Source organism: Pseudomonas sp. LB1P83, from assembly GCF_054897885.1.
This window is the reverse complement of sequence record NZ_CM142709.1, coordinates 3,082,295-3,312,980: the sequence shown is the minus strand read 5'-3', so window position 1 is coordinate 3,312,980 and position 230,686 is coordinate 3,082,295. Positions and strand designations below refer to the sequence as shown.

General features: G+C 59.9%; 184 protein-coding genes, 1 tRNA gene and 1 pseudogene (2 of these 186 cut by a window edge). 95 read left to right on the top strand and 91 right to left on the bottom strand.

What is annotated here, in order from left to right; translation table 11 throughout:
* From ACYZTY_RS15145 to ACYZTY_RS15135, 3 genes are all read left to right on the top strand, one after another.
* Window positions 1-804 carry the 3' portion of a LysR substrate-binding domain-containing protein gene (locus ACYZTY_RS15145; RefSeq protein WP_461959193.1) on the top strand. The gene continues 81 nt to the left of window position 1, outside the view, so only the last 804 of its 885 coding nucleotides appear in the window; its start codon lies off the left edge, out of view; the stop codon is at window positions 802-804.
* A 100-nt stretch (window positions 805-904) separates the two neighbouring features.
* Complete coding sequence (aguA, locus tag ACYZTY_RS15140) at window positions 905-2,014, top strand: agmatine deiminase (protein ID WP_461959192.1); 1,110 nt, start codon at window positions 905-907, stop codon at window positions 2,012-2,014.
* A 2-nt stretch (window positions 2,015-2,016) separates the two neighbouring features.
* Window positions 2,017-3,114 (top strand): extracellular solute-binding protein, encoded by a 1,098-nt coding sequence (locus ACYZTY_RS15135; RefSeq protein ID WP_461959191.1) that lies wholly within the window; start codon window positions 2,017-2,019, stop codon window positions 3,112-3,114.
* Between the two features lie 126 nt (window positions 3,115-3,240).
* On the opposite strand, the gene ACYZTY_RS15130 is transcribed toward ACYZTY_RS15135, so the two are convergent.
* The 7 genes and pseudogenes from ACYZTY_RS15130 to ACYZTY_RS15100 all read right to left on the bottom strand — a co-directional run.
* Window positions 3,241-3,858 (bottom strand): DNA-3-methyladenine glycosylase family protein, encoded by a 618-nt coding sequence (locus tag ACYZTY_RS15130; RefSeq protein WP_461959190.1) that lies wholly within the window; start codon window positions 3,856-3,858, stop codon window positions 3,241-3,243.
* Window positions 3,859-3,863: 5 nt separating this feature from the next.
* A complete protein-coding gene (locus tag ACYZTY_RS15125) occupies window positions 3,864-4,667 on the bottom strand; it encodes an isocitrate lyase/PEP mutase family protein (RefSeq protein WP_461959189.1) in 804 nt (267 codons plus the stop codon).
* Window positions 4,668-4,704: 37 nt separating this feature from the next.
* Window positions 4,705-5,787, bottom strand: coding sequence for a bifunctional transcriptional activator/DNA repair enzyme AdaA (locus ACYZTY_RS15120; protein ID WP_461959188.1), 1,083 nt, complete (start codon window positions 5,785-5,787; stop codon window positions 4,705-4,707).
* Window positions 5,788-5,851: 64 nt separating this feature from the next.
* Window positions 5,852-6,541, bottom strand: a complete 690-nt coding sequence (arsH, locus tag ACYZTY_RS15115; protein ID WP_461959187.1) for an arsenical resistance protein ArsH — start codon at window positions 6,539-6,541, stop codon at window positions 5,852-5,854.
* The gene (locus tag ACYZTY_RS15110; RefSeq protein ID WP_461959326.1) at window positions 6,541-7,011 is read right to left on the bottom strand and encodes an arsenate reductase ArsC; all 471 of its coding nucleotides are present in this window, start codon (window positions 7,009-7,011) and stop codon (window positions 6,541-6,543) included. Before ACYZTY_RS15110 ends, arsH begins: the two co-directional genes overlap by 1 nt.
* Before the next feature lie 89 nt (window positions 7,012-7,100).
* Window positions 7,101-8,141, bottom strand: coding sequence for a DMT family transporter (locus ACYZTY_RS15105; RefSeq protein ID WP_461959186.1), 1,041 nt, complete (start codon window positions 8,139-8,141; stop codon window positions 7,101-7,103).
* Between the two features lie 73 nt (window positions 8,142-8,214).
* Window positions 8,215-8,472, bottom strand: a pseudogene (locus tag ACYZTY_RS15100) (LysE family translocator); the annotation flags it as partial.
* A gap of 343 nt (window positions 8,473-8,815) precedes the next feature.
* Between ACYZTY_RS15100 and ACYZTY_RS15095 the strand changes: the two are divergent.
* Window positions 8,816-8,891, top strand: a tRNA-Thr gene (locus ACYZTY_RS15095).
* Window positions 8,892-9,178: 287 nt separating this feature from the next.
* Here ACYZTY_RS15095 and ACYZTY_RS15090 read toward each other — a convergent pair.
* Window positions 9,179-9,892, bottom strand: a complete 714-nt coding sequence (locus ACYZTY_RS15090) for a methyl-accepting chemotaxis protein (protein WP_461959325.1) — start codon at window positions 9,890-9,892, stop codon at window positions 9,179-9,181.
* Between the two features lie 1,958 nt (window positions 9,893-11,850).
* Between ACYZTY_RS15090 and ACYZTY_RS15085 the strand changes: the two genes are divergently transcribed.
* Window positions 11,851-14,157: a diguanylate cyclase gene (locus tag ACYZTY_RS15085; RefSeq protein WP_461959185.1), complete on the top strand. Its 2,307-nt coding sequence runs from the start codon at window positions 11,851-11,853 to the stop codon at window positions 14,155-14,157.
* Between the two features lie 372 nt (window positions 14,158-14,529).
* Here ACYZTY_RS15085 and ACYZTY_RS15080 read toward each other — a convergent pair whose 3' ends face one another.
* Entirely contained in the window at window positions 14,530-14,934 is a 405-nt protein-coding gene (locus ACYZTY_RS15080) for a DUF6632 domain-containing protein (protein ID WP_461959184.1), read from the bottom strand.
* Between the two features lie 625 nt (window positions 14,935-15,559).
* On the opposite strand from ACYZTY_RS15080, the gene ACYZTY_RS15075 reads away from it, so the two are divergent.
* Window positions 15,560-15,919 carry a DUF6124 family protein gene (locus ACYZTY_RS15075; protein ID WP_461959183.1) on the top strand — a complete coding sequence of 120 codons (360 nt, stop codon included), beginning with the start codon at window positions 15,560-15,562 and terminating at the stop codon, window positions 15,917-15,919.
* Window positions 15,920-16,204: 285 nt separating this feature from the next.
* On the opposite strand, the gene ACYZTY_RS15070 is transcribed toward ACYZTY_RS15075, so the two are convergent.
* The 3 genes from ACYZTY_RS15070 to ACYZTY_RS15060 all read right to left on the bottom strand — a co-directional run bounded on the left by ACYZTY_RS15070 (window position 16,205) and on the right by ACYZTY_RS15060 (window position 20,256).
* A complete protein-coding gene (locus ACYZTY_RS15070) occupies window positions 16,205-16,684 on the bottom strand; it encodes a hypothetical protein (RefSeq protein WP_461959182.1) in 480 nt (159 codons plus the stop codon).
* A 192-nt stretch (window positions 16,685-16,876) separates the two neighbouring features.
* Complete coding sequence (locus ACYZTY_RS15065) at window positions 16,877-18,241, bottom strand: AlbA family DNA-binding domain-containing protein (RefSeq protein ID WP_461959181.1); 1,365 nt, start codon at window positions 18,239-18,241, stop codon at window positions 16,877-16,879.
* An 890-nt stretch (window positions 18,242-19,131) separates the two neighbouring features.
* Window positions 19,132-20,256 (bottom strand): AlbA family DNA-binding domain-containing protein, encoded by a 1,125-nt coding sequence (locus tag ACYZTY_RS15060; RefSeq protein ID WP_461959180.1) that lies wholly within the window; start codon window positions 20,254-20,256, stop codon window positions 19,132-19,134.
* Between the two features lie 548 nt (window positions 20,257-20,804).
* Here ACYZTY_RS15060 and ACYZTY_RS15055 point away from each other — a divergent pair.
* Window positions 20,805-21,167, top strand: a complete 363-nt coding sequence (locus ACYZTY_RS15055; protein ID WP_461959179.1) for a DUF6124 family protein — start codon at window positions 20,805-20,807, stop codon at window positions 21,165-21,167.
* Between the two features lie 210 nt (window positions 21,168-21,377).
* Here the strand turns inward: ACYZTY_RS15055 and ACYZTY_RS15050 are convergent, their stop codons facing one another.
* Window positions 21,378-21,737, bottom strand: coding sequence for a DUF7079 family protein (locus tag ACYZTY_RS15050; protein WP_461959178.1), 360 nt, complete (start codon window positions 21,735-21,737; stop codon window positions 21,378-21,380).
* A 103-nt stretch (window positions 21,738-21,840) separates the two neighbouring features.
* The gene (locus ACYZTY_RS15045; protein WP_461959177.1) at window positions 21,841-22,461 is read right to left on the bottom strand and encodes a LysE family translocator; all 621 of its coding nucleotides are present in this window, start codon (window positions 22,459-22,461) and stop codon (window positions 21,841-21,843) included.
* Between the two features lie 475 nt (window positions 22,462-22,936).
* Here ACYZTY_RS15045 and ACYZTY_RS15040 point away from each other — a divergent pair, with 475 nt between their 5' ends.
* The gene (locus ACYZTY_RS15040; protein WP_461959176.1) at window positions 22,937-23,299 is read left to right on the top strand and encodes a DUF6124 family protein; all 363 of its coding nucleotides are present in this window, start codon (window positions 22,937-22,939) and stop codon (window positions 23,297-23,299) included.
* A 129-nt stretch (window positions 23,300-23,428) separates the two neighbouring features.
* On the opposite strand, the gene ACYZTY_RS15035 is transcribed toward ACYZTY_RS15040, so the two are convergent.
* The gene (locus ACYZTY_RS15035) at window positions 23,429-24,325 is read right to left on the bottom strand and encodes a DMT family transporter (protein WP_461959175.1); all 897 of its coding nucleotides are present in this window, start codon (window positions 24,323-24,325) and stop codon (window positions 23,429-23,431) included.
* A 90-nt stretch (window positions 24,326-24,415) separates the two neighbouring features.
* On the opposite strand from ACYZTY_RS15035, the gene ACYZTY_RS15030 reads away from it, so the two are divergent.
* The 6 genes from ACYZTY_RS15030 to ACYZTY_RS15005 all read left to right on the top strand — a co-directional run bounded on the left by ACYZTY_RS15030 (window position 24,416) and on the right by ACYZTY_RS15005 (window position 30,977).
* The gene (locus ACYZTY_RS15030) at window positions 24,416-25,747 is read left to right on the top strand and encodes an aminotransferase-like domain-containing protein (RefSeq protein WP_461959174.1); all 1,332 of its coding nucleotides are present in this window, start codon (window positions 24,416-24,418) and stop codon (window positions 25,745-25,747) included.
* Window positions 25,748-25,952: 205 nt separating this feature from the next.
* Window positions 25,953-27,023, top strand: coding sequence for a sterol desaturase family protein (locus ACYZTY_RS15025; RefSeq protein ID WP_461959173.1), 1,071 nt, complete (start codon window positions 25,953-25,955; stop codon window positions 27,021-27,023).
* A 124-nt stretch (window positions 27,024-27,147) separates the two neighbouring features.
* The gene (locus ACYZTY_RS15020; RefSeq protein WP_461959172.1) at window positions 27,148-28,119 is read left to right on the top strand and encodes a Bug family tripartite tricarboxylate transporter substrate binding protein; all 972 of its coding nucleotides are present in this window, start codon (window positions 27,148-27,150) and stop codon (window positions 28,117-28,119) included.
* Window positions 28,116-28,610 carry a tripartite tricarboxylate transporter TctB family protein gene (locus ACYZTY_RS15015; RefSeq protein WP_461959171.1) on the top strand — a complete coding sequence of 165 codons (495 nt, stop codon included), beginning with the start codon at window positions 28,116-28,118 and terminating at the stop codon, window positions 28,608-28,610. The genes ACYZTY_RS15020 and ACYZTY_RS15015 overlap by 4 nt, the downstream gene beginning before the upstream one ends.
* Before the next feature lie 14 nt (window positions 28,611-28,624).
* The gene (locus ACYZTY_RS15010; protein WP_461959170.1) at window positions 28,625-30,133 is read left to right on the top strand and encodes a tripartite tricarboxylate transporter permease; all 1,509 of its coding nucleotides are present in this window, start codon (window positions 28,625-28,627) and stop codon (window positions 30,131-30,133) included.
* Window positions 30,134-30,389: 256 nt separating this feature from the next.
* Complete coding sequence (locus ACYZTY_RS15005; RefSeq protein ID WP_461959169.1) at window positions 30,390-30,977, top strand: LysE family translocator; 588 nt, start codon at window positions 30,390-30,392, stop codon at window positions 30,975-30,977.
* On the opposite strand, the gene ACYZTY_RS15000 is transcribed toward ACYZTY_RS15005, so the two are convergent.
* Window positions 30,978-31,811 carry an AraC family ligand binding domain-containing protein gene (locus tag ACYZTY_RS15000; protein WP_461959168.1) on the bottom strand — a complete coding sequence of 278 codons (834 nt, stop codon included), beginning with the start codon at window positions 31,809-31,811 and terminating at the stop codon, window positions 30,978-30,980.
* A gap of 35 nt (window positions 31,812-31,846) precedes the next feature.
* On the bottom strand, window positions 31,847-32,344 hold the full coding sequence (locus ACYZTY_RS14995) for a VOC family protein (protein WP_461959167.1): 498 nt from the start codon (window positions 32,342-32,344) through the stop codon (window positions 31,847-31,849).
* A 264-nt stretch (window positions 32,345-32,608) separates the two neighbouring features.
* Here ACYZTY_RS14995 and ACYZTY_RS14990 point away from each other — a divergent pair, with 264 nt between their 5' ends.
* The gene (locus tag ACYZTY_RS14990) at window positions 32,609-32,857 is read left to right on the top strand and encodes a transmembrane sensor/regulator PpyR (RefSeq protein WP_461959166.1); all 249 of its coding nucleotides are present in this window, start codon (window positions 32,609-32,611) and stop codon (window positions 32,855-32,857) included.
* Window positions 32,857-34,011 carry an NnrS family protein gene (locus ACYZTY_RS14985; RefSeq protein ID WP_461959165.1) on the top strand — a complete coding sequence of 385 codons (1,155 nt, stop codon included), beginning with the start codon at window positions 32,857-32,859 and terminating at the stop codon, window positions 34,009-34,011. The genes ACYZTY_RS14990 and ACYZTY_RS14985 overlap by 1 nt, the downstream gene beginning before the upstream one ends.
* Here the strand turns inward: ACYZTY_RS14985 and ACYZTY_RS14980 are convergent.
* Window positions 34,008-34,925 (bottom strand): LysR family transcriptional regulator, encoded by a 918-nt coding sequence (locus ACYZTY_RS14980; RefSeq protein ID WP_461959164.1) that lies wholly within the window; start codon window positions 34,923-34,925, stop codon window positions 34,008-34,010. The genes ACYZTY_RS14985 and ACYZTY_RS14980 overlap by 4 nt on opposite strands.
* A 112-nt stretch (window positions 34,926-35,037) precedes the next feature.
* On the opposite strand from ACYZTY_RS14980, the gene ACYZTY_RS14975 reads away from it, so the two are divergent.
* Together ACYZTY_RS14975 and ACYZTY_RS14970 are read left to right on the top strand one after the other, a co-directional pair.
* Window positions 35,038-35,883 carry an oxidoreductase gene (locus ACYZTY_RS14975; RefSeq protein WP_461959163.1) on the top strand — a complete coding sequence of 282 codons (846 nt, stop codon included), beginning with the start codon at window positions 35,038-35,040 and terminating at the stop codon, window positions 35,881-35,883.
* A gap of 294 nt (window positions 35,884-36,177) precedes the next feature.
* Window positions 36,178-37,236, top strand: a complete 1,059-nt coding sequence (locus tag ACYZTY_RS14970; RefSeq protein ID WP_461959234.1) for an IS110 family RNA-guided transposase — start codon at window positions 36,178-36,180, stop codon at window positions 37,234-37,236.
* 650 nt (window positions 37,237-37,886) lie between these two features.
* Here ACYZTY_RS14970 and ACYZTY_RS14965 read toward each other — a convergent pair.
* Window positions 37,887-38,945, bottom strand: coding sequence for an IS110 family RNA-guided transposase (locus ACYZTY_RS14965; RefSeq protein WP_461959234.1), 1,059 nt, complete (start codon window positions 38,943-38,945; stop codon window positions 37,887-37,889).
* Window positions 38,946-39,959: 1,014 nt separating this feature from the next.
* On the opposite strand from ACYZTY_RS14965, the gene ACYZTY_RS14960 reads away from it, so the two are divergent.
* The 4 genes from ACYZTY_RS14960 (at window position 39,960) to ACYZTY_RS14945 (ending at window position 43,857) form a co-directional block, all read left to right on the top strand.
* Window positions 39,960-40,415: a (2Fe-2S)-binding protein gene (locus tag ACYZTY_RS14960; RefSeq protein ID WP_010459764.1), complete on the top strand. Its 456-nt coding sequence runs from the start codon at window positions 39,960-39,962 to the stop codon at window positions 40,413-40,415.
* A 25-nt stretch (window positions 40,416-40,440) separates the two neighbouring features.
* Window positions 40,441-42,609, top strand: coding sequence for a xanthine dehydrogenase family protein molybdopterin-binding subunit (locus tag ACYZTY_RS14955; protein ID WP_461959162.1), 2,169 nt, complete (start codon window positions 40,441-40,443; stop codon window positions 42,607-42,609).
* A 1-nt stretch (window position 42,610) separates the two neighbouring features.
* Entirely contained in the window at window positions 42,611-43,189 is a 579-nt protein-coding gene (locus tag ACYZTY_RS14950) for a hypothetical protein (protein ID WP_461959161.1), read from the top strand.
* Window positions 43,190-43,263: 74 nt separating this feature from the next.
* Window positions 43,264-43,857, top strand: a complete 594-nt coding sequence (locus ACYZTY_RS14945; protein ID WP_461959160.1) for a GGDEF domain-containing protein — start codon at window positions 43,264-43,266, stop codon at window positions 43,855-43,857.
* Here the strand turns inward: ACYZTY_RS14945 and ACYZTY_RS14940 are convergent.
* On the bottom strand, window positions 43,848-45,125 hold the full coding sequence (locus ACYZTY_RS14940; RefSeq protein ID WP_461959159.1) for an amidase: 1,278 nt from the start codon (window positions 45,123-45,125) through the stop codon (window positions 43,848-43,850). The two genes, ACYZTY_RS14945 and ACYZTY_RS14940, sit on opposite strands and share 10 nt — an antisense overlap.
* Entirely contained in the window at window positions 45,122-45,547 is a 426-nt protein-coding gene (locus ACYZTY_RS14935) for a VOC family protein (protein WP_461959158.1), read from the bottom strand. The genes ACYZTY_RS14940 and ACYZTY_RS14935 overlap by 4 nt, the downstream gene beginning before the upstream one ends.
* A 115-nt stretch (window positions 45,548-45,662) precedes the next feature.
* Between ACYZTY_RS14935 and ACYZTY_RS14930 the strand changes: the two genes are divergently transcribed.
* On the top strand, window positions 45,663-46,529 hold the full coding sequence (locus ACYZTY_RS14930) for a LysR family transcriptional regulator (protein WP_461959157.1): 867 nt from the start codon (window positions 45,663-45,665) through the stop codon (window positions 46,527-46,529).
* Between the two features lie 180 nt (window positions 46,530-46,709).
* On the opposite strand, the gene fabI is transcribed toward ACYZTY_RS14930, so the two are convergent.
* From fabI to gloB, 8 genes are all read right to left on the bottom strand, one after another.
* Entirely contained in the window at window positions 46,710-47,504 is a 795-nt protein-coding gene (gene fabI, locus ACYZTY_RS14925) for an enoyl-ACP reductase FabI (protein WP_008152082.1), read from the bottom strand.
* Between the two features lie 21 nt (window positions 47,505-47,525).
* Window positions 47,526-49,136, bottom strand: coding sequence for an ABC transporter ATP-binding protein (locus tag ACYZTY_RS14920; protein ID WP_461959156.1), 1,611 nt, complete (start codon window positions 49,134-49,136; stop codon window positions 47,526-47,528).
* Between the two features lies 1 nt (window position 49,137).
* Window positions 49,138-50,157, bottom strand: a complete 1,020-nt coding sequence (locus ACYZTY_RS14915) for an ABC transporter permease (protein ID WP_010459784.1) — start codon at window positions 50,155-50,157, stop codon at window positions 49,138-49,140.
* Between the two features lies 1 nt (window position 50,158).
* On the bottom strand, window positions 50,159-51,232 hold the full coding sequence (locus tag ACYZTY_RS14910; protein ID WP_010459785.1) for a microcin C ABC transporter permease YejB: 1,074 nt from the start codon (window positions 51,230-51,232) through the stop codon (window positions 50,159-50,161).
* A 4-nt stretch (window positions 51,233-51,236) separates the two neighbouring features.
* Window positions 51,237-53,078, bottom strand: a complete 1,842-nt coding sequence (locus tag ACYZTY_RS14905; protein WP_461959155.1) for an extracellular solute-binding protein — start codon at window positions 53,076-53,078, stop codon at window positions 51,237-51,239.
* Window positions 53,075-54,907, bottom strand: coding sequence for an extracellular solute-binding protein (locus ACYZTY_RS14900; protein ID WP_461959154.1), 1,833 nt, complete (start codon window positions 54,905-54,907; stop codon window positions 53,075-53,077). Before ACYZTY_RS14900 ends, ACYZTY_RS14905 begins: the two co-directional genes overlap by 4 nt.
* A gap of 318 nt (window positions 54,908-55,225) precedes the next feature.
* Entirely contained in the window at window positions 55,226-56,686 is a 1,461-nt protein-coding gene (locus ACYZTY_RS14895; protein ID WP_461959153.1) for a transglycosylase SLT domain-containing protein, read from the bottom strand.
* Window positions 56,687-56,785: 99 nt separating this feature from the next.
* Entirely contained in the window at window positions 56,786-57,553 is a 768-nt protein-coding gene (gene gloB, locus ACYZTY_RS14890; RefSeq protein WP_461959152.1) for a hydroxyacylglutathione hydrolase, read from the bottom strand.
* Window positions 57,554-57,618: 65 nt separating this feature from the next.
* On the opposite strand from gloB, the gene ACYZTY_RS14885 reads away from it, so the two are divergent.
* Window positions 57,619-58,377: a class I SAM-dependent methyltransferase gene (locus tag ACYZTY_RS14885; RefSeq protein ID WP_131062911.1), complete on the top strand. Its 759-nt coding sequence runs from the start codon at window positions 57,619-57,621 to the stop codon at window positions 58,375-58,377.
* 91 nt (window positions 58,378-58,468) lie between these two features.
* Window positions 58,469-58,921 (top strand): ribonuclease HI, encoded by a 453-nt coding sequence (gene rnhA / locus ACYZTY_RS14880; RefSeq protein WP_008028618.1) that lies wholly within the window; start codon window positions 58,469-58,471, stop codon window positions 58,919-58,921.
* A gap of 111 nt (window positions 58,922-59,032) precedes the next feature.
* Here rnhA and ACYZTY_RS14875 read toward each other — a convergent pair whose 3' ends face one another.
* The gene (locus tag ACYZTY_RS14875; protein ID WP_461959151.1) at window positions 59,033-59,335 is read right to left on the bottom strand and encodes a DUF2388 domain-containing protein; all 303 of its coding nucleotides are present in this window, start codon (window positions 59,333-59,335) and stop codon (window positions 59,033-59,035) included.
* A gap of 189 nt (window positions 59,336-59,524) precedes the next feature.
* Here ACYZTY_RS14875 and dnaQ point away from each other — a divergent pair, with 189 nt between their 5' ends.
* The 3 genes from dnaQ to ACYZTY_RS14860 all read left to right on the top strand — a co-directional run bounded on the left by dnaQ (window position 59,525) and on the right by ACYZTY_RS14860 (window position 63,531).
* Window positions 59,525-60,283: a DNA polymerase III subunit epsilon gene (gene dnaQ, locus ACYZTY_RS14870; RefSeq protein WP_010459800.1), complete on the top strand. Its 759-nt coding sequence runs from the start codon at window positions 59,525-59,527 to the stop codon at window positions 60,281-60,283.
* A gap of 363 nt (window positions 60,284-60,646) precedes the next feature.
* The gene (locus ACYZTY_RS14865; protein ID WP_461959150.1) at window positions 60,647-62,902 is read left to right on the top strand and encodes an Orn/Lys/Arg family decarboxylase; all 2,256 of its coding nucleotides are present in this window, start codon (window positions 60,647-60,649) and stop codon (window positions 62,900-62,902) included.
* A 14-nt stretch (window positions 62,903-62,916) separates the two neighbouring features.
* The gene (locus tag ACYZTY_RS14860) at window positions 62,917-63,531 is read left to right on the top strand and encodes a GNAT family N-acetyltransferase (RefSeq protein ID WP_461959149.1); all 615 of its coding nucleotides are present in this window, start codon (window positions 62,917-62,919) and stop codon (window positions 63,529-63,531) included.
* Here ACYZTY_RS14860 and ACYZTY_RS14855 read toward each other — a convergent pair.
* Both ACYZTY_RS14855 and ACYZTY_RS14850 read right to left on the bottom strand, forming a co-directional pair.
* Window positions 63,497-64,390 carry a LysR family transcriptional regulator gene (locus tag ACYZTY_RS14855; protein ID WP_461959148.1) on the bottom strand — a complete coding sequence of 298 codons (894 nt, stop codon included), beginning with the start codon at window positions 64,388-64,390 and terminating at the stop codon, window positions 63,497-63,499. The two genes, ACYZTY_RS14860 and ACYZTY_RS14855, sit on opposite strands and share 35 nt — an antisense overlap.
* Before the next feature lie 88 nt (window positions 64,391-64,478).
* The gene (locus ACYZTY_RS14850; protein WP_461959147.1) at window positions 64,479-64,739 is read right to left on the bottom strand and encodes a hypothetical protein; all 261 of its coding nucleotides are present in this window, start codon (window positions 64,737-64,739) and stop codon (window positions 64,479-64,481) included.
* A 174-nt stretch (window positions 64,740-64,913) separates the two neighbouring features.
* On the opposite strand from ACYZTY_RS14850, the gene ACYZTY_RS14845 reads away from it, so the two are divergent.
* From ACYZTY_RS14845 to ACYZTY_RS14835, 3 genes are all read left to right on the top strand, one after another.
* Window positions 64,914-65,474 carry an NADPH-dependent FMN reductase gene (locus ACYZTY_RS14845; RefSeq protein ID WP_461959146.1) on the top strand — a complete coding sequence of 187 codons (561 nt, stop codon included), beginning with the start codon at window positions 64,914-64,916 and terminating at the stop codon, window positions 65,472-65,474.
* 268 nt (window positions 65,475-65,742) lie between these two features.
* Complete coding sequence (locus tag ACYZTY_RS14840; protein WP_461959145.1) at window positions 65,743-66,090, top strand: metalloregulator ArsR/SmtB family transcription factor; 348 nt, start codon at window positions 65,743-65,745, stop codon at window positions 66,088-66,090.
* A gap of 30 nt (window positions 66,091-66,120) precedes the next feature.
* Window positions 66,121-67,404: an arsenic transporter gene (locus ACYZTY_RS14835; protein ID WP_461959144.1), complete on the top strand. Its 1,284-nt coding sequence runs from the start codon at window positions 66,121-66,123 to the stop codon at window positions 67,402-67,404.
* Between the two features lie 105 nt (window positions 67,405-67,509).
* Here ACYZTY_RS14835 and ACYZTY_RS14830 read toward each other — a convergent pair whose 3' ends face one another.
* Entirely contained in the window at window positions 67,510-68,460 is a 951-nt protein-coding gene (locus tag ACYZTY_RS14830) for a DUF1853 family protein (RefSeq protein ID WP_461959143.1), read from the bottom strand.
* 112 nt (window positions 68,461-68,572) lie between these two features.
* Here ACYZTY_RS14830 and ACYZTY_RS14825 point away from each other — a divergent pair, with 112 nt between their 5' ends.
* The 6 genes from ACYZTY_RS14825 to pepN are packed head-to-tail and all read left to right on the top strand — an operon-like array spanning window position 68,573 to window position 75,086.
* Window positions 68,573-69,463, top strand: coding sequence for an NAD(+) kinase (locus tag ACYZTY_RS14825; RefSeq protein WP_010459816.1), 891 nt, complete (start codon window positions 68,573-68,575; stop codon window positions 69,461-69,463).
* Window positions 69,463-70,434, top strand: a complete 972-nt coding sequence (locus ACYZTY_RS14820) for a metallophosphoesterase (RefSeq protein ID WP_461959142.1) — start codon at window positions 69,463-69,465, stop codon at window positions 70,432-70,434. Before ACYZTY_RS14825 ends, ACYZTY_RS14820 begins: the two co-directional genes overlap by 1 nt.
* The gene (locus ACYZTY_RS14815) at window positions 70,431-71,300 is read left to right on the top strand and encodes a rhomboid family intramembrane serine protease (protein WP_461959141.1); all 870 of its coding nucleotides are present in this window, start codon (window positions 70,431-70,433) and stop codon (window positions 71,298-71,300) included. The genes ACYZTY_RS14820 and ACYZTY_RS14815 overlap by 4 nt, the downstream gene beginning before the upstream one ends.
* Window positions 71,301-71,330: 30 nt before the next feature.
* The gene (locus ACYZTY_RS14810) at window positions 71,331-71,591 is read left to right on the top strand and encodes a YeaC family protein (protein WP_090183249.1); all 261 of its coding nucleotides are present in this window, start codon (window positions 71,331-71,333) and stop codon (window positions 71,589-71,591) included.
* A complete protein-coding gene (locus tag ACYZTY_RS14805; protein WP_461959140.1) occupies window positions 71,588-72,418 on the top strand; it encodes a DUF2797 domain-containing protein in 831 nt (276 codons plus the stop codon). Before ACYZTY_RS14810 ends, ACYZTY_RS14805 begins: the two co-directional genes overlap by 4 nt.
* A 10-nt stretch (window positions 72,419-72,428) precedes the next feature.
* Window positions 72,429-75,086: an aminopeptidase N gene (gene pepN / locus ACYZTY_RS14800; RefSeq protein WP_461959139.1), complete on the top strand. Its 2,658-nt coding sequence runs from the start codon at window positions 72,429-72,431 to the stop codon at window positions 75,084-75,086.
* A gap of 279 nt (window positions 75,087-75,365) precedes the next feature.
* On the opposite strand, the gene ACYZTY_RS14795 is transcribed toward pepN, so the two are convergent.
* Window positions 75,366-75,716, bottom strand: coding sequence for a hypothetical protein (locus ACYZTY_RS14795; RefSeq protein WP_461959138.1), 351 nt, complete (start codon window positions 75,714-75,716; stop codon window positions 75,366-75,368).
* A gap of 554 nt (window positions 75,717-76,270) precedes the next feature.
* On the opposite strand from ACYZTY_RS14795, the gene ACYZTY_RS14790 reads away from it, so the two are divergent.
* Together ACYZTY_RS14790 and ACYZTY_RS14785 are read left to right on the top strand one after the other, a co-directional pair.
* Window positions 76,271-77,344: a WD40/YVTN/BNR-like repeat-containing protein gene (locus ACYZTY_RS14790; protein WP_461959137.1), complete on the top strand. Its 1,074-nt coding sequence runs from the start codon at window positions 76,271-76,273 to the stop codon at window positions 77,342-77,344.
* A 28-nt stretch (window positions 77,345-77,372) separates the two neighbouring features.
* Window positions 77,373-79,757, top strand: coding sequence for an efflux RND transporter permease subunit (locus ACYZTY_RS14785; RefSeq protein ID WP_131062059.1), 2,385 nt, complete (start codon window positions 77,373-77,375; stop codon window positions 79,755-79,757).
* Between the two features lie 179 nt (window positions 79,758-79,936).
* On the opposite strand, the gene ACYZTY_RS14780 is transcribed toward ACYZTY_RS14785, so the two are convergent.
* Together ACYZTY_RS14780 and ACYZTY_RS14775 are read right to left on the bottom strand one after the other, a co-directional pair.
* A complete protein-coding gene (locus ACYZTY_RS14780) occupies window positions 79,937-80,656 on the bottom strand; it encodes a FadR/GntR family transcriptional regulator (protein ID WP_461959136.1) in 720 nt (239 codons plus the stop codon).
* Window positions 80,657-80,861: 205 nt separating this feature from the next.
* Complete coding sequence (locus tag ACYZTY_RS14775; RefSeq protein ID WP_461959135.1) at window positions 80,862-82,598, bottom strand: IlvD/Edd family dehydratase; 1,737 nt, start codon at window positions 82,596-82,598, stop codon at window positions 80,862-80,864.
* A 193-nt stretch (window positions 82,599-82,791) separates the two neighbouring features.
* Between ACYZTY_RS14775 and ACYZTY_RS14770 the strand changes: the two genes are divergently transcribed.
* The 8 genes from ACYZTY_RS14770 (at window position 82,792) to ACYZTY_RS14735 (ending at window position 89,768) form a co-directional block, all read left to right on the top strand.
* The gene (locus ACYZTY_RS14770) at window positions 82,792-84,114 is read left to right on the top strand and encodes an MFS transporter (RefSeq protein ID WP_219097418.1); all 1,323 of its coding nucleotides are present in this window, start codon (window positions 82,792-82,794) and stop codon (window positions 84,112-84,114) included.
* A gap of 152 nt (window positions 84,115-84,266) precedes the next feature.
* Window positions 84,267-85,259, top strand: a complete 993-nt coding sequence (gene araD1 / locus ACYZTY_RS14765) for an AraD1 family protein (RefSeq protein ID WP_461959134.1) — start codon at window positions 84,267-84,269, stop codon at window positions 85,257-85,259.
* 10 nt (window positions 85,260-85,269) lie between these two features.
* On the top strand, window positions 85,270-86,850 hold the full coding sequence (locus tag ACYZTY_RS14760) for an aldehyde dehydrogenase (NADP(+)) (protein WP_461959133.1): 1,581 nt from the start codon (window positions 85,270-85,272) through the stop codon (window positions 86,848-86,850).
* Window positions 86,851-87,054: 204 nt separating this feature from the next.
* On the top strand, window positions 87,055-87,354 hold the full coding sequence (locus tag ACYZTY_RS14755) for a DUF5629 family protein (RefSeq protein WP_461959132.1): 300 nt from the start codon (window positions 87,055-87,057) through the stop codon (window positions 87,352-87,354).
* Window positions 87,347-88,516, top strand: a complete 1,170-nt coding sequence (locus tag ACYZTY_RS14750; protein ID WP_461959131.1) for a lactonase family protein — start codon at window positions 87,347-87,349, stop codon at window positions 88,514-88,516. The genes ACYZTY_RS14755 and ACYZTY_RS14750 overlap by 8 nt, the downstream gene beginning before the upstream one ends.
* A 155-nt stretch (window positions 88,517-88,671) precedes the next feature.
* Window positions 88,672-88,851 carry a hypothetical protein gene (locus ACYZTY_RS14745; protein WP_010459844.1) on the top strand — a complete coding sequence of 60 codons (180 nt, stop codon included), beginning with the start codon at window positions 88,672-88,674 and terminating at the stop codon, window positions 88,849-88,851.
* A 450-nt stretch (window positions 88,852-89,301) separates the two neighbouring features.
* Window positions 89,302-89,514 (top strand): hypothetical protein, encoded by a 213-nt coding sequence (locus ACYZTY_RS14740; RefSeq protein WP_461959130.1) that lies wholly within the window; start codon window positions 89,302-89,304, stop codon window positions 89,512-89,514.
* The gene (locus tag ACYZTY_RS14735; protein ID WP_461959129.1) at window positions 89,511-89,768 is read left to right on the top strand and encodes a hypothetical protein; all 258 of its coding nucleotides are present in this window, start codon (window positions 89,511-89,513) and stop codon (window positions 89,766-89,768) included. The genes ACYZTY_RS14740 and ACYZTY_RS14735 overlap by 4 nt, the downstream gene beginning before the upstream one ends.
* Before the next feature lie 108 nt (window positions 89,769-89,876).
* Here ACYZTY_RS14735 and ACYZTY_RS14730 read toward each other — a convergent pair whose 3' ends face one another.
* The 10 genes from ACYZTY_RS14730 to ACYZTY_RS14685 all read right to left on the bottom strand — a co-directional run bounded on the left by ACYZTY_RS14730 (window position 89,877) and on the right by ACYZTY_RS14685 (window position 103,112).
* Window positions 89,877-90,473 carry a glutathione S-transferase gene (locus ACYZTY_RS14730; RefSeq protein WP_461959128.1) on the bottom strand — a complete coding sequence of 199 codons (597 nt, stop codon included), beginning with the start codon at window positions 90,471-90,473 and terminating at the stop codon, window positions 89,877-89,879.
* A complete protein-coding gene (locus ACYZTY_RS14725; RefSeq protein ID WP_461959127.1) occupies window positions 90,470-94,111 on the bottom strand; it encodes an AAA family ATPase in 3,642 nt (1,213 codons plus the stop codon). The genes ACYZTY_RS14730 and ACYZTY_RS14725 overlap by 4 nt, the downstream gene beginning before the upstream one ends.
* Window positions 94,108-95,352: an exonuclease SbcCD subunit D C-terminal domain-containing protein gene (locus tag ACYZTY_RS14720; protein ID WP_461959126.1), complete on the bottom strand. Its 1,245-nt coding sequence runs from the start codon at window positions 95,350-95,352 to the stop codon at window positions 94,108-94,110. Before ACYZTY_RS14720 ends, ACYZTY_RS14725 begins: the two co-directional genes overlap by 4 nt.
* Window positions 95,353-95,645: 293 nt before the next feature.
* Complete coding sequence (locus ACYZTY_RS14715; RefSeq protein WP_461959125.1) at window positions 95,646-97,286, bottom strand: BatD family protein; 1,641 nt, start codon at window positions 97,284-97,286, stop codon at window positions 95,646-95,648.
* Window positions 97,283-99,019, bottom strand: coding sequence for a tetratricopeptide repeat protein (locus tag ACYZTY_RS14710; protein ID WP_461959124.1), 1,737 nt, complete (start codon window positions 99,017-99,019; stop codon window positions 97,283-97,285). Before ACYZTY_RS14710 ends, ACYZTY_RS14715 begins: the two co-directional genes overlap by 4 nt.
* A complete protein-coding gene (locus tag ACYZTY_RS14705; protein WP_461959123.1) occupies window positions 99,016-100,095 on the bottom strand; it encodes a vWA domain-containing protein in 1,080 nt (359 codons plus the stop codon). Before ACYZTY_RS14705 ends, ACYZTY_RS14710 begins: the two co-directional genes overlap by 4 nt.
* Window positions 100,088-100,582 carry a DUF4381 domain-containing protein gene (locus ACYZTY_RS14700; RefSeq protein ID WP_461959122.1) on the bottom strand — a complete coding sequence of 165 codons (495 nt, stop codon included), beginning with the start codon at window positions 100,580-100,582 and terminating at the stop codon, window positions 100,088-100,090. The genes ACYZTY_RS14705 and ACYZTY_RS14700 overlap by 8 nt, the downstream gene beginning before the upstream one ends.
* Complete coding sequence (locus tag ACYZTY_RS14695; RefSeq protein ID WP_461959121.1) at window positions 100,579-101,523, bottom strand: DUF58 domain-containing protein; 945 nt, start codon at window positions 101,521-101,523, stop codon at window positions 100,579-100,581. Before ACYZTY_RS14695 ends, ACYZTY_RS14700 begins: the two co-directional genes overlap by 4 nt.
* 5 nt (window positions 101,524-101,528) lie before the next feature.
* The gene (locus tag ACYZTY_RS14690) at window positions 101,529-102,488 is read right to left on the bottom strand and encodes an AAA family ATPase (RefSeq protein ID WP_008150800.1); all 960 of its coding nucleotides are present in this window, start codon (window positions 102,486-102,488) and stop codon (window positions 101,529-101,531) included.
* 270 nt (window positions 102,489-102,758) lie between these two features.
* Window positions 102,759-103,112, bottom strand: coding sequence for a hypothetical protein (locus tag ACYZTY_RS14685; protein WP_461959120.1), 354 nt, complete (start codon window positions 103,110-103,112; stop codon window positions 102,759-102,761).
* Between the two features lie 503 nt (window positions 103,113-103,615).
* Between ACYZTY_RS14685 and ACYZTY_RS14680 the strand changes: the two genes are divergently transcribed.
* Entirely contained in the window at window positions 103,616-108,517 is a 4,902-nt protein-coding gene (locus ACYZTY_RS14680; RefSeq protein ID WP_461959119.1) for an NAD-glutamate dehydrogenase, read from the top strand.
* Between the two features lie 161 nt (window positions 108,518-108,678).
* Here ACYZTY_RS14680 and ACYZTY_RS14675 read toward each other — a convergent pair whose 3' ends face one another.
* The 4 genes from ACYZTY_RS14675 to pdxR all read right to left on the bottom strand — a co-directional run bounded on the left by ACYZTY_RS14675 (window position 108,679) and on the right by pdxR (window position 112,145).
* Entirely contained in the window at window positions 108,679-109,389 is a 711-nt protein-coding gene (locus ACYZTY_RS14675) for an ATPase (RefSeq protein ID WP_461959118.1), read from the bottom strand.
* Between the two features lie 225 nt (window positions 109,390-109,614).
* On the bottom strand, window positions 109,615-110,028 hold the full coding sequence (locus ACYZTY_RS14670) for a cupin domain-containing protein (protein WP_461959117.1): 414 nt from the start codon (window positions 110,026-110,028) through the stop codon (window positions 109,615-109,617).
* Window positions 110,029-110,294: 266 nt separating this feature from the next.
* Window positions 110,295-110,588, bottom strand: a complete 294-nt coding sequence (locus ACYZTY_RS14665; RefSeq protein WP_461959116.1) for an antibiotic biosynthesis monooxygenase family protein — start codon at window positions 110,586-110,588, stop codon at window positions 110,295-110,297.
* A 123-nt stretch (window positions 110,589-110,711) separates the two neighbouring features.
* The gene (pdxR, locus tag ACYZTY_RS14660; protein WP_461959115.1) at window positions 110,712-112,145 is read right to left on the bottom strand and encodes a MocR-like pyridoxine biosynthesis transcription factor PdxR; all 1,434 of its coding nucleotides are present in this window, start codon (window positions 112,143-112,145) and stop codon (window positions 110,712-110,714) included.
* Between the two features lie 206 nt (window positions 112,146-112,351).
* Here pdxR and ACYZTY_RS14655 point away from each other — a divergent pair, with 206 nt between their 5' ends.
* On the top strand, window positions 112,352-112,792 hold the full coding sequence (locus tag ACYZTY_RS14655) for a carboxymuconolactone decarboxylase family protein (protein WP_461959114.1): 441 nt from the start codon (window positions 112,352-112,354) through the stop codon (window positions 112,790-112,792).
* Here the strand turns inward: ACYZTY_RS14655 and ACYZTY_RS14650 are convergent, their stop codons facing one another.
* A complete protein-coding gene (locus tag ACYZTY_RS14650; protein WP_461959113.1) occupies window positions 112,793-113,140 on the bottom strand; it encodes a hypothetical protein in 348 nt (115 codons plus the stop codon). It lies immediately after the preceding gene.
* Between the two features lie 152 nt (window positions 113,141-113,292).
* Between ACYZTY_RS14650 and ACYZTY_RS14645 the strand changes: the two genes are divergently transcribed.
* Genes ACYZTY_RS14645 through ACYZTY_RS14635 form a run of 3 tightly spaced genes read left to right on the top strand, consistent with a single transcriptional unit; the run spans window position 113,293 to window position 115,535 of the window.
* A complete protein-coding gene (locus ACYZTY_RS14645) occupies window positions 113,293-114,015 on the top strand; it encodes an STN domain-containing protein (protein ID WP_461959112.1) in 723 nt (240 codons plus the stop codon).
* Window positions 114,012-114,557: an RNA polymerase sigma factor gene (locus tag ACYZTY_RS14640; protein ID WP_461959111.1), complete on the top strand. Its 546-nt coding sequence runs from the start codon at window positions 114,012-114,014 to the stop codon at window positions 114,555-114,557. Before ACYZTY_RS14645 ends, ACYZTY_RS14640 begins: the two co-directional genes overlap by 4 nt.
* Before the next feature lie 51 nt (window positions 114,558-114,608).
* Window positions 114,609-115,535 carry a FecR family protein gene (locus ACYZTY_RS14635; RefSeq protein ID WP_461959110.1) on the top strand — a complete coding sequence of 309 codons (927 nt, stop codon included), beginning with the start codon at window positions 114,609-114,611 and terminating at the stop codon, window positions 115,533-115,535.
* Window positions 115,536-115,700: 165 nt separating this feature from the next.
* On the opposite strand, the gene ACYZTY_RS14630 is transcribed toward ACYZTY_RS14635, so the two are convergent.
* Window positions 115,701-116,309: a PulJ/GspJ family protein gene (locus tag ACYZTY_RS14630; RefSeq protein ID WP_461959109.1), complete on the bottom strand. Its 609-nt coding sequence runs from the start codon at window positions 116,307-116,309 to the stop codon at window positions 115,701-115,703.
* A complete protein-coding gene (gspH, locus tag ACYZTY_RS14625; RefSeq protein WP_461959108.1) occupies window positions 116,306-116,758 on the bottom strand; it encodes a type II secretion system minor pseudopilin GspH in 453 nt (150 codons plus the stop codon). The genes ACYZTY_RS14630 and gspH overlap by 4 nt, the downstream gene beginning before the upstream one ends.
* 120 nt (window positions 116,759-116,878) lie before the next feature.
* On the opposite strand from gspH, the gene ACYZTY_RS14620 reads away from it, so the two are divergent.
* Complete coding sequence (locus ACYZTY_RS14620) at window positions 116,879-117,310, top strand: type II secretion system protein N (protein ID WP_461959107.1); 432 nt, start codon at window positions 116,879-116,881, stop codon at window positions 117,308-117,310.
* 31 nt (window positions 117,311-117,341) lie between these two features.
* Here ACYZTY_RS14620 and gspI read toward each other — a convergent pair whose 3' ends face one another.
* On the bottom strand, window positions 117,342-117,722 hold the full coding sequence (gspI, locus tag ACYZTY_RS14615) for a type II secretion system minor pseudopilin GspI (RefSeq protein WP_461959106.1): 381 nt from the start codon (window positions 117,720-117,722) through the stop codon (window positions 117,342-117,344).
* Between the two features lie 147 nt (window positions 117,723-117,869).
* Here gspI and gspG point away from each other — a divergent pair, with 147 nt between their 5' ends.
* The 20 genes from gspG to ACYZTY_RS14515 all read left to right on the top strand — a co-directional run bounded on the left by gspG (window position 117,870) and on the right by ACYZTY_RS14515 (window position 152,453).
* Complete coding sequence (gene gspG / locus ACYZTY_RS14610) at window positions 117,870-118,328, top strand: type II secretion system major pseudopilin GspG (RefSeq protein ID WP_461959105.1); 459 nt, start codon at window positions 117,870-117,872, stop codon at window positions 118,326-118,328.
* 8 nt (window positions 118,329-118,336) lie between these two features.
* The gene (gene gspK / locus ACYZTY_RS14605; protein ID WP_461959104.1) at window positions 118,337-119,323 is read left to right on the top strand and encodes a type II secretion system minor pseudopilin GspK; all 987 of its coding nucleotides are present in this window, start codon (window positions 118,337-118,339) and stop codon (window positions 119,321-119,323) included.
* Window positions 119,320-120,489 carry a type II secretion system protein GspL gene (gene gspL / locus ACYZTY_RS14600; RefSeq protein WP_461959103.1) on the top strand — a complete coding sequence of 390 codons (1,170 nt, stop codon included), beginning with the start codon at window positions 119,320-119,322 and terminating at the stop codon, window positions 120,487-120,489. The genes gspK and gspL overlap by 4 nt, the downstream gene beginning before the upstream one ends.
* Window positions 120,482-121,039, top strand: a complete 558-nt coding sequence (gene gspM / locus ACYZTY_RS14595; protein ID WP_461959102.1) for a type II secretion system protein GspM — start codon at window positions 120,482-120,484, stop codon at window positions 121,037-121,039. The genes gspL and gspM overlap by 8 nt, the downstream gene beginning before the upstream one ends.
* A complete protein-coding gene (gspD, locus tag ACYZTY_RS14590) occupies window positions 121,036-123,417 on the top strand; it encodes a type II secretion system secretin GspD (RefSeq protein ID WP_461959101.1) in 2,382 nt (793 codons plus the stop codon). Before gspM ends, gspD begins: the two co-directional genes overlap by 4 nt.
* Before the next feature lie 205 nt (window positions 123,418-123,622).
* Window positions 123,623-125,041 carry a type II secretion system ATPase GspE gene (gene gspE / locus ACYZTY_RS14585; protein WP_461959100.1) on the top strand — a complete coding sequence of 473 codons (1,419 nt, stop codon included), beginning with the start codon at window positions 123,623-123,625 and terminating at the stop codon, window positions 125,039-125,041.
* Window positions 125,041-126,252 carry a type II secretion system inner membrane protein GspF gene (gene gspF, locus ACYZTY_RS14580; protein WP_461959099.1) on the top strand — a complete coding sequence of 404 codons (1,212 nt, stop codon included), beginning with the start codon at window positions 125,041-125,043 and terminating at the stop codon, window positions 126,250-126,252. Before gspE ends, gspF begins: the two co-directional genes overlap by 1 nt.
* A gap of 364 nt (window positions 126,253-126,616) precedes the next feature.
* Window positions 126,617-127,789 (top strand): substrate-binding domain-containing protein, encoded by a 1,173-nt coding sequence (locus ACYZTY_RS14575; protein ID WP_461959098.1) that lies wholly within the window; start codon window positions 126,617-126,619, stop codon window positions 127,787-127,789.
* Between the two features lie 210 nt (window positions 127,790-127,999).
* The gene (locus tag ACYZTY_RS14570) at window positions 128,000-140,638 is read left to right on the top strand and encodes a filamentous haemagglutinin family protein (RefSeq protein ID WP_461959097.1); all 12,639 of its coding nucleotides are present in this window, start codon (window positions 128,000-128,002) and stop codon (window positions 140,636-140,638) included.
* Between the two features lie 978 nt (window positions 140,639-141,616).
* Window positions 141,617-142,219, top strand: a complete 603-nt coding sequence (locus ACYZTY_RS14565) for a transposase (protein WP_461959324.1) — start codon at window positions 141,617-141,619, stop codon at window positions 142,217-142,219.
* Between the two features lie 53 nt (window positions 142,220-142,272).
* Window positions 142,273-143,862, top strand: coding sequence for a ShlB/FhaC/HecB family hemolysin secretion/activation protein (locus ACYZTY_RS14560; protein WP_461959096.1), 1,590 nt, complete (start codon window positions 142,273-142,275; stop codon window positions 143,860-143,862).
* A gap of 22 nt (window positions 143,863-143,884) precedes the next feature.
* On the top strand, window positions 143,885-145,684 hold the full coding sequence (locus ACYZTY_RS14555; RefSeq protein WP_461959095.1) for a DUF2341 domain-containing protein: 1,800 nt from the start codon (window positions 143,885-143,887) through the stop codon (window positions 145,682-145,684).
* 11 nt (window positions 145,685-145,695) lie between these two features.
* Window positions 145,696-146,121 carry an ExbD/TolR family protein gene (locus ACYZTY_RS14550; RefSeq protein WP_461959094.1) on the top strand — a complete coding sequence of 142 codons (426 nt, stop codon included), beginning with the start codon at window positions 145,696-145,698 and terminating at the stop codon, window positions 146,119-146,121.
* Between the two features lie 2 nt (window positions 146,122-146,123).
* Complete coding sequence (locus ACYZTY_RS14545; RefSeq protein ID WP_461959093.1) at window positions 146,124-146,828, top strand: energy transducer TonB; 705 nt, start codon at window positions 146,124-146,126, stop codon at window positions 146,826-146,828.
* A 39-nt stretch (window positions 146,829-146,867) separates the two neighbouring features.
* Window positions 146,868-148,568: a putative porin gene (locus ACYZTY_RS14540; RefSeq protein WP_461959092.1), complete on the top strand. Its 1,701-nt coding sequence runs from the start codon at window positions 146,868-146,870 to the stop codon at window positions 148,566-148,568.
* A 17-nt stretch (window positions 148,569-148,585) separates the two neighbouring features.
* Window positions 148,586-149,215, top strand: a complete 630-nt coding sequence (locus ACYZTY_RS14535; RefSeq protein ID WP_461959091.1) for a DNA repair protein — start codon at window positions 148,586-148,588, stop codon at window positions 149,213-149,215.
* 20 nt (window positions 149,216-149,235) lie between these two features.
* On the top strand, window positions 149,236-149,715 hold the full coding sequence (locus tag ACYZTY_RS14530) for a YbjN domain-containing protein (protein ID WP_461959090.1): 480 nt from the start codon (window positions 149,236-149,238) through the stop codon (window positions 149,713-149,715).
* Window positions 149,712-150,659 carry a peptidylprolyl isomerase gene (locus ACYZTY_RS14525; protein WP_461959089.1) on the top strand — a complete coding sequence of 316 codons (948 nt, stop codon included), beginning with the start codon at window positions 149,712-149,714 and terminating at the stop codon, window positions 150,657-150,659. The genes ACYZTY_RS14530 and ACYZTY_RS14525 overlap by 4 nt, the downstream gene beginning before the upstream one ends.
* A 90-nt stretch (window positions 150,660-150,749) precedes the next feature.
* Window positions 150,750-151,730, top strand: a complete 981-nt coding sequence (locus ACYZTY_RS14520; protein ID WP_461959088.1) for a LysR substrate-binding domain-containing protein — start codon at window positions 150,750-150,752, stop codon at window positions 151,728-151,730.
* Window positions 151,731-151,931: 201 nt separating this feature from the next.
* Entirely contained in the window at window positions 151,932-152,453 is a 522-nt protein-coding gene (locus ACYZTY_RS14515) for a GNAT family N-acetyltransferase (protein WP_461959087.1), read from the top strand.
* Window position 152,454: 1 nt separating this feature from the next.
* On the opposite strand, the gene ACYZTY_RS14510 is transcribed toward ACYZTY_RS14515, so the two are convergent.
* The gene (locus ACYZTY_RS14510) at window positions 152,455-153,147 is read right to left on the bottom strand and encodes an aspartate/glutamate racemase family protein (RefSeq protein WP_461959086.1); all 693 of its coding nucleotides are present in this window, start codon (window positions 153,145-153,147) and stop codon (window positions 152,455-152,457) included.
* A 279-nt stretch (window positions 153,148-153,426) separates the two neighbouring features.
* Here ACYZTY_RS14510 and ACYZTY_RS14505 point away from each other — a divergent pair, with 279 nt between their 5' ends.
* A complete protein-coding gene (locus ACYZTY_RS14505) occupies window positions 153,427-153,921 on the top strand; it encodes a hypothetical protein (RefSeq protein WP_461959085.1) in 495 nt (164 codons plus the stop codon).
* A 129-nt stretch (window positions 153,922-154,050) separates the two neighbouring features.
* On the opposite strand, the gene ACYZTY_RS14500 is transcribed toward ACYZTY_RS14505, so the two are convergent.
* A complete protein-coding gene (locus tag ACYZTY_RS14500) occupies window positions 154,051-154,272 on the bottom strand; it encodes a cbb3-type cytochrome c oxidase subunit 3 (RefSeq protein ID WP_461959084.1) in 222 nt (73 codons plus the stop codon).
* 15 nt (window positions 154,273-154,287) lie between these two features.
* On the bottom strand, window positions 154,288-155,715 hold the full coding sequence (gene ccoN, locus ACYZTY_RS14495; protein ID WP_461959083.1) for a cytochrome-c oxidase, cbb3-type subunit I: 1,428 nt from the start codon (window positions 155,713-155,715) through the stop codon (window positions 154,288-154,290).
* Window positions 155,716-156,028: 313 nt separating this feature from the next.
* Between ccoN and ACYZTY_RS14490 the strand changes: the two genes are divergently transcribed.
* From ACYZTY_RS14490 to ACYZTY_RS14480, 3 genes are all read left to right on the top strand, one after another.
* Complete coding sequence (locus ACYZTY_RS14490) at window positions 156,029-157,702, top strand: nitrite/sulfite reductase (RefSeq protein WP_461959082.1); 1,674 nt, start codon at window positions 156,029-156,031, stop codon at window positions 157,700-157,702.
* Window positions 157,699-158,178 carry a DUF934 domain-containing protein gene (locus ACYZTY_RS14485; protein ID WP_461959081.1) on the top strand — a complete coding sequence of 160 codons (480 nt, stop codon included), beginning with the start codon at window positions 157,699-157,701 and terminating at the stop codon, window positions 158,176-158,178. Before ACYZTY_RS14490 ends, ACYZTY_RS14485 begins: the two co-directional genes overlap by 4 nt.
* Window positions 158,179-158,438: 260 nt before the next feature.
* Window positions 158,439-159,407 (top strand): hypothetical protein, encoded by a 969-nt coding sequence (locus ACYZTY_RS14480; protein ID WP_461959080.1) that lies wholly within the window; start codon window positions 158,439-158,441, stop codon window positions 159,405-159,407.
* Here the strand turns inward: ACYZTY_RS14480 and ACYZTY_RS14475 are convergent.
* Both ACYZTY_RS14475 and ACYZTY_RS14470 read right to left on the bottom strand, forming a co-directional pair.
* Window positions 159,385-159,519 (bottom strand): hypothetical protein, encoded by a 135-nt coding sequence (locus ACYZTY_RS14475; RefSeq protein ID WP_461959079.1) that lies wholly within the window; start codon window positions 159,517-159,519, stop codon window positions 159,385-159,387. The genes ACYZTY_RS14480 and ACYZTY_RS14475 overlap by 23 nt on opposite strands.
* Before the next feature lie 54 nt (window positions 159,520-159,573).
* Entirely contained in the window at window positions 159,574-161,928 is a 2,355-nt protein-coding gene (locus ACYZTY_RS14470; protein WP_461959078.1) for a tetratricopeptide repeat protein, read from the bottom strand.
* Window positions 161,929-162,142: 214 nt separating this feature from the next.
* On the opposite strand from ACYZTY_RS14470, the gene ACYZTY_RS14465 reads away from it, so the two are divergent.
* Window positions 162,143-162,814 carry a DUF3313 domain-containing protein gene (locus ACYZTY_RS14465; RefSeq protein ID WP_461959077.1) on the top strand — a complete coding sequence of 224 codons (672 nt, stop codon included), beginning with the start codon at window positions 162,143-162,145 and terminating at the stop codon, window positions 162,812-162,814.
* A gap of 135 nt (window positions 162,815-162,949) precedes the next feature.
* Here ACYZTY_RS14465 and ACYZTY_RS14460 read toward each other — a convergent pair whose 3' ends face one another.
* The 17 genes from ACYZTY_RS14460 to ACYZTY_RS14380 form a co-directional block, all read right to left on the bottom strand.
* Window positions 162,950-163,945, bottom strand: a complete 996-nt coding sequence (locus tag ACYZTY_RS14460; protein ID WP_461959076.1) for a DUF3829 domain-containing protein — start codon at window positions 163,943-163,945, stop codon at window positions 162,950-162,952.
* The gene (locus ACYZTY_RS14455) at window positions 163,942-165,315 is read right to left on the bottom strand and encodes a J domain-containing protein (RefSeq protein WP_461959075.1); all 1,374 of its coding nucleotides are present in this window, start codon (window positions 165,313-165,315) and stop codon (window positions 163,942-163,944) included. Before ACYZTY_RS14455 ends, ACYZTY_RS14460 begins: the two co-directional genes overlap by 4 nt.
* A 119-nt stretch (window positions 165,316-165,434) precedes the next feature.
* Window positions 165,435-167,951 (bottom strand): fused MFS/spermidine synthase, encoded by a 2,517-nt coding sequence (locus ACYZTY_RS14450; protein ID WP_461959074.1) that lies wholly within the window; start codon window positions 167,949-167,951, stop codon window positions 165,435-165,437.
* Window positions 167,952-168,217: 266 nt separating this feature from the next.
* The gene (locus ACYZTY_RS14445) at window positions 168,218-169,804 is read right to left on the bottom strand and encodes an arylsulfatase (RefSeq protein ID WP_461959073.1); all 1,587 of its coding nucleotides are present in this window, start codon (window positions 169,802-169,804) and stop codon (window positions 168,218-168,220) included.
* Between the two features lie 73 nt (window positions 169,805-169,877).
* The gene (locus ACYZTY_RS14440) at window positions 169,878-170,906 is read right to left on the bottom strand and encodes an HAD family hydrolase (RefSeq protein WP_461959072.1); all 1,029 of its coding nucleotides are present in this window, start codon (window positions 170,904-170,906) and stop codon (window positions 169,878-169,880) included.
* Window positions 170,903-172,318, bottom strand: coding sequence for a hypothetical protein (locus tag ACYZTY_RS14435; RefSeq protein ID WP_461959071.1), 1,416 nt, complete (start codon window positions 172,316-172,318; stop codon window positions 170,903-170,905). Before ACYZTY_RS14435 ends, ACYZTY_RS14440 begins: the two co-directional genes overlap by 4 nt.
* Window positions 172,315-173,895, bottom strand: a complete 1,581-nt coding sequence (locus ACYZTY_RS14430) for a vWA domain-containing protein (protein WP_461959070.1) — start codon at window positions 173,893-173,895, stop codon at window positions 172,315-172,317. The genes ACYZTY_RS14435 and ACYZTY_RS14430 overlap by 4 nt, the downstream gene beginning before the upstream one ends.
* Before the next feature lies 1 nt (window position 173,896).
* Window positions 173,897-174,889, bottom strand: a complete 993-nt coding sequence (locus ACYZTY_RS14425; RefSeq protein WP_461959069.1) for a vWA domain-containing protein — start codon at window positions 174,887-174,889, stop codon at window positions 173,897-173,899.
* Window positions 174,876-175,466 (bottom strand): DUF4381 domain-containing protein, encoded by a 591-nt coding sequence (locus tag ACYZTY_RS14420; protein ID WP_461959068.1) that lies wholly within the window; start codon window positions 175,464-175,466, stop codon window positions 174,876-174,878. The genes ACYZTY_RS14425 and ACYZTY_RS14420 overlap by 14 nt, the downstream gene beginning before the upstream one ends.
* Complete coding sequence (locus tag ACYZTY_RS14415) at window positions 175,463-176,392, bottom strand: DUF58 domain-containing protein (RefSeq protein WP_461959067.1); 930 nt, start codon at window positions 176,390-176,392, stop codon at window positions 175,463-175,465. The genes ACYZTY_RS14420 and ACYZTY_RS14415 overlap by 4 nt, the downstream gene beginning before the upstream one ends.
* Window positions 176,393-176,400: 8 nt before the next feature.
* Window positions 176,401-177,381 (bottom strand): AAA family ATPase, encoded by a 981-nt coding sequence (locus tag ACYZTY_RS14410; RefSeq protein ID WP_461959066.1) that lies wholly within the window; start codon window positions 177,379-177,381, stop codon window positions 176,401-176,403.
* A 27-nt stretch (window positions 177,382-177,408) separates the two neighbouring features.
* Window positions 177,409-178,446 carry a hypothetical protein gene (locus ACYZTY_RS14405; protein WP_461959065.1) on the bottom strand — a complete coding sequence of 346 codons (1,038 nt, stop codon included), beginning with the start codon at window positions 178,444-178,446 and terminating at the stop codon, window positions 177,409-177,411.
* An 18-nt stretch (window positions 178,447-178,464) separates the two neighbouring features.
* Window positions 178,465-179,418, bottom strand: coding sequence for a SphA family protein (locus ACYZTY_RS14400; protein ID WP_461959064.1), 954 nt, complete (start codon window positions 179,416-179,418; stop codon window positions 178,465-178,467).
* A gap of 12 nt (window positions 179,419-179,430) precedes the next feature.
* On the bottom strand, window positions 179,431-180,834 hold the full coding sequence (locus tag ACYZTY_RS14395; RefSeq protein WP_461959063.1) for a DUF1254 domain-containing protein: 1,404 nt from the start codon (window positions 180,832-180,834) through the stop codon (window positions 179,431-179,433).
* A 26-nt stretch (window positions 180,835-180,860) separates the two neighbouring features.
* Entirely contained in the window at window positions 180,861-182,312 is a 1,452-nt protein-coding gene (locus tag ACYZTY_RS14390) for a DUF1254 domain-containing protein (protein ID WP_461959062.1), read from the bottom strand.
* A 10-nt stretch (window positions 182,313-182,322) separates the two neighbouring features.
* A complete protein-coding gene (locus ACYZTY_RS14385) occupies window positions 182,323-183,114 on the bottom strand; it encodes a hypothetical protein (protein WP_461959061.1) in 792 nt (263 codons plus the stop codon).
* 943 nt (window positions 183,115-184,057) lie between these two features.
* Window positions 184,058-184,483 carry a YciI family protein gene (locus ACYZTY_RS14380; protein WP_461959060.1) on the bottom strand — a complete coding sequence of 142 codons (426 nt, stop codon included), beginning with the start codon at window positions 184,481-184,483 and terminating at the stop codon, window positions 184,058-184,060.
* A gap of 223 nt (window positions 184,484-184,706) precedes the next feature.
* Between ACYZTY_RS14380 and ACYZTY_RS14375 the strand changes: the two genes are divergently transcribed.
* The 13 genes from ACYZTY_RS14375 (at window position 184,707) to ACYZTY_RS14315 (ending at window position 204,818) form a co-directional block, all read left to right on the top strand.
* Window positions 184,707-187,310 carry an S-type pyocin domain-containing protein gene (locus ACYZTY_RS14375; RefSeq protein WP_461959059.1) on the top strand — a complete coding sequence of 868 codons (2,604 nt, stop codon included), beginning with the start codon at window positions 184,707-184,709 and terminating at the stop codon, window positions 187,308-187,310.
* A complete protein-coding gene (locus ACYZTY_RS14370; protein WP_461959058.1) occupies window positions 187,300-187,575 on the top strand; it encodes a bacteriocin immunity protein in 276 nt (91 codons plus the stop codon). The genes ACYZTY_RS14375 and ACYZTY_RS14370 overlap by 11 nt, the downstream gene beginning before the upstream one ends.
* A 100-nt stretch (window positions 187,576-187,675) precedes the next feature.
* Window positions 187,676-189,235, top strand: coding sequence for a bacteriocin immunity protein (locus ACYZTY_RS14365; protein ID WP_461959057.1), 1,560 nt, complete (start codon window positions 187,676-187,678; stop codon window positions 189,233-189,235).
* 56 nt (window positions 189,236-189,291) lie between these two features.
* Window positions 189,292-189,735: an SRPBCC family protein gene (locus ACYZTY_RS14360; protein WP_461959323.1), complete on the top strand. Its 444-nt coding sequence runs from the start codon at window positions 189,292-189,294 to the stop codon at window positions 189,733-189,735.
* Between the two features lie 231 nt (window positions 189,736-189,966).
* Window positions 189,967-190,467, top strand: coding sequence for a thiol peroxidase (gene tpx, locus ACYZTY_RS14355; RefSeq protein ID WP_010459910.1), 501 nt, complete (start codon window positions 189,967-189,969; stop codon window positions 190,465-190,467).
* 179 nt (window positions 190,468-190,646) lie between these two features.
* A complete protein-coding gene (locus tag ACYZTY_RS14350; RefSeq protein WP_461959056.1) occupies window positions 190,647-191,963 on the top strand; it encodes an MdtA/MuxA family multidrug efflux RND transporter periplasmic adaptor subunit in 1,317 nt (438 codons plus the stop codon).
* A complete protein-coding gene (locus ACYZTY_RS14345) occupies window positions 191,960-195,064 on the top strand; it encodes an MdtB/MuxB family multidrug efflux RND transporter permease subunit (protein WP_461959055.1) in 3,105 nt (1,034 codons plus the stop codon). The genes ACYZTY_RS14350 and ACYZTY_RS14345 overlap by 4 nt, the downstream gene beginning before the upstream one ends.
* A complete protein-coding gene (locus tag ACYZTY_RS14340) occupies window positions 195,061-198,168 on the top strand; it encodes an efflux RND transporter permease subunit (protein ID WP_461959054.1) in 3,108 nt (1,035 codons plus the stop codon). The genes ACYZTY_RS14345 and ACYZTY_RS14340 overlap by 4 nt, the downstream gene beginning before the upstream one ends.
* The gene (locus ACYZTY_RS14335) at window positions 198,165-199,646 is read left to right on the top strand and encodes an efflux transporter outer membrane subunit (RefSeq protein ID WP_461959053.1); all 1,482 of its coding nucleotides are present in this window, start codon (window positions 198,165-198,167) and stop codon (window positions 199,644-199,646) included. The genes ACYZTY_RS14340 and ACYZTY_RS14335 overlap by 4 nt, the downstream gene beginning before the upstream one ends.
* 862 nt (window positions 199,647-200,508) lie before the next feature.
* Complete coding sequence (locus ACYZTY_RS14330; protein ID WP_461959052.1) at window positions 200,509-202,647, top strand: putative bifunctional diguanylate cyclase/phosphodiesterase; 2,139 nt, start codon at window positions 200,509-200,511, stop codon at window positions 202,645-202,647.
* Between the two features lie 232 nt (window positions 202,648-202,879).
* Window positions 202,880-203,626, top strand: coding sequence for an SDR family oxidoreductase (locus ACYZTY_RS14325; protein ID WP_461959051.1), 747 nt, complete (start codon window positions 202,880-202,882; stop codon window positions 203,624-203,626).
* 278 nt (window positions 203,627-203,904) lie between these two features.
* Window positions 203,905-204,066, top strand: a complete 162-nt coding sequence (locus ACYZTY_RS14320) for a hypothetical protein (RefSeq protein ID WP_461959050.1) — start codon at window positions 203,905-203,907, stop codon at window positions 204,064-204,066.
* An 80-nt stretch (window positions 204,067-204,146) separates the two neighbouring features.
* Window positions 204,147-204,818, top strand: a complete 672-nt coding sequence (locus tag ACYZTY_RS14315; protein WP_461959049.1) for a hypothetical protein — start codon at window positions 204,147-204,149, stop codon at window positions 204,816-204,818.
* Window positions 204,819-204,987: 169 nt separating this feature from the next.
* Here the strand turns inward: ACYZTY_RS14315 and mapR are convergent, their stop codons facing one another.
* The 3 genes from mapR to ACYZTY_RS14300 form a co-directional block, all read right to left on the bottom strand.
* Window positions 204,988-206,403 (bottom strand): GntR family transcriptional regulator MpaR, encoded by a 1,416-nt coding sequence (gene mapR, locus ACYZTY_RS14310; RefSeq protein WP_461959048.1) that lies wholly within the window; start codon window positions 206,401-206,403, stop codon window positions 204,988-204,990.
* A gap of 222 nt (window positions 206,404-206,625) precedes the next feature.
* The gene (ccoG, locus tag ACYZTY_RS14305) at window positions 206,626-208,053 is read right to left on the bottom strand and encodes a cytochrome c oxidase accessory protein CcoG (protein ID WP_461959047.1); all 1,428 of its coding nucleotides are present in this window, start codon (window positions 208,051-208,053) and stop codon (window positions 206,626-206,628) included.
* Window positions 208,054-208,249: 196 nt separating this feature from the next.
* Window positions 208,250-208,483 carry a DUF3203 family protein gene (locus ACYZTY_RS14300; protein ID WP_461959046.1) on the bottom strand — a complete coding sequence of 78 codons (234 nt, stop codon included), beginning with the start codon at window positions 208,481-208,483 and terminating at the stop codon, window positions 208,250-208,252.
* Window positions 208,484-208,609: 126 nt separating this feature from the next.
* Between ACYZTY_RS14300 and ACYZTY_RS14295 the strand changes: the two genes are divergently transcribed.
* Complete coding sequence (locus ACYZTY_RS14295; RefSeq protein WP_461959045.1) at window positions 208,610-209,122, top strand: MgtC/SapB family protein; 513 nt, start codon at window positions 208,610-208,612, stop codon at window positions 209,120-209,122.
* Window positions 209,123-209,125: 3 nt separating this feature from the next.
* Here the strand turns inward: ACYZTY_RS14295 and ACYZTY_RS14290 are convergent, their stop codons facing one another.
* Window positions 209,126-209,293, bottom strand: a complete 168-nt coding sequence (locus tag ACYZTY_RS14290; RefSeq protein ID WP_461959044.1) for a hypothetical protein — start codon at window positions 209,291-209,293, stop codon at window positions 209,126-209,128.
* Between the two features lie 206 nt (window positions 209,294-209,499).
* On the opposite strand from ACYZTY_RS14290, the gene ACYZTY_RS14285 reads away from it, so the two are divergent.
* The 3 genes from ACYZTY_RS14285 (at window position 209,500) to glgB (ending at window position 217,288) form a co-directional block, all read left to right on the top strand.
* Window positions 209,500-211,497 (top strand): alpha-1,4-glucan--maltose-1-phosphate maltosyltransferase, encoded by a 1,998-nt coding sequence (locus ACYZTY_RS14285; RefSeq protein ID WP_461959043.1) that lies wholly within the window; start codon window positions 209,500-209,502, stop codon window positions 211,495-211,497.
* 215 nt (window positions 211,498-211,712) lie between these two features.
* Complete coding sequence (treS, locus tag ACYZTY_RS14280) at window positions 211,713-215,054, top strand: maltose alpha-D-glucosyltransferase (RefSeq protein WP_461959042.1); 3,342 nt, start codon at window positions 211,713-211,715, stop codon at window positions 215,052-215,054.
* A gap of 2 nt (window positions 215,055-215,056) precedes the next feature.
* Entirely contained in the window at window positions 215,057-217,288 is a 2,232-nt protein-coding gene (gene glgB, locus ACYZTY_RS14275) for a 1,4-alpha-glucan branching protein GlgB (protein ID WP_461959041.1), read from the top strand.
* A gap of 134 nt (window positions 217,289-217,422) precedes the next feature.
* Here the strand turns inward: glgB and ACYZTY_RS14270 are convergent, their stop codons facing one another.
* The 11 genes from ACYZTY_RS14270 to malQ form a co-directional block, all read right to left on the bottom strand.
* A complete protein-coding gene (locus tag ACYZTY_RS14270) occupies window positions 217,423-218,496 on the bottom strand; it encodes an autotransporter domain-containing protein (RefSeq protein WP_461959040.1) in 1,074 nt (357 codons plus the stop codon).
* A gap of 458 nt (window positions 218,497-218,954) precedes the next feature.
* Window positions 218,955-219,755, bottom strand: a complete 801-nt coding sequence (locus ACYZTY_RS14265) for an endonuclease/exonuclease/phosphatase family protein (protein WP_461959039.1) — start codon at window positions 219,753-219,755, stop codon at window positions 218,955-218,957.
* A gap of 198 nt (window positions 219,756-219,953) precedes the next feature.
* Complete coding sequence (locus ACYZTY_RS14260) at window positions 219,954-220,712, bottom strand: PIG-L deacetylase family protein (protein ID WP_461959038.1); 759 nt, start codon at window positions 220,710-220,712, stop codon at window positions 219,954-219,956.
* 124 nt (window positions 220,713-220,836) lie between these two features.
* On the bottom strand, window positions 220,837-221,496 hold the full coding sequence (locus ACYZTY_RS14255; RefSeq protein WP_461959037.1) for a glycosyltransferase family 2 protein: 660 nt from the start codon (window positions 221,494-221,496) through the stop codon (window positions 220,837-220,839).
* A complete protein-coding gene (locus ACYZTY_RS14250; protein ID WP_461959036.1) occupies window positions 221,493-222,092 on the bottom strand; it encodes an SAM-dependent methyltransferase in 600 nt (199 codons plus the stop codon). Before ACYZTY_RS14250 ends, ACYZTY_RS14255 begins: the two co-directional genes overlap by 4 nt.
* Window positions 222,089-222,847 (bottom strand): PIG-L deacetylase family protein, encoded by a 759-nt coding sequence (locus ACYZTY_RS14245; RefSeq protein WP_461959035.1) that lies wholly within the window; start codon window positions 222,845-222,847, stop codon window positions 222,089-222,091. The genes ACYZTY_RS14250 and ACYZTY_RS14245 overlap by 4 nt, the downstream gene beginning before the upstream one ends.
* A complete protein-coding gene (locus ACYZTY_RS14240; protein WP_461959322.1) occupies window positions 222,844-223,833 on the bottom strand; it encodes an acyl-CoA dehydrogenase in 990 nt (329 codons plus the stop codon). Before ACYZTY_RS14240 ends, ACYZTY_RS14245 begins: the two co-directional genes overlap by 4 nt.
* A 1-nt stretch (window position 223,834) precedes the next feature.
* Entirely contained in the window at window positions 223,835-225,994 is a 2,160-nt protein-coding gene (gene glgX / locus ACYZTY_RS14235; protein ID WP_461959034.1) for a glycogen debranching protein GlgX, read from the bottom strand.
* A gap of 194 nt (window positions 225,995-226,188) precedes the next feature.
* Complete coding sequence (locus ACYZTY_RS14230; protein ID WP_461959033.1) at window positions 226,189-226,506, bottom strand: DUF2934 domain-containing protein; 318 nt, start codon at window positions 226,504-226,506, stop codon at window positions 226,189-226,191.
* 21 nt (window positions 226,507-226,527) lie between these two features.
* The gene (locus ACYZTY_RS14225) at window positions 226,528-229,305 is read right to left on the bottom strand and encodes a malto-oligosyltrehalose synthase (RefSeq protein WP_461959032.1); all 2,778 of its coding nucleotides are present in this window, start codon (window positions 229,303-229,305) and stop codon (window positions 226,528-226,530) included.
* Window positions 229,302-230,686 carry the 3' portion of a 4-alpha-glucanotransferase gene (malQ, locus tag ACYZTY_RS14220; RefSeq protein ID WP_461959031.1) on the bottom strand. Its footprint extends 694 nt past the window's final position, so 1,385 of the gene's 2,079 nt are visible here — the last part of the coding sequence; its start codon lies beyond the right edge, outside the window; the stop codon is at window positions 229,302-229,304. The genes ACYZTY_RS14225 and malQ overlap by 4 nt, the downstream gene beginning before the upstream one ends.

Genomic DNA, 230,686 nt, shown 5'->3' with positions numbered 1-230,686 from the left:
GAGCTTTGCGTCACCGACAGCGCCGTCAGCCATCAAATCCGCCAGCTCGAAGAACACTTGGGCGTCTCGCTGTTTATCCGAGAAGGCCGGCAAATTCGCCCAACCATGGCCGCTGGCCGGTTGATGCAAAGCCTGCAGCAAGCCTTCGAACTGATCGGCGAAGCCTGCGATGAATTGCGTGACCCGTCCTCGCTGGCCGTATTGCGTCTGGCGGTCACCGCCGAGTTGGCGCAAAAGTGGCTGATGAGTCGCCTCACGGACTTCTACGCGCGCTATCCACACATCACGCTGCACCTCTATGAACAACCGATCGACGCCACGGCGCCGGGGGAAGACATCGACCTGGCGATCACCTACGGCACCGGCCCGGTCGACAGCAGCGCGTACTTCGTCAAGCCCTTGCCGGCGCTGCAATTCTTTCCGGTGTGCAGCCCCGGTCTGTTCAATCAGGGCACCCTGAAAACCCCCAAGGACTTGGCGCGCCATTGCCTGCTGCACGACGATCAGGACGGCAAGACCTGGACCGCGTGGCTCACCAGTCATGCCGGCGATCAGCGTCCCCAGCGGCAACTGTATTTCGCCCATGCGGGCCTGGCGCTGGAAGCGGCGGTGCAGGGGCAGGGCGTGGCCATGGGCGACAATTTGACGGCCCAGGAAGACTTGCTCAGCGGTCGTCTGGTCCGGCCCTTCACCGCCAGCATGACCGCGCTCGGGCAATATGCGCTGGTGTGCGAGCGGGTGCGCCTGGAGCGTCCGGCCGTGGCGCAGATGCTGGAATGGTTCAACGATCAGCTGATCGATTGATGAGTTGAATTCAAGTATTCCGAAATAATCATCGTTGGCGAGGAGGGCGCCGACGACCTTAGCCTGTGGTCATTCCAATCCCCGCTGATGAGGTCTGACCATGGCACGTTTGCTCGATTCCACCCCGAAACTCGACGGCTTCCGCCTGCCCGGCGAATTCGAAACCAAGGCCGGTTGCTGGCTCGGCTGGCCGGAACGCACCGACGTCTGGCGCAACGGTGCCAAGCCTGCGCAGAAGGTCTGGGTGCAAATTGTTACCGCGATATCCCAGAGCGAACCGGTCACGGTTTGCGCATCAGCCGCGCAATTCGTCACCGCTCGCCGCCAGTTGCCGCCTCAGGTACGAGTCGTGGAAATGACCTGCAACGACACCTGGTTCCGCGACAGCGGCCCGTGTTTTGTGGTCAACGACGCCAGCGGTGAAGTGCGCGGCGTCGACTTCGAGTTCAACGCCTATGGCGGTCTCGACGGCGGCTTGTACTACCCGTGGGACAAGGACGATCAGATCGCCAGCAAAATCCTCGAAATCGAACGCTTCGACCGTTATCGCGCGCCGTTGATTGCCGAACTGGGCGGAATCCAGGCTGACGGCCAGGGCAGCATCCTGACCACCGAACAATGCCTGCTCAACCGTAATCGCAACCAGCATCTGGGCAAGGAAGAAGTCACCCGCCGCCTGACCGATTACCTCGGTGCCGAGCAAATCATCTGGTTGCCAAGGGGTTGCAAGTTCGACGAAACCGACGGCCACGTCGACGATCTTGCGTGCTTCGTGCGTCCCGGCGAAGTGGTGCTGCAATGGACCGACAATCGCGATGACCCGCAGTGGGAAATCTATCAAGAGGCCTACGACATTCTGCGCAGCACCCGCGACAGCCGTGGCCGCGAGTTGATCGTGCACAAGCTGCCGCAACCGGATGTGCTGGAGTGGACCGCTGAAGAAGCCGAGGGCCTGGACCAGCAGGACAGCACCCATACCCGTCAGGCCGGGACCAAAATTTGCGCGTCGTACATCAATTACTACGCCGGCAACAGCTCGATCGTGGTGCCGCTGTTTGGTGATCGCCATGATCAGGTGGCGCAGGCGACGCTGGCCGAATTGTTCCCGCAACACAAAATCGTCGGCATCGAAAACTCTCGGGAAATCCTCCTGGGTGGCGGCAATGTCGCCTGTATCACCATGCCGCAATACGCCGGGAAGAGGGTTTAAACATGGGCCTGCACAAACTGACTCAAGCGTTATTGCTGGTGCTTGCACCCTTGTGTGTGCAGGCCGCCGACTCCGCGAAACCGGTGGTGAATCTGTACATCTGGGGCGAGTACCTGGCCCCGGATACCCTGACCAATTTCGAGAAGAAAACCGGGATCCATGTGGTGGCCGATCACTTCGACTCCCTGGAAACCGTCGAGACCAAACTGCTGACCGGCCGCAGCGGTTATGACCTGGTGCTGACGGCGGGGCAACACCTGTCCCGGGCGATTCAAAGCGGGGCGATTCAAACGTTGAACCCACAGCAACTGCCGCACTTTGCCGGCGTCGGGGAAGAGTTCCGCCAACACATGGCCGCGTTCGATCCAGGTAATCGTTACGCCGGAATCTACGCTTGGGGCACTACGGGCGTCGGTTATCAGGAAGAGGCGATCAAACAGCGCCTGCCGGACGCGCCACGGGACAGTTGGGCAATGCTGTTCGACCCGGCCGTGGTGTCGAAATTTGCCGATTGCGGGGTCAGCTTGCTCAATGATCCGAACGAGGTTTTCGCCGCGGTGATGAAGTACATGGGCCTGGACATCAACAGGCAGAATCTCGATGACCTGAAACTGGCCGAGCAACAACTGGCGAAGATCCGGCCGTACATTCGCTATTTTGACAATGACCTGAACATCAGCGACCTGGCCAACGGCAACACCTGCGTGGCGATGTCGTGGAACGGCAACGTGGCCATTGCGGCCGGTCAGGCCGAGGCGGCGAACAAGCCGTTCAAACTCAGTTACCGGATACCGAAGGAGGGCACGTTGATCTGGTTTGATGCCATGGTCATTCCCAAGGATGCACCGCACCCCGAGGCCGGGCTGGCGTTGATGGATTACCTGATGACCCCAGAAGTGATTGCGCCGATCACTGACACCATTCACTACGCCAACGCGATTACGGCGGCGGACGGGTTGATCGATCCGGCGATTCGCAATGATCCGGGGACGTATCCGTCGGCGCAGGTGAGGGCTTCGTTGTATAGCAAGAATGACAATGGCAAGGCGTTCAACCGGGCGCTGATTCGGGCGTTTACTCGGTTGAAATCCGGGTTGTGATCGGCTTTGAGTGATGGGGGTGAATGTGACACCGTCATCGCGAGCAGGCTCGCTCCCACAGTTGATCTGTGTCGTTCACAAACCCCCTGTGGGAGTGAGCCTGCTCGCGATGAACGATAACGCGGTCTACTTGCCAGTCATCCGCCACAAATACCAGGAAGCCACCGTGCGATGCGGACTCCACGCCAAGCCAATCTCAACCATCTGCTTACGCGTCGGCTGTACCTCCAGCCCCTTCAGCCGGCGATACCCTTCACGCACCCCAAAATCATCCGCCGGTAAAATATCCGGGCGCTCCAGGCTGTAAATCAGCAGCATCTCAACCGTCCAGCGGCCAACCCCGCGCAAGGTGATCAACCGCTCAATCAGCGCCTCATCATCCATCGCCAGTGCGGTTGCGTAATCCGGTACCACACCGTCCAAAGCGGCCTGCGCAATTCCTTGTATGGTCGCGATCTTGCCCGCGGAAAACCCGCAACTGCGCATTTGATCAAACCCTGTCGCCAGAATCTGCTCAGGCCTTGGAAACGGCGTCGACGGAAACAACGCCAGCAGCCGACCGACAATCGCATCCCCGGCCTTGGCGTGCAGTTGCTGATAGGCAATCGCCCGCACCAGCGACTCATAAGGATCACGAGCCGCATGGGGTTGGTGCAAGCACGGGCCGATGGCGGCGATGTGGCGCCGCCAGTCGTCATCGATCGATGACAGAAACCTGGTCGCGGGCAGATAGGGATCGGGCATGGCGATCAAGTGTTCCCGGCCATTTTCAGCAGAGCATTAACTTCCCCATACGTGAAGGCCTTGAGGTGGCTGCTGTCGAGTTTGCCGGTCTCCAGAAAGCCTTTGGCCACGGAAGCCATTGCGCCATAAAGAAACTCGGCAATGCCCGAGCCGGCACTCAGGCGCCGCACGCCGAGCGCTTGCAGCTCTTCAGGCGATGGCAAACCCGGCAGCCCAAGTACATTCACCAGCAACGAGGTGCCCTGGCACAGCGCCTCAATTTCATATTTTGCAGTGACGCCCGCCGCGAACAGCCCATCGGCGCCCGCCGCCTGATACAACGCGGCGCGCTTGAGCGTTTCGGCGACGCGATCTTCGGCAGGCACCAGGCCCCTCAGGTACACGTCGGTGCGGGCATTGATGAACAGCTTCACGCTGCGGCGATCGGCAACCTGACGGGCGACTTCGATCTTGCGTGCCAACAAATCCGGCGGGCCGGCACCGTCCTCGATATTGATCCCGACCGCACCGGCCGCGATCACCGCATCAATCACTTCGGTGACCCGCGTCAGGTCATCGGAATAACCGGCCTCGACGTCGATGGTCAGCGGCACCGAGATCACGCGGGCGATGGATTCGACGGTCGATATCAGGCGTTCGAGGGGCAGGGTATTGCCGTCCGCATACCCATGAGCCCAGGCAACCGCCGCGCTGCTGGTGGCCACGGCTTTGCAGCCCAGTTGCTCGACGATGCGCGCCCCGGTGGCATCGGCGACGTTGGTGAGGATCAGCAGGCCGTCGTGGTGCAGTTGATGAAATTGGGTGTCCATCGAATGTCCTTATGACTTTTTGCAGAGAATCAGGGGATCAGAAAGCGAGTTGTTCAGTCACCTGCACGGCGGCTTTTTCCAGCCGGAGCAAAAACGCCTTGCGCGGTTGTCCTCCACCATAGCCCGTCAACGAGCCGTCTGCACCGATCACCCGGTGGCAGGGCAACACAATAGAAAGACGGTTGTGCCCGTTGGCCAGGCCCACTGCACGACTGGCGCCGGGCTTGCCCAGTATTGCGGCGATGGTGCCGTAGGTGCTGGTCTGGCCGTAGGGGATCTTCGCCAGTTCGGCCCAGACCCGCCTTGCGAATTCGCTACCGGGCAGGTGCAGCGGAACGCGAAACTCAGTGAGTTTTCCGGCGAAATACTGCGTCAGCTCGGCGTCAATCTGCTGCAAATGGGCGTTGTGCCCCGGCGCCACGGCGTAGCCATAACGGTTTTGCAGTTCTTCGACTTCCCGGGTCAACGCCGGACGATCGAGAAACTCCAGCAGCACCAGCCCACGGCGTTCGGCCATGGCGATCATTGGCCCCAGCGGCGTGGTCAGGCGAGTGAACAGCAGCGGCTCACTGTTGGCCGCGCGGCCCGGCGTGATGTGGAAGGATTTCTGAAACGCATCGCGAAAACCGCTCAGGGATTCGTAGCCCGAGTCGAACGCCGCATTATCGATGGTATCACCCTGTTTGATGCCGCCCAGCGCCATGCCCAGGCGACGGGTGCGCAGCCAGGCGTGGAAGGTCATGCCGAAATGCTGCTTGAACCAGCGCCGCAGTTTCAGCGGCTCGATGCCCTCGGCAACCAGCTGAGCATCGGTCCAGCGCAGGTCGGGATCGCTGTCCACCGACTTGAGCAACGCCTGCACCCAGTCCGGCGCAATGGCCGCGGCGTCCAGTGGTTTGCAGCGCAGACACGCACGGTAGCCCGCCGACATGCACTCATCGGCATGGGCAAAGAACTCGACGTTCTCCGGTTTCGGTTTGCGCGCCGTGCAACTGGGGCGGCAGAAGATCCCGGTGGTCTTCACGGCAGTAAAGAACACCCCCTCGTAGGCAGTGTCTCGTTCGAGCATGGCGCGAACCATCTCGGCGTGGGGCGGAAGCAAAGCGTTTTGTAGGTTCATGGGTTGAGCATAAGACGCGTCGAGCGGCGCCTCCACCGGAAAATCGACAGGGAATTCCTCTGCCTCAGATCGAGCGTTGGTTGACCCGCTTCGACAGTTCTTCAGCGCTCTCTTTGCGTTCCGAATACCGGTCTACCAGGAACTCCTCGCGGCCACGCACCAGCACGGTGAACTTCATCAGTTCTTCCATCACATCCACCACACGATCGTAGTACGCCGAAGGCTTCATCCGGCCAGCCTCGTCGAACTCCATAAAAGCCTTGGGTACCGAAGATTGGTTGGGGATGGTCAACATGCGCATCCAGCGTCCCAGCACGCGCAGTTGATTGACCGTGTTGAACGACTGGGAACCGCCACAGACCTGCATCACCGCCAGGGTTTTGCCCTGGGTCGGACGAACCGCGCCCATCGTCAGCGGGATCCAGTCGATTTGCGCCTTGAACACCGCCGACATCGAACCGTGGCGCTCCGGCGAGCACCAGACCTGGCCTTCTGACCAGAGCACCAGCTCACGCAGTTGCTGGACCTTCGGGTGGTCGCTGGGCGCATCGTCGGGGAGGGGAAGACCGGAAGGATCGAAGATCACCGTTTCGGCCCCCAGCAGACGCAGAATCCGTGCGGCTTCCTCAGTCAGCAGCCGACTGAAAGAGCGCTCGCGGGTGGAGCCGTAGAGCAGCAGGATGCGTGGTTTGTGGGTGCTTTCGGTTGAAAGCGTCAGCAGCTCCAGATCGAGATTGGGCAGGTCGTCGTTCATCACAGGGCTCCAATGCGGTCCAGTTGGACTTTCAGTTCGGCGTCCGAAAGGGTTTTCAAGTCCAGTGCGAAGAAGGCTGCAAACCGTTGTTTGATCGTTTCGACGGTGCTGTCGAACGCGGCCTGGATTTCTTGCTCGGTGCCATGCACCTCCGATGGATCGGCCAGTCCCCAATGGCTTTTGATCGCCGGGCCGAAATACACCGGGCACGCTTCCCCGGCGGCTTTGTCGCACACGGTGATGACGATATCGGGCGGGGCGTCGGCGAACACCGAAGAGTCTTTGCTGTAGAGGCCTTCGGTCGAAATACCGAGGTTGTGCAATGTTTGCACGGCTTGAGGGTTGAGCCGGCCGCTGGGGAAACTGCCGGAACTCACCGCCTCACAGGCCGCGGGAGCCAAGTGATTGAACAGCGCCTCGCTCAACACGCTGCGGCAGCTGTTGGCGGTGCACATGAAGAGAACTGTGATGGGACGCATAGTCATCGCGGTGGCTCGTATATATGGATATTCGAATATACGGATGCTCGCAGAAAAAACCAACGTGCTTTTTCCACTTTCTAATGCTTGTGCCGGTGATGGATGTCCGGAAAGTGTGGATGACTGTGGCGGATTGGCGTGTGCTGATGTTCGTGGCTGTGCGGCTCGGTCCCATCCCACTGGAACGAATGCTCATGTTGATGATGCTCGTCATGCACATGCCGATGGCCGTGGGTGAGTGCCACGTGCTGATGGTGATGGGCATGATGTTCTCTTAGATGTATCCAGACGCCCAGGCCCATCAGCAACGACGCGATCCAGAACGTCAGGGAAACCGTCTCACCGAACAGCAGGAGGGCCATTGCGGCGCCGAGAAAAGGCGCCGTGGAAAAGTAGGCGCCCGTGCGTGCGGTGCCCAACCCGCGCAACGCCAGAACGAACAACACCAGGCTGATGCCGTAGCCGAGGAAGCCGACGATCAATGTCGGCCCAATTACCGTGATGTGCGGCAGTTTTGCGCCCAGAAGCAGCGCCAGCGAGCAGTTCACCAACCCTGCGGCCAGCCCCTTGATCCCGGCGATGAACACGGCATCCGAGGCCGACACTTTGCGCGTCAGGTTGTTATCGATCGCCCAACAGGCACAGGCCAGTGCTACCGCCAGCGGCCCGATCCAGCCTTGTGGCTGCGCCGAATCGTGCGGCCACGCCAGGATCAATCCGCCCGCGACAATGGCCAGCATCCCGGCGACGATGCGTCGGTCTGCATTTTCCTTGAACACTACCCACGCGAGCACGGCAGTCAGTACCGCTTCGAGGTTGAGCATCAACGAGGCCGTGGCACCGGAGGTCAGGGTCAAACCAAACATCAGCGCCACCGGCCCAAGCACGCCGCCAAACACGATGGCGCCGATCAGCCAAGGCCATTCAGATGATTTCAGGCCGCTGGGCTGCCAGCCCCGGTCGCGGATCAGCCTGACGAGGGTCAAGCCCAACCCGCTGCCCAGATACAGCAATCCAGCCAGCAGGATCGGCGAGAGGTTCAGGCCCAACACCTTGGCCAGCGGCGTACTCGCCCCAAACAGCGCGGCGGCGCTCAGGGCATAGATAACGTTCAGGTTCATTCAAGGCTCGGCGAGTATTGATTCGGGGTGCATCGCAGTTTGAACCTGCGCAGCATCCAGTCAACCCTGGAACTCAGGCGCGGCGTGCCATCAACAGCACCGAAGCCGCCGCCGATAACAACCCCGCGTAGCAACGGTTGAATATCCGCTTGCCCCGAGGCTCGGCAAACCAGCGGCGCATGTGCAGGCCCATGTAGGCGTAGGCGCTGATGGCGATCCATTCCAGCATCAGGAACAACGCGCCGAGCAACGCAAATTGCGGCGTCACGGCGCGGGTCGGGTCGACGAACTGGGGCAGGAAGGCGGTGAAGATCAGGATCGCCTTGGGGTTACTGGGGCCGAGTTTGATGCCTCCAGGCCCGGAGGGGCTGCTTTCGGCTGTGGATTCAACCGGTCATGCCCACGAAACGTTTAGGTCAAATCCGATGCAATCGCTGGTCAGAACGAATGCAAATGCCTGGTCAAGTCGAATGCAAGCGGGTGGGCAAGTGGAGTGTAATTTCCCAGTTATTGGAGTCATCCATTTTCTGAGTAGCGAGGAGGCGTGAGCCGGAGCGTAGGTGTGAACCGATGACTTAAGAGTCTGAGTGACTGCTCGCGTTTTCGACGAATGTTTGTAGGGTGAGGGCTCATTGACGCGCTGTAGCTCTTTTTGCTAGCTCGACAGGAGTAGTGCCGCTTTAGCTTAGTTGGAAGAGCAGCTCATTCGTAATGAGAAGGTCATCAGTTCAATTTCGGTAAGCGGCACCACCTACTAGTCTTACTTATGCCTTCCTCATTCTTCTTTATCTCAAGGACGATCTGATCTGGGGATTAAAGTCTTCACCTTGTGCTCGCCTCGTAGTTCAGTATTTCAATACACATAAGCGGTGTATTAGCATGACTTCCCTAGTTAGCGAGGAGTTGTTTAATATTGAAAAATTGAATTTAAGTGGATATTTGTTACTAAATGGTTGTAGGTATATAGTCGCACCCGTTTTTTTCAGGCAAACCTGCTCCCACAAATACATGAGAGCTGGCTTGTCTGCGAGCAAGATTCAAAACGCAAACGCCTTTAATGCCGTACGCAAACTTTGCGAAACACTCTGTAGTACTTCACCGGCGCCGGCGGTCGTGGCGGCCGAGCGGTTGCCGGCGTCGGCGAGGTGGCCAACTTCTTCCATACTGGAAGTGACTTTGCGCGAGGCGTTGGTGACTTCAAGGGTGGCGGCGACAATCTCCAGCATCGCCTGAGTCGCTACCGCGATGCGGTCCTGAATGCCCATCAACGACTCACCGGCCGCCACCACCGTCTTGATGCCGACGTCGACGTCCCCAGCACTGTGCTGGATCGCTTGCACGGCACCTTCAATGCTGCGGCGGATGGCGTCGATCAACGACTCGATTTCCGTGGTCGCGTTAGTCGTGCGTTCGGCCAGCTTGCGCACTTCATCGGCGACCACGGCAAAGCCACGGCCTTGTTCACCGGCACGGGCGGCCTCGATGGCGGCGTTGAGCGCCAGTAAATTGGTTTGCCCGGCAATTTCACGAATGGTCTGTACGATGCCGCTGACCTTGTTCGATTGTGTGCCCAGGTCGGTGACCGAGGATTGCGTCTCGCGGCTGGCAGTCGCCAGGCGCTGCACGCTCTCCAGGCTTTCCAGGCGGGCGCTGTCACCGGCGCGAGCCTGATCGTCCGCCTGGCCGACAGAAGTCTGCGCCGCCACCGCCTGTTTGGCGATGTGAGTGATGGTGTTGGAAATCTGTTCCATGGCCACACCTGTGGTCAGCGCCGACTCGGCGAGGCACGTGGAGTTTTCCTTCAGTTGCTCAAGTGCAATATTGACACTGCTGACCTGTACGTCCACCGATTCAGCGCCGGCGGCGGTATCGGCCACCAGCTTGCGAATGCGCTCCCGGGCTTCGGCCAGGCCGGCCAGGACGCTGCCGGCAATGGGAGGACGGTTATCGTTGCGCAGGTCACCTGAGGCGAAACGGGCCATTTCCTGGCGCAGTTCGGCAGGTTCGGCGCCGAGCAGAGTTTTGATCCGGCGGGCGACGAAGGTGTAGATCAGCCAGGCGACCAAGGTGCTCAGGCCGCCGACCAGTCCCAACAGCCAACGGGCGTTGCTGGAGGTGTTGCTCATCTCCACTAGTTGCGCGTCTGCGTAGGCGTTGGCGACCAGAACGGTTTTGTCGACGCCCAGGCGGTGCAGGTCATAGGCGGCTTTCAGTTCCTCGAACGCGGTGTTGGCGGCCGCTTGATTGCCTTGTTGCAGGGCCGGAATGAAGTGTGTTTCAAGTGCGCTGAAATAGGTATCGGAGGCTTTTTTCTGGGCGCCAAGCAGGCTGTCTTTAACCGCATCATTGAGGTTGGAGGCGAGCCAGTACGCGTTGCGCGTATCGAAATCGGTGCGTAACTGATGAAGCTTGCTCAGCCCCTGCGCGGTGTCAATGCCGCTGTTCATCAGTTGATAGACGATCAAATGCGCTTCGATCACGTACAACGGCGGCGGAAGAATGTCGGCCACGACATCCTTGCCTTGCCCCATCTCAATCGCCGCCCGATCCATCTGACCGAACGCCGCGACGCCACCGACAAAGATCGCGCCAAAGCCCAGGCTGCAAGCGACCACCAGCAGCAACAACATACCTTTCACTGATCCCAGCATCGATTTCACAACAGATCCTCCCTGAGTTTTAGTGGTGGCTAAGAGCCTTTATCGGCCATACGCTATCAAATCAAGAGGGCAGGGGACTGATTTATTTCTGCGCTCTTTTTATGACACGCGAAAAGCAAATCAATCCCTAGTCACGAGTCCATGCTGAAAAACCTAGTTGCTGAAGTCAGCTTGAGTGGCTTGGATATCGTCAGGGGTACTCAACAGCATTCTTCTAGGAGTGAAGAGCATGAATTTTGTACGCGTGCTTTTGTAAAACATCCCTGCTGCGCGTTGTTCACCATCCAAGATGCTCGGAGCCTCGGCTGCCGAAAAAATTTTCCGGCATATCTTTTAAACCTTATGTTTTGAGCTATTTTGAGCTGGCTTACGCATTGGTCCCTCGAAGGTCGTTAAAAATATGCCTCAGCTGCCAGCCGGTTGAACGCCTACTGACAGCGGATGGTTCTTAACCCAGTGCTTTTCACATAGCGCGTTTCAATGCTAAGGCGCGCGGTGGTGCCTGCGGTTCTCCGTCAGGTTGCCCATTTTTTGATTAAATTATTTCCTCTATGAATCTTTTAGGACAAAAAAGTGGCGTCACCTTTCGGAACGTGATTAGGCGGTGAAGTTATTTGGGTAATTGCACGGACCTTTCCACCAATTTGGGACCTGACCAGTCATTTTCATCGGATTTGAGCAGCTCGATTCGTGGGCATTGACCGGCAGAGAACAGTCCTTGGGAACAAATTTGATCAGCATGCCCCACTGTTTATGACCGGCAGAGGTCGACCCATAGCAGTCGTTCGAAAATGGCGACTACCGGCCGATAGCTACCGATCACAGTCGACCGGTTTCGGCCAAAAACTGACGTTCCGCTCTCACCACTGCCTGGCTAGGCACTTAGGATGGTACAAGCGATCCAGTCAAAAAAAAGGAGCAAGAATTAGCTACACAGGCGAGTATTGCTGTGTTCAACATTCCATTTACCCTGCGACTTAACTCTCTGTAATCGCCGTGATATCGTATGGCCACTCAAAACCCAGCTAAAAGGTAGCAATGGACGCTATATGAAACTAGATAAGTTAATATTTCTCGAAACAATTATAATCGAAGATTTGCTACAACCCAACATGACGCACGCGATTTTTTATCGCGATAATAATAACTGGATTGCTTTATCAGACAGCTCAGAAGCATCATTAGATGACAAAATAAATCTCGACAACTCCACTCGAGAAACGGTGTCATACTACGAAAGAAAGTCTTCTAAGGCATGGTTTTTTATTAAGGCTTATGAAGCCACACTTGTCATGTCTTTCCCCAGAGCACCAAAAATCTCAACCCGAACTAAATTTCGGGAGAACATTTCTCGCATATTAGAGCGCGCAGATAACGCCTATCGCGTGTCTCATCATGCTCTAACACATTTACTAGCAAAAGATGCATTCAGAGGCAAGTTATCGGACGAAATTTTAGCCAGTAATAATCAATTGCTTCCTAGTATAGAAGCACAGGAAAGTGAACAACCCACTATGCTTGGCCTTCTAGCTCTAGATATAGACCATTTCAAGCAAGTAAATGACACTTGGGGGCACTTGTACGGAGACCAAGTTCTCAAAGTTTTTGGAAGGCGACTGGAAGGCGCCGCAGAAAAAATATGTAGTGGTAGCAGTGAGTCAAAACCAATTATATATATAGGCCATCCATCGGGTGAAGAATTTTTAATTCTTATAGTGGCAAACGCAACAAAAAAAGAGTTTTCTGCTTGGGCTAACGATTTCAGGCTTTCAATTTCAGAAGAAGTTCTTCCATCAGATACGGAGTGGGCTTGGTTGTCAGCCTCCGAAAATCTTTCAGACATATCACTCCCTCCAACTAGAGACAGAAGCGTAACTACCAGTATTGGGGTTGCCTTTCACACAAGCTTATCACAAATAAAACAGATCACCAGCAGCGAAAATAGCTCAGCAAGTTTTCTTGATATAGCGGATACCGCACTCTATAGAGCAAAGGCTGCCGGCAGGAATCAAGTTATATTTTATGAGGACATTTTATCATCTTGCGGAAGGGTGTTAGAACACGATAAAAGCACTGGCGTAATTGCTATCGATATAGGTAAAAATGTAGGAGTCACCCATGGCCAGGAGTTCAGGGTTTTTCATCCGACTTATTCTGGGAGTGAGAAGTTTCTAATCAATGATGGCCGAACTACTAGAACGCTTGGCACATACCCCCGTGTAGAGAGCGCGCGAATAGTTGTATTTAATTCACAGCCAGAAATTTCGTTCGCTTACATTGATGACAGCAAAGACCCACACCTTCAGCTTTCAGTATCTTCTACCTTAGAGGCAATACCAGCCGGAAGCATTGGTCACCTTCTGCCAAGTTCCTCAAAATTCTTCCCTGCTTCTACTAGATCATTACCAGGCTCAGGATTTCAAAATCTTCAAAATCTAGTTGAGGATGGAGCGTCTAAAAACCAACGTCCTTTCGCAATCGTAGTTCGCTTCAATCGAGAGCCTGAATATTCTAAAAAATTTGGATCAGCTGCACTTAATAGCGCTCTAGCGCGACTATATAAAATCGCGCAAGTTACTTTTCACTCATCACTAGCAGTAGAAGTATTGGACAAAGGCTCGATTTGCATAATCGGCAATAATCATTCGTATTCCGAACCAGTGCTAACAGGCTTTTCTGAACAGATCGCGCGCGAACTTCCAGAGTTGGGTACTCTCGTTGGAGTATTCAATCATGATGATCTAATCAAACTAACAAAGAAAAAAATTGCGACTGTTCATTTCTCAAACTATATAGAGCTTGCGAGATTTTCAGCTTCAGGTGCGGGGTTGGACCCAGCCGCACGTATACGTCACTTTAGCGCAGATACAGCACATTCTATATTACAGTCTTTAAGGCGCGACAAATTGTTTGATACCGCATATGCCGACTTTAAAAAACTTTTAGAGTTCGGTATCGATACTGCCACAATATTAAATCTCGGAGGACTAACTGCGGGAACTCTCGGTCTCAATGCCGAAGCACAAACATTTTTTAAAATGGCAATTGCTAAGGAACCAAAAAACCCAATATTTAAAACGAACTATGGAATTGCAAGTCGCAATTTAAACGATGTTGAATCCGGGCTGGATGTATTGAGTTCGCTCACACTGACAAACATCAATATCTTGAAAGCCGTGCATGAATACGGTTATTTCATTTATGCTTGCCTGCTTGCGGACGCAAAGCTTGCTAAGTCTTCTAAATTTGATCAGGAACGTTTTTCTCTAATGGCATCTGTCGCAATTAAAATGAAATTTAAATCGTCGAAATCATTGCGGGCAATCGAAAAAATTAAAGAGGCGTTGAATGCGTGATTATATTGATGTTGCGATTTGTAAAAACTTGCCATCCGGTTTTGTAGACTCTTAAGCCGCCTATGGATGTTGTAAGGATACGCTCCGGAGAGATTTCGTTTGGCTGACCTTCGATTGTCGTGGTCAGCCATGCCTACGTGATTATTTTTTTATCAGCCTTATTTGTGACTGACCGCTCCTGGCCGATAGTTGCCGGTCGCGGAGGTCAGGACGACCCAACCGGTCAGTCGTGACAGGCAGAAAGCGCCTCAGGCTGTGAAAAAAGCGGGCACAGTCTGCTACGTAAAATCTGTTGGTACTTGGTTGATCAGCAAACCAAAAATTTGCGTAGAAACGCAATTTTCGTCCCGATCCTGACAGTCAAACCTGCTCTTAGGCCTCATTGTGTGTCCGGGGACGAGCGGCCAATGGCGAGCGGGGCGTCAAGATGGCCAAGGTAACCGCCACGATGAAGAGCGCCGGCACGTCACCCGCCAAGTGCCCCATTTGCTCCGGCTGGGTTACCGCTTGGACGGCCATGATTCCTCCGTGTACGGCGCTAGACCAAACGGTGAACCAGATCAGGCTCAGATTGGCTAATGGATCACGTGCGGCCAGGATCAAGAACACGCCAAGTGTGGCGTAGATGCCAACGATCATCATCGGGTAGTCCGAGTGACCGACGTGCCAGGCCCAGCCGGACGGCCAGAACAACATAAGTGGGTAGAGAGCAAGGCACGCGAGGCCAGCCAACACTAGAACGACGCGCAAATACCTAAGGCGATCGACTACGGTCATGACGGATTCCTCTTTGGGCCTGACTCTAAATTGACCTCAAGTGGGGTGATAACACCCTCACGGGCTTGGTGGATAACATTCCTCGTTCTGTCGTCTAGCCTGACTAGACCGGGCATTGTGACAGTCGGGTAACCGCTGAAAATGGACGGAAAACCCAATCTGCTCAATTAATTCCGGCAGTAGACCAAGCATAGCTACTCATTAGCTATCGCTACATCCACGACTTTTATTGCTCAAAGTGAGTGCGCGCCCATTCATTCAACAGGATTTGAGGGCGTTTGTTTAAACGCCATCGGGTTTACTTCCTGAAAGCTACAAATCCTTGCGCCGTTGCCTACGGCTGCGCCAGAATCCGCCGGCTTGTGTGTCGTGGGCCTCGGCTCTATCGTTTCCCTGCCGCTGACCATTCAGCGGTCGGGCTTGGAAACTCGACGGGTAAACGATACGAAGGCACCTCTTCATAACGTATTTTTTCGCACTATGTGCATTCCGTTATGGCGGCTGTGCGTGGGAGACCTTATAGGTCTGCCGGGCTCGTTTACCCTGGTTTTCCAACCTGCGTACAGCTGCCACCCCTTCGCTTGGAAACGAATGTGGCAGCTTCACCAGTAAACGAGGTTTCACCATGTTCAAGGTCACACCAAATCCGCCGGACACCGATCCGGTCTCCCCGTACGAAACCGATTCGAAAAAACTCAACGAAGCCGCCGAGCGGGCACTCGACTTCCATTTCCCTTCGAATGCCGACATCAAGTCCACCCCGCGAACCCGCAGCACCCTTTTTTCCGTTGACCCCGAGGCCACGGCCGACACCCTGGCGGTTTATCTGGTCGAGACCCTGGCCTCGGTCGATGTGATGGTCCATCAGTTGGTGGATCATCTGGAGGGTGAATCGCGTTACGTACTGCTAGGTATTTCCAACAGCATCATGGTGGCGGAGATCACCGCGAACCGGGTGTTGGATAGAATTGATCTGCCCAAGTAAGTACGGTCTGATGTGGTAATGGGCTGCTGATATTTGGCTGTCAAACCGGGTCAGAAATGGCATAGCAGCGAATCGCCACGTTACAAGCGCGAAGAAAACCCCCAGTGATTATCACTGGGGTTTTTTGTTGGCCGCGATACCCGCGGGCTTTGCCGGGTACCGGGGTGGAGGTTTGAAGGTCTGATTATCGCGAGTGGGTCGCCTGCAGCCCTTTGGGTAAAGATTTTCAGAGGCTTTTTGTGCAGAGACGTGTCCACACGTACATTAAGTTAGCGCTCGCCAAACTCAGCATAGAATATTCATTTCCAGCGCATACCCATGACGTGTGAAAGCGGCGCCAAGCAAGCCCGCGATAATGTTTGCCAGCGTACCGACGAGAAACGTCGTGAGAAGGTGTGTCGCCCAGCTACGACGGGCGATTAAGAAACCGATGGGGTCTACATCCTGAATGTCTTTCGGTACAGCGACTATGTTTGTCCAAGCGTTCCATTTTGAGGCGACCTTGAAGGCAAGCCAGCTTGCCACTACAACGTCAGCGTTTGCCAAGAAGGCAGAGAAGAATAGAAATCGCTCTAGAGCACCTAACACACTTCCGCCTTCGTTCCCCGATATCACCTTCAGCCATTCGGTGTCGAGGGCACCGCTTGGTGGTGGAAGAGACATTGACTTCGTCGCATGGGTCAACAATGGCTTGACCGTCAGGCCGAGCAAGATCGTGACAACAAGTCCGGCCAGGATTGGGGCGAGAGTGGAGATTGATGTCATGTTGAAGAGCTTCCGTGTTTGAGTTCAGCGGCTGTCGAAGACCGTCTCACTGTGATGAAAGGTTCGGCCCCCAGGTGAGTTTACTTGCCCTCAGGATCAAGGTTGCTAGAACCCAATTTGAAGTCATTGCCAAATGGGCGGCCGCTTTCAACCAAAAGCAGCCTTCACCTAGGGAGTCGAAATAAGGCACGGTCAGAAGTTTCCAGCCCTCATACGGGCAAGTTCTTCCACTACCAATTGCATCGGTAACTCGAAGAAATCGAATAGCGCATAAAGCGGCGATAAGAGCGGATGTACGATCTCCGGAAGATTCGCATCGATCTTTTGGGCATCAATATGCGTATTCAGGGTGATCGTATCCTGATGCGAGACACGGCCATCCCACATATGACGACGGCCATCCATGCTTACCAATGATCGACCGGACAATCCTTCGTAGCTGGCAACGACCCTGATAGTTGTCGGCCCGTCGAAGAGATTGGCTGCAAGACGTCGTGCTTGAAGCAAAGCTTCTCCAACCCTCCAGACGGGAAAGGTAATGTCGAAAATCGTTCCTGGTGGAGTTGGTCCGAATCCCGTTCGTTGGGCATCCCGGCTGTCTTCCTGATAACCGCGAAGGAGGAAAGCTAGACCATCCGGATGGATGCGCCAAAAGTCCGAGTGCGCAGCGTCTCGATCTTCCGGCCCAGCTTCGCGGTCGTTTCCTAACCAGCACTCGACAGTGCCATCTATTGGGTAGGGGGCAATGCCGGCTCGCGTTGGATACCAAAATGGAGGCCAACCTGTGTGTCGAACTACGCTCGCTCGGAGAACATCTGGAAATTGTGCGTGATTAATTTGTCTGCGCTCGCCGACTATTTCGTAAGCGATGTAATAGCGTCCATAGGGCATTCGTGGCCCGTCATTTTCGGGAAGTTCGTCAACGAGCACTTTCCAGCGCTCGCAATTGGATCTTATCCATTCATCGAGTCTAACTGGCTCCGGATCCTGTTCTACCTGCGGGACAGCGCCAATGATCAAATCTCTAATTTGATCAAACATCTCATCGCGCCGATTGCGAAGGCATCGGCCTAGAAGATCATCCCAGTCCTGAGCGCTTTGAGGGGTCTCGCTTCGCGGTCCTGGCTTGCGAACATAGATGGCATTGAGATGGACGGTGTTCCCGTTTGGCCCTGCACGTCGCGCTCTGACAGGAACCCGGTGCCCGCCTGGAACTAGCACCACAGGAAATACTGCGCCAAGTGGGTTAGCAACTACGTGCACTGCGCAGTGAAAGGGTGGATCGCAGTAGTTTTGCACGATCCCGTTGATCAGATCTTGATTATAGCGGTCGAGGGTAGCAGGCCGATCCTCTGCCTCTACTATGCCAGCGTCAGTTTCAATGAGACCAAGAACAATAAATCCGCCTCCGTGGTTCGCAATGGCGAGAACGGCTTTGGCGAATGTGGCTTTGTCATCGTTAGAGCCTTGCAGATCAAGCCAGTTTTTTACCTCACAATCGAGGGCTTCTTGAGTGTCTATCAACAGATCGGCTAAACGTTCGCGTGAGACGGTCATATGGCAACATCCTTACGAGATGTAGAGATGTTAGACGCATTCCTGCGGTTTGATTTTTTTTGGTCAGTGCCATTTACACTAAACTTATCCTTTCATGGTCTAAAGCAGCCCATGATTAGAATTTAGATTGCCATTGTTAGGATCGCGTGAGCATAGTTTGATTTCACCTAGCCGGCTGCTGCTCTCCCCATATCGGTCGTACAGGCCGCTATACTGCCCGAGTCACGTACAGTTGACCGAAGTCGATTGTTGCGTCCAGAGCTCGACCGAAAACTAACGATTACAAACTAGGACGGTGACGATGAAGAGGGGTCTATCTCGGCGGTTATTTCTTCTGGCCCCCTTGGCTCTGTTATCGAGCAATACAAATGCTCGAGGAGGACGCGGAGGGCGCGGAGGACGTGGCCGCGGAAGCCAAAGTGGCAGGGGATTTGTAGGGGTTGCAATTGTTGGGTTTGGTGCACTTATCTTTGTGATGATGGCTGCATTTACTCGATTTTCTCGTTGGAGGTATAGGCGAGCCAGGGCCGTTGCTGGGTTTCCTATACCGCCTCAGACCGAATGGGAAAAGCAAGGCAGATGCCCAATTTGTGGTGAGATCATGCAGAAGGTTGACCGACTTATTGTTAGATCGCGTCGGCGCCAAGTTAAACAAGTACAGCCTACTACGGTACTTTATCGTTGCTCCAGCCTGCTCCAATGTTCTGGGGTTCGAGTCGTCCCAAAAAAAACTGAGAACCCCGAAGCTTGAAAATTTAGTCAACTACAGAGATTTACGGCTTTGACCGGAATGAATCTTTGAAAACATGTTTATGTCGGCAATCGGTAGCGTTAACCCGAGCAGCCCTAATATCACTGGGATTCGCAACCCTAAACCTCGGCGCAAGGACTCACTTTAATTCTTTTTTCAACATCTCAAAAGTTAGTTCGATCTCATCGAATGCAATTGTGGCCGGGATCATAACTTCCTTCGGTGCGCGTAATTGATCCGATAGTATCTTCACGAAAACACAATCCATCTCAGCAGGAGGAGAGTCAAGGAAAACGGCAGAAGTTAGTACGCTTTCTCCGCTGTGTATCTTTCCGACATGAAAGAGGATGATTGTTCTGTCTTTCTTTGAAAATATGTCAACAGAACGGTTAAGTGCGGTAATATTTTTGTAGAGATTGCCCCCTGGCAAATATGACTTTTTCGGACGGCTATTTAGTTCGCTGTCAAGAAATACGTTGCCGTTTTTCCAGTTTTTCAACTCTGCATAAATTCGAACGTCATCGGCGTAACTGTTACCAGAGTTTGTTACGCATAATTGAAGTTTAAACAAGCCGAGCCTTTTTCTAAAGTAAGATGCGAGCTCTCTGTAATAGTCTTCGTTGTCAAAGTTTAGTGAGGGTATAGCGTAGGCGCTGGGCCGCTCCGGGGGGGATGTGTAATCTGGATAATCCAAAAGGTTGAGTTTGACGTACTTGAAACTCAAGGTTTTGGTGTTTTCATCGTCGTCCGAAACTAGCTTTACGTCTAGTTCGGGCATGTGCTCCGGAGCATTCGCAGAATTTAACTGTGCGACACCCATTCGGGCTATCTCTGTTGGGTCTGCGATTGCAGTTGATGAGCCACGGCGAACATATACTGTATGCGCGGTTACGACGCCATAGTCACTCTTTGAATAAACAGGTCGCAATTGCTGAGGGATAGTAAAAAGACCTAAGTTTATTCCTTTGTAAGTAAGGGAACGATATGAGAAGTCGATAGGGTGATTGGTCTTACTATTAATAAACTGCTGCAGTCGTGAGTCGTCAGGATCATGATCCAAACCTATAACTTCACCTGAGTTGCTAACCCCTACTAAAATGTACGCATCGTCCGAACGCCAAGCGTTAGCAAAGGCTAATATATCCTTGAGTAACTCGGATTTAGCTTTAAAATCCTTCCCGTCAACTACATATTGTTGCTGTTTATAATCTAGGCTCGCGCCTTCTCCCATGTACAGCAGTTTCTCAATTAAAACGTCATCCATAATCAATGCACCCGATCCTAATGAGGGAAGAATTACGTCGGCTTGAGTGATGGTGACACAGGGATCTCGCTAGTGTCACGATGGGCTAGCTCGATTTTTATTTGCCACCGCAAGGGTTGGGGGCTTTCCCCGTACAGCGTTGGACGCAAGTAGCCTTACACTTTTCTTGTTCATAATGAGTGCGCGCCCGTTCATTCAACAGGATTTGAGGGTGCTTGTTTAAACGCCATCGGGTTTACGTCCTGAAAGCCACAAATCCTTGCGCCGTTGCCTACGGCTGCGCCAGAATCCGCCGGCTTGTGCGCCTTGGGCCTGGGCTCTATCGTTTCCGGGTCGCTGCCAATTCAGCGTCCGGATTTGACCGTCCGACTCAATCAAGGCGTACCAGTGCCCAAGAAAAGCTTCCGGCTTTTTTGCGGTGGCTGTGCGTGGGACATCTTCGGGTGTGCCGGATTCCTTGATTTCCGGTCGGTCAACCCGCGTACAGCTGCCACCTCTATTCGTTTGACCGCGAACGGTGGCGGCTCCACTAATCAAGGAGCATCACCATGTTCAAAGCCACACCTAATCCCCCGGAAACGGACAACGTTTCCCCCTACGAATCCACCGATTCCAAAAAACTCAACGAAGCCGCCGAACGGGCGCTCGACTTCCACTTCCCGTCGAATGCCGACATCAAGTCCACCCCGCGTACACGCAGCAGCCTGTTTTCCGTGGACCCGGAGGCTACGGCCGAAACGTTGGCGGTTTATCTGGTCGAGACGCTCGCCTCGGTCGATGTGATGGTCCATCAGTTGGTGGATCATCTGGAGGGTGAATCGCGTTACGCGCTGCTAGGTATTTCCAACAGCATCATGACGGCGGAGATCACAGCGAATCGGGTGTTGGATAAGATTGATCTGTCCAAGTAGGTGCCGCTTGCTGTGGTGAGTGGCTAACTGATGTTTGGCTGTTAATCAGGGCCAGAAGTGACATAGCAGCGACTCGCTGCGTTTCAAACGCGATGAAAACCCCCCGGTGGTTTGCCGATCACTGGGGGCTTTTGTTGGCAGTAAGACCGGCCGGCTTCATCGCCGGTCAAATGCTCCCACGGTCACATGTTGCGTATCGCCTCGTTCTCGTTAAGCGCAAAATTTCATGAGCTCCTTCCAAATGTAACCGTAGCTGTAGCGTAGCCATGTAACTTTTAACAAGTCGAAGCTACGTCGTAGCCAACTGTTTTCTCGCGCTTTTAGTTCTTTGGCTATTTCATCTAATAACCATTCATCCTTAAAACCAGTCCAGACAGGAGGGACGGGCGTTTCAAGGTTGCTGAAGCAAACAGGCGCGACCTCTGAGTAGAAGATGTCCTCAACGACCTTTGGGTCATAGCCCCGGATTCGTTCTGCGATAGAGGCGAAGTCGACAGAGCTGTCTACAAAGGCCTCTGCCAGCGCGATCTGGATGCTTGCTCGTTCCGCAGGAGTCAGAATATGTCCCAATGGGCCAGCTCCTCTAGTTATGCGTCGAACGTATGCAGTGATGTGACTGCGCCATTTCCGCACCGCAGTTTGAACCTGCGCAGCATCCGGTCAACCCTGGAACTCACGCACGGCGCGCCATCAACAGCACCGAGGCCGCCGCCGATAACAACCCTGCGCAGCATCGGTTGAATATCCGCTTGCCCCGAGGCTCGGCAAACCAGCGACGCATGTGCAGGCCCATGTAGGCGTAGGCGCTGATGGCGATCCATTCCAGCATCAGGAACAACGCGCCGAGCAACGCAAATTGCGGTGTCACCGCGCGGGTCGGGTCGACGAACTGGGGCAGGAATGCGGTGAAGACCAGGATCGCCTTGGGATTGCCGGCTGCTACCAGAAACTCCTGCCGCGCCAACGCCAACACGCCAACCGACGCGCCCGTCACTGCCTTCTCGGCACCCGGATCGGCACGCCACAATTGCCACGCCAGGTAAAACAGATACGCCGCGCCCACAATCTTGATGCCATAGAACAGCAACTCGGACGTTTGCAACACCACCGCCAACCCGGCCGACGCCAGGCCAATCATCCCGGCAAACGCCAGCAATCGACCGATCCCGGCCACGCAGGAGATGCGGTAGCCATAGCGCGTCGAGTTGCTGACCGACAGCAGATTATTCGGCCCCGGCGCCATGTTCAGCGCGAAGCAGGCGGGGAGAAAAAGCGTGAGCGTGGCGAGGTCCATGACAGGTCTCCGGAAGCGAGAGCGGTATTTTTATCATGGACGGCGGGGGGCTTTCCCCGTACAGCGGTGGACGCAAGTCGCCGTACACTTTCGTTGCTCGCAGTGAGTGCGCGCCCGCTCATTCAACATGATTTGAGGGTGCATGTTTAATCGCCATCAAGTTTACTTCCTGAAAGCTACAAATCCTTGCGCCGTTGCCTACGGCTGCGCCAGAATCCGCCGGCTTGTGCGCCTTGGGCCTGGGCTCTATCGTTTCCGGGTCGCTGCCAATTCAGCGTCCGGATTTGACCGTCCGACTCAATCAAGGCGTACCAGTGCCCAAGAAAAGCTTCCGGCTTTTTTGCGGTGGCTGTGCGTGGGACATCTTCGGGTGTGCCGGATTCCTTGATTTCCGGTCGGTCAACCCGCGTACAGCTGCCACCTTTATTCGTTTGACCGCGAACGGTGGCGGCTCCACTAATCAAGGAGCATCACCATGTTCAAAGCCACACCCAATCCCCCGGAAACGGAAGACGTTTCGCCCTACGAATCCACCGATTCCAAAAAACTCAACGAAGCCGCCGAACGGGCGCTCGACTTCCACTTCCCGTCGAATGCCGACATCAAGTCCACCCCGCGAACACGCAGTACCCTGTTTTCCGTAGACACTGAGGCCACGGCCGAAACCCTGGCGATTTATCTGGTCGAGACACTGGCCTCGGTCGATGTGATGGTGCACCAGTTGGTGGATCATCTGGAGGGTGAATCGCGTTATGCGCTGCTGGGCATTTCCAACAGCATCATGGTGGCGGAGATCACCGCGAACCGGGTGTTGGATAAAATTGATCTGCCCAAGTAGGTGCGGTCTGGCGTGGTGAGCGGGTAGCGAGTCGCAGCGTTGCAAGCGCGAAGAAAACCCCAGTGGTCTGCCGGCCACTGGGGTTTTTGTTAGCCACAAGACCGGCTGGCTTCGCCGGGGACCGACGCGTTATCTCGCAAACCTTCTCGCACCCACCACACACAGAATCACCGCAACAGTAACCCCCAACATGCCAATGCTGACATGCTCATGAAGCAACGTAGCTGCCAGCGCCAACCCAAAAAACGGCTGAAGCAGTTGAAGCTGTCCAACGGCCGCAATCCCTCCCTGAGCCAACCCGCGATACCAGAATACAAAGCCGATCAGCATGCTGAAGAGCGACACGTACGCCAGGCTCAACCAGGCCGGCGCACTGATTCCCGAGAACGAAGAGGGCGCCAGCCACCAGGTCAGTGGGGCCACAATCGGCAGCGACAACACCAGTGCCCAGGAAATCACCTGCCAGCCGCCCAGGGTTTTGGACAGCTTCGCCCCTTCGGCGTAACCGAGACCGCAGGCAAGGATGGCCAACAGCATCAGGATGTCGCCTGTCGGCGAGGCGGTCAGTCCTTGGGAAACGGCGAAGCCGACGACCAGCAGGCTGCCCAGGACCGAGAAGAACCAGAACGCCGCCCGGGGACGCTCGCCACCGCGCAACACACCGAACGCGGCGGTCGCGAGCGGCAACATACCGACGAAGACGATGGAGTGCGCGGAGGTCACGTACTGAAGCGCCAGCGCGGTCAGCAGCGGAAACCCGACCACCACGCCCAACGCGACGACGACCAAGGGCAAGACCTGGTTTCGCGCAGGACGCTTTTCCTTGAACAGCCACAGCATGCACAGCGCCAGTACACCAGCGATGGTGGCTCGGGCCACGGTCAGAAAGACCGGGTCGAATTCCAGGACGGCCACCCGTGTCGCGGGCAGCGAACCGCTGAAGATCACCACGCCGATCAACCCATTGATCAGCCCGCTGGTGTTCTTTTCCAGCGTCTGGTTGTGCAGCTTCGATGTCCGTTCCATTTAGCGTCCACTCATGTGTCGGGTTGCATTCAGCGCATCGTATGACCGACTATCGTTACAATCAAAAAATTGTCATGGATACATTTCTCTATGCCTCGCTCCCGGTACAAGTCGCTGGTGGACGCCTTTGCAGCCGATATCCGTTCTGGGCGTTTGCCGCCGGGTACGCGCTTGCCGACTCACCGTTTGCTTGCCGCTACCCACGGATTGGCCCTGGTCACTGCAAGCAGGGTCTATGGGGAGCTGGAGGCCATGGGCCTGGTCAGTGGCGAAACGGGGCGCGGCACTTTCGTGCGCGAGACTTCGCTGCCGCCCAGCCTGGGCATTCACCAGCCCAGCGTTGTGGCGGGGATGATCGACCTCAACTTCAACTATCCCTCCGTACCGGGGCAGGCCGATCTGCTGCGCACTGCCTTGCGTCAGCTCGCGTTGTCCGGCGACCTGGAATCCCATCTGCGCTACCAGCCACATGCGGGGCGTCCGCATGAGCGGGCATCAGTCGCGCGTCATCTGGAGAGGCGCGGGCTGACGGTCCAGGCCGAGCAGGTGTTGCTCGTCAGTGGCGCTCAGCACGGATTGACGGTGGCCCTGATGGCGCTGTTGCAACCCGGTGACGTGATCGCGGCTGATGCGTTGACCTACCCGGGGTTCAAGGTGCTGGCTGAAACGCTGCATCTTGAAGTCGTGCCCATTCCTGGCACTGACACCGGGCCTGATCTTGATGCACTCGAAAAGCTCTGCCGGAGCCGGTCGGTACGTGCTCTCTACACCATGCCGATCCTGCACAATCCGCTGGGGTGGGTGATGGCAGGGGATCAACGCGAGCGTCTCGTGGCGATTGCGCGCAAGCACGACCTGCACATCATCGAGGACGCTGCGTACGCTTTTCTGGCGGAGGATTTACTGCCGCCGATAGCGCAAATGGCACCCGAAAGGACGGTGTACGTTTCAGGGTTTTCCAAAAGCGTCGCCACCGGGTTACGTGTCGGATTCGTCGCAGCACCCGTGCAAACAGTGGCCGCACTGGAGCGCACGATCAGGGCGACCACCTGGAATACGCCCGGGGTGATGACGGCAATTGCCTGCGCCTGGATCGATGATGGAACTGTCAGCCTGCTGGAAGCACAAAAGCGTGCGGACGCACAGGCCAGACAGGCCCTGGCCGACGAGCACCTGGCCGGCCTGCACTTCGTGCGCCATCCTTCTTCGTACTTTATCTGGCTGCCCTTGTCGGAAGACGCAAGGGCTGACCAGATCGCCATGGCCTTGATGCGCGAGCAGGTGGCGGTATCGACCGCCGAACCGTTTGCGACCTCGGTCCATGTGCCGCACGCGATCCGCCTGGCGCTGGGCTCGGTGGACATGGTCGCACTTGGCGTGGCGCTGGAGAAAGTGAAGCGGGTGGTGGGGGCTTATACGTAGCGAAGCCATACCTGGCCAAAGCAGGATGACTGACAAGTACACCGCGTCATCGTTCTTCGCGAGCAAGCCCGCTCCCACATTGGAAATGCGTTCCCCTGTGTGAGCGGCGTTGCTGTAATCCGACTTGCTCGCGAAGGGGCCGGGGCATTCACCACTCTAGCGATCTGATTTACACTTTCTGCTCGTTGACGGAGGCTGGCCGCTCGTGGATGTTCTTGCGCTTTTCTATGACTACTTGTCTCTTTGGGTAATTACACCGGTCACCGACCAGTTTCTTGGCATCTTCGATTTGAACGGTCGTGTTGGCTTGGTGTTTCTGTTGTCCTCCTACAGCGTTGCCTACGGCTTGTTCCGCTTCAGGAAATCCCGCGGGCTGACTGACGCGCGTTCTTTCGGGCAATTCATCGGCGGGACCCGGGTTCATTTGCACCGCTCGGCGTTGCTGGATTACCGCTACTACTTCGTCCGCGCCATCCTGAAAGTGTCGCTGGTGTTGCCCATCGTCGGTCTGGTGGACCCGTACATCCTGCGCTCTGGGGACTACATCCGTTTCATGACCAACCTTTGGGGCGCACGGGTGCAAGTCGGGGACCACCTCTTACTTTCTCTGCTGTTTGGATTGGGGGTGTTTCTGGTCAAGGATTTTGCCAACTATTGGGTCCACCGGGCCTTTCATTCCCGATGGCTGTGGGAATTCCACAAGGTCCATCATTCGGCACCCGTTCTGGTCCCCGCCACTGCAAGCCGGGTTCACTTCGTGGAAAAAATTGTTGAAAAGCTGACGAATACCGTCTGCATCGCTGCCTTTGCCGGCGTCTTCTGGTACGCCTGCGGTGGCGAGATCAGCCGTTACACGTTGTTTGGCGTGACCTGGCTGGTACTGATCTTCAACGGTTTTGCCGCAAACCTGCGTCACACCCATGTCTGGCTGTCGTTCGGGCCAGTGTTCGAGCATGTGTTGAACAGTCCGGCCCAGCACCAGATTCACCACAGTGACGCGGCCCGACACTTCAACAAGAACTTCGGAGTCAACCTGTCACTCTGGGACTGGATGTTCGGAACGCTCTACGTCACCACCTCGAAGCCGGAAGCCATCCGCTTCGGCACCGGTGAGCAGGACCACCAGCGTTACCTGACGATCTACAGCCTGATCGTCACGCCGTTTGTGGACCTCGCCCGCAAGATCCATCTGCAAACTCGCCCACAGACGGTTCTTCCCGGCGCTTCACATCCGCCCGAGTTGCCCGCCGAAGGATCTCGTAAAGCATTCACCTGAGCGAAGGGCGTCACCAAACACAAGCATGGCCTACGCTTGTTCACAGAAGCATGTTCAGTGAGCAGGGTTTGCTCCTGAGCGAGATTCAATCGGCACCCACAAAAACAATATCGGGAGACTCCATATGCTCGCCTTGTACCGTCGATTCAGCCGCTCCATTGCAGTTGCCATTACCGCTGCCGCGCTCACTACACCGGCGTTTGCGCTGGATACCGTCAAGTTCATGGCCCCAGGCTCGGTCGGTGGAGGCTATGACCAGACCGCACGGGACCTGGGTAAAGCCCTGGTCGAGGCCAAAGCGGCAAAATCTGTCACCTTCGAGAACAAGGGTGGGGCAGGCGGCACGTTGGGGCTGGCGCAATTTGCCAACAGCACCAAGGGCGATCCGAATGCGCTGCTGGTGGTCGGCGCGATCATGGTCGCGGGTATTGAGCAGAACAAACCGCAAATCACCTTGAAGGACGTGACACCGATCGCACGGTTGTTTACCGAATACAACGTGATTGCCGTGCGCAAGGAGTCCGAGTTCAAAACCCTCGACGACTTGCTCAAAGCCTTCAAGGAAAAACCCTCCAGCATCACTTGGGGCGGTGGCTCCAAGGGCTCGATTGATCACATCGGCATCGCCGATCTGGCCAGCAAAATGGGGATCCCCGTCAACAAGGTGAACTACGTGGCGTTCGCGGGTGGGGGTGAAGTCGTGGCTCAGGTATTGGGCGGCCAGATCAAGGTGATCACCGGCGGTTACGCCGAACTGGGCCAATACATCAGGAACGGCCAGTTCCGTGTGCTCGCCATCGGCGCGCCCGAGCGTATTGCCGGTATCGATGCGCCGACGCTGAAAGAAAGCGGCTACGACGTGATTATCGGCAACTGGCGAGGTGTTTACGGTGCGGCGGGCCTGACACCCGAGCAACGCAAGGAAGTGACCGACGCCGTCCTCGCCGCCGCCGAAAGCAAAGGCTGGAAAGCCAATGTCGAGACCAATAAATGGGCACCCAACGTCCTGACCGGCGATGAGTTCGGCAAATTTGTCGACGCAGAGCACGTGCGGCTGCGTGCGATGCTGGTTGAGGTCGGGCTGATTGCGAAATGAACCAGACTCGTAGAGTCGTGCCGGTGCAACTGGCGATCGGCGTGGGGCTGGTCGCCATCAGTGCGGTCCTGGCGCTCGGCGCCTACCGGTTTCCTGCCGAAATGGGCTTCGTCATCCTCGGCGCTCATGTCTATCCCTATGCGTTAGCGGCATTCCTCGGCGTCGTCGGCCTGTTGCTGTGTTATCAGGCCGTCACCGGTGGTTTCCGCGAATTGGCGGACCACGAGGATGAGTCTGCCAAAGTGCTACCCGGCGGCATGTTCGGGGCCGCTTGGGTGACGGCGGGTCTGGTGGCCGTGGCCGTACTGATTAACCTCATCGGGTTCGTGTTGGCGGCTGGCTTGCTGTTTGCCTGTTCGGCCCGGGGGTTTGGCAGTCGCCGTCCGGTGCGGGATCTGGCCATCGGCATTGCCTTGACGCTGCCGATTTATTGGTTGTTCAACGCCGGACTGGGAGTTTCCCTTCCGCCCCTGATCAATGCCTGGATCTGAGGAGATAAAACACGGTGGATATTCTCTCAAGCCTGGCCGTCGGTTTTGCCGCCGCGCTGACCCCGATCAATTTGATGTGGGGATTTATTGGCTGCTTGCTCGGCACGGCGATCGGTGTATTGCCCGGGATTGGACCGGCACTGACCGTTGCGCTGCTGTTGCCGATCACTGCCAAAGTCGATCCGACCGGGGCGCTGATCATGTTCGCCGGCATTTACTATGGCGCGCAATTTGGCGGATCGACAACCTCGATTCTGCTCAACACACCCGGGGAATCGTCGTCCATGGTCACCGCCCTGGAAGGTAACTTGATGGCCCGTAACGGACGGGCAGGGCCGGCCCTGGCGACGGCGGCAATCGGTTCGTTCGTCGCCGGTACCATCGCGACGGTTCTGCTCACACTGTTTGCCCCCATCGTTGCCACGCTGGCGCTCAATTTTGGCCCTGCGGAGTATTTTGCGATTCTGGTGCTGTCCTTCACGACCGTGTCGGCAGTGCTCGGCGCCTCGATGCTGCGGGGTTTTGCTTCGCTCGGGATTGGCCTGACCATCGGCTTGATCGGCCTCGACTCGACCTCGGGCATTGCCCGCTACACCCTGGGTGTGCCGGAGTTGGTGGATGGCATCGAAGTGGTGCTGGTGGCGGTCGGCTTGTTTGCTGTGGGCGAGGCGTTGTACAGCCTGCTTTATCAAAAAGAGGAAGCGTCGGGTCGGCACCGACTGACGTCGTTGTGGATGACGCGCTCTGACTGGAAACGCTCGATTCCTGCCTGGTTGCGGGGCACGCTGATTGGTTTTCCTTTCGGCTCGATTCCGGCGGGTGGCGCTGAAATTCCGACGTTTTTGTCTTATTCCGCCGAACGCAAATTGAGCAAGTTTCCGAATGAGTTCGCGGGCAGCAAGGGTGAGGGCGCCATTGAAGGGGTGGCCGGCCCCGAGGCGGCCAACAATGCCAGCGCCACCGGTTCTCTGGTGCCGCTGCTGACGCTCGGTATCCCGACGTCCGCCACGGCGGCGATCCTGCTGGCGGCGTTCCAGAACTACAACCTGCAGCCGGGGCCGATGCTGTTCCAGACGTCGGGTGACCTGGTCTGGACCCTTGTCGCCTCGCTGTACATCGGCAACGTCATCCTGCTGGTGTTGAACCTGCCGTTGGTGGGGTTGTGGGTCAAACTGTTGCAGATTCCCCGACCGTACCTCAATGCCGGCATTCTAGTGTTCGCCACCATCGGCGTGTACGGCATGCGCCACTCTTCGTTCGACCTGTTGCTGATGCTGGGCATCGGTTGGGGCGGGGTGCTGATGCGGCGTTTCGATTTCCCCGTTGCGCCCGTGATCGTGGGCATGCTGCTGGGGCCGATGGCTGAAAAACAACTGCGCAACGCGTTGTCCATCAGCGAAGGGGACTGGATGATATTTTTGACGCAACCCATTGCCGCGTCGTTCCTCGCGCTGACGCTGTTGGTCTTGATCGTGCCTCATCTGCTGCATGCTCGGGGTATCAAGTTGCACGAGGATGATTGATCACCTAAAGCACACCACGAACCCTGTAGCAGCTGGCGAAGCCTGCGTCCGGCTGCGCAGCAGTCGTAAAACCTGATCACACGGTCTCCCTGAAACACCGCATTGTCTGATCTCACGACTGCTTCGCAGCCGAACGCAGGCTTCGCCAGCTGCTACAGGGACCGTGTCGCCTCTCATTAGGCAGTTTTCTTCAATACGCAGGGCAAGGCGCTCCGTACCTTGAGCGCTGATTTCCCTGAATTGAAGAAGGTGTGCGATGAGTCTGATTATTTCCATGGCGGCATTTGCCCTGGTGGCGTCGATAACGCCGGGGCCGGTGAACATTGTCGCGTTGAGTTCGGGCGCGCAATTCGGTTTTCGCGCCAGTCAGCGGCATGTGGCCGGGGCCACAATGGGGTTCGTTTTATTGCTGGTGTTGATGGGCCTGGGCTTGCATGAAGTGTTGCGGCTGTGGCCGGCGCTGACGCGGGTGGTGCAACTGGCGGGCGTGGCGTTTCTGTTGTTCATGGCCTGGAAACTGGCGGCGGACGATGGTCGCATCGATGCAAAAGAGTCGCGCCGGGCACCGTCGATGTTGTACGGCGCGGTGATGCAATGGCTTAACCCGAAAGCCTGGCTGGCGTGTGTGGCGGGGATGGGCGCCTTCGTCGCGGATGGCGAGGCGCGGTTGGTCTGGCAGTTCGCGGCGGTGTACTTGGTAATCTGCTACGTATCCGTCGGTTGCTGGGCTTACGCTGGCACCTTTTTGCGAGGTTACTTGAGCAATCCTGCGGGCATGCGCCTGTTCAACCGGATCATGGCGTTGCTGTTGGCGGTGTGTGCGGCGTACCTGTTGTTACCCTGATCAGCCTCGATATTGCCCCGGTGTGGCCGCCAGATGCTGTTTGAATACCCGCTGAAAATGCGCCTGATCGGCAAATCCCGCTTCCAGCGCTACATCAGCAATCAACTTGCCGCTACGCAATTGATCCCGGGCGAACTGGATCCGCCGGTTGACCAGAAAGGCGTGGGGCGTCATGCCGTAATGGTGTTTGAAGGCGCGAATCAGGTAGGACGGCGACAGTTGAGCCGCCTCGCAGATGTCCTCGAGCTTGAGCTGGAGTGTGCAGTTGTCGCGGATGTAGTCGGCGGCCCGTTCCAGCTTGAAATTGGGTTCACGCAGCGGTTGATCGACAGGATTGAGCCGCTGTTGCACATCGGTAAAAAACTCCACCGCCGCACTGTGTTTGCACAACACATCCTGCAGGGGATCAACCAGTATTTCGTACAAGCTGTTGAGGCCGGCGAACAGGTTGTCATCGCGGGTGTGGGTGATGGAAAACCGCCGAAACGCCGAGTCCTGGCTGAAGCCGAGCTGATGCTGCAAGTCGGTCAGCCAAGGCGTCTCGACGTACAACATCAAGTATGACCACGGCTGGTTGTCGATGGGATTGCAGGCATGGACATCATCGGGGTTCATCAACACCACGGTGCCGGCGCTGACCTGGAACTGCGCTTGCTCATGGATGTAGGTACTGCGCCCGGCGGTAATCGCACCGATGGAAAAGTGCTCGTGGGCATGTCGGGTGTAGCAAACCTCGCGGCCGTCGGCGATGGATCGGGCTTCGATGAAGGGCAGGGCATCGTCGCGCCAGAAGCGGGGTGATTTGTCAGCGTCTTTGGCAACGGTGTGCTTCATCGTCAGTGTCCTCGGCAGGCCAGCAACGGAGTGTATTAGCTCTCGCCGTCAAAGGCTCGCTGCAACGCCGCAATGTCGAGTTTTTTCATCTGCATCATGGCTTGCATGGCGCGTTGCGATTTCTTGGTGTCGGGGTCTTTGAGCATGTCCATCATGACGACCGGCACGATCTGCCAGGACAGGCCGAATTTGTCCTTGACCCAACCGCACTGCTCATTTTCTGGATGGGCGGAAAGGGCGCCCCAGAAATGGTCGACTTCGTCCTGGCTCTGGCAATTGACCTGAAATGAAACCGCTTCGCTGAATGTGAAAACCGGGCCGCCATTGAGTCCTGTCATCGGCTGTCCGTCGAGTTCGAAACTGACCGTCAGCACCGAGCCTTCAGGCATGCCATGAACCTCCTGGCCGGCCTTGCCGTAGTGAGTGAGGGCGGTGATTTTCGAATGATCGAAGATTGAGCAGTAAAACTTCGCAGCCTCTTCGGCCTGATTGTCGAACCAGAGGCAGGGAGTCAGTTTTTGTACGCGCTGCATGGTGATGCTCCTCTACGGGTTACTCATGCTGGATTATCAGCGTAGCCAGCTTGGAGTCGATTGGCTGGACCGTAGATCGACAATTGCCCGCAGGTAATTCTGAAATGGAGTCGAAATGACAATTAATTGAGTCATATAGACTATTTTTGTAATTGGTCGATATGACACCATTTGCTTCAGATAGCTGATTTATATGGGTTAAAAAACTGGCACGAGACTTGATAAGTAAAACGTACAACTGAACTGCTTCAGGAGTACGGGAAAATGTTCGATTTCTTCAGCAATCCTCAGAACGTTCTGCACCTGTCGAGCCGCGTGCTTGGCGCTGGCCTGGCGCTGCTCCTGGTCGGTATCTACGGCGCCTATCTCTACGACGGCCATTTGCCGATTGTCGCCCTGGTGACGATGCATGCCATGACCATTATCGGCCCGACCTTGATCAAGATCGGCTACGTCATGCGGCTGCTGGCCCAGCATCGCTTGGGTAAAGGCCTGGTCGGGGCGGTGGCCTGATGCGCCGACTCGCTGCTGCGCCCGTCTTCAGTCTAGGCTTTCGACCGTTCTTTTTGGCAGGTGCCGGGTTCGCTGCGATCGCGGTGGCGATCTGGGCGCTTTGGCTTTACGGACGACTGCCCGGCGCACAGCCTGTTGGTGGGATGCTGGCCTGGCACCGGCATGAAATGCCGTTCGGTTTTGCCTCGGCAATCATCGGCGGGTTCCTGCTCACCGCCGTGCCGAACTGGACCGGACGCCCGGGCCTCAACGGCTGGCCGTTGATGGGGCTGGTGCTGGTATGGCTGCTGGCGCGACTGGCTTGGTTGCTGCCCGTTTCCGATAGCGTGCTGTTGGTGTTGCAAGTGCCGTTTCTACCACTTCTGGCATGGGCGATCGGACGGGATCTGGTGGCCGCCGGCAAGCGCGACAACTACCCGATTCTGTTGGTGATTGCGCTGATGGCAGGCTGTCAGGGCATGACGTTGTGGGGCATCGCGATGGATGATGCAGGCCTGCAACGGCGTGGCGTGCTGGCGGCCTTGTGGCTGGTGGCGGCGCTGATGACGGTGATTGGCGGCCGGGTCATTCCCTTCTTCATCCAGCGCGGCTTGAACCGTGCCACTGCACCCGCCGCTCACGCGTTGCCAACCAAAGTGTTGTTGCTGAGCAGCCTGCTCGCCGCGATGTCCTTTGCTGGCGGGTTGAACGACGTCCCCAGGCCTTGGCTGGCGGCGTTGTTTTTGCTGATGGGCGTGTTGCACCTGCTGCGCTTGTGGCGCTGGCATGACCGGGGCCTTTGGCGCGTGCCGCTGCTCTGGTCGCTGTACCTCGCTTATGCCTGGCTGGTGGTTGCCGCGTTGGCGATGGCGTTGTGGCACGCAGGCCTTATGCCGCAACAAAGTCTGGCCACGCACGCCTTGGCCGTCGGTGGGATCGGCGGGCTGATTCTGGCGATGATTGCGCGGGTCAGTCTGGGTCATACCGGGCGCCTGTTGCAGCCGTCGAACACCGTGGTGCTGGGGTTTGCCTTGCTGGTTGTCGCCGGTGTGAGCCGGGTGTTTGTTGTACCGTTTTCCGGGCTGGGGCTAGGACTCTCGGCGCTGCTTTGGAGCAGTGCTTTCGGCCTGTTTCTCATGCACTACACCGCCATCTTGCTCAAGCCGAGGCTCTAACGCCCCAGGCCGCCACGATCAGCTATCCACTGCGTGGCCATATCGATGAAGGCACGCAGTTTCGGTTGGGTCTGGGTTCGGCTGGGGAAGTACAGGTACAACGCCGAACTCAGCGGCACGAACGGCTGCAGCACCTGCTCCAGTTGACCGTTCGCCAGCTCGTCGATGATCTCCAGGTTGCAGGCGTAAGCGAGTCCGAGCCCGTTTCGGGCTGCGGAGATCAGTAGCTTGCGATCATTGACGATCACGCCACTCTCGACGCCTACCGTGAAGTCTCGCCCGTCGCGGCGAAACTCCCAGCGATGTGCGCTGCCAGAGTTGGCGAAGCGGAAGCCGATGCACTCATGCCGGGTCAGCGCTTCCGGGCTGAGTGGTTTGCCGGCCTTGGCGAAGTAATCCGGCGAGCCGACCACTGACCATTGCAGGTCGGGTGTCAGGCGCACGGCGATCATGTCTTTCTCGATGGACTCACCCAGCCGGATCCCGGCATCGAAACCGCTCTCCATCAGGTCGACCGTGGCGTCGTCCAGGGAAATGTCGAGGCTGACCTGCGGATAAGCCTGGCGAAACAGCGGCATCAGCGGCTCGATCAACAAGGCGCCGGACAGGCGCGGTGCGGTGATGCGCAGCGTGCCCATCGGCTGGTCGCGAAAACCACTGAGCACCGCCAACGCTTCATCGATTTCACTGGCCGCCGGGCGCAAACGAGCGAACAGGCTGGCACCGGCCTCGGTCAACGCCACCCGGCGTGTGGTGCGCTGGAACAGCAACACGCCGGTGCGCCGCTCCAGCAGTTTGATCGCGTGGCTGACCGCCGTGGGCGTCACCGCCAACCGGGTGGCGGCAAGGGTGAAGCTTTTATGCTCGGCCACCGCCAGAAACTCGGTCAAGCCGTCGAACGGGTCATGGTTCATATCGGTGCCATTATGAAAGACAGTTTCATAGTGCTTGTAACACGAGGGCATTTTTCGGACGAATCTTCCTGCGTACCTTGTGCTAACCCCAACCCAAACAAGGAACACGATCATGACCACTTCCCACAATTTCAAACGTGTCTGGCTCATCACTGGCGCTTCCCGCGGGATCGGCGCAAAGATTGCCGCCGCCGCACTGGCCAATGGCGATGCAGTGGTTGCCACCGCCCGTGATGCCAGCAGCGTCACCCAGCGTTTTGGCACTCAATCCGCGTTGCTCGCCGTGTCCCTCGATGTGACCAACGAAGCGCAAGGCGTTGCGGTTGCCAAGGCTGCCATTGACCACTTCGGGCGCATCGACGTGCTGGTTAACAACGCGGGCTTCGGCTTGCTGGGCGCGGTGGAAGAAGCCAGCGCCGACGAGGTGCGACGTGTGTACGAAACTAACGTCTTCGGCTTGCTGAACGTCACTCGCGCCGTCCTGCCGTACATGCGCGCCGCTCGCAGTGGGCACGTGATCAATCTGTCATCGGTGGGCGGTTACGCGTCGGGGCCGGGCTTCGGCGTCTATTGCTCGACCAAGTTTGCCGTTGAAGGGCTGAGCGAGGCGCTGCACGCCGAATTGGCGCCGGTGGGGGTCAAAGTCACTGTTGTCGAGCCTGGTTACTTCCGGACCGAATTCCTCGAAGGCAATTCGCTGGTCGAATCCCCATCCACGATTGCCGACTACGACGCCACCGCGGGTGAGGTGCGCAAAATTGCCAAGGCCGTGACCCTGAATCAGCCGGGCGATCCGGACAAGCTCGCGCAGACCATGATCACCCTGGTGGAAGCGAAAAAAGCACCGCTGCGCTTGCCGCTGGGCAGTGACTGCGTCGCGGCGATCGAAGCCAAGAACGCCTTCGTTGCCGATGAATTGCATACATGGCGTGAAGTGTCGGTCTCTACCGATTTCTAAACCTCAACCCTGTCCGTAGCTGCCGTTGTGGCGAGGGGATTTATCCCCTCGCCACAACGGCAGCTGCTACAGAGCGTGCCATTTCAGTCTTTTTCATGTGACCGGTGGTCTCCCCAGTTATTGATGAGTTGCAGGCATGGCGGATTTCTAAGCTTTAACACCGTCCGTAATTGGATGGACTCGCCCAAGCCGAGGCGTCAATGCGCCACGATGGCAGTCTAAACAGCCAACGACAGCGAGGGCGAGTCCATGAAAAAGCATACTTCGATTGATCAATCCCTGTCTTCTTCCGATTTGTCGGCCTGCACAACCGTGGCGATCGATCTGGCCAAGCAGGTCTTTCAGGTCGCCGGTGAAGACGTCCTCGGCCAGGTGCACTACGAGCAACGGATCAAGTCGCGCGAGGCGTTTTATGAGTTTCTACGCCAGTTGCCGCCTCATGTCGTGGTTCTGATGGAGACCGGTCCGGGTGCTCAAGCCTGGGCCCGGCAGCTGCAAGACCAAGGCAATCTGGCGCGGATTCTTCCAGCCCGTTTGGTGGCCACACATCGTAGCGGGCCTAAAAATGATCGCAACGATGCGCTGGCGATTCTGCGGGCTGGTCGCGATGAAAAGATCTACGCAGTGCCGGTCAAAAGCGTTGCGGCGCTGGCAATGCAGGCGTTGCATCGCGCCCGCCAAGGCTATGTGCGTCGACGCACGGCGGTGAGCAATCAGATGCGCGGCCTGCTGCTCGAGCATGGCGTGGCCTTGGCGCAAGGTGACGTTGCGATCAGCCAGAAAATTCCGCGGGTCCTGGAAGATGCCACCCAGCCGGTGCCGGGCCTGCTGCGTGAACTGATCGACGAACTGTTGGCCGAGTGGCGCCATTTGAGCGAGCGCATCAGCGTGCTGACGGGGCGCCTGGAAGTGGCTGCCAACGCCGACATGACGGCGAAGCGACTGATGACTGTGCGCGGCATCGGCCCAGTTACTGCCACGGCACTGGTGGCCAAGGAAACCAAGCCTGAGCGATTTCCCAACGCCCGCAAGTTTGCCGCGTACTTTGGCATGGTGCCTGACCAGCACAGCAGCGGGCAGACGATCCGGCTGGGGGACATGACCAAGCGAGGTGATGTTTATTTACGCAGCCTGATGATCCAAGGAGCCCATGCAGTGCTGCAACAACTACGACCTGATTCCCAGCAACCCGATGACCGCCGCTTGTTGCGCTGGATGAGCCGGCTGGGCCGTAAGGAGGCTGCGATCAGGCTAGCCAACCGCAACCTGCGAATCGTCTGGGTGCTTCTACAGAATGACCAGACTTATCGTCGCCAGGCTGGTGATGGCCAGCAAGCGACGATGAGCCACTGAGCGACAGAGTTCTGCCACCGAGGTACTAACTGTCCGGCCCTTTGCTGAAAAAAAATTGACCCCAGGTAAGACCGGCGTGGATTGATGCCTTAGCTGCTACTGGCCTTCGAGGCCTGACTGTAATCGGCATACCACGAGCTCTTCCAATTTTGGCCAGAAGCCGAAGACGGCTTCCTCGAATAGGCCTAATACATAGATGCAACGGGGCGGCGGTTTTTCAAAAGCGGGTAGACAGTGGGGGCGAGTCCATACATAGCAGCTGCCGAGCTGCGCGAGGCTGCGTCCGGCGACGCAGTCGTCGTGAAATCAGACCCCGCGGTGCGTCAGGAAAATCGTGTCCGCAGGGTTTACGACGACTTCGTCGCCGGACGCAGCCTCGCAGGCTCGGCAGCTGCTATGTATGGACTCGCCCCCACTGTCTACCCGCTTTTGAAAAACCGCCGCCCCGTTGCATCTATGTATTAGGCCTATTCGAGGAAGCCGTCTTCGGCTTCTGGCCAAAATTGGAAGAGCTCGTGGTATGCCGATTACAGTCAGGCCTCGAAGGCCAGTAGCAGCTAAGGCATCAATCCACGCCGGTCTTACCTGGGGTCAATTTTTTTTCAGCAAAGGGCCGGACAGTTAGTACCTCGGTGGCAGAACTCTGTCGCTCAGTGGCTCATCGTCGCTTGCTGGCCATCACCAGCCTGGCGACGATAAGTCTGGTCATTCTGTAGAAGCACCCAGACGATTCGCAGGTTGCGGTTGGCTAGCCTGATCGCAGCCTCCTTACGGCCCAGCCGGCTCATCCAGCGCAACAAGCGGCGGTCATCGGGTTGCTGGGAATCAGGTCGTAGTTGTTGCAGCACTGCATGGGCTCCTTGGATCATCAGGCTGCGTAAATAAACATCACCTCGCTTGGTCATGTCCCCCAGCCGGATCGTCTGCCCGCTGCTGTGCTGGTCAGGCACCATGCCAAAGTACGCGGCAAACTTGCGGGCGTTGGGAAATCGCTCAGGCTTGGTTTCCTTGGCCACCAGTGCCGTGGCAGTAACTGGGCCGATGCCGCGCACAGTCATCAGTCGCTTCGCCGTCATGTCGGCGTTGGCAGCCACTTCCAGGCGCCCCGTCAGCACGCTGATGCGCTCGCTCAAATGGCGCCACTCGGCCAACAGTTCGTCGATCAGTTCACGCAGCAGGCCCGGCACCGGCTGGGTGGCATCTTCCAGGACCCGCGGAATTTTCTGGCTGATCGCAACGTCACCTTGCGCCAAGGCCACGCCATGCTCGAGCAGCAGGCCGCGCATCTGATTGCTCACCGCCGTGCGTCGACGCACATAGCCTTGGCGGGCGCGATGCAACGCCTGCATTGCCAGCGCCGCAACGCTTTTGACCGGCACTGCGTAGATCTTTTCATCGCGACCAGCCCGCAGAATCGCCAGCGCATCGTTGCGATCATTTTTAGGCCCGCTACGATGTGTGGCCACCAAACGGGCTGGAAGAATCCGCGCCAGATTGCCTTGGTCTTGCAGCTGCCGGGCCCAGGCTTGAGCACCCGGACCGGTCTCCATCAGAACCACGACATGAGGCGGCAACTGGCGTAGAAACTCATAAAACGCCTCGCGCGACTTGATCCGTTGCTCGTAGTGCACCTGGCCGAGGACGTCTTCACCGGCGACCTGAAAGACCTGCTTGGCCAGATCGATCGCCACGGTTGTGCAGGCCGACAAATCGGAAGAAGACAGGGATTGATCAATCGAAGTATGCTTTTTCATGGACTCGCCCTCGCTGTCGTTGGCTGTTTAGACTGCCATCGTGGCGCATTGACGCCTCGGCTTGGGCGAGTCCATCCAATTACAGAGCGTGCCATTTCAGTCTTTTTCATGTGACCTGTGGTCTCCCCAGTTATTGATGAGTTGCATGCATGGCGGATTTCTAAGCTTTAACACCGTCCGTAGCAGCTGCCGAGCTGCGCGAGGCTGCGTCCGGCGACGCAGTCGTCGTGAAATCAGACCCCGCGGTGCGTCAGGAAAATCGCGTCCGCAGGGTTTACGACGACTTCGTCGCCGGACGCAGCCTCGCAGGCTCGGCAGCTGCTACAGAGCGTGCCATTTCAGTCTTTTTCATGTGACCGGTGGTCTTCCCAGTTATTGATGAGTTGCAGGCATGGCGGATTTCTAAGCTTTAACACCGTCCGTAGCAGCTGCCGAGCTGCGCGAGGCTGCGTCCGGCGACGCAGTCGTCGTGAAATCAGACCCCGCGGTGCGTCAGGAAAATCGTGTCCGCAGGGTTTACGACGACTTCGTCGCCGGACGCAGCCTCGCAGGCTCGGCAGCTGCTACAGAGCGTGCCGTTTCAGTCTTTTTCATGTGACCGGTGGTCTCCCCAGTTATTGATGAGTTGCAGGCATGGCGGATTTCTAAGCTTTAACACCGTCCGTAGCAGCTGCCGAGCTGCGCGAGGCTGCGTCCGGCGACGCAGTCGTCGTGAAATCAGACCCCGCGGTGCGTCAGGAAAATCGTGTCCGCAGGGTTTACGACGACTTCGTCGCCGGACGCAGCCTCGCAGGCTCGACAGCTGCTACAGAGCGTGCCGTTTCAGTCTTTTTCATGTGACCGGTGGTCGATGAACCGGTCTCGCCCGGTAATTTGCGCTTAGCTGTAGGGATAACCCGAGGCGCGCGTAGGCATTCCGTTGTCACAGCGACGCCCCTTCAGAACACCGTGAGTCTGAGGAAATTTGCAATGCTGACCCTGAACATCAATGGCAAGGATCAGGAGCTGGATGTCCCCGCGGACATGCCGCTGCTCTGGGTCTTGCGCGATGTCGCGCACCTGACGGGCACCAAATTCGGTTGCGGCATGGCCCAGTGTGGCGCCTGCACCGTGCACGTCGACGGCGCGCCGCTGCGTTCCTGCATCACACCCGCCACTGCGGTGGCCCACGGGCAAAAAATCCTCACTATCGAAGGCCTGTCCACCGACGGCTCGCACCCGGTGCAACAAGCCTGGGCCGAACTCGACGTGGTGCAGTGCGGTTACTGCCAGTCCGGGCAGATCATGTCCGCCGCTGCGTTGCTGGCGAAGATCCCCAAGCCCACCGACAGCGACATCGATCAGGCGCTCTCCGGCAATATCTGCCGTTGCGGCACCTACCCAAGGATCCGTGCCGCGGTCAAACGCGCCGCCGAGATCGGTTGATGCCACGTTGACGGGAGCCTGAACCATGAACAGCATCAACCCTGTATCACGTCGAGGTTTTCTCAAGGGCAGCGCACTGTTGGGCGGTGGTCTGGTGGTGGCGTTCGTCATCCCCGGCACTCATCGCTTTGCCTTGGGGGCGGAGAATGAAGGCAATACTTTCGCGCCCAATGCGTTTTTACGGATCGGCAACGACAACGTCGTCACCGTGCTGCTCGGCCACTCGGAAATGGGCCAGGGAATCTGGACCGGCCTGACCATGTTGATTGCCGAAGAGCTGGACGCCGACTGGTCAAAAATCCGCGTCGAACATTCACCCGCGTCGGCGGCGGATTACGGTATGGCGGGGTTCGGCGGGATGCAGATCACCGGCGGCTCGACCTCGACCTGGATGGAGTTTGATCGCTATCGTCAGGCTGGGGCGGCAGCGCGTTTGATGCTGGTCGATGCGGCGGCCAAGCGCTTCAACGTCGCGCCCTCGGCGATTCGCACCGAATCCGGCGTGGTCATTGCCGGCGACAAACGCGCGACCTACGGCGAACTGGCGGACGACGCCGGCAAGCTGCCGGTACCGGACCCGGCCTCGATCAAGTTCAAGGAGGCCAAGGACTGGAAACTCATCGGCAAACCCACCAAGCGCCTGGACACCCCGGAGAAAATCACCGGCCGGGCCAAGTTCGGCATGGACGTGCAATTCGATGGCTTGATGACTGCCATGGTCGCCCGTCCACCGGTGTTTGGCGGCAGCGTCAAATCTTTCGAAGGCGCCGAAGCGCTGGCCGTGCCGGGCGTGCACAAAGTCGTGCAAGTGCCTACTGGCGTGGCGGTGATTGCCGACCATTACTGGGCGGCGAAGCTTGGGCGCGATGCGCTGAAAGTCGAGTGGGACCTGGGGCCGAACGTCGGCCTCGACAGTCAGAAACTGCTGGAGAGCTTCCGCAAACTCGCAGCCATCCCCGGCACCTCGGCCAGTAAGGCCGGCGATACCAGCTCTGCGCTGGGCAAAGCCGCCAAGACCATCGACGTCGAATACAGCGTGCCGTACCTGGCTCACGCGCCGATGGAACCGCTCAATTGCACGGTGAAAATCTCCAAGGACAAGTGCGAGATCTGGACCGGCACGCAGTTCCAGACCCTGGACCAAATGATTGCGGGCAAGATCACCGGGCTCAAGCCCGAACAGGTTGAAATCCACACTGAATTTCTCGGCGGCGGCTTCGGTCGTCGGGCCAATCCGACCTCCGATTTTGTCGCAGAAGCGGTGCAGGTGGCCAAGGCGGCAGGCGCGCCGGTGAAAACCGTCTGGTCCCGGGAGGACGACGTGCGCGGCGGTTACTACCGTTCGGCGTTCCTGCATCAGGCACGCATCGGGCTGGACGCGGGCGGCATGCCCATGGCCTGGAAGCATGTGATGGTCGGTCAGTCGATCATGGCCGGCACCATGCTCGAGGCAACTATGGTCAAGGACGGTGTCGACAAGACCTCGGTCGAAGGTGTTGCCGATAGCCCATACCTTAAGGGCATGGCCAATCACCAGGTGGAACTGCACTCGCCGACAACCGGCATCAGCGTGTTGTGGCTGCGTTCGGTGGGGCACAGCCACACGGCGTTTGTCATGGAGTCGTTGATCGACGAGCTGGCAGAGGCGGCCGGCAAGGACCCGGTGGAATACCGGCGAACCTTGCTCAAGGCGCATCCACGGCATTTGGGCGTGTTGAACCTTGCCGTCGAGAAAGCCAACTGGAAAGCGCCATTGCCGGACGGTCACGCGCTGGGTGTGGCGGTGCATGAATCCTTCGGCAGTTACGTGGCCCAGGTCGCTGAAGTGTCTCAGGACAACCTGAAAATCCGCGTGCACCGGGTGGTGTGCGCTGTGGACTGCGGGATTGCGGTCAACCCGATGAGCATCGCTGCGCAAATGGAGTCCTGCATCACCTTCGGCCTCGGCTTTACCTTGCACAGCAAACTGACGTTCAAGGACGGCCAGGTGGTGCAATCCAACTACCACGACTATCAAGTGCTGCGGCTGAACGAAATGCCGGTGGTTGAAGTGCATATCGTGCCGAGCACCGAAAGGTCCGGCGGTATCGGCGAGGCCGGCGTCCCACCCACGGCACCGGCAGTGGCCAACGCGGTGTTCGCCCTGACCGGGCAACGCTTGCGGGAACTGCCGTTGCAACTGTCGGGGGTGTGACATGAAACGACATCTGATTCTTGGCACGGTGGTGTTGGTCGGCCTGGCCGTCTATGCCGAGCACGTGCTTGCTGACGACAAGGAAGCCATCAAGGCGTTTGATACGGTGCAGAAGGTGTTCCAGAGCCCACGTTGCCAGAACTGTCATATCCCGGGCGATTCGCCGTTGCAGTTCGACGCCGGGATTCTTCATGCAATGAGCGTGGTGCGCGGGATGGACGGCAAGGGCGCTGCCGGTTTGCCCTGCGCGACCTGTCACGCCGAGACCAATCCGCCCGCCAGTTACGGGCCGCATACACCACCGGGAGCGCCGCATTGGAGCTTGCCGCCAGCCGCGCACAAGATGGCCTGGATCGGTCTGCCGGCCGATAGGTTGTGCGCGATGATCAAGGACCGTTCCAGTAATGGTGACCGTGATTTCGCGGCATTGATCAAGCACGTCAGTGAGGACAAGCTGGTGCTCTGGGGCTGGAATCCGGGCGAGGGAAGGGCGCCGGTGCCGGTGCCCCACGACATTTTCGTCACCCAATTCAAGCTGTGGGCTGACGCGGGTGGGCCGTGTCCGGTGCAGGGCAGTTGACCGGCGGTCCGTTAACAGGGAGTCAATCCGGGTACGCACGACTCTAAAGTGCATATCTGCCAATGGAGTGAGTAATGCTGATCCCAGGCAAACCGGTCAAGCGAGGTGCTTGCACAGACCCGATGCGTTCGCCACTTAAGGAGCGTGAACGGCTGCGCGATCTGGCTCGTAAGGCCGAGCAAGAGCTGATGGGTGTGCAGATGGCGAGTATGGACGAGTTGACGCTGTTGCCCAACCGTCACGGGTTTACAGCGCTGGCCCAACAAGGGCTGGACGCCTGCCAGCAGTTGGCATTACCGGCCACGCTACTGTTTTTCGATCTCGATAATTTCAAGCAAATCAATTACCTGTACGGTCGAGCAGAGGGCGACAACGCCCTGAAAACCTTTGCTGACGTGTTGCGCATTGCCTTTCGCGAAAGCGATGTGATCGGCCGACTGGGTAACGACAAGTTTGTCGCTCTGCTGACAGGGGCGAGCGTTGTAGAGCTGCCTGCGATCATGGCACGCCTCGAAGAAATACTCGCCGAGCGCAATGCCACGGCGAATCGCAGTTTTGCCATTCGTTACAGCATTGGCCAGATCGAGTTTAATCCTCGGCTAAATCAGACAGCCGAAGACGTGCTGGCCCTGGCCGATCAGGCGATGCACGCCACTCATCATTCTTGAGTGGCGCGGTGCAAAACCGATGTAACCTGCCCGGCGGCTCTCAACAACCGGCCGTCATCCCTGAACTTCCCGATCATCTGTAGTCCGATCGGCAGGCTGCCTTCCGCGCGTTTGAGCGGAATATTGACCTGCGGCCAGCCAAACGCGCCCCAGAACTTGATGAAATCCGACGGTCCGGTGCTTTCCAGACCCATGGGCGCAACCATCCCGCACGAGGCGCCGAGCATGGCGTCGAAGGGTTGGCAAAGCTCATTCAAGCGTGGGGCGAGGGTGGCCAGGCGCGCCTTGGCAGCGGATTCCTGTTCCCATGTTGTCGCTGCCGCACGCTCAAACATGGCCAGTGTCGAGGGGCTCAATTGGGTCCGGTGTCGTTGAAACTCCTTCGCCAGCGAGCGGGCACCTTCGCAATCGTTAATCAGCTGATGGTCGTCGAATACACCGGCAAACTCGTCGGGCAGTTGCAGTTCGCTCACGTGATGGCCAGCGCGGCTCAACTGATCGGCTGCCTGCTCCAGAGCGTGGGCCACCTCGGGGTCCACCTGATCCCAGCGCGACGTGCGGCAGAAGCCTAGTCGCAGTGGACGCCGCTCGACGTCCGGCACGACAAAACCGGGAATCAACACGCGCGCCACGAGGTGCAGATCGCGTACCGATCTTCCGTACCAACCCACGGTGTCGAAGCTCGGCGCCAGCGGTTTCACACCTTCCAGCGACACCAGTCCCAGCGACGGTTTGTAAGCGAAGAGGCCGCAGTAGGATGCCGGCTTTAGCAATGAGCCAGCGGTCTGGGTACCCAGCGCCAAGGCGAAGAAACCCGCCGCCATCCCGGCCGCCGAACCCGCGCTGGAGCTGCCTGGCGTGCGAGCGAGGTCGTGGGGATTGCGGGTCGGACCGGTGTGCATGTAAGCAAACTCGGTGGTGTGAGTCTTGCCCATGACCAGCGCGCCGGCCTGGCGCAACAGCGTCACCACGTGGGCGTCCCGGGCGGGTTGATGGCCGGTGTAAATGGGTGAGAAGAATTGCGTGGGGTAGGCGGCGGTGTCGAAGATGTCCTTGATGCCTACGGGTATGCCGGCCAACAGGCCACGACCGTTGTTCTGCGCAGCATCGGCGCGTACCTGCCGGGCGTCGAACGAAACGAAGGCCTGGATATCCGGCTCCTGCGCCTGGATGCGCTCAAGGAAGGATTCTGCGATGGCGGCCGCGGTCGTATCGCCATTGACCACCGCTTCACTGAGGGTGGTGGCGTCAAAGTCCGGGCGGATCATTTGGCAAACACCTGAGAGATGTCCTTGAAAGCCTTGAACTCCAAAGCGTTGCCGCAGGGGTCGAAGAGAAACATCGTGGCTTGCTCACCCACTAAACCCTGAAAGCGGATGCCGGGCTCGATCACAAAGCGTGTACCGAGGTCTTTCAAACGCTCCGCCAGCGCCTCCCATTCCTCCATTCCCAAAATCACACCGAAATGCGGCACCGGCACGTTATGACCGTCCACGGCATTGGTGTGTGCGGCTTCCTGAGAGGCGTTTTTCGGTGCCAGGTGAATCACCAGTTGATGGCCGAAAAAGTTGAAGTCGACCCAGTGGTCGCTGGAACGGCCTTCTTCCAGGCCGAACACTTCGCCATAGAAACGCCGGGCAGCGGCCAAATCGTAAACCGGGATAGCCAGGTGAAAAGGGGAGAGTTGCATGAGGTTCGCCTTCTTGTTGTTTGGGGACGAGGCTAAGTTTAGCGCTATGCTTTTTGATTGAAAGACGATAGTTTTTGCGTCGAGCACAAATAATTTCGATCAATCGAGAATGCCTATGCTGCGCGAATTGAAAACCTTCATTGCCGTGACGCGCTACGGCACGTTCGCGGCCGCCGGGATGCACATCGGCCTGACGCAGTCGGCGGTCAGCGCGCAGATACGCAATCTGGAACAGGCGCTGGGCATTCGCCTGTTCGATCGCACCGGGCGTCAGGCGGTTCTCAATGCCGCCGGGCAACGGGCCTTGCCGATGGCGCAGGAAATCCTCGAGACATTCAGCCGCATGGCCGTCAGTGATGATGTCAGCGAGTATCGCGGCGAGCTGAAAATTGGCGCGGTGGCCACGGTCCAGACCGGGTTGTTGCCCCAGGCATTTTTGCGGTTGAGGCAGCAGGCGCCGTTGCTTGAGCCGAAACTGGTGCCGGGTGTGTCATTGAACCTGTTGAGCCAGGTGGACACCGGGGAGGTCGACTTGGCGATATTGATCAAGCCGCCGTTCGAGCTGCCCAAGGAGCTGTCGGCGCAGGTTATCCGCCGGGAACCGTTTGTGTTGATTGTGCCAATGGACCTTGAGGGCAATGACCCGTTGCAGGTCCTCGCGAGCCACCCGCACGTGCGCTACGACCGCAATTCATTTGGCGGTCGCCTGGTGACGCGGTTTTTGCGTGAGCAGCAGATTGAAGTGCACGTGGCGCTGGAACTGGATGAACTGGAAGCCATCGTGAAGATGGTCGAATGCGGGCTCGGCGTTTCACTGCTGCCCGAGGCCGGGTTATGGCTTGAGCATGGGGCGAAGGTCAGGATTATCCCGTTGGGCGAGTTGACGTTCTATCGGGAGATTGTGCTGTTGCAGCGTTATAGCCAGCGGATGCAGCCGATTCAGCAGCTTTTTGCCCGGTGCCTGACCCAAACCGAGGACTAGCCACAAACCCCTGTAGGAGCGAGCCTGCTCGCGATGGCGTCATGTCAGACGACATCGATGGTGAATGATCAATCGCTATCGCGAGCAGGCTCACTCCTACAGGGGATTTGCATCACGCCTGAAATCTCAGGCACAAAAAACCCGCCTGTCGAGGCGGGTTTTTTATGGGCTAGCGGAAGATTACTCTTCCAGGCTACCCATCGCAGTGGTGTTGAAACCACCGTCTACATACATGATTTCGCCGCTGATGCCGGACGCCAGGTCCGAGCACAGGAAGGCGCCGGCGTTGCCGACTTCGTCGATGGTGACGTTGCGACGCAGCGGGGTTTGCGCTTCGTTGGCGGCCAGCATCTTGCGGAAGTTCTTGATACCCGAAGCAGCCAGAGTACGAATCGGGCCGGCCGATACGCAGTTGACGCGGGTGCCGTCCGGGCCCAGGGAGCCGGCCAGGTAACGCACGCCAGCTTCCAGCGAAGCCTTGGCCATGCCCATCACGTTGTAGTTCGGCATGGTGCGCTCAGCGCCCAGGTACGACAGGGTCAGCAGGCTGCCGTTGCGGCCTTTCATCATTTCGCGGCCGGCTTTAGCCAGGGCCACGAAGCTGTAGGCGCTGATGTCGTGAGCAATGCGGAAACCTTCACGGGTGGTGGCTTCGGTGAAGTCGCCGTCCAGTTGGTCGCCCGGGGCGAAGCCGACGGAGTGCACGATGCAATCCAGGCCGTCCCACTTCTTGCCCAGTTCAACGAAGACCTTGGCGATTTCTTCATCGCTGGCCACGTCGCACGGGAAGCACAGGTCAGGGTTGGAACCCCAGCTTTGTGCGAACTCTTCGACACGACCCTTGAGTTTGTCGTTCTGATAAGTGAAGGCAAGCTCAGCGCCCTCGCGATGCATGGCGGCAGCGATGCCGGATGCGATGGACAGCTTGCTGGCGACACCGACGATCAGTACGCGCTTACCGGCGAGAAAACCCATGTGTTGCTCCTCTCTTTCAGGTTATTGCGCAGTGGCTGGAGCCAGGAAAGCGGCTTCCAGCAACTGCTGTGTATACGGATGTTGGGGGGCGGCAAAGATACTTTGCGCGTCTCCCTGTTCGACCACTTGGCCATGCTTGACCACCATCAGCTGGTGGCTCAGCGCCTTGACGACAGCCAGGTCATGGCTGATAAACAAATACGTCAGGTTGTACTTGGTTTGCAGTGAACGCAAAAGCTCCACCACTTGGCGTTGCACAGTGCGGTCGAGGGCCGAAGTCGGCTCGTCCAGCAAAATCAACGCCGGTTTTAGCACTAATGCCCGGGCAATGGCGATTCTCTGCCGCTGCCCGCCGGAAAATTCATGGGGGTAGCGGTTCCGGGTTTCCGGGTCCAGACCTACCTCCTTCAATGCCGCAATAATCGCTTGTTCCTGTTCCGCCTCAGTGCCCATCTTGTGGATCCGCAGGCCTTCGCCGACGATCTGACTCACGCACATCCGCGGGCTCAGGCTGCCGAACGGGTCCTGGAACACCACCTGCATTTCCCGGCGCAACGGCCGAACCTCGCCCTGCGTCAGGCAGTCTAGCTGCTTGCCTTCAAAACGGATGGCGCCTTTGCTGCCGATCAGCCGCAAAATCGCCAGACCGAGTGTCGACTTGCCCGAACCGCTTTCTCCCACAATCCCCAGGGTCTGGCCCTGGGGCAGGCTGAAATTGATCCCGTCCACCGCTTTGATGTGGTCGACGGTCTTTTTCAGAAAGCCTTTCTTGATCGGGAACCAGACTTTCAGGTCCTCGACCTGCAGCAGCGGCGGGCCGATTACGTTCGTCGCCGGCTTGCCGCTGGGCTCCGCTGCCAGCAGTTCCCGAGTGTACGGATGCTGCGGCGCGCGGAACAACTCTTCGCACGATGCCTGTTCGACGATGCAACCGCGCTGCATGACACATACGCGATGCGCAATTCTTCGCACAAGGTTCAAATCGTGACTGATCAGTAGCAATGCCATGCCCAGACGGGCCTGCAATTCCTTGAGCAACTCGAGGATTTTCAGCTGAACGGTCACGTCCAGCGCGGTGGTCGGTTCGTCGGCGATCAGCAACTCCGGCTCGTTGGCCAGGGCCATGGCGATCATCACCCGTTGACGCTGGCCGCCGGACAATTCATGGGGCAGGGCCTTGAGACGTTTCTCCGGCTCTGGAATGCCAACCATCTCCAGTAACTCCAGCGTGCGCTTGGTCGCGACTTTGCCGATCAGGCCCTTGTGGGTGCTCAACACCTCATTGATCTGCTTCTCGATCGAGTGCAGCGGATTGAGCGAGGTCATCGGCTCCTGAAAGATCATCGCGATCCGGTTGCCGCGGATGTGGCGGATGGTTTTCTCTTTCAGGCTCAGCAGGTTTTGCCCGGAATACTCGATGGTCCCCGACGGATGCCGGGCGAGCGGGTAGGGCAGCAGGCGCAGGATCGAGTGTGCGGTCACCGATTTGCCGGAACCGCTTTCGCCCACCAGCGCCAGGGTTTCGCCACGCTTGATGTCGAAGCTGACACCTTCCACTACCCGCTGACAGTGATCGCCGACGACGAATTCGACGGCCAGGTCGCGCACTTCGATCAGATTGTCCTGATTCATTTCACTTCCTCGGGTCGAAGGCATCGCGAGCGGACTCGCCGATGAACACCAGCAAACTCAACATCAACGCCAACACCGCAAACGCGCTCATACCGAGCCACGGCGCTTGCAGGTTGGATTTGCCCTGGGCCACCAGTTCACCCAACGACGGTGCGCCCGGCGGCAAACCGAAGCCCAGGAAGTCGAGCGCGGTCAGGGTACCGATGGCGCCGGTCAGAATGAACGGCATAAACGTCATGGTCGAGACCATGGCATTGGGCAGGATGTGGCGGAACATGATCGCACCATTCTGCATCCCCAGCGCCCGGGCCGCACGCACGTATTCAAGGTTGCGGCCGCGCAGGAACTCGGCGCGCACCACGTCCACCAGACTCATCCACGAGAACAGCAGCATGATCCCCAACAGCCACCAGAAATTCGGCTGCACGAAACTGGCGAGGATGATCAGCAAGTACAGGACCGGCAGCCCGGACCAGATCTCCAGGAAACGCTGCCCGGCCAGATCCACCCAGCCGCCATAAAACCCCTGCAAGGCGCCGGCAATCACGCCGATGATCGAGCTGAGAATGGTCAGGGTCAGCGCAAACAGCACCGAAATCCGGAAGCCGTAAATCACCCGCGCCAACACATCGCGGCCCTGATCGTCAGTACCCAGGAGGTTGTCGGCTGACGGTGGCGCGGGCGCCGGGACCTTCAGGTCGTAATTGATGCTTTGGTAGCTGTAGGGAATCGGCGCCCACAGCACCCAGGCGTCTTTGGCCTTGAGCAGTTCGCGGATATATGGGCTCTTGTAGTTGGCTTCCAGCGGGAATTCGCCGCCGAACGCGGTTTCCGGGTAGCGCTTGAGCGCCGGGAAGTACCAGCCGTTGTCGTAATGCACCACCAGCGGTTTGTCGTTGGCAATCAGCTCGGCGCCGAGGCTCAGGCCGAACAGCACCAGGAACAGCCACAGCGACCACCAGCCACGCTTGTTGGCCTTGAACAGTTCGAAACGTCGGCGATTGAGCGGGGACAGATTCATCTCAATGCTCCCGGCTTTCGAAGTCGATGCGCGGATCGACAAAGGTGTAGGTCAGGTCACCGATCAATTTCACCACCAGGCCGAGCAAGGTGAAGATAAACAGCGTGCCGAACACCACCGGGTAATCGCGATTTATCGCCGCTTCGAAACTCATCAAGCCGAGGCCATCCAGGGAGAAGATCACTTCCACCAGCAACGAGCCGGTGAAGAAGATCCCGATAAACGCCGACGGGAAACCGGCGATCACCAGCAGCATGGCGTTGCGGAACACATGACCGTAAAGCACGCGGTGATTGGTCAGGCCCTTGGCCTTGGCGGTGACCACGTACTGTTTGTTGATTTCGTCGAGGAAGCTGTTTTTGGTCAGCAGGGTCATGGTTGCGAAGTTGCCGATCACCAGTGCTGTCACCGGCAATGCCAGGTGCCAGAAGTAATCGAGGATCTTGCCGCCGGTGCTCAGTTCATCGAAGTTGTTCGAGGTCAGCCCCCTGAGCGGGAACCAGTCCAGGTAGCTGCCGCCGGCGAACACCACGATCAGCAGGATCGCAAACAGGAATGCCGGGATCGCGTAGCCGACGATGATCAACGAGCTGGTCCAGACGTCGAAGTGGCTGCCGTGTCGCGTCGCCTTGGCGATCCCCAGCGGGATCGACACCAGGTACATGATCAGCGTGCTCCACAGCCCGAGCGAGATCGACACCGGCATCTTTTCCTTGATCAGGTCGATGACCTTGGCGTCGCGGAAAAAGCTGTCACCGAAGTCCAGGGTGGCGTAGTTCTTGATCATGATCCACAAGCGTTCCGGCGCCGATTTATCGAAGCCGTACATGTGTTCGATTTCCTTGACCAGCATGGGGTCCAGGCCTTGCGCGCCGCGATAGGCGGAGCCGGCCACCGAGACTTCGGCACCGCCGCCGGCAATGCGGCTGGTGGCGCCTTCGAAGCCTTCGAGCTTGGCGATCATCTGCTCTACCGGCCCGCCGGGGGCGGCCTGGATGATCACGAAGTTGATCAACAAAATGCCGAGCAAGGTCGGAATGATCAGCAGCAGTCGCCGAAAAATATACGCCAGCATCTGATTACTCCGTGCCCGCAGGGTCGGCTTGCAGTTTGGTTTCGACTTCTATCGCCGGTGTCGCGTCAGGCTTGACCCACCAGGTGTTCGTGCCGATGTCGTATTTGGGAGAGACTTTCGGGTGACCGATGTGGTTCCAGTACGCCACGCGCCAGGTTTTGATGTGCCAGTTGGGGATCACGTAATAGCCCCATTGCAGCACGCGGTCCAGTGCCCGGGCGTGAGCGACCAGGCTTTTGCGCGAATCGGCGTTGATCAGCTGCTCGACCAGTTGATCGACCACCGGATCCCTGAGGCCCATGGAATTGCGGCTACCGGGCTTGTCGGCGGCGGCGGACATCCAGAATTCGCGCTGTTCGTTGCCCGGTGAGTTGGACTGCGGGAAGCTGCCGACGATCATGTCGAAGTCCCGTGAACGCACGCGGTTGATGTATTGCGAGACGTCGACCCGGCGGATCACCAAGTCAATGCCCAGGTCGCTGAGGTTGCGCTTGAACGGCAGCAGCACGCGTTCGAATTCGGTCTGGGCCAGCAGGAATTCGATGGTCACCGGTTTGCCGTTGGCGTCGACCATCTTGTCGTCGACGATCCGCCAGCCAGCCTCTTGCAGCAATTGGTAGGCCTTGCGCTGCTGGGTGCGGATCATGCCGCTGGCATCGGTCATCGGGTTCTGGAACGCTTCGCTGAACACCTGCTCGGGAATCTTGCCGCGGAACGGGTCGAGGATCGCCAGCTGATCGGCGTCAGGCAGGCCGGTCGCGGCCATTTCCGAGTTTTCGAAGAAACTGCGGGTGCGCACATAGGCACCGTTGAACAGTTGCTTGTTGGTCCATTCAAAGTCCAGCAACAACGTGAACGCCTGGCGCACGCGCACGTCCTGGAACACAGGGCGGCGAAGGTTGAACACAAAGCCCTGCATGCCGGTCGGGTTGCCGTTGGGGATCTGTTCCTTGTTCAATCGGCCTTCGGTGACCGCCGGGATGTTGTAGGCGTTGGCCCAGTTCTTCGCGCTCATCTCCAGCCAGAAATCGAACTGACCGGCCTTGAGGGCTTCCAGCGCCACCGTGTTGTCGCGGTAGTAGTCGGTGGTCATCACGTCGAAGTTGTAGAAACCACGGTTGGCCGGGAGGTCCTTGCCCCAGTAATCCTTGACCCGCTCATAGCGTATCGAGCGCCCGGCCTTCACTTCGGTGACCTTGTAGGGGCCGCTGCCCAACGGGATTTCAAGGTTGCCTTTGTTGAAATCGCGGTTCGCCCACCAATGCTTCGGCAACACCGGCAACTGGCCGAGGATCAGCGGCAGTTCGCGGTTGTTGGTGTGCTTGAACTTGAAAAGCACGGTGAGCGGGTTTTCGGCGACCGCTTCCTCGACATCGCTGTAGTAACCGCGATAGAGCGGGGCGCCGTCCGTGGTCAGCATCTGGAAGCTGAACACCACGTCTTCGGCGCGGATCGGATGACCATCGTGGAAGCGCGCTTCAGGACGCAGGTAGAAGCGCACCCAGCTATTGTCCGGAGCTTTCTCGATCTTGCCGGCGACCAGCCCGTATTCGGTGAACGGTTCGTCCAGACCCTGTTTGGCCAGGGTGTCGTAGATCATGCCGATGTCGTCGGCCGGCACGCCTTTGCTGATGAACGGGTTGAGGCTGTCGAAGCCGCCGAACCCGGCCTGGCGAAAGATCCCGCCTTTGGGCGCGTCGGGGTTCACGTAGTCGAAATGCTTGAAGTCGGCCGGGTATTTCGGCGGCTCGTTGTACAGGGTCACGGCATGTTGCGGGGCGGCGCAGGCCAGCCCGGCGAACAGCAGACCGCTGGCCTGCAAGAGCAGGGCGCGTACGGGTTTCATCGATCTTTCTCCGAAGATTTCAGCCACCAGGCGCTCAGACCCAGGGTGTAGGGCGGCGTGGTGACGAAGGCGAACCGGTTGCGGTAGGCCAGGCGGTGATAATTGAGGTACCAGTTGGGAATGATGTAGTGCTGCCACAGCAAGACCCGGTCCAGGGCTTTGCCGGCGGCGACTTGTTCGTCGCGGGTTTGCGCGGCTAGCAGTTGTTCGAGCAGGTGATCGACCACCGGGTTGGCGATGCCGGCGTAGTTTTTACTGCCCTTGACCCCGACCTGGCTGGAATGGAAATACTGCCATTGCTCCAGTCCCGGGCTGAGAGTCTGGTTTTGGGTCATCAGGATCATGTCGAAATCGAACTGGTCCAGACGTTGTTTGTACTGGGCGCGGTCGACGGTGCGCAGCCGCGCGTCGATGCCAATGCTGGCGAGGTTCTCGACGTAAGGCTGAAGGATGCGTTCCAGGTTCGGGTTGACCAGCAGAATCTCGAGCTTGAGCGGTTGACCTTTGGCGTTCTCGATCCGTTGACCATTGAGCTTCCAGCCGGCCTCGGCGAGTAGCGCCAGGGCCTTTCGCATTGTTTCACGGGGAATGCCGCGTCCATCGGTCTTGGGCAGGCTGAACGGCTCGGTGAAGAGCTTGGCGGGCAACTGCTCGCGATACGGCTTGAGCATCAGCCATTCGTGCCCGACCGGCAGGCCTGTCGCGGAGAACTCGCTATTGGGGTAGTAACTCATGGCGCGCTTGTACGCGCCGCTGAACAGGGTGCGGTTGGTCCACTCGAAGTCGAACATCAGCCCCAGCGCTTCACGGACGTTGGTCTCGGAGAAGGCCGGGCGCCGGCTGTTCATGAACAGGCCCTGGGTCTGGGTCGGAATCTGGTGCGGGATCTGCGCCTTGATCACGTCGCCGCGGCGCACGGCCGGGAAGTTGTAACCGTTGTCCCAATTCTTCGCCTGGTGTTCGATGTAAATGTCGAATTCGCCGGCCTTGAAGGCTTCGAAGGCTACATCGCTGTCGCGGTAGAACTCGACTTCCATGCGATCGACGTTGTACTTGCCCCGATTGACCGGCAGGTCCTTGCCCCAGTAATCCTTGACCCGTTCGAAAATGATCTGACGTCCCGGTGTTACCGACGTAATGCGATACGGCCCGCTGCCCAGTGGCGGTTCGAAGGTGGTGGCCTTGAAATCACGCCCTTTCCAGTAATGCTGCGGCAGCACCGGCAATTCGCCCAGGCGCAGGATCTGCAACGGATTGCCGGCGCGCTTGAAGACGAATCGAATGCGCTGCGGATTGAGGATGTCGACCCGCAACACTTCCTGAAGGCTGGTGCGGTACTGCGGATGGCCTTCCTTGAGCAGCAAACGATAGGAAAACGCCACGTCGTAGGCGGTAATCGGTGTGCCATCGTGGAACCGCGCTTCGGGGCGCAGGTTGAACACGACCCAGCTGCGGTCTTCGCTGTATTCCACCGATTGGGCGATCAGGCCATAACTGGAGGTCGGCTCACCGCCTGACGGCGCGTACTGGCCAGTGCCGACCATCAACGGTTCGTTGAGCTCGTTGATGCCGTACTGCAGGAAGTTGGGGGTGGAAACCGGGCTTGAACCCTTGAAGGTGTAGGGGTTGAGCGTATCGAAGGTGCCAAACGCCATCACCCGCAACGTACCGCCCTTGGGCGCTTGCGGGTTGACCCAGTCGAAGTGGGTAAATCTGGCCGGGTACTTGAGCGTGCCGAACTGCGCATAACCGTGGCTTTCGCTGATCGTCGCGCTAGCGGGGGAGCTCAAGGCCAGGCTGATCAGGAACAGGAGGAGGGGACGCTTCAAGTCAGAGATCCGATCCAGGCGGCTTGGGCTTTGTGGCCCGTACAGTAACAGCTTGTATCGACAGGAAAAAGACACTGGCTTAATGCGTTGTTAATTACACGCGCGACCCTTGTAGCAGCTGGCGAACTGTGGCGAGGGGATTTATCCCCGTTCGGCTGCGCAGCAGTCGTTAACCCTATAAATGCGTAGTGCGAATGAAATGCTGAGGGCCGCTTCGCAGCCCAACGGGGATAAATCCCCTCGCCACAGTTCGCCAGCTGCTATGGATTTGAACAGGACTTTGGGGCAAAAAAAAACCCTGAAATCAGGGGCTCGTTTTTAGCGCGGTGAAGACACCGTCAACATCTGCCCAGGCTTGAGAGCCTGACCGACACGCGGGTTCCAGCGCTTGAGGTGTTGCATTTCAACGTTGAAACGTTTGGCAACCATGTACAGCGAATCGCCTTGCTGAACCTTGTATTGGGTCTGCGGCTTTTCCTTGGCGGCTTTGCTGTTGGTCTTGCTGTTCGCCGCCACGACGGTGTTGACGCGACCGCTGCTGCTGCTGCGCTTGTTGGTGTCCTGCATCACCAGGGTCTGGCCGACCTTGAGGTTCTTGCCGGTCATCTTGTTCCAGCGTTGCAGGTCCTTGACGTCGACCTTGTTGGCCTTGGCGATGGCGGCGAGGTTGTCGCCACGTTTTACGCGGTAGGCACGTTTGAGGCTGGCGATTTCGGATTCATCAGCACCTTCAAAGACCGGCTTGAGCGACTTCTTGCTGATCAACTCTTCAGGACGCATGGTCGAGAGGCTGGCTGTCAGCAGTTGCGCCTTGGACGTTGGCACCAGCAAATGCTGGGGGCCGTCGATGGTGGTGCGCTGTTTGAAGGCCGGGTTGAGCTGGAACAGCTCGTCTTCGTCGATGTTGGCCACCGCGGCGACCTTGGACAGGTCCATACGCTGGTTGATTTCGACGACCTGGAAGTACGGTTCGTTGGCGATCGGGTTGAGGTTCACGCCATACGCTTCGGGGGCCAGTACGACCTGGGACAAGGCCAGCAATTTCGGCACGTAGGCCTGGGTTTCGGCGGGCAGCGGCAGGTTCCAGTAATCGGTCGGCAGGCCGAGTCTTTCGTTGCGCTCGATAGCGCGACTGACCGTGCCTTCACCAGCGTTGTAGGCCGCCAGGGCCAGCAGCCAGTCACCGTTGAACATGTCGTGCAGGCGGGTCAGGTAATCCATGGCCGCGGTGGTCGAGGCGGTGATGTCGCGACGGCCATCATAGAAGCGGGTTTGACGCAGGTTGAAGTAACGCCCGGTGGAGGGAATGAATTGCCACAATCCAACCGCGTTGGCCCGGGAATAGGCCATCGGGTTGTAGGCGCTTTCAATCACCGGCAACAGCGCCAGTTCCAGCGGCATGTTGCGTTCTTCAAGGCGTTCGACAATGTAGTGAATGTAGAGGCTGCCGCGTTCGCCGGCGTTTTCGAGGAAGGACGGGTTGCTGGCGAACCATAGGCGCTGTTGCTCGATGCGCGGGTTGACGCCCAGGCTGTCCTGCAACTGGAAGCCTTGGCGCATGCGCTCCCAGACATCTTGTGGTATTTGCGGAGTCGGTTTTTCGCTGAGCCAGATAGGTTTCTGCTTGGCGCGAGCGGCGATATTCGGAGTGTGTGTCGCTTCGGTCTGCGGCACATGGCTGGAACAGCCCGCCAGAGTGGCGGACACAGCCACCGCTATGGCTTGAGCCAAGCGGGTCAATGCGTCTGAATTGATGGCTTTACGAATAGATGACGACATTGGCTGGAAGTATGTTCCGGGCAAAAATGTCGGGCGATTCTAGAAAGCGTACCCCTTGCGGTCAACCATTCAGAATTTTTGTACCAACGGGCCGGCTACTTAGAACTTATCTTTCCAAGCCCGAAGAGCAGCAAAGACCGCACTCGGAGCCCGGTTTTGGGTTCCATTCCGTTCGTCCACTTTTTCTTTAACGGATGTTTCGTCGACACGCAAAAACGGGTTGGTCAGCTTCTCAAGCGCCAAAGTAGAGGGCAGCGTCATGATTCCGGCTGCACGTTGCGCGGTGACTTTTTCCAGACGTGCGGCGGTGTCAGGGTTGCCCGGTTCGACCGCTGCGGCGAACTTCAGGTTGCTCAGGGTGTATTCGTGGGTGCAGTAGACCAGCGTATCTTCAGGCAGAGCAGCGAAGCGGCTCAGCGAGGTGTGCATTTGCTCCGGCGTGCCTTCGAACAATCGCCCGCAACCGGCGGCAAACAGGGTGTCGCCGCAGAACAGCAGGCCGTGATGGTAATAGGCAATATGTCCCAGGGTGTGTCCGGGAACGGCAAAGACGTCGAACTCCCAGCCCAGCACGCTGACGCGGTCGTTATCCTTGAGCGCCACGTCCCGCGCCGGGATGGTTTCGCTGGCCGGGCCGTAGACTGTCGCGTCCGTCGCTTTTTTCAGCTGCTCGACGCCGCCGACATGATCATGATGGTGGTGAGTGACCAGGATATCGCTCAATACCCAACCCGGATGCGCTGCCAGCCAGGCTTGCACGGGCGCAGCATCACCCGGATCGACCACGGCGCAGCGCTGGGTGTTGTGGTCTTGTAACAACCAGATGTAGTTGTCGGTGAAGGCGGGCAGGGCACTGATCTGTATCATCGTCGGATTCGCCAAGCGGAAAACAATGGCGCATCTTAGAACTTCCTGGCGCGTTGGAGAATGCAATGACTGATAAAGCGTTCGCTCAGGCCGATCCTGACTGGCTGGCATTGATCAGCGCAGCCCGTGAATGGCTGTCCGGCCCGATCGGGCAATTTCTGCTGGACGAAGAGCGTCGCATGCTCGAAGACGAGCTGGGCCGCTTCTTCGGTGGTTACCTGGTGCATTACGGTCCGTCCGCCCAGACGCCGCCGTCGGCACCCCAGGTTCAGCGCAATGTGCGGCTTGGTGCGCCGTTGCCGGGTGTCGAGATTGTCTGCGAAGAGCAGGCCTGGCCGTTGAGCGAGCATGCCGCTGATGTGGTGGTGATGCAGCACGGTCTGGATTTCTGCCTGTCGCCCCACGGTTTGCTGCGTGAAGCCGCGAGCAGCGTGCGGCCCGGCGGGCATCTGCTGATCATCGGAATCAATCCCTGGAGCAGCTGGGGCTTGCGCCATGTGTTCGCGCACGACGGCTTGCGCAAGGCTCGCTGCATCTCGCCGTCGCGGGTCGGCGACTGGCTCAATCTGCTGGGCTTCGCGCTGGAGAAACGCCGCTTCGGGTGCTATCGTCCGCCGCTTGCGTCACCCGCCTGGCAGGCTCGTCTGGCCGGTTGGGAGCGCAAGGCCGGTGACTGGCAACTGTCGGGTGGCGGCTTCTATTTACTGGTTGCGCGCAAGATCGTGGTGGGCCTGCGGCCCGTCCGCCAGGAACGGCGCGAACCGATGGGCAAGCTGATTCCATTGCCGATGGCCAAGGTCAACCGTCGCAACATCGAGCCGTAACACATTATTTATTTCCCGGTCGGGTTTGCCCCGGCCTCGGGCATCGTCGGTCACTGATCGGCGAGCCACCGCATTTTCTGGATAGATTGGCATGAGCGATAGCGTAGAACTCTTCACCGACGGCGCCTGCAAAGGCAACCCTGGCCCTGGCGGCTGGGGCGCATTGCTGGTGTGCAAAGGCGTTGAAAAGGAACTGTGGGGTGGCGAAGCCAATACCACCAACAACCGCATGGAGCTGATGGGCGCGATCCGCGGCCTGGAAGAACTCAAGCGTTCCTGCGACGTGCTGCTGGTGACCGACTCCCAGTACGTGATGAAAGGCATCAACGAGTGGATGGACAACTGGAAGAAACGCGGCTGGAAAACGGCGGCGAAGGAACCGGTCAAAAACGCTGATTTGTGGAAGCTGCTGGATGAGCAGGTCAACCGCCACAACGTCACCTGGAAATGGGTGCGCGGGCACATCGGCCACCACGGCAACGAACGGGCCGACCAACTGGCCAACCGTGGCGTGGATGAAGTGCGTGGGTACAAGCAGGCTTGATGATTCCACCGATCCCTGTGGGAGCGAGGCTTGCCCGCGAAGAAGGCGCCGCGGTGTGACAGAGTGACCGCGTTATCGTTCTTCGCGAGCAAGCTTCGCTCCTACAGGGCGTCACAGCATCAAGATTGCGGTGGCCAGTTGTCGGTCTGAATACTGATCGTTGACCATCCCGCGAATCCGCAAAAACGCCGCCTCGATTCGCGCCCCGTATATCGTTCCCTCGCTCGCCACAAACGCCGCCGCATCATCCTTCGCCGCCAGCACAATCTTGTCATCGCTGAATGACCCGCTGGTGCCTTTGCTCGAGCTCAGCGTCACACTCAACGTCACGTCAGTGCTGATCACCAAACTGGTGGCATGGGCGCCTGTGCCCAGCAGACAGGTACTCAATAATAGGAATCGTGCGGTCTTCATGGCGGACTCAATCCCTTGGAAACAAGCCCCGCACGCTAACAATCCGTTCTGCTCCAGACTTTATGAACATTGCTAATGATTGTTAAAAACGGCATGAGCCCCGGTCACCTGGCTGTGCGCGCGCCGGATCCCGCGAGCGTGTTAACATCGCCGCTTTTGCACGATTGACCCGTTGAGAGCTGAGCACTGATGGCCACCAGATCCGTTGTACTCGATACCGAAACCACCGGCATGCCGGTGACCGACGGCCACCGGATTATCGAAATCGGTTGTGTCGAGTTGATCGGTCGGCGCCTGACCGGCCGGCATTTCCACGTTTACCTGCAACCGGATCGCGAGAGTGACGAAGGCGCCATCGGCGTCCACGGCATCACCAACGAATTCCTGGTGGGCAAACCGCGTTTCACTGAAGTGGCCGATGAATTTTTCGAATTCATCAAGGGCGCGCAGCTGATCATCCATAACGCGGCGTTCGACGTTGGCTTCATCAACAACGAATTCGCCCTGATGGGCCAGCACGATCGTGCGGACATCACTCAGCACTGCTCGATCCTCGACACCCTGATGATGGCCCGGGAACGTCACCCGGGTCAGCGCAACAGCCTCGACGCGTTGTGCAAACGTTATGGCGTCGACAACTCGGGCCGTGAACTCCACGGCGCCTTGCTCGACTCCGAGATCCTCGCTGACGTTTACCTGACGATGACCGGCGGCCAGACCAGCCTGTCGCTGGCCGGTAATGCCTCTGATGGCAACGGTTCCGGTGAAGGCGCGGACAACTCCGCCACCGAAATCCGCCGCTTGCCGGCCGATCGCCAGCCTACCCGGATCATCCCCGCCAGCGAAGATGACCTGGCCCGGCACGTCGCGCGCCTGGAAGCCATCGCCAAGTCTGCTGGTGCCCCGTCACTGTGGCAGCAACTGGTCGAGGCCAAGGCACAGGCCTGACCTGTCATATGTCGGGGGGAGGGGGCAGGCTGTGTTGAGTAGAACCGGCACACCTGGCCCGTAGCAGCTGCCGAGCTGCGCGAGGCTGCGTTCGGCGACGAAGTCGTCGTGAAATCAGCCCCCGCGGTGTTCCAGGAAGACCGTGTTTGCAGGGTTTACGGCGACTTCGTCGCCGGACGCAGCCTCGCAGGCTCGGCAGCTGCTACAAAGGCCCGGCATCTCTGTTTTAGCTAGTGTTTGATGGCCACATGATGGTGCACTCATTGACCCGCTTCGGGGCGTCGCGCTCGCCACATGCGCTTGAACCCTCTACCCTGAGGTGATTGGCAGGCTATGGTCTGCAACCTCAGGACACTGAGCCTCATGTATAAAGATTTGAAATTCCCGGTGTTGATCGTCCATCGCGACATCAAGGCCGACACCGTCGCCGGTGACCGCGTACGCGGCATCGCCCGGGAGCTGGAGCAGGAAGGCTTCAGCATCGTTTCGGCGGTGGATTACACCGAAGGGCGGCTGGTCGCTTCGACCCATCACGGCCTCTCCTGCATGTTGATTGCCGCTGAAGACGCCAGCGCCGATTCTCATTTGTTACACAATATGGCTGAGCTGATCGGTCTGGCGCGGGTGCGTGCGCCGGACTTGCCAATCTTCGCGCTGGGCGAACAAGTGACGCTGGAAAACGCCCCGGCCGATGCCATGGCCGAGCTCAATCAGCTGCGCGGCATTCTCTATCTGTTCGAAGACACCGTGCCCTTTCTGGCCCGGCAAGTGGCCCGTGCGGCCCGCAAATACCTTGATGGTTTGCTCCCGCCCTTTTTCAAGGCGCTGGTGCAACACACTGCCGATTCAAACTATTCCTGGCACACGCCCGGTCACGGCGGCGGTGTGGCCTATCACAAGAGCCCGGTCGGGCAGGCGTTTCACCAGTTTTTCGGGGAGAACACCCTGCGTTCGGACCTGTCGGTCTCGGTGCCGGAATTGGGCTCCTTGCTTGATCACACCGGCCCGCTGGCCGAGGCGGAAGCCAGGGCTGCGCGCAATTTCGGCGCCGATCACACCTTTTTCGTAATTAACGGCACTTCGACCGCCAATAAAATCGTCTGGCATTCGATGGTCGCTCGCGATGACCTGGTGCTGGTGGACCGCAACTGCCACAAGTCGGTGCTGCACTCGATCATCATGACCGGCGCGATTCCGCTGTACCTGTGCCCGGAGCGCAATGAATTGGGGATCATCGGTCCGATTCCGCTGAGCGAATTCAGCCGCGAGTCTATTCAGGCCAAGATCGACGCCAGCCCGCTGACGAAGGGCCGTGAGCCCAAGGTCAAGTTGGCCGTGGTGACCAACTCGACCTACGACGGACTCTGCTACAACGCCGAGCTGATCAAGCAGAACCTGGGCAACAGCGTCGAGGTCCTGCATTTCGACGAGGCCTGGTATGCCTACGCGGCGTTCCACGAGTTTTTCGCCGGTCGTTACGGCATGGGCACGTCCCGTGCTGAAGACAGCCCGCTGGTGTTCACCACGCATTCCACACACAAACTGTTGGCCGCGTTCAGCCAGGCTTCGATGATTCATGTCCAGGACGGCGGTGCGCGGCAATTGGACCGCGACCGCTTTAACGAAGCGTTCATGATGCATATCTCGACGTCGCCGCAGTACAGCATCATCGCCTCGCTGGATGTGGCATCGGCGATGATGGAAGGTCCGGCCGGGCGTTCGCTGTTGCAGGAAATGTTCGATGAGGCGTTGAGTTTTCGCCGGGCCCTGGCCAATTTGCGCCAGCACATCGCTGCGGATGACTGGTGGTTTTCCATCTGGCAGCCGCCCTCGGTGGAAGGCATTGACCGCGTTGTCACCGAAGACTGGCTGCTGCAGCCCGACGCCGACTGGCACGGCTTTGGTGGTGTGACCGACGATTACGTGTTGCTCGATCCGATCAAAGTCACCCTGGTCATGCCCGGCCTGACCGCGGGCGGCGCGCTGAGCGAGCGCGGAATCCCGGCGGCGGTGGTCAGCAAGTTCCTTTGGGAACGAGGGTTGGTGGTTGAGAAGACCGGCCTGTATTCCTTCCTTGTACTGTTCTCGATGGGCATCACCAAGGGCAAATGGAGCACGCTGTTGACCGAGCTGCTGGAGTTCAAGCGCAGTTACGACGCCAACGTCAGTCTGGCAACGTGCCTGCCGTGCGTGGCGCAACAGAACGTCGCGCGTTATCAGGGCATGGGATTGCGGGATTTGTGCGATCAATTGCACGCCTGTTATCGCAGCAATGCCACGGCCAAGCACCTCAAACGCATGTACACCGTACTGCCGGAAATCGCCATGAAGCCGGCTGACGCCTATGATCAATTGGTGCGTGGTGAGGTGGAAGCTGTGTCGATCGATGCCCTGGAGGGGCGAATTGCCGCGGTGATGCTGGTTCCGTATCCGCCTGGCATCCCGTTGATCATGCCGGGTGAGCGGTTTACCGAGTCGACCCGGTCGATCATCGATTACCTGTCGTTTGCTCGCACGTTCGACAGCAGTTTCCCCGGGTTTGTCGCTGATGTGCACGGACTGCAAAACGAAGACGAGGGCAATGGACGGCTTTACACCGTTGATTGCATCAAGGAATGAGGACCTTTCCGAGTATGCAACCGATCATGAATCCCAAATACCCAGGCCTCTCGGTGCGTGTCGCAGACGAGGGTTTCGCGCCCTATATCTGGGGCAGCGACTTCAGTTTTGAAGTCGTGGCCTATGGCGCAGCCGAAATCGGCAAACCGGTGGAGCATTGGCCGGTAACGCCGATCACCCCTTATCGAAAGTGCTACGGCATCGATCCCGAAGAGTTCAGCAGTTTTCGCGATGCCGCCGACAGTGCGGTATTCATGGCCTATCTCGATGACGAGCCCGTCGGCCATCTGGTGGTCAGCACCAATTGGAACGGCTTTGCCCATATCGACGAGTTGGCCGTGCATGCGCCGGCGCGCCGTCACGGTGTGGCCAAGGCGCTGCTGGACGTGGCGCAGTTCTGGAGTCGCAAGAAGAAACTGCCGGGCATTATGCTCGAAACCCAGAACAACAATCTGGGTGCCTGTCGATTGTATGAGCGCTGTGGTTTCGTGATTGGCGGGATCGATCATCTGCGTTATCGCGGCATCGACCCGAACACCGCCGAAGTGGCGTTGTTCTGGTATCGCTTGTTCGATAATCCGCTGGAAAACCCGCTCAGCTCGACAACATCGCCGCGGCTTGTTCCGTGATGATCTCCAGCAGCACCTGAACGGCCGGCATTGGCTCGCCGTTCTTCAGGGTCAGGGCATACAGGCTGATCGGCACTGCAGGCGCCAACGGGCAAGCATCCAGACCGCTCGACTTGGCACCGAGGGCGGTAAACGGATCGACGATCGCCAGGCCTTCGCCGGCCTCGACCATGCTGCGCATCATCTGATGCGTCTGCACCCGGGTCTGGATGACCGGGGCAGGGCGCAAGGCATGCAGTTTGTTGTCGAGCGCCGGGCTCAATGGGTCATGACCTTCCAGGCCAACCATCGACTGGCCGGCCAGATCCTGCAACGAAATGTACTTCTGTTTCGGTTGCAGCCAGCCATGGGGCGCTAATAGCTGGAGTTTGCCCTGGGCAATCACCTGGCAATGAATGTCGGCGTGGTCGGGATCATGCAGGCTCAGCCCCAGATCACTTTCACGCAGCAACAGGCTTCTGACGATTTCGCGGGTGGGCTGGCTCAGCAGGGTGCAAGGCGCATCGGGAAGGCGTCGGCGCAGGGCCGCGATGCTGTGGGGCAACAACTGTTGCGCCAACGGCGGGGTGCAGATGATGCGCAGCGGGTGCGCCTGATATTGCTTGAGGCTGCTGGCCAGTCGCTGGACCGGCTCTAGCGCGTCGTAGACGTGGGCGATTTCAACCTGTAGCTCCCGCGCCTCGCGTGTTGCCTGCAAACGTCCACGCACGCTGGAAAACAGCATGAATCCCAACTGATCCTCGGCGTCGCGCAAAAGGCCTTCGACCTCGGCCACCGGCAACTGCAGCCATTCGGCGGCGGTGCCCAGGTGACCGGTCTGCAAGAGCGCGTGGATTACTTCGATATGACGTAAACGCATGCGTGAAGTCCATGTTCAGCAGGTGAGGGAGTCAGTGACTGAATCCTAACTCAAGTGCGCGCATATGACTTCTGCTCATAACGCAGGGTTATGAGGCGACGGTGGTTTCCGGCAGGCTGCCGACATAGGTGTCGGGTTCGCGCACGATGGTGACGTCCGATTGCACCAGCAGAAACTGGTTGTCATCGAGCTTTTTGACGCGATCGCCAATGGCCAGTTTGTAGGTGGTCACAGGCACCGAGCCAGTGAGGCCGTCTGCCGACGGGGTGGATTCCTGGAACTCATGCACGGAATAAACACGGCCTTCCGCGTCTCTTGCATGGAACTGACCGACGAGTACTGCTGCCATCTGCTTAGAACCTCTGGAGATAAATCACTCAATTTGCGGTTCTGTAGACCGTGCTTGGGCGAGGTAAGTTTTCCTACAGGAAAAAAATAGTCAGGGGCGGTGAATTCAGCAGCCCACTGGGTGATTCGTCATCTATAACTACAAGTCTTTCCATCGAACAGTCGAGAATCTTCCATGAGCAACGTCTACACGATCGCCGTACTGGTCGGCAGCTTGAGAAAGGAATCGATCAACCGCAAGGTTGCGCTGGCCCTGGCCGACCTGGCGCCTGCCAATCTCAAGCTCACTATCGTCGAAATCGGCGACTTGCCGCTCTACAACGAAGACATCGATGGAGCTTCACCGCCGGCAGCCTACAGCACTTTCCGACAACAAGTGAGCTCATCCGACGCAGTGCTGTTCGTCACCCCTGAATACAACCGCTCGGTGCCGGCGCCAATGAAGAATGCGATCGACGTGGGGTCGCGCCCGTATGGCAAGAGTGCATGGAGCGGCAAACCGGGTGCGGTGATCAGCGTTTCGCCGGGCGCTGTCGGCGGGTTTGGGGCCAACCATCACTTGCGTCAGTCCATGGTGTTTTTGGATGTGCCGTGTATGCAGCAGCCGGAAGCCTATCTGAACGGCGCCGGGTCGGCGTTTGATGAGGCCGGCAAGTTGTCCGAATCGGTGAGGCCGTTCTTGCAGAAATTTATCGATGCCTATGGGGCATGGGTCGAACAACACAAAAAAGAGTGACTGGAAATCCCCTGTAGCAGCAGCTTTGTGGCGAGGGGATTTATCCCCGTTCGGCTGCGAAGCAGTCGTGAAATCAAGCAACGCGGTGCATCAGACAGACCGTTCGTTCAGGTTTTACGACTGCTGCGCAGCCGAACGGGGATAAATCCCCTCGCCACAGCGCGTTGCTCGGCAGCTGCTACAGAAGCGGGGCAATCCAGTCTTTGCTTTACTGAATATTCGAAATTCCATATATTCACGCCTCGTTTGTCCAGAGGCGTGTCCCCTCATGTCCATTTCTCGCAGTCCCGTCGATATTTTCAAGGCCCTGGCCGATGACACGCGCAGTCGTATTGCACTGCTGATCGCCCGCGAAGGCGAGTTGTGCGTATGTGAATTGACGGCCGGGCTGGAGCTCAGCCAGCCGAAAATCTCCCGTCATCTGGCGCAGTTGCGCAGCAATGGTCTGCTGGCAGACCGGCGTCAGGGTCAGTGGGTTTTTTATCGCCTGCACCCGCAATTGTCGCCGTGGGTCATCACACTGTTGCAGGGCGCACTGGCCGATCACGTTGACTGGCTGGCCGCTGATGTCGACCGTTTGCAGGCAATGGCTGATCGCCCGGTCCGCTGCTGCTAATCCCCGAATTTTCTTTTAAGGCTGCTCCGCATGCTCATCGCGTCGCTGATTTTTCTACTGACCATCACTTTGGTGATCTGGCAACCCAAAGGCCTGGGTGTTGGCTGGAGTGCGGTATTCGGCGCAGTGCTGGCGCTGATTTTCGGGGTGGTGCACCTGGGTGACATCCCGATTGTGTGGCAGATCATCTGGAACGCTACCGGTACCTTCGTGGCGCTGATCATCATCAGCCTGCTGCTGGACGAGGCGGGGTTCTTTGCCTGGGCAGCCTTGCATGTGGCCCGTTGGGGGCGGGGCAGCGGACGTAAACTTTTCGCTTATATGGTGCTGCTTGGCGCGTTGGTGTCAGCATTGTTCGCCAATGACGGCGCGGCACTGATTCTTACGCCCATCGTGATTTCCATGCTGTTGGCGTTGCGCTTTTCTCCGGCCGCCACCCTGGCGTTCGTGATGGGCGCCGGCTTCATCGCCGACACTGCAAGCCTGCCACTGGTGGTGTCGAACCTGGTGAACATCGTTTCGGCGGACTTCTTCAATATCACCTTCAACCGATATGCGGCGGTCATGATTCCGGTCAACTTCGTCAGTGTTGCCGCCACGCTGGCGATGCTGATGTGGTTTTTCCGTCGTGACATTCCCAAGGATTACGACCCCGAACAACTGGAACTTCCGTCGACCGCGATCCATGACAAGACCACGTTTTATGCCGGCTGGGTGGTGCTGGTGATTCTTCTGCTCGGCTGCTTTGCCCTTGAACCGCTGGGCATTCCGATCAGCGCCATTTCTGCCGTATGCGCGGCGTTGCTGCTGGCCATCGCCGCCCGTGGCCACAAGATTTCCACGCGTAAGGTGATTAAAGAAGCACCGTGGCAGATCGTGATTTTCTCGCTGGGCATGTACCTGGTGGTGTATGGCCTGCGCAATGCCGGGCTTACCGGGTATCTGGCCGGGTGGCTGGACGGGTTTGCGAATTACGGCGTTTGGGGCGCGGCCATGGGCACGGGCGTGCTGACGGCGCTGTTGTCGTCGATGATGAACAACATGCCGACAGTGTTGATTGGTTTGCTGTCGATCGATGCAAGCCAGGCCACGGGCGTGGTGAAGGAGGCGATGATTTATGCCAACGTCATTGGCAGCGATCTGGGGCCGAAGATTACCCCGATCGGTAGCCTGGCGACGTTGCTGTGGTTGCATGTGCTGCAGCGCAAGAATATTCAGATTGGCTGGGGGTATTACTTCAAGGTCGGGGTTGTGTTGACGGTGCCGGTTTTGTTGGTGACATTGGCGGCTTTGGCGTTGCGGTTGTCCATTTAGACGGAGGTGGCCCTTTCGCGGGCAAGCCTCGCTCCTACAGGGTGTAGGGTGCTTTTGTAGGAGCGAGGCTTGCCCGCGAAGGGGTCAGACCAGACACTACAATTCTCAGCCACTACCCGGCACATTCGGCCAAAGATCCGCCACCAGAAACAACCGCTCAGCTTCCTCCCAATCACCGTCGGCATTCTCGATCAGCCGCACCATCAGTTGCGCCGGGGCCGAAGGCTCCAGGTCACTGAGCCACGCATTCAACTGTTCGATATTCCAGGTCTGTTCCACAGAATAATGCGCCGGCGCCAGCCAGGCATGGCGGGGCAGGGGTTGCCAGCGGCCGAACGGACGCTGCACGACAAAATCCGCCCAGTCCTTCTGATGCAGCCAGCTGCCGCGCAAATGCTGCGGATGCGCGCCGTTGGGTGGTTCGGCTTGCCCAGGCCACGGATAAAGCAGGTAGCCACCCAGCCACAGATGCGCGCTGAACTGCTGGATATCCAGCGCCGCCAGCACCTCGCGGCTCTCTGGTCGGGCGGAAATCGGCAACTGATGCTGCGACAGGTGCGCCAGTTTGCGGTCCAGCCGATCGTGGCAACCCGGCCCGAGCCACTGTGCTGTGTCGTGTCCGTCACCCTTCTGCGGGCCCAGATAAAGTTTGATTGCCAGTTCCAGGTGATGCACGCCATCGCGGTCGCGCAGCAACATGTCCAGCTCACCCAGCGTGTGGCCTTCGCGGCGTATCGGCATATTGGCGGCAATCAACTCGATACCCGGGGCATGGCGCACGGCGTATTGCCACAAACGTTCGTAATACAGGCCCAGTCGCCGGGTCCTGGCCTGTGCCAGCCAGTGCAGCAAGTCATAACTGTCACGGTCGAGTTGCCTCAGCCACTGTTCCAGCCGATCCGGTGCCTGCACCCAGTCGCTGCCGGCCAGCGGATGACGCTGCGGCCACGGGGTGATGTCGAGCATCGGCGGCGCGAGGATGACCCAGGCCAGGTCGCGCACTTCGGGGTGGCGCAACTGGTGGGGTAACTGGAGCAAATCGGGAAATAGGATCATCTTGCGAGCATAGCCCTAAACATGAGTACACCCTTGTGGCTGAAAGGATTTTGTCTATCCCGCGCTTTCGACCATAATCGTGTTTTTCGCCGTCACAGACCTCAGGGGCCCCATGGAGCAATTTCGTAATATCGGCATCATCGGTCGCCTGGGCAGTTCGCAGGTGCTGGATACCGTCCGCCGACTGAAACGGTTTCTGCTCGATCGTCACCTGCACGTGATTCTCGAAGACACCATCGCCGAAGTCCTGCCGGGTCATGGCCTGCAAACCTCGTCCCGCAAGATGCTCGGCGAAGTATGTGACATGGTGATTGTGGTCGGCGGTGACGGCAGCCTGCTCGGCGCCGCGCGCGCCCTGGCCCGACACAATATTCCGGTGCTCGGCATCAACCGCGGAAGCCTCGGTTTCCTGACCGATATTCGCCCTGATGAACTGGAAGTCAAAGTCGCCGAAGTGCTCGACGGCCACTATCTGGTGGAAAACCGCTTCCTGCTGCAAGCCGAAGTGCGACGCCACGCCGAGGCCATCGGCCAGGGCGACGCACTGAACGACGTGGTGCTGCACCCCGGCAAATCGACGCGGATGATCGAGTTCGAACTGTACATCGACGGCCAGTTCGTCTGCAGCCAGAAGGCCGACGGCCTGATCGTCGCCACGCCCACCGGTTCGACCGCCTATGCACTGTCGGCAGGCGGGCCGATCATGCATCCCAAGCTCGACGCTATTGTGATTGTGCCGATGTACCCCCATACCTTGTCGGGCAGGCCGATTGTGGTCGATGGCAACAGTGAGCTGAAAATCGTCGTGTCCAAAGATATGCAGATTTACCCGCAAGTCTCCTGTGACGGGCAGAACCATTTCACCTGTGCGCCGGGTGACACCATCACCATCAGCAAAAAAGCCCAGAAGCTGCGGCTGATTCACCCGCTCGACCACAACTACTATGAGGTCTGCCGGACCAAACTTGGCTGGGGCAGCCGGTTGGGTGGTGGAGGCGACTGATGCTCGATCCCGCGCGTAGCTACGACCTGATCGGTGACGTGCACGGTTGCGCTCTGACCCTTGAGCACTTGCTCGACCGGCTCGGTTATCACAAACAAGGTGGCGTCTGGCGGCATCCGTCGCGCATGGCGGTGTTCGTCGGTGACATCATCGACCGCGGCCCGCGGATTCGCGAGGCGCTGCACATCGTCCACGACATGGTCGAAGCCGGTCAGGCGCTGTGCATCATGGGCAACCATGAATTCAACGCCCTTGGCTGGGCCACACCGGCGCCGCCGGGCAGCGGCAAGCAGTTCGTGCGCGAACACACGCCGCGTCACGCGCGGCTGCTCGGTGAAACCCTGACCCAGTTTGAAGATCACCCGGGCGACTGGCATGACTTCCAGCAATGGTTCTACGAATTGCCTTTGTTTGTGGACGCCGGACGTTTCCGCGTGGTGCACGCTTGCTGGGATTCCGGCCTGATCGAACCGCTGCGCGCGCTGTTCCCCAATGGATGCGTCGACGAGCATTTCCTCCAGGCCTCGGCCGTGCCGGGCAGTTTTGCCTGCACTGTGTTCGACCGCTTGCTGCGCGGCACCGACATGCGTTTGCCACACGGGCTGACCATGACCAGCGGCGATGGCCTGACGCGTTCGTTCTTCCGCACCAAATTCTGGGAAGACGACCCGCAAACCTACGGAGACATTGTGTTCCAGCCTGATGCCTTGCCCGAACCCGTAGCCCAGACGCCGCTGTCGTCCACCGAAAAAAATACCTTGCTGCGGTACGGTGTCGATGAGCCGCTGTTGTTTGTTGGCCACTACTGGCGCAGCGGAAAACCGGCGCCGATCCGTCCGAACCTGGCCTGCCTGGATTACAGCGCGGTGCTCTACGGCAAACTGGTCGCCTATCGCCTGGATCAGGAAACCCGTCTCGACCCGCGCAAATTTGTCTGGGTCGATGTCGAGCGGCCGGAGGTACTGCAATGAGTACCGTTGCCGTTTTACGCCTGCCGCTGGCGGTGGATTTGAGTGGGTTCGTCAAACTGCTGCAACGCATGCAGGTGCCGCATCGGGTCAGCGAAGAGTCGGGCGAACAGGTGCTGTGGGTGCCGGCAAATATCAGTGACGACGTTCGTTCCTTGTACGAACGTTTCCCGGCGGGTGACCCTGATCAGCAGCTGGACATTCCGCTCGCGCAAACCACCAAACGTCCCGGTTTCGTCGAGCAGCTGCGTCATGCCAAGGCGACGGCGCTGGTGTTGCTGCTGAGCCTGATTGTCGGTGCGGTGACGCTGCTGGGGGAAAATCTCGACACGATGCGCTGGCTGACCTTCCTCGATTTTCGCATCGTCGGCGAGTACATCCATTTTGTTCCCTTGGCGGACAGCCTGGCGGCGGGGCAGTGGTGGCGTCTGGTGACGCCGATGCTGATCCATTTCGGCATCCTGCACCTGGCCATGAACGGCATGTGGTACTGGGAGCTGGGGCGGCGCATCGAGTCGCGCCAGGGCAGCATCAACCTGATCGGCCTGACCTTGCTCTTCAGCCTGGTCTCGAACTACGCCCAGTTTGTTTTCAGCGGCCCGACCTTGTTTGGCGGGTTGTCCGGTGTGCTGTACGGCCTGCTCGGGCATTGCTGGATTTTCCAGATGTTGTCGCCGAACCCCGCTTATCGCCTGCCGCGCGGCGTGCTGGTGATGATGCTGGTGTGGCTGGTGCTGTGCCTGTCGGGGTTGGTCTCAATGATCGGTTTCGGTGAAATCGCCAACGCGGCCCACGTCAGCGGGTTGCTCGTCGGATGCTTGACCGGTTTGTTGGGTGGTTTGTACAACCGCCGTAAACTGGCCGCCTAAACAGTTATGTATTAAAGAGCGGAGCCCTTGATGTCCTCTTTTAACGAAATGATTCAAAACATCACTCCCGATATCTACCAGAGCCTGAAACTGGCGGTGGAAATCGGCAAATGGTCCGACGGTGGCAAACTCACCGCCGAGCAACGCGAACTGTCGTTGCAAGCGATGATCGCCTGGGAAATCCAGAACCTGCCCGAAGAAGAGCGTACTGGCTACATGGGCCCGCAGGAATGCAGTTCGAAGTCGATCAGCGTGCCGAACATTCTGTTCAAGTCGGATGCCGTCCATTGATTGAGATTGGCCGCGGTGCAATCAGCAAAATGTCGGCGCGCCTTGACGGGCCGGACGTGCAGTACGCGTTTCGTCTGGATGACGTCGAGGTGCCGGTCAATCCATTGATCGGCTCCACGGTGCGTCTGGAGTATTTGGGGGCGATTCATTGTTCCCATTGCGGGCGCAAGACCAAAACCAGTTTCAGCCAGGGGTATTGCTACCCGTGCATGACCAAACTGGCGCAGTGCGATCTCTGCATCATGAGCCCGGAGCGTTGCCACTACGACGCCGGCACGTGCCGTGAGCCGGAGTGGGGCGAGAAGTTCTGCATGACCGATCACATTGTGTATCTGTCGAACTCGTCCGGGGTGAAGGTCGGGATTACCCGCGCCACCCAGCTGCCGACTCGCTGGATCGATCAGGGCGCCCGTCAGGCGTTGCCAATCATGCGTGTCTCGACCCGCCAGCAATCGGGGTTTGTCGAAGACCTGTTCCGCAGTCAGGTGGCGGACAAGACCAATTGGCGTGCTTTACTCAAGGGCGACGCGGTGTCGGTGAACCTGGCCGAGGTTCGCGATCAGCTATTTGATAGTTGCGCCGAAGGTTTGCAAGGTTTGCAGGAACGATTCGGCCTACAAGCAATCCAGACTATTGCCGATGTAGATGTCCTCGAAATCCGCTATCCGGTCGAGCAATACCCGGCCAAAATCGTCAGCTTCAACCTGGACAAGAATCCGATTGCCGAAGGCACGCTGTTGGGGATCAAGGGCCAATACCTGATATTCGACACCGGCGTGATCAATATTCGTAAATACACGGCTTATCAGCTCGCCGTGCATCAGTAAGGACTCCAGCATGCGCACCGAACAACCGAAGATGATTTACCTGAAGGACTATCAGGCGCCCGAGTACCTGATCGACGAGACACACCTGACCTTCGAGTTGTTCGAGGACCACAGCCTGGTCCATGCGCAACTGGTGATGCGCCGCAATCCTGAGCGTGGCCCGGGCCTGCCGCCGCTGGTGCTGGATGGCCAGCAACTCGAACTGCTGTCGGTCACCTTGGCTGACAACGAGTTGAGCGACGCTGATTATCAGTTGAGTGAAAACCATCTGACCCTGCACCCGACCAGCACCACGTTCACGGTCGATACCAGCGTCAAGATCCACCCGGAAACCAACACCGCCCTGGAAGGACTGTACAAATCCGGCACGATGTTCTGCACCCAGTGCGAGGCCGAAGGTTTCCGCAAGATCACCTACTACCTCGACCGTCCGGACGTGATGAGCACCTTCACCACCACGGTCGTCGCCGAGCAGCACAGCTATCCGGTGTTGCTGTCCAACGGCAACCCGATTGCCTCAGGTCCTGGCGAAGAGGGCCGGCACTGGGCGACCTGGGAAGACCCGTTCAAGAAACCGGCGTACCTGTTCGCGCTGGTGGCCGGTGACTTGTGGTGCGTCGAAGACACCTTCACCACCATGAGCGAGCGCACTGTGGCGCTGCGCATTTATGTCGAGCCGGAAAACATCGACAAGTGCCAGCACGCGATGAACAGCCTGAAGAAGTCTATGCGCTGGGACGAAGAGGTCTACGGTCGCGAGTACGATCTGGACATTTTCATGATTGTCGCGGTCAACGACTTCAACATGGGCGCCATGGAGAACAAGGGCCTCAACATCTTTAACTCCAGCGCCGTGCTGGCCCGCGCCGAAACCGCGACCGACGCCGCGCACCAGCGTGTCGAAGCGATCGTCGCTCACGAGTACTTCCACAACTGGTCGGGCAACCGCGTCACCTGCCGCGACTGGTTCCAGTTGTCGCTCAAGGAAGGCTTCACCGTGTTCCGCGATTCGGGTTTCTCCGCCGACATGAACTCGGCGACCGTGAAGCGCATTCAGGACGTGGCTTACCTGCGTACCCATCAGTTCGCCGAAGACGCAGGTCCCATGGCTCACGCCGTGCGCCCGGACAGCTTCATCGAGATTTCCAACTTCTATACCCTGACCGTGTACGAAAAGGGTTCGGAAGTGGTCGGCATGATCCACACCTTGCTCGGCGCCGAAGGCTTCCGCAAAGGCAGCGACCTGTACTTCGAACGCCATGACGGCCAGGCCGTGACGTGCGATGACTTCATCAAGGCGATGGAAGACGCAAACGGTGTCGACCTGACCCAGTTCAAACGCTGGTACAGCCAGGCCGGTACGCCGCGCCTGGCGGTGAGCGAGTCCTACGACGCAGCAGCGAAAACCTACAGCCTGACCTTCCGCCAGAGCTGCCCGGCGACCCCGGACAAGGTTGAAAAACTGCCGTTCGTGATTCCTGTGGAATTGGGCCTGCTGGACCCGAAAGGGGCGGCCATTGCGTTGCGTCTTTCCGGTGAAGCCAGTGCCCAAGGCACTTCGCGGGTCATTTCGGTGACCGAAGCCGAGCAGACCTTCACCTTCGTCGACATCGCCGAACAGCCGCTGCCTTCGTTGCTGCGCGGCTTCTCGGCACCGGTGAAACTGAGCTTCCCGTACAACCGCGATCAACTGATGTTCCTGATGCAGCACGACAGCGACGGTTTCAACCGCTGGGATGCCGGTCAGCAATTGTCGGTTCAGGTGCTGCAAGAGCTGATCGCTCAGCAGCAGAAGGGCGAGAAACTGGTGCTGGATCAACGCCTGATTTCTGCCTTGCGCACCGTGCTGTCCGACGAGACGCTGGACCAGGCGATGGTTGCGGAAATGCTTTCGCTGCCGGGTGAGGCGTATCTGACAGAAATCAGTGAAGTGGCTGACGTCGATGCCATCCATATCGCTCGCGAGTTTGCCCGCAAGCAATTGACTGAAGGTTTGTTCGAAGCGTTGTGGCTGCGTTATCAGGCCAACCGCGATCTGTCTAAGAAGACCCCGTATGTGGCCGAGGCCGAGCATTTTGCACGTCGCGCGTTGCAGAACATTGCGCTGTCGTACCTGATGCTCAGCGGCAAGCCGGAAGTATTGGCGGCAACGCTTGAACAATTTGAGACCAGCGACAATATGACTGAGCGCCTGACGGCGTTGGCGGTGTTGGTCAACTCGCCCTATGAAGAAGACAAAGCCCGGGCGCTGGCGAGTTTTGCCGAGCACTTCAAGGACAATCCGCTGGTCATGGATCAGTGGTTCAGTGTCCAGGCGGGCAGCACGTTGCCGGGTGGTCTGGAGCGTGTTCGTCAGTTGATGGAGCATCCGGCGTTCAACATCAAGAACCCGAACAAGGTGCGGGCACTGGTCGGCGCGTTTGCCGGGCAGAACCTGATCAACTTCCATGCGGCTGATGGTTCCGGGTATCGCTTCCTGGCGGATCTGGTGATCGAGTTGAACGGGTTTAACCCGCAGATCGCTTCTCGCCAACTGGCACCGCTGACTCGCTGGCGCAAGTATGACGATGCGCGTCAGGCGTTGATGAAAGGTGAGTTGGAGCGGATTCGCGCTTCGGGTCAGCTGTCCAGTGATGTGTTTGAAGTGGTCAGCAAAAGCCTGGCCTGAGTTGGGGGCTTGTTTCCGCGGGGTGTATATCCATTCCTGCGGTAACGGCCGCTTAGGGTTTCGCCCTTACGGCGACTCACTTTTTTTTCAAACGCCAAAAAAAAGTAAGCAAAAAAAGGCTCGCCCCGAGCGTCCGGCCCCTCGCTAAGGCTCGGCGTTCCTTCGCTCCGGTATCCATCCGGGGACACTGCCCTCCGGTTGGCTTCGCTGCACCTACATGCAGCGTGTTCGACTGCGTCGAACGGCGCTTTGCGCCACTCCCCGGATGAACACCTCCACTCAGCCTCCCGAAAGGGGCGGGTGGATCAAGATCAAAAGCTGAAGGCGAGCTAACGCTCGGCCTGATGAGTGGTGAAGAGCAAGAGCCGTACGCTGCTCTGCTTGCTTTTTGTAGGAGCGAGGCTTGCCCGCGAAGGCGGCCTGATAGCCGACCGATTTCTTGCAGGTGTACATCAATCCACTGTGGGAGTGAGCCTGCTCGCGATGGCGGTGTGTCAGGTAAAGCAATGTTGATCGAACTACCGCAATCGCGAGCAGGCTCGCTCCTACAGGTGTGAGGATGTTGTGGCTGCGGCTGCGGCTGCGGCTTTTGACGTTGATCTTGATCTTGATCTTGATCTTTCGCCCCATCGGCAGGCCGAGCGTAGGTGTTCATCAGGGGGTGGGCGCGAAGCGCCGTGCGGCGAAGCCGCACACATCGAGAGGAGGTCGTCGCGAAGCAGACCGTAGGCGATGCCCCCTGATGGGCACCGTAGCGAGGGAACGCGGAGCCTCAGCGAGGCGCCGTACGCTGGGGCGAAGCCTTTTGCTTACTTTTCGCTGGGCCGGCATTCCGGCGTCTGAAAAAGTGAGTCGCTGTAAGAGCGAAACCGCCAGCAGCCGTTACCGCAGAAACGGATATGTACTCCGAACCCCGAACCCCGAGCCCCAAACAAACCCAGAAACCCCAATCACCCCACCTGATACCCAATCATTCACCCAAACCGCATTCCGCCCCAGTTAACAAAACATAACGTGGCGTCGATTGTCAGACCTTTCCAAACCCCGATAGGATAAGCCAGCTTCCGAAGGGGCTCTAGATTGCGCATTTCAGGACTATGCTCCAGAACAGGCAATCCCGATGAGCACCCCTTACGGCGCCCTGAAAGGTTGAATGACCTAACAATAATAATGGGGGAAGGTCTATGAGTGAGCCTGTCATGGGTGTGGGTATTTGCCGCCCGCCGGCATTACGCAAGTTCGCGTTGCTGGCTACAGCGCTCTCGCTGTTGGGTTGTGCGGTGCTGTCGGCACCTGCGTTGGCCGCTGCGGCGCCAGCGTCCGACATTGTTTATGCCGTTGAATCTGCCAAAGCCAGCAAGAGCCTGATGCTCGACGTCGTGCACGCCGGCAAGCGCCTGGTGGCCGTCGGTGATCGCGGGCACATTCTGTATTCCGATGACCAGGGTGCCACCTGGACCCAGGCCAAGGTGCCTACCCGGCAATTGCTGACCTCGGTTTTTTTCGCCGATGACAAACACGGCTGGGCCGTCGGCCATGACGCACAGATCCTCGCCAGCGAGGACGGTGGTGCTACCTGGACCAAGCAATTCGAAGATTTGAAACGCGAATCGCCGCTGCTCGACGTCTGGTTCCAGGACGTCAACAGCGGCTTTGCCGTGGGTGCTTACGGTGCGTTGCTGGCAACCACCGACGGTGGCAAGCACTGGGAAGATGCCAGTGATCGCCTCGACAACGAAGACCAGTACCACCTCAACGGCATTGCGGCGGTCAAGGATGCCGGGCTGTTCATCGTCGGCGAGCAGGGCAGCATGTTCCGCTCTGCCGACTGGGGCCAGACCTGGGAAAAGCTTGAAGGCCCATACGAAGGTTCGCTGTTCGGCGTGATCGGCACCGCTCAGGCCAACACGCTGCTGGCATACGGGTTGCGCGGCAATCTGTTCCGCTCCACCGATTTCGGCACGACCTGGGAGCCGGTCGAGCTCAAGGCTGCCCGCGGTGCGCTGGAGTTCGGTCTGTCTGGCGCAACCTTGCTCGATGACGGCTCCATCGTGATCGTCGGCAACGGCGGCTCGGTGATCCGCAGCAACGACAACGGCGAAAACTTCAGCGTGTTCAACCGTTCGGATCGCATTTCCGTTTCGGCGGTGACTGCAGCAGGCGACGGTAATCTGATTCTGGCGGGACAGGGCGGCGTTCGCATCACCTCGCCAACCGGCGCCGGCGCAGAGAATGGAAAAAACGGGTCGTCCAAATGAGCCGGGCAAATAATAAGAAGGCGGGTCTATGACATCCTTGAGCAGTCATCACCAAGACAAGGCGACGTTTCTTGAACGCCTGATTTTCAACAACCGCCCGGCAGTGATCGTCATCTGCCTGCTGGTCAGCATCTTCCTGTTCTGGCAGGCGACGCTGATCCGGCCGTCCACCAGTTTCGAAAAAATGATCCCCCTGGAGCATCCATTCATCCAAAAGATGATGGAGCACCGTAACGATCTGGCGAACCTTGGCAACACGGTGCGCATTTCGGTGGAAGCCACCGATGGCGACATCTTCTCCAAGGAATACATGGAGACCCTGCGTCAGATCAACGACGAGGTGTTCTACATTTCCGGTGTCGATCGTTCCGGCCTCAAGTCGTTGTGGAGCCCGAGCGTACGCTGGACCGAGGTGACAGAGGAGGGTTTCGCCGGTGGCGAAGTGATCCCTCAGAGCTATAACGGCTCCCAGCAAAGCCTCGACCTGCTGCGCAACAACGTGCTCAAGTCCGGTCAGGTCGGGCGTCTGGTGGCCAACGACTTCAAGTCGAGCATCGTCGATATCCCGCTGCTGGAGTCCTACCCGGATCCGCAGGACCAGGGCAAGTTGCTGGCGCTGGACTACCGCAAGTTCTCCCACGAACTTGAAGAAAAGATTCGCGACAAGTTTGAAGCGCAGAACCCTAACGTGCAGATCCACATCGTCGGTTTCGCCAAGAAAGTCGGCGACCTGATCGATGGCCTGGTCATGGTGGTGATGTTCTTCGGCGTCGCCTTCATCATTACGCTGATCCTGCTGTACTGGTTCACCAACTGCATGCGCAGCACCGTGGCGGTGTTGAGTACGACGCTGGTGGCGGTGGTCTGGCAGCTGGGTCTGATGCACTTCTTTGGTTTCGGACTCGATCCGTATTCGATGCTGGTGCCGTTCCTGATCTTCGCCATCGGTATTTCCCACGGCGTGCAGAAGATCAACGGGATCGCCCTGCAGTCCAGCGAAGCCGACAACGCCTTGACCGCCGCACGACGCACGTTCCGTCAATTGTTCCTGCCGGGGATGATCGCGATCCTCGCGGACGCGGTGGGCTTCATCACGCTGCTGATCATCGACATCGGTGTGATTCGTGAACTGGCCATTGGCGCATCCATCGGTGTGGCGGTGATCGTGTTCACCAACCTGATTCTGCTGCCGGTGGCGATTTCCTACGTCGGCATCAGCAAACGCGCCGTCGAACGCAGCAAGAAAGACGCACACCGCGAACACCCGTTCTGGCGCCTGCTGTCGAGCTTCGCCAGCCCGAAAGTCGCACCGGTGTCGATCATCCTGGCCTTGCTGGCCTTCGGTGGCGGCCTCTGGTACAGCCAGAACCTGAAGATCGGTGACCTCGACCAGGGTGCTCCCGAGTTGCGTCCGGACTCGCGATACAACAAGGACAACAACTTCATCATCAGCAACTACTCCACCAGTTCCGACGTGTTGGTGGTGATGGTCAAGACCAAGTCCGAAGGCTGCTCGCGCTACGAAGCCATGGCGCCGATCGATGAGCTGATGTGGAAGATGCAGAACACCGAGGGCGTGCAGTCGGCGATCTCGCTGGTGACGGTGTCCAAGCAGATGATCAAGGGCATGAACGAGGGCAACCTGAAATGGGAAACCCTGTCGCGCAACCCTGACGTACTGAACAACTCCATCGCCCGTGCCGATGGCTTGTACAACAACAGTTGCTCCCTGGCGCCGGTGCTGGTGTTCCTCAACGACCACAAGGCCGCCACCCTGGATCGCGCGGTGCATGCGGTGCAGGACTTCGCCAAGGAAAACAACAAGGACGGCCTGGAATTCATCCTCGCGGCGGGTAACGCCGGCATTGAGGCGGCCACCAACGAGGTGATCAAGGAATCCGAGCTGACCATCCTGATCCTCGTCTACATCTGCGTCGCGACCATGTGCATGATCACCTTCCGTTCCTGGGCGGCGACCTTGTGCATCGTGCTGCCGCTTGTGCTGACGTCGGTACTTGGCAACGCCCTGATGGCCTTCATGGGCATCGGCGTGAAAGTCGCGACCCTGCCGGTGGTGGCGCTGGGTGTGGGGATTGGCGTGGACTACGGGATCTACATCTACAGCCGTCTGGAAAGCTTCCTGCGTGCCGGCCTGCCGTTGCAAGAGGCGTACTACCAGACGCTGAAGTCCACCGGTAAAGCCGTACTGTTCACCGGCCTGTGCCTGGCGATCGGCGTGTGCACCTGGATCTTCTCGGCGATCAAGTTCCAGGCCGACATGGGCCTGATGCTGACCTTCATGCTGCTCTGGAACATGTTCGGTGCGCTTTGGCTGTTGCCAGCGCTGGCGCGTTTCCTGATCAAGCCGGAGAAACTGGCGGGGCAGAAGGGCAACTCGTTGTTCGCTCACTGATCCCTGGCTGAAACAAAAAAAGCCGCAACAAGGGTTGCGGCTTTTTTATGCCTCAAATTTCACACCAAACCCCCTGTAGGAGCGAGGCTTGCCCGCGAAGGGGTATGTCAGTCAATACAGGTGTCGACTGGCCCACCGCCTTCGCGGGCAAGCCTCGCTCCTACAGGGATGTGTGGTGGTTATGAGGGATCGGTACCTAGCACGACATTCAACGCGCTTCGCGCATCATCCAGCTGTACGAGGGTGGCATGCCGCGCACCCAGCGCATCACGATTTTCGATCGCCGTCAGAATCGCCTTGTGCCGCGGCAACGCCAGTTCATGCAGATTCGGCCGCTGATTGGAATGCTTCAGCGCTTCAGCAATCGCCACCGACAGCATGTTGCACAGGTTGGCCAGCAGATCGTTGTGGGTCGCATCGGCGATCCGGCTGTGAAAGTCCAGGTCCGGCTGCAACAAGGCTTCAGGCGTCGGTGCGGCTTCCATGCGCTGGTAGGCTTCACCGATGGAGGCGATGTCCGCGTCGGTGGCGAATTGCGCGGCGAGGGCGGCGGCAGCGGGTTCGATGATGCTGCGCACGCTGGTCAGCAAGTCGAAGAATTGATTCTGCGGGCTGCTTTGCATCAGCCAGTGCAGCACATCCGGATCGAGCATGTGCCATTCTTTGCGCTGCTTGACCACGGTGCCGACCCGCGGACGGGAATACACCAGGCCTTTGGCAACCAGTACGCGGGTGGCTTCGCGCAGCACCGGGCGGCTGACCGCGTACTCCTCGCACAGCAGGGCTTCGGCGGGCAGTTTGTCACACGGTTTGAAGCGCCCGGAAACGATCTGCATGCCCAATTCCTGGACGATGCGCGAGTGCATGCTTTTGCGGTCGGAGGGTTTGCGGTAATCCATGGGGAACGGCGCGATCCTGTGCGATGGAGATGCCGCGCATGATAGCAGGCGCGGCGCGGACGGTCGCCAGAGCAAGCACGGTCCTGAATCAGATGAAGAACCAATGTGGGCGTGAGCCTGCTCGCGATAGCGGTAGTTCAGTCAACATCAATGTTGAATGTTCGACCGCTATCGCGAGCAGGCTCACTCCTACAGGGGGGGGTGATCAGTGGGAATGGCGGGGCACTTCGGAGCCGCGGCAACCGACCAGGAAGTCGAAGTCGCAGCCCTGATCCGCTTGCAGCACATGGTCGATGTACAGCTGACGATAACCGCCCACGATCAATTGCTGCGGCGGTTGCAGATCCGCCATGCGCGCTGCCAGTTCCGCATCCGGAATGTCCAGATGCAAACGCCCATTGGCGCAATCAAGCTCGATCCAGTCGCCTTCCTTCACTGTCGCCAAAGGCCCGCCGGCCGCCGCTTCCGGGGCAACGTGCAAAACCACCGTGCCGTACGCCGTGCCGCTCATGCGCGCGTCGGAAATGCGCACCATGTCAGTCACGCCCTGAGCCAACAGCTTCGCCGGCAAGCCCATGTTGCCGACTTCAGCCATGCCCGGATAACCCTTCGGCCCGCAATTCTTCATCACCAGAATCGAGTTGGCATCGACGTCCAGTTCGGGATCGTTGATCCGCGCCTTGTACATGTCGAAGTTCTCGAACACCACTGCACGCCCACGGTGCTGCATCAATTCGGCACTGGCCGCAGACGGCTTGAGCACTGCACCCAGAGGTGCGAGGTTGCCGCGCAACACGCAAATGCCGCCGTCAGCGCGGATCGGGTTGTCGAGGGTACGGATCACTTCGTCCTGGCCGTAGATCGGCGCGTCCTTGGTGTTCTCGCCGAGGGTCTTGCCGTTGACGGTCAAGGCGTTCGGATTGGGGATCAGATTGGCTTCGCCGAGGCGGCGCAATACCGCTGGCAGACCGCCGGCGTAGTAGAACTCTTCCATCAGGAAGCGCCCGGACGGTTGCAAGTCGACGATGGTCGGCATGCCGCGACCCATGCGCGTCCAGTCATCCAGGTCCAGTTCGACGCCGATGCGACCGGCGATGGCTTTCAAGTGGATCACGGCGTTGGTCGAACCACCGATGGCGGCGTTCACACGGATGGCGTTTTCGAAGGCTTCCTTGGTCAGGATCTTCGACAGCTTCAAGTCCTCGCGAACCATTTCCACTGCGCGCATGCCGGACATGTGCGCCAACACATAACGGCGTGCATCAACGGCTGGAATCGCCGCGTTATGGGGCAGGGACGTGCCCAGAGCTTCAGCCATGCACGCCATGGTCGATGCGGTGCCCATGGTGTTACAAGTACCCGCCGAGCGGGACATGCCGCCCTCGGCCGCGAGGAAATCGTCGAGGGTGATGGTGCCGGCTTTCACTTGTTCGCTGAGCTGCCAGACCACGGTCCCGGAGCCAATGTCCTGGCCTTTGTGCTTGCCGTTGAGCATCGGCCCGCCGGTGACAACAATGGCCGGCACGTCGCAACTGGCGGCGCCCATCAACAGCGCCGGGGTGGTTTTGTCGCAACCGGTCAGCAGCACCACGCCATCAATCGGGTTGCCGCGAATCGCTTCTTCGACGTCCATGCTCGTCAGGTTGCGGGTGAACATGGCGGTGGGGCGCAGGTTCGATTCGCCATTAGAGAACACCGGGAACTCAACCGGCCAACCACCGGCCTCGATCACCCCGCGTTTGACGTGCTCCGCGATCTGGCGGAAATGCGCGTTGCACGGGGTCAGTTCCGACCAGGTGTTGCAGATGCCGATGATCGGCTTGCCGTGGAACTGGTGGTCGGCGATGCCCTGATTCTTCATCCAGCTGCGGTACATAAAGCCGTTCTTGTCGGCGGTGCCAAACCATTGGGCGGAGCGCAGGTTGGGTTTCTTATCAGACATGATCGATTCTCTTATTGTATGACTATATTGTTCGAGCTACGGCGTAACATAAGCGCAATTTCGCCGCTTTGGAAGTGTTGTTGGGTAATTAGTATTACTATATAGTCGCTTTCAACGGAGGGATTGCCCTGGCGATTTTCGGCGAGAGGCGTCCCCCGAGGTTCTATAACAACAACAATCGGAGACCTATCTCATGAGCCAGGAACTGCGGCTTATTCGTCGCATCACGCTGAAACTGATTCCCTTCCTGATCCTGCTGTACCTGATCGCCTATGTGGATCGCTCCGCCGTAGGGTTCGCCAAGCTGCACATGGGCGCCGACATTGGCTTAGGCGATGCAGCCTATGGTCTCGGCGCAGGGTTGTTCTTCATTGGTTACTTCCTGCTGGAAATCCCCAGCAACCTGATGCTTGACCGCTTCGGCGCCCGGCGCTGGTTCGCACGGATCATGGTCACCTGGGGCGCCATTACCATCGGCATGGCCTTCGTCCAGGGGCCACACAGCTTCTATGTCATGCGCTTTCTGCTCGGCGCGGCCGAAGCCGGTTTCTTCCCGGGCGTTCTCTACTACATCACCCAATGGTTCCCGGTTCGCCATCGCGGCAAGATCCTCGGGCTGTTCATCCTTTCCCAACCCATCGCGATGATGATCACCGGCCCGGTGTCGGGCGGTTTGCTTGGTATGGACGGCATCCTGGGTCTGCATGGCTGGCAGTGGCTGTTCATCGTCATCGGCACCCCGGCGATCCTGCTGACCTGGCCGGTGCTGCGCTATTTGCCGGATGGCCCGCAGCAAGTGAAATGGATGGACCAGGCCGAGAAAGACTGGCTGACCGGCGAGCTGAAAAAAGACCTCGAGGCATACGGCCAGACCCGGCACGGCAATCCGCTGCATGCCTTGAAAGACAAGCGCGTGTTGCTGCTGGCGCTGTTTTACCTGCCGGTGACCTTGAGCATTTATGGCCTGGGCCTGTGGCTGCCCACGTTGATCAAGCAGTTTGGCGGCACTGATCTGGTAACCGGTTTCGTGTCATCGGTGCCGTACATCTTCGGGATCATTGGTTTGCTGATCATTCCGCGCAGTTCCGACCGCCTGAATGATCGTTACGGCCACCTCGCCGTGCTTTATGTGTTGGGTGCCATTGGCCTGTTCCTCAGCGCCTGGTTGACGGTGCCGGTGCTGCAACTCGCGGCGTTGTGTCTGGTGGCGTTTGCGCTGTTTTCCTGCACCGCAGTGTTCTGGACCTTGCCGGGTCGTTTCTTCGCCGGCGCCAGTGCAGCGGCGGGGATCGCGTTGATCAACTCGGTGGGCAACCTCGGTGGTTACATCGGCCCGTTCGTGATTGGGGCGCTGAAGGAATACACCGGCAACCTGGCCTCGGGCCTGTACTTCCTGTCGGGTGTGATGGTGTTCGGGCTGGTGTTGACCGGCGTGGTGTATCGGTTGCTGGAGCGCAAGCATGTGCTGTCGGCGGACCAGTTTGCGGCGAGTGCGCGTGGCGCAACCCGTACCTGAGGATTTACACCGATCCATTGTGGGAGTGAGCCTGCTCGCGATGACTGACTCACATTCACCAATGGAGTCGACTGTCAGATCGCTATCGCGAGCAGGCTCACTCCCACATGGGTTTTGCGGTGTGTTCGAGTTTTGTTTAAAGGAGAAAATCCATGCGTTTAGTGCAGTTCGAACTGAGTAACGGCGAGCGTCGAGTAGGCGTGGTCGATGAGGGGTTGATCCGCGAAGTGCAGGACGCGCGCACGGTTCGGGACCTGGCCCTGGCGGCGATCGAGGCGGGCGTCAATCTGGAGCAGCAGGTGAAAACCCTGGGCCTGGGCATTAGCCATGACTACGCTGAGTTGCTGGCGCAACTGCGAATCCTCCCACCACTGGATCACCCGGATCCGGCGCACATGCTGGTCAGCGGCACCGGCCTGACCCACCTCGGCAGCGCGTCGGCCCGGGACAAAATGCATCAGCAGGTCGGCGACGAAGCGGCGATGACCGACACCATGCGCATTTTCAAATGGGGCGTGGAGGGCGGTAAACCGGCGGCCGGCCAGGCTGGTGTGCAACCGGAGTGGTTCTACAAGGGCGACGGCAGCATCGTCGTGCGCCCAGGCCAGTCATTCCCATTGCCGCCCTTTGCCGAGGACGCGGGTGAAGAGCCTGAACTCAGCGGCCTCTACGTGAACGGCCACGATGGCAAACCGTATCGCCTCGGTTTCGCGGTGGGCAACGAGTTCTCTGACCATGTGATGGAGCGCAAGAATTACCTCTACCTGGCGCATTCGAAACTGCGCAGTTGCAGCTATGGCCCGGAACTTCGCGTCGGCCCGTTGCCGGAGCATCTGGCCGGCACCAGCCGTATCCTGCGTGACGGTGAGGTGCTGTGGCAGAACGAGTTCCTCAGCGGCGAGGCAAACATGTGCCACAGCCTGGAAAACCTCGAGTACCACCATTTCAAGTACAGCCAGTTCCTGCGTCCGGGGGACGTGCACATTCATTTCTTCGGCACCGCGACCCTGTCCTTTGCCGACGGCATCCGCACCCGACCGGGTGATGTGTTCGAGATCAGTCAGGCCGAGTTCGGCGCGCCGTTGATCAACGGGATTGCACCGGTTGAAGCAGCGTTCGAGCCCGGCACCGTCGGCACCCTTTAAGGAGAAATGCATGACCCGGATTCTTGGTCACAACTACATCGCCGGCCAGCGCAGCGCTGCCGGCACCGTCAAACTGCAAAGCGTCGATGCCAGCACCGGCGAAGCCTTGCCTCATGATTTTTTCCAGGCCACGCCTGAAGAAGTGGATGCCGCTGCCAAGGCAGCCGCGGCGGCTTACCCGGCCTATCGCAGCCTGAGCGCCGAACGTCGCGCGCAATTTCTCGATGCGATTGCCGATGAGCTCGACGCCTTGGGCGATGACTTCGTCGCTGTGGTCTGCCGCGAAACGGCATTGCCTGCCGGGCGTATTCAAGGCGAGCGCGGGCGCACCAGCGGCCAGATGCGCCTGTTCGCCAAAGTGCTGCGTCGTGGTGATTTCTACGGCGCGCGGATTGATCAGGCATTGCCGGATCGCCAACCGCTGCCCCGTCCGGACCTGCGCCAATACCGCATCGGCCTCGGGCCAGTCGCCGTGTTTGGTGCGAGCAACTTCCCGTTGGCATTCTCCACGGCGGGCGGTGACACCGCGTCGGCGTTGGCCGCTGGTTGCCCGGTGGTGTTCAAGGCCCACGGCGGCCACATGGCCACCGCTGAGCAGGTGGCTGACGCGTTGATACGCGCAGCGGAAAAAACCGGCATGCCGGCTGGCGTGTTCAACATGATCTACGGCGGCGGAGTCGGCGAAGCGCTGGTCAAGCACCCGGCGATTCAGGCGGTCGGTTTTACCGGTTCGCTGAAGGGTGGTCGTGCGTTGTGCGACATGGCTGCAGCACGTGCGCAGCCAATCCCGGTGTTCGCCGAGATGTCGAGCATCAACCCGGTGATCGTGTTGCCGCAGGCCCTGGACGTTCGCGCAGACACCGTTGCTCGCGACCTGACCGCTTCGGTGGTGCAGGGTTGCGGTCAGTTCTGCACCAATCCCGGTCTGGTCATCGGTATTCGCTCTCCGCAGTTCACTGCGTTCGTGCAACAGGTTGCGGGGTTCATCGGCGATCAGCCGGCGCAAACGATGCTCAATGCCGGGACCTTGAGCAGCTATGGCAAAGGCTTGCAAAAGCTCCTCGCTCACCCGGGCATCGAGCATCTGGCCGGTAGCCCACAGCAGGGCAATCAGGCGCAACCGCAACTGTTCAAGGCTGACGTCAGCCTGTTGATCAATGGCGATGAAGTCTTGCAGGAAGAAGTGTTCGGCCCGACCACAGTGTTTGTCGAAGTCGCGGACCAGGCGCAGCTCAGTGCCGCGTTGAACGGCCTGCACGGGCAATTGACGGCGACGATCATTGGCGAACCCGCAGACTTCGAGCAGTTCGGCGGGCTGACGGCGCTGCTGGAGCAAAAGGTCGGACGGATTCTGCTCAATGGCTATCCGACGGGCGTTGAAGTCTGCGACTCAATGGTCCACGGCGGGCCGTATCCGGCGACTTCCGATGCGCGCGGCACGTCGGTGGGCACGTTGGCGATTGACCGTTTCCTGCGTCCGGTGTGCTTCCAGAACTATCCGGACAGCCTGTTGCCGGAGGCGTTGAAGAACGCTAACCCGTTACGAATCCAACGCCTGGTGGACGGCAAGCCCTCCCGCGACGCCCTCTAACCGCCGAGCACATAAACCCCTGTAGGAGTGAGCCTGCTCGCGATAGCGGTCTATCAGTCAAAAATAATGTCGACTGACACGCCGCTATCGCGAGCAGGCTCACTCCTACATTTGTTTTGGGTTGGATGTGAGGTGTGTGCCAGACATAGACCCACCCTCACATTGAGCTATCATTGCGTCTTTCCCATTCAAAGATTGACTGCCATGACTGCCCCAACCGACACCTTGCTCGCCACCCTCGAACACTGCGATATGGTGGAAATCGACGGGCTGCACGCCTTCGAATTCTCCCTCGATGAAGACGACAATCTGCACATCGAATGCCTCGACGGCCGCGTGTCCAAGCACTGGGAGTTCACCCTGGCCGAAGTCGAGGCCGCGACCTTCGATCCGACTCTGCAAAGCTGGCTGATCACCGGTGATTCCGGCGAGCACCGCTTGGTGTGCATGACCGCGTTCCGCGGTGATGACGACGAGGAAGAAGAAGGGAATCTGGATGCATAAGCTTTGGCCGCTGTTGATCGCCGGCAGCATTGGCGCAATGGGCATTGAGGTGGCATCCGCCGACGACTATCAGTTGCTGGTCGGTTCCTACACGGCGGGGCAGAGCCAGGGCATTTATCGCCTGAACTTCGACAGCGCCACCGGGCAGATCAACCCCAAGCCGCTGCAAGTGGTCACCAGTGAAAACCCGTCCTGGCTGACCGTCTCCAAGGATCAGCAGCGCCTGTTCGTGGTCAACGAAAACGGCCCAGGCCAGAAAGATCCGGTCGGGCGCGTCAGCAGTTATGCGATCGACCCCAAGACCCACGAGCTAAGGCTGATCAATCAGGTGCAGAGTCTGGGCAACGAGCCAACGCATTCGAGCCTCAGCGGTGATGCCAGCCATTTGTTCGTCAGCAATTATTCAGTGGCTGAAGACCCGGGTGGCACGCTGGCGGTGTTGCCGGTTGGCGCTGATGGCAAGCTCAAAAACGTGGTGCAGATGAGCAGTCACCCGTCGAGCAGGGTTAACCCTGAGCGGCAGATGTCGGCGCATGTGCACTCGACGGTTTCGTCGCCGGACGGCCTGTTTGTGTTCTCCAATGACCTGGGTGCAGACAAGGTCTTTGTCTACCGCTTCGATCCCAAGGCGAACCCGCAGCTGCCGCTGGTTGCAGCCACCCCGGCATCCGTCCAGTTGCCACCCGGCAGCGGACCGCGTCATTTGTTGTTCAGCGCCGATGGCAAACATGCCTGGCTGACCATGGAAATGAGCGCGCAGGTCGCGGTGTTCGATTACCAGAACGGCAAGCTTGAGCAAACCCAGAGGGTTGATCTGGCGGCGGGTCAGCCTGTTTCCGACAAGGCAGCCGCTGCGCTGCACGCATCGGTCGATGGCAAGTTCCTCTATGTCAGCAACCGTGGCACCGCCAATCAGTTGCTGGTGTTTGCCATTGATCCTGCGACCGGCCACCTCAAAGAGTTGCAGCGTCGTTCGGTGGAAGGTGATCACCCGCGCGAGTTCAGCCTCGACCCGAGCGGCAAGTTCTTGCTGATTGCCAATCAGAAGAGCAACCAGATTGTCGTCGTTGAACGCGATACCAAGAGCGGCCTGCTGGGTAAAACCGTGCAAAAGCTGCCGATGGATGCCCCGAGCGACCTCAAGTTCCTGGTGCGTCAATAAGCCGCAGGCCCCGGTTGATAGGGCCTGCGTCCTTGTATTAATGAGGCTGATATCTGCTAATGCTACAAAAGATTTCAAGGCGCCGACCTCGAAGGTTAAGTTTGCTTCACGGCCCCACCGGGCAAGCAAGCCAACTGAATCCGAGGAATACCGCCATGAACTTCAATCTCTTCTCCATCATCGCCGCTTCTGCCATCTCTGCCACCGTTGCTCTGCCAGCCAGCGCCAACGTTGAAATCAGCGACAAAAAATCCCACGCCCAGAGCTACACCCAGAAATACCTGCAACAGAGCGCCAACTTCTACGCGGCGCTGGATCACAAGACCCAAGCCTGAAATTCCAGCCCTGCACCTTTTATGCAGGAGCGAAGTCACTTGCGCCGATCAAGCTGAAAAGCTTCGAGAAACCTGAGTGATGTCGCTCCTGCATAACGCGTTTACGACAGCATCACATAGCCACTAATCAAGCGCTTGATATCACATGGCTACGCGCTTGGATTTGACGCTGAGTTTTTGACTCCTTATCTAATACCAAGGATCGACAGCATGGCGATGCGTCTGGCAGTAGTTCTTCTTTTTCTCTATTCCACCCCATTCTTTCGGCTGTCCAGCCCGTTCCAGACGAGCCGGACGCGGCCCGTGAACGCTTGATGAGTTTTATTGAAGACTGAAATAGACCGGCTTAATGATTAACGAAGCTGATGGTTACTATGGATAACCCTGAGTGGTTATCACAGCTTTTTTGATCGATTCTGTGGGCTCTGAAACATGCCCACGGAGAACACCATGGCCAGCTCAATCATCACTTCTGCCAAATACGGCGCCTACCTGGCCATAGGTCTTTACGTGGCCCTGGTACTGGTCGTCAGCCTTTCGGCTCAGTTTCAACACACCTTTGACGCACCGATTCAGGTCGCTTATCCCGCCATCCAGTTCGAACACCGCGCTCAAAGCGTGATGGTTGAACACGCAGACTTGGCGGGAGTGGAAGGGGCATGAAAGGGGGCAAACTCTGGGTCATCGCCTTCCTGGCGTTCATGACCAATGGCTCTTCCCTGTTAGGGATAGGGCAGGGCTCGGCAGGTTCCGTCGCACGGTCCATCGAAGCCAATCACAACCTTGCGCGAGACATTGAAACGGCGAAAGCCTTGGGGCTGCTGGCAGGCAATCCGCCTATCAAACGCCAGGACGATTTTTTCGGACCGTTCCAGGTTGATTGCTCGGTACTCGAAATGTGTGAAGTGTTCGCCTGAAACCGTCCCCTGTAGGAGCGAGGCTTGCCCGCGAAGGGGCCCGTAAGACCGCTAAAAGCTTCGCGGGCAAGCCTCGCTCCTACAATGTGCCGGGGCGCAGGAGGTTGATTATTTCTTCATGATTGATGTGAACAGTTCTGATTCCAAAAAACGCTGCAACCAAACCTGCAACCGCACATAAGGCGTCTGCCCGAACCACTCGCGATCGACATGGGCGAATTGCCGTATGAACGGCATCAACGCCACATCCGCCAGGCTTGGATGCTCGGCCAGCAAGTAGTCGCGCCCCTCCAGCAAATCATCTAGCTTGCGCAAGAACACCTCACCCGCAGCGCGATAGGTTTCCATCGGCTGCTCGGGGTAACGCTCGGCGTACTTGTAGCGATTCAGATGCACCTTGAACGCCTGATCGTTCTGTTCAATCAGCGCGGCGATTTGCGCTTGTCCAGCAGGATCATCCTTGAGCAACCAATCCTGCGGATCGTTCTGCGCCAAGGCCCAGCGCATGACCGCCAGGCTTTCATCGATGACCTGACCGTCGACACTCAACACCGGGACCGTGCCCTTGGCCGATAGCGCGAGCATCTCGGCGGGCTTGGCCTTCAGGCTGACTTCGACAATCTGTACCGCAACGCCCGAATACCGCAGGGCCATGCGCGTTCGCATGGCATAAGGGCAGCGGCGAAACGAGTACAGCGTGCTCATTTCACCTCCAGAGTGCTCAAGCCGTTGCCCTGGCGGTGGACCTGAATCTGCACCGGAATCCGCTCATGCATTTCCTGCACGTGGGAAATCACCGCGACCTTGCGGCCCTGGGCTTGCAAACCATCGAGTGCATCCATGGCCAGTTGCAGGGACTCAGGATCGAGGCTGCCGAAGCCTTCGTCGATGAACAGCGATTCGATTTTCAGTGTGCTGGAGGCCATCGACGCCAGGCCGAGCGCCAAGGCCAGCGACACCAGAAACGTCTCGCCGCCCGACAACGAATGCACCGAACGCAGCTCGTCGCCCATTTCGGTGTCCATCACCAACAACCCGAGCATGCTGCCACCGCGTTTCAGGCGATAGCGCCGCACCAGTTGCCGCAATTGCACGTTGGCGTGATGCACCAGCAAGTCAAGGTTGTAGGCCTGAGCGATCTTGCGGAACGTGTCGCCGGTGGCCGAGCCGATCAACGCATTCAAACGTGCCCAGCGCTGGTATTCGCTGTAGGCGTCGGCGATCTGCTGTGCCAGGGCCTGATTGGCGTTCTGCCGACGCTGATCCTCGGCCTGTTCGGCACGCAGTTCGGCGCAACGGTGTTCGCTGGCGGCGAACAGGTTTTGCAGCTCCGTCAGGGCCGTGGCGAGTTGCTCGGCGTCGAGGTTGCCATTGTGTTGCGCCTGGTGATTGAGCAGGCGCTGATCGCGTTCCTGCAAGCGCACGTTGGCCTGTTCGATGGCTTTTTCGCTTTGCTGCAATTGCTGCCGCAGCTCGCTGACCTGTTGATCGTCGATGCTCAGCAGTGCTTCCAGCCCGCCATCGTCCAGTTCCGGATGCAAGGCGCGCCAGTCGGCAATCTTTGCGCTCAGCTCGCGGTCCTCGGTTTCCAGGGCCAGCAGACGCTCCTGTTTGGCTTTGAGTTCGGCGGCTAATTCGACTAACCGCGTGCGCACGGTTTGCAGTTCCTGATTGGCCGTTACCTGAGCATTGCGCGCCTGTTCGACGGCGTGATCGAGTTGCTGCTGCCATTGTTCGGCGCTGCTGTGTTCGCCGAGCAGTTCGGTCAGTTGTTGCTGGCAAGCCTGTTGTTGCTCGGCGAGGACGGTGAACTGTTGCTGAGCCGCTTCCAGCGTCTGGACGCGGGCCAGTTGGCGGTCCTGTTCTTTTTCCAGCGTCTGCTGGCGCTGTTGTTGTTCGCCGAGCTCATCGCGTTGCTGGTCGAGTTGCTCCAGGCGCTGGGCGATCTGCCGGTCGAGCTGCATAAAGGTCGCGGCAGGTTCGTTGCGCAAGGCCTCCAGCGTCTCGGCCGGGAGCAGGGTGCTGAAGGCGCCCAACTCTTCGTCCAGGCGCTGGCGATCACTGCTCAGCTCACGCTGCTGATTGCTCAGGTGCTGAGTCGCTTGCTGGCTCGCTGCTTCGGCACTGCGCAGTTGCTGTTGAAGGCGAGCAGCGTCGTGTTGCAGAGTGAGCAGGGCGGTTTGCCGGTGTTCATCCTGGGCGATGCTTTGGTTCAACTGGCTATTTTGCTGCACCAGCCAACTGTCGCGTTTGCTCGCGTCCTGAGCCAGCAATTGGGTCGATAACGGATGCGCTTCGAGGCTCGGTGTCAGGCCTTGTTGCTGGGTGGCGAGTTGGTCCTGTTGCTGCAACAGTTCTTTTTGCTGAGCGATCAAGCCGCCGACTTCGCCACGCAAATCGGTGAGTTTTTCTTTCAGCAGGTCAACCGCTTTCTGTGCGTTGGCCTGCTCGCTTTCATCGTGGCGACCGAGGCTTTGCAACAACGCTTCGGGCTGATGGTAAGGATGGTCGAGGCTGCCGCAGACCGGGCATGGCTGATCGTCCTGCAGCTGTCCTCGCAGTTCTTCGACGCTGGCGCTACGGGCCAGACGCTGACGTTCCAGCAGTTCGCGAGTGACGGTCAGGGTCTGTTCGGCGACAACCAGGTCGTTCTTGGTCTTCACGCCGTCCTGGGTCAGGCGATCACGTTCCTGCTGGGCGTTGAGCTGGCGTTGCGAAAGCTCCGCGCCGCGCTTGTCGATCTCCTGCTGACTGGCCCACAACCGCGTCAGTTCTTCGAATGCTCGCAGTTGTTTGCGGTTGTCCTGCAACAGATTGCCGAGCAGTTGGATCTGTTCAGCCACGGCCTCAGGCTCGGCACCCGCTTCTTTGTAGAGCACTTCCAGATGCTGCTTTTGAGCAGTCAGTTCCTCGCCCGCGCGCGCGGCGCTGTGCTCCAGGGCGGCCAGTTCAGCCTGGCCCTTGTTCAAGCGATTACCGATCAGCATCAGCTGTTGCAGGCGATCACGATAGGCGTTCCACGCTTCGCTCAACGGCGCCAGGTGCATGCTTTGTTCAAGCTCTCCGGCAATCCGCTCCAGACGTGCAGCCACCTGCTTTTGTTGTTCGAGCAGGCCTTGAATGGTGTTCTGCCCTTGGGTGCTGGCCAGTTCCGCATGTTGCTTGAGGTCTGCACTCGCACTGGTGTCTTTGACCAGTCGGGCGAGGGTGCTTTGCGCTTCAAAAGCCTGTCTTAGCAGCGGCGCTTTGGTGGTGTGTTGGCTTTGGGCTTCGACCAGCGCAGTTTGCGCAGCAGTCAAACTCTGTTCGAGTTGCGCCTGACGTTCGTTCAGCTCGGCTTGCTGCTGGGTGTGCTGCTGAATCTGCGCCGCCAGCGGAGTGAGCTGGGCCGTGAGTTCGGTCTTGCGGGCGAACTGGTGGCGTTGCGGGGCCAGTTGTTCCAGGCGCGTCAGCTTCAAGCGTTCGCCGGCCAGGCTTTCCCAGTGTTGCCGGGCGCCGTTCAGTTGCTCGACGGCGCTCTGCTGGTCATCTTGTATCTGGCGCAGCTCCTTGAGCCAGGTGTGCTGCAACTCAAGCTGTTTGAGCTGCGCTTGCTGGGTCTTGAGTTGTTGTTGCGCCTCGTTGAAGCGCTCATCCAGCTCGGCCCGGGCTTCGGGTGACAGCGGCGTTACGCCCGTGGCTTGATCCTGCAACAGCTTGTGCGCTTCGCGGGCATCTTTGGCTTTGTCGAAAGCGCGGCGACCGAGACGGGTATACAGCGCCGTGTCGGTAAGTTTCTCCAGCAGTTCGCTGCGTTCGTTGTCGTTAGCCTTGAGGAAGGCGCTGAACTCGCTCTGGGCCAGCAGCACGGCGCGGGTGAACTGTTCGAAGTTCAGGCCCAGCACGGCTTCGAGCTGGGTTTTGAATTCGACTTTCTGACTGGCCAGCAGTTGATCCTGATCGATGTCGCGCAAACTCTGGCGGCTGGCTTGCAGCTTGCCGCCGGCCTTTTCGCGAGCACGATTGGCTTCCCAGCGTGCGCGGTAACGGCGGCCGTCGATGCCGACGAAATCCACTTCGGCATAGCCTTCGCCGGTGCCACGGCGCAGCAAGGTGCGCGGGTCGCCGGTACTGATTTCGCCGTCGGCATCCGGCGCTTTGGCCGACACCTGAGCGTTACTCAAGCGCGGTACGGCGCCAAACAACGCAAGGCACAAGGCGTCGAGCAATGTGCTTTTACCGGCGCCGGTCGGCCCGGTGATCGCAAACAGGCCGGCGCTCGCCAGTGGCTCAGCGGTGAAATCGATTTCAAAAGGCCCGGCCAGGGAGGCGAGGTTTTTCAGGCGGATCGCGAGGATCTTCATGGTTGTTCGCTCTCCATCTGCACGTCCTGCAACAGCTCGGCAAAGTCCTTCAGCGTTTGCTCATCGACCTCGCTGCCGTAGCTGTCCTGCCAGGCGCGGCTGAACAATTCCTGAGGCGTGAGCTGGTCCAGTTCGATCAACGTGGTGCCGTCATCGACGCCCTCGCGACTGCCGTTGCCGGCGTACTCGGCAGCGATGCGCACCAGGCGCACGGCTTTGCCTTGCAGGGCGGTTTCTACTTGATGACGCAGATCGGGTTGCGGCTCGTCCAGACGCACACGCACTTCCAGCCATGGCTGGCGCTGGATGTCGGCCAGCAAGTCGATGTTCGGCAGCTCGGCCAGCAGCAAGAGGATTTCGGCCAGGGGCGCCGGGCCGATGCGTTGCAGGTTGACCGCGCGGGGAATCAGTTTCGGTTCGACGCTGACCAGGGTTTCACCGTCGAGCACGACGTCGAGAATCTGATGCTGATAACCGATTTCGGAGAACGACAACGGAATCGGCGAGCCGCTGTAGCGGATGCGTTCTTCACCGTTGACCTTCTGCGGCTTGTGCAAATGCCCCAGCGCGACGTAGCTGATGCTTGGCCCGAACAGGCTGGCGGGCAGGGCTTCGGCATTGCCGATGATCAGGCTGCGCTCGGAGTCTTCCGAGACGGAGCCACCGGCCATGTGCGCATGGCTGATGGCAATCAGCGCCTGGCCAGGCTTGCGTTTGGCATTGGCCGCTTCGATCAGCCATTCGTGAACCTGACCGATGCCGCGCAGGTAGTTGTCGCCCAACTGCGCGCCGGTCACTTCGGCGGGCCGCAAAAACGGCAGCGCCAGGCACCAGCCGGCAATTTCACCGCTGGCATCCGGCAATGGCAGCAACAGCCGTTCGGCATCCAGTTGGCCGTCATCCAGCCACAGCACACGCCCGAGCGCGTGGGTGCGCAAACGGCGCATCAACGGCGCAGGCAGTTCGATCCGAGAGCCGGAGTCGTGGTTGCCGGCGATGATCACGATGGTCAGCAACGGTTGCTGCTCGTGGGCGCTGACGATGAATTCGTAGAGGCGTTCCTGGGCTTTGACCGGCGGGTTGACCGTGTCGAAGATATCGCCGGCGATCAACAGCACATCGGGCTGGTCGAGCTTCAGCTGGCGCAGCAGCCATTCAAGAAAGCAGGCGTGCTCGAAATCGCGTTCCTGGCCGTGCAGGTTCTGCCCAAGGTGCCAGTCGGAGGTGTGAAACAGACGCAAGGCGAACTCCGTAGGAAATAAGGTAATGGCCGCGTGGAAAATGAGGGCGGCGAAAGGGGAGAGAGTTTACGGGTAAAGCGACACCAAACCTACCGCAGGAACTGGTCGCCAGCGATGGCTGCCTCAAATCCAGCCCCAACCTCAAGGGCCTCTTCGCGGGCAAGCCTCGCTCCTACAAGACCGTGGGGGCGCGAACCCTTGTAGGAGCGAGGCTTGCCCGCGAAGACGGCCTTGAGGACGGCGCGGGATTCAGGTTCGTTTCGCCAGCAAGCCGGCTCCTACAGGGATTGGGGTTATTTGGGGTAAAGCGGCGGAAGGCCGCTATCCCCCACCGGATCCTGAACCCGCTCGGCAATCGGGATTGCCTTGATCGCCCGCCACAATTCTTCGCCTTGCCAATGCTGCCCGGTTTCGCTGTAGAGCGCGCCGTTCAGGCCGTCCAGCGCGTCGGACAGCGGCACGAAGCGGGCGGCCATGTCGGCGAGGGTTTCCGGTTGTTGCCGGGCCCAGGCGTCGAGGGCCTGGCGGGTGGCGTGGGAGTCGTTGGCCTGACAGGCACGCTTGAGGTCGTCGAGGACGGTGCGCGGGCTCGGGCCGGTCTGAGTGGCACGCAGGACAGCCGGTTGCCAGCGACCGCGCCACCAGAGACCGAAGCCGAGCAGGGTGGTGCAGGCCAGGATCAGGGTGCTGAGTTTCCAGCGCCAAAGGATTTCGCTGTCGACGCCGGCATTTGCTTGCGCAGTATTCGCCGGCGTATCGACCACCATGCTCGGATTGCTCGCCACTTGCAGGCTTCGGGCCGGCAGGCTGCTGTGTTCCAGGTGATCTTCGAAGGTGTTCCACCAGACCACTTCCACCGCGGGCAGCTCGATTGCGCCACTGCGGCCTGGTACCAGCGCTTCGCGATCTTCACGACTGCCGATCAAGCCGCGCTCGGTACTTTGGTTGCTCAGCACCGGTTGATCCGGGTAGCGCCGCAGGCCGTTGGCGTCGGTGGCGGGCAGCGGCGGCAGTTGAGAGCTGGCCAGGCCTTCGGCCTTCAAGGTCAGGCTGCGTGTCAGCGAGTCACCCACCTGCGCATGGTCCGGCTCCGGGTTCCAGCTTTCGCTCAGGCTCAGGCTGCGGGCCGGCAGCCATGGCAGGTCGGCAGGGTAAGTAATGGGTTTGGCCTTGACCGTCAGCAGAATCGGGGACGAGCTGACGCGCATCAGTTTTCCGGATTTCGGCACCTGGGTGGCGGCGTCCTGGGCGGGCTGCACGTCCACAAGCGTTGCACTGAATAGCTGCGCCGGAATGGTCAATTCGCCGCTGTGTTGCGGGTAGATCGCATAGCGCATTTCGATCACGCCATGACGCAGATTGTTGATGACTTTCTCGTAAGTGCGCGACTCGCCCAGTTGTTCGATGCGCGCATCGGGAATCTGCAACGGAGTCAGGCTGCTGTCGTCGTACAGCGATACCGAATGGTAGATGCGCAAGGTCAGGATGGCCTGGGCCTGCACATACACGCTGGACTGGTCGAGGCTGGCATCGATGAACACCGGGGCCAGTTTGTTCGTGGTGTCCTGGGTTTCGCTCTCGACCACTTGCACGGTGATCGGCTGGCTCTGCACCTCGCCCAGTTGCAGCGATGGAATCGTCACGCTGCCGTTTTCCTTCGGCAGCAGGGTGATGATCCAGCGCGTGGTGGCGCGATTGTCACCGTTGAGGGTGGTCAGTTGGTTGACCTGGCGGGTGCCACGCACTTCGAACAGCGGTTCCAGCGGCGTCAGGTCAGGCTTGCCGAACTGCGTCACGTCGTTGGATTCCAGGGTCAGTTCGACCGTCTCGCCGGAACTCAGGCGACTGCGATCCACATTGGCGACCAGCGCCGCTGCCTGGGCCTGAACGGTGCAGAACAGCAGGGCGAGCATGAAAAGGGTGAAGCGGGTCATCGAGTTTTTTCCTGATCCTGATGTTGTTGCTGTTCGTACCAGAATTTGCGCCTGAGCAATTCACCCGGGTCATCCGGGATCTTGCGCAGCCATTGCTCCAGCGCCTGACGCTGTTCGCCATCGATATTGTCGCTGGCCGGACGCAGCGGTGGCGTGGTGGTTTGCTCATCGCCCAGTTCACTGCCCGGGACTTCATTGGTGCCCGGTTTCGGCGGCGTTGTGGCCTGCTGTCCGGTGTCCGGCGTGGTCTGCTCGGCGTCGGATTTTGGGTGGTCATTGTCCGCCGGTTGCGTGGCGGCACCCGGTGGCGGTTCCTGTGCGCTGGTCTCGGCGTCGTCATCGGCGGATTTCTGCGGCTCAGCCGGCGGTGCGTTTTTCTGCTTGAGCAGATTTTCTACCAGTGCCTTGTTGGTCTGTGCCGGGCGCAAATCCGGTTGCCGCTCCAGTGCCTGATCGTAAGCATCGAGCGCCGCTTCCAGCTCACCGCTTTTGGCCAGGGCGTTGCCACGATTGTAGTGGGCATGGGCGTCGTTGCCCTCGGCGAACCGCTGGGCGGCGCCGCTGTAGTCGCCGGCCTCGTAGAGCGCCACGCCTTGCCACTGCGGATCTTCAAAATGCTGCGAAGCCTTGGCCGGATGGCCTTGCCTGAGTAAATGCAGGCCCCGTTGATCGGGGCGCAGCCACAAGTCTTCGAAGTCGAAGGCATAGCTCGGTTGCGGCAGCAGAAACAGTAAAGGCAGACAGAACAACCAGCCACGGCGACCGGCGCACGCCGCCAGCAGCAACAGCGGCAGCAGCAACCAGTAACCCTGATCGGCCCAGGTGTCCAGACGCAAGGTCTGGCCATCATTGCGCAGCGAGCGTGGACCGTCGAGCAGGCCGAGCCCGCGCAAGTCGGCATCGCCCAGACGCGCCGGGCGATAGCGCCCGCCGAGTTCATTGGCAAAGGCTTTCAGGCTCGGACTGTCCAGGTGTGGTACCAGAATCGCGCCCTGATCGTCCTTGAGGAAACTGCCGTCCTCCTGGGCGACCGGCGCGCCTTCGGCGGTGCCGATTCCGAGCATCAGGAACTGGGTCGATTTTCTGTCCAGCGCCTGGCGAATGCCTTCGCGTTCCAGCTCTGTAAGGGTTGAGCCGATCAACAGGATCCGTCCTTCACCCAAATCACCCTGATCCAGCAGTGCCAGCGCCTTGGTCACCCCAAGATCGGCGCGATGGCCGGCCGCGGGCATCAGCGAAGGCTTGAGCGCGTCCAGCAGATTGCGGCTGGTCGACAGGTCATCCGACAGCGGCACCAGGGTGTGGGCGCTGCCGGCGTAGACGACGATTGCAGTCTGGGCGTCGCTGCGGATTTGCAGCAGGTCCAGCAGTTTGCGTCGGGCCTGTTCGAGCCGATTCGGCGCGACATCGGTGGCGAGCATTTCCGGGGTCAGCTCAAGCACAACCACCAGCGGATCGGCGGGTTTCTGACTGATTTGTTCGACGCGCTCCCAGCTCGGGCCCAACAAGGCCAGGACGGTCAGCACCCACGCCACGCCGAGGACGACCCACGGCAGCTTGCTGTCGCGACCGTTTCCACCGCTCAACAAGGCGGCGTGAAAGGCCGGTGGCAGGATCATCTGCCAGCGCCCGGCGCGTTTTTGCCGATGCCAGAGTTGCCAGAGCAGCCAGCCCAGCAACGGAAACAACAGCAGCCACCAGGGGCGGAACCAGTACGGCCACAGCGCAGTCATCGGCGCCTCCGCAGACGCAGGCGTTTAAGCCGCTGGCGCCAGTCAGGCAGTTGCGTTTGCAAAAACAGATCCTTGGTGAACAGCCGTTGCAGCGCGTTGTCCGGCCAACGCTCGCGCACCACCAGCAACATGCTCAGCAGCAGCGCCATCGCCAAAGGCCAGTGATACAACGCCTGCGCCGGGCGGGCCTGGGTCGGTTGCTGAGTCACCGGCTCCAGTTTGTCGAGTGTGTCCTTGATCGTCTGCAGCTCTTTGCCATCGTGGGCGCGGAAGTACTGGCCGCCGGTGGCTTGGGCGATGGCTTTCAAGGCCGGTTCGTCCAGGTCCAGGCTCGGATTGACTCCAAGAAAACCCAAGGTGCCACTTTGCTCCGGGTCGGCGCCAATGCCGATCGGGTAGATTTTCACGCCTTCTTTCGCCGCCAGTCGCGCCGCCGTGAGCGGGTCGATTTCACCGCCGTTGTTGGCGCCGTCGGTGACCAGAATCAGTACGCGGCTCTGGGCTGGACGCATGCGCAGCCGTTTAAGGGCCAGGCCGATGGCATCGCCGATCGCGGTGTTCTTGCCGGCGATGCCGATTCGCGCTTCGTCGAGCCACACCCGTACGGTGTGCCGGTCGAACGTCAATGGTGCTTGCAGGTAAGCCTTGCTGCCGAACAGGATCAGGCCGACGCGATCACCGTCGCGACTTTCAAGGAAATCACCGAGCAAATGCTGAACGAGTGACAGTCGGCTGACGTCCTCGTCCTGCCACTGCATGTCAGGGAAATCCATGGAGCCGGACACGTCTACCGCCACCAGCAGATCGCGACCACTGGCAGCGATTGGCAGCGGTTCGCCAAGCCATTGCGGACGCCCCGCTGCAATCAGCAACAACAGCCACAACAGAATGAACGGCGCTTGTTGACGCCAGGCCGGCAGGTTGGCGCGCGCGCGGCGGCGGGCCAAGCCTTCGAGGTCATTGAGGAAACTGACTTTGAGCGCCGGTTCGCCGCTATCGGCCACCGGCAGCAGGATGCGCATCAACCAGGGCAGCGGCAGCAGGGCAAAGATCCACGGCCAGGCGAACTCAAACATGTTTGCGAATCCAGGTATCGACGGCCTGGGTGAGGCCGGCGATGGCCTTGTCGTCGAGTTTGCATTCGGGTTTGTAGGCGCCTTCGACCAGCACCATCCAGCGGGTCAGGCCGGCGGCCGGGCAGCGGTTGTCGAGGAACGCCAGCCATTTGCGCCCGTTGAGGGTATGGCTCTGGCTGTAGGGGTAATGGTTGCGGCACAGGCGCTTGAGCAAGCCGTTGAGTTGCTGCAACCAGGCGCCGGCCGGTGCGCCGTCGTAGGGTTTTGGCAACCGCGCCAGTTCGGCGAGTGCGGCGATACGCACCGGGTCCAGCGGTTGTTCGGCGCGCACGATAGGGCGTTTGTTCGGAATGAATCGCCGCGCCTTCCACAGCCCGAAACCGATCAGCGGCAGCAACAACAGCAACAGCCACCAGCCGGGCGCCGGTGGCCAGAACTCGATGGGAGGCGGGGAGATCAGCGGTTGCAGTTGATCGAGGCTGCTCATCGACCTTTCCCCGGTTTCTGTGGGTTCAGATACTCGCGCAACTGCTCGACCATCTCGCTCTGGGTGCTCAGCGGCATCAGCAATACGCGCAGCTTTTGCGCGAGCAGTTCCCAGCGGGCGATACGCGCTTCGGCCTGGGCGCGGTAAGTCTGGCGCAGGTCAAAATTCAGCGTGTCGAGTTCCAATTGCGCGCCGCGCTCAGCGAAGCGCAGAAGCCCGGCGGCGGGCAGGGCGTGATCCAGCGGATCGGACAGCGGCAGCAACAACAAATCGCAATGGCGCGACAACAGGCTCAGCTGCTGTTCGGAACCTTCGGTCAAGGCGCGTTCATCACAGATCACGATCACCAGACTGCCGGGGCGCAGCACTTCCCGTGCACGGCGCAACGCCATGTTGAGTGAGTCGCGGTTCTGTTCGCTTTCGGCGTGCAGCGACTGATTCACCCGTACCAGACGGTTGAGCAGTTGCAGCAAGCTTTGTTTGCTGCGCCGGGGTTTGATCTCGTAGTGCTCGTTGTCGCCGAACACCAAGCCGCCGACCCGGTCGTTATGGCCCAGGGCCGCCCAGCCAATCAGGCTCGCAGCCTGGGCGGCGAGTACCGATTTGAACATCAGACCGGAGCCGAAGAACAGCCGGCGGCTTTGCTCGACCATGATGAAAATCGGCCGCTCGCGTTCTTCGTGAAACAGCTTTGTGTGCGGTTCCTGGGTGCGGGCGGTGACGCGCCAGTCAATGCTTCGCACGTCATCGCCAGCCTGATAGACCCGCACCTGATCGAAGTCCACCCCGCGCCCGCGCAGTTTGGAGTGGTGCAGGCCGATCAACGGACTGCGCTGGCTCGGCGTGGAAAACAGCTGCACTTCACGCACGCGATGGCGCATCTCGATCAGCTCGGCGAGGCTGACACGGATGCCCGGCTCGGGCGGCAGGAGGGCGTTCATCGGGGTCAAGCGACGGCTACGACGTCGAGAATCCGCTGGACCACCCGGTCCTGGTCAATGCCCGCGGCTTCGGCTTCAAAGGAAAGAATGATGCGGTGACGCAGCACATCGAACAGCACCGCTTGAATGTCTTCCGGGCTGACGAAGTCGCGACCGGCCAGCCAGGCGTGGGCCCGGGCGCAGCGATCGAGCGCAATCGAGCCGCGAGGACTGGCGCCGTAGGCGATCCATTCGGCCATTTCCGGGTCGAACTTGGCCGGGGTGCGCGTGGCCATGACCAGTTGCACCAGGTATTCCTCCACGGCGTCGGCCATGTACAAACCGAGAATTTCCTTGCGCGCGGCGAAAATCGCCTGCTGGCTGACCCGGCGCTCCGGTTTGGTTTCGCCGTTCAGGGCTTCGCCACGGGCCTGTTGCAGGATCCGGCGTTCAACAGCGGCGTCCGGGAAACCGATTTTCACGTGCATCAGAAAGCGGTCGAGTTGGGCTTCAGGCAACGGATAGGTGCCTTCCTGTTCGATCGGGTTTTGCGTGGCCATCACCAGAAACAGCGGCGACAGCTCGTACGTGCTGCGCCCGACGCTGACCTGGCGTTCGCCCATGGCTTCAAGCAGTGCGGACTGAACCTTGGCCGGGGCGCGGTTGATTTCGTCCGCCAGCACCAGGTTATGGAAGATCGGGCCTTGCTGGAAAACGAAGCTGCCGGTTTCCGGGCGATAGATTTCCGTGCCGGTAATGTCGGCCGGCAGCAGGTCGGGGGTGAACTGGATGCGATGGAACTGGGCTTCGATGCCTTCGGCGAGCTCTTTGATGGCTTTGGTTTTGGCAAGCCCCGGGGCGCCCTCGACCAGCATGTGGCCGTCGGCGAGCAAGGCGATGAGCAAGCGCTCGATGAGTTTTTCCTGGCCGAGAATCTGCGTTGAAAGAAAGGTTCGCAGCGCTAGCAGCGCTTCACGATGTTCCATCGATGACTGTTCCTGGAAAGGGTGACCGAAGACGTTCGAATAACGCCAGGGCTGGGGGCGTTACTTTAATCCATCGCGGGGGGCGGCGACTAACGGCATTTTGTGCAAAGTGTGGGAAATGGTTGGGGAAATTGTTGGAGATTTGTAGCCGGGGAGTGATTGGGTGGCTGTGCCGGCCCCATCGCGAGCAGGCTCACTCCTACATTGACGGTGTACGACGATCAACTGTAGGAGCGAGGCTTGCCCGCGAAGGCGCCCGCTCAGACGCCATCAAATCTCGCTTATATAGGTGCCGGTGCCTTTAAGTATGTTCTGCAGGGTCAATTCAACTTCCGCCAGATCGCCGGCATCGGTACTGTGAATGATCTCCAGCGAATCATCTCCATTCAACGCATCCGCATCCGCCGCCGCGATTTCAATCAGCAATCGGGTAGGGGTCAAGGTCACTTTCACGCCGTCAAGCGTCGAAGGCTCGCCGTCGAGGGTGATTTCCAGCTCGTCTTCGTCCGGGTAGCGGGTCATCAGGAACATGTCGCCCTGTTCGCTGTGGCAGCAGAGCATGGCCATGTTGTCTTCTTCGTCATCGCACGGGTTGACGATCAAGAGTGGGGTGGTCATTTGCATGGGAAAATCCTGGCTCGGCGAGCGTTGTGAACGCAATAAAAGGCGATTCTGCCAGCCCTCGGGAATTTCTGCTCGCCTGAGTGTCAGAGGATATGTCGTGAACACTTGGCGTGTGGCTGGTCATTTCTGGTACGGATGTGCCGTAAAACCGGGGATAAAACGCCCGTTTTCCCGCACGACTGCTAGTGTTGTTCGAGGCATATGACGCGAGCTGCGTACCGATGACCGAATATGTCGCAGCGCCGCAAGCACAGGCCTTGCCGCACTCGTTAAGCTGCGCATCGAGTGGATATCTGTAATGACATTGTGCAATTCATCGCACAGGCGTTTTTGCCGATAACCCTTCATGGAAGGTGAATGTGACCTGAGTGTCTCGTCCAGCTTCACCCACCTGTCATCCTGTTTCCTCTGCCCGAGAATCAGGAACAGGGTGACGGATCGCCCCGAAAGGGGTTTTGCACGCGACGCTTCCATCAATAACAAGCCCAAGCGGAGTACCACAGATGGCGTTCTTCACCGCAGCCAGCAAAGCCGACTTCCAGCACCAACTGCAAGCGGCACTGGCCCAGCACATCAGTGAACAGGCACTGCCACAAGTGGCGCTGTTCGCTGAACAATTTTTCGGCATCATTTCCCTGGACGAGCTGACCCAGCGTCGGTTGTCCGACCTCGCCGGCTGCACCCTTTCTGCGTGGCGCCTGCTTGAGCGCTTCGATCACGCGCAACCGCAAGTGCGCGTCTACAACCCGGATTACGAACGCCACGGCTGGCAGTCGACCCACACCGCGGTCGAAGTGCTGCACCACGACCTGCCATTTCTGGTGGACTCGGTGCGTACCGAGCTGAACCGTCGCGGTTACAGCATTCATACCCTGCAAACCACTGTGCTGAGCGTGCGTCGCGGCAGCAAGGGCGAGCTGCTGGAAATCCTGCCGAAGGGCACCCAGGGCGAAGGGATCCTGCAAGAATCGCTGATGTACCTGGAAATCGACCGTTGCGCCAACGCGGCCGAGCTCAATGTCCTGGCCAAAGAGCTGGAGCAGGTTCTCGGTGAAGTCCGCGTTGCGGTCACCGATTTTGAACCGATGAAAGCCAAGGTCCAGGAAATCCTGAGCCACCTGGACAGCAGCCAGTTTGCCGTCGATCCTGAAGAAAAAGCCGAAATCAAAAGCTTCCTGGAATGGCTGGTGGGTAACCACTTCACGTTCCTGGGCTATGAAGAATTCGTGGTTCGCGATGAAGTCGACGGTGGTCACATCGTCTACGACCAGGATTCCTTCCTCGGTCTGACCAAACTGCTGCGCACCGGCCTGACCTACGATGACCTGCGCATCGAAGACTACGCCGTGAACTACCTGCGCGAACCGACCCTGTTGTCGTTCGCCAAGGCTGCACACCCAAGCCGTGTACACCGTCCGGCCTACCCGGATTACGTGTCGATCCGTGAAATCGATGCCGACGGCAAAGTCATCAAGGAATGCCGTTTCATGGGCCTGTACACCTCCTCGGTGTATGGCGAGAGCGTGCGGGTCATTCCGTACATCCGCCGCAAGGTCGAAGAAATCGAACGCCGTTCCGGCTTCCAGCCCAAGGCTCACCTTGGCAAGGAACTGGCACAAGTAGTCGAAGTGCTGCCGCGCGACGATCTGTTCCAGACCCCGGTGGACGAGCTGTTCAGCACCGTGATGTCGATTGTGCAGATCCAGGAACGCAACAAGATTCGCGTGTTCCTGCGCAAAGACCCGTACGGCCGTTTCTGCTACTGCCTGGCCTACGTGCCGCGTGACATCTACTCCACCGAAGTGCGCCAGAAGATCCAGCAAGTGCTGATGGATCGCCTGAAAGCCTCGGATTGCGAGTTCTGGACCTTCTTCTCCGAGTCCGTGCTGGCTCGCGTGCAACTGATCCTGCGCGTCGATCCGAAGAACCGTCTCGACATCGATCCGGTTCTGCTGGAAAAAGAAGTGGTTCAAGCCTGCCGCAGCTGGCAGGACGATTACGCGAGCCTGACGGTTGAAAGCTTCGGTGAGGCGAGCGGCACCAACGTGCTGGCCGATTTCCCGAAAGGCTTCCCTGCCGGGTACCGCGAGCGCTTCGCCGCGCATTCGGCGGTGGTCGACATGCAGCACTTGCTGAGCCTGACCGAAAAAAATCCACTGGTGATGAGCTTCTATCAGCCACTGGGTCAGGTGTCCGGTCAACGCGAACTGCACTGCAAGCTGTATCACGCTGATACACCGCTGGCACTGTCCGATGTGTTGCCGATCCTGGAAAACCTCGGTCTGCGCGTTTTGGGTGAATTCCCGTATCGCCTGCGTCACAACAACGGCCGCGAGTTCTGGATTCACGATTTCGCGTTCACTGCTGCCGAAGGCCTGGAACTCGACATCCAGCAACTCAACGACACCTTGCAGGACGCGTTCGTCCACATCGTGCGTGGCGATGCCGAGAACGATGCGTTCAACCGTCTGGTGCTGACCGCCGGCCTGCCATGGCGCGATGTTGCGCTGCTGCGCGCCTACGCCCGTTACATGAAGCAGATTCGTCTGGGCTTCGACCTGGGTTACATCGCCAGCACCCTGAACAACCACACCGACATCGCTCGCGAGTTGACCCGGTTGTTCAAGACCCGTTTCTACCTGGCGCGCAAGCTGACCGGCGACGATCTGGAAGACAAGCAGCAACGCCTGGAACACGCGATCATTGCCGCGCTGGACGAAGTCCAGGTGCTCAACGAAGACCGCATCCTGCGTCGCTACCTGGACCTGATCAAGGCCACGTTGCGGACCAACTTCTACCAGACCGATGCGAACGGCAAGAACAAGTCCTACTTCAGCTTCAAGTTCAACCCGCACCAGATTCCCGAGCTGCCGAAGCCAGTACCGAAGTTCGAAATCTTCGTTTACTCGCCACGCGTCGAAGGCGTGCACCTGCGCTTCGGCAACGTTGCTCGCGGCGGTCTGCGCTGGTCTGACCGTGAAGAAGACTTCCGTACCGAAGTCCTGGGCCTGGTAAAAGCCCAGCAAGTGAAGAACTCGGTCATCGTGCCAGTGGGCGCCAAAGGCGGCTTCCTGCCGCGTCGCCTGCCGCTGGGCGGCAACCGTGACGAGATTGCGGCCGAGGGCATCGCCTGCTACCGCATCTTCATTTCGGGCCTGTTGGACATCACCGACAACCTGAAAGACGGCGCGCTCGTTCCACCGGCCAACGTCGTGCGTCATGACGACGATGACCCGTACCTGGTGGTCGCTGCGGACAAGGGCACTGCAACCTTCTCCGACATCGCCAACGGTATCGCCATCGACTACGGCTTCTGGCTCGGCGATGCATTCGCATCGGGCGGCTCGGCCGGTTATGACCACAAGAAGATGGGCATCACCGCCAAGGGCGCGTGGGTTGGCGTTCAACGTCACTTCCGCGAACGCGGCATCAATGTGCAGAAAGACAGCATCACCGTGGTCGGTGTCGGCGACATGGCCGGTGACGTATTCGGTAACGGTCTGTTGATGTCGGAGACGCTGCAACTGGTTGCCGCGTTCAACCACCTGCACATCTTCATCGACCCGAACCCGGAGCCTGCCAACAGCTTCGCCGAGCGTCAGCGCCTGTTCGACCTGCCGCGTTCGGCGTGGTCGGATTACGACACCAGCATCATGTCCGAAGGCGGCGGGATCTTCTCCCGTAGCGCGAAAAGCATCGCGATTTCCCCGCAGATGAAAGAGCGTTTCGACATTCAGGCTGACAAGCTGACCCCGACCGAACTGCTGAATGCCTTGCTCAAGGCGCCGGTAGACCTGTTGTGGAACGGCGGTATCGGTACTTACGTCAAAGCCAGCAGCGAAAGCCACGCCGATGTCGGCGACAAGGCCAACGATGCACTGCGCGTGAACGGCAACGAACTGCGCTGCAAAGTCGTGGGCGAGGGCGGTAACCTCGGTATGACCCAACTGGGTCGTGTCGAATTCGGTCTCAATGGCGGCGGTTCCAACACCGACTTCATCGACAACGCCGGTGGCGTGGACTGCTCCGACCACGAAGTGAACATCAAGATCCTGCTGAACGAAGTGGTTCAGGCCGGTGACATGACCGACAAGCAACGTAACCAGTTGCTGGCGAGCATGACCGACGAAGTCGGCAACCTGGTGCTGGGCAACAACTACAAGCAGACTCAGGCCCTGTCCCTGGCGGCACGCCGTGCTTTCGTGCGGATTGCCGAATACAAGCGCCTGATGAACGATCTGGAAGGCCGCGGCAAGCTGGATCGCGCCATCGAGTTCCTGCCGGCTGAAGAAGCGATCAACGAACGCCTCGCGGAAGGCCACGGCCTGACCCGTGCCGAGCTGTCGGTGCTGATCTCCTACAGCAAGATCGACCTCAAGGAAGCGCTGCTCAACTCCCAGGTGCCGGACGACGACTACCTGACGCGCGACATGGAAACCGCTTTCCCGCCGAGCCTGGTGAGCAAGTTCTCCGAAGCCATGCGCCGTCACCGTCTGAAGCGCGAAATCGTCAGCACCCAGATCGCCAACGATCTGGTCAACCACATGGGCATCACCTTCGTTCAACGACTCAAAGAGTCGACCGGCATGAGCCCGGCGAACGTGGCTGGCGCTTATGTGATCGTGCGTGACATCTTCCACCTCCCGCACTGGTTCCGTCAGATCGAAGCCCTGGATTACCAGGTTTCCGCCGACGTACAACTGGAGCTGATGGACGAGCTGATGCGTCTGGGCCGTCGCGCCACACGCTGGTTCTTGCGTGCCCGTCGCAACGAGCAGAACGCTGCCCGTGACGTCGCGCATTTCGGCCCGCATCTGAAGGAGTTGGGTCTCAAGCTCGACGAACTGCTGAGCGGCGAGATCCACGAGAACTGGCAGGCCCGCTATGAGGCGTACGTCGAAGCCGGTGTGCCGGAGTTGCTCGCGCGCATGGTGGCTGGCACTTCGCACCTGTACACGCTGCTGCCGATCATCGAGGCTTCCGACGTGACCGGCCAGAACCCTGCGGACGTGGCCAAGGCTTACTTCGCCGTGGGCAGCGCGCTGGACATCACCTGGTACCTGCAACAGATCAGCGCTCTGCCGGTTGAAAACAACTGGCAGGCCCTGGCCCGTGAAGCGTTCCGTGATGACGTCGACTGGCAGCAACGTGCGATTACCATCTCGGTCCTGCAACAGGGCGACGGCACCCAGGACGTGGAAACACGCCTGGCGCTGTGGATGGAAGAGCACAAAGGCATGATCGAACGCTGGCGCGCCATGCTGGTCGAGATCCGTGCGGCGAGCGGCACTGACTACGCGATGTATGCGGTGGCCAACCGTGAGTTGCTGGATCTGGCGTTGAGTGGGCAAGCGGTAGTGCCTGCACCTGTCACTGCAGCTGCCGAGCTGGAACCGGCTGCCTGATCAGGCGATGAATGAAAAAGCCCCGCATTGAGAGATGCGGGGTTTTTTTTGCCTGGAGGTTTTGTGTTGTCTGGTCGGGCCTCATCGCGAGCAGGCTCACTCCTACATTTGAAATGCATTCCAATGTGGGAGTGAGCCTGCTCGCGATGAGGGCATTCGCCTCAGTACAACTTAGTGCTTGTTGAATTATCGATCATCGACACTTTATCTGTCGGTCTGGTCAATAAATTACTGAGCGACTGGTCAAACTTCTGCAGTGCCCGAACTTGCACATTCTGTTGTTCATTAATATCCGCCACTATCTCTTCACTGCGTTTGTAATCGGCCCATACCGGACTCAGCGCTCTCGCATCATGTCCTTGTGCAGTGCCAATGTAATTGAAGTTCGCGTCATAGAACTCCGCACTCACATTCGCCTCGATATCCGAACTGCGCGACGTCATCAACTGGCTGCGGGTGTCGACGATGGCGACCACGTCCGGCTTCGCCGCTCTGAGGCTTTGCATGTCCGGGTACACCGTTACCGAGCCAAACTGGCGTTGCAAGGATGCCTTGACCCAATCCACCGCATGGTCTGGTCGGGAGGTGGCCACGTAGGCGTCGTGGATCGGCTGCACCAGCAGACTTTGGCCGAAACCGGTGCCGGCGTTGGCCTGATAGTGCTGCAGGTAGGCGCGGTTGGCCTGGGTGTTGCGGCTGTAGACGATACCCAACGAAACATGGCCGCCATTGGGAACCTGCGTGGCACTGCTGCGGCCAACCGGCTCAGTAAAGAGGCCGTCCAGCGAAGACACCGCTTTGGGCGCGGTGGGAACCGAGCAGCCCGTCAATAGAACGGTTATTGTTAATGTACTGACAAGCGCAAGTTTCATGGTGTTTCTCCAGTGAAACAACTTGAGTCGCAAAGTTGTAGTGCCGGGTTGTCCGGCGTGTTTCCAGACTAAACCTGTCGCCGCTGAATGAAATAGCCATCACTGCGCTTATTGAGTGGCCAATAGTTTAATTGGGTTTAAAACATGACCGGTAATTGCATCGGGAAATAAAAAGCCCCAAAAGGTTGATTCGGCCCGTTTTATTTATGGCTATCCGTTCAGCTATCAGTTTTCCAATGGGATCAACACTTTCTCGTCCGGGGACAAAACCATGAACACCAACAGTTTGGCAGGCTTGGTTGCGCTGGCGTTTTTCGAGACCAAGTGTTCCGAACCAGCCGGTTCGTACCAATATTGTCCAGTCTTGTAGGTGATCGCTTTCTCGCCCTTCACTTGAGAAATGATCGAGCCTGAAAGGACGTACGCCATGGCAGTGCCTTCATGTTTATGGGCAATCGAGGATTGGCCGGGCTTGTAGTCGACCTCGATCATCATGGCTTTTTTGCCGGGCACGTTTTTCAGCGCTTCATCCTGCAAAACCGTGACTTTCTCTGAAGGGCCTTCGTGAGCAATGGCGGCCGCTGAAACGGTCAGGGCAAGGGCGACTAGCGGAGCAGCAAGGAAACGCAAAGCTTTCATGGTTCTTTACCTGCGGTGGTTAGTTGTCAGAACCAACGATAGTCCGCAGGTGAAGCCAATCAAACAGCCAATATTCGTGAAGGTGAGGGGACCAATCCAGCCCCGGGATTTTTGTAGCAGCTGCCGAGCAGCGCGAGGCTGCGTTCGGCTGCGAAGCAGTCGTAAAATCAGGTCGCGCGGTGTGTCATGAGTACCGCGTGCGCCGGGTTTACGACTGCTCCGCAGCCGAACGCAGCCTCGCGCTGCTCGACAGCTGCTACAGGGGTTCAGCGAATCGGGAAGCTGTTGAAGTCCACGGCGTTCGCCAATTGTTTGTCGATCAGGCCAATAAAGCCTTGTACTTCAGGGCAGTTGAAATGCGATTGCATGGCCGCTTCCGATTGCCAGTGGGCGCTGACGGTCCAGCGGTTGCTGTCCTCTGGGCAGCGGTCGACCATATAGGAATCACAGCCCGGTTGTTGACGCAGGGTGTCGACAATCTTTTGCAGTTGCTTACCCAGTTCTTCCGAGCGGCCGGCGGCGGCCTGAACCTGTACGGTATTGATCACTTCGTTGGACATTGCTCACACTCCTGAATCAGGCCGGACGAATCCTGCTCACTGAGGGATAACGCCTATGCAGGATAGGCCTGCACCTTGGGACCGCCAATAGCCAATCGCCGGATAAAGCCGCAGACCAATCGATCAGGCCACCTGCTGCAAAATGTCGCGCAGCCGGTCCAGGGCGATGTCGATGTCCAGGGTCTCGATGGCACCAAAGCCCAGGAAAAGCCCGGCCCGCGGCGTTTGCTGGTAGAAAAAGCTGTCGATCGCGTAGAGCCCGACTTCGACTTTTTTGGCCAGTTCGATCACCAATGGAATATCGATAGGCACTTTGCACATAACCACCATGTGGAAGCCGGCCGTGGTGGGCACAGGTTCGAGCCAGGGTGAAAGGTCGCCGGCCATGCGCGTCAGGATCCGCTCGCGACGCCCGGCATAGATCGTATGGCAGCGCCGGATGTGCTTGAGCAGGCAGCCTTCGGCGATGAATTTGGCCAGCGCCCATTGGGGCAGGGTGGAGGTGTGCAGGTCGGTGAGCTGCTTGGCGCGGATCACGGCTTCAAGAATCGCCGGCGGCAAAACTGCATATCCGAGCCGTAGCTCCGGCAACATGGTTTTCGAAAAAGTCCCGACGTAGGCGACGATGCCGCGCTCATCCATGCTTTGCAGTGAATCGGTAGGGCGGCCCTCGTAGCGGAATTCGCTGTCGTAATCGTCCTCGATGATGATCGCGCCCAACTCATGGGCCCGCTCCAGCAGTGCCACCCGGCGCGCCTGACTCATCGGCATGCCCAGCGGGAACTGGTGGGACGGCGTGACGTAAATCAGCCGGGTGCCCAGAGGGATTTTATCCACCTCAATCCCTTCAGCATCCACCGGCACCCCGATCACCGTGGCCCCGTGGGTGCCAAACAATAAGCGTGCCGGCGGATAGCCGGGGTCTTCCATGGCGACAATGCTGCCTGGACGCGTCAGAACCCGGGAGATCAGGTCCAGCGCCTGTTGCGCGCCGTTGCACACCACCACGTCTTCGTCCTGGCAATTGACCCCGCGAGAAAACGCGATATGCCGGGCGATAGCATTGCGCAGTGCCGGAAGGCCTTCGGGCAGGCTGTAGAAGCCCTTCGAAGCGGCTATCTGGCGCAACGCGTGGGAGGTACAGCGCCGCCAATCGTCCTGCGGAAACTGGCCTTTGCTGGTCGCGCCACCGATGAAGTCGTAGCGTAACGAGCCTTCCAGGGTCGGGTGACGCAGAAACACCGGCAGGTTGCGCCAGGACTCGATCACTTTAAAGCTCGCCAACTGTGAATGGCTTTGCTTGGGGGCAGCTTTGGCTGTCCGGGCATTGACGTAAGTGCCTTTGCCGATCACCCCGGTGAGGAAGTTTTCGTAGGTCAGTTGTGCATAGGTGTCGGAAATGGTCTTGCGCGAAATGCCCAGTTGTTCGGCCAGCAAACGGCTGGGCGGCAATTGCGTCCCGGCTGCCAGACGACCGGATTCAATGGCGCTGCGCAGTTGGTTGTACAACTGGCCTGCCAGGTCCTTGCGGCCGTTGATGACAACATGAAGTTCCATACCGGCGAGGCTCCTGGGGCGATTGAGGCGCGTGTGCGTCGCGCCAGATTACCCGCATGAGCCGACGTGCAGAAGTTGCGTGGGCGAAAAATCCCGGATTGGTCTGCTGTCGAATGGTCCACGGCTTTTTCGCTGAATTGGATCTGTAACGTCCGCGCATCAGCGCCTAACTTGGAAGTCTCTATTTGATCCAAGAGGGTCGCCCCATGAGTTCCCGCCTGGATTACTACAGCGCATCGCCCAAGGCGATGAAAGCGATGATTGCCATGGAAGCCTTGACCAGCAACCTCAGCATCGAGCCGGCCTTGCTGCATTTGATCAAGATCCGCGCCTCGCAACTCAATGGCTGCGCCTTCTGCACCGACATGCATTCAGTGGACGCACGGCGCCTCGGCGAGACCGATCGGCGCCTGTATTCGATTGTGGTGTGGCGCGACAGCGGCTTCTTCAACCCTCGCGAACGCGCGGCGCTGGCCTGGACCGAAGCGGTGACCTTACTCTCTGAAAGCCATGTGCCGGACGACGTCTACGCCCTGGCCCGGGAGCAGTTCAACGAAAGCGAAATGGTCGATTTGACCATCGCGGTCACCACCATTAACAGCTGGAATCGCCTGGCGGTGAGTTTTCGGCAAACGCCCAGTACCTGATCACTTTGCGTTGAGCAGTGGCGAAGTCCCGGTGACCGGCGCGGGCCGTTGCGGTTTCACGGACGTACCGAACGTATTGCCCATGCGCGTACTTGTCGCGGCCGGGGTCGCCAGGCCGACTTGATTCGGTGGCCGTTTGTTCAGCGGCACATTCATGGCCTCCCGGTTGTTTTTTGCTGCCGTCGCGCCATCGGTGTTGCCGCCCATTTGCTGGCTCAGGCAGTTGTAGTCCGGTGCCTTGTAACCGGCGACCGTAACGTCAACGCACCCCAACGGTTCCTCGGCTTGAACCGCTGTCAGTGCGCTGATCAGCAGCACGCCGGCTGTCACCCGCCATACATGTTTCATTGAAGGCCTCCTGGCCGGCCGCGAACGGGCCGCTCTGGAGCCTGAGTCTAATGCAAAGCGGTCAGACGGCTCGTGATGGTTTTTTTGCACCGGCCGTCACATCAGATTCATATACAGCCCTCAGGATGACGGTTTTCAGGGGTACGTCAGCCGTGCATCAAGGCAGAGCCAGGGACGGGCGCCAGGCTTTAACGATTCACCTTCGCCAGGCTTGCCTGGCGTTGCTGTTTTGGCTGACGTCGTCGGCATTGGCTGCCGGCACGGTTGATTCGCACGCAATACTGGACCTGGAGATCCCGGCCCAGGAGCTGGCCAGCGCGCTTGAACAGTTCAGCCGTGCAACCGGCATGGCGGTCCTGGTGGATCGCCAGCTGAGTCGCGGTCGTCGCTCCGTTGCAGTCAAAGGGCGCCTGAGTGCGACCGATGCCTTGAACCGGATGCTCGGTGGCAGTGGCCTGATGGCTCGGTATGCCCGAGCGGATGCCTTCACCTTGCAAGTGGCGCAGGTCGCCGACGTGCCAACGCTTGCAGAGACGGTCACCCATACTACGGCGCTGTCCGGCAGCAGTTATGCCACGGCGATTCAAGCAGCGATCGAACGCAGTCTGTGTCGCTCGTCACTGACCCGGCCCGGGACTTTTCGGGCCTTGTTGCAACTGTGGATCGGCCGTGACGGCGTGGTGCAGCACAGCCGTCTTGTCAGTTCTACAGGTGATGTCCAGCGCGATTCGGCGTTGGTGGAAAGTTTACGCGACCTCAACATCGAACGTCCGGCGCCCAGTTCTCTGGGGCAGCCGGTCACGCTGCTTTTGCTACCGCAATCGTCAGGAAAACGCATGGAATGCACACAATGGGAAGGAGTTTCCGGGGGATGAAAGACACCGGACAAAGTTCGATGGTCAGGCTGTTCCTGACGTCCTACGACGATTTCAAGGTGCGCCTGCGCCGGCGCCTGGGGTCGGAGGATCTGGCCAATGACGTCCTGCACGAGACCTATTTGCGGGTCGACCGCATGGAAACACCGCCGAACATCGCCCAGCCTAATGCCTACCTCTATCGCATGGCGCTGAACATCGCGGCAGACAGGCGCCAGTCGGATGCCCGGTTGCTGACCGGCAGCGAAGTGGAAGAGTTGCTGCACATCTCGGACGAAGCGCTCGACCCGGCACGGGTGGTGGGCGGCCAGCGAGAAATCCAGTCTTTGCTCAACGCGTTGTATGAGCTGCCGGCGCGCCGACGCAAAATCTTCATCGCCGCACGCCTGGAAGAGGCTCCGCACCTGGAAATCTCCCGGCGTTTCGGGATTTCCACGCGAATGGTCGAGAAGGAAATCAAAGCCGCTTTGGGCCACTGCGCCGCACGCCTTGAAAGAAAAGTGGTTCAGCGGTTCGGTCCCGGCGCGGGAAAACCGTCTTGATAGAAGAGTCCAGATAATTCGTGAGTATCGCCGCGCTTGAAAATCTTCCATATGTCATCTCCTGAGGCGACACCCCAGGATCCGCTGCAAAGCGAAGCCATGGACTGGTTGATCCTGTTGACCTCGGGTCGGGCGACCGTCGCCGATGCCCGGGCCTTGCGTCAGTGGTGCGCACAGAGCCCCGAGCATGCCCGTGCGTTTGAGCAAAGCAAGCGGCTGTGGCAGCAATTGCAGCCTGCCACCGAGCGCTTGCAGAGCCCGCGCCATTTTGGCCGACGGGCATTTCTCGGTGGGGCGATCGCGGCCTCTGCGGCATTTTTTCTGATTCGCGCCACCGTGCCCGGGGGCTTCTCCGGGCTGGGAGCCGATTACATCACCGAAGTCGGCGAGCAACGCCGTGTGGATCTGGCAGATGGCGTGAGCCTGGAGCTCAACACTCAGACACGCATCAACCAGCGCGACAGTGCCGATGGCCGTCGCCAACTGGTGTTGCTCAGCGGCGAAGTCGAAGTCCAGGCGCGAACCCCCGCGACGCTGAACATGCAGGCCGGGGCAGGGTGGTTGAGTGCCAGTCAGGCCCGGTTCAATCTGCGCAACACCGACCAGAGCGTGTGCGTCACTTGCCTGGACGGCGCGTTGCAGGTGGATGTTCTGGGGCGCAGCATTCGCCTGGAGGCAGGTCAACAACTGACCTATGACGTGCAGCACGTCAGCGCGCCGCAAACGGTCGACACCTTGGCGGTGGTTGCCTGGCGTCAACAAGTGCTGGTGTTCAACGATGCCACGTTGTCGACGGTCATCGATGAGATCAACCGCTACCGCCCCGGCATGTTGCTGCTGCTCAACAGCGAACTGGGCAAACGCAAAGTACAGGCACGCTTCAGCCTCGATCAACTGGCGGGAGTGGCGTTGTTGATTCGTGATGCTTACGGAGTCAAGTGCACCGAATTGCCGGGTGGGGTGGTGGTGCTCAGCTGATGGCTGGCTGGGGCAGAAGGTGTTTCGACTGACGTCATCGCGAGCAGGCTCGCTCCCACATTGGGTCTTCGGTGAATAGGGATTCGGGTATGCGACAGATCCATTTGGGAGCGAGCCGGCTCCGGGCGGCGTTCCGACGAAGAACGATGACGCGGTCTGTCAGACTTACTCCAAAGGCCCCATCACCTGCCGATATTTTTCGATCCCCTGAGGCGTTTGCCGCGTCAGGCTGATCTCGATCCCCAACGGATCTTCCATGCGGTTACCACTGAGTTTGCGCCAACCCTTGTCGGCCTCCCAGACCCGCAAAGCCGCCTCACTCACCTCATTAAGCACCGCCACGCCCCCGGTGGGTGCCGGTAGCGGGTACTGAGTGCGCGAGGGTGCTTGCGCCCGATACAGCGTGTCGCCCTTGAGCCACCAGCGGACCCGCTGCAACGCACCATTACCGTCAGCTGAGACGCGAATCACGTCCAGGCGAAAACCCTTGCCGTCGGTGCTGCGCACGGTCAATGCCGCAGGCGCGCTGGAAGGCTCATTATCGACACCGGGCTGCACCGGCTCGGTCAATTCGATGCTGGCGCGCATCGCCACATCGCGCTCCATCTGGTTCAACGCGCGCAGCAGGGCTTCGGTTTGTCCGGTGCTGGCCTGTAAATGCGCGTCGGCCCGGGTGACGCTGTCCAGGCCCCGCCAGGCGATCAGGCTGACGACCGCCATCAGCATGATCGCCACCATGACTTCGATCAGGGTAAAACCTTGTTGGGCCTTCATTGGACACTCACTTGACCGGCAGCGCTGCGTTGCACACTGATGCTGTTGAGGCCGTCCGACAGCGTCACCTGCAAAGGCGGGTTGATCCATTCTGCGTTCAGCACGACTTTTTGCCTGGACGCCACGCGCACTTTCAGCCCGGGCGTCTGCCAGGGACGAGGGTGCAGTTGTGGGTCGCTCTTGAAATGGTCGAAGCCTTTGTCGCTGTCGTTGCGCCGACTGAAGTGATAACCCTTGGCGTCGGCCAGCCAGGTGATCGCTCGGCCATCGCTGCGCGCTTCGGCCTGCGCCACTTGCAGCAGTTGCGCGACACGCTCGGCATCCTTGCGCAATAAATGCAGCGGGTCCGGTTTGATGCTCAGGCTGATGGCCGCGCTGGCGATGCCGATGATCACCAGCACCACCATCAACTCGATCAGCGTGAAGCCCTGTTGTTTGAAACCATTCATCAACTGCGCGCTCCTTTGCGTCGTTTTTTATCCTGACGGTTGAAGATGATGGGCGTGTGAAATAAAAACGTGAGAATTGCGCTGTAGGCTCTGAGCAGGGACTAAAAGGAGATTCAGCCCATGTTGTTTACCGATCGGTTTTCACCGGCCCAGTGTGTCCAGGCCATTGCCTTGCTCGCCGCATTAGCCGGCGTTGTCACCTGGTCATCGCTGCTGCTCACGTCCGCCGAATCCAGAACCCCGGACGCCGCCCCGCAACTGCTCGCCCCACGCACCGATAACCCGGCACTGCAATGGTTTTCCAACCAGCCGGCAGCCACTGATATCAAAGTCAGCGGTGTGCTGGCGGGGAGCCGTGGGGCCGTGGCCATCCTCAGCCTCAACGACGGCCCGCCCCGCAGCTTTCTGGTGGGCGAGCGCGTGAGCCAAGGGGTGAAAGTCGTGGCCATCGAGGGTGACGCCGTGGTGATCGAACGCGGCACCGAGCGAACCCGCCTGCTGCTCGGCAAGCTGGCAGTGTCACCGTTGCTGCCCGTGTTGACCCAACCGTAGTCCCCACTCCCTGGAAGGCCGCGTTGCGGGCTCATTTCGTTGGCGGCCGGCTCAACAGGGTGTCGAGCCGCGCCAGTGGCGGCGCATCACGACTGCGGTCGAACACTTGCAGGTCGACCCGTAGCAAGCGGCCATTTTGCGCGTTGCCAATCGCCTGCTCACAGCGCAACAACAGCCTTCCCTGATCGCATTCCATCGCTTTCGCGCCCAGCGGCAATCGGCCTTCCAGTCGCAGTTCGGCCATACGACTCTGCGCCGCCAGCAGCGCGATCGATTTGTCGCGCAACATGCCATTGCTCTGGGTCATCAACCCGGATACCCGCACGGCGGCGGACATCGCGACGGCGATGATCGCCAGCGCCACCAGCACTTCAATCAAAGTAAAACCGGCTTGTCGGGGAGGGCTGCGCATCGGGTTCTCGAGCGGTCTGGACAGCGCTTTACAGTAGCGCCCGGGCTTGACCGCTTGACGACCAAAGCTCCCGTGAATTTTCAACATCACTGACATATCTTCTTGCAACACTGCGCGTCGAATCGAATCAAGCCAGGGAATGTCGAGATGGATATCGCGCACTTCAAGTTGCTGGATCACAAGCCCCGTCTGCCTCGCGGGCAACAAGGCTTCACCCTGATCGAGATCATGGTGGTGGTGGTTATTCTCGGGATTCTGGCGGCAATGGTGGTGCCCAAGGTGCTGGACCGCCCGGACCAGGCACGGGCCACGGCCGCCAAGCAAGACATTGGCGGGCTGATGCAAGCCTTGAAGTTGTATCGCCTCGACCACGGCACTTATCCCAACATGACTCAGGGGCTGAAAGTGTTGGTGGAAAAGCCGGCGGATGCCAAGAACAGCAACTGGCGTTCGTACCTGGAGCGGTTACCCAATGACCCTTGGGGCCGGCCTTACAACTACCTGAATCCGGGTGCGAACGGCGAAGTCGATATCTTCTCTCTCGGTGCCGACGGCCAGCCCGATGGCGAGGGCGTGAATGCCGATATCGGCTCCTGGCAGCTGTAAGCGCGACCATGAAAGCGTATTCGCTGACAGCGGCGAAGCAGCGCGGCATGGCGATCATCAGCGCCTTGTTGATCGCGGCGGTGGTGGCGGTGATCGCCGGTGGCATGCTCACCCGGCAAACCGTGTTTACCCGCAGCCTTGAGGCCGAACAGTCAAGGGTGCAGGGCGCTTGGGTGCTGCAGGGCGGCATCGAAATCAGCCGACAGTTACTGTGGGAGGCCCGCCAGCGTGACCCGTTGACGCGACTCGATCAGCCGTGGGCGCAACCTGTGCTGATGCCGCGCTACGACGCCCGCGACTTGCCGTTCGAAGGCCGGCTGGAAGACGAGCAGGGCAAATTCAACCTGCGCAATCTGATCGCCAATGAGCGGGTCGATGAAGAGCAATTGGCGAATTTCCAGCGTCTGTGTCAGTCGATCGGGATCAATGCGGGCCTGAGTCAGCGCATCATCCAGCGGGTTATCGCTTCGTATCCGCGATTGTTGAATCCTGAGCTGGCCGACAAGGCACCTTCCAAAAGCGCCTTTGACAGTGGCCGCGATACTTCGCCCAATGCCGCGCGGAAACCGCAATTGCCCACCCGTCCCATGCTGCGCAGCCTTGATGACTTGATCAGTGTCGAAGGGATGGACCCGGCGCTTCTGGCAAAAATGGCGCCTTACCTTACGGTTTTGCCGGCTAACACCTGGCTCAATGGCAATACCGCCAGCGCACCGGTGCTGGCCGCCTATGTGCCGGGCCTGTCGATCCAGCGCGCGACCGCGTTGATCGCTGAGCGTGACGGCGGCCAGTGGTTTATCAATCGTGGTGATTTCGTCAACCGACTGCGCATGCCGCAACTTGAAGTCACGACCCTTAAAGTCGGCATCACCAGTGACTGGTTCCGTTTGCGCGGCAAGGTTCGCAGCGCTCAGCGTCGGGTCAGCCTCGACGCCTTGCTCCATCGCAACGAAGACCGTTTACCCCAGGTGATCTGGTCACGGGTGGGCGTATGAGTCAGCTGCGCGTTGCCTTGCCCCCGCTGGCCGACCTGACTCTGGACAGCCCGCTGCAGTTCGCCTGGCTGGACCGTCAGGGGCAGTTGACTCGTGAGGGGCAAAGTACGTTGTTGCAATTGGGCCAGGGCGGCAAGACCCCGCCGATTGCGTTTTTTCTGCACCCGCAGGACAGCCTTTTAGCGAGTATCGATTTACCGATCCTGTCCGCCAGCAAGACCGTCGCGGCGGTGCAATGTGCGGCGCAGGCGTTGATCCTCGGGGCGTGCGAGCAGATGCACATCGCCCATAGCCCAAGGGATGAACAGGGCCGGGTGCATATTGCATGGCTGTCCCGTGAGTGGCTGACCCGCTTTGGTCAACTGCTGCGAACGGCGCGGTTGACCCTGCGCGGGGTGTACTCGGCGGCCTATTGTCTACCCGTGATGGACGGCCCCGTGGCGAGTGTCCGTGACGGTCACCTGATGGTGCGTTACAGCCTTCAACACGTGGTGGTGCATCCGGCAATGGATGAAGCGCTGAGCGATGTGTTGCTGGAGGCCGGTGATGGCGTGCGGTGGGTTGGCGACACGCTGGCGGATGCGACCGTCACTCAGCTACCGGCCGAGCAGCGCTGGACCGGTGCCTTGCCCGGTTGGGGCATACACGGCGGGATTTCTCAACGCACAGGCAGTCAACCGGGTTGGGGCCGAGCCGCCATTTTCTGTGCAGTCGCGGTGGCGGTCTGGACCCTGGGCTTGAACCTGTACGCCGCCCGTGAAGCGGCGCAAGGGCAACAATTAAAGACGCAGATGAATCAGCGGGTAAAGCAGGCCTTTCCAGAGTTGCCAGTGATCCTCAACCCGCTGCAACAAGCCCGTCAGCAATTGGCTGCGCGCCACAGCGGTGCCGCGACTGAACCGACCCAGCGCTTTGCCAGCCTGGTATTGCAGGCCGGCAGCGGCATGCCTTTGATGGCGGGCAGCGTTCAAGGCCTGGTGTTTGAAAACGGTGAATTACAACTGAGCCTGTTGGCCGATACACGCAAAAGTCCGGCTCACCAGCCGTGGCAAACCGCGCTGACTCAGGCCGGCATCGACGTCATTGCCACCGACGAAGGCTGGACCCTGCGTCCAGCCAGCACTACCGCAACCCCCGACACCGCCTCCGGAGCCGACGATGAGTAAGCCGTCCTTCGCGAAATATCGCGCCCGCTGGCAGCACTTCAACAGCCGGACCCGCCAGTTGTGGCAGGGCCTGGCCTTGCGTGAGAAACGCATGGTGGGCAGCACGGCGGTGGTGCTGGCAGGCTTGGCGAGCTGGCTTCTACTGATTCAGCCAGCGCTGAAAAAGATCGATTACTGGCAAGCCGAAACCCCGAAGTTACGCACTCAGACCGAAACGCTTGAGGTGCTGTTGCGTGAAGTGGCGCGTCCGGTTGACGGACAAAGTCTCGAACTGTCACTGCGCCAGAACCTCGACGCCAGCGGCATGGCCGGGCACTACCAGTTACAGCCGCCGGAGACGGCCACGCCACAGGCCTGGCACCTGACGTTCGAAGCAGCGCCAGCGGATGCCGTGATCGGTTGGCTGCTGGGCAATCCCCGACAATTTTTGCTCGAGGTGGTGGAGGTTCGTTTGCAGCGCGCAGGCGATCCTCTGCCCAATGACACGGCAGGCACTCTGTCTGGAACCGTTCGCATGAATCAGGCGCTCGGCGCTAAGGAAGCTTCATGAAGTGGTCAGGTTCTCTGTATGTGCGCCATTGCCGCAAGGCTGCGCCGTTTTTGTTGCTGGCGCTGGGAGCGTGCAGCAACACTGCAACTTCGCCGCAACCCCCGTTACTGGTGGACAGCGAGTTAGGACGCCCATTGGCCGAAACCCAGCGCAACGACGATCCCTTGGCGGAGCGCCAGCGGCTCCAGGCGCAGCTCAAGCAGCCACCGGGGGTGTTGCATAAAATCACCACGCCGGGGCGCAGCAACCCGGCGCCGGCGGGCGCTGCGTCGGCGAGCAATCCGCTGGGCAATCAACCGGTGACGCTGAATTTCGTCGACGTCGATATCCCGGCGGTGATTCGTGCATTGTCCCGCTCTACCGGGCGCCAGTTTCTGGTCGATCCCCGAGTCAAGGGCAACCTGACCCTGGTCTCTGAAGGTGAGGTGCCGGCGCATCAGGCCTACGACATGTTGCTGTCGACATTACGCATGCAGGGCTTCAGCGTGGTCGATGTCGGCGGCGTTTCCCACGTGGTGCCGGAGGCCGACGCCAAGTTGCTTGGCGGGCCGATTTACAGCGCCGACAAACCGGCTGCCAACGGTATGCTGACCCGCACCTTTCGCCTGCAGTACGAAAACGCGGTGAACCTGATACCGGTGCTGCGCCCGATCGTTTCACCGAACAACCCGATCAATGCCTATCCCGGCAACAACACCATCGTGGTGACCGATTACGCCGAGAACCTGACGCGGGTGGCGCAGCTGATCCAGGGTATCGACACGCCGAGTGCCATTGACACCGACGTGGTGCAGATCCAGAACGGTATCGCCGCAGACATTGCCGGCATGGTCTCGGACTTGCTGGAGGCCCCGGGCAACGACCCGACGCAGAAGATTTCGGTGATCGGTGACCCGCGCTCCAACTCGATCATCATCCGTGCCGGCAGCCCGGAACGCACCGAGCTGGCGCGCAACCTGATCTACAAACTCGACAATGCGCAAAGCAACCCGAGCAATCTGCACGTGGTGTACCTGCGTAATGCTCAGGCGGCGAAACTGGCTCAGGCCTTGCGCGGCTTGCTTACCGGTGAAAGCGACAGTGGCAGCAGCGACGGTGCGCGCTCGGTACTCAGCGCGATGGGCAGCAGCACCAATGGCGGGCAGAACGGACAAGGTGGCAACGCCAGCAGCACCGGGACACAAACCCCACTGTCGGGGGCTTCCACCAGCGGCAATGGTTACGGCCAGGGCGGCGCTGCCTCCGGGGCTCAGGCGGGGAGCGGCCAGCAGAATGATCAGAGCGTCGCTTTCAGTGCCGGTGGCGTGACCATTCAGGCCGATGCAACCACCAACACCTTGCTGATTTCGGCTCCGGACCCGGTGTATCGCAACCTGCGCGAGGTGATCGATATGCTCGACCAGCGTCGCGCACAAGTGGTGATCGAGAGCCTGATCGTCGAAGTCGGTGAGGACGATGCCAGCGAATTCGGTGTGCAATGGCAGACCGGCAATCTGGGCGGCAGCGGTGTCATTGGCGGTGCCAATCTGGGTGGCACGGGGATCAACCTCAATGGCAAGACCAGTATCGACGTGCTGCCCCAAGGCCTGAATCTCGGGTTGGTAAACGGCACGGTCGACGTGCCCGGCATCGGCAAGATCCTCGACCTCAAAGTCCTCGCCCGCGCCTTGAAGAGCAAGGGCGGCACCAACGTGCTGTCGACGCCGAACCTGCTGACCCTCGACAACGAAGCCGCGAGTATTTTTGTCGGCCAGACCATTCCGTTTGTCAGCGGCAGCTACGTCACCGGCGGTGGTGGCACCAGCAATAATCCGTTCCAGACGGTGACCCGCGAAGAGGTTGGTCTGAAGCTCAACGTCCGCCCGCAGATTTCCGAGGGCGGCACCGTCAAGCTCGATATTTACCAGGAAGTCAGCAGCATCGATGAGCGAGCCTCAAACAGTGCGACAGCGGCGGGCATTGTCACCAACAAACGCGCGATTGATACCAGCATCCTGCTCGATGACGGGCAGATCATGGTGCTCGGTGGCCTGCTGCAGGATGGTTATAGTCAGAGCAACGACGCCGTGCCGTGGCTCTCGACCATTCCCGGGATCGGCGCACTGTTTCGCAACGAGCGCCGGGCAATCACCAAGACCAACCTGATGGTGTTCCTGCGGCCGTACATCATTCGCGACAGCGCGGCGGGGCGCAGCATCACCCTTAACCGTTATGACTTCATGCGCCGCGCCCAGGGTGGGCTGCAACCTGAGCGCAGCTGGGCGATGCCGGATATGCAGGCACCGCAGTTACCGACGACGGCGCAGGGTGTTCCCGCTGCTGTGCCGGCCTCCGCCACGCAACCCCGGGCGACCATTCGTGCGGTGCCGATCCAATGAACACGCCGCCCCCAGTAGCAGCTGGCGCCATGTGGCGAGGGGATTTATCCCCGTTGGGCTGCGAAGCGGCCCCAGCAGTTCGTTTGCAACACGCGCTTACAGGATTGACGACTGCTGCGCAGCCGAACGGGGATAAATCCCCTCGCCACATGGCGCCAGCTGCTACAGGGGACGTGGGGAACTCATTGATCAAGGGGGCCTGTTCATGAGCGCATTACCCTACGCCTGGGCCAAGGCTCAACGGATTGTGTTGCGCAATGGCGAGGAGGGCGCGGTGCTGACCGTGTGTCCGTCGACACCGGGCTGGTCGATCAGTGAAGTTCGGCGCCAGTTCGGGCCGGCGCGGCTGGAGCGGGTGCGCGACGAGGAGCTCGATGGATTGCTCGCCAGCGCTTACGCCGACACGGGCAGCGCGGCGGCGGTGGTCGGCGCGGCGGAAAACGAAGTCGATCTCGACCGGTTGATGCAGGACATCCCGGAAATCACCGACTTGCTCGACACGCAGGACGGCGCGCCGGTAATCCGCATGATCAATGCCTTGCTCACGCAAGCCGCGCGCGACGAGGCCAGTGACATTCACATCGAACCCTATGAAAGCCACTCGGTGGTGCGCTACCGGGTCGATGGCACGCTGCGTGACGTGGTGTCGCCGCGCAAGGCGCTGCACGGTGCACTGGTCTCGCGGATCAAGATCATGGCGCAACTCGACATCGCGGAAAAACGCCTGCCACAGGACGGACGCATTGCCTTGCGCGTGGCCGGTCGGCCAATCGATATTCGCGTTTCCACCGTGCCCACCGGCCACGGCGAACGGGTGGTGATGCGCCTGCTGGACAAACAGGCCGGGCGCCTGCAATTGGAGACCCTGGGCATGGACGCCCAGGTGTTGGCCAGACTGGATAGCCTGATCCGCCAGCCCCACGGCATTGTGCTGGTCACCGGCCCGACCGGCAGTGGTAAAACCACCAGCCTGTATGCGGCGCTGGCCCGGCTGGACGCCAGCACCAGCAACATCCTCACCGTCGAAGACCCGGTGGAATACGACTTGCCGGGCATCAGCCAGATTCAGGTCAACGCCAAAATCGACATGACCTTTGCCCTCGCGCTGAGGGCAATCCTGCGCCAGGACCCGGACATCATCATGATTGGCGAGATCCGCGATCTCGAAACTGCACAAATCGCCGTGCAGGCATCGCTCACCGGACACCTGGTATTGGCGACCCTGCACACCAACGATGCGGTCTCGGCCGTCAACCGACTCATCGACATGGGCGTTGAACCGTTCTTGCTGGCGTCATCAATGCTCGGTGTCCTCGCGCAACGCCTGGTGCGACGGCTGTGTCAGCACTGCAAACAGGAGGACCCGACGGTCCCCGGGACCTGGCGCCCGGTTGGCTGTGCCGTGTGCAACCAAACCGGCTACAGCGGGCGGACCGGTATTCATGAGTTGTTCTGCATCGACGACGACATTCGCAGCCTGATTCATCAGGGTGCCGGCGAGCAGGCATTAAGGGCCGCTGCCCGTCAGGCCGGGATGTTCAGCATGCGCGAAGATGGCGAGCGTTGGGTGCGCAGCGGCACCACTGCGCCGGAAGAAATCCACCGCGTGACACGGGATGCCTGATGAACCGCTACCGTTTTGAAGCCGCCGATGCCACCGGCAAGATTGAGACCGGGCACCTTGAGGCCGACAGCCAGAGTGCTGCGTTCGGTGTACTGCGCAGCCGTGGAATGACCGCGTTGCTGGTGCAGATTGAAAACAACACCCCTGCGAGCGGTGGTGGCGGTATGTTCAACGCCAGGCTCTCAGACAACGATTTAGCCTGGGCCACCCGGCAACTGGCGAGCCTGCTCGGCGCCAGCCTGCCGCTGGAAGCCGCGTTGAGCGCGACGGTTGAACAAGCCGAACGCAAACACATCGCCCAGACGTTGAGCGCGGTACGCGCCGATGTTCGCAGTGGCATGCGCCTGGCTGAAGCGCTGGCGGCGCGCCCCCGGGACTTTCCAGAGATCTATCGGGCGTTGATTGCGGCGGGCGAGGAGTCCGGCGACCTGGCGCAGGTCATGGAGCGGCTCGCCGATTACATCGAAGAACGCAACAACCTGCGGGGCAAGATCCTGACGGCGTTCATCTATCCGGGCGTCGTCGGGCTGGTATCGATTGCCATCGTGATCTTTCTGCTCAGCTACGTGGTGCCGCAAGTAGTCAGCGCGTTCTCACAGGCCCGCCAGGATTTGCCGGGACTGACGCTGGCGATGCTCAACGCCAGTGATTTTATTCGCGGTTGGGGCTGGTTGTGTTTCAGCGTGATCACCAGTGGCTTCTGGGGTTGGCGCTTGTATTTGCGCAACCCGGCGGCACGCCTGAGCTGGCACAGCCGGATCCTGCGCTTACCGCTGTTCGGGCGATTTGTCCTGGGGCTGAACACCGCACGTTTCGCCTCGACCCTGGCGATTCTCGGCGGCGCTGGCGTGCCGTTGTTGCGTGCGCTGGAAGCGGCCCGCCAGACCTTGTCCAACGATCGGCTCAGCCTGAGTGTCAGCGACGCCACCGCCAAGGTGCGCGAGGGCGTTAACCTGGCGGCAGCGTTGCGGGTCGAGAAAGTCTTCCCGCCGGTATTGATCCACTTGATCGCCAGTGGCGAGAAAACCGGCTCGCTGCCACCGATGCTGGAGCGCGCGGCGCAAACCCTGTCCCGAGACATCGAACGCCGGGCAATGGGCATGACTGCGCTGCTCGAACCACTGATGATCGTGGTCATGGGCGGGGTGGTGCTGGTGATCGTGATGGCGGTGCTGCTGCCGATTATCGAGATCAACCAACTGGTGCAGTGAAGGCGCAAAGCCAGGATCACTGACCACAAGCTCCTGGATTATTTTCTGCTGATCCACGCCTCACCCGACCCCGATCCCTCCCTCCTCGGGTTCGTCGTTCTGTCATGTACAACGACGAATCAAGCCCTCCAGCCGACCTTTGGCCAATCCTTTCAAACCCGCGCGCCAGACGCCCCTGACAGCGCCTCCAAACACCCGAGAATTCGCTGGAAAATCACCGCGTACCTCCCGAGGTTTTTTCCTTTCTCTGTCACCGGAAGCTGCGAGTTTCTACTCCATGGCCTCACCCCCACGGACTTGAGCGCCATGGCGTCATGCACGAGCAACTCACTCAACGTACGAACACGACGAAAGGAGATTCTTCATGTTTAAGCGCAACGTTCTCGCGGTATCCCTGACCCTCGCTGCCCTGTGCTCGGCACAGGCTGCAATGGCTGACATCAATGGTGGTGGCGCGACCCTGCCACAACCGCTGTACCAGACCACTGGCGTACTGACCACTGGCTTCGCCGCCTACATCGGTGTCGGCAGCGGCAACGGCAAGGCTGCCTTCCTGAACAACGATTACACCAAGTTCGTGGCCGGCACCACCGGCAAGAACGTGCATTGGGCCGGTAGCGATTCCAAACTCAGCGCTACCGAATTGAGCAACTATGTGTCGGCGCATGGCGCTGCCTGGGGTCCACTGATCCAGGTGCCTTCGGTGGCCACTTCGGTTGCCATTCCGTTCAACAAGGCCGGCACCGCCAACGTTGATCTGAGCGTCAACCAGCTGTGCGGCGTGTTCTCCGGCCGTCTGACCGACTGGAGCCAGATCACCGGTTCGGGCCGTACTGGCGCGATCAATGTGGTTTACCGTAACGAAAGCAGCGGCACCACTGAGCTGTTCACTCGCTTCCTGAACGCCAAGTGTGCTGAAACCGGCACCTTCGCCGTCACCACCAGCTTCGCCTCCAGCTACTCGGGTGGCTTGCCGGCCGGTGCCGTTCCAGCCGTGACCAGCCAAGGCGTGATGGATGCCTTGAATGCCGTTGACGGTCGCATTACCTACATGAGCCCGGACTACGCAGCACCAACACTTGCTGGCCTGGACGACGCCACCAAAGTCGCCAAGGTCGCCGGTGTATCGCCAGCTCCCGCTAACGTTTCGGCCGCTATCGCCGCCGTCGCCGTGCCGGCTGCTGCCAACCTGTCCAACCCGAACGCCTGGGTCCCAGTGTTCGCCGCCACCACCAACCCGTCCGATCCAAGCGTTGTCGCTTACCCAACCACCGGCTACCCGATCCTGGGCTTCACCAACCTGGTGTTCAGCCAGTGCTACGCCGACGCGACCCAGACCACACAGGTTCGTGCGTTCTTCAACCGTCACTACGGTGCCCTGGCTGCGAACAACAACGACGCAGCCATCAGCAGCAACCGTTTCGTGCCACTGCCTTCGGCCTGGAAAACCGCTGTACGTAACAGCTTCGTCACCGCCTCCAGCGGCCTGAGCATCGGTAACACCAGCGTCTGCAACGCCATCGGTCGTCCGCTGTAACCCTCGCTTCAACGACCCGCAATACCTGATCAGCAACGGCGTGAGCCGTTGCTGATTTTTTGCGTGTGACCTGTGCAAAACAATCAGATGAACATTGCGTGACAGCAGTTCGGTCGCGCACCGGTGTAACCGACTATCCCCTATAAGCAACGCTGGCCGCTTGATGGCACGGCGTTGCAGACCTTCTGCAATTCGAAAGGATGAGTAGTGATGCTGCGCTGCAAACCTCTGGCAAAACCGAATGCCCCGCGTCGTGATGGCGAGCTGTCGATACTGCGGCTCAAGCCGTTGGCACAGGCCGTCGCGCTATTGATGGTCGCCGGCAATGCCCACGCGGCCACGGCATTCAGTTCCAGCTGGTTTGCCGCCAAGGGTGCCGCGCAGTCGGCTGGCGCGACGCGACCCGGTGCGACAGTGCCGGGCATGCCGCCACCGCTGGCGCAGCAGCAAAAAGCCAATCAGCAGTTGCAGCGCTCATTGACCAACCTCAACAACACCGTGGCTGCGATTGCCGCTCAACAAGCGGCGCAAGCGGCAGGGCGGCAGGCCGCGTTCGGCCGGGTACAAACGGTGCCGGACGGATTGGGCGAGGGTGGCTTGAAAGTCGACAACAGCCTGACCCAAGGCTGGCTCAATGCCCAGGCACCCGAGCAAACCCAGGCCGACGGCAAGACAACGGTGAAGGTCCAACAGACGGCCGACAAGGCGATCCTGAACTGGGAAACGTTTAACGTCGGGCGCAACACCACCGTGGATTTTCAGCAGCAATCGAACTGGGCGGTGTTGAACCGCATCAACGACCCAAGTGCGCGACCGAGTCAGATTCAGGGACAGATCAAGGGTGCCGGCACGGTGATGCTGATCAACCGCAACGGCATCGTGTTCAGCGGCACCAGCCAGGTCAACGTGCGCAACCTGGTGGCGGCCGCCGCGACGATGACCGATGAGCAGTTCAGCCAGCGTGGCCTGTACGTCGATGCGACCGGTAGCCAGCCGACCTTCAGCGATGCCGCCGGCAAAGTGCTGGTGGAGCGTGGCGCCCTGATCGAAACCCACAAGGCGGCATCGTCCACCGACGCTGGCGGTTACACGCTGCTGCTCGGCAACGAAGTGGAGAACGCTGGTTCCATCGTCACCGCCAAAGGCCAGGCGACATTGGCGGCTGGCGACAGCTTTTACATTCGTCGGGGTGTCGGCACCAGCGGCAACCTGCGCTCGACGACCCGGGGCAACGAAGTGGCGACTGCGCTGAACACGGGCAGCAGCGCCGGCACGGTGATCAACAACGGCCTGATTCAAGCGTCCACCGGCGACATCACGCTGACCGGTCATCAGGTGCAGCAGAACGCTGTCGCCGTGGCCAGCACCTCAGTCGATATTCGCGGCACTGTACACCTGCTCAATTCGGCCACCGACGGCACCGGTAGCGTGACACTCGGCCAGGGCAGTACCACGGCAATCCTCCTCGACGCCGCCAGCGGCCAGGCCCTGAACAGCCAGCGTGACGCCGCCTTGGCCGGGCTCGATGGCACCTCCAACACCTTGAACACAGGCCGATTCAACAACCTCAGCGCGGTGGCGGACCGCACCGATCAGTCGCGGGTGGAGATCGTCAGCGGCGGTAGTGTCGATTTCCAGAACGGTTCGATCACCCTCGCCACTGGCGGCCAGGTCGCGGTCAGCGCCGGGGTTCGCAGCCTGGTGCGCGACGGCGCGGTGATCGACGTGTCCGGCGCCATCGGCGTCAAGGTGGCGATGGAAGCCAACAGCATCAAGGTCAACGTCCAGGGCAACGAGCAGCGTGACGCGCCAGTCAACCGCGAGGGCGGCAAGCTGAGCAACAGTGACGTGTGGGTCGACATGCGTGACCTGGTGAAGGTAGCCGCCGGCACCAACGGCTACGCCACCGAGCGTTGGTACACCGCCGGTGGTTTGCTCGAAGTCGGTGGTTATCTCGGCACACAGAACCACAGTGTCGGCGAGTGGATGGCCCAGGGCGGCACCTTGAGTTTCACCGGTAACGATGTGGTCACTCAGCAGCGCGCGCAGCTTAACCTGTCGGGCGGCACGCTGGATGTGCAGAGTGGATTCGTCCAGCAATCCTGGCTCAAGGGCCCGAATGGACGGTTGTATGAGTTGTCGCGCGCACCGGGGGACATTCTCTATTCAGGGTTTTACAACGGCTACGAAGACCACAGTCAGCGCTGGGGGCAGACGTCCTATTACTACAGCCCCTTGATCGCGCCAAAGCAACGTTACGAAGACGGCTACACCGTGGGCCGCGATGCCGGCAAGTTGGTGGTCGCGACCAACAGCGCGGTGCTGGAAGGCCAGATTGTCGGTGAAGTGTTCAAGGGCGAACGTCAGACCCAGGCACCGAACCCGAGTCTTGACGGTTACCGGCAATCGCAGACAGCGGTGGCTCGACGGGCGCAGTTGCTGGTCGGCAATTACACGCCGGTCTACGACAAGACCACGGGCGTGGTCAACAGCGGCCTGAACCCGATGCTGGATCAGGTATTGATCGGCGATGTCGAGCAGAAGATCGCCGCCGGCCTGGACCTGACGTCGGCAGTGGCCAGTGACCGCCAGGGCAAGCTGCAGCTGGACAGCGATCAACTCAATGGTTTCCAGCTCGGCGCCGTGAACGTCGCGGCGCGGCAACAGGTACAGGTCGATGCGCCGCTGGTGGTGGCTGACGGTGGCGAAATTACGCTGTATGCCCCCCAGGTCAACGCCAACGCTGATCTCACCGCGCGCGGTGGCAGCCTCCGTCTGGGCAACGTGCTCAAGCAAGTGGCCAGTGATCGCAGCTTCGTGGTGGGGGATGTCGTGCTGGCCCCCAATGGCAACGACAAGGCCCAGGTGACGGTGGCGCAGGGCGTGCAACTGAACACGGCCGGTCGCTGGAGCAACCTGCTGCTGGATGCCGGTGACACCAGCCGATTGCCTTACCTCAATGGCGGCACGGTGTCGTTGCGCAGCTCCGGGGACATCGATTTGCAGGCTGGCAGCCTGATCGATGTGTCGTCCGGCGGCGCCGTGCTCGCGGATGGCAAGACCCGCGGGGGCAAGGGCGGTGACCTGACCCTGGCGGCGGCTGATGGCGTTGCTTCCGGCGCGGGGAAATTGACCCTGGGGGCCGAGTTGCGCGGGTATGGTGTGACGGGTGGTGGCACCTTGAGAATCCAGTCCCGCACCGTACAGATTGGCGACACGGATACAGCGTCGGGCCGCGATTCGCTGAACCTGGCGACCGATTTCTTCAACAAGGGTTTTTCGGCCTACGACATCACTGGCAACGAAGGCTTGATCGTCGCCGACGGTGCGCAGGTCGAAGTCACCGCGCCGGCGTACCGATTTGCAGAAGACGCTGCGGGCACCGCCTCGGGCGCAGAACCTGCGATGGCGCTTGAGCGTTGGTTGCCGACCCTGTATCAGGAAGACCCGCTCAAAGGCCTGCTGACCCAGCGTCGCGGCGCCAGCCTGAACCTGAACGCCGGCACATCGCTGTCGGGCGCCGCGCAGATGGCCAGTGCTGCGTTGACCCTCGGCCAGGGTTCGGTGATCAGCGTCGATCCTGGCCAGTCAATCAACCTGCGCAGCATTGGTCAATTGACGGCCAACGGCACGTTGAATGCCTGGGGCGGGCAGGTCACTCTGGGCGCGCTAAGTGTCGCGCAACCGGTGTCCGAGGCCGTGAACGCCACCGGCCACGGTCGCTCCATCTGGCTCGGAGAGCAGGCGCTGATCGACGTGGCGGCACGCGCGGCAACGGCGGTCGATGCACGTGGCCGGACCTATGGCCAGGTGCGTGACGGCGGCAGGATTGTGATCGGCGGCCAGATCGACAGCAAAACCGGGGTGGCCACGGCATCCGATCTGTTCGTGGTGCTGCGCGAAGGTTCGCGCCTGGAAGCCTCAGGCACTCAGGCCTTGCTGGACATTGCGGGCCAGGGCAAAACCTGGGTGGCGAGCAATGGCGGCAGTATTTCCCTGGCCTCCAACAACGGCTTGTACCTGGACGGTCGCTTCAACGCCCGGGCCGGCGGCGCGGGTGCGGCGGGCGGCAATCTGGCGGTGGCACTCGAAACTCCGTATTACCCGAACGCCAGTGTCACGGATCGGGTGTTGCAGGCCCGTGAGTTGATCCTCAGCCAGACGCATGTGTCCGAGACCTTGAAAGATTCGCCCGAAGACGCCGCCGGTTCGCTGGTTTACGGTCGCGGCCGGTTGGGGGTCGATCAGGTGCAGACCGGCGGTTTCGACACCGTGTCGCTGCTCAGCAATGGTTTGTTGAGCATGGCCGGCGATGTGTCGCTGACCATCGGCCAAAGCCTGAATCTGTATGCCCGGGGCATCGGCCTTGCCGAGGGCGCCGCCGGCAATTCCCGGGTTGAACTGAGCGCCCCGCATGTGCTGTTGGCCGGTGTCCCGGAGGTCGCGGGCAAGGACGGCTATAACCGCCCGGTGCTCGATGCCACGGTGTTCTCGTCGACCAATCAGGCGTTGTTTTCGATCAATGCCGACCTGCTTGATGTTCAAGGCAGCGTGACCTTCAGCAACAAGGGCACGTTCAGACGCGCCGACACGTCGACCGTTACCGTCGAGCGCGACGGTTTCGACCGGGTCGAACTGACCAGTCGCGGTGATCTGCGCTTCCTCGCCGGTACTGGGGGGCAGGGGATGCCGGTCGGCTTTACCACGCAAATAGTGACCCCCGGCGACATGACCTTGCGGGCGGCACAGCTGTACCCGGCCACGGGCGTCGGCGCCCGGGTCCTGGCGGGTTTGAGCATGGGGTCTGTGGCAGGGTCAATGTTCTATGACCTGTCGCGAGCGTTGGTCATCGGCCGCGTCAGTGACGTGACCCCGGATGTACCGTACTCGGTGTTCGGTCGGTTACAGCTGGGTTCTGCAACGATCAAACAAGGTGGCGTGGTTCGCGCACCGTTGGGCCAGCTCGAACTGGGCACGACGGACAACACTTCCGCGGCCAAGACGACTCAGGTGCAACTGCTGTCCGGCAGCCTCACTTCGGTCAGCGGCAAAGGCTTGGTCTTGCCCTATGGCGGCACCGTCGATGGTCAGACCTACAGCTACGGGGGCAAAAATGTGGCGCTGGTCGGACAAGGATCTGTTCTCAACGAGAACGGTGATCTGACCGTCGGGGTGATTCTCGGAGGCCAGTCGATCGAGGCCCAGGCAGGGTCTGTCCTGGACCTGTCTGGTGGCGGCGATCTGCTGGGGGCCGGGTTTGTCTCCGGTCGCGGCGGTTCGACCGACGCCCGCTACAACCCGCTGGTGCAAATCGGCGCCAACGGTGGTTTCACCTTGCCGGGCCTTTCCACCAACCCGGTGTACGCCATCGTGCCGGGCAACCAGAGTGCGTACGCACCCGTGGCGGCCGAAGGCGGGGGCGTCGACCCGGTGATCGGTCGTCAAGTTACTATCGGTGCGGGCGTGCCCGGGCTGGCAGCCGGCACCTACACGTTGATGCCTTCCAACTATGCGTTGCTGCCGGGAGCGTTCCGGGTCGAGGTCAACGGTCTGGCGGGGTTGGGTAGCGTGGCGGGCGCACAACGGATGCGCAATGGTTCGTGGACCACCGCCGGTACGTTGTCGGTGGCCAATACCGGACTGCGTGACAGCATCACCAGCCAGTTGATCCTGACGTCGGGCGACGTCTTGCGCCGCTATTCGCAATACAACGAAACCAGTTACGCCCAGTTTGCAATGGCCGATGCCGCGCGCTCAGGCGTTCCGCGAGCCATGCTGCCGATGGACGCGAAAACCCTCAAGCTGGCAATGCTCAAGGGGGCACAGGAACAGGCGTTTTCGTTCAACGGAAGCGGCAAGTTCGACGCTGCACCGGGCGGGTACGGCGGAACCGTGGTGGCGTCTTCGGTCATCCCCAATGTCGACCTGGAAATCGTCGCACCGGGGCAACTGGCTACCCCGGGCTTCGCCGGTATCACGCTGGATGCCGACAGTCTGAATGCCTTGCAAGCGACGCGGTTGATGGTCGGTCGTCTGCCTTACGTGCTGTATGGCCAGGGCGGTAACTACATCAACTTTACCGGCGTGGGTGCCAGTTCGAACATTACCCTGCGCCAGGGTGCAACCCTCTCTGCCCCGGAAGTCTTCCTGGTGACGGGGAACGGTAATCTGGTGGTGGAACAGGGGGCGATGATCAACACCATCGGCCGAGGCGCGGCGTCGTTCGATGCCCGGGACGGCTTCATCTACCAGGCGACAAACCTGCTCGCGGTTTCCAACGGCTTGCTCAACGTGCGGCTCGCGCCCAATACCGTGAGTGGTTCGATCAGCGTGGGTGGTTGCGACAGCACGCCCTGCACCGGCCAGACACGGCTGTACTCCGACGGCAGCATCGTCGCGGCGACAGGCACAACCCTGGAGCTGGGCGATCAGGTTCGCTATGGCACTCGCCACCTGACCCTGGCCGTGGGCAACATCAACGTCGGCAGCAGCCAGGCACTCGCCGATGCGGCGACGCGCCACGTGTTGCCCACCGGTTTGAGTTTGAGCCAGCCGGTGCTTGAGCGCTTGCTGCGAGGTGACACCGAGTACGGTGCCCCTGCACTGGAAACCCTGGAGCTGTCCGCCCGCGAGGCGATGAACTTCTATGGCAGCGCCACCCTCGACACCTACGACGCCCAGACCGGTCGCTCGCGCCTGAGCAATCTGATGCTCACGACCCCGGCGATGTATGGTGCGGGCGGTGCGAACGACGTGGCGACGATCCACACCTCCAACCTGATCTGGAACGGCGCCCAAGGCTCACCCGGCACCGTGATCGCCGACGGCGCCGGCGCCGGCGCCGGCACCGGCAGCGGGCGCCTGGACATTCAGGCCGAGCGCATCGAGTTCGGTTACGGTGATTTCGCCCAGCCTGATTCTGTTGCCAGCCTTGATCGTCTGGCGTTGGGGTTTGCCGACGTCAACCTGAGCGCCAGCGAGCGCATCACGGCCAATCACAAAGGCAGCCTCGCGGTGTACCAGGCCCAGGGCGCTTTCGACGCGCAGAAGGGTTTCAGTTACAGCGGCGGCAACCTGAACATGGTCACACCGTTGATGACCGGTGAAGCCGGTTCGGTCAACCGCATCACCGCCGGTGGTGCCATTGATGTGAGCGGCGCGGCGAATGCCGGAGCTGGAGCCGGCGCTGTCGGCCTGGGTGCCGAACTGTTGCTGAGCGGCAGCCGGATCAGCCTGGCCAGTGCGGTGGTGTTGCCCAGCGGTAAATTGACCCTCAATGCGACCCGTGATCTGACGCTGGCCGATGGCTCCCTGATCGATGTGGCCGGGCGGGCCATCACCTTCAATGACCTGACCAAATACAGCGGCGGCGGCGAAGTCATTCTGCAGAGCCGCAACGGCAACATTCTGCAGAGCGCCGGTTCGCGGATTGATCTGTCGGCCCGCAACAATCGCGCCGGCCAACTCAGTGCCGTGGCACTGGACCCGGCCGCCGGGGTGGTCGACCTGCAAGGCAGCATTCTGGGCAGCAGCAGTGGCTTTTTCGACGCCGGCGGCACGTCGATGCCGTACCAGGCCGGTGAGGTCGAGATCCAGGCACAACGCCTGGGTGGCAGCGGCAACCTGAGTGAACAATTCGCGGCCCTGAACCAGCGTTTGAATCAGGGTGAGGTGTTTGGCGCGCGCAGCTTCCAGCTCAAACAAGGCGACCTGGCGATCGGCAGCGATCTGAAAGCGTCGAACATCACCGTGTCACTGGATAACGGCAGCCTGTCGGTCAACGGTACGGTGGACGCCAGTGGCGAACGGGTCGGCAGTATTCGACTGGCGGCAAAAAATAACCTGACCCTGGGCAGCGGCGCGGTGCTCGATGCCCATGGCAAGCGTCTGCGGGTAGACAGCTACGGCAAGATCATCGACTCGCCGAACCGCGCCATGGTCGACCTGACGTCTCGCGAGGGCGTGCTGACCCTGGCGAACGGTGCGCGCATCGACTTGCGTCACGGCACCGAAGTGGCTGTCGGTACCTTGCCGGGGCAGAACGACGGTCGCGCCCGCGGCACCCTCGAACTCAATGCCCGACGCATGGGGCCCGGTGTTGCGGATCCGGTCTACGGTGACATCGCCATCGATGCCAGCGGCAACCTGGATATCCAGGGCGCCCGGTCCATCGCGCTGAACGCCACCTGGCAGTACGACGACGCACCGCTGGGCGCTGACCCGGCGGCTAGCGGTCGTCCCTATCAAGTGATCGATCAGGCGTACCTGGACGGCAAGCATGTGCAGAGCGGGCAATTCATCAACGCCGCACTGGCCAACAACGACTTGATGCACCGCAAGCTGGCTGGCTTGAATAATGCCCGTTATGCCGATGCGTTCCACCTGCGACCGGGGGTCGAGATTGTCAGTGCCAGCGCCGATGGCGACCTTGTGGTGCAAGGCGACCTTGACCTGTCGGGTTACCGCTACGCGAGCGTCAATCCTCATACGCAGAGGACGTCGATTTATGGCTCCGGCGAGTCCGGCAGCCTGACCCTGCGCGCCGGTGGCGACCTGAGTATCTACGGCAGCATCAACGACGGTTTTGCACCGCCTCCGGCGACGCAGGACGACAAAGGCTGGACCTTGCTGCCCGGCATTGATTTCACCGGTGGCGATATCGTGGTGCCGGGCGCTGGCGTGACGCTGGCCGATGGCACCGCGTTCCCGGCCGGAACGACGTTGAACTACGACGTGCCGATCAAAGACGTGAGCCTGGCCGCCGGCACCCGTTTGCCGGTAGCCGTGACCCTCGATCAGCCGTTGCTGTTGCCGGCGGGCACCGTTCTCGCGGCCGCTGTACGCGATGGTTCGGGCAATGTCCTGTTCGCCGCCGGGACGTTACTGAATCAGAACCTGACCCTGGCCGCCGGCTCGCAACTGGATGCCGGCAGCCTGCTGACCAGCAGTGCTTCGTTGCGCGCCTTTACCTGGCCCAAGGGCGTGCCGTTGCCGAATGTCGAAGGTGCGGGCAATCCACAGAACAATGTGTTGAAACTCAATGGCAGCCTGGCGCTGAATCGGGGCTCGCTGATCCCGTCCGGCACCGATGTGAAATTGCCCACCGGGGTAGATTCAGTCCAGTTGCGTCCGGAAGTGGCAGGCCGTCAGGGCGCGATCTGGGCGATCGCGCCGATGCTCGCCGACGGTTCGCAATCCTGGTCGCTGCGCCTGGTCTCCGGCGCGGACACCACGGCAGCGGACAGTCGTGTCGTGCAGGCCAATCCCGCCCATGGCGATTTGCGTCTGGCCGACAGTCACTATGGGATGTTTGGCCAGGCGTTGCCGCCCAAGGCCGGTTTTGTCTGGAGTGCCCAGGCGGTGCTGGAGCTGGCGGACGCGGGGATCATCGTCAAGGAAGGCGATCCGGTAGATCCCGACCTGGTCGGCAACGTCGAAGACTTCTGCGCCAGCACGCCGACCTATTGTGCCCCTGCGGTCACGTTCGTATGGAGTGCCCAGGCGGTGCTTGAACTCGCCGATGCCGGCGTCATTGTGGTGGAGGGCGATCCGGTAGACCCGGTACTGGTGGGGGACGTCGGTGACTTCTGCGCCAGCACCCCGACCTATTGCATCGCCGGCGGCAAAGTCGAATACGGACTCAAGCCCGGCAGCAGCCGGTTCAGCGTGATCCGCACCGGCACCGGCGATCTCGAACTGCTGAGCGGTGGCAGCCTGCGCATGGATTCGTTGTTCGGTGTCTACACCGCCGGCACGTCGGCCAGCGCGACTTTTCCTGGCGACCCGTTCAACCAGCCCAAGGCCCTTGGCGCCAAGGGAACGGTGCTCAACGACGAAAACGGCAGTTACGAAAAACTGGTCAATGGCGGTGCCGACAGCGTCTATCGCGCGTGGTACCCGGACGGCGGCGGCAACCTGTTGCTCAAGGTCGGTGGCGATCTGACTGGCAATGCTGCCGCGCCAGCGGGCGCTTTCGGCCGACCTAACCCGGCGGATGTGGGTTATGACTCGGTCAACACCGGCAACTGGCTCTGGCGGCAAGGCAGCGGCGCAGTGGTCACCGGCGGTACGACGCAACCTGCGGCGTGGTGGATCAACTTCGGCAGCTACACCGCTTCAATGGTCGCCAACGGTGCCGATCAGATGGTGGGCTTCACCGGTTTCGGCACGCTGGGCGGTGGCGACCTGAATGTTCAGGTGGGCGGGAATGCCGGGGTACTGAATACGCTGGCTGGCAGCACGTTCAACTCCAATATCAACGCGCGTAGCCAGGGGCTGGTATTGGCAGTAGGCGGCACCGGCCGGGTAGCCGCCGATGGCAGCGTGCAGCTGACCGGCGGGGGTGACCTTGATGTGCGGGTCAGCGGTGCATTAAATCCAGCCAGCCAGATTGTCGCCGATCATCTCAATGGCGCTGTGATTGACCTGCGGGGGCACGCTCAAATCGAGAGTGGCGCAACGGGCAGCATTGCCCTGCATTACGGAAGCCAGGCGACGGACCAGTCACCGGGGGAAAGCCGCGCCTATGACTCTTTCCGGGCCACCCGCGCCATTGCATCCGGGGGGCTGACCCTGATGCCGGGGGACGCGGTGTTCAGCTTGTCGACCCGCGGCGATCTGGTGCTTCAGGATGTGGCGGACCCGGGACGTGCGCCGCTGATGAGCGGTTCGCCCTTTACTTCCAGCGCCGGTGAAACAGGCGTTGGCAACAGCTGGTTCACCTTGTGGACCGACCACACCGCGATCGACCTGTTTTCGGCGGGCGGCAATCTCACGCCGTTCACCCAGGCCGTGGGCAGCGATGCGGCAGTGATCTACCCCTCGATCCTCAGGGCCGTCGCGGCTGCCGGCAGCCTGTACTACGGCAAGGCTGCCGCCGTTGCCAACAGCGATGTTTTTTATCGACAACCGTTGGTGCTGGCGCCTTCGCAGAACGGCCAGTTGCAGATGCTGGCAGGCGACTCGATCTACGCGGGCGGTTTTACCGTCAGCCAGTCCGGGGCGTCTGCGGACGCGTTAGCGACACCACAGCGTCCTGCGTTCGTCGGCACCATCAACGGCGTGAGCGCCGCGGGCGGCAGCAATTTGTCCGAGGAAGGCAATCGCGCCTCGGTCAGCAGCGGGGTCTTGCCGTTGTTTGCGTTCGGCGCCAACAGCGCGTCCTCCCGAGCCGGCAGCGAACCTGCACGCTTCTATGCAATGAGCGGCGATCTGCTGGGTGTGTCCAGCGGTCGTGCGGTCACCTTTATCTCGGCAATCGGCGATAGCCGTTTTGGCAGCACCTGGTACGAGGGCGGCGGACCTGTATGGATGATGGCCGGGCGAGACATTGTCAGCAGCGGCACCGGGCTTGGAAAGGATGAAATGGCCGGCGCCAGCGATGCCTTGGGCAACTACCGCAGCGCTGGCAACCTGTTTATCCACAACAACCCGAATGACATCTCCATCGTCTCCGCCGGTCGCGACATTCTCTACAGCAATTTCAACGTCGCCGGTCCCGGCACGCTGGAGATCAGTGCCGGTCGCAATCTGCTGATGGAAGACAAGGTCGGCGTCACCAGTATTGGCTCAGTGGTACCGGGAGATTCCCGAGCCGGCGCAAGTATTGTCATGCAGGCCGGGGTCGGCCCCGACGGCCCTGACTACGATCGCTTCGTCAGCGCCTACCTGTCTGCCGCGAACCAGGCGGCCAGCAGTCTTTCGCTGGCCAGCCAGGACGGCAAAGTCGCCAAGACCTACGAAACCGAACTGATCAATTGGCTGGCTGCCCGTTATGGTTTCAGCGGTAACCCGCAGCAGGCGCGCAGTTTCTACGCGGCCTTGCCGGCCGAACAGCGTCGAGTGTTTGCCCGTGAGGTGTACTTCGCCGAACTCAAGGCCGGTGGTCGCGAGTACAACGAAAAGGGCGGCCCGCGTCAGGGCAGTTACCTGCGAGGTCGAGAGGCCATCGCCGGGTTGTTTCCGGAAAAAGACGTGGCCGGGAATCCGATCGCTTACCAGGGCGATATCACGATGTACGGTGGCGCGGGTGTCCACACCGACTTTGGTGGCGGTATCCAGATGCTGACGCCGGGCGGTGGACAGATCTTCGGTATCGAAGGCACGGCACCGCCGTCCACGGCGGGGGTGATCACCCAGGGCGAGGGCGACATTGAGTTGTACGCCAAAGGCAGCATCCTGCTCGGCCAGAGCCGGATCATGACCACGTTCGGTGGCTCGATCATGGGCTGGTCGGCCGAAGGCGATATCAACGCCGGTCGTGGTTCGAAAACCACGGTGGTCTACACGCCGCCCAAGCGTCTGTATGACACCTGGGGCAACGTGACTCTGTCGCCGTCGGTGCCGAGCACCGGGGCCGGTATTGCGACGCTCAACCCGATTCCTGAAGTGGCGCCGGGTGACATCGACCTGATCGCGCCGCTGGGTACGATCGATGCGGGCGAGGCGGGGATCCGTGTTTCCGGCAACGTAAATATCGCGGCGCTGACGGTGGTGAATGCGGCGAACATCCAGACCCAGGGCAAATCGACCGGGGTGCCGGTCACGGCATCGGTGAACACCGGGGCGATCACTTCCGCCAGTTCGGCGGCATCGTCGGCGACCCAGGCAGCGGAGGACGTGGCACGGCAGCAGCAGGCTGCGGCGCGGCAGCATCAGGCGTCGGTGTTTACCGTGCAGGTGCTGAGTTTCGGCTCTGAGCAACTGGCTCCGTCGCGTGATGGCGCCAGCCGTGCGCCAGCGGCCGGATATAACCCGGACAGCCCGGTGCAGGTGCTGGGGGCGGGGGTGCTGGATGAGTCCGCGCGGCAGCGGTTGACTGACGAGGAGCGGGGGAGCCTCACGTTGTAGAACTCTCGTTGTAACGTTTGGGGCGGCCTTTGGGTCGCCTTTTTTTTGCTGTGTACATATCCGTTTCTGCGGTAACGGCTGCGGGCGGTTTCGCTCTTACAGCGAGTCCCTTTTTCAAACGCCAAAAAGGAACCAAAAGGCTTCGCCCCGGCGTACGGCGCCTCGCTGAGGCTCCGCGTTCCCTCGCTACGGTGTCCATCAGGGGGCATCGCCTACGGTCTGCTTCGCGACGACCTCCTCTCGATGTGTGCGGCTTCGCCGCACGGCGCTGCGCGCCTAACCCCCTGATGAACACCTACGCTCGGCCTGCCGAAGGGGCGAGAGATCAAGATCAAGATCAACGTCAAAAGCCAAAGCCAAAGCCAAGCCAAAGCAACCTCACACCTGTGGGAGCGAGCTTGCTCGCGATGGCGGCGGTTTAGTCAACATCACTTTGCCTGACACACCGCCATCGCGAGCAGGCTCACTCCTACATAAAGCAGATCGGTGTACGGCTCTCGCTCTTCACCACTCAATAGGCCGAGCGTTAGCTCGCCTGCAGCTTTTGATCTTGATGCACCGCCCCCTCGAGAGGCCGAGTGGAGGTTCTGCGCAGTGGGCAACCCGGCATGGATGCCGGGTTAGCCGCCCCCGGCCATGGATGGCCGATGGCGGCGGGCCCACGGAGCAGGACCGGAGCGAGGGCATGCCGAGCCTAGGCGAGGCACCGAACGTCAGGGGCAAGAGCCCTTGGTTACTTGGGGCTCTTCCAAGTGACCCGCCGTAAGGGCGGAACCAATAGAAGCCGCTACCGCAGAAACGGATATGCCCCCAATTCAGGATCCCCGCAAAAAAAACCAACCCCGGGAATGAAGCTTTTGTGACAAAAGTTCGGTAGCACATCGCCAGTCCGGTCATGCCTATGTGACGCGCTTGAGGGGGCCGAAAGGCCACTTTTTTAAGCCGAGGCGGGACGCCGGGAGTGAGGCAATGGGGACTATGGAACGCTACTCGAAAGTGGGCATGCAGGAACTCGATCAACGCCTGTCGAAGATCGTCGAAGCCGCGCGCAAGAAGCCGGTTTCGGTCTATCGCTACGGCGCGCCATGGGTCTGGATCGTGTCGCAGGATGACTGGCAGGGCGCTTTGAAGGAAGTGTCCAGCTACATCCCGCCGGGCCATTCACTGGTGCTGCTGCGCCCACAAATCGATGACCTGCTCGACGATCATCGCGACGTTCTGCACAGCCTCAACGCCGAGTCAGGGATGCTCATTGCCCCGCAAACCGTCATGCACATCCTGCTGTTGCAGTTGCTCTATTCAGTGCCCAGCGAGCAGCAGTTGTACGAACAGCTCAATTACAACCTGCTGTTCCGCTGGTTCGTCGGCCTGGACCTGAATCAGAAGGTCTGGAGCTTCAACGTATTGAGCCGCGACATCGCCACGCTTCTGAACAATCCGCGGGCGGTGCAGGTGATTCAGAAAATCATTGGCGAAGTGTTCTGCGGTGCCTTGCTGCAAATGCCCGAGTTCTCGTTGAACTTTGCGCTGCTGCACACCTGGCTGGGCAAACACGCTGCGACATCGACAGCAAGCAATTGAGTGGGCCAAACGCTGGGCAAACAGCGACGGTCATTTCGAATTCAGGGGGTGGTGTGGAGCATCTTTTCAAGTCACGGCTGGCGCTGTGGAGCTGGCTGCTGGTGGCGGCTGGCGCGCAGCCGGCATTCGCCGAAGACGCGGCGGCGCCGACCAGGCTGGTAGACGTGAACGAGTATTTCGTGCGCGGCAATACCGTGCTCGATGCACGGGCGATCGAAGAAGCGGTGTATCCGTTTCTCGGCCCGCAAAAGGCCTTGAGCGATATCGAAGGCGCCCGCGAGGCGTTGCAGAAAGCGTATCAGGCTCGCGGTTATCAGTCGGTGTTCGTCGAGTTGCCAGAGCAGAAAGTCGACGATGGCATCGTCTACCTGCAAGTCAGCGAAACCAAGGTCGGACGGGTGCGCGTGGTCGGTGCCAAACACTATTCGCCGCTGGACATTCGTGAAGAGGTGCCGGCGCTGAAGGAAGGCGAGGTGCCGGATTTCAGCAAGGTCCAGAGCGAACTGGCGCAACTCAACAAAACGCCGGGTCGGCAAGTCATGCCGTTGGTGCGTGAAGGTCAACGCCCGGGAACCATGGACGTCGACTTGCAGGTCGAGGACCAGAATCCGTGGCAGGCCAGCGTGGGTCTGAACAATGATTACAGCGCCGACACCGAGAAGCTGCGCGCCGTCACCAGCCTGGGCTACAACAACCTCTGGCAGCTCGGGCACAGTATTTCGCTGACGTACTTCACCGCCCCCCAGGACACCGACAACGCCAAGGTCTGGTCCGGTTCCTACACCGCGCCGCTCAGTGAACGGTGGAGTGTGCAGCTGTCCGGTTATCAGTCCGACAGTAACGTCGCCACCATCGGCGGCAGCAACGTGCTGGGCAAGGGGCACTCCTATGGGATCTCGGCGATTTACACCTTGCCATCGAGCGGCAACTGGTCGAACTCGCTGTCGGCCGGGGTCGACTTCAAGGACTTCGACGAACGCCTGACGCTGTCCGGCGAGAGTGACAAGGTACCGCTTCAATATGCGCCGTTCACCTTCGCCTACAACGGCTTTCGCTACACCGAAAACTCACAGTTGGGACTTGGCCTGAGCCTCGTGGCCGGCACGCGCAGTCTGTTTGGCTATGGCAGCTCCGACGAAGACTTCGACTACAAGCGCTACCGTTCCAACCCGAGTTTCGCCGTGCTCAAGGGCGACAGCAATTACACCTACACCTTCGCCAATGACTGGCAGAGCGCATCCAAGATCGCGTTCCAACTGGCCTCCGGGCCGTTGGTTTCCAACGAGCAATTCTCCGCCGGCGGTGCGACCTCGGTGCGCGGCTATCTGGCCGCCGAGCGTACCGGCGACGACGGCTACCTGCTGAGCCAGGAGCTACGCACGCCGTCCCTCGCCAAGTACCTGGGCAGTTACGTCCAGGAATGGCGTTTGTATGCCTTCGCCGAAGGCGCCCAGTTGTACCTGCGTGACGAGCTCCCCGATCAGGACGCGGATTACGCCCTGGCCAGTGTCGGCCTGGGCACCCGCGCGAGCTTGAGCAAATGGCTTTCCGGCAGCCTGGATTGGGGCTACCCGCTACTCGAAGGGCCGAATACCTCGAAACAGGAATCGCGCCTGCATTTCAACCTGCAAGCGACATTCTGACCCCTACACGGAGTAACTCTTCATGCAGCGCTTATTCATCACCTTCCTGATTTGCCTGGGCTTCGTACTCCCGGCCACCGCCCAGGCGTGGTGGCAGGACGACTGGCATTACCGCAAACAGATTTCGGTGGACACCACGCCCCAGGGCGCGGCGATCAACCAGGCGCTGGGACGTACCGCGCTGCTGGTGCGCCTGCACACCGGCAACTTCACCTTCGACGGCGTCAAGGAAGACGGTTCGGACCTGCGCTTCGTCGCCGCCGATGACAAGACTGTGCTCAACCACCAGATCGAAAGCTTCGATCCGCTGATGGGCATGGCGCTGATTTGGGTCGACGTACCGAAAGTCGAGGGTGGCCAGCGTCAGGACCTCTGGATGTATTACGGCAACCAGAAAGCCCCGGCCACCGGCAACGGCCAGCTGACGTTCGACCCCAATTACACCGCGCTCTACCACTTCGATGGCGCCAATGGCACTCCGGCCAGAGACACCACGGCTTATGGCAACACTGCGCAAAGCGCCACGGGTGCGAGCCTCGACGGCGTCATCGGCCGTGCCTTGCAGTGGAACGGTCAACCCTTGCTCTTGCCCGCCAGTCCGTCGTTGCAACACAACGCGGGCAGTGCATTCACCTTCAGTGCCTGGTTACGTCTGGATCAGGCCAATGGCGAGCAACTGGTGCTGGCCCGCCGCGAAGGCGCGAACAGCCTGTTGCTGGGGTTGAACCAAGGCATGCCGTTTGTGGAAATCGACGGTCAACGCGCGGTGTCCACTCAACCGCTGAACCCAGGCCAATGGCAGCACCTGGCGCTGACCGCTGAAGGCAGCAAGGTCTCGCTGTACGTCAACGGTCGCGAAACCGCGAGCCTTGCGGTGGCAATGCCAGCCTTCAATTCGGCCATGGCCATCGGCGCCGACCTGTCCGCCAGCGCTTATTTGCCCTTCAACGGCGCCATGGATGAACTGCGCCTGTCCAAGATCGCCCGGCCTGCCGCACAGTTGCAGGCAGATGCGAATTCCCAGGGCGCCGAGTCAAAACTGGTGGCCTACGGCGTCGATGAAGAACAGTCGGGTTATGGCTTCGGCAGCCTCGGCTTTCTGCTCAACGCGGTACCGATCGACGCGTGGGTGATCATCGCCGTGCTGGTGCTGATGATGTTCCAGTCGTGGGTCATCATGATCCGCAAAAACCGCATGGTCAGTCGCGTCAGCGCCGCTAATGAAAGCTTTCGCGAGCAGTTCGCGAAGGTCGGTACGCGCCTGGAAATGTTTGCCGACAACCAGGAACTCGCCCAGCGTCTTCAGTATTCCTCGCTGTGGCGTTTGTATCAGGTCGCGGTGAAGGAAATCCGCACCCGCCGTGAGCAGGGCGCCGACACCTCATCGGTCTCGGCGGCGACCATCGAAGCCATCCGTTGCTCGATGGACGGGGTACGCACCCGGGAAAACCAGGCGCTCAGCGCCAAACTCTCGACGTTGTCCAACGCTATTGCCGGTGGGCCTTACATCGGCCTGCTTGGCACCGTGCTGGGGATCATGGTGGTGTTCCTCGGCACGGCCATGGCCGGCGACGTCAACATCAACGCCATCGCGCCGGGCATGGCTGCGGCATTGCTGGCCACGGCCATGGGCCTGTTCGTCGCGATCCCGGCGCTGTTTGGCTACAACCGCCTGATCACGCGCAACAAGGAAGTCAGCGCCGACATGCGGGTGTTCGTCGATGAGTTCATCACCCGCCTGGCGGAGATGCACGGTGAAAGCCAGTTCAGCGAAGCGGCTCATCGCCGTGGCAATCAAACCCCATCGTCCGTACCGGCCTGAGGAGCATCGACATGGCTTCCGTAAATGCCTCCCATGATGACGACGATGACGCCGCGGTGGACAGCATCAACATCACGCCCCTGGTGGACGTGCTGATGGTAGTGCTGGTGATGTTCATCCTCACCGCCACGGCGCAGGTTTCAGGCATCCAGATCAACTTGCCCAAGGCCAGTGCCTCGGTGTCGCTGTCCGAAGCCAAGACCAAGGCGATTTCGGTCAACGACGGCGGGCAGGTGTTCCTCGATGCCTACCCGGTGACCCTGGCGGAACTTGAAGATCGCTTGCGCATCGAGAAGGCGCAGAACCCCGATTTTCCCGTGATTGTGCGCGGCGACGCTACGGTGCAGTACCAGAAAGTCATCGAAGTGCTGGACCTGTTGCGCCGGCTTGAACTGTCCCAGGTCGGTCTCGTGACCGGCAAACCGACCCAGGGCTGACCATGACTGCACAACTCCCAATCCGCCCGTCGCCCGTCAAACCCTCACGCCTGCGTTTTGTGAAATGGGGCGCAGGCCTGCTGCTGGGTGCCGTGGCTGCCTGGTTGCTCTGGCAATGGGCCAACGACATGAGCGGTGTGCGCCGGGAAGCGCCGAAGGTGCCGACGATTATCCCGTTGCCGCCACCGCCACCGCCGCCGCCGGAAAAACCACCGGAACCCGAGACGCCCGTGGAAGAAAAAATGGTCGAGCCCGAACCGACGCCCGAGCCTGAGGAGGTCAAGCCCGAAGAAGAGGCGCCACCGAGCCCGGTCGACGATCTGGCCAATCCGATGCAGATGGATGGCGATGCACAGTCCGGCAACGACGCCTTCAACATCGGCGCGGGCAAAGGCGGCGGCATGGCTGGCGCGGGCGGCGGACGGTTGGGCAATGGCACGTACAGCCAGTTTCTGGCGTTCACCTTCCAGCGTTTGCTGCGCGAGAACCCGGACCTGCGCAACCTGGCTTTTTCGCTGCAGGCCGATGTCTGGCTGAGCAGCGTCGGCGAGATCACCCGGGTCGAGTTGGTGAAGTCCAGCGGCAACCCCGAGGTGGACACTCAGGTGATCGCCGCACTGCGCAGCGCACCGCATTTAACCGAGCGGCCTCCGGCCTCCATGACTTTGCCTGTGCGCCTGTCCCTGCAAGGGCGGCGTCCGGGTTAACCGAATATTTCAAGTGTTGCCAAAAGGAGTTGTGTGCAGATGATTTCCAACGTGAATCGATTGTCCCTGGCAGTCGGCATGGTGCTGGTGACCCTGGCCGGCCACGGGTTGGCAGCCCCTGCGCCCTCGGAAAATGCCACGGTCAATCTGATCCGCTTGCTGGTCGAGCAGGGCATATTGAAGCAGGACAAGGCCGACGCGCTGATCGCCCAGGCCCAGAACGAAGCAGTGCAGGCCCGCCAGGCGGCGAGTGCGTCCACCGTTGTCGCTGCCGGTCCGGTCGCGGCACCGGGTGACGTACGGGTGCAATACGTGCCGGCGGCGGTTCGCGATCAGATCCGCGATCAGGTCAAGGCCGAGGTCATGGCCACGGCCAAACAGGAAAACTGGGCGCAACCCAACACCTTTCCGGACTGGATCTCGCGCATCAGTTTTGACGGCGATATTCGCCTGCGTGACGAATCGCGCTACTACTCGGGGACCAACAGCAACGAAATCGTCGACTTCGCCAAACTCAACAACAACGGCCCTTACGACGTGAACCCCAACAGCAGCACCAACCTGCCGCCGTTGCTCAACACCCGCGAAGACCGCGAAAACCTGTTCCGCCTGCGGGCCCGCCTGGGCATGAAAGCGGTGATTTCGCCAGAATGGACCGCCGGCATTCGCATCGGCACCGGTTCCGACAACAACCCGGTGTCCACCACCCAGACCCTCGGCGGTGGTTTAGCCAAGAAAGACATCTGGCTTGATCAGGGGTACTTGAACTGGAAACCGTCCGATCAGTTGACCCTGACCGGCGGGCGCTTTGCCAATCCCTTCCTGTCCACCGACATGCTCTATTCCAACGACCTGAATTTCGACGGTGTGGCGGCGATCTTCGACCACAAGCTCAACCGCGACTGGGGCGTATTCGGCACCGTCGGCGCGTTCCCGGTGGAATACACCAACGACACCAGCAGCAGTAACGGCTTCGACAAGGAAGAGAGCGACAACAAGTGGCTGTACGGCGCGCAGATTGGCGCCAAATGGGCGATCAACAGCAGCAACCGCTTGAAGGGTGCACTGGCTTACTACCGTTTCGACGATATCGAAGGCCAACGCTCCAGCCCTTGCGAACCGTGGGCCGGTGCCCCGGGCTGCGACACCGATGGCACGCGCTCGGCCTTCATGCAAAAGGGCAACAGCGTATTCCTGCTGCGCGACATCACGCCCAATCCGCTCAACCCGGCCACCACGGCGCAGCCGCAATTCGTCGGCCTGGCCTCGGAGTTCAACCTGTTGGACCTGAACGCGATATGGGACGTCGATTTACCGCAGGACTTCAAGTTGCGCAGCCAGGGCAACTACATCCACAACCTCGGCTATGACGAAGGCGACATGCGCAAGCGCTCGGCCGGACAGATCGTCAACAACCTCGACAGTGACGGCAATATCGAAAGTGGCGCCAATGCCTGGATGGTCCAGTTCACCCTCGGCAGCGAACTGGAGCTGAAGAAGCAGGGCGACTGGAATTTCTTCGCTGGCTACAAATACATCCAGCCCGACGCATTGCCGGACGGCTTTAACGACTCGTCGTTCCACTTGGGCGGCACCAACGCCAAGGGCTACTTCCTGGGCGGCAACTACGGCCTGGCCAAGAACGTGGTCGCCACCGGTCGCTGGTTGAGTTCCGAAGCGGTGTACGGCGCGCCGTTCGACATCGATGTCTTGCAGCTTGAAATCAACACGCGCTTCTAAGGCGCAGGGAGGGCTTCATGAAATCAACATTCCTGCTGCTTGCACTGGGGCTGATGATGGCTCAGGGCGCGAGTGCCGAAGGCATGGAGGAGCGTCTGCGCACTCAGTTGCGCAGCACCACTCAACAACTGCAAGCCTTGCAAAGCCAACAGGCTCAGGCCAGCGCCGCGCAACTGGCGGCGCAAGGCGAGGCCAAGGCAGCACAGGCGCAAATCAAGCAATTGACGGCCGACCTGGCCAAGGTCAAAGGCGTGGCAGAGCAGTTGGCCGGCCAGCATGACAGCCTGCAAAGCCAGGCTCAGGCGCAAGCGGCGGCCAGCAGCGAGCAAATCGGCAAGTTCAAGAAGGCTTACGAAGAACTGTTGGTGATGGCCCGTGGCAAAGAGGCCGAACGAGCGAGGCTTCAGGTTCAACTGGCTGAACGTGACACACAAATGCAGCAATGTTCAGTCAAAAATCAGCAGATGTATGGCGTGGCCAAAGAGATTCTTGCGGCCTACGAAAAAATCGACGTCGCCGAAGTGATGAAGATTCGCCAGCCGTTCGCCGGCGGGGCAAGGGTCAAGTTCGAAGAATTGGCCCAGGGCTTTGGCGACGAACTCTACAAGACACAATTCGACGCGCCTCAAGCCGCGATCGCTCACTGATCACCAGGGAAGAACATCACATGACGCAATTGACCACCCACGTATCGCCGCTGTCCCTCACCGAGGTCCTGCAAGCGGCCGGTTATCGGGTCAACCAGACCGAACAAAACGACATCGTGCAGCTGCTCAGCGCCAGTCAGGGCATCGGCTATGCCGTGCGCTTCGGCAACCCGGCGGTTGAGCCGGGCCAATACGTCGACTTCACGTTCAGCTGTGCCTTGCGGGTGCAGGGCGAATTACCGGCCGGGCTGGCAGAGCTTTGGAATGCCTCGCGCCGTTTTGCCCGGTTGTCGGTACAAGGCGAGTTTCTGGTGATGGAAATGGACGTCGTGGTCGCCGCCGGGGTCAGCGCCGATCATCTGCGGGGCAATCTCGAACTCTGGGATCGTTTGCTGCAGGAGTTCATCGTGTATCTGCGCGAGTACAGCCAGAACGCCGCACAGATGCAAGCCGAGGCCGAGCCCGCCGGCGTGTCGGTGCAAGAGGTCGCAGCCCTGTGAAAAAACGTACGGTAGTGGTCAGTGCAAGCGCATTGGCCGTGCTGGTGGTTGCCGTGGCACTGGGACTGCGACCGGGTAACGACCCGGTCGCGGCCCAGCAGTCTGCGCCCTCCGTGCTGACGACGAATGAACCTGCGGTGGCGCGCCTGGGCAATCAAAGGGTGACACCCGAAGAACTCAAAGCGGTACTCGCCACATTGCCACCCGAATCCCGGGAGCAACTACGGGCCAATCGCGCTGCGCTGGAAAGCTGGATTCGTTCACGACTGGCCGAGAAAGCCGTGCTTGAACAGGCCGATGCCCAGGGCTGGAGCCAGCGCCCCGAGGTGGAACGACAAACCCGCGCAGCCACCGAGCAAATCATCTTTCGTGATTATTTGCAGTCGGTCAGCCAAGTGCCCGCCGATTACCCCAGTGCCGCGCAATTGCAGCAGGCCTACGAGGCAGGCAAATCGGGCTGGATGACGCCGCCGATGTACCGCGTCAGCCAGATTTTCCTCGGTGTTTCCGATGCGCAGAACCTTGAAGGCGTGCGCAAGCAAGCGTTGGAGTTAAGCAAAAAAGCCCAGGCGGCTCCCGCGGAGTTTGCGGCCTTGGCCACACAGTATTCCCAGGATCGAGCCAGCGCCGAGAAGGGCGGCGACACCGGTCTGCAACCGTTGCAGCAACTGGTGCCGGAGGTGCGCGGTGCCGTGTCGCGACTCAAGCCGGGTGCCGTGTCGGAGCCGATACAGAGCGCCGCCGGTTTTCATGTGATCAAACTCACCGAGCAGCAACCGGCACGCGTCGCCACCCTGGATGAAGTGCGCGAGCGCCTGACCGAGGCATTGCGGGCCCAGCGTCAGGAGCAAATCGCCAAGGCGTATCTGGAAGGAATGCTCAATACCGCAACGCTGAGCATTGATGGCGCCGTGCTGAACAAGGTACTGGAGGAAAAACAATAGCGCTCGGGCGCATTCCTCTGTGGGAGCTGTCTTGCTCCCGTAGGGGATGGGCTGAATATTCAAAAAACAAAGATCGACAGGGAGTCATCGATGTCATTTATAGAACCCACAGGACGCCAGGGTGTAGCCGATTACCGATCCTCCGGCGTGAAGTCCGATTCCTGGTTGGCGCTGGCAACGGGAATTGATGCCGAGGTGGCGCAATATTTTATGGTCAGCGCCCGTTGTGCCTGTTTCATGCAGGCTGCGCGCAGCCTCAATGTGCGGGCAAGCCTGTTGCGCAAACACTTGGCGCAGCTGGAAGATCAGCTGCAACGAACGCTGTTCAAGTTCAAGGGCAGTGCGCTGACCCTCAGTCGAGACGGCCAGCTGTTGCAGGCGCAGTTGATCGCTCTGGTGCACGAGCGCAAATTGCCGGTCATTGAGCAGCCCTTGGTCAGGTTGGCCGTGGCCGAGTCGATTCTGCACGACATCCTGGGCCGCGATCTGGTCTCGCTGTTGCGACGCAATGCCAGCGTGCGCCTGGATATCGTCTCCCTCGACAGCGAACTTTCACTGCAAGCGATCAGTGCCGATGTGGTGCTGTGGCTGGCCGGCATCGACTCACCCCTGCCGGGGCCGAGTTTCGCCATCAGCGAGCCTCAGCGTCTGGCGCGACTGGATTATCTGCCACACATCGCTAAACGTTATTCGCGAGTAACGGCCCGGCCCGACAGCCTCGATGACCTGGCCGACTTCATGTTGGTGCAATGGCAGCCTGACCGTCAGGTCGAGAGTTTTCGGCCGTGGAACGGTGTGGTCGATCAGCGCCTGGCCGGCGTGGTGCAGTTGCATTCTTATGAGCTGATGCTGGAGATGATCCGTTGCAGCGCCTGCATCGGTTTGCTGCCCAACTACATGAGCCGGTTCGACCGCGGGCTGATTGCGCTGTCGGGCCTGTTCGACCAACCGATGCAGCGCCAGGTGTGGATGGCGGTCAATGCCGAGTCCACGGGGCAGGCAGAAGTGCAAATGATCGTCGAGCTGATCCACAACACCTTCAATGAGCGGCGAGAGTGGTTCGAAGGCTGAACGCTGTCCCTGTAGGAGTGAGCCTGCTCGCGATAGCGGCGTGCCAAACGACATCAATGCTGAATGGCAGACCGCTATCGTCGGAACGCCGCCCGGAGCAGGCTCACTCCTACAGGGTTTGTCCCGCAATCGGTTTCTGGTCACATCACAAGCCTGCGTTGTAGAGTAAGCGGCCATGTCTGCATCAAGGATGAGTCACCCATGCCCGCCACCGAACCGGCCATCACCCTCGAACGCTTCAGCGAATCCCACATCGACGGCGTCACCGCGCTCTACAACGACCCGGCCATTACCCGTCAGGTGCTGCAAATGCCGTTTCAATCCACCGAGATCTGGCGCCAACGCCTGGCATCGGATAACGAGCGACTGGTGAAACTGGTGGCGCTGCATCAGGGCGTGGTCATCGGCAACGTTGGCCTGGAACAGTTCTCGCGGATCCGCCGCAGCCACGCCGGCAATCTCGGCATGGCTGTCGCGGTGGCGTGGCAGGGCAAAGGTGTGGGTTCAAAACTGCTGGCGGCGGCGCTGGACGTCGCCGACAACTGGATGAACCTGCAAAGGGTCGAGCTTTCGGTGTACGCCGACAACGAAGCGGCCATCGAACTCTACCGCAAGTTCGGCTTCGAAACCGAAGGCCTGTTCCGCGACTACGCCGTGCGGGATGGCCGCCTGGTCGATACCCTGAGCATGGCGCGCCTGCGTCGCACGCCCAGGTCTGACTGACTCAGTCGCCCAACGCGAACGCCACCGCCGCCTGCGCATGCAGTTCGGTGGTGTCGAGCAAGGGCAGGGCGCTGTGCCCGGGTTTGATCAGCAGGCCGATTTCGGTGCAGCCGAGAATAATTGCCTGAGCGCCTCGCACCGTCAGCGACTCGATGACCTGTTGATACACCTTGCGCGACGCCTCGCTGATCACCCCGACGCACAACTCGTCATAGATGATCCGGTGCACGGCGTTGCGTTCGTTGGCGTCCGGCACCAAAACCGTCAAGCCCATCGCGCTCAGGCGATCCTTGAGAAAGTCCTGTTCCATGGTGAAGGCAGTCCCGAGCAAACCGACCTTCAGTGCACCGGCATCTACGGCAGCTTGAGCGGTCGGATCGGCGATGTGCAAAAACGGAATAGTGATTGCTGCCTGAATCTGCCCGGCCACCTTGTGCATGGTGTTGGTACACAGCACCACGCACTCGGCACCGCCGGCTTCCAACCGTCGCGCCGCCTCCACCAGAATCGCCGCCGCATCGTCCCAGCGACCCGCATGCTGGGCCTGTTCGACAGGGCCGAAGTCGACGCTGTACATGAGCAATTTCGCCGAACGCAACGGCCCGAGCCGGTCGCGAACCTGTTGGTTGATGAGGCGGTAATACTCGGCGCTGGACTCCCAGCTCATGCCGCCGATAAGGCCGATGGTGCGCATTGGATTTCCTCAGGCTATGGCCTGTGCTGACAGATCAGGCCTGAGAGGGAGTTTCCATATGTTCGATGGCGGGCACCAGCGGCAAATCAACTGTAATGCTCATATTGCGTTGAAGTGTCATGGTGCTTTTTCGGGCAAGGGATAATCCCCTGAAAGTAACCGCTCGTCGTTACCATCCACCGTTAAAAGATGCTCACACGTCAGCTTTGTCGTACGCCGGCGGCTGGCATCTGCCATGATTGATTTCCGCAGCACCGCTTCAACCAAAGGAACACCGCAATGGACGACGTACAGCAACTGGGCGAAATGCTTCGCCACTACGCAGAAAGCGAAGCGCACAAGAAGCAAGTGTTTGAGTCGCAATCGGCCGTGTGGACGACGCGCATCGGTGAACTGTTCGATCAGATCCAGCAATGGCTGGAACCGGTCCAGATGCCGAATCTGCTGGAGGTGAGTCGCGAGGCGTATGTCGCTTCAGGGCCGAGCGTTCCGGTCGAGACGTCGACGTTCAAGACCGAGAAACTGGGCATTGTCATCGCCGGTAAACCGGTGGAGTTCGTGCCGGATGTGATGGGTGTCGGTGGTCAGATTTCGTTGGCGGTGATGGGGTTGACGGCCGCGCGCTATGGCAGCATTTCGCTGGTGTGCCTGCCACCGTCGACCAACTGGCAATGGCGCAAGACCAATGGTTTGAAGGACCCTGATACGTTTGCGTTCGATGCAAATTTCCTGGCGCAGCAGTTGCAGAGCCTTATTCCCCGCGAGCGCGGCTGATCTCAGCACTGACACAAAACCCTGTAGGAGTGAGCCTGCTCGCGATTGCGGTTTAGCATTCAACATTTATGTTGGCTGGAACACCGCTATCGCGAGCAGGCTCACTCCTACAATGGATTTATGGTGTGATCAGATTTCGAGGTTGCCCCAACCGGGTTTGGCCTCTTCCGGCGCAACCGCTTTTACGGTCTTGCCCGTCGCCAACTCCACCCGCCGCGCCACCTCGGGGTCATCGGCAAATGGAATCAGGCTGGCATCCTCTAGGCTCTCAGCCGTCTGATGTTTCAAGCAATACTCGATCGCCAGCCAAAACCCCACGACCCCAAACAGATTCAGCACAATCTCGGTCATCTTTAGCTCCTCGCCTCAGGCAATCTGCGCTTCAAGCTCGGCCATCGCCACGTCCGAAACCCGCACGGTGCGCCAGGTGTTGTACGCCATCAGCAACATCCCGCTGAGGAAGAACACGCCGCCGGCAAAGCGCACCACGAACCCTGGATGACTGGCCTGCAACGCCTCGACAAACGAATAGGTCAGCGTGCCGTCGTCATTGATCGCACGCCACATCAACCCTTGGGTGATGCCGTTGACCCACATCGAGGCGATGTACAACACCGTGCCGATGGTCGCCAGCCAGAAGTGCAGGTTGATCAGTGGCGTGCTGAACATCTGCTCGCGGCCGAAGACTTTCGGGACCATGTGGTAGATGGCGCCAAACGTGATCATCGCCACCCAACCGAGGGCGCCTGCGTGGACGTGGCCGATGGTCCAGTCGGTGTAGTGGGAGAGGGCGTTGACCGTTTTGATCGCCATCATCGGCCCTTCGAACGTCGACATCCCGTAGAAGGCCAGCGACAGCACCAGAAAGCGCAGGATCGGGTCGGTGCGCAACTTATGCCAGGCCCCCGAGAGCGTCATCATGCCGTTGATCATTCCGCCCCAGCTCGGCGCCAGCAGGATCAGCGACATCGCCATCCCCAGTGACTGCGCCCAGTCCGGCAATGCGGTGTAGTGCAAGTGGTGCGGGCCGGCCCAGATGTACAGGGTGATCAGCGCCCAGAAATGCACGATCGACAGACGATAGGAATACACCGGCCGCCCGACTTGTTTTGGCACGAAGTAATACATCATCCCGAGGAACCCGGTGGTCAGGAAAAAGCCCACGGCGTTGTGCCCGTACCACCACTGGACCATCGCGTCGGTGGCCCCGGAATACACCGGGTAGGACTTGAACCAGTCCACTGGAATCGACAGGTGATTGACCACGTGCAGCATTGCGATCACCAAGATGAACGCGCCAAAGAACCAGTTGCCGACATAGATATGTTTGGTCTTGCGCTGCACCACAGTGGTGAAGAAGACGATGGCGTAAGCCACCCACACCACGGTCATCCACACCGCGCCGGAGAATTCGATCTCGGCATATTCCTTGGTGGTGGTGTAGCCCAGCGGCAGTGTGATCAGCATCACCACAATCACCGATTGCCAGCCCCAGAAGGTGAACGCGGCCAGTTTGTCGGAGTACAGCCGCACCTGACACGTACGCTGCACCGCGTAGTAACTGGCGGCGAATTGCGCGCTGCCGGCAAAGCCGAAAATCACCAGGCTGGTGTGCAGCGGGCGCAAGCGGCCGAAGGTGGTCCACGGCAGGTCGAGGTTCATCTCGGGCCACACCAGTTGCGAGGCGATCCATACCCCCATCGCCATTCCCACGACACCCCATACGATGGTTGCCACGACGAATTGGCGGACGACCTTGTAGTTATAGGCCTGTCCGATTGTTGCTGTGCTCATGGTCAATGCTTCCACGGTTGCAAAGTCTTGCCAGGCCACCCGGACTGGCATGGCGTCAACTGTAGAAACCCTGCCGGAAACAAAACAGACTCAGAAAAGTTGAGTTTATGCGGATCAGATACAAGGCCTGCCTGCGGTGATCTGACGCAGCCTGATACGGTTTTTTAGTACTCAGGTGAATCTGTAACGCACTGCGCTGCAGGTTCATAGTCCCCATCACAAGCACCGCCACCCCCGTAGCAGCTGCCTCGCGGTGCTCGACAGCTGCTACAGGGGATGCAGCGCGTGCGATCCACCCTGATGAGGTAGCCACATGTATCAGTACGATGACTATGACCGGGCCCTGGTCTTCGAACGCGTTGCGCAGTTTCGCGATCAGGTCGAGCGTTTCATGACAGGCGAGTTGAGCGAAGAAGAGTTCCTGCCGTTGCGTTTGCAAAACGGCCTGTACATGCAAAAGCACGCTTACATGCTGCGCGTGGCGATTCCTTACGGCACCCTGAGTGCCAGGCAAATGCGCACGCTGGCGAGCATCGCCCGGGACTACGATCGCGGTTATGGCCACTTCACCACCCGGCAGAACATGCAGTTCAACTGGATCGAACTGGCGCAGGTGCCGGACATTCTCGAACGCCTGGCCCAGGTCGAGATGCACGCAATCCAGACCTCCGGCAACTGCGTGCGCAACATCACCACCGAAGCCTTCGCCGGCGTGGCGGCGGACGAGCTGATGGACCCGCGCCCGCTGGCCGAGATCCTGCGCCAGTGGTCGACCATCAACCCGGAATTCCTGTTCCTGCCACGCAAGTTCAAGATCGCCATCTGCTCGGCGGAGCAGGACCGCGCCGCCATCATGATGCATGACATTGGACTCTATCTTTATCGCGATGACAGCGGACAGATGCTGTTGCGGGTCATAGTGGGCGGCGGGCTGGGGCGCACGCCGATTCTTGGTTTGCAGATCCGCGAGGGCTTGCCCTGGCAACATTTGCTGTCCTATGTCGAGGCGGTGCTGCGGGTCTACAACCGCCACGGTCGACGCGACAACAAATACAAGGCGCGGATCAAGATTCTGGTCAAGGCCTTGGGCATCGAAGCGTTCGCGAGGGAAGTGGAGGAAGAATGGCAGCACCTCAAGGACGGTCCGGCGCAGTTGACCGATGTCGAATATGAGCGTGTCGCCAGTGCCTTCGTGGCCCCCGACTACCGATCACTGTCCGACACCGACCTGGATTTCGGCACGCGAATGGCCGAGAGTCCGGCCTTCGCGCGCTGGGTCACACGCAATGTCCAGCCGCACAAGGTCGCGGGTTACACCAGCGTCGTGCTGTCGACCAAACCGGGCTTCGACTCACCGCCGGGGGACGTGACGACCGAGCAGATGACGGCCGTGGCCGAGTGGTCCGAGCAGTTTGGTTTCAGTGAGATTCGCATCGCCCATGAACAGAACATCGTGCTGCCGGATGTGCCAAAGGCTGATCTCTACACGCTGTGGTGCCTGGCCTGCGAGCAGGGCCTGGGCTGCGCCAATATCGGTTTGCTGACTGACATCATCGCGTGCCCCGGTGGCGACTTCTGCGCGCTGGCCAACGCCAAATCCATCCCGATTGCCCAAGCGATCCAAGGCCGTTTCGAGGACCTGGATTACCTCCATGATCTGGGCGACATCAGCCTGAACATCTCCGGCTGCATGAACGCCTGCGGTCACCACCACATCGGCAACATCGGCATTCTGGGGGTCGATAAGAACGGCAGCGAGTGGTACCAGATCACCCTCGGCGGCAGCCAGGGCAAGAACAGCGCCCTGGGCAAGGTCATCGGCCCATCGTTCAGCGCAGCTGAGGTGCCCGAGGTGATCGAGCGGATCATCGCCACGTTCGTCAGTTACCGCGAGAGTGAAGAACTGTTCGTCGACACCTTGCAGCGCATCGGTCTAGAGCCGTTCAAGGAGCAGGTTTATCCCAAGATGCTGGAGGTCTCGGCATGAACAATCTGCTGCGGCTGGAGGAGGGTGTGCCGCGGGTTGTGGCTGACGATCCGTGGGTGCTGGTGCGGGAACTGGAGGGTGAGTTACCGGCCGGGCCGCTGATATTGCCGTTGATTCGCTGGCTTGAAGCGCCGGCACAGCATGCGGTCTGGCTGGGGCCGGATGATGAGGTGGAAAGCCTCAAACCGTGGTTTGACTCATTGGCGCTGATTGCCCTGGATTTTCCGAGTTTTCGCGACGGTCGCGGTTACAGCCAGGCGTACCTGCTGCGCACTCGGTTGGGCTGGACGGGAGAGTTGCGCGCGGTCGGTGATGTGCTGCGCGATCAGCTCAGCCACATGCGCCAATGCGGTTTCGACAGCTTTGCGGTACGCGACGACAAATCCGCTGAGGACGCGCTGAAGGGATTGGCCGGGATGAGTGTGTTGTACGGGCGTTCGGTGATTGAACCTCGGCCGTTGTTCAGACGACGCTGACACACAAGCCCCAACGCTGCTTTTTTGTAGCAGCTGTCGAGCCTGCGAGGCTGCGTTCGGCGACGAAGTCGTCGTGAAATCAAGCGATGCGGTTTACAGGAAAACCGCGTTTGCAGGGTTTACGACGACTTCGTCGCCGAACGCAGCCTCGCAGGCTCGACAGCTGCTACAGGCTCGCTCTTGTGTTTTTGCTTGGGGCGATGATGGCATTTTGGTAGAGTCCGCATTCGAAAGGGAGTCAGTCAAGAAAGGAGTCTGGTTTGAGCGTGGGCAAAAAGATTTTGGGGCTGATTGCGCTGTTGCTGATTGTGGCGCTGTGGGCCAGTTACTTTTATGTGTTCAAGGAAAACCGCGACGGCCAGTTGGGCGGCGCCTTCGACAGTACGGCCTGGTGCGGCACGCCACCGGCCAGCGATGCTGCTGCGCTGGGCAAGGATCAACTGACGCTGCGCATCACCAACACGGTGCGCGGCGAGTTCATGCTCAGCGGTGCCGTAGTGGTGTCCGAACGCACCTTCAACCGCTACGACCTGGGCCGCAACGAACTGCGCCTGCGTCTGGAACCCTTGCAGTGGTCGTACGGCGTCACGCCGATTTTCCTTGAGCAGGTCAAGATCCAGCCGCTGAGCCGCAACCTCGCATCGGCCAGCAAAAGCGCCTACGCCGAACTCGAGCCAAGGCCCATCGGGGTGCAGGGCCGGGCCACGGATTTTCCCTTCGATACCTACCGCTATGGCTACAAACCGGTGCTGTATTACCTCAAGGGCAACGAGCGCATCGACCTGAGGTTCAAAAACATCACCACCCTGATGGAGATGTCGAACACCTTCACGCCGATCCAGAAGTACAACCGAGTCGACTACATCAACGAACGCAACTCGATGATCCGCGATGAAGACTACAAGGCCTATGGCGCCCACGAGTGCGCGTTCAGCGTCGAGCGCAAAGGCTCGTTCAAGGTGATCGTGCTGCTGTCGCTACTGGTGCTGTGCCTGCCGCTGCTGCACGTGTTCTATCGCGATGAACCGGGGATCGATTTTCTCGCCACGCTGGTGGGTATCGGCGCGATTCGGGTCTTGCTGGTGGGGCCGGTGAAGGACTTCCAGCTGTACACCATCGACTTCCTGTTCGCCGGGGTGATTATCCTGGTGGGCACGGTGTCGCTGATCAAGGCGATGCGGGCGAACAGTCGGCGGGAGATGGCGCTTAAAAGCGGCTCATCTTGGTAATTCCACGGTTCGAGTAGCAGCTGCCGAGCAGCGCGAGGCTGCGTTCGGCGACGAAGTCGTCGTAAAACCTGCGAATGCGGTCATCCTGATGCACCGCGCGGTCTGATTTCACGACGACTTCGTCGCCGAACGCAGCCTCGCGCTGCTCGGCAGCTGCTACAAAGCCTCATTTCAACGCCGGATCCCCCATGTTCATTTTCTTCCAGCCTTGCAACAGCACCTGCGCCTTCGGTTCCTGCCCGTTATCCAGGTAGTACTGAATCAGCGACAACCGCGCATTGCGATTGGCGGGCTGCACTTTCAACAACCGCTCCAGCTCTTCGCAAGCCTCATCGACCTTGCCGCTGTCGTGCAACGCCACGGCCAGCACGTAGCCGTATTGGGCGTTCTGCGGTTCCAGTTGCGCGGCTTTGCGCAGGGCCGGCATGGCCTGGGCGGATTTGCCCGCACGCACCAGCGACAAGCCTTGGGTGTGTTGCAACAGGGCGGCGTCCGGGTGTTCTTTCAGGCTCTGCGCCAACCGTGTCTGCGCCTCTTGAACGCGTCCATTGGCTTCCAGCCATTGCACCAGCGTCACCAGCGCCGGGTAGAAATCGGGATCACGCTTGAGCGCAGTACGCAGCAGCGATTCGACTTCGCCATTGCGACCGCTGGCCTGATAGAGCATCGCCAGGTTGAGGTTGGCCTCGGCGCGCTCGGCCAGACTGATCTGCACCGCTTCGTACTCGGCAATCGCCGCATTCCAGTTCGCCTGGGCATTGCCCAAGCCATTGCGGGCCACGCTCAGCAGATCCCGGGCCGCAACGATCCGCACAGCCTTCACCGGATCGCCCAGCAACGGCGTCAGCAGCGGCGCACGCTCCGGTGGCGGCAGGAACGCGCTGATCGCCCGCACCGCGCTTTCACGCACTTGCGGTGCCGGGTGGCTCAAGTCCTTGGTCGCGAGTTTCAAGGCCTGCTCGCTCGGGTACAGCGGCAACTCTGCCAGCAACGTTGCACGCTGAATCGCTGGCAAGTTGTTGCGCTGCAGTTGCTCATACAAGGCTTGCGCGGCGCCGGGCTGACCGTTGCGAATCAGCCACAGGCTTTCATCATAACGTGGCGCCTGCGCGGTGCTGGCAGTGTTCCACAGCTTGAATTGCTCGGTGACCTTGTCGCCGGCGTTGCCCTGGTGACAGGTCAGGCAGGCGTCCGGGGTGCCAAGCTTTTTCGCCCGTTCCGGGTTGGGAATACTGAAGCTGTGGTCATGCCGGAAGTCGTTGCCCATGTAGAACTTGCCGGGCATGTGGCAATCCACGCATTGCGAGCCGGGCTGGCCCATGGTGTGGCGGGTGTGTTCGATGGAGTCGTAGTTCTTCGCTTGCAAACCCTTGCCGTCGACGCCTGCCACCGAGGTCTTGCCCGCGGTGTTGTGGCATTGCAGGCAAACGCCGTTGCCCGGGGCCTTGAGTTCGGTGCTGTGGGGGTTGTGGCAGTTGCTGCAACGCACGCCTTTGTCGAACATTTTGCTTTGGGCGAAGGAGCCGTGCTCGAACACTTCATCCTTGATCTTGCCGTCCAGCGCATACAACTCGCGGGTGAGGGGACTCGGCAGATAGTCGTCCATCAAACGTTTGCCAACGGTGAAGCCGTCGTCCAGTGGTGCGCGGCGCGAATGGCAGCGGGCACAGGTTTCGATTTCGACCGTAGCGTCCTTGTCCTTGAGGTCGACCGCAAAACCGGCATGAATCAGATCGCCTTTTTTCGCCGTCCATTCCAGGTGATTGGACGCAGGACCGTGGCACGCCTGACAACCGACACCGAGGCTGTTCCATTGACTGTCGAAGGTGTTTTTCGCCGCATCGAAATTACGCTTGAAGCCGGTGGTGTGGCACTCGACGCACATGAAGTTGGCATTCTGGCTCGGCTTGCTCCAGTGCAGCGGGTTCTTGAAGTTCACGCCCTGGCCCGGATAGAGGTGGAACCAGCGGTTTTTCTCGGTATCCCAGGCCACACCCAATGCTTGCAAGCGACCTTCGCCAACCTCGATCAGGTATTGCTGCAACGGCGCGATGCCAAAGGTGTAGGCCACTTTGAAGTCGGCATTCTTGCCGTCAATACCGGGCGTGGTGACCCAGAACCCGCCGTCCTTGCGCGAGAAACGGGTGGTTTCGTTTTCCGCTTTGAACGTGACGTTATTGAAGTCGCCCAACATTGTCTCGGCGTTGGCTTCCTGCATCGCCAATTGGTGATGGGAGCCTTGCCAATCCTTCATCTGTTCGCTGTGGCAGCCCTGGCATTGTTGCTCGTCGACCATTTTCGCCGGTGCCACAACGACCGGTTGCGGTTTGGCCGGCTGAACGGTCGGGGTGCTGACGGGCACGGGTTTGATCGGCGCTGGCGTGCTGCTAAACAGAAACCAGCCGATCGCCGCCACGGCCACCAGCAATACGCCGATGGTGACGGGAAACAGGTAACGGTGAATCAGGGTCGGTGGCGAATCAGGGTTTGGGGTGGCTGCTTTATTTTTAGGGTTCGGCATTGCGACTTCCGTAGTCCAGGTGCGTTTGCCGTCAGGCGCGCGTTCAAGCTCGGTGCAGCTTTGCCGGATGATCGGCGTCTGTCAAATGACCGTTGTGAGCGAGCCCGCGCGTTAGATGAATATTGTGCTTTTTGAATACGAAACGCTGTGTGTTGGCTATACCTGTAATTCCCCTATGCAATACCGTTGTCGGCCTTCTGACAGGAGTTACAGCATGAAGCTAGCGTTAATGATGGGCACGTTGTGCATCGCCTCGATCGGGGTGGTGGGTTGCGCCAGCAAAGTCGTTGAGCCGGACCAGTATTCAGGCTTTCTCAAGGACTATAGCCAGCTCAAGGAAGCCAAGTCGCCATCGGGCGCAACGGTGATGCGCTGGATCGATCCGAAACTCGACATCAGTCAATACACCAGTGTCTACATTGAGCCGACCCAGCTCTATCCCAAGCCGCAACCGACCGTGAAAATCCCCCAGGCTACCCTCAACGGCATCACCGGTTACTACGACCAGGCACTGAAGCGTGAAATTGGTAAATCCTTGCCTCTGGCCGCAGGTCCCGGCCCGGGCGTGATTGTGGTGCGTGCCGCGATTACGGCGGTGAGCAGCAAGACGGAAGGGTTGAAACCTTATGAAGTGATCCCGATTGCACTGGTGGCTGCGGCGGTGAGCACGGCCAGTGGTATTCGTGATCAGGAGACCGATCTGGCCACCGAAGCGGTGTTCCTCGATGGCGCCAACAATCACGTTTTGGCCCAGGTCGTGCGCAAGGGCACCGGCAAGCCACTGGAAAACGAGTCTCAGGTGATGAAGGCCGATGACGTGAAAGGCGTGATTGATGGTTGGGCGTCGGATTTGCATCAGTCGTATCTGAAGCTTAAGTCCAAGTGATGTGTTGGAGCTGATGGCACCATCGCGAGCAAGCCTCGCTCCTACGGTATTGAGTCGTTCGTCAATTTTATGAACGACCTGATCCTGTAGGAGCGAGGCTCGCCCGCGAAGGCGGCCTCAAGAACAACACATCACTCAATACTCAGCCCGCGCCAACTGGTTGTAATGACTGATCAGCGAATCATAACCACGCGTCACCGCATAAAAATCATCGCTCAATCGCTGCGGTTCGGCTTTGTTCTGCCAATCCTTGTGCAAGGTGTTCAACGCGGTCAGATACTTCTTCGTCGGCCTGGCAATGTGCGACCAGAGATAACCGGGTACTTCGTTGCGTTTTTGCGTTTCCGGCAATTGATGTTGGATAAACTGCTGCCGGTAATCCCAGGCCAATTGCAGTTCAGCGGTGGTTTTAGCCAGTGCCTGCGGCGTCAGGGTTCGATTTTTCACGCCCTCGGTGACAAGGTTCAGCGTGTCTCTGGCCTGGATCATGTAAGCCAGCAAATACCAGTGAATGTCCTTGCCCAGACGTGCTTCGATCAGATTGAGTTGCTCGCGCCGTTGTTCAAGGTCCAGCGATTCAACCTGCTGTCTCAGTAACGTTGACGCCGTGAGGTAGTCCTCGGCCCTGGATCTGAATTGATCGGCAAAGGCGGGCTGCACCTCACTGATGGCGGTCGAAAAACGCGCCTGTCGGTAAAAGGTGATTTGCTGCGTAAGGGGCGTCACTTGCTGTAATGCCTGGGCGTAGGCATCGGCTTTCAACACCAGCGCTGGGTCGTATTTCAGCAGTTTGAGTTTTTCGCTGATTGTCGGCGAACAGATATCCCGTTGGATGCCGGGCGCGTCACTGGCACCGTTGTCGTCGAAATCATGCTGGTTGGTGATCCAGTCCAGCACCGGTTCCGCGGGTTGTTTTGGCGATTTGTACAGTTCGTAGGCCACCCGCCAATGCACATCGACCCGGTTGATGCAGTCGATCACCGGGCTCAGGGCATTGGCCTGCGCGGTGAGCGGTGCGTCGTGTTGATCCAGCCACAAGTCGATGCGGGCGATGAATTTCGAAGAGCCGGCCAGCCCCATCAGGATCAGCATCACGATGGTCGCCACCGGGAACAGCCATTTCGGGTTCATGGCTGTTTCTCCTGGCCGTACCACTGCTCAACGGTGGCCGGTGCGTTGCATTCGCTGGCGGTGACGGGCATGCGGCTGCACAAGCGTTCGGCCCACTGTTGCAGGCCTTGGTTGCGGTTGACCGTACCTTGGCTTGAGATCACTTTGAACACGCCGAGTATTAACACCAGCACCAAAATGCCCGCACCCATCAGGCAGCGCTTGAGCAAGAGGCTGGCGTGTTGCCAGGAAACGTGCGGGTTGACCTCCCACCGGCGTATAAGTCCGACACTCGCCAGTGTGGTGACGTAAACGATGCTGCCGACCAAGCCATACACGTTGCCAATGCCCACCGCCATTGCAATGCAGGGAATCAAGTCGCGCAGCACTCCAAACGGCAGGGGCTTGAGCGAGGGCGAAAGGCGCACACTCAATCGATCGTCCAGCAACCAAAAACGATGGGCGACGCGCCCCGTCAGCCAGTCGAGTACCCAACCGGCGACCGCGAAGATCACCGACCAGAACACAGCGACGCCGATCAATCCGCCCAGACGCGTGCCCAACGGCGCGAATTGAACAAAGGAGCCGACCAGACAGGCGAGGACAATTCCCAGGTACATCGGCCAATTGTCGTGGATGTATTCCCAGTCACGCCAAAAGAACGGTGTGCCGCCCGGCAGATTGGCGCAGATGTCCGGGTGGTTGGCGTACAACGCAGAACTCAGGTTGCGGCATTGCACCCAGTCTTCGTCGCGCAAGCGACGGGCCAGGGCGCGGCGCTGACTGAATGTGCTCGGCGCCAACAGCAAGTGGGCGGCGCGATGCTCCGGCGTGGCGGCAGGTTGCGTGGCCAGCAGCTGTTGCCGGGCCAGAAATATCGGTGCTTCACGACGCTCGGCCAAGCGCTTGCGCTGTTGCGACAGCTCTACGATTAGCTCTTCGTCCAGTTCCAGTCGCTGCCAGAGACTGAACCAGCGAAAGGTTTCCATCGCCCATTCGAGCAGTGTTTCGGAGGTTTCGAAGTGTTCGACGCAATGCCTTAGCACGGCATCTTCCATGACATCCACCGCGCCATGTTCGACGGCGATGGCATGACGTCGTTCGAGCTCGACACGGCTGACACCGTCCAGCGAACGGGTGACCAGTTGCAGCGTGTCGACTTCAACGACCGACAGTCCGGTCAGGTCCCACGAGGTATCGTCGCTTGAGTCATCCTCGCGCAAGTGCTCCCATTCTTTGATGCTCAGCGCGTGTTCATAAGCCTCACGCAAACGCTGAAAGCCCTCAGGGTCTTCATCCGGGCGCGTCTGTTTGAGCAGGGTTGCGTATTGGCGTTTGATACTGCGCGTATCGGCATCGGCCGGGAGGCCAAGGATGGTCCAGCAACTCATTGCGTGTGCAACTCCATGAAAACCCGCGACGCGACAACTTCCCTGAAACCGGGGGGTGGTGGCAATTTGATTTTGCGCACCCTACCGGTTTCGCGTCGAAAAGTCCCCTGGTCTTACCTTCAGTCGCCGACAAACCAGCGGTAATACGGATTGCCGCCATCGCCGCGCATCACTTCGCGGATGTCCCTGGCCCAGGCGTCCCGGTCACCGTCATAGGCGTGCAGGCTTGCCCGATAGAACTGCATCAGTCGCTGCTGATGGACGTTCATGCGCTCGATGAACCCTGCGTCGGTATTCAACAACAACGGCGGCTGACGCAAGTCGAGCAAGGCCGGCAACACGCGACTGATTTCCTTGGCGCGCACCCACGGTGCGTATTCGATGCGCGGTTGATCGTCGGTCACAGGCAGTGCATCGCCAGCGAAACGCTCCAGCCCGGCGCGATCGGTCACCCAGGTCGCCAACAAGGCGGCGGCCGAACCGATGCCGACGTCCTGCAGGGTGCTGCGCACGGTGTCTTGCTGGAAGCGCTGGCTGATTTTCCCGACATCCAGTTCGATCGGTTCCATCGAGCCCACCAGCAGCATTTCGTGGAATTCGCTGGTCCACAGCGTCGCGTAGGGGAACACATCGAGGAAGCTGCGCACCAGCGAGCGCGAATCGTCGATGTTCTGGGTCGGCAACGGCAGCCATTGGGCGACCAGGCCTTTTTTCTCAAGGCGGCTGGCGGCCAACTGGTAGAAGTCTCGCGAATACAGATTCACCACGCCGGCAGCGGAGGGCGGAGGCGGTTCGAGGGTGATCAGGTCGTAAAGCTGCGCGCTGCGCAGCAGTTCCTGACGACCATCACGCAGGCGGACGTCGACTGCCGGATCGGTAGCGGCATTGAAATTACCCTTGAACAATGGCGCAGCTTTCACTACCGAAGGCAGCAATTCCGCGACGACGCGATGTTCAAGCCCTGGATATCGGGTCAGGGCGCCCGCGGTGATGCCCGTGCCAAAACCGATGACCAGCGCCGAGCGTGGTTCGCCGTTATGGATCAGCAGCGGCAACAGGGCCTGGATGCGCATGTAGCGCAGCGATGGCATGGCGTCACCGGTGTTGGAAACGCCCTGGATATATAGACGCTGGAACATCTTTTGTCCCTTGCCCTGAGTGACCACGGCCACGGTCCCGCCGCGTCCTTCTTCGTAGAACGCCAGCGTACCGTTGCGTGCACCGGGCAGCAGGTTGGCGAGCTTGCTCACCGGGGTAAAAACCGCCACCACAATCGACAACAGGGCGATGGCAACCACCGCCTGACGCCGGCCTTTCTTCACGTGATGGCCCTTGCGCACCGCGAGATAGCCTATCCCCGCAGCAACAATCGCCAATAGCCCCAAGGTGCGCACCAACCCCAGCAACGGGATCAGCAGGAATCCGCAGAGCATCACCCCGATGATCCCGCCCAAGGTGTTGAACGCAACCACGGCGCCGACATCCCGGCCAACTCGCTCACGGCCGACGCTCAGGCGCAAAGCCAGTGGAAAGGCAGCGCCCAGCAGCAGCGTCGGCACGAACACGATGCTCAGCGCCGCCACGGCAAACCGTGCGCTCATGCCCAGCAGTTCGCTGCCGCCCATGGCCAGCGCAAGGGTTTCGGCCTGGGATTGCAAAAACACCAGCCAGCGTCCGAGAAAGGCGACTTCCAGCAATGCAATCAGGCCGGCTCCGGCAATCAACAAGCCGAACACGCCCCAGGGATCGCGAATGCGATCAACCCGGCGAGCCAGCAATGCGCTGCCCAGGAACAGCCCGGTGAGGTACGTCGCCAGCACCACGGCAAAGGCGTAGGTGCGGGTGCTCATGAATTGCACGATGGACTGTGACCAGACCACTTCGTAACCCAGCGCCACACCGCCGGCAACGGAGTACAGCCACAGCGCCAGGCGATCCGGGGCTTTCGCTGCCGAATGTTTCACCGGGGCATCGATCGGTGCCAGGCGCTGGCGTTGAAACCACAGCGCACCCGCTGCAGCCAGCAAGTTCAGCATCGCCGCTACCAAGGCGCTTCCGCGCACGCCGAGGGTGGCGATCAGCACGAACGCGGCGAGCAGGGTGCCGGCAATCGCCCCGGCGGTGTTCGCGGCATAGAGTTGGCCGCCAGCCTTGCCCGATTGTTGCGGATCAGCGGCCAATGAGCGAACCAGCACCGGCAGGGTGCCGCCCATCAGCAGCGCCGGAATACCGACCAGCGCAAACGGCAATACCCACGCTGCCAGGCCAATGTGCTGTTCCAGCCAGGCGAAGGGGCTGGCGGCGAGGCTCATGGCGAAGGTCGCGCCGACACCCAGCACGGCTACCAACACTTCCAGCCCGGCATACAACAACACCGGCCGCTGCAAGCGATCCGCCCAACGCCCGAACAGCAAGCCGCCCAAGGCCAGCCCGGCAAAAAACGCACTGATGCCGGTGGTGATCGCATACACCTCGACGCCGACCACCAGCGACAACTGCTTGATCCACAGCACCTGATACACCAGCGCGGCGGCGCCGGAGACGAACAGCAACAGCGCGGGGATCAGCAGCGCCGGGGACGCGGCGGCTTGGGGGGCGGGTAGGGCCGACGACTTGCTGGCGACACGTGAGGACATTGCGGATTGCCTTGTGCTGAACCTGAAATGGATATGTTTCGTCGGTAAACACAAACCCTTGTAGCAGCTGCCGAAGGCTCGGGCCGCGTTCGGACGTTCGAGGACGAAGTCCTCGTCAATCATGCGCCGCAATATGTCTGGCACAACCAGTCGCTCGGGTTTACGACTGCTGCGCAGCCGGACGCAGCCTTCGGCAGCTGCTACAGGGAATGTGTTCACCGAAATAGGGCCGCTCGCCGGTGAGGGCGAGCGGCAGTCAAACGGTTTTACTGTGCAGGCTGATTTTTCATTTTTTCCGCGATCTTCGCATCCACCGCAGCACGGATCTGGTCAATGCTGAAGCTGGCCGGTTTCTGGCTTGGCGGATACTCGATGAACGTCTGCAGGAACGCCGCTGATTTTCCGACCGCAACGCTTGCCAGGTAGACGTTTTTGGTTGCCCAATCGTAATACTGATCGGAGACCACGTCGGCGCGTTCATACGGGTCCATCCTCAGGTTGAGGATCTTCGGCACTCGCAGGCATACGAACGGTTCGCTCCAGACCTTGAAGCCGCCTGGTGCCCGTTGTTCGCAGAATACGGCTTTCCAGTTGTCGAAACGCATCGACACCAGCACGCCGTCATCGTTGAAGTAGTAGAACTCCTTGCGCTCGCCTTTAGGCTGTTGGCCGGTCAGGTAAGGCAGTTGGTTGTAGCCGTCCAGGTGCACTTTGAAGTTGTTGCCGCCAGAAGTCGGCGCCCAGCCTTTGAGCAGCTTGTCTTTGACTTGCGCATCGCCAGCCGCCGCGAGCAGGGTCGGGAACCAGTCCATACCCGAGAACATCTCGTTGGAGACTTCACCGGCCTTGACCTTGCCTGGCCAGCGAATCATCGCCGGAACCCGATAAGCGCCTTCCCAGTTGGAGTTCTTCTCGTTGCGGAACGGCGTGGTCGCCGCGTCCGGCCAGGAGAACTGGTTCGGCCCGTTGTCGGTGGTGTAGACGACGATGGTGTTGTCGGTGATTTTCAGGTCATCGAGGGTTTTCAGCAGTTTGCCGACGTCGCCGTCGTGCTCCAGCATGCCGTCCGCATATTCGTTGCCGGGCATGCCGCTCTGGCCCTTCATCGATTCGCGCACGTGGGTGAACAGGTGCATGCGGGTGGTGTTCATCCAGACGAAGAACGGTTTGTCCGCCTTCGCCTGTTTCTCGATGAAGGCTTGCGCAGCGGCCGTGGTTTCGTCGTCGATGGTTTCCATGCGCTTGGCAGTCAGCGCGCCGGTGTCTTCGATCTTGCCGTCGGCAAAGCTGTGGATTACGCCGCGCGGAGAGTTGGCTTTGACGAACTCGGCATCATCCTTCGGCCAGTACGGCCGTTCAGGTTCTTCCTCAGCGTTGAGGTGATAGAGGTTGCCGAAGAACTCGTCGAAACCGTGGTTGGTCGGCAGGTACTCGTCTCGGTCGCCCAGGTGGTTTTTGCCGAACTGACCCGTTGCGTAGCCCTGAGACTTGAGCGCCTGGGCGATAGTGATGTCACGTTTTTGCAGGCCGACCGGCGCACCCGGAATGCCGACTTTCGACAGGCCCGTACGCAGCGGCGTCTGACCGGTAATGAACGAGGAGCGTCCGGCCGTGCAGCTGTTCTCCGCGTAATAGTCGGTGAACATCATGCCTTCCTTGGCAATCCGGTCGATGTTCGGCGTCTTGTAGCCGACCACGCCCATGGAATAGGCACTGATGTTGGTCTGTCCGATGTCATCGCCGAAGATCACCAGAATGTTGGGTTTTTCAGCGGCCCCGGCTGTTGCCGAAATCGCCATGACCGAGGCTGCCACCAAGGCGAGTTTCGGTAGCCACTTGCGTATGCGAGTCATCTGACTTGCTCCTTTGCTCACTTGCGTCGCTCAAGCGCGACAAACGTTTATTGCAGTCCTGCGTTACGCTTTTTTAATGCACTTGCTCGGGAGTGGCGGTATCGAACGGATAGACCCGGCGCCACTCGGACGCCATGTCCACGATAGTCCAGCCACGGTTTTTTGCTTCGTCCAGGGCCTTGTCCAGGCGACCGATCTGGGATTGACGGTCATAGGCCCATTCGCGTTTGGCGTCGGTGTGATGCACCAGCCCCATGAATCGTTTGCCCGGTCCTGCGGCGGTCCACTGCAGCATTTGCAGATCGCCATCGGAGTTACCGAACGCCAGGATCGGCCGGCGCCCGATCACCGCGTCGATGCTTTCCGGTTTGCCCGGGCCGTCGTCGTTGTGCGCGAGTTTTGGCGTGCGCACGATCGAGGCTTTGCCGTCCTTGAACTCGAACGCGGTGACAAAAGTGGTGCCGATCACTTGTTCGGGCGGGATGCCGTAGACCTTCTCGGCAAAGGCGCGCATGAACCCGGTGTCGCCTCCGGAAACGATGTAGGTCTTGAAGTCTTGACTGCGCAGGTAGTCGAGCATTTCCAGCATCGGCTGGAAGATCATCTCGGTGTACGGCTTACCGGTTTTGGGGTGTTTGGCCTGGCTCAGCCAGGTCTTGGCGTAGTCATCGAAGGCTTCGGTGGTCATGCCGGTGTGGGTGGCCCCGAAGATTTTCAGGAGGCCGTCCATGCCCGTGGCGGCCAGGGCCTGGTGATCGTTTTCCAGCACGGCTTTGAAGGGCTGGGTGGTTTTCCACTCCGGGTGCTGCGGTGCGGTGCGCTTGACCTCATCCAGCGCAAACAGCAACTCGAAGTACATCGGCTGTTCGCTCCACAAGGTGCCGTCATTGTCAAAGACGGCGATGCGGTCCTCGGGTTTGACGAAGTCCTTGCTGGACTGATCGGTGACTGCCTGGACGAACTCGATGATGGTTTTCTTCGATGGCCCGTCGTTCCACGAGGGCAAGGGTTCGGCTGCCAGCGCGAGCAGCGGCATGCTCAAGACCAGTGCAAACAATAGCTTCAGCCCGTGGCGCTGGCGGATCGATATCGGGTTCGTCATGGGAAGTCCTTCTCGTGTACGGGGTTGAGTGGGCGCAAGGCGTGAGCAGCAGGGAACGGTTTGTGTTCGGCCCGACTATGCAGCGTAGCCAAGGATTTCTTCAGTTGGTGCAGCGCCTCGTCTTCGCTTGATTGCTGGCTGTAACAGGCGCGCAAAAGATCTTGCAGGCGCGGGCCAAGGTTGCTCAGTTTCAGGCCCAGGCGGCTGCGTCTGGCCCAAAGGTAAAGGGCGCTCAGTTGTGCCGGTTTGCCATCGATCTGCGCCGGGATCTGCCGCCAGGCGTAGTCAGCGGATTCGAGCCAGGCGGCGTGTTGCGCGCGGCGCCTGGCTTGCCCGGCAAGGTAGGCACGCTGGACGAAAGGATGTGCAAACCAGCCGAGCAACGCCACGACCAACAGCAGCGCAGACAGCACCAGCCAGTGCCCGGAGAGATGCACGCGACTTTGCTGGCCAAGTTTTTTCAGGTCTTCGGTAATCGAGAACACGGGCTTGTAAGCACTGTTGGCGGCGGCGTTGAAGCTCACGGCCGGGACTTGGGCCGTGCGGGTTTGTTGGCTGCTGGTGTCCCACCATTTCAGCTCGATGGCCGGCAGGTTGTAGCGGCCTTCGCTGTCGATGCGGTAAGTGACGGTGTCGATGCGCTGGCCGCCGTTGAAGTTGCCACGGCCATCGTCCAGGTTGCTGATTTGCGGGCTCTTGGGGTAACGGCTAAGACCGCTCACATCACCCATCGACGGCGCCGGCAGCGACATGGCCATGGCATCGTCGGCCTGCAAGGTCAGTTGCCGGGTGATGCTGTCGCCGACCTTCAGCGGTGTTGTCGAGTTCACGACTTTTTGTGTGAATCGCAGCCCTTGCGCGACGAGCACCGGTTCGCCGGGATTGAATCCCGGCGGCTGTGCGGCGGTGAAGTGCAGTGGCTGGCTTTGGGCAATCAGCGGAGTGCTGGCCTGCCCGGGTGTTGCGCGGACGGTCAGCGCGGGGATGTCGAAGCCCTGAGCCAGATTCGGCGTGATTCGGTAGCTGTAACGCATGCCGTTGAAGGATTTGCCGTCCAGCGTCTGGTTGATGTGCTCGGCATGACCGTCCGGTGGCAAGACCAGCGCACCTGGCAGCTTCAGGTCGGGCAGGGCGGGGGCGTCGGTGAACCAGCTGTCGGTGAGGACATCGAGTTGGAGTTCGAGGATGCCGCCGACCATGACGGAGTTGGTGGGTTGCAGGCGGGTCTGGACTCGCAGTTCGGGTTCTGCGGCGAGGGTTGCTGTGGTGAATAGGCAGAGGAGTAGGGCTGTGAGTTTTGAGGTGATTGGGTGGACGCCATCGCGAGCAGGCTCACTCCTACAGGGGATTTGCGGCGCAAACAGATCCAATGTGGGAGCCAGCCTGCTGGCGATGGCCACGACTCGGTTCATGGTCTGTTCCCCGCCTGATCCTGCAAACTGAATTTCTGCTTCAAGAACTTCGCCGGCGAAGTGCTCAGATTCTGCAACCACTGCTCATCCGAAGCCGCCTGCTCGGTCTCGACCGCTTTGCTCTGCCCCTTGCCCGGCGCCTTGTCCATTTTGATTTCGTCCGGTTTGACCTCGGGCGTATTCTGTTCAGCGCTTTCGGTGTCCTTTTGCAAGGCAACCGCCAGTGCCAGATTGGCTGTGGCCTCTGGAAACTGTGGCTGCAATTTCAACGCTTGCTGATACGCCGCAATGGCCTGATCAAACTTGAAGCGCCGCACATAAATATTGCCCAGGTAGAAATACGCCTGCGGCGTCTCCAGTCGCGCAAAACTGGCCAGCGCCAGGTCGAAATCGGCCGCGTTGTAGGCGGCGATGCCTTTCCAGTACGGGTCGACAAAATGCGCGGCGGCCTGGGGGAAGTGCTCGTGTTCGAAGGCCCAGCGGCCTTGCTGGTCGGGGGTGAAAAACGCATCGGTCAACGCGTTGGCCTCGGCCGGTGCCGGTTGAAAGCCGATGCCCAACGCCAGCAACAACCCGGCCATCCAGTTCAGGCTCCAGCCCTTGCGTACGCTGAGGAAGGCGAGCAGCAGCAACGGCCAGCACAGCCAGTAACCGGCGTCCTTCCAGTGCAATTCGCGCTGTTCATCGCTGGCACTCTGGAAATGCCGCTGGGCGTGCAACTCGACCCATTGCAGATCGTCGTCATTGAGGGTCAGGCTGCCCAGCGGCGCATCCACTGCTGAAGCCAGTTGCTTGAGCGCGGCCTGGTCGAAGCTGCCGAGCGCGGGGCGACCATTGCTGTCGGTGCGCGGCTGGCCGTTGGCGTCGCGGAGGATCCCGCCGTCCTCGCTGCCGACGGCGAGTATCAGCACTTGCAATGCGCTGTCGTCGAGTAGCTTGTCCAGCCCAGTGAGTTGCGAGGTGTCGGCACCGTCGGTGATCAACAGCAGCGTCCCCGGGGTTTTCTCGGCGACCAGCAGCCGTTTGGCCTGTTCGATGACCGCCCCCACGTTTTTTCCCTGCGTGGCGATCAGGTCGGTGCTCAACGCCTGGATGAAGGTGTCGAGCAGGGCGGGATCGTCGGTCGGCGGCAACACCAGGTGCGCGCTGCCGGCGTAGGCGATCAAGCCGCTGCGGGCACCGGCACGGCGCTGGATCAGGTCGTGCAGTTTGTGTTTGGCCGCTTCCAGCCGGCTCGGTGGCACGTCGCTGGCGTCCATCGAAGGCGAGAGGTCGATGGCGATGATCAGCGGCGCACGGTTTTCCAGGAAGTCCGGGCGGTCCTGTTCCCAGGTTGGGCCGGCGGCCGCGAGGGCGCCCAGAATCAACACCGCGCACACCAGATGTACGGGCCGAAAGCGCTGTTGATCCTGCGGCGTGATCAACAAATGCGGCAACAAGTGCTCGGCGATGTTGCTGCGCAGGCGCCGTTGCAGGTCGCGACTGCGCCGCCAAAGCATCGGCAGCAACGCGGCGAAGGGCACCAGCAACAGCCACAGCGGACGCAGTAAATGCAAGTCACTGAGATTGATCTCCATCTCAAGCCTCCTGCTGCTGACGCGCGAGTGTCAGGTGCGGACGGAGCAGGGCGCCCAAATGGTAGAGCGCAAGCACACCGATTGCAGCCCCCAGCGGCCACCAGAACAGGTCCTTTTTCGGCTGATGGCTAAGGGTTTTCACCTGATGCGGGGTGAGCTTGTCGAGCGTGCTGTAGACCTGATCCAGCGCATTACGGTCTTCAGCACGGAAGAACTTGCCGCCAGTGGCGTCGGCGATCTGCTGCAAGCCCTGCAGGTTGACCTTGGCTTCGCCCTCGGCCGTCGGGTCGCCGATGCCGATGGTGTGAATCACCACGCCTTTGGCGGCGGCCATGGTCGCCGCGTGATCCGGGGTGATCGCGCTGCTGGTGTCATTGCCATCGGTGAGCAGGATCAGCACTTTCTCTTGCTCGTGAGCCTGATCGAGCAGCTTGAGGCTCAGGCCAATCGCATCGCCGATTGCGGTGTTCGGACCGGCCATGCCGATACCGGTGTCGTCGAGCAACAGCGACAGACTGGCGTGATCCAGCGTCAGCGGCGCCTGGGGATACGCGCCGCTGCCGAACACGATCAGGCCCAGGCGATCTTCTTTACGTTTGTCGATAAAGCCATGCACCACTTCCTTGACCGCCGCCAGACGATTGATCTTCTGGCCACTGGCGTCGGTGAAGTCGGTAGTTTCCATCGATTGGGAGATGTCGATGGCCAGCATCAAGTCGCGCACCGGTTGCTGGCGTTCGATCGGTTTTTCGACGAACACCGGGCGCGCGGCGGCCAGCAGCACCAGCGCCCACACCAGCAGATTCAGGGCCAGCTGCCAGCGATTGCTGCGGGTCCCGGCCTGACTTGGCGCCTGACCGACGGCGCGGCTCATGGCGCCGAAAAACGGCACCCGCACGGCGCTGCGGGCTTCACGGTAATCGGGCAGGTAGCGGTAGCCCAGCCACGGCAGCGGCAAAAGGATCAGCAGCCAGGGGTAATCAAGCTGCCACATGATGATGCTCCACCCAGCGTTTGCAGGTATCGAACAGTTGCTGGCGTTTATCGCCGGGCAAGGCCAGCAATGCCGCATCGGGGGCATAGGCCAGTTGCGCCAGTTGCTGACTGAAATCAGCGGGCAATGGCTGAGAACTGTGCCGCGCCAGAAACGCCTGCCAATCCTCACCCCCAAGCGCCGCCACCCCCTGTAGGAGCGAGCGATGCGGCGATCCGACGTGCCCGCGAAGAACGATAACGCGGTCTCTCTGTGGGACCGAGGTGTCTGGTTCGCGGGCAAGCCTCGCTCCTACAGAGACGGGGATCGACAGGGCCACGCGTTTGAGCAGTTCAGGGAGTTCTCGCAAAGCGCCAAGTTGATCTTCGCTGCTTCGCAATTCAGCCAACCGCACCAACGCCTCCCGCCGATAGCGATCCCGTCGCCACTGCCAATACCGCCGCGCACCGACCAGCAAAACGGCAATCACCAACACCCCGAGCAACACCCACCATCCCCACGTCTGCGGCGCATAACTGACCGGGGCGGGCAAACCGATCTCTTTCAGCTGTTCGATACTCGGGATGTTCGGGTTCATCGCCGACCTCTGCCCAGTTCGGTGCGCAATTGTTCCTGGGCATCGGTTGCGGTGCTGAACATCATCAGCGGCACCTGACTGCGCCGCAGCAGGGTGGCGACATCCTTGAGCCGACCGCTGAGAAAATCCCCCAACGGCTGATGAACGCTGCGTTGCTCGACGGCCAGTTCCACCTGCAATTGGCCTTGGGTAATCAGCAGACGTCCGTTCTTCGGCAGGTTCAGCGCCAATGGGTCATACACCTGCATGGCGACCACGTCGTTGTGCGCGGCCAATTGGCGCATCAACTGCAAGGTGCGCTCACCGGCGCCGGCAAAGTCGCTGATGATGCAAATCAAATGATCGTGCCCGGCCACCGCCAGGCAATGCTGCAACACCTTGTCGAGCTGGTCTTCGCCCTCAGCGTCCGGGTTGGCGGCGTTGAGTTGCTGATTCTGCTCGGCAATCCGGCTGCACAACGCTTCAATGCGTTTACGGCTGCGCAGCGGGGCGATGCTGTCGATGCGTTGATCGTTGAACACCAGGCCGCCGACCCGATCTCCGGCGTTGAACACCATCCACGCCGCCAGTGCGCCCAGCTCCGCGGCGATGGCCGATTTGAAGCTGCGTTGCGAGCCGAAGAACATCGACATGCGCTGATCCACCAGGATCAAGGCCGGGCGGTCGCGCTCTTCGGTAAATGTGCGCACCACCGGTTTGCCGGTGCGCAGCGAGGCGCGCCAGTCCAGATGACGCAGATCGTCCCCCGGCTGATAACGACGCAGTTCATCAAAATTCAAACCACGGCCGCGCAGGCGCGAAGCATGGTTGCCGGCCAGAATGCTGCCCTGGGGCTGACGCGCCACAAAACTCAGGTCACGGGCCTTGAACTCCAGCGCCATCAACTGCGTTAACGAGACATAGACCAGACCGTCGGCACTCTTCATTTTCAACCTCAGGCGGGAATCGCCACTTTGTCGAGCAGGCGATCAAGCACCTGATCAGCCGTCACACCGTCCGCCACGGCGTCGTAACTCAGCTGCAAACGATGACGCAACACTGGATGCACCACCGTGCGGACGTTATCGGGTGAGACGAAGTCCTGCCCCTGCAACCAGGCATCGGCGCGGGCGCAACGGTCCAGGCCGATACCGCCCCGAGGACTGGCGCCGATGGTGATCCAGCGGCCCAGATCGGCGTCGTAGTCAGCGGGATGGCGGGTGGCATTGATCAGGTCGATCAGGTAACGGTCGATGGCCGGGGACACATGAATGGCGCTGACTTCGCGACGTGCGGCGAAGATCACCTCTTGAGACAGTGCAAAACCCTGCACCGCAGCCGTCTTGGCGCCCAACGCGAATTCTTCCTCACGCAACAGCCGCAACACCTGGCTCTCGTTTTCGGCGCTGGGGTAATCGAGCAAGACCTTCATCAGGAAGCGGTCCATCTGCGCTTCCGGCAGCGGGTAGGTGCCTTCCTGTTCGATCGGGTTTTGCGTCGCCACCACAATGAACAGCTCCGGCAGCACGTGGCTGTTGCCGGCTACAGTGATCTGGCGTTCTTCCATCGCCTCCAGCAATGCCGCCTGAACCTTGGCCGGGGCGCGGTTGATTTCATCCGCCAGAATCAGGTTGCCGAACAGCGGGCCGGGCTGGAACTGGATCTCGTTCTTGCCATCGATCTGGTGCAGGACTTCGGCACCGGTGATGTCCGACGGCAGCAAATCGGGGGTGAACTGGATGCGGCTCATCTTCGCGTCCAGGTGTTTGGCCAGCGCCTTGACCGTGCGAGTCTTGGCCAGGCCAGGCAGGCTTTCGAGCAACAAGTGCCCGTTGGCCAGCAGGCCGAGGAGAATCTGCCGGATCACTTGGTCCTGACCGAGCACCGCTTCGGCGATGCTGGCTTGCAGGGCGTTGAGGTCATTGAGTGCGGTCATGGAATGTTCCCTTTCTCAAAGGCTTGCTCAAAACATGAAAGTCGGAATGACGGGGATGAACGACAAGCGGAAATTCCAGCGGCTGCTGATCAGGTCGTCCGGGTGGATCGCCGAGTACTGAATCTCCCCGGAGATCCGTACCGGCAGCTTGCCGAAGTTGAAAATCCGCCCGGCGCCGATACCGATGGGGAAGGTGACCTTGTTGCCGCCTTCGGCCTTCCAGTTGACCGTGACGTTAGGCGTCATGCCGACGCGCCATTGCTCAGGGCCGGGAATGTTGCGCTGGATGAAGTACTGAATGTTGGTCAGGCTGACGTCCTTGCGCTGACTGTCGCCGCCGACCGACCACCAATGCTGCGGGAACAGGCCCAGGGTCCAGTCTTCGCCCAGATACGCCGCGACAAACGCCGGGCCGAGGGAATATTTGCCGGTGCCCAGGACGTCTTCTTCTGCGGTGGGGAACATCGCGGTCGGGCCGAATCCCCAGACCATCTTGCCGCCACCGGCGAAGCGAATCGGTTGCTTGGGTGAGAACACGCCGACGTAGGCCAGGTCGCCAAAACCGCTGGTGCGGTCGAATGGGTCCTGCACCACTGAGGCAAAGTCGCTGCGGTCGCTCAAGATATCGTTGGGGCCCATGCCGATCAGGTTGCCGGCACGGTGATTGACCGGCGCGCTGACGTAGCTGATGGGCAGGCGGTTGATCAGGTTCCAGTCTTCGCCGAGGGAAATCGGGAAGGTCGGCATGAAGCTGTATTTGCCCAGCATGCGGGTGCCGTTGCTGTTCGGCCCCTTGAGCGCGGTGTAGTCAAACTGGTTGAACAGCAGCACCAGATTGCCCACCGGGTTATCCATCAGCTTGGCGATCTGTTCCGTGGAGGGATCGCAGCCCGCCGCCACGACCTTTTTCAGGTCGATGTCGAAGTCCTGTTGCAGCCGATGACAGGTCTCGGGATCACCTTTGGCTGCCGGTTGCGCGGGAGTCGTGCCAAGGGCGGGCAGGTCACCGCTGGCGCAGGCGAAACCGCTGAACAACACGCTGCATAAAGTCAGTCTGGAACCCATGGCCATCCCTGGTCACTCCTAGAAAAACGCCAACGTCAGGTTGACGGATACGCCGTTGCCTTCCGGGCGGTTCTTGGTGTCGAACTCGGGTACCCAACGCGCACTGACGCTGGCCTGGGCATCGTTGAACTTGCCGGCCCAGCCAATCACCGGACCGGCGCCCACGGAACGACCGCGAAAGCCATTGAGCGAGTCAGCGGTCTGGCCTTTGTCGTCAGTGACTTGCTGGACATAACCGCCGACCAGACCGGCGCTCCAGCCGTTGCCGAAACCGTGGGTCCACATCGCATCGAGGGTGAAAATGTTGCCGTTGCGATAATCCGTGGCGTCGTTCTCGGTGTAGAACTCCAGGCCACTCGACAGGGTGAACTCGCCCCCTTTGCCATCCAGATGGGTGAACGCGACGGTGGGCATGAAGGTGTACGTGTTCTGGCCGGGGTTGGCCAGGCGATCGTCGTTGTAGGCACCGGTCGGCACGTAGATCGGCAGGGAAAACGAGAGGTGGTTGACCTCGTCGAAGTGATACCCGGCGGCGATCGGCGTGATCAGCATGTCGGCAAACTGCGTGCCGCTATCTCCGGTGCCTAGCGTGCGCCCACGCGGACCGGTAATCGAGATGTTGATGTCGGTGTATTGCACCGGCACGCCGATGGCCGAGGCATAGTTCCAGCGCCCCTTGCCGGTGTCCCAGACATGGGTGAAGTTGGCCATGGTGTAGGAGACTTTCATGTCGAGGTCGGCACCGACCTCACCGACAATCGGCACACCCTTGCCGCCCTTGAGATCGCCGTCATACCAGATGCTGGTAAAGGACATGACCCACCCCGGTTCCGGCGGCACGACCCCTGCGTTGGAAAACACCTGTTGCCCGGTGATCGGACGCCCGACACCGCCCTCGGCCGCGAAGCCCAAGGGGTTTGCGCCGATTACGCACAGGGCCAGTAAAGGACGCACTACAAAAGGCCTGACCATGACTGACTCCGCTTATTGTTTTTGTGAATTGACGGGGGTCAGCAGCGGCATTTGCCACTGGCCGCTGGTGACTTCAGGTTTTGGCAGGTAGAGGCGCAAGACTCCATAGAACGGGCCGTTCGGCGCTGGCAGCCAGTTGCTCTGCAAGTCCTTGGCCGGTGCCTTGTTCTGCACGTAAAGGGTCAGGCCACCGTCGGCGTCGAGCTTGAGATCGGGCAACATCCGCGAGTTGATCAGGTAGCGATTCAGCGGGTTGGCCACCAGCAGCTTGTTCTTGCCGTCGTACATTGTCAGTGACCAGAACGCATCGGCCGGGGGCAGGGCGCCTTTGTCGAAATGCAGGGTGTAATCGTGTTTCGAGGCGTCGACCGGCTGGCCGTCCTTGTCGACGAAATAGCCGATGTAATTCGCCTCTTCGGCCGAGTTGCCGAAAATCCCCATGTTGGCGCCGGCGTAGCGGTACAGGTAATTGCCCTTGAGGTGATCGCGGGTGCCGAAGAGGTCGCCGCTGGAGACCTGGTGGGTATCGACCTGGTCTTTTTTGAACCGGGCGAATTCGGCTTTGGCATCGCTGATGCCGTCTTCAAGTGACTGGCGCTGTTCGGCAGTGAACTCATGGAGTTTGAAAGGCTTGCCAGCCTCGATGCCGATTTTCTTGAAGCGCGCGAGCAGGTCCTTTTCCGCGTCCTGCGCCGGGGCGAAGGCCAGCATGAAGTTCAGGTAGCGGAACAGGTCAGGGGTATCGCTCATGGTCGGCGTGGGTTTTGGCCAGGCGATCTTCGGCGCCGCTGGTGGGGCCTTCTGTTTGACGTAGTGGCTCAGCGTCTCGACCTTGTAGCCCTTCTGGATTTCCTTGACCTTGCCCAGATCCTTTTCATCAAACAGCTGCGTGCGATACAGGGCGTAGGCGATGTTGGTTTCACTGCGCAGCAACCGGTCGATGTTCACCGGTTGCTGACCCTGCCAGTTGGGTCCGGCAATCATGAAATGCCCGCCGTTATTGCCTGTACTGCGGGTGCCCAGGTACGCAAAATTCTGCGTAAAGGCGTCAATCAATTGCACGGAGTAGTAACGGTGTTCATCGATGGGCGGCAAGGTCAGCACCACCGGTTCGGCGCGCAGGTCCATCCAGACGAACGAGTAGGGTGTGTCGGCGTTCGGTGTGACGAACGCGGTGTCCTTGGCCGTGAAAGCTTTCGCGGTGTTGCCGATCCGGTTGAACGGCGCCTTGAAGTTCGCGCTCTTTTTGTCGACGGCCTGGGTGTAGAGGGTTTTGTACATTTCCACCACCGGGAAGCCGTACAGGTAGGCCTCCTTGGCGATGCCTCGGGCCTCCTCGGGTGCGGCGGTGAAGTCGGCCCAGGCGCTGGTACTCAGGGCGAGCGAGAGAGCGGTGAGCAGCAGGCGATTATTCATAGAACTTCCTTATTGAATCCTGGGCGTCATTCCACGGCCGTGATGTCGTCGAGTTTCCAGCTTTTGTCGAAATACGCTTCGGTGGGCGCGTACAAGCGGAAGTAGCTGAACCAGTGCTTGCCCGGTACGGTTTGCACCCAATTACTCTCCCAGCCTGTGGGCGCGGTCGGGCCGAAGTACAAGTCCACCGAGCCGTCAGCGTTTTTCTTCAGGTCCTGACGGGACGATAGATCTGCCTTGCGCTGCGGGTTGTCGATCAGGCAACGGCTGTCGATGTCGTAAACGGTCATCGACCAGAACTGCTTGGCCGGCGGATTGACGCCGACGTGCAAGCGATAGTTTTTGCCGCCGTCGAGCCAGTTGCCCTTGGCGTCGGTGTAGGCACCGAGGTAGGTCTGGCCCAAGCCCGGGGTTTTGGACACCATGCCTTTGGTGTTGGTGACCGCTTCGTAGAACCAGGCACTGCGTTCCCATAACTGGTCGTAGTAAGCGACGCGCTGCGACGGCTCGGCGATGTTGAGTACGGTGTCCCACTGACGGTCTTTCCAGTACTGGGCATCCGGGAAACGCTTGGCGAAGGTGTTGGCCTTGGCGATCAGTTCGCCGACGTGCGCGCCTTGCTCCAGTGCCTTGCGCTGGTTGTCGTTGGGGTTGAAGGGCTTGTCCTTCTCGATGCCCAGGCTGGCGAGCATGGCCATGTAGAACCGATCACGTTCGTTGACCGGCTCTTTCTGGATGATCTGGTGCAAGCGCTCCCAGTAGGCCAGGCGACGCGGTTGGGTGCCGGACCAGGCTTTGCCGCCGGGGGAGAGCAGTCTGGTTTTGGCAGGGTTGGTGCGATTGGCGTACGGGTACATTTTGAACTGCTCGACCAACGCCTTGCCTTTGGCCGGGTCCGGATCGAGCACACGAAAACCCACCAGCACGTTCATGGTTTCCGATTTGGCCAGGTAATACTTGCCCGCATCGGCCGGAGGCTCGGCGCCGGGTGGCAGGACCAGGTATTTGCCACCCTTGCCTTTGTCGGGGCCGGTCTGGCCCATGTCGATGATCGCGCGCTGCCAGAAATCACCCACGCCGCCCGCAGTAGGGCCGGGCGGCAGTTCGATCACCAGCGGACCGGTTTCATTCAGGTCGACGAAGCCGAGGATGTACGGTGTAGTCGCATTGGCAGTGATAACGCCCAGCTTGTCTTCGTAACTGTTGAGTACCATCAGGTCGCCGTTCTGGGCGCCGAGCTTGTCACGAAACTCCTCCTGCCATTGGGCGTAGGACACCAACGGCAAGGCCCACAGATAACTCTGGGTGGCTTGTTGGAAATCCAGTTCGGCATAGAGTTTGGGGATCGAATCATGGGCCGGCAGCTCGCCTTCCATCGCAATCTTGCCGATCCGCGTGTCAACGTCCTGTGCGCCAACGCCGCAACTGACGAACAGGGTCATCAGGCTGAAACCGGCTGCGCGAATTGCACCGTGCATAGAAAAGTCCTTATTTGCCGAATGTGACGTTGATCCCGGCGAACAGCGTGAACTGCGGCAGGCCATCGCCTTTGCGCTCAACGGTCCACTGCGGTTCGATAAAGGCATTGAGGATATTGGACCCGGATTTCCAGACCTTGCCGCCACCCAAACCGAGTGGGATGTAATGGGTGTCGTTCTTCAGGTCGAAGGTCCAGGTGCCGGTCGAGCGCAGGTACCAGCCCTTGTCCAGGTTATGCATGATGAAGGGCTGCAGCGTCGCGGTTTCGACGTGGGCACGGTCATGGTCGCCGGCGAAGGAGCTTTGATACTGCACCAGTGCGCCGAGCAAACCCCGTGGCGATGCATCAATCGCGATGGCGGCCAGGCCAGCCTGCCATTTGCCGGTGCCCAGTTCGTCCTGATCGGCGGTGGGTGCAGTGATTTGCGGGCCGATGCCCAACTGCACACCCTCGGTCTTGAGCAAGAAAATATCGAAGACGTTCAGATCACCTTCGCCGGTGCTGTAGCCGCCATGCGGGTCGGGGCGCGTGCTGATCGGCACGGTGGCGCGCAGCAATTGCGGCACACCGATGAAGTCTCCGGGTGCAATCGGCAGCGTGCCGCGCATCAACAGATCGTTGGTGTGGGCATTGGTGTCGTAAAGCCTGGGCGTGTAGTAGTCCTGAAGGTTGGCACCGGGTGCCAGGTTCAGCGGGTTGTTACTTTTGTTGGCCGTATCGGCGTTGTCCGCCAGGGCACAAACGACAGGCGCAAACCATGCCGCCAACCACACGGCGCGTGTTCCTGTTTTTATCGACATGACTCCCCCGTTCCTTCGTGGCTCGTATGGACGACTCGGCACTTGACGGCCGTTACTGCGTAAGCCCTTTCCTATCAAGCCTGTAGGACACGTCTGTTGAAGCTAGCAGCTAACGCTGGGTTCGCCAGTCGGAAGGGGGGATCTTTGGATTTTTGTACAAGTTTTCGTTGTTTTTTTGTGTACTAGAAAGTTAATACGAATCAGGGATTTGGGTGATATCCGGCAGAAAAAGCCATCACGGACATGCCTCATTTCTGTAGAAGCAAGGTGTATCCGCGAAGAACAATGAAGGCATCAAAGCTGGCGTAGAATGCTTTGCTGTGATGCCCCAGACCCGCAAGGCGAGGCGCGGAAAAGTGTCAAATAACTACTTTTTGGGTGGGACGCAGGTTCACTCCATTTGCGTGAACAGCATTGCCCCAGAGTAGTTATGTAAGCCCTGCCACCAGTGTTCCCTTAGGGCCGGTGGTGCTAGTAAATGAAACTCTTTGTCCTTCCTGAAAGTGCTGTTTTTCGGATCTGACCGTGACCTCGTTGGAATCGCCATCGACGATAACGACCACATTGTATTGTCTGGGAGGGGTATAGCCTCCTGAGGAGGGGTAGTTAAAGGAAGTAACTGACTTGATGACCCCGTAATATGTCGTGGTCACTATTGGCGTTGACATGCTCGCTCTCCTTGCTCTAAAAATTTTCAGTTTTTTGCGCGCTAAAGAAACTTACTGCTGCGAAACCTATGTAACGCCGTGTCTTGAACGATTGCTACTGTCATATCTGACAGGTGGACCCCTCTAGTACAGCGAAAACCCTACCGGTTGTCGTTTTATCTCGGTGAGTTGCCTGTATCACGATTGTGGTGGCCGCAGACGGAAAGTTCCGTACCGTTTACATCAAGAAAAACGGCAAGGAACTCATGTAGGATGAGGCTTGAAAACTACTGAAATCAGCGCTTTTTCATCTGCTCGCGCAGCCGCTCTTCCTGCTCGCGCATTTCCGGAGTCAACAGCGCCGCGAAATCTTCCGCGCTGTATATCGGGCGGATCTCGATCTCCGCATCGGTGCCCGGCATCGGATTGGGGCAGCGTTTGACCCACTCGATCGCTTCCTCTTTCGACTTCACCTCCCAAAGCCAAAATCCGGCGATCAGTTCCTTGGTTTCGGCGAACGGGCCGTCGATGACCGTGCGTTTTTCACCGGAGAAACGCACCCGGGCGCCCTTGCTGCTGGGGTGCAGGCCGTCGCAGTCGATGAGGATGCCGGCTTTGGTCAGTTCCTCGTTGTAATTGCCCATGGCAGCCATCAGTTCTTCGCTGGGCATCACGCCGGCCTCGGATTCCTGGCTGGCTTTTACAATGATCATGAATCGCATGGTCTTGTCTCCGCTGGAGGGTGGTTGATTCACTGTCTAGTCGAATGACCGTGGCCCGAATCGACAACGCCGCTGACGAAAGTTACCTGTAAGCGCCAATCTGTTTTCGACTCGCCGCTTTGATAGCTGTCGACTGTCGGTGAAATGGCTGCCCTATAACTATGTACCGCACCGGATCACTGCTCCATCGACATGCTGCGCCCTACAGACAAGGAGTGACTGTATGGCACAACAAATACATAACGATGGAACGTCAGGAAGTGTCGTCATCAGGTCGGGCCCGCCCGCTTCAAGCGGTGGTTCCGGTGGAGGGGGTGGCGGCGGAGGGGTTTCAGGCGGGTTCGGTAAAACCAGCAAGAAAAAGAAGAAGGCCCGAAAGCGGGCCATAAATGCCGCTCGTCAGGCAAAGGAAAACGAGCGCGTGCAGGCAGGTGTTCAAGCGCAAGCCGAGGCGGCTCAAGCTCAAGCTCAAGCTCAAGCAGCCGCCGTGCAGGCTCAGGAGCAATCTCGCGTTCAGGCATTGCACCAGTTTCTCGCCCTTCTGGCCCAGCGTCATGACGCTGTCAGAGCCGAGGTAGACAGAAGCTTTGCGGCTAAGGCCAGTCAACTCGCACCCTCCCTTGAACATGAAATCTCCAGTGTTCGACGACCGCCGGACAGCGGCTCGAGCGAGCGTTGGCAGCTCTACACCATCACCAAGGAAAAAAACGAAATTGACGGGCTGATCGCCCGCAAGACCGCAGAGCTCAATGCAAAGAACGCTGTTGCCAGGTCCTTCGATGGACACGATCCACTCACCCGCACTTCGAACGATTACCTGACGCGACTGGGGGCGTTCGGGCAAGCGCTCAATGACGGTCACCAGATCTGGGAAAATGCCTACAACGCTGCCCACGAAGCGCGGCTTCTATCCGCGCAAATAAACGCGCTCACGGATAAATCCAATGCGCTGGCCAGACATCATGCCGAGCAGGTCGTTGTCTGGCGTGAGCGGGAAGCGGTGTGGGAGGCGCTCCGTCAGTTTGCCGAGCAGCGCGATGCTCGAGTCCGGTTCAAGCAGCAGGCTGATGAAGACTCTCGCGTCGAACGGGTCAGGCGGGTCAACACGCTGACTGTGCCCATGTCGACAGCGGCCGCCGGCGGGATGTTTTTGACCCGTGAGGGTGTGCTCGTTGCTCAGGACGTAGCGGCGGCAATTGAGGCTGCTTCCAGAGCTGCGGGCAAGCTCCTTGGCGATTTTGTTGGCATTGCAGTCAGAACAGGACCGGTATTCGTTACCGCCATGGTGTACTCGCCGACGCTTGGCAATGGCGAGTTGACACCCGAGCAACGCAGGCGCCTGTTCCATTCAGTCGGCGTGCCGGCGCAATCGCTGGGCCTTGCTGACAGCAGCGTCTTGCAATCGATCGCTGATGCGGGTGGATCGGTTGAAATGGCCTATCGGCTCAAAGCCGAAACGGTGCCGGAAGGCACCGCGATCATCGCCGTCAGTACCGGAGGCCCCATTGACGCACAGGTTCCGGTCGTCAATGCAGTGCTCGATCTTCTGACGGGGGCCTATCACGCCGAGATCCCCGGATACCCCGGCAGGCACTTGCAGTTCACTCCGGACGTTCCCTCCCTTGGGACAACGGCGAGTCAATCCGGATTGGCGGTGATCACTCCGCAGGTCCAGAACATCCCGGAGGGTGTCGATCTACGGATTCAGGATTGCATTGTCTGCGTGCCGGGCCTGCCACCGACTTACTTCTCTTTCGGTTCACCGGTGATGGGTTCTGGTGTTGTCACCGGCATCGGTCAACCCGCCGGCCTTGAGTGGTGGAAAACGGCCATCCAAGCGAGCGGTGCAGCTATTCCGGTACAGATTGGTGATCAGTTCCGTGGCCGGGAAGTCAACTCGTTCGGGGCCTTCGATGAAGCGCTGTGGCGAACAGTTGGCGAGTACCCGGCACTTGTCGCCGAATTCGATGAGGTAAACAAAAAACGCATCGAACAAGGCTTTGCACCCTACGCCCCGAAAAGCACCTGGGTCGGTGAGCGGCGTGAATTCGAGTTGCGTTATCAAACGCTCGTAGAGTTCGGCGAAAACCCGTTCAACCTCGACAAAATCAGCATTACTACCCCGCAAAGCAGCCAAGGACGGCTGGGCATCACACCGGCAATTTTGCCTTGGCCAATACGTCCCGTTGGCGTCGGTACGTGGACACCTCTCGTGCCGCCAGGGATCGAACACCTTGGTCCTACAACGGTACCGGTCATACCGTCGATTCCAACGGTTTATCCCGGCACGCCGGCCATCCCGGTCCTACCTCAAAACGAGACGTTTCCGGCTGTTGACGAGGGGCAGGTCGGTGGCAGTATTCCCGGGTTCCCGGCGGATATGGAGTTGCCTTCGCCGGATGTTCTGTTTCTTGACCGGCGGGATGATCCGGGAATGGCTACAGGTTGGGGAGGGCAAGCCTCTGAAGTGTGGCTTGCGGATGACGCGAAAGGAGCGGGGGCGCCCATTCCTTCGCATATTGCGGATCAATTGCGATGGAAGGAATTCAGGAATTTTCATGGGTTCAGGCGGGCGTTTTGGAAGGCTGTTGCCGGGGATATTGAATTGAGTCGGCAGTTTGCCGGGAGCAATCTGGACAGAATGCGAGACGGGTCTGCCCCTTTCTCTGCAGTTGTGGATCAAGTCGGGGGCCGTAAGACTTTTGAACTTCACCATGAAGTTGAAGTTTCAAAAGGAGGAGATGTTTACGGTTTGGATAACATCTCCGTGATGACACCCAAGCGTCATATTCAACTTCACAAAGTGAGAGGTGGTTATGATTTTTAAAGAAAAGTTAGTGGACTACACAGAGGCAGAGTTCTTGTTATTTTTGCGGGAGTTATTTCACCAGACGAGTGGTTTGCGCGGACAAGCGCTGGAGGATTACAGAGATAAACTCGTTGAACATTTCGAAGCGATTACTGAACACCCTGACCGCTCAGACGTCATCTTCTACCCCAAGGAAGGCCAGGAGGACAGCCCGGAAGGCATCCTGAAAGAAGTCAAAGAATGGCGTTCACTTAATAACAAACCCGGCTTCAAGCCGGAGTAATGCAATCACCTCGAGCGAAAAAACCATCTGCTCATCATTAATGGGCAGATGCCTTTATCTTGCAGCTGTTCAGTATCGCCTATACAAGGAAAAACCAGGGATGGAACTCAAAGCAACACTCAAGGATTACACCGAGCCGGAATTCCAGGCGTTGGTGAACAGAATATGGGCCGTCGATATGCCTAAATCGGACCACGACCGATTGATCAATCACTTTGACCGGATCGTCGGCCACCCCAAAGGTGCAGACCTGTTGTTCTATCCGGCAGAGGACGATTACAACGGCCACACCACGGGCTCGGTTGTGTACTACGTCAAAGACTGGCACCACAAGCTTGGGCTGCCCGCATTCAAGGGCGAAGGCGTTCCCGTGCCGGGTTCCAATGCCAATTGGCCGTCCATTCCGATGACGTTTGCGCAGGTGACGCAACTGCGCATCGATCAAAGTCTGGCCGCGGCACAAAAAGCCGCCGCAGACGTGGCATCTTCAGAGAAGGATGTCGAGCCGGCGTTAAGCCTTTTAGAGCGACGTATCAAGCATCTGCGCAGTCAACAGAACGCTGATGTGGACATCCGTGGGCGTGAGGCGGACATCCGTAGTCTCGAAACGGCTGAATTTGATACGCGTCTGGTGGTCAGGCGCTACGAGTTCTGGGAAATGAGGCTCAAGATCAAAAGGGAAGCTGCCCAGCGCGATTTGACTTATGGCCGCGCCGAGCAAGCACAGTGGCAAAACATCGTCCAGCTGATCACTACCACTGAGGCGAGATATTTGGCGACGTTGAGCGTCTCCAGGCAGCGTTTGCGTCACCTGCAAATTGAAGCTGAAACATTACTGATCAATGCGCAAAGGCAACTGGTACGCCAACGCTATCTGGAGGGGAATGGACCCGTTCAAGCCCCAGGCCTGTTGGAGGCGTCACTTGACCACGCCAATTCGCGCCCTGGCGTGTGGATAGACGGGGTGCTTTCACAGCCAATGGAAATTTACCGGGTCGCTCTGCAAAAATCTTTGCGTTCTGCGGTGGCAGAATTTACCTGGCAGATCACCTCCGGTACCGAAGCCCATCAGGGTCAATACGCGGCGGTTCTACGAATGGAATTTTCAAGTCGCGCCGAGGTTGGCAGGTATGCGGTGTGTGTGCCTTTGCACGAGTTCCAGCCCATCGAGGGGCATGATTGGCACGACCTTGCAGCAAATGCGGCAGACGTGGACATTGCTTTCAGGATGATCAGCGGAACGTACGATGTTCCCGCAGGGACGATGTCTCAAGGCGTGAGATTGATAAGCACGCTGTTACAGGTGGCCATAACGCCAACGAATGGCAACACCTTGTCCTCCAAAGTGAGGGTGCGCCCTGCGGTCTGGAAGGACTCGATGCAAGCTTACTGTTTCACCGCCGATGGACCGGCCCCGGTCAGTGTCAGCTGGCGCGCACCTGCGGCGCTTGAAACCGCACCGGCCCAGGGTCCGACCACCGAGTATCGCCTGGGGTTTTTGCAATCTCCGCCTGTGCCGTTACTGGAGCCATTTGATGGCACGAGCGAGATCAAATTCGATGACTACATTGTTGTCTTCCCGACTGGCTCCGGGTTGGACCCGATTTACATCATGTTCCGGGATCGGAATGAGTTATCCGACATCGAAACAATGAGTTGATGGAACTGCCTGCTTGCCACTTCACCCTTTTGCCAAACAATGGAATGTCACGACTGATGCCTGTCCTGGAACTCACAACCTTTATCCCCGGCCGTACGCCTGCCCAAGTCCTCGATTTCTGCCTTGAAGGCGTCAACTTCCCGAAGATCTTCCCGGAGCGGGTGACGTTGTTAAGCAAGATCGACTTGAGCAACCTTCGCATCGAAGCCGGGCGCCAGTTCCGTTTTCGACACTGGATGTTCAATGTCATTCCGGCGAACTGGACCGTGGTGATACGCGAGGTTGGTGAGCGTCATTTCATCGATGAAATGCTCAAGGGGCCGATGGCTGCCTTTCGTCATGAACACCGGGTGGAGGCTGGGGAGGGCGGTACGCTGTATACCGACCATGTGACGTATTCGGCTATCGGTGGCGCGTTTACAGAAGCGCTGCTGGTGAATGCATATATGCGCCGGGTTTTCGAGGCACGGCACCGCAATATGCTGCGGTTGCTGGCCTGAACCCGACCCGTAGGAGCGAGGCTTGCCCGCGAAGGGAGCGCCTCGTTACAACAGGCTGTCCGCGTTATCGTTCTTCGCGGGCAAGCCTCGCTCCTACGACGGGTTGAGTTTGTATCCAATGGGTGCGACGAGATATCACAATTTGTATCCGGGCATAGGTCGTCGGACCATTTCGTGGTTAACTTCGGCCTCTTCAAAATTCTCCACAACAACGTCAGAAGGACTCCGTTCATGGCTCAAGTCACTCTTAAAGGCTCCCCGGTTCAAGTCAACGGCCAACTGCCACAAGCCGGTTCCAAGGCGCCAGCCTTTTCCCTGGTTGCCGGCAATCTGTCCGACGTGACCCTGGCGAACTTCGCCGGCAAGCGCAAAGTGCTGAACATCTTCCCAAGCGTCGACACCCCGACCTGCGCCACTTCGGTACGCAAGTTCAACGCCCAGGCCAACGACATCGCCAACACTGTGGTGCTGTGCATCTCCGCTGACCTGCCGTTCGCTCAAGCGCGCTTCTGCGGCGCCGAAGGCCTGGAAAACGTGCAGAACCTGTCGACCCTGCGCGGTGCCGAGTTCATCGAGAACTACGGTGTTGCGATCGCTGACGGCCCACTCAAAGGCCTGACCGCCCGTGCCGTTGTGGTACTGGACGAGAACGACAACGTTCTGCACAGCGAACTGGTCAAGGAAATCGCTGAAGAGCCGAACTACGAAGCGGCACTTGCCGTTCTGAAATAAGTAAAGCATTACAATTGTTAACGGCCTGGCCCTGTCCAGGCCGTTTTCATTTGTGCTTCAGTGTCTTAGATAAACCTCCTGTTACGTAAGCCGAAGGTAAATTGCCGGTAAAGGCGCTTTGCTTAATACCCACCAGTGCTTATCGTTCAGCCTCCTGTAGAAAGAAGCTCACGCGCCCAATGGTTGATCATTCCATGCAATCCTCTGCTTCCCGTAATCCTCGTCGCTGGCTGTTCGGCCTGCTTGTCCTGTTGGTCATCGCTGGCCTGTGCTGGAAATTCTGGCCCGCCGGCACTGCCCATAAGGACGGTGCTGCGCCCAAAGCCGTGGCCGGCCACACCGGCAAGTCGGGGGGGATGCGTCCGGGGTTCGGCGGGGCGACCGGGCCGATCCCTGTGCGCGTGGCGCCGGCGGTCAAGGGTGATTTCCCGCTGTATTACAAGGCGCTGGGCACCGTCACCGCGCTGAACACCATCAATGTGCGTAGCCGGGTTGGCGGCGAATTGATGAAGATCTCCTTCGAAGAAGGGCAGATGGTCAAGGCTGGCGATCTGCTGGCTGAAATCGACCCGCGCGCTTACCAGAACGCCTTGCTTCAGGCCGAAGGCACCTTGCTGCAGAACCAGGCACAGTTGAAAAACGCTCAGGTCGATGTCGAGCGTTATCGTGGTCTGTTCAAGGAAGACAGTATCGCCAAGCAAACCCTGGACACCGCCGAAGCGCTGGTCGGTCAGTACCTGGGCACGGTCAAGACCAATCAGGCAGCGGTCAACGACGCCAAGCTCAACCTCGAATTCACCAAGATCCGCGCTCCGATTGCCGGACGTGTGGGCTTGCGACAGCTGGACGTCGGCAACCTGGTGGCCGCCAACGACACCACGGCACTGGCGATCATCACCCAGACCCAACCGATCAGCGTCGCCTTCACCTTGCCGGAAAACAGCCTCGACGTGGTGCTGGCGCGCTATCGCACCGGCGCCAAACTGCCCGCCGAAGCCTGGGACCGTGGCGACACCAAATTGCAAGCCACCGGCGTGTTGCAGAGCCTGGACAACCAGATCGACGTGACCACCGGCACCCTGAAATTCAAGGCTCGCTACGAGAACCGTGATCAAGCGCTGTTCCCCAACCAGTTCGTCAACGTCCACCTGCTGGCCGACACCCTCAAAGACGTGGTGCTCGCACCTTCGGCGGCGATTCAGTTCGGCACCAACGGCACCTTCGTCTACGCCCTGGACGGCGACAAGAAAGTCGCGATCCGTCAGTTGAAAGTCGGCGCCAGTGACGGTGAAAACACTGTGGTTACCGAAGGCCTGGCCCCCGGCGATCGCGTGGTCCTGGAAGGCACCGACCGCCTGAAGGAAGGCAGCGAAGTGGAAGTGGTCAACGACACCAAGGACGTACCGACCACCCCGACCGGCCACCTGCAAGGTAAATCGGCGGCCAGCTCGACTGAGCCGGCGACCACCGACAAGGCGAAAAAGGGCGGCGCATGAACATCTCGCGGCTGTTCATCCTTCGCCCGGTCGCCACCACGCTGAGCATGCTGGCCATTATCCTGGCCGGCGTGATCGCCTATCGGCTGCTGCCGGTGTCGGCATTGCCTCAAGTGGATTACCCGACCATTCGCGTCATGACGCTGTATCCGGGCGCCAGCCCGGATGTCATGACCAGTGCCGTGACCGCGCCGCTGGAGCGTCAATTCGGGCAGATGCCCGGCCTGACCCAGATGGCGTCGACCAGCTCCGGTGGCGCTTCGGTGCTGACCCTGCGTTTCAGCCTCGACATCAACATGGACGTGGCCGAGCAGCAAGTGCAGGCCGCGATCAACGCCGCGACCAATCTGCTGCCCAAGGACCTGCCGGCGCCGCCGGTGTACAACAAGGTCAACCCGGCGGACACCCCGGTGCTGACTCTGGCCATCACCTCCAAGACCATGCTGTTGCCCAAGCTCAATGACCTGGTCGACACGCGCATGGCGCAGAAAATCGCCCAGATCAGCGGCGTCGGCATGGTCAGCATTGCTGGCGGCCAGCGTCAGGCAGTGCGGATCAAGGTCAATCCTGAAGCCCTGGCGGCCAATGGTTTGAACCTGTCGGACGTGCGCACCTTGATTGGCGCGTCGAACGTAAACCAGCCCAAGGGCAACTTCGACGGTCCGACTCGGGTGTCGATGCTCGATGCCAACGATCAACTGACCTCGCCCAAGGACTACGCCAATCTGATTCTGGCCTACGCCAACGGCGCACCGTTGCGCCTCAAGGACGTGGCGGAAATTGTCGACGGCGCCGAAAACGAGCGCCTGGCGGCGTGGGCCAATGAAAACCAGGCGGTGCTGCTGAACATTCAGCGTCAGCCGGGTGCCAACGTCATTGAAGTGGTCGACCGGATCAAGGCCTTGTTGCCGAGCATCACCGACAACCTGCCTGCCGGCCTCGACGTCACGGTCCTCACCGACCGCACCCAGACCATTCGCGCCTCCGTCACTGACGTGCAACACGAACTGCTGATCGCCATTGCCCTGGTGGTCATGGTCACCTTCCTGTTCCTGCGTCGGGCCAGCGCCACGATCATTCCGTCGGTGGCCGTGCCGCTGTCGCTGATCGGCACCTTCGGCGTGATGTACCTCGCCGGGTTCTCGGTCAATAACCTGACCTTGATGGCCCTGACCATCGCCACCGGTTTCGTGGTGGACGATGCGATCGTGATGCTGGAGAACATTTCCCGGTATATCGAAGAAGGGGACAGTCCCCTTAATGCCGCGCTCAAGGGCGCCAAGCAGATCGGGTTCACCCTGATTTCCCTGACTCTGTCGTTGATCGCGGTACTGATCCCGCTGCTGTTCATGGCGGACGTGGTGGGGCGCCTGTTCCGCGAATTCGCCATCACCCTGGCGGTGGCAATCCTGATTTCCCTGGTCGTTTCCCTGACCCTGACGCCGATGATGTGCGCGCGGTTGCTCAAGCGTGAACCCAAGGAAGAAGAGCAGGGCCGTTTCTACCGAGCCAGCGGTGCAACAATTGATTGGATGATCGAGGCTTACGGGCGCAAGTTAAAGTGGGTTCTCAAGCATCAACCGCTGACATTGCTGGTGGCTATCGGCACGTTGGCGCTGACTGTGGTCCTTTACATGGTCGTGCCCAAGGGCTTCTTTCCCGTGCAGGACACGGGCGTTATCCAGGGCATTTCCGAGGCGCCGCAGTCGATTTCCTTTGCGGCGATGAGCGAGCGTCAGCAGGAACTGGCCAAGGTGATCCTGGCCGATCCGGCGGTGGAAAGCCTGTCGTCTTACATCGGCGTCGACGGTGACAACTCGACGCTGAACAGCGGTCGCCTGCTGATCAACCTCAAGTCCCACAGCAACCGTGACCTGAGCGCCACCGAGGTCATTGCCCGTCTGCAACCGGAACTGGACAAACTGGTCGGCATTCGCCTGTTCATGCAGCCGGTGCAGGACCTGACCATCGAAGACCGCGTCAGCCGCACGCAATACCAGTTCAGCATGTCGTCGCCGGATTCCGAGTTGCTCAGCCTGTGGAGCGGGCGACTGGTGGACGCTCTGGCGCAACGGCCAGAATTGACCGACGTCGCCAGTGACCTGCAAGACAAAGGGTTGCAGGTCTATCTGGTGATCGACCGTGATGCGGCGTCACGGGTCGGTGTGTCGGTGTCGAACATCACCGATGCGCTGTACGACGCTTTCGGTCAGCGGCAGATTTCTACCATCTACACCCAGGCCAGCCAGTACCGCGTGGTGCTGCAATCGCAGTCCGGGGAGAAGATCGGCCCGGATGCGTTGAACCAGATTCACGTCAAGACCACCGACGGCGGGCAAGTGCGCCTGTCCAGCCTGGCGCACATCGAGGAGCGCCAGGCGCAACTGGCGATCACCCACATCGGCCAGTTCCCGGCGGTGATGATGTCCTTCAACCTGGCACCCGGCGTGGCGCTGGGGCATGCGGTGGAAATCATCGATCAGGTGCAGAAAGACATCGGCATGCCGATTGGCGTGCAAACTCAGTTCCAGGGCGCAGCCGAGGCGTTCCAGGCCTCGTTGTCGAGCACCTTGCTGCTGATTCTGGCGGCGGTGGTGACCATGTACATCGTGCTTGGCGTGCTCTACGAGAGCTACATCCACCCGATCACCATCCTCTCGACCTTGCCCTCGGCGGCGGTCGGCGCCTTGCTGGCGCTGTTGTTGAGCGGAAATGACCTGGGGATGATCGCGATCATCGGCATCATTTTGCTGATCGGTATCGTGAAAAAGAACGCGATCATGATGATCGACTTCGCCCTCGACGCTGAACGCAATCAGGGCATGGACCCGGAAACAGCGATCTATCAAGCGGCGTTGCTGCGTTTCCGACCGATTCTAATGACCACGCTGGCCGCCTTGTTTGGTGCGGTGCCGTTGATGCTGGCGACCGGTTCCGGCGCGGAGTTGCGCCAGCCTTTGGGTCTGGTGATGGTCGGCGGTTTGCTGGTGAGTCAGGTGCTGACGCTGTTCACCACGCCGGTGATCTATCTGTATTTCGACCGTCTCGGTCGGCGCTGGGGCCGCAAGTCTGAAGCCGCGGAAGCGGTCGAGCAGCCATGAACCTGTCCGGACCTTTCATCAAGCGCCCGGTCGCGACCATGTTGCTGAGCCTGGCGATCATGCTGCTGGGCGGCGTGAGCTTTGGCCTGTTGCCGGTGGCGCCGTTGCCGCAGATGGACTTCCCGGTGATCGTGGTGCAGGCCAGCCTTCCCGGCGCCAGCCCTGAAGTGATGGCCTCGACCGTGGCCACGCCGCTGGAGCGCTCCTTCGGCGCCATCGCCGGCGTCAACACCATGAGCAGCCGCTCCAGCCAGGGCTCGACCCGGGTGATTTTGCAATTCGACCTGGACCGCGACATCAACGGTGCGGCCCGGGAAGTGCAGGCGGCGATCAACGCCTCGCGCAACCTGCTGCCGAGCGGGATGCGCAGCATGCCGACCTACAAGAAGGTCAACCCGTCCCAGGCGCCGATCATGGTGTTGTCGCTGACTTCCGACGTGCTGGAGAAGGGCCAGCTCTACGATTTGGCCTCGACGATTCTGTCCCAGAGCCTGTCCCAGGTGCAGGGCGTGGGTGAAGTGCAGATTGGCGGCAGCTCTTTGCCGGCGGTGCGCATCGAACTCGAACCCCAGGCGCTCAACCAGTACGGCGTAGCCCTGGACGATGTGCGCAACACCATCGCCAACGCCAACGTGCGCCGGCCGAAAGGCTCGGTCGAAGACGGCCAGCGGCTGTGGCAAGTGCAGGCCAACGATCAACTGGAAAAAGCCAAGGATTACGAGTCGCTGATCATTCACTACGCGGACGGCGCGGCACTGCGCCTGAAGGATGTGGCCAAGGTCAGCGACGGAGTCGAGGACCGCTACAACAGCGGATTCTTCAACAATGACGCGGCGGTGTTGCTGGTGATCAACCGCCAGGCGGGCGCCAACATCATCGAGACGGTCAACGAAATCAAGGCGCAGCTGCCGGCGCTGCAGGCCGTGTTGCCGGCCAGCGTCAAACTGAACCTGGCGATGGACCGTTCTCCGGTAATCAAGGCGACTCTGCATGAAGCGGAAATGACCCTGCTGATCGCCGTGGCGCTGGTGATTCTGGTGGTGTTCCTGTTTCTTGGTAACTTCCGCGCCTCGCTGATTCCGACGTTGGCGGTCCCGGTATCGCTGGTCGGCACGTTTGCGGTGATGTACCTCTACGGGTTCTCCCTGAACAACCTGTCGCTGATGGCGCTGATTCTGGCCACCGGGCTGGTGGTGGACGACGCCATCGTGGTGCTGGAGAACATTTCCCGGCACATCGACAAAGGCGTGGCACCGATGAAAGCCGCGTACCTGGGGGCTCAGGAAGTCGGTTTCACGTTGCTGTCGATGAACGTTTCGCTGGTGGCGGTGTTTCTGTCGATCCTGTTCATGGGCGGGATTGTCGAAAGCCTGTTCCGCGAGTTTTCCATCACGTTGGCGGCGTCCATCGTGGTCTCGTTGGTGGTTTCGCTGACGCTGACGCCGATGCTCTGCGCCCGCTGGCTCAAGCCGCACACACCAGGACAGGAAAACCGTTTGCAGCGCTGGAGTCAGCGGGCCAACGAGTGGATGGTAGGCAAATACGCGACCAGCCTCGACTGGGTGTTGCGTCACCGGCGGCTGACCTTGCTCAGTCTTTTCGTGACAGTTGGCGTTAATATCGCGCTGTATATCGTTGTTCCTAAAACCTTTATGCCGCAGCAGGACACCGGCCAACTGATCGGTTTCGTGCGTGGCGACGACGGGCTGTCGTTCAGCGTCATGCAACCGAAAATGGAAATCTTCCGCCGTGCCGTGCTCAAGGATGATGCGGTGCAGAGCGTCGCCGGTTTCATCGGTGGTACCAACGGCACCAACAACGCCTTTATGCTGGTGCGGTTGAAGCCGATCAAGGAACGCAACATTTCCGCGCAGAAAGTCATTGAGCGCTTGCGCAAGGAAATGCCCAAAGTCCCTGGCGCTCAACTGATGCTGATGGCCGATCAGGACCTGCAATTCGGTGGCGGTCGCGAACAGACCACGTCGCAGTATTCCTACATCCTGCAAAGCGGCGACCTGGGTGATCTGCGCGAGTGGTACCCGAAAGTCGTCACCGCGTTGAAAGCGTTGCCGGAGCTGACGGCGATCGATGCCCGTGAAGGTCGTGGGGCTCAGCAAGTGACCCTGATCGTTGATCGCGATCAGGCCAAGCGCCTGGGTGTTGACATGGACATGGTCACCTCGGTGTTGAACAACGCCTACAGCCAGCGGCAGATCTCGACGATTTACGACAGCCTCAACCAGTACCAGGTGGTGATGGAGGTCAATCCGAAATACGCCCAGGATCCGATCACGCTCAATCAGGTCCAGGTGATCACCGCCGACGGCGCACGGATTCCGCTGTCGACCATTGCCCACTACGAAAACAGCCTGGAAGACGACCGGGTCAGCCACGAAGGCCAGTTCGCGTCCGAAAGCCTGTCTTTCGACATGGCCGACGGGGTGACGGTGGAGCAGGGCACGGCGGCGATCGAGCGGGCCATCGCCAAGGTCGGCCTGCCGGAAAGCGTGATTGCGAAAATGGCCGGCACTGCCGACGCCTTCGCTGCCACCCAGAAGAGCCAGCCGTGGATGATTCTCGGCGCGCTGGTGGCGGTGTATCTGGTATTGGGTGTGCTGTATGAAAGCTACATTCACCCGTTGACCATTTTGTCGACGTTACCGTCGGCCGGGGTCGGCGCGCTGCTGTCGATCTATGCGCTGGGCGGTGAGTTCAGCCTGATTTCGTTGCTCGGGTTATTCCTCCTTATCGGTGTGGTGAAGAAAAACGCCATTCTGATGATCGACCTGGCGCTGCAACTGGAACGCCATCAAGGCCTTGAGCCGCTGGAGTCGATTCGCAGCGCCTGCCTGCAACGTCTGCGGCCGATTCTGATGACCACCCTGGCGGCGATCCTCGGGGCGTTGCCGTTGCTGCTGAGCCGCGCCGAAGGGGCGGAAATGCGTCAGCCGCTGGGCCTGACCATCATCGGCGGGCTGATCTTCAGCCAGGTGCTGACCCTTTACACCACCCCGGTGGTTTACCTCTATCTCGACAAACTGCGCCATCGCTTCAACAAATGGCGTGGAGTGCGTACCGATGCTGCTCTGGAAACTCCGCTATGACTGACCGTTCGCTTATCAATCTGGCTACGCCGTTGGCGACGGCCCGGGGCTCGCGTTTGCTGAGCCTGGCGCTGTGCGTGGCGATGCTCAGCGCTTGCGCTGTCGGCCCGGACTACCAGCGCCCGCAAGCCGCCGCGCCAGTGCAATACAAGGAAGCCGCCGGTTGGCGTCAGGCCAGCCCGAGTGATTCCCTGGCCCGTGGCGCCTGGTGGGAATTGTATGGCGATCAGCAGCTCAATGGCCTGATCGAAAAACTCAACAGCTCCAACCAGACCGTTGCCCAGTCCGAAGCCCAGTACCGTCAGGCCCAGGCCTTGGTGCGCAGCGCCCGGGGTGCGTTTTTTCCGACCGTGGACCTGACCGTCGGGAAAAACCGCTCCAGCCAAGGCACTGGCAGCAGCAGTTCGAGCCTGACCAGTTCCTCCAGCGGCATTCGTGACACCTACACCGCGCAGGCCGGGGTCAGTTGGGAAGCGGACATCTGGGGCAAGTTGCGCCGAGGCCTGGAAGCCGACACCGCCAACGCCGAGGCCAGTTTTGCCGATCTGGCAGCGATGCGCCTCAGCCAGCAATCGGAACTGGTGCAGAACTACCTGCAACTGCGGGTGATCGACGAACAGAAACGCCTGCTGGAAGCGACCGTCGAGGCCTATCAGCGCTCGCTGAAAATGACCGAAAACCAGTACCGCGCCGGTGTCTCCGGCAAGGACGCGGTGGCTCAGGCCCAGACCCAGCTCAAAAGCACCCAGGCGGACATGGTCGACCTGATCTGGCAGCGCGCCCAGTTCGAGAACGCCATTGCCGTATTGATCGGGCTGCCGCCAGCCGAGTTCAGCCTGGCCGAAACCAAGAATATCCCGGCGCTGCCCGAAGTACCGCTGAGCCTGCCTTCGCAGCTGCTCGAGCGCCGCCCGGACATCGCTTCCGCCGAACGTTCGGTGATGGCGGCCAACGCCAACATCGGCGTGGCCAAGGCTGCGTATTATCCGGACCTGACCCTGAGCCTGAATGGTGGTTACAGCAGCAGCACCTATGCCAACTGGATCAGCGTGCCGAACCGCTTCTGGTCGGTGGGGCCACAACTGGCCATGACCCTGTTTGACGGCGGCCAGCGTTCTGCCGAGGTCGATCGCAGCGAAGCGGCCTACGACGAAACCGTCGCCAAATACCGCCAGACGGTGCTCGATGGTTTCCGCGAGGTGGAAAACTATCTGGTACAGCTCAAGGTGCTGGAAGACGAAGCCGGCGTGCGCCAGGAAGCACTGGACGCGGCGCGTGAATCCCTTCGCCTGACTGAAAACCAATACAAGGCTGGCGTGATTGCGTATCTGGATGTGGTGGTGGTTCAAGCCACGGCATTAAGTAATGAGCGCAGCGTGTTGGGCTTGTTGCAAAGCCGCTTGATCGCCAGTGTCCAGCTGATCGCGGCGCTGGGTGGTGGCTGGGACGGGGCGCTGCAGGTGAGCGAAAACAAATAGCACGGCCCCTGTAGCAGCTGCCGAGCCCGCGAGGCTGCGTTCGGCAGCGAAGCTGCGGTGAAATCAGGCGGCGCGGTGTTTCAGGAAGGCCTCATGCACAGGTTTTACGACGACTGCGTCGCCGAACGCAGCCTCGCAAGCTCGACAGCTGCTACGAGCGGATGCGTAAGCCTTTGGAGGACCACCCCCCTGTAGCAGCTGCCGAGCAACGCGAGGCTGCGTTCGGCAGCGAAGCTGTGGTGAAATCAGGCGGCGCGGTGTTTCAGGAAGGCCTCATGCACAGGTTTTACGACGACTGCGTCGCCGAACGCAGCCTCGCAAGCTCGACAGCTGCTACGAGCGGATGCGTAAGCCTTTGGAGGACCACCCCCCTGTAGCAGCTGCCGAGCAACGCGAGGCTGCGTTCGGCAGCGAAGCTGTGGTGTAATCAGGCGGCGCGGTGTTTCAGGAAGGCCTCATGCACAGGTTTTACGACGACTGCGTCGCCGAACGCAGCCTCGCAAGCTCGACAGCTGCTACGAGCGGATGCGTAAGCCTTTGGAGGACCACCCCCCTGTAGCAGCTGCCGAGCAACGCGAGGCTGCGTTCGGCAGCGAAGCTGTCGTGTAATCAGGCGGCGCGGTGTTTCAGGAAGGCCTCATGCACAGGTTTTACGACGACTGCGTCGCCGAACGCAGCCTCGCAGGCTCGACAGCTGCTACGGGCGAATGTGTATGGTATCGGGGAGTCAAACAAGCGTTTCATCAGTTTGATGGCCATCTGATTACTTTTGTCAGTGCGTTCTTTTGCGCAATCAGTACAATCGCCCGATTTGCCCTCCCGAGAACGGAAGCAGTACGGTGGGGCGATCGCGAGAAGTCACATGCTCATCGGTAGCTATTCACCCACGCTGGTTATCATTTCGCTCTGCGTAGCGATTCTCGCCTCCTATACCGCGCTCGACCTGACCGAACGGATTTCCACGGCCAAAGGTCGTGCCGTATTTCTATGGACGGCGGGCGGCGCCTTTGCCATGGGCGTGGGCGTGTGGTCGATGCACTTTATCGGCATGCTCGCGTTCACACTGCCGATCGATCTGGGCTACGACTTCACCCTCACGGCACTCTCGTTGCTGACCGCGATCCTGTCCTGCGGCTTTGCCCTGTGGCTGGTCAGCCAACCACGGCTGCCGACCTGGCAACTGGCGTTCGGCGCGTTGGTCATGGGGGCCGGGATCAGTGCCATGCATTACACCGGCATGGCCGCCATGCGCATGCAGCCAGGTATCGACTACGACCCGACGCTGTTCGGTGCGTCGCTGCTCATCGCCGTCGGCGCTTGCGGCGCAGCGTTATGGATTGCCTTCCGCCTGCGTCAGCACACGCCGTATGTGGGCCTGTTACGCGCCGGTGCCGCGGTGATCATGGGCCTCGCCATTGTCGGCATGCACTACACCGCCATGGCCGCGGCGCGTTTCCCGGACAGCAGTTTCTGTGGCGCGGCCATCAGCGGCTTGAACGGCAAAGGCCTCGACAACCTGGTGCTGATCACCACGCTCGCGGTGTTGAGCATCGCGTTGTTGACCTCGGTACTCGATGCACGTCTTGAAGCCCGCACCGCGGACCTGGCGCGCTCGCTGACGGAAGCCAATCGTGAACTGACCCAACTGGCCTTGCACGACACCCTGACCGGTCTGCCCAATCGCATGTTGCTGGCCGACCGCATCGAGCAGGCCATGTCCAAGGTTCAGGAGCAGGGCGGTTGTTTTGCGCTGATGTTCATCGACCTGGACGGTTTCAAACCGGTCAACGATGCCTTCGGCCACCACATGGGCGATCAGTTGTTGCGTGAGGTCGGTTTGCGCCTGCGCGAGGACATGCGCAGTCAGGACACGTTGGCGCGAATCGGTGGCGATGAGTTCGTGTTGCTGGTGCGGCTTATCGAGCCAAACGACGCGTTGAGCCTGGCGGCGCGTCAGGTCGGGCTGATCGGCAGTTCGTTTCGGGTCGCCGAGCACGAGCTGCAGATTTCCGCCAGCGTCGGCATCGCGCTGTACCCGGGGAACGGCCAGACTGCCCAGGAATTGCTGATGAACGCCGACGCGGCGATGTACCACGCCAAGGGCGCCGGGAAAAACGGCTACAGCTTCTTCGATGCCTCGATGAACAGCAACGCGCGCAAACAGCTGCAACTGCTGCAGGATTTGCGCAACGCCCTCGATCAGCAGCAGTTCAGCCTCTTTTACCAGCCCAAGTTCGACGCCGGCAATGGTCGCCCGGTGGGTGCCGAGGCGCTGCTGCGTTGGGAGCATCCGACCCAGGGCATGTTGCTGCCGGACAAGTTTATCGACCTAGCGGAAAAGACCGGGCTGATCATTCCCATTGGTGAATGGGTTCTGAACGAAGCCTGCCGCCAGATGCGCGAGTGGTACGTGCTTGGCTACACTGACTGGCGCATTGCCGTAAATCTCTCGGCGTTGCAGTTCTGCCATGCGGGCCTGGTCAAGAGCGTCTCCAAGGCCTTGGCCACGCATCAGCTGCCGGCCAACAGCCTGACCCTGGAAATCACCGAAACCACCGCCATGAGCGATGCCGATGCGAGCATGACGGTGCTTCAGGAACTCTCGGAAATGGGCGTCGACCTGTCCATCGATGACTTCGGCACCGGCTACTCAAGCTTGATGTACCTCAAGCGCCTGCCGGCCAACGAACTGAAGATCGACCGCGGTTTCGTCCGCGATCTGGAGCACGACAGTGACGACGCCGCCATCGTGTCGGCCATCGTCGCCCTCGGCCAGGCGCTGGGCTTGCGCATCGTTGCAGAAGGCGTGGAGACCGGTGTCCAGCAAGACTTCCTGACCAAACTGGGGTGCGATTCATTGCAGGGCTACCTGCTCGGGCACCCGCTGCCGGCGGATCGCTTCATGGCCGACATTGTTCGCGGGGAGCGAGTGACGCCGGGCGTTGTGCCTGTAGCAGCTGTCGAGCCTGCGAGGCTGCGTCCGGCAGCGAAGCTGTCGTGAAATCAGACGGCGCGGTGTTTCAGTAAGATCTCATGCGGATGTTTTACGACGACTGCGTCGCCGAACGCAGCCTCGCAGGCTCGACAGCTGCTACAGAAGGATGCAGCTAGCCGCCACGGGGAACGCCAGTGCTTACAGCATTGGCGAGACAGTTGATGTGAGCCCATGCAAAAACCGGCAATGGCGGTTATTCTTGGCCCCGACTGCTTACGCGTGAAGGGGGAAACTCAGCATGGACAAAGTCATTGTCATCACCGGCGGCGGCCGCGGCATCGGCGCTGCAACCGCGCTGTTGGCCGCAGGGCTTGGTTATCGGATCTGTATCAACTATCAGTCCGACGAATCGGCTGCGCATAGCGTACTGGCTCAAGTTCGCGAACTGGGCGCTCAGGCCATTGCGGTGCGCGCCGACGTCAGCATCGAAGACGAAGTGATCAGTCTGTTCCACCGTGTCGACACCGAACTGGGTCGGGTCACGGCGCTGGTGAACAACGCCGGCACGGTCGGCCACAAATCCCGCGTCGACGAAATGTCCGAATTCCGCATTCTCAAAATCCTCAAAACGAACGTCCTGGCGCCGATCCTCTGCGCCAAGCACGCGATCCTGCGCATGTCGCCCAAACATGGCGGGCAGGGCGGCAGCATCGTCAACGTGTCTTCGGTGGCCTCGCGTTTGGGCTCACCCAACGAATACGTGGATTACGCAGCCTCGAAAGGCGCGCTGGACAGCTTCACCATCGGCCTGTCCAAAGAAGTGGCGGGCGAGGGCATTCGCGTCAACGCGGTGCGGCCAGGGTTTATCTACACCGATTTCCATGCGCTGAGCGGTGATCCGGATCGGGTCAGCAAGCTGGAATCGGCGATTCCAATGGCGCGGGGTGGGCGGCCGGATGAAGTGGCTGAGGCGATTATCTGGTTGCTGTCGGATAAGGCTTCCTATGCGACGGGGACTTTTGTTGATCTGGGCGGTGGGCGCTGAGCCCGACGTTAGTCATTCACCGTTAGTATCCCGTTAACCAGTATTGAAAATAGAACACTGGTTTAACAATAAGTCATCCCGCCATTAGTTGCAGAAATGCGAAGCGCGCCTTGTAGATCAAGGCGCAGTTGCCTTGTATAAAAAGACTTTTATTTTTCTGACACTCTCTGTATTGGGTTTGCCGGTGCGTGAGTCTTGAACGTTGAAAAGAGTGCGGCTATTATTTGGGTTGTTCCGCAAGAGTGCGGGACGGTTAAATTCAATAGTGGAGTTTTAATATGGATATTTATAAAGATGAAGTTGCTTTCTGGGATGACTTCGTACTGCGTTACATGCATAAAAACTTTGGTATAGGCGCGCCTTTTCAATACATGGTAGACGCTGCTGATTGTGCGGACAAGATGATTCTGGAGCGGCGAAAACGCAACGTCATTGAGTGATTGTTCTAGTTGTAAGAGTCCCTGGGTATTGCAGGTAGATTGTCAGTTGTGATGTTATTTTTATAGATGGAAATATTTAGATGAATGCCGAAGAAAACAAGTCAATAGTTGCCCATCTGTTTCTGAAAGGGAAACCATTGGTGCTGAATTATCAACTGATGGAATCCAGGCTGAAGCGGCCACGGTTGACGCCCTCTCAGAGGTCGGAATACAGCCGTCAGCTACAGGATGAGGCAGGTTTCCTGACCGTTGCCGACAATGAAAAGGATGAGCCTTTGTTGATTCACTTTCGATCGGAAAGTGACCGGTATACATTGACTGTTGCAACGCCTGGAAAGTTCTATGGGTATTATCTGAGCATGGAGAAAATGCTGGGTGCCTATGGAGAGGAACTTGAAGATCGAAATCTGGTTGTGCTGGAAAAAGCCAATCCCACGCGATTCTATTTAGACAATGTATCTCCGGGGGTTGTACGGTTGATAAATGTTGATCGAAAATATATCATCAGTTCGGATTTGCCGGATGATGACTTTTTCGCGGGTCATGTTATAGCTGCGATGGAGTTGACTCACAATAAAATACTCGGGCCTACCTACCGTTATAGCAATCCAGGGCAACTTGAAAATGATCCCCAGCAATATTTTTCTGACGTGCGCAGGCACCAGCAACACATAATTTTCGATCCGGTTCCCGTGGTGTTGACTATGCAGATCAAGGGCGCTGGGGTTCTGGAATTGAGCGACATCGGTTGAAGGCTTTGAATTAGAGAATTGGCTTGATGTAGCGTTTTAATCTATAGATCACTATTTATTAATCGTGTGACTTTACTGTGCAATAGTTGTGCAGGTGCAAGCGATATACCAGAAAAAGTCCTGCTGGCCTCCGTCTGCAGGACTTTTGTTTGCTGAGGTTTTCCTCTACTCATAACGCGAGCGACCGCACAATCCGCCCCAACGTCTCCATCGCCTTCTCGGCCGCCTCATTCCAGGGGCTGCCGTAATTCAGCCGTATACAATTCCTGAACCGCTGCGTCGGTGAAAAGATCGGTCCCGGCGCGATGCTGATGCCTTGCGCCAATGCCATCTGAAACAACTTCAAAGAATCCATCTGCGGCGGCAGTTCCAGCCATAAAAAGTAGCCGCCGGCCGGCTGACTGACGCGTGTCTGCGCCGGGAAGTAGCGGGCGATGGCCGCGAGCATGGCGCTTTGCTGTTCTTCCAGGGCGTAGCGCAGCTTGCGCAGGTGACGGTCGTAGCCGCCGTGTTGCAGGTAGTCGGCGATGGCGGCCTGGGCCGGCATCGAGGCGCACAGCGAGGTCATGAGTTTCAGACGCTCGATCTTCTGCGCGTAGCGCCCGGCGGCGACCCAGCCGATGCGGTAGCCCGGGGCCAGGCTCTTGGCGAAGGAACCGCAATGCATCACCAGACCTTCGGTATCAAACGCCTTGGCCGGTTTCGGCGCCTGCTGGCCGTAATAGAGTTCGGCGTAGACGTCGTCCTCGATCAGCGGCACCTGGTGGCTGCGCAACAGCTCGACCAGCTCCTGCTTTTTGGCCTCGGGCATGGTTGCGCCCATCGGGTTCTGGAAACTGGTCATGCACCAGCATGCCTTGATCGGGTGGCGCTCCAGGGTTTGGGCGAGCACGCCCAGGTCGATCCCGTCGCGCGGGTGCACCGGAATCTCCACGGCTTTGAGCTTCAGGCGTTCCAGTATTTGCAGGCAGGCATAGAACGCCGGCGCTTCAATGGCCACCAGGTCGCCGGGTTCGGTGACCGCTTGCAGGCACAGGTTCAGCGCTTCCAGCGCGCCGTTGGTGATCAGCAGTTCTTCCATCGGCAGCATCAGCCCGCCGACCATGTAGCGCAGGGCAATCTGGCGACGCAGCTGCGGGTTGCCCGGCGACATGTCGGTGACGACCATGCGCGGGTCCATGTCCCGGGCGGCGCTGGCCAGGGAGCGGGACAGGCGCTGCAACGGGAACAGGGTCGGGCTGGGGAAGGCCGAGCCGAAGGGCACGGTGGTCGGGTCCTTGATCGAGTCGAGGACCGAAAACACCAGCTCGCTGACGTCGACTTCGGTGGATTCGTTGACCTGGCTGCTGATCACCGGCTCCGAGAACGGGCTCGGCGCGTGCGTGTTGACGAAGTAGCCGGAGCGCGGCCGGGCGCGGATCAGGCCACGGCGTTCGAGCAGATAATAGGCCTGGAATACGGTGGACGGGCTGACCCCGTAAGTCTGGCTGGCGTAGCGCACCGACGGCACGCGTTGGCCAGGGCCGAGGACGCCGGAGCGGATCAGTTCAGCGATGTCGTCGGCGAATTTTTCGTAGCGTTTCATCGAGTGCCTTGTTGCCAGGGGTTTGTGTTGGGTGTCAGGAATATCACCCCTCACCCTAACCCTCTCCCCAGAGGGGCGAGGGGACTGACCGAGTTGTTTTTTCAAGCTACATCGACCTGAAATATCGAGGTGAACGCAGACTTTGAGACGCGTGGAGATGGGCTCCCTTTCCCCCTCTCCCCCCTGGGGAGAGGGCTGGGGTGAGGGGGGGATTCTAATGGATCAACGGTTCATCGGCGCAACAAACCGGCTGTTGGCCACGCTGTAGATGTCCGGCTCGTCACTGTCGACAATCTTGAAACTGATCGTCTGCGAGCTGCTGGTCGGCCGGTCCGCCAGCATTGCCACCGACAGCGGCACATCCACAATCTCGCCCGGCGCCAGGCTCAGCTCGGTCTTGCCTTGCAGCTGGAAGCCTTCGCCATCCACCAGGCTCAGTTGGTAATCCTGACGCAGCTGAGTCTTGTTGATGACCTTCAGGCTGTAGATGTTTTCGATCTGGCCCTGACTGTTCTCGCGGAACAGGCCACGGTCTTTGCTCACGTCCAGCGACACCATCGGCCGTTCGACCAATGCGAGGGCGAGGGCGCCGATCATCACCAGCAGCACCGCGGTGTAACCGATCAGCCGCGGCCGCAGCAGGTGGGTCTTGCCACCTTGCAACTCATGCTCCGAGGTATAGCTGATCAGGCCACGGGCATAGCCCATTTTGTCCATGATCGAATCGCAGGCGTCGATACACGCCGCGCAGCCGATGCACTCCATTTGCAAGCCGTCGCGAATGTCGATCCCGGTCGGGCAGACCTGCACGCACAAATGGCAATCGATGCAGTCACCCAGACCAGCCTCGGCCGGTTTCACCTCACGTTTGCGCGGGCCACGGTTTTCACCACGGGCAGCGTCGTAGGAAATGGTCAGGGTGTCTTTGTCGAACATCACGCTCTGGAACCGCGCATACGGGCACATGTGCATGCACACCGCTTCACGCAGCCAACCGGCGTTGATGTAAGTTGCGCCGGTGAAAAACAGTACCCAGAACAGGCTGACACCCCCCATCTGCAGGGTCAGCAGCTCTTCGGCCAGCGGCCGGATCGGCGTGAAATAACCGACAAAGGTCAGCCCGGTGAGCAGGCTGATGGCCAGCCACAGGGCGTGCTTGGCCGAGCGGCGGATCAGCTTGTTCAGGCCCCAGGGCGCGGCTTGCAGCTTGATCCGCTGGTTGCGTTCGCCTTCGGTGATCTTCTCGCACCACATGAAGATCCAGGTCCAGGAACTCTGTGGGCAGGTGTAACCGCACCAGACCCGGCCGGCGAACACGGTGATCGCGAACAGGCCGAACGCGGCGATGATCAGCAGCGCCGAGAGCAGGATGAAATCCTGCGGCCAGAAGGTCGCTCCGAAGATGTGGAATTTGCTTTCGGAAAGGTCCCAGAGCACCGCCTGACGGTCGCCCCAGTTCAGCCACACGGTGCCGAAGAACAGCAAAAACAATAAGCCCGCACCGCTCAGACGCAAGGTCCGGAACAGGCCGGTAAAGCTGCGGGTGTGGATCAGGTTGTCGCTGGATTTGGCCTTTATCTTTGGACGCAAAGGCTCGCTTTTTATAAATGAGGCAGGTTCTACGGTTCGGACGGGGATTCTTTCGCTCATGGTCTTTCGCTCATCAGCCTCCATCAGGCGTGAGCACTATGACCAGCAATCTGTTTGCATAACAGACTCAGGTATTGCAATAAAAAGCGGATCAGATGGGCATTGATCCGCTCCCTGCGACAACTTGATGCACCCCGTCGCAGCGGGGCGCAGGCGCTTATATCAGGCGCTTGCGGGCGTTGTTGATCCGGGTCAGTCAAATCACCGAATCACTGTCGGTGGCCTTCAAATGCTTACGACCGTCCACTGCGCCTGCTACGGTCAATGCATCGGCTTCTGCTTCGGTAATGTAGACACGCTGGCCGTTGATCTCCACCGCCGACATGGCTTTTTCCGAGTCGGTGATGATCGTGACATCGGGGCACAGGCGAATTTCTTCGCCGTTGTCGGTAAGGAAAAAGCAGGTCTGGTTTTCGATGCGCACAGTCATGGCGGTGTCCTTTTTTTAGCGGGTTCTAAACTCTTAGGGCGCATCCGACGGTCATCGTTCTGTGCAACCGATTAATGGTCGGCGCGGTCCATCCTTCCAATAACAATCAATCACAAGGATTGCACCATGAACGCCTGGTGGCATGAGGTTTGGGAAACGTTGCAAGCGGAGTTCGCCGACATCGGCGATGCGTCCCAACTGACACGCATAACCGTGAGATTGCTGATCGCGGCGATTTTGGGCGGGATTCTCGGCTTCGAACGGGAGCAAAAGGGCAAGGCTGCCGGGGTTCGCACGCACATGCTGGTGGCGCTGGGCGCGGCGTTGTTTGTGCTGGTGCCGCAGATGTCTGGCTCCCAGGCAGACGCGATGAGCCGGGTGGTGCAAGGCGTGATCGCCGGGATCGGTTTCCTCTGCGCCGGCACCATCCTGAAAAACCAGGAAGGCGATGATGGCCATGTTAAAGGCCTGACCACCGCCGCCGGCTTGTGGATGACCGCCGCCATCGGTGTCTCGGCCGGGCTGGGTCGCGAGGCGACGGCGGTGTTCAGTACGCTGCTGGCATTGGCGATTTTCAGCGTGATGCCGAGGATCGTGAGAATGATCGACAGGGAAACAGACGAGCAAGAGCGGCCGTAGCTATCACTCTGGCGTCAGGATCACCGGCGGCACGGTGGCTGGCGGCTCTTCCCTAGGCGGTGGAGTGGTTCCCGGCGGCTCTTGCTCGGGCACCGGTTCCGGCTCGGTCGGCGGAATGGTCGGGTTGTCGATGTTCGGATCAGGTGTTTCGGCCGGGATTGGAATACTCATCGTTGAAGCCTCCAGTGGCACATGGCGTAAGTCGTGCTTAAGTTGATTGACCGTTGCGCGAGGAATTTGATTCCCGGCAAATGGGCGTGAACTTTTCCCCGCGCTTGTCGCTCGGAACCTAAGTGAGTTCATTTCAGGGCAGACGGTTCCGCGTGAATGACGACCAGACACAAGAGCGTCCATGGGGCGTAAAGGAGAGATGCTCGATGACTGCTGAAAAACCGACAGAGCTGAACTACAACCCTCATATGCCGCTGTCGCAGGCTCTGCTGCTACCGCGCATCGCCATCGAAAACATCATGCCGACCCTGGATGGCGGACAGTTTGCTGCCAAAGCCGTGGTGGGTCAGGGCGTGGTGGTCACCGCCAAAGTGTTTGCCGACGGTCACGACAAACTGGCCGTGCGCATACGCTGGCGTGCCGACGGCGACGACGCCTGGCAGAGCGAGGTCATGACCGAACTCGGCAATAACGGCTGGCAGGGCCAGTTCCGTGTTGAGGCGCAGGGCCGCTACGTCTTTTGCATCGAGGCCTGGATCGATCAGTTCGCCAGCTTCTGTTATGAGATTGAGAAAAAGAACATCGCGGGCGTGCCCATCAGTCTGGAATTGCAGGAAGGACGCAACCAGGTGCAACAGGCCGCCGAACGCTCGGAAGGGCCGTTGAGCGAAGAACTGGCGGCGTTGCACCATGAGCTGTCCGGTCTGCTCGAAACCGAGCAGGTCGCTCTGTTTCTGCACCAACGTAGCGCCGACCTGATGGCTCAGGCCGATCACCGCGCTTATCTAAGTCTCAGCCCCGAGTTTCCACTGGACGTCGAGCGAGAGCTGGCGCAGTTCGCCAGTTGGTATGAGCTGTTTCCGCGCTCGATCACCGACGATCCGGCCCGTCACGGCACGTTCAACGACGTGCACTCGCGACTGGCGATGATTCAGGACATGGGTTTCGATGTGCTGTACTTCCCGCCGATCCACCCGATCGGTCGCAGCTTCCGCAAAGGCCCAAACAATTCATTGACCGCCGGCCCCGACGATCCGGGCAGCCCGTATGCCATCGGCAGTGAAGAGGGCGGGCACGAGGCGATTCATTCCGAACTCGGCACTCGCGAAGACTTCCGTCGACTGGTTGCAGCGGCGGCGGATCACGGACTGGAAATTGCCCTCGATTTCGCGATCCAGTGTTCCCAGGATCACCCGTGGCTCAAACAGCACCCGGGCTGGTTCAACTGGCGGCCGGACGGCACGATCAAATACGCCGAGAACCCGCCGAAAAAATACCAGGACATCGTCAACGTCGATTTCTATGCCAGCGATGCGATCCCCAGTTTGTGGGTCGAGCTGCGCGATATCGTGGTCGGCTGGGTCGAAGAGGGCGTGAAGATCTTTCGCGTCGATAACCCCCACACCAAGCCGCTGCCGTTCTGGCAATGGCTGATCGCCGATGTGCGGGCGTTGTACCCCGAGGTGATGTTCCTCGCGGAAGCCTTTACCACCCCAGCGATGATGGCGCGGCTGGGCAAGGTCGGTTACTCCCAGAGCTACACCTACTTCACCTGGCGCAATAGCAAAACGGAGTTGGCGACCTATTTCACCGAACTGAATGAGTCGCCGTGGCGTGAATGCTACCGGCCGAATTTCTTCGTCAATACGCCGGACATCAATCCCGCGTTTCTTCATGAGTCCGGGCGCGCCGGTTTTCTGATCCGCGCCGCGTTGGCGACCATGGGCTCCGGTCTGTGGGGCATGTATTCGGGCTTCGAACTGTGTGAAGCCGCGCCGGTGCCGGGCAAGGAGGAATACCTCAATTCCGAGAAGTACGAGATCCGCCCTCGGGACTTCAACGCTCCGGGCAACATCATTGCCGAGATCGCCCAGCTCAACCGCATCCGCCGACAAAACCCGGCGCTGCACACGCACCTGGGCTTGAAGGTCTACAACGCGTGGAACGACAACATTCTGTATTTCGGCAAACGCAGCGCGGATGGCAGCAACTTCATTCTGGTGGCCGTCAGCCTCGACCCGCATAACGTCCAGGAAGCCAACTTCGAATTGCCGCTGTGGGAAATGGGCTTGCCCGACGACGCCAATACCCAGGGCGAAGACTTGATGAGCGGCCATCGCTGGACCTGGCACGGCAAGTACCAGTTCATGCGGATCGACCCGGCGCATCAACCGTTCGGCATCTGGCGAATCACAACTTCCTGAATGCACCGCGACCTCTATGGCGAGGGGATTCCTGTGGCGAGGGGATTTATCCCCGTTGGGTCGCGAAGCGGCCCCCAATCCGCCCAAACGCATCAACCAGATCAAACGCATGCGACTGCTTCGCAGCCGAACGGGGATAAATCCCCTCGCCACAAAGCCCTATTCCAAAGCGACTGGCTTGGTTGTGGCTATTTCGAATTCAACAGGAGTTTCAAATGGCGAAGAAACCCAAGGCAGCCACCTTCATCAAGGACCCGCTCTGGTACAAGGATGCGGTGATCTACCAGGTTCACGTCAAATCTTTTTTCGACTCCAACAATGACGGGATCGGCGACTTTCCCGGTCTTATCGCCAAACTCGATTACATTGCCGACCTCGGCGTCAACACCATCTGGCTCTTGCCCTTCTATCCGTCGCCACGGCGTGACGATGGCTATGACATTGCCGAGTACCGTGGCGTCCACCCCGACTACGGCACCATGGCCGACGCCAAGCGTTTTATCTCGGAGGCCCACAAACGTGGCCTGCGGGTGATTACCGAGCTGGTCATCAACCACACCTCCGACCAGCACGCCTGGTTCCAGCGTGCGCGCAAAGCCAAACCCGGTTCGGCAGCGCGGGACTTCTACGTCTGGTCCGATGACGATCAAAAATACGACGGCACCCGCATCATCTTTCTCGACACCGAAAAGTCCAACTGGACCTGGGACCCGGTCGCCGGCCAGTACTTCTGGCACCGGTTCTATTCGCACCAGCCGGACCTGAACTTCGACAACCCGCAAGTCATGAAAGCCGTGCTGTCGGTAATGCGCTACTGGCTCGACATGGGCATCGACGGTTTGCGGCTGGACGCAATTCCGTACCTGATCGAGCGCGACGGTACCAACAACGAAAACCTGCCCGAGACTCACGACGTACTGAAACAGATCCGTGCCGAGATCGACGCCAACTACCCGGACCGCATGCTGCTGGCCGAGGCTAATCAATGGCCGGAAGACACGCAATTGTATTTCGGCGGCACGGACAAAAAAGGCCTCAACGGCGACGAGTGCCACATGGCGTTCCACTTCCCGTTGATGCCGCGCATGTACATGGCGCTGGCTCAGGAAGATCGCTTTCCGATTACCGACATCCTGCGCCAGACCCCGGAGATCCCGGCCAACTGCCAGTGGGCGATTTTCCTGCGCAACCACGATGAGCTGACCCTGGAGATGGTCACTGACAAAGAGCGCGATTACCTGTGGAATTACTACGCGGCCGACCGTCGGGCGCGGATCAACCTGGGCATTCGCCGCCGACTCGCACCGTTGATGGAGCGTGATCGTCGTCGCGTGGAACTGCTCAACAGTCTGCTGCTGTCGATGCCCGGCACGCCAACGATGTATTACGGCGATGAAATCGGCATGGGCGACAACATCTACCTCGGCGACCGCGACGGTGTGCGTACGCCGATGCAGTGGTCGATCGACCGTAACGGCGGTTTCTCCCGCGCCGACCCGGCGAGCCTGGTGCTGCCACCGATCATGGACCCGCAATACGGTTACCTGTCGGTCAACGTCGAAACCCAGGCCGGCGACCCGCATTCGCTGCTGAACTGGACCCGGCGCATGCTAGCCGTGCGCAAGCAGTCCAAGGCGTTCGGTCGTGGCACGCTGAAAATGCTTTCGCCAAGCAATCGGCGGATTCTTGCCTATATCCGTGAATACACCGGGCCGGATGGCAAATACGAAACCATCCTGTGTGTCGCCAACGTATCGCGCAGTGCGCAAGCGGCCGAGCTGGACCTGTCGGCCTACGTCGGCATGGTGCCGGTGGAAATGCTCGGCGGTAACGCCTTTCCGCCGATCGGCCAATTGAATTTCCTCCTGACCCTGGCGCCGTACGGCTTTTACTGGTTCGGACTCGCTGCGGAGAATCAAATGCCTAGCTGGCACGTAGAACCGGCGCAAAGCCTGCCGGACTTCACCACCCTGGTGCTGAAAAAACGCATGGAAGAACTGCTCGAAACGCCGTCCCGCGGCACGCTGGAGCAGGGCATCCTGCCGAACTGGCTGCAAAACCGCCGCTGGTTCGCCGGCAAGGACGCGGCCATCGAGAAGGTCAACCTGGCTTACGGCGTGCGCTTCGGTGACGCGCAGCACCCGGTGCTGTTGAGTGAAATCGAAGTCACCAGCGGCGGCCAGACCAGCCGTTACCAGTTGCCGTTCGGCTTCATCGCCGATGATCAGGTCGGCCCGGCGTTGCCGCAGCAACTGGCGCTGTCTCGAGTACGACGTGGCCCTCAGGTGGGTTTGATCACCGATGCGTTCAGCCTGGAAAACTTTATCCGCGCGGTGCTGCAAGGCATGCAGGAAAACAAAGTATTGCCCTCGGACGGCGGCGAGATTCGTTTCGAGCCGACTGCCGAATTGGCCAGACTGGGCCTGACGGCGGAATCGGAAGTACGTTACCTGTCCGCCGAGCAGTCCAACAGTTCGGTGGTTATCGGCAGCAGCCTGGTGCTGAAGCTGATCCGCAAAGTCGCCTCGGGCGTACACCCGGAACTGGAAATGAGCGCGTACCTGACCCATGCCGGTTTCAGTAATATCTCGCCGCTGCTGGGTTCGGTTGTTCGCCGCGACGGCAAGGGCGAAGACAATCTGTTAATGATCGCCCAAGGCTATCTGAGCAATCAGGGCGACGCCTGGGAATGGACCCAGAACAACCTCGAACGGGCACTACGCGACGAACTGGCCGACGCCATGTCCGAGCAGGAGCAGCACTACAACGCCTTGGGTGAACTGAGGGACTTCGCCGGCATGCTCGGCCAGCGGCTGGGTGAAATGCACCAAGTGCTGGCGGCCCCGACCGATGACCCGGACTTCGCCCCGCAGGTCACCACGCAGAAAGATGCCCTGGCCTCGGCCAAGGACGTTGCGGCGCAGCTGGAGCACTCGCTGAAGTTGCTCAAACAGCATCAAAGTGAACTGAACCCGGTGGACAAAGCGCTGGTCACTCGTTTACTGGACAACAAAAAAGCCATCCTCAGCCATGTCCAGGACCTGGGCAAAAAAGCCGTCGGCGGCTTACGCATTCGCGTCCACGGCGACTTGCACCTGGGTCAGGTGCTGGTGATCAAGGGCGACGCTTTTCTCATCGACTTCGAGGGTGAACCGGCGCGGCCGCTGAGCGAACGACGTGGCAAGCACAGCCCGTACAAAGATGTCAGTGGCGTGTTGCGCTCCTTCGATTACGCCGCAGCGATGGCGATCAACGTGCATAACGTCGACAACACCGCCGATGCCCAAGCGGCACGGCAACGGGTAGCCGACCGTTATCTGAATGAAGCAAAACAGGCATTTGTCGACGCTTATCGGCTGGCGGCAGCTAGTCTTGCTCATGCGTGGCAAGATCCGGAAGGCGAGGACGCCGCGTTGGCGTTGTTCGGGCTGGAGAAGGCGGCGTATGAGGTGGCCTATGAGGCGGAAAATCGCCCCACTTGGCTGCCGGTGCCATTGCACGGTTTGTTTGGATTATTGAGTGGGCTTAAACCCTTTTCCGATCTTGGTGGAGAGTAGTCATGAGTTTCTCGAACAAGGAACAGGGTCACGCCAAAGAGGCGCTGCTGCCCAGATCGCGGGATATCGACGCGCTGGTACGCGCCGAACATCACGACCCTTTTGCAGTTCTCGGCCCCCACGGCGATGACGCCGGTGGGCAATTCATTCGGGCTTATCTGCCAGACGCGCTGAGCGTGCAGGTATTGGCCAGGGACTCTGGGGAAGAACTCGGCAACCTTGAAGCCACCCAGACGCCGGGGCTGTTTGTCGGGCACTTCGACCGGGCGCAGCCGTATTTGCTGCGCACCCGGTGGGCCGGCGGCGAACAGGTGTCTGAAGACCCTTACAGCTTCGGCCCGTTGCTCGGCGAGATGGACTTGTACCTGTTCGCCGAAGGCAATCACCGCGACCTCAGCGCCTGCCTCGGCGCGCAGCTGAAGTCGGTGGACGGTGTCGATGGCGTGCGTTTCGCCGTGTGGGCACCGAACGCCAAGCGGGTGTCGGTGGTCGGTGACTTCAACAACTGGGACGGTCGTCGCCACCCGATGCGCCTGCGCCATCCCACCGGGGTCTGGGAGCTGTTTGTCCCGCGCCTGCAGGCGGGGGAAACGTACAAATACGAAATCCTCGGTGCCCAAGGCATTCTGCCGCTCAAGGCTGATCCGATGGCCCTGGCCACCTCGCTGCCGCCGGACACAGCGTCAAAAGTCGCTTCGCCGCTGAACATCGATTGGCAGGATCAGGCGTGGATGGAGTCTCGTGGCGACCGGCATCTGCCGAGTGCGCCGCTGTCGATCTACGAGTTGCATGCTGGCTCGTGGCAGTGCGAGCTGGATGATCTGGGTGAAGTGGCGCGTCAGTACACGTGGCACGAACTGGGCGAGCGGCTGATTCCGTATGTGAAGGAACTGGGCTTCACCCACATCGAACTGATGCCGATCATGGAACACCCGTTCGGCGGTTCCTGGGGTTATCAGCTGCTGTCGCAATTCGCCCCGAGCGCCCGCTACGGTTCGCCGGAAGACTTCGCGGCCTTCGTCAATGCCTGCCACCAGGCTGACATCGGCGTGATCCTCGATTGGGTGCCGGCGCATTTCCCCACCGATACCCACGGCCTGGCGCAATTCGATGGCACCGCGCTGTACGAATACGGCAATCCGCAGGAAGGTTTCCATCAGGACTGGGACACGCTGATCTACAACCTGGGTCGCACCGAGGTGCACGGTTACATGCTGGCCTCGGCACTTCACTGGCTCAAGCATTTCCACGTGGATGGCCTGCGGGTCGATGCCGTGGCGTCGATGCTCTATCGCGATTACTCGCGCAAGGCCGGGGAGTGGGTGCCGAACCGTCATGGCGGGCGCGAGAACCTCGAAGCCATCGACTTCCTGCGCCACCTCAACGACGTGGTCAACCTGGAAGCGCCGGGTGCGCTGGTGATCGCCGAGGAGTCCACCGCGTGGCCGGGTGTCAGCCAAAGCACGCAACAGGGCGGACTGGGTTTCGACTACAAGTGGAACATGGGCTGGATGCACGATTCGCTGCATTACATTCAGCAGGATCCGGTGTACCGCGCGCATCACCACAACGAGCTGAGTTTCGGCCTGGTGTATGCCTGGTCCGAGCGTTTCATCCTGCCGATCTCCCACGATGAAGTGGTGCACGGCAAGCATTCCCTGATCGACAAGATGCCCGGCGACCGCTGGCAGAAATTTGCCAACCTGCGGGCCTATTTGAGCTTCATGTGGGCGCATCCCGGCAAGAAACTGTTGTTCATGGGCTGCGAATTCGGCCAGTGGCGCGAGTGGAATCACGATCAGCAACTGGACTGGTACCTGCTGCAATACTCGGAGCACAAGGGTGTGCAGAAACTGGTTGGCGACCTCAACCGGCTGTACCGCGAAGAGCCGGCGATGCATGGCCAGGACGACGCACCGCAGGGCTTCCAGTGGTTGATCGGCGATGATGCGATCAACAGCGTTTACGCGTTCTTGCGCTGGAGCAAGGAAGGGCGGCCGGTGTTGGTGGTGGCGAACTTCACGCCGGTGCCGCGTCAAGCCTATCGCATCGGCGTACCGTTCGCCGGGCGCTGGATCGAGTCAATCAACAGCGATGCGGCGATGTATGCCGGTTCCAACTACGGCAACAGCGGCGGGGCGTTTACCGAGGAAGAGCCAAGCCATGGGCAGGCGCTTTCGCTGGTGTTGAACCTGCCACCGCTGGCGGTGTTGATCCTGCGGCCCGAGGGTTGATCTAGAACCGAGTTGCCCCCATCGCGAGCAGGCTCGCTCCCACATTGGTTTTGTGTCGTACACAGAACCAATGTGGGAGTGAGCCTGCTCGCGATGGCGTCCGACCTGACACCGAATCTCTCAAGCCCAAAAGCTCACCACCGCATCCGCACACCCAGACTCCCAATCAACCCGTTCAAATCATTGTCATCCACATCACTGCTGTAATCGGCACTGACGTAAAAACTCACAGCGGGCGTAACTCTGGCCACCAGTCCCAAACCCACTTCGACCGTCGATGAATGGCGACTGCTGCTGATCTTGTCGACCTGATCGAGGGTCACGGTATTGCCGGTGTATACGGTGTGCCACACGTTGGTCCGCACATAGGGTTCGACCCCCAGGCCGTTGATGTCGTAACTACCTTTCAATCGTGCGCCGACCCGGCCGCTCCAGGACGTCAGGTCGCTGGACGACGCATTGCCTGAGCCGGCATAAGGTGTATCCAGTGTGATGCGTTGATTGATCAACTGCGCTTGCGGTTCGACCACCCAGTTATCGCTCAGGCCAATCGGAAAACCGCCTTCCACCGACAACGTCACCGCGCTGCCTTCGGTCGCTTGTCGTGCGCCCTGGTCGTTACGGCTGAAACCGTTGACCCGGCCGCCACTGGCCGTCAAATCCACGTGCCAGCCTTGGGGGCCGGTCAGGCTCCAGTAGGCGCCGAGGCTCTGGCCTTGAAGGTTGAGGGTGTCCGTGGTGGGGTCGGCGAGTGCGCGACTGGTCAACAGGCCGTTGCTGTTGCCTTGTAACTGAGTCATCCCGCCGATCAGGCCGACCCGCTGGGTATGGCCGCTACCGCTCTGCAGGGTCAGGATCGCCGGGCCTTTGAATTCTGTACTGCCAGGGCTGGAAAAGCCCTGCGCCATCACATCGGTCTGTGCTTGTCGCGAAGCCTGCCCGTACAGCTGATCCCAGGCCGAAGGCGCGGCGTCTTCGATGGTCAGGTGTGAACTTCGGGTATCGGAGGCGGCGCTGAAGTGGCCAGGGTAGGGGGCGGTGATATTGACCGTGGGCAAGGTCATTACCGAAATATCCTGGCGATACCTGGGGGCGGTTTCATTCTCTGCGGGCCCTGCTTGCACCTCCATGGAAGAACACAGCAGCAGCGAACTCGAGACAGTGCAAAAAGTGACTTTGATCTCTTGTTGGGTGAATGAAGTTTTCATGGGGGTCTACCTTGCAATCGCATGCCGAATCTCGCTTTGGCGTCTCTCCTACCCCGAATGAGGGGCGACCGAATGGATTGAGGCAAGCCGCTGGCCGCCCGATTTCGCGGGTGTCCTGGAGGTTTGCCCCTGGTGGATTTCCGGGGGTAGTAACGTGTAGCTAAGAAGACCCTTGACGGCGCGTCAAGAAAATGGCCGATAAGTGGTAGTGGTATTTTAGTGCTCGCAAGTGACTGATTTGCGACGCGCATCTAAGTTCTTGTTTGTACGAAAAATCGTCAAAAAACCCGCGTGCCAGAGCCTTTGGATAGCGGGCTATCGGTCTGCCGAAGCGAGGTTCAGTGCACAGTTGTCCTGCTGATTGGGTGTCTCGATTCTGTCAGTAATGCGGCGCTGAAATGACCGCGGGCAGCAAACTGACCTACGTCGTGGTTAACGCGCCTTAATGGGATGAAAACTCAGAGGTGTACTTCCACCGCCAACGGCAAATGATCCGATAGATGCGTCCAGGGTTTGTTGCCGAGAATGCGTGGGTTGTGGCTACTGGCGTTGCGCAGGTAGATCCGGTCCAGGCGCAGCAGTGGAAAGCGCGCGGGGTAGGTTTTTGCCGGTCGGCCATTGCGGCGTTCGAAGGCTTCGTGCAGGTAATCGCGACGGGCGAGGGCGGCGTTGCCTTGCAACTGCCAGTCGTTGAAGTCTCCGGCAATGATCACCGGCGCATCGTCGGGCAGGGATTCGAGCAGTTGGCAGAGCAGCTGGAGCTGCAACTGGCGATGACTTTCCAGCAAGCTCAAATGCACGCAGATCGCGTGGACTTCTGCATGCCCCGGCACGTCCAGTACGCAGTGCAACAACCCACGCCGTTCGGGGCCGGTGATGGACACGTCGAGGTTGCGGTGTTCGCGAATCGGGTATTTCGACAGCAGGGCGTTGCCGTGATGGCCGTCGGGGTAGACGGCGTTGCGGCCGTAGGCGAAATCGCTCCACATGCTGTCGGCGAGGAACTCGTATTGCGAGGTTTGCGGCCAATCGTTGTAACGGGAAGAATGCCGATCGTGTTCGCCGACCACTTCTTGCAGGAAGACAAGATCGGCCGATGTACTGCGCACCGCTTCGCGCAGCTCCGGGAGGATGAAACGCCGGTTGAAGGCGGTGAACCCCTTGTGGGTGTTGACCGTCAGCACTCTCAAACGATGAACCGCCAGGGGCGTGTTCAAGGGCACTGATTCGACGGCTCGCTGCTCGGAATCGCTGGTCACGTTCACTCCTCTGAATCTGGGCTGCTTATGTATGCGACTGACGCAGCAGCGGGCAGTTCAGTTTGAGCGACACCATTCCCTGGAGGGGTGAGCCTGCTCGCGATAGCGGAGTGACATCCAGCATTGATGTCAACTGATCCACCGCTATCGCGAGCAGGCTCACTCCTACAAGGGATTTGTGTTGGGTGAGAAGTGGGGTCAGACGAAAACGACTTCGTAGGGCAGGCGCATGCGCTCCAGAATCACCCGGGGCAGCAGCGGCGCGATGCCGATGGCCGGTTCGCCGTCGAGCTGGCTGGCGTAGGCGTGGGTGGCGTGGCTTTTGCGGGCGACGGTCCAGGTGTCGAGGCGTATTTTGCGCGCACGATGCCAAGGAAAGAGCCCTTGATCCCGGGTCGGCCAGTGCCAGGCCCAGACCGGTGATTCGTGGAACGTTGCCCCGACCATGCTTGCCGCATTCGCGCTGGCGCGGCCGACGGCGTCATGATCGCAGGTGCCGTCTTCACGCCAGGTGCTGAACACCACGTCGCCGGGGCGCAAATAACGGGCGATGAATTGGGTCATTTGGGTTTCACGCTCGGCCAGGGCGTTGTCGGTAAAGCCGCCGCGGATCCACTTCAGGCTGTGCATCGGCAATCCCAGCCGACGCAAGGCTTCGACGCTTTCCTGGCCACGAAACACACTCAGGCGTTTTTCAGACCATTGTTGCGAGCCCGGATGGCTGGCGCTGCCATCGGTAATCGAGATCAATTGAAGGGGATGACCGAGGGTGGACAGCAGCTGCAGCAAACCGCCGCAGGTGACCACTTCATCGCCGGGATGCGGCGCGATCACCACGGCACGTGCGCCGGCGGGCACCAGGGTCTCGGTGTTGATGACGGGAATGTTGTCCAGCTGCTGGGCGCTGTTCCAGATCTGTCCCGGCGAGCTGCTTTCGAGGATGGAAACGGATTTCATCGGGCTACGTCCTTGTTCTGTTTGATAGCAATGTGCAGCGCTCCGTACCCTGGATTGCCGCGAGCAGAGTATTGCTCAAGTAACGCTATTCGTCGCGTAGTGGTGATATCTGATCCGGTTTTTTTTAACCGAGCTGTGCCAGACCTCGCAAATAATCGCCGAAACCACCCCGCGCCCGACTGTCCAGCCGAGCACTGGTGAGCACTTGCGGGCGATGGCTCCAGGCAATGTTGGCACCGCAGCGTTCGAGTTGTCGCACCAGTTGCACGTCTTCATCACAGGCCAGCGGTTCGAAACCGCCGGCGCGCTGATAGGCGTCAGCACTGATGCCAAGATTGGCGCCATGAATGTGCCGATGGCCGTCATGGGCCTGATAAGTTTGGTGATAACGAATCTGTGCCGACTCATCGATCGACTCGTGCCACGCATCCACCGTGACCGTGCCGCACACGGCATCGACGTCGAGGGCCAGTTGCGCTACCAGCCAATCCTGCGCCACACGGCTGTCGGCATCGGAACAGGAAATCCAGCGCACCCCGCGCTCCAGCAGAAACCGCGCACCGGCCGCGCGGGCCTGGCCGACGTTACGCGCCTCGATTGCGAGACTGTGCACCGGGTAAGCACTGACGATCTCCGAGGATCGGTCGGTGCAACTGTCGAGCACCACCAGCACCTCGACGGTCTCACCATCCAGCAGTTCGTGTTGCGCGGCGAGCAGGGCCGCCTCAAGGCAATCTCCGAGCAAGTCTTCTTCGTTATGCGCGGGAATCAGGATGCCAATCATCGCAAGCCCTCCAGAGCCGCCACGGAGCGTGGTTCACGACTCCAGAGTTCCAGCAGAAAATCCGCTTCCTGATGCAGGACCAGGCGCGGCAAATGCAAATGTTCGTGGAGCAAGTCGTGGACCTGCCGGGCATTCAGTGGACAGCCGTCGATGGGCGGGCGCCAGTGGCAGGCCAGGAGTTGGCCGTCGGCGGTCAGCGAGTTTTCGGCCTGTTCGATCAGACATTTCAGGTCGTCGGCGTCGAGGTAATAGCCGACTTCGCTGAGCACGATCAGGTCGAATTTTTCCTCCGGCCAATCGATAGGCAAACGGCTTTGGCGAACTTCTGCGTGATCGAACGGGCCAAGTCGGGTGCTGGCCAGCGTGACGGCCGCAGCGGCGGTGTCGCAACACAGCAGACGATCGCAACGGCTTGCCAGCTCAAAGCTCAACTCGCCGTTGGCACAGCCGGGTTCGAAGATCGCCCGGTAATGCGTGCGGGGCAGTGCGGCAAGGGTGATCGCACGTTTGCGCTGTTCATACCAGCGCTGACGAAAGGACCAGGGATCATCGCTGCCGGCAAACAAACCGTCGAAATAGCGGTCCTCGACGCTCATAAGAACACCACTTCGAACGGTTGCAGAAGGCGCTCCAGCACATAGGGCGCCAACACCGGCGGCAGGCCGATTTGCGGATCACCTTCCAATTGGCTGGCAAAGGCGTGGATAGCGTGGCGTTTGCGCGCAACCAAATGCGGCGCCAGGAGGATTTTTCGCGCCCGATGCCACGGCACGAAACTGTCCTCAGGTGCGGCCCAATGCCAGGTCCACACGGGCAATTCATGCACGGTCGCACCGGCGCGTTTCGCCGCTATGGCACTGGCTCGACCCGCGGCTTCGTGATCGCAATGGCCGTCTTCACTCCACGTGGTGAACACCACGTCGTTGGGGCGCAGATGACGTTCAATGAAATCGCCCAATTCGTCTTCTCGATCAGCGACCTGACTGTCCTTGAAACCGCCGCGCAGCCATTTCAGACTGTGCAGCGGCAGGCCGAGACGACGCAAGGCTTCGACCGATTCCTGAGGCCGGACCGCACTCAAACGCTCCACCGGCCAGCGCTTGGAACCGGGGTGGCTGGCACTGCCATCAGTGACCGAGATCAGTTGCAAGGGGCGGCCGGCGGCGGCCAGCAGTTGCAGGAAACCGCCGCAGCCCAGCACTTCGTCATCCGGGTGCGGGGCGATGATCACCGCGCGGGCGCCTTCCGGCACCAGGCTCAGAATATCGATGACCGGCAACTGCGCCAGGTGACTGGAAGTCTGCCAGACATGAAGCGGCGTGCCCTGGCCGACGATTGGGTTGGTTTTCATAACGTCCATGTCCCGGTAATGACTTGCTGTCCGAGGGCGGCGAGGTCCCGTTCGGCGTGGCTTTGGCGCAGGAATACCGGCAGGTCGGCGATCAGATGGGCGAACTGTCGATCCCTACAGTAGGGACCTGAACCGAGGGCGTGGCCGACGTGCAGCATCACCTGTTCCGCGGCGTGTTCTACCACTGCGCGGGCGCGCCGGGCCAGCAGCTCGGCGTCGTCCAGCGGTGCGGCGTCGATCATCAATGCGCTGACCCGCAGCACCTCGGCAGCGGCATGCAACGCACTGTCGACGGCACCCAGGTGGGCGAGGGCGTGGGGTTCTTCACGTTGGGCGCAATGGTCGCGCAGACGTTCGGCGATGCTCTGTGCCGCGCCGTACCAGCACGCCGCAATGCCGATTCCGCCTTGCCAGAAACCGGGCCGATTCAGGTAATCGCCGCGGTAGCCGATGGCTTGTGCTTCGGCGCCTTCGAACAGCACTTCGACGCTGCCGGTGGCGCCCATGCCGACCGCTTGCCAGCCCTGATCGGTCACGGTCACACCGGGTTGATCCAGCGCCACGGCGACCAATTGCTGGCAGTCCTGATGATCCCAGGCCGTGAGCAACGCATGACTCAATACCGCCGCGCCCGAGCACCAGGCCTTGCGCCCGTTCAACACGACCATGTGACCTTGCGGACGGACGCGAACCCGCGCCTGTGGCGGCTCGGCCGCCCACATCCCCCACGTGCTGCCCGGGGTTGGCGAACCACCGAGTTGCTGGATGATCGCCAGCGCATCGGTATGGCCTTCGTACAATTTGCACAACCCGAGGTCATGGCCACCGACCTCGGCCAGCCGCTGGAATCGCTCCAGCGTCTGGCCGCTACCCGGCAGCGGAAGCTGATCGAGCCCAGCCTCCACCAATGCCCGCAGGCACCGGCCTAGCGCCTGAGTATCGGCGTAGTCCGGTGGCTGGCGAGTGAGAAACGCCTGAAGGTCCATTTCACTCTTCTTCCTCATGCTGCAATTCGAACAGCAGCAGCGAACGACCGGTGACGGAATATTCGTGACCGAACTCGAAAAGCTCCTGCCCGCGAATCTTCGGTTGATTGGTGTCGATCATGCACGTCCAGTGATAGCCGTCAGGCACTTCCGGCAAGGTGAAGTTGACGATGTCGTGGTGCGCGTTGACTACCAGCAACAAGGTCGCGTCACCACCCTTGCGGCGGATACCGGTTTCCTGCGCACGTCCGTCGAGCAACATGCCGAGGCAGCGGCCATGGCCTTCTTCCCATTGTTCAGTGGACATTTCGCTGCCATCCGGGGCGAGCCAGGTCACGTCCTTGACGCCGATGTCCTCGTTGTAATTGCCCACCAAGAAGCGTCCGCGACGCAGGATCGGATACGCCAGGCGCAACTTGATCAGGCGTTTGACGAACTTGAGCAGGGCCTTGCCGTCCTCGCTCAGGTCCCAATTGACCCAGCCGATCTCGCTGTCCTGGCAATAGGCGTTGTTGTTGCCTTCCTGGGTGCGGGCGAATTCGTCGCCGGCCACCAGCATCGGCGTGCCTTGGGACAGCAGCAACGTGGCGAAGAAGTTGCGCATTTGCCTCTGACGCAGCTCGTTGATTTCCGGGTCGTCGGTCGGGCCTTCGACGCCGTGGTTCCAGGACAGGTTGTTGTTGCTGCCGTCCTGATTGTTCTCGTCGTTGGCTTCGTTGTGCTTGTCGTTGTACGACACCAGATCGTTAAGGGTGAAACCGTCATGCGCCGTGATGAAGTTCAACGAAGCATACGGACGTCGGCCGCGCTGGTTGAACATCTCGCCGGACGCAGTCATGCGGCTGGCGAAGTCCGCCAGTTGGCCGTCATCGCCTTTCCAGAACGCACGCACGGTGTCGCGGAATTTGTCGTTCCACTCGACCCAGCCCGGCGGAAAACCACCGACCTGATAACCGCCAGGGCCACAATCCCAAGGCTCGGCAATCATTTTCACCTGACGCAGCACCGGGTCCTGGCGACAGGCAACGAGGAAGCTGTGACGTTCGTCGAAGCCCTCGTGGTAGCGGCCGAGAATGGTCGCCAGGTCGAAGCGGAAACCGTCCACGTGCATTTCCGTGGCCCAGTAACGCAGGGAGTCGGTGACCATTTGCAGCACGCACGGGTGACTCAGATCGAGGGTGTTGCCGGTGCCGGAATCGTTGATGTAGTAACGCTTGTCATCAGGCATCAAACGGTAGTACGAGGCGTTGTCGATGCCGCGCATGGACAGGGTCGGGCCTTGTTCGTTGCCCTCGGCGGTGTGGTTGTAGACCACGTCGAGGATCACTTCCAGATTGGCCTCGTGCAGGTGCGCGACCATCTCCTTGAACTCGGCGATCTTGCCGCTCGCCAGGTAGCGCGGGTCCGGGGCGAAGAACGCGATGCTGTTGTAGCCCCAGTAATTGGTCATGCCTTTGTGCAGCAGATGCTGGTCATTGACGAACGCATGAATCGGCAGCAATTCAACCGAAGAAACCCCCAACTTGCGGATGTGTTCCAGCACGTCATCGACCATCAACCCGGCGCAGGTGCCGCGCACGTTCTCGGGGACGGAGGGGTGACGCATGCTGATGCCGCGCAGGTGGGTTTCATAAATGATCGTCTTGTCCCACGGGATGCTGACCCGTTGATCATTGCCCCAGGTGTGAGCCGGGTCGATGACTTTGCACTTGGGCACGAAGGGCGCACTGTCGCGCTCATCGAAACTCAGGTCGGCGTCGGGGTGGCCGATGGTGTAGCCGAACAGCGCTTCGGACCATTTCAGCTGGCCGACCAATTGCTTGGCGTAGGGGTCAATCAGCAGTTTGTTGTGGTTGAAGCGATGACCGTTGGCCGGGTCGTACGCGCCATAGACGCGGTAGCCGTAGATCAGCCCTGGATGGGCGTCGGGCAAGTAGCCGTGGTAGATCTCGTCGGTGTATTCCGGCAGTTCGATTCGCTCGAGTTCAACTTCGCCGGCATCGTCGAAGATGCACAGTTCGACTTTGGTGGCGTTGGCGGAAAACAAGGCAAAGTTGACCCCCAGGCCATCCCAGGTCGCGCCCAGCGGGAAGGGCAGGCCTTCACGAATTCGCGAGGCCTCGGCGTGAGGTTCTGGCGCGGCTTTCTTTGGACTGGTCATAGATGCTCCTGCAAAAAGGGGATTCTTTGTAGGAGCGAGGCTTGCCCGCGAAGGCGGTGTTTCAGTCACATTTCAATCGACTGACATGCCGCCTTCGCGGGCAAGCCTCGCTCCTACAGGTTTTTCGCGGGCGAGCGAGCCCACGGTGGCCAAGGGGTTGGCCACGAGGTCAATCAGGAAGCGATAGTGAAGCGTCAGACTGCCGGAGGTTTTTTCGCGGCGCGAGGCTTCTTCTCTGCAGTTTTTTCGCCGGGCGGAATCACCTTCGAGGCCGCTGCAGGCTTGGATTTGGCTTTCGGCTCGGGAACCTTGCCATTGGCGGCTTTGGCCACAGCAGGTTTGACAGCCGTTTTACTGCCGGCAGCCTTCGGCGATTTGCTCGGTGCCAGCGCTTCGGCTTCAGCCAGTTTGCGAGCCATCTCCCAGTGTCGGGCTTCCTGGCCTTCGGGTTTCCCTTCCGACTCCCAGATTTGATAGGCAAATTCGCGAACGCGTTTATCGTCGGTACTCATCGCAATACTCCTGAACTGAACTCAAGCTTGGGTAAACGTTTGAATAAAGAGATTGACCGGGAAATCCCCCAGCGCGGCGCTGATGTTCAGCTCCCTGTGGGGTGTGACTGCTGTGTTCGAGAAAAGTCCCTTCAGATTTTCCTCAGAGGCGGTGAACGGCAGTTTGACCCGCGTATCGCCCCAACGCAGCGCGTCAACCCGGGGTTCGGCACTGTTTTCCAGCAGTGGGGCGCAACGTATCGGTACGATCACGATGGCCCGTGTTCCTTGATGTTCGCGAGCAAAAGCCAGCACCCGGTGAGCCTGGTTGCCGACGACGTCGAGGGCTTGATACGTCCCTCGCCGAAACAGATCGGCGTGCTCAGCCCGTAGGTTCAACACCTGCTTGATCAGGGTTTGCTTGATCCGCCCGTCACGCCAGTTGGCCAAAAGATCGGGCAGATTCAACGGCACTTGCATCGCCTGTTGGCGGTTGGCGTAGTCCACCGGCCGGCGGTTGTCCGGGTCCACCAGCGAAAAGTCCCAGTACTCGTTGCCCTGGTAGAGGTCCGGGATCCCCGGTACGGTCATGCGCAGCAAGGTTTGCGCCAAACCGTTAATCGCGCCGGCAGCGGTAATCGTTTGCACCGCCTTGCCGAGGGCGGCGCGCAACAGCTCACCCTCCGGGCTCAGCAGCAGGCGTTCGATAAAGACCTGCATGGCTTTTTCGTAAGGCTCGTTCGCCGCGCTCCAGCTGCTTTGCAGCTTGGCTTCACGCAAGGCTTTCTGTTGCCACTGCCACAGGCGTTTGGCGTAGTCCTCAAGCGCCGCTTGATCGTCAACCCGCAGATCCAGCGGCCAACTGCCGAGGATCGCTTGATACAGAATCAACTCATCGCCCGCCGAGGGCATCTGGTCGTCGTCACGCAGGGGCCGGGCGAGTGTTTTCCACAACGGAACCTGTTCGGCGTACCAGGCACTGCGTTCGCTCAACACCGCCAACCGCGCACGAGTGTCTTCGCCGCGTTTGTGGTCGTGGGTGGCAGTCGCCAGCAGGTTGTCCGGAAACTGTTCCAGTCGTTGGAGGCAGACCGCATGGAAATCGGCAACCGGCGCACTGAACTGTTCGGTGCTGAACCCCACGTCATTGCGCGACAGCAACACGGCCGAGCGATAGAACGCGGTGTCTTCCACAGCTTTGGCGGCGGCCGGAGACGTCAGTTGCTGGAAACGTACGCAGGCATGTTTGAGGATCTTGCGCTGACGACCCACCGGGCGGTTGCGCCACGGCTCACCGCCGAGCCAACCGGCCAGGCAATCCAGCACCGGCCAATCGGCCTCGCCGAGGGTTTGCCGGGCACCGTCCATGGCTTGCTGGAAAAACACATCGTCTTCGGCAGAACGGCCACGCGGGCTGATGTAGGTGCGGTACACCGGGAAATGCACGATCAGTTCCTGCAACGCCCGCCGGATCGCGCCCAGGGTCAGGTCGCGGGTCATCAAGTCGTCCCGGGCCACTTGCAGCAGTGCTTGGGCAACACTCTCGAAATCACCGGCCAACGAGCCGTTGAGAATCTGCTGACGTGCCAGCTGCGCTTCCTGACGGAAGTCCGCGGGCCGTTCGCTGTAGCGATTCCACAACTCGCCCAAGGTCTGGGCGCCGTCGGGATCGTGTTGCAGCAACGACAACTGGTTCATGAATTCGTAACCGGTGGTGCCGTCCACCGACCAGTCGCGGTGCAGGGTTTCGCCTTCGCCGAGAATCTTCTCGACGAAGATCGGCAAGTGCCGATCGGGCGACAGCGTATCGACCCGACGCCGCAGTTTGCGGCAGTAGCCACGCGGGTCGGCGAGGCCGTCGATGTGGTCGATGCGCAGGCCGTCGACAAGGCCTTCAGCCACCAGCTCGAATATTTTTGCGTGGGTCGCTTCGAACACCGCCGGCCGTTCAACGCGCAGGCCGCCCAGTTCGTTGATATCGAAAAAACGCCGCCAATTGATGTCATCCGCCGCCGTGCGCCAACTTGCCAAGCGATAACTCTGACGTTCGAGCAGGTGGTGCAGGCGCTGGAAACCCTCGGGTGTCAGCGAATCGTAGGCGCTGAGATTCTGCTGAATGCATTTGAACACCTCGGGGTCGCTGGCCAGCTCACGCAGCTCTGCCTTCAGCGGTTGCGCCAGACTGTGCGCATCGGTCTGGTAGCTCAAAGCACTGAAACGGTCCGCGAGAAACTTCAGCGGTTCGTCGTCGGTCCGCAGCAGTTCACCGTAGCTCGACGGGCAGATCGGGAAATGATGCTCGTAGTGCTCGACATAAAACGCACCGCGCTGCGCATCGAAGCGTAAGGGCAGGGTGCCGTCCTGCAGCGCGATGCCGTAATCGCTGCCGAGGAAAGGCAACAACAACTGGCCCTCCATCAACGGGTCAGGCGAGTGCCATTGAATGTCGAAGAACTCGCCGTAAGGGCTCAGGCGTCCCCATTCCAGCAAGTCCAGCCACCACGGGTTGTCACTGCCACCGACGGCCATGTGGTTGGAGACGATATCGAGGATCAACCCCATTTTGTGTTCGCGCAGGGCACCGATCAATCGGCGCAAGGCGGCTTCGCCACCCAACTCAGGGTTGACGGTGGTCGGGTCCACCACGTCGTAGCCGTGCATGGAACCGGCGCGGGCCGCGAGCAGTGGCGAGGCGTAGACATGGCTGATGCCGAGGCTGGCAAAGTACGGCACCAGCGGCACGGCTTGATCCAGCGTGAAGCCTTTATGAAATTGCAGCCGCAGGGTTGCGCGTAGCGGTTGTATTAACGGGTGATTCATTGGTCACGCTCGCCAGCCTGAAGTCGCGCACAGGCGAGCAATTCCAGGCGCCGGGCGGCGTCCGGGTCGTCGAGCAGCGCTTCGCTGCCGCCGGGCAGGCGCCGCGACCAGTTGGGGTGCGTGTCGATGGTGCCGGGGAGGTTGGCCTGCTGTTCGATGCCGAGGGCATCTTCCAGCGGCAGCAACACCAGCGGCGCCCGGGTATGACCGAGAAAACGTATCGCGGCGTCGAGCACCTGATCGGTTTCATGGGACTCTTCGCGAAAGTTCTGCGGGTCCTCGCTCAACACACGACGCAGACCTTCGCGCTCGCGTTCACGGTGGTGGCGCCATTCGATTTCACTCGTGGCGTCGACCAGGCCCAGTCGGGCGTTCCAGTCGATATCGCGGCCATGCCACCAGCCATTGAGTGTCGGCAGGTCATGGGTGCTGGTGGTCGCGAGGGCGTTGTCCGGCCAGTCGAGAATCGTTTTGAAGTGCGCGTTGTCCTGTTCAAACAGCAACACCCGCATGCCGAGGATCGCGCGCGCGATGAGTTTTTCCCGCAGGCCGTCGGCCACCGTCCCGAGGTCTTCGCCCAGGACGATTGCCTGATGGCGATGGGATTCAAGGCTGAGCAAACGCAGCAGGTCGTCCACCGGGTAATAAAGGTAGGCGCCGTCGGCGGGTGGTGAACCATTGGGGATCACCCACAACCGTTGCAGGCCCATGACGTGGTCAATGCGCAAGCCGCCGGCGTGGGCGAAATTGGCGCGGAGCATTTCGATGAATGCGCGAAAGCCGTTGCGCACCAGGCCTTCAGGGGAAAATGCGGAAATACCCCAGCCCTGACCGGTACGGTTAAGAATGTCTGGCGGCGCTCCCACCGTCAGTGAGGCGAGCAATTCGTCCTGACGACTCCAGGCCTGACTGCCACCGCCATCGGCACCCACCGCCAGATCAGCGATCAACCCGATGCTCATCCCCGCGCTACGGGCGGCGGTTTGTGCACGCTCCAGGCAGCGGGTGATCAGCCATTGGGAGAAGGCGAAGAAGCCAATGCGGCCGGCGTTCTCTTCGGCAAATTCGGCGAGAGCGGCGCTGCGCGGGTCGCGCCATTGTTCCGGCCACTCGCGCCAGTCGAGGGTTTCACCCTTGGCGGCGCGGGCTTCTTGAATGGCTTCGAAGCGGCAGTGGTTTTCCAACGCCTCGCCGTGTGCATGGCGGAAGCTGCTGAAGTCGGCATGCAACGGATGTTCGCCCTGGACGAAGCCTTCGTACAAGGCTTGCAGCAAGCGATGCTTGGCTTCGGCTGCCACGGGCCAGTTAATCAGCGGCTGTTCTTCCAGCTGTTGCAGTTCGGCGGCCAGGCCGGTGGCGTCAATCGCGGCCCGCCACGCGC

What these genes read in the sequence shown, in the direction of transcription:
- ACYZTY_RS14350 (WP_461959056.1), top strand. Translation starts at nt 190,647, where the DNA reads ATGGTTGATCATTCCATGCAATCCTCTGCTTCCCGTAATCCTCGTCGC.
- ACYZTY_RS14345 (WP_461959055.1), top strand. Translation starts at nt 191,960, where the DNA reads ATGAACATCTCGCGGCTGTTCATCCTTCGCCCGGTCGCCACCACGCTG.
- ACYZTY_RS14780 (WP_461959136.1), bottom strand. Translation starts at nt 80,656, where the DNA reads ATGGATTACCGCAAACCCTCCGACCGCAAAAGCATGCACTCGCGCATC.
- ACYZTY_RS14695 (WP_461959121.1), bottom strand. Translation starts at nt 101,523, where the DNA reads ATGAACGCCCTCCTGCCGCCCGAGCCGGGCATCCGTGTCAGCCTCGCC.
- ACYZTY_RS14420 (WP_461959068.1), bottom strand. Translation starts at nt 175,466, where the DNA reads ATGAACCCGAACATCCCGAGTATCGAACAGCTGAAAGAGATCGGTTTG.
- ACYZTY_RS14750 (WP_461959131.1), top strand. Translation starts at nt 87,347, where the DNA reads ATGCATAAGCTTTGGCCGCTGTTGATCGCCGGCAGCATTGGCGCAATG.
- ACYZTY_RS14845 (WP_461959146.1), top strand. Translation starts at nt 64,914, where the DNA reads ATGAGCAACGTCTACACGATCGCCGTACTGGTCGGCAGCTTGAGAAAG.
- pepN (WP_461959139.1), top strand. Translation starts at nt 72,429, where the DNA reads ATGCGCACCGAACAACCGAAGATGATTTACCTGAAGGACTATCAGGCG.
- ACYZTY_RS14315 (WP_461959049.1), top strand. Translation starts at nt 204,147, where the DNA reads ATGAATGCCGAAGAAAACAAGTCAATAGTTGCCCATCTGTTTCTGAAA.
- ACYZTY_RS14670 (WP_461959117.1), bottom strand. Translation starts at nt 110,028, where the DNA reads ATGAAAGCTTTGCGTTTCCTTGCTGCTCCGCTAGTCGCCCTTGCCCTG.
- ACYZTY_RS14450 (WP_461959074.1), bottom strand. Translation starts at nt 167,951, where the DNA reads ATGTCCTCACGTGTCGCCAGCAAGTCGTCGGCCCTACCCGCCCCCCAA.
- ACYZTY_RS15000 (WP_461959168.1), bottom strand. Translation starts at nt 31,811, where the DNA reads ATGAAGCACACCGTTGCCAAAGACGCTGACAAATCACCCCGCTTCTGG.
- ACYZTY_RS14465 (WP_461959077.1), top strand. Translation starts at nt 162,143, where the DNA reads ATGAAGCTAGCGTTAATGATGGGCACGTTGTGCATCGCCTCGATCGGG.
- ACYZTY_RS14855 (WP_461959148.1), bottom strand. Translation starts at nt 64,390, where the DNA reads ATGCGTTTACGTCATATCGAAGTAATCCACGCGCTCTTGCAGACCGGT.
- ACYZTY_RS14435 (WP_461959071.1), bottom strand. Translation starts at nt 172,318, where the DNA reads ATGAACCGAGTCGTGGCCATCGCCAGCAGGCTGGCTCCCACATTGGAT.
- ACYZTY_RS14885 (WP_131062911.1), top strand. Translation starts at nt 57,619, where the DNA reads ATGACTGATAAAGCGTTCGCTCAGGCCGATCCTGACTGGCTGGCATTG.
- ACYZTY_RS14795 (WP_461959138.1), bottom strand. Translation starts at nt 75,716, where the DNA reads ATGGGGCGAAAGATCAAGATCAAGATCAAGATCAACGTCAAAAGCCGC.
- ACYZTY_RS14285 (WP_461959043.1), top strand. Translation starts at nt 209,500, where the DNA reads ATGACTGCTGAAAAACCGACAGAGCTGAACTACAACCCTCATATGCCG.
- ACYZTY_RS14705 (WP_461959123.1), bottom strand. Translation starts at nt 100,095, where the DNA reads ATGTTTGAGTTCGCCTGGCCGTGGATCTTTGCCCTGCTGCCGCTGCCC.
- ACYZTY_RS14865 (WP_461959150.1), top strand. Translation starts at nt 60,647, where the DNA reads ATGTATAAAGATTTGAAATTCCCGGTGTTGATCGTCCATCGCGACATC.
- ACYZTY_RS14960 (WP_010459764.1), top strand. Translation starts at nt 39,960, where the DNA reads ATGCTGACCCTGAACATCAATGGCAAGGATCAGGAGCTGGATGTCCCC.
- ACYZTY_RS14245 (WP_461959035.1), bottom strand. Translation starts at nt 222,847, where the DNA reads ATGAAAACCAACCCAATCGTCGGCCAGGGCACGCCGCTTCATGTCTGG.
- ACYZTY_RS14975 (WP_461959163.1), top strand. Translation starts at nt 35,038, where the DNA reads ATGACCACTTCCCACAATTTCAAACGTGTCTGGCTCATCACTGGCGCT.
- rnhA (WP_008028618.1), top strand. Translation starts at nt 58,469, where the DNA reads ATGAGCGATAGCGTAGAACTCTTCACCGACGGCGCCTGCAAAGGCAAC.
- ACYZTY_RS14760 (WP_461959133.1), top strand. Translation starts at nt 85,270, where the DNA reads ATGACCCGGATTCTTGGTCACAACTACATCGCCGGCCAGCGCAGCGCT.
- ACYZTY_RS14910 (WP_010459785.1), bottom strand. Translation starts at nt 51,232, where the DNA reads ATGCTGGCGTATATTTTTCGGCGACTGCTGCTGATCATTCCGACCTTG.
- ACYZTY_RS14730 (WP_461959128.1), bottom strand. Translation starts at nt 90,473, where the DNA reads ATGAGCACGCTGTACTCGTTTCGCCGCTGCCCTTATGCCATGCGAACG.
- ACYZTY_RS15015 (WP_461959171.1), top strand. Translation starts at nt 28,116, where the DNA reads ATGAACCAGACTCGTAGAGTCGTGCCGGTGCAACTGGCGATCGGCGTG.
- ACYZTY_RS14430 (WP_461959070.1), bottom strand. Translation starts at nt 173,895, where the DNA reads ATGGAGATCAATCTCAGTGACTTGCATTTACTGCGTCCGCTGTGGCTG.
- ACYZTY_RS14365 (WP_461959057.1), top strand. Translation starts at nt 187,676, where the DNA reads ATGGAACTCAAAGCAACACTCAAGGATTACACCGAGCCGGAATTCCAG.
- ACYZTY_RS14935 (WP_461959158.1), bottom strand. Translation starts at nt 45,547, where the DNA reads ATGCAACTCTCCCCTTTTCACCTGGCTATCCCGGTTTACGATTTGGCC.
- ACYZTY_RS15040 (WP_461959176.1), top strand. Translation starts at nt 22,937, where the DNA reads ATGTTCAAAGCCACACCCAATCCCCCGGAAACGGAAGACGTTTCGCCC.
- ACYZTY_RS14710 (WP_461959124.1), bottom strand. Translation starts at nt 99,019, where the DNA reads ATGACTGCGCTGTGGCCGTACTGGTTCCGCCCCTGGTGGCTGCTGTTG.
- ACYZTY_RS15035 (WP_461959175.1), bottom strand. Translation starts at nt 24,325, where the DNA reads ATGGAACGGACATCGAAGCTGCACAACCAGACGCTGGAAAAGAACACC.
- ACYZTY_RS14665 (WP_461959116.1), bottom strand. Translation starts at nt 110,588, where the DNA reads ATGTCCAACGAAGTGATCAATACCGTACAGGTTCAGGCCGCCGCCGGC.
- ACYZTY_RS14390 (WP_461959062.1), bottom strand. Translation starts at nt 182,312, where the DNA reads ATGCACGGTGCAATTCGCGCAGCCGGTTTCAGCCTGATGACCCTGTTC.
- ACYZTY_RS14535 (WP_461959091.1), top strand. Translation starts at nt 148,586, where the DNA reads ATGAAATCAACATTCCTGCTGCTTGCACTGGGGCTGATGATGGCTCAG.
- ACYZTY_RS14920 (WP_461959156.1), bottom strand. Translation starts at nt 49,136, where the DNA reads ATGAATCAGGACAATCTGATCGAAGTGCGCGACCTGGCCGTCGAATTC.
- ACYZTY_RS14530 (WP_461959090.1), top strand. Translation starts at nt 149,236, where the DNA reads ATGACGCAATTGACCACCCACGTATCGCCGCTGTCCCTCACCGAGGTC.
- ACYZTY_RS15105 (WP_461959186.1), bottom strand. Translation starts at nt 8,141, where the DNA reads ATGAACCTGAACGTTATCTATGCCCTGAGCGCCGCCGCGCTGTTTGGG.
- ACYZTY_RS14810 (WP_090183249.1), top strand. Translation starts at nt 71,331, where the DNA reads ATGTCCTCTTTTAACGAAATGATTCAAAACATCACTCCCGATATCTAC.
- ACYZTY_RS14440 (WP_461959072.1), bottom strand. Translation starts at nt 170,906, where the DNA reads ATGACGAACCCGATATCGATCCGCCAGCGCCACGGGCTGAAGCTATTG.
- ACYZTY_RS14875 (WP_461959151.1), bottom strand. Translation starts at nt 59,335, where the DNA reads ATGAAGACCGCACGATTCCTATTATTGAGTACCTGTCTGCTGGGCACA.
- ACYZTY_RS14755 (WP_461959132.1), top strand. Translation starts at nt 87,055, where the DNA reads ATGACTGCCCCAACCGACACCTTGCTCGCCACCCTCGAACACTGCGAT.
- gspG (WP_461959105.1), top strand. Translation starts at nt 117,870, where the DNA reads ATGGATATCGCGCACTTCAAGTTGCTGGATCACAAGCCCCGTCTGCCT.
- ACYZTY_RS14825 (WP_010459816.1), top strand. Translation starts at nt 68,573, where the DNA reads ATGGAGCAATTTCGTAATATCGGCATCATCGGTCGCCTGGGCAGTTCG.
- ACYZTY_RS14410 (WP_461959066.1), bottom strand. Translation starts at nt 177,381, where the DNA reads ATGACCGCACTCAATGACCTCAACGCCCTGCAAGCCAGCATCGCCGAA.
- ACYZTY_RS14895 (WP_461959153.1), bottom strand. Translation starts at nt 56,686, where the DNA reads ATGTCGTCATCTATTCGTAAAGCCATCAATTCAGACGCATTGACCCGC.
- gloB (WP_461959152.1), bottom strand. Translation starts at nt 57,553, where the DNA reads ATGATACAGATCAGTGCCCTGCCCGCCTTCACCGACAACTACATCTGG.
- ACYZTY_RS14320 (WP_461959050.1), top strand. Translation starts at nt 203,905, where the DNA reads ATGGATATTTATAAAGATGAAGTTGCTTTCTGGGATGACTTCGTACTG.
- ACYZTY_RS14930 (WP_461959157.1), top strand. Translation starts at nt 45,663, where the DNA reads ATGCTGCGCGAATTGAAAACCTTCATTGCCGTGACGCGCTACGGCACG.
- ccoG (WP_461959047.1), bottom strand. Translation starts at nt 208,053, where the DNA reads ATGAGCGAAAGAATCCCCGTCCGAACCGTAGAACCTGCCTCATTTATA.
- ACYZTY_RS14995 (WP_461959167.1), bottom strand. Translation starts at nt 32,344, where the DNA reads ATGCAGCGCGTACAAAAACTGACTCCCTGCCTCTGGTTCGACAATCAG.
- ACYZTY_RS14540 (WP_461959092.1), top strand. Translation starts at nt 146,868, where the DNA reads ATGATTTCCAACGTGAATCGATTGTCCCTGGCAGTCGGCATGGTGCTG.
- ACYZTY_RS14385 (WP_461959061.1), bottom strand. Translation starts at nt 183,114, where the DNA reads ATGTCGATAAAAACAGGAACACGCGCCGTGTGGTTGGCGGCATGGTTT.
- ACYZTY_RS14500 (WP_461959084.1), bottom strand. Translation starts at nt 154,272, where the DNA reads ATGACCGAGATTGTGCTGAATCTGTTTGGGGTCGTGGGGTTTTGGCTG.
- ACYZTY_RS14905 (WP_461959155.1), bottom strand. Translation starts at nt 53,078, where the DNA reads ATGAAACCCGTACGCGCCCTGCTCTTGCAGGCCAGCGGTCTGCTGTTC.
- ACYZTY_RS14770 (WP_219097418.1), top strand. Translation starts at nt 82,792, where the DNA reads ATGAGCCAGGAACTGCGGCTTATTCGTCGCATCACGCTGAAACTGATT.
- ACYZTY_RS14505 (WP_461959085.1), top strand. Translation starts at nt 153,427, where the DNA reads ATGGACGACGTACAGCAACTGGGCGAAATGCTTCGCCACTACGCAGAA.
- ACYZTY_RS14455 (WP_461959075.1), bottom strand. Translation starts at nt 165,315, where the DNA reads ATGAGTTGCTGGACCATCCTTGGCCTCCCGGCCGATGCCGATACGCGC.
- ACYZTY_RS14860 (WP_461959149.1), top strand. Translation starts at nt 62,917, where the DNA reads ATGCAACCGATCATGAATCCCAAATACCCAGGCCTCTCGGTGCGTGTC.
- ACYZTY_RS14375 (WP_461959059.1), top strand. Translation starts at nt 184,707, where the DNA reads ATGGCACAACAAATACATAACGATGGAACGTCAGGAAGTGTCGTCATC.
- gspE (WP_461959100.1), top strand. Translation starts at nt 123,623, where the DNA reads ATGAGCGCATTACCCTACGCCTGGGCCAAGGCTCAACGGATTGTGTTG.
- glgB (WP_461959041.1), top strand. Translation starts at nt 215,057, where the DNA reads ATGAGTTTCTCGAACAAGGAACAGGGTCACGCCAAAGAGGCGCTGCTG.
- ACYZTY_RS14290 (WP_461959044.1), bottom strand. Translation starts at nt 209,293, where the DNA reads ATGAGTATTCCAATCCCGGCCGAAACACCTGATCCGAACATCGACAAC.
- ACYZTY_RS15045 (WP_461959177.1), bottom strand. Translation starts at nt 22,461, where the DNA reads ATGGACCTCGCCACGCTCACGCTTTTTCTCCCCGCCTGCTTCGCGCTG.
- treS (WP_461959042.1), top strand. Translation starts at nt 211,713, where the DNA reads ATGGCGAAGAAACCCAAGGCAGCCACCTTCATCAAGGACCCGCTCTGG.
- tpx (WP_010459910.1), top strand. Translation starts at nt 189,967, where the DNA reads ATGGCTCAAGTCACTCTTAAAGGCTCCCCGGTTCAAGTCAACGGCCAA.
- ACYZTY_RS14270 (WP_461959040.1), bottom strand. Translation starts at nt 218,496, where the DNA reads ATGAAAACTTCATTCACCCAACAAGAGATCAAAGTCACTTTTTGCACT.
- ACYZTY_RS14575 (WP_461959098.1), top strand. Translation starts at nt 126,617, where the DNA reads ATGTTTAAGCGCAACGTTCTCGCGGTATCCCTGACCCTCGCTGCCCTG.
- ACYZTY_RS14680 (WP_461959119.1), top strand. Translation starts at nt 103,616, where the DNA reads ATGGCGTTCTTCACCGCAGCCAGCAAAGCCGACTTCCAGCACCAACTG.
- ACYZTY_RS14415 (WP_461959067.1), bottom strand. Translation starts at nt 176,392, where the DNA reads ATGAAGAGTGCCGACGGTCTGGTCTATGTCTCGTTAACGCAGTTGATG.
- ACYZTY_RS15070 (WP_461959182.1), bottom strand. Translation starts at nt 16,684, where the DNA reads ATGACATCAATCTCCACTCTCGCCCCAATCCTGGCCGGACTTGTTGTC.
- ACYZTY_RS14635 (WP_461959110.1), top strand. Translation starts at nt 114,609, where the DNA reads ATGTCATCTCCTGAGGCGACACCCCAGGATCCGCTGCAAAGCGAAGCC.
- ACYZTY_RS14745 (WP_010459844.1), top strand. Translation starts at nt 88,672, where the DNA reads ATGAACTTCAATCTCTTCTCCATCATCGCCGCTTCTGCCATCTCTGCC.
- ACYZTY_RS14820 (WP_461959142.1), top strand. Translation starts at nt 69,463, where the DNA reads ATGCTCGATCCCGCGCGTAGCTACGACCTGATCGGTGACGTGCACGGT.
- ACYZTY_RS14570 (WP_461959097.1), top strand. Translation starts at nt 128,000, where the DNA reads ATGCTGCGCTGCAAACCTCTGGCAAAACCGAATGCCCCGCGTCGTGAT.
- ACYZTY_RS14545 (WP_461959093.1), top strand. Translation starts at nt 146,124, where the DNA reads ATGACTGCACAACTCCCAATCCGCCCGTCGCCCGTCAAACCCTCACGC.
- ACYZTY_RS14945 (WP_461959160.1), top strand. Translation starts at nt 43,264, where the DNA reads ATGCTGATCCCAGGCAAACCGGTCAAGCGAGGTGCTTGCACAGACCCG.
- arsH (WP_461959187.1), bottom strand. Translation starts at nt 6,541, where the DNA reads ATGAACGACGACCTGCCCAATCTCGATCTGGAGCTGCTGACGCTTTCA.
- ACYZTY_RS14335 (WP_461959053.1), top strand. Translation starts at nt 198,165, where the DNA reads ATGACTGACCGTTCGCTTATCAATCTGGCTACGCCGTTGGCGACGGCC.
- ACYZTY_RS15020 (WP_461959172.1), top strand. Translation starts at nt 27,148, where the DNA reads ATGCTCGCCTTGTACCGTCGATTCAGCCGCTCCATTGCAGTTGCCATT.
- ACYZTY_RS14840 (WP_461959145.1), top strand. Translation starts at nt 65,743, where the DNA reads ATGTCCATTTCTCGCAGTCCCGTCGATATTTTCAAGGCCCTGGCCGAT.
- ACYZTY_RS14515 (WP_461959087.1), top strand. Translation starts at nt 151,932, where the DNA reads ATGCCCGCCACCGAACCGGCCATCACCCTCGAACGCTTCAGCGAATCC.
- ACYZTY_RS15135 (WP_461959191.1), top strand. Translation starts at nt 2,017, where the DNA reads ATGGGCCTGCACAAACTGACTCAAGCGTTATTGCTGGTGCTTGCACCC.
- ACYZTY_RS14565 (WP_461959324.1), top strand. Translation starts at nt 141,617, where the DNA reads ATGGAACGCTACTCGAAAGTGGGCATGCAGGAACTCGATCAACGCCTG.
- ACYZTY_RS15065 (WP_461959181.1), bottom strand. Translation starts at nt 18,241, where the DNA reads ATGACCGTCTCACGCGAACGTTTAGCCGATCTGTTGATAGACACTCAA.
- ACYZTY_RS14380 (WP_461959060.1), bottom strand. Translation starts at nt 184,483, where the DNA reads ATGCGATTCATGATCATTGTAAAAGCCAGCCAGGAATCCGAGGCCGGC.
- ACYZTY_RS14425 (WP_461959069.1), bottom strand. Translation starts at nt 174,889, where the DNA reads ATGTGGCAGCTTGATTACCCCTGGCTGCTGATCCTTTTGCCGCTGCCG.
- ACYZTY_RS14330 (WP_461959052.1), top strand. Translation starts at nt 200,509, where the DNA reads ATGCTCATCGGTAGCTATTCACCCACGCTGGTTATCATTTCGCTCTGC.
- ACYZTY_RS15055 (WP_461959179.1), top strand. Translation starts at nt 20,805, where the DNA reads ATGTTCAAAGCCACACCTAATCCCCCGGAAACGGACAACGTTTCCCCC.
- ACYZTY_RS14295 (WP_461959045.1), top strand. Translation starts at nt 208,610, where the DNA reads ATGAACGCCTGGTGGCATGAGGTTTGGGAAACGTTGCAAGCGGAGTTC.
- ACYZTY_RS15090 (WP_461959325.1), bottom strand. Translation starts at nt 9,892, where the DNA reads ATGGAACAGATTTCCAACACCATCACTCACATCGCCAAACAGGCGGTG.
- ACYZTY_RS14510 (WP_461959086.1), bottom strand. Translation starts at nt 153,147, where the DNA reads ATGCGCACCATCGGCCTTATCGGCGGCATGAGCTGGGAGTCCAGCGCC.
- fabI (WP_008152082.1), bottom strand. Translation starts at nt 47,504, where the DNA reads ATGGGTTTTCTCGCCGGTAAGCGCGTACTGATCGTCGGTGTCGCCAGC.
- gspH (WP_461959108.1), bottom strand. Translation starts at nt 116,758, where the DNA reads ATGAATGGTTTCAAACAACAGGGCTTCACGCTGATCGAGTTGATGGTG.
- ACYZTY_RS14550 (WP_461959094.1), top strand. Translation starts at nt 145,696, where the DNA reads ATGGCTTCCGTAAATGCCTCCCATGATGACGACGATGACGCCGCGGTG.
- ACYZTY_RS15125 (WP_461959189.1), bottom strand. Translation starts at nt 4,667, where the DNA reads ATGGACACCCAATTTCATCAACTGCACCACGACGGCCTGCTGATCCTC.
- ACYZTY_RS14675 (WP_461959118.1), bottom strand. Translation starts at nt 109,389, where the DNA reads ATGAAACTTGCGCTTGTCAGTACATTAACAATAACCGTTCTATTGACG.
- gspD (WP_461959101.1), top strand. Translation starts at nt 121,036, where the DNA reads ATGAAGTGGTCAGGTTCTCTGTATGTGCGCCATTGCCGCAAGGCTGCG.
- gspM (WP_461959102.1), top strand. Translation starts at nt 120,482, where the DNA reads ATGAGTAAGCCGTCCTTCGCGAAATATCGCGCCCGCTGGCAGCACTTC.
- ACYZTY_RS14955 (WP_461959162.1), top strand. Translation starts at nt 40,441, where the DNA reads ATGAACAGCATCAACCCTGTATCACGTCGAGGTTTTCTCAAGGGCAGC.
- ACYZTY_RS14460 (WP_461959076.1), bottom strand. Translation starts at nt 163,945, where the DNA reads ATGAACCCGAAATGGCTGTTCCCGGTGGCGACCATCGTGATGCTGATC.
- ACYZTY_RS14850 (WP_461959147.1), bottom strand. Translation starts at nt 64,739, where the DNA reads ATGGCAGCAGTACTCGTCGGTCAGTTCCATGCAAGAGACGCGGAAGGC.
- ACYZTY_RS14470 (WP_461959078.1), bottom strand. Translation starts at nt 161,928, where the DNA reads ATGCCGAACCCTAAAAATAAAGCAGCCACCCCAAACCCTGATTCGCCA.
- ACYZTY_RS14715 (WP_461959125.1), bottom strand. Translation starts at nt 97,286, where the DNA reads ATGACCCGCTTCACCCTTTTCATGCTCGCCCTGCTGTTCTGCACCGTT.
- ACYZTY_RS14400 (WP_461959064.1), bottom strand. Translation starts at nt 179,418, where the DNA reads ATGGTCAGGCCTTTTGTAGTGCGTCCTTTACTGGCCCTGTGCGTAATC.
- ACYZTY_RS14260 (WP_461959038.1), bottom strand. Translation starts at nt 220,712, where the DNA reads ATGAAATCCGTTTCCATCCTCGAAAGCAGCTCGCCGGGACAGATCTGG.
- dnaQ (WP_010459800.1), top strand. Translation starts at nt 59,525, where the DNA reads ATGGCCACCAGATCCGTTGTACTCGATACCGAAACCACCGGCATGCCG.
- ACYZTY_RS14950 (WP_461959161.1), top strand. Translation starts at nt 42,611, where the DNA reads ATGAAACGACATCTGATTCTTGGCACGGTGGTGTTGGTCGGCCTGGCC.
- ACYZTY_RS15060 (WP_461959180.1), bottom strand. Translation starts at nt 20,256, where the DNA reads ATGGATGACGTTTTAATTGAGAAACTGCTGTACATGGGAGAAGGCGCG.
- pdxR (WP_461959115.1), bottom strand. Translation starts at nt 112,145, where the DNA reads ATGGAACTTCATGTTGTCATCAACGGCCGCAAGGACCTGGCAGGCCAG.
- ACYZTY_RS14485 (WP_461959081.1), top strand. Translation starts at nt 157,699, where the DNA reads ATGAACAATCTGCTGCGGCTGGAGGAGGGTGTGCCGCGGGTTGTGGCT.
- ACYZTY_RS14240 (WP_461959322.1), bottom strand. Translation starts at nt 223,833, where the DNA reads ATGGACCTTCAGGCGTTTCTCACTCGCCAGCCACCGGACTACGCCGAT.
- ACYZTY_RS14980 (WP_461959164.1), bottom strand. Translation starts at nt 34,925, where the DNA reads ATGAACCATGACCCGTTCGACGGCTTGACCGAGTTTCTGGCGGTGGCC.
- gspK (WP_461959104.1), top strand. Translation starts at nt 118,337, where the DNA reads ATGAAAGCGTATTCGCTGACAGCGGCGAAGCAGCGCGGCATGGCGATC.
- ACYZTY_RS14775 (WP_461959135.1), bottom strand. Translation starts at nt 82,598, where the DNA reads ATGTCTGATAAGAAACCCAACCTGCGCTCCGCCCAATGGTTTGGCACC.
- ACYZTY_RS14255 (WP_461959037.1), bottom strand. Translation starts at nt 221,496, where the DNA reads ATGATTGGCATCCTGATTCCCGCGCATAACGAAGAAGACTTGCTCGGA.
- ACYZTY_RS14655 (WP_461959114.1), top strand. Translation starts at nt 112,352, where the DNA reads ATGAGTTCCCGCCTGGATTACTACAGCGCATCGCCCAAGGCGATGAAA.
- ACYZTY_RS15120 (WP_461959188.1), bottom strand. Translation starts at nt 5,787, where the DNA reads ATGAACCTACAAAACGCTTTGCTTCCGCCCCACGCCGAGATGGTTCGC.
- ACYZTY_RS14250 (WP_461959036.1), bottom strand. Translation starts at nt 222,092, where the DNA reads ATGAGCGTCGAGGACCGCTATTTCGACGGTTTGTTTGCCGGCAGCGAT.
- ACYZTY_RS15030 (WP_461959174.1), top strand. Translation starts at nt 24,416, where the DNA reads ATGCCTCGCTCCCGGTACAAGTCGCTGGTGGACGCCTTTGCAGCCGAT.
- ACYZTY_RS14830 (WP_461959143.1), bottom strand. Translation starts at nt 68,460, where the DNA reads ATGATCCTATTTCCCGATTTGCTCCAGTTACCCCACCAGTTGCGCCAC.
- ACYZTY_RS14520 (WP_461959088.1), top strand. Translation starts at nt 150,750, where the DNA reads ATGTCATTTATAGAACCCACAGGACGCCAGGGTGTAGCCGATTACCGA.
- gspL (WP_461959103.1), top strand. Translation starts at nt 119,320, where the DNA reads ATGAGTCAGCTGCGCGTTGCCTTGCCCCCGCTGGCCGACCTGACTCTG.
- ACYZTY_RS14835 (WP_461959144.1), top strand. Translation starts at nt 66,121, where the DNA reads ATGCTCATCGCGTCGCTGATTTTTCTACTGACCATCACTTTGGTGATC.
- ACYZTY_RS14740 (WP_461959130.1), top strand. Translation starts at nt 89,302, where the DNA reads ATGGCCAGCTCAATCATCACTTCTGCCAAATACGGCGCCTACCTGGCC.
- ACYZTY_RS14225 (WP_461959032.1), bottom strand. Translation starts at nt 229,305, where the DNA reads ATGAATCACCCGTTAATACAACCGCTACGCGCAACCCTGCGGCTGCAA.
- ACYZTY_RS14685 (WP_461959120.1), bottom strand. Translation starts at nt 103,112, where the DNA reads ATGCAAATGACCACCCCACTCTTGATCGTCAACCCGTGCGATGACGAA.
- ACYZTY_RS15085 (WP_461959185.1), top strand. Translation starts at nt 11,851, where the DNA reads ATGAAACTAGATAAGTTAATATTTCTCGAAACAATTATAATCGAAGAT.
- ACYZTY_RS14915 (WP_010459784.1), bottom strand. Translation starts at nt 50,157, where the DNA reads ATGAATCTGTCCCCGCTCAATCGCCGACGTTTCGAACTGTTCAAGGCC.
- ACYZTY_RS14785 (WP_131062059.1), top strand. Translation starts at nt 77,373, where the DNA reads ATGACATCCTTGAGCAGTCATCACCAAGACAAGGCGACGTTTCTTGAA.
- ACYZTY_RS14990 (WP_461959166.1), top strand. Translation starts at nt 32,609, where the DNA reads ATGTTCGATTTCTTCAGCAATCCTCAGAACGTTCTGCACCTGTCGAGC.
- ACYZTY_RS14370 (WP_461959058.1), top strand. Translation starts at nt 187,300, where the DNA reads ATGATTTTTAAAGAAAAGTTAGTGGACTACACAGAGGCAGAGTTCTTG.
- ACYZTY_RS15080 (WP_461959184.1), bottom strand. Translation starts at nt 14,934, where the DNA reads ATGACCGTAGTCGATCGCCTTAGGTATTTGCGCGTCGTTCTAGTGTTG.
- ACYZTY_RS14620 (WP_461959107.1), top strand. Translation starts at nt 116,879, where the DNA reads ATGTTGTTTACCGATCGGTTTTCACCGGCCCAGTGTGTCCAGGCCATT.
- ACYZTY_RS15130 (WP_461959190.1), bottom strand. Translation starts at nt 3,858, where the DNA reads ATGCCCGATCCCTATCTGCCCGCGACCAGGTTTCTGTCATCGATCGAT.
- gspI (WP_461959106.1), bottom strand. Translation starts at nt 117,722, where the DNA reads ATGCGCAGCCCTCCCCGACAAGCCGGTTTTACTTTGATTGAAGTGCTG.
- ACYZTY_RS14650 (WP_461959113.1), bottom strand. Translation starts at nt 113,140, where the DNA reads ATGAAACATGTATGGCGGGTGACAGCCGGCGTGCTGCTGATCAGCGCA.
- ACYZTY_RS14360 (WP_461959323.1), top strand. Translation starts at nt 189,292, where the DNA reads ATGCCTGTCCTGGAACTCACAACCTTTATCCCCGGCCGTACGCCTGCC.
- ACYZTY_RS14555 (WP_461959095.1), top strand. Translation starts at nt 143,885, where the DNA reads ATGCAGCGCTTATTCATCACCTTCCTGATTTGCCTGGGCTTCGTACTC.
- ACYZTY_RS14815 (WP_461959141.1), top strand. Translation starts at nt 70,431, where the DNA reads ATGAGTACCGTTGCCGTTTTACGCCTGCCGCTGGCGGTGGATTTGAGT.
- mapR (WP_461959048.1), bottom strand. Translation starts at nt 206,403, where the DNA reads ATGAAACGCTACGAAAAATTCGCCGACGACATCGCTGAACTGATCCGC.
- ACYZTY_RS14700 (WP_461959122.1), bottom strand. Translation starts at nt 100,582, where the DNA reads ATGAGCAGCCTCGATCAACTGCAACCGCTGATCTCCCCGCCTCCCATC.
- ACYZTY_RS14325 (WP_461959051.1), top strand. Translation starts at nt 202,880, where the DNA reads ATGGACAAAGTCATTGTCATCACCGGCGGCGGCCGCGGCATCGGCGCT.
- ACYZTY_RS14640 (WP_461959111.1), top strand. Translation starts at nt 114,012, where the DNA reads ATGAAAGACACCGGACAAAGTTCGATGGTCAGGCTGTTCCTGACGTCC.
- ACYZTY_RS14690 (WP_008150800.1), bottom strand. Translation starts at nt 102,488, where the DNA reads ATGGAACATCGTGAAGCGCTGCTAGCGCTGCGAACCTTTCTTTCAACG.
- ACYZTY_RS14790 (WP_461959137.1), top strand. Translation starts at nt 76,271, where the DNA reads ATGAGTGAGCCTGTCATGGGTGTGGGTATTTGCCGCCCGCCGGCATTA.
- ACYZTY_RS15005 (WP_461959169.1), top strand. Translation starts at nt 30,390, where the DNA reads ATGAGTCTGATTATTTCCATGGCGGCATTTGCCCTGGTGGCGTCGATA.
- gspF (WP_461959099.1), top strand. Translation starts at nt 125,041, where the DNA reads ATGAACCGCTACCGTTTTGAAGCCGCCGATGCCACCGGCAAGATTGAG.
- ACYZTY_RS14340 (WP_461959054.1), top strand. Translation starts at nt 195,061, where the DNA reads ATGAACCTGTCCGGACCTTTCATCAAGCGCCCGGTCGCGACCATGTTG.
- ACYZTY_RS14985 (WP_461959165.1), top strand. Translation starts at nt 32,857, where the DNA reads ATGCGCCGACTCGCTGCTGCGCCCGTCTTCAGTCTAGGCTTTCGACCG.
- ACYZTY_RS14940 (WP_461959159.1), bottom strand. Translation starts at nt 45,125, where the DNA reads ATGATCCGCCCGGACTTTGACGCCACCACCCTCAGTGAAGCGGTGGTC.
- ACYZTY_RS14395 (WP_461959063.1), bottom strand. Translation starts at nt 180,834, where the DNA reads ATGAATAATCGCCTGCTGCTCACCGCTCTCTCGCTCGCCCTGAGTACC.
- glgX (WP_461959034.1), bottom strand. Translation starts at nt 225,994, where the DNA reads ATGACCAGTCCAAAGAAAGCCGCGCCAGAACCTCACGCCGAGGCCTCG.
- ccoN (WP_461959083.1), bottom strand. Translation starts at nt 155,715, where the DNA reads ATGAGCACAGCAACAATCGGACAGGCCTATAACTACAAGGTCGTCCGC.
- ACYZTY_RS14490 (WP_461959082.1), top strand. Translation starts at nt 156,029, where the DNA reads ATGTATCAGTACGATGACTATGACCGGGCCCTGGTCTTCGAACGCGTT.
- ACYZTY_RS14735 (WP_461959129.1), top strand. Translation starts at nt 89,511, where the DNA reads ATGAAAGGGGGCAAACTCTGGGTCATCGCCTTCCTGGCGTTCATGACC.
- araD1 (WP_461959134.1), top strand. Translation starts at nt 84,267, where the DNA reads ATGCGTTTAGTGCAGTTCGAACTGAGTAACGGCGAGCGTCGAGTAGGC.
- ACYZTY_RS14725 (WP_461959127.1), bottom strand. Translation starts at nt 94,111, where the DNA reads ATGAAGATCCTCGCGATCCGCCTGAAAAACCTCGCCTCCCTGGCCGGG.
- ACYZTY_RS14230 (WP_461959033.1), bottom strand. Translation starts at nt 226,506, where the DNA reads ATGAGTACCGACGATAAACGCGTTCGCGAATTTGCCTATCAAATCTGG.
- ACYZTY_RS14445 (WP_461959073.1), bottom strand. Translation starts at nt 169,804, where the DNA reads ATGACTCGCATACGCAAGTGGCTACCGAAACTCGCCTTGGTGGCAGCC.
- aguA (WP_461959192.1), top strand. Translation starts at nt 905, where the DNA reads ATGGCACGTTTGCTCGATTCCACCCCGAAACTCGACGGCTTCCGCCTG.
- ACYZTY_RS14405 (WP_461959065.1), bottom strand. Translation starts at nt 178,446, where the DNA reads ATGGGTTCCAGACTGACTTTATGCAGCGTGTTGTTCAGCGGTTTCGCC.
- ACYZTY_RS14300 (WP_461959046.1), bottom strand. Translation starts at nt 208,483, where the DNA reads ATGACTGTGCGCATCGAAAACCAGACCTGCTTTTTCCTTACCGACAAC.
- ACYZTY_RS15075 (WP_461959183.1), top strand. Translation starts at nt 15,560, where the DNA reads ATGTTCAAGGTCACACCAAATCCGCCGGACACCGATCCGGTCTCCCCG.
- ACYZTY_RS14630 (WP_461959109.1), bottom strand. Translation starts at nt 116,309, where the DNA reads ATGAAGGCCCAACAAGGTTTTACCCTGATCGAAGTCATGGTGGCGATC.